Source organism: Streptomyces cyaneochromogenes (genome assembly GCF_003963535.1).
Classification (GTDB): Bacteria; Actinomycetota; Actinomycetes; order Streptomycetales; family Streptomycetaceae; genus Streptomyces; species Streptomyces shaanxiensis.
Map to the genome: position 1 here is coordinate 9816433 of NZ_CP034539.1, position 226707 is coordinate 10043139.

Genomic DNA, 226707 nt, shown 5'->3' on the forward strand with positions numbered 1-226707 from the left:
TCGAAGCCGAGACCGTGCTCGTCGCCCGGGAACGCGGTGTTGAAGTCGGTGAACATCAGCTCCACCGACTCCGGATCCAGGATGCGGGCCCTTCCGTAGACACCGCCGTTGAGCAGCGTCCGCCCGAGGACCGCGAGGTCCCAGGCGTTCGAGAACACACCCGCGTGGCCCGCGACCCCACCGAGGCTGAAGGCGTTCTCGTCGTGCACCTCGCCCCACACCAGCCCCCGGTCCAGGCCGGACCAGGGCTTACGGGCGTCCTCGGTGGCCGCGATCCTCGGCTTCCAGACCGCGGGCGGGTTGTAGCGGGTGCGGCGCATGCCGAGCGGGGCGGTGATCTCGTCGCGCAGGAGGGCGTCGAGCGTACGGCCGGTGATCTTCTCCAGGACCAGCTGGAGGGAGATCAGGTTCAGGTCCGAGTAGAGGTATGTCGTCCCCGGCGGGTTGAGCGGCGCCTCGTTCCAGATGAGCTGGAGTTTCTCGTCGTACGTCGGCGCGTTGTACAGCGGGATCCAGGCGCGGAACCCTGAAGTGTGGGTGAGGAGCTGACGAACAGTCATGTCCTGCTTGCCCGCCCGGCCGAAGTCCGGGAGGTAGGAGGCGACGGTCGCCTCCAGCCCGAGCGCACCCCGCTCGATCTGCTGCACGGCGAGGATCGACGTGAACAGCTTGGACACCGAGGCCAGATCGAAGACGGTGTCCTCGGCCATCGCGATCTGCCGGCCGGCGGGGAACTCGACGCCGGTGTCGGTCTTCTCGTCGTACGACTGATAGCGCACCGCCATGCCGATGGGCTGGTGCAGGGCCACCGTACTGCCCCGCCCGGCGAGCAGGACGGCGCCCGCGTACCAGGGGTGCTTGGGGGAGGGGCCGAGGTATGCCTTGGCATCGGTGACCAGGCGGTCGAGGTGGTCGGGGAGGAGGCCGGCACGCTCGGCGGAGCCGTGCCGCAGGGTGCCGCCGTGGCCGGAGGAGGCGGCCGCCGCCGGACCGGCGGGGAACGGGGCGATGGCCAGGGCTCCGCCCAAGGCCACTAGTCCCTGGCCGAGTTGACGCCGGGTCAGTCTTTCTCTGCCGTCGGCCATCGAGGTTCCTCCCACCACGCCGGCTGAAAGTATCTTTCCGGGATCACCTTGCGTGATGAAACTTTCATGTCAGTAGGGCTCGGTGTCAACGCCCCGTTCCACTCAAGAGATCTGACGGTGTATCAGAAAAGGTCTTCCGTCGTTCGGAGGACTGCGGCATCCTGCGCCCATGCAGACGGAGCTGAGCAAGAAACTGGGAGTCGAGCACGCCGTCTTCGGCTTCACGCCGTTCCCCGCCGTCGCCGCGGCCATCAGCCGGGCCGGCGGCTTCGGAGTGCTCGGCGCGGTCCGCTACACCGCCCCCGACGACCTCAAACGCGACCTCGACTGGATCGAGGCCCATGTCGACGGCAGGCCCTATGGCCTGGACGTGGTCATGCCCGCGAAGAAGGTGGAGGCTCCGAAGGACCGAACACTGACCGAGGCCGATGTCGAGGCGATGATCCCGGAGGGGCACCGGCAGTTCGTCAAGGACACCCTCGCCAAATACGGCGTGCCCGAACTCGCCGAGGGCGAGGCTTCCGGCTGGCGCATCACCGGGTGGATGGAGCACGTGGCCCGCACCCAGCTCGACGTCGCCTTCGACTACCCGATCAAGCTGCTCGCCAACGCCCTGGGCTCACCGCCCGCCGATGTGGTGGAACGCGCCCATGACCAGAACGTCCTGGTCGCCGCACTCGCGGGCAGTGCCCGGCACGCCGTCAAGCACAAGGAGCGCGGCATCGACATCGTGGTCGCCCAGGGCTACGAGGCGGGCGGCCACACCGGGGACATCGCCTCCATGGTGCTCACCCCGGAGGTCGTGGAGGCCGTCGACCCCCTGCCCGTACTGGCCGCAGGCGGCATCGGCAGCGGCCAACAGGTGGCGGCGGCACTCAGTCTGGGCGCCCAGGGTGTGTGGCTGGGCTCCATATGGCTGACCACCACAGAAGCCGATCTGCACTCACCCGCCCTGACCCGCAAGCTGCTCGCCGCCGGTTCCGGCGACACGGTGCGCTCCCGCGCCCTGACCGGGAAACCCGCACGCCAGCTGCGCACCGAGTGGACCGACGCCTGGGACGACACGAGCGGGCCGGGCACCCTGCCCATGCCCCTGCAGGGCCTGCTGGTCGCCGAGGCCGTCTCGCGCATCCAGAAGTACGAGGTCGAGCCGCTGCTCGGCACCCCCGTCGGCCAGATCGTCGGCCGGATGAACAGCGAACGCAGCGTCCGGGCCGTCTTCGACGACCTCACCCGCGGCTTCGAGCGAGCCGTCGATCGCATCAACCGCATAGCCGGAAGGAGCGGCGAGTGACGAGCACGAGCACCCCCCCGGCGGGCTTCTGGGCCCAGGCGGCGGCCGATCCGCACCGCACGGTCCTCGTCGCCCCCGACGGCGAGGAGTGGACCGCCGGCCGTCTGCACGCCGCCACCAACCGCCTCGTCCACGGCCTGCGCGCGGCCGGCATGCGGCGCGGCGACGCCTTCGCGGTCGTCCTGCCCAACAGCGCCGAGTTCATCATCGCGTACCTGGCCGCCAGCCAGGCGGGCTTCTACCTCGTGCCCGTCAACCACCACTTCGTCGGCCCGGAGATCGCCTGGATCGTCGCCGACTCCGGAGCCAAGGTGCTCCTCACGCACGAACGCTTCGCCGCCCCCGTGCGAGGCGCCGCGGACGAGGCCGGACTGCCCGTCACCCACCGGTACGCGATCGGCACGGTCGAGGGCTTCCGGCCGTACGCCGAACTGGTCGACGGGCAACCGGAGTCGGCGCCCGCCGACCGCACCCTCGGCTGGGTCATGAACTACACCTCGGGCACCACGGGCCGCCCGCGCGGCATCCGGCGCCCGCTGCCCGGCAAGCTCCCCGAGGAGGCGTACCTGGGCGGCTTCCTCGGCATCTTCGGCATCCGCCCGTTCGACGACAACGTGCACCTCGTCTGCTCGCCGCTCTACCACACCGCCGTTCTCCAGTTCGCCGGCGCGTCGCTGCACATCGGCCACCGCCTGGTCCTGATGGACAAGTGGACGCCCGAGGAGATGCTCCGCCTGATCGACCGGGAGAAGTGCACCCACACGCACATGGTCCCGACCCAGTTCCACCGCCTGCTCGCCCTGCCCGAGGAGGTGCGCGCCCGCTACGACGTCTCCTCCATGCGGCACGCCATCCACGGCGCCGCCCCCTGTCCCGACCACGTGAAGCGGGCGATGCTCGACTGGTGGGGCCCGTGCGTGGAGGAGTACTACGCGGCCAGTGAGGGCGGCGGCGCCTTCGCCACCGCCGAGGACTGGCTGAAGAAGCCCGGCACGGTCGGCAAGGCCTGGCCCATCAGCGAACTCGCGATCTTCGACGACGACGGCAACCGGCTCCCGCCCGGCGAACTCGGCACCGTCTACCTGAAGATGAACACTGGTGGCTTCGCCTACCACAAGGACGAGTCCAAGACGCGCAAGAACCGCATCGGCGACTTCTTCACCGTCGGCGACCTCGGATATCTCGACGAGGACGGCTACCTCTTCCTCCGTGACCGCAAGATCGACATGATCATCTCCGGCGGGGTCAACATCTACCCCGCCGAGATCGAGTCCGCACTCCTCGCCCACCCCGCCGTCGCCGACGCGGCCGCCTTCGGCATCCCGCACGACGACTGGGGCGAGGAGGTCAAGGCAGTGGTCGAACCGGCCCCCGGCCACGACCCCGGCCCTGCCCTGGCCGCCGCGATCCTCGACCACTGCGCCGACCGGCTCGCCGGCTACAAACGGCCCAAGAGCGTCGACTTCATCACCGAGATGCCACGCGATCCCAACGGCAAGCTGTACAAGCGGAGGTTGCGGGACCCGTACTGGGAGGGGCGCACGCGACCGGTGTGACCGAGCCCGGCGCGGGCGTGCGGCTCGGCCGACGGCTTCAAGGGCGAACAGGGGGAAAGGTCTCCCACGCCTTGGCGAGGCCCGCGGCATCGGTGCCGACCTTGCGGTAGACACCGGACAGCAACTGCCGCACGCCCTGCTCGGTGAGACGCAGTTCCTTGGCGATCACCGGCAGAGGGAGTCCCTGGAGGGCCAGTTCGGCGGTACGCCGCTCCTGTGCTGACAGCGTGTCCGCCTGCGCGTAGCGCAGCGGCAGCGGCCGCATCCCCGCCGCCGAGAGCTCCTGCCTGGCCCGGGCGGCGAGCCCCTCGGCCCCGCAGTGGACGGCGCCTTCCAGGCCTTGGTAGAGCCGGTCTGCGGCTTCCTGGAGGCGCCCGCTGCGGGACAGGGCGGCGCCGTGGCCGATCAGTGCGCGGGCGAGTTCGTAGGCGGCGGGGGACTGCTCAAGGTGCTCCACTGCCTCCGCGTGCAGCTTGAGCGCACCTGGTCCGCCGGTTACCTCAGCCTCGACGTGGAGTGCCTGGCCGATCGTGGAGGCGGCACCGAAGTCCCTGGCGCGCTTGACGGCGTCGCGGGCGAGGGACAGTGCGCGCCCGGGGGCCGTGGGGGCGAGGGCGGACGCCAGGTGCAGCTGCCAGGGACACCAGGAGGGGTTGCGCCAGCCCCGTGCGTCCAGCCATTCCCCGACGGCGGACAACAGGTCCGCCGCCTCGGCGAGCCGCCCCTCGGCCAGCAGCAGCTCGGCGTACACCGTGCGGGGGTCGGGGTAGATGACGGCGTTCGGGACGACCTCGCCGTAGTGGTAGGTGTCGGCGAGGCGCCGCGCCTGCGCTGTGCGGCCGCGGGCGAGCAGGGTCTGGATGAGGATGCCGATGGCGAACCACTGGGCGGGTACCGCGCCCGCCACCCGGTTCGCGGTGCGCAGCCCGGCCCGTACGAATTCCTCCGCCTCAGGCAGGCAGCCCCTGCGGTAGCGGATGTAGCCGAAGAGAGTCTGCCCCTGCGCCAGGTGGGAGCCGCGCCAGCCCATGCGCTCGCACTCGGCCATGCCTGTGGTGAACAGTTCCTCGGCCCGCCGCGGCTGGTCGCAGTACATGAACACCAGGGCTACCGAGACCGGAACCTCGAAGCCCCGGTTCTCGTCCGTCCAGCTCAGACCACCTCGCAGGGACTCCTCCGCACAGGCGAGGGCCGTCTGCCGGGGTTCGCCGCGCACAAGGGCGTCCCAGGCGCGCAGACCCAGGATGTACCGCTCCTCCAGACCGCGGCCCACCAGACGTTCGGCCAGGCGCGTCAGCCTGCGCGAGCGGGCGATGGAGTCGGGCTCATCGGCGCGGAAGGCGCTCCAGACGAAATGGTCGGCCTGCATGCGCAGTCGGAGGCGTGGATGTGTGGCGAGCCGCGCCTCGTCGGCGGACACGGTCGCCGCCTCGGCCAGCCGGTCGGTGTGGGCCAGTGCCTGGGTCAGCCGGTAGACGATGGAGGCCCGCAGTCGGGGGTCCAACCCGGTCTCCGCGAGCGCCTCTTGCAGAAGGCTGACCGTGGCCGTGGGGTCGAGCAGAAAGGTCGAGCACGCGAGGTCGTGGAGGAGTGCGGCCCGGTCCTCCGGAAGGGGTGGCTCCTGCAGCGCTCGGGCCAGGACACGCCGGGCGGCCTCCGGAGCCCCGGCACGCAGATACTCACGGGCGGCCTCGCGAAGGCAGTCGACCACCTCGCGCCTGCCTTCGCAGGGAACCTCCAGCAGATGCCGGGCGGCGGCGGTCGGTCCCAGCCCCGCCGCCCGCACTGCTTCCGCGGCCCTGTCGTGCAGGCCGACCCGCAGGCCCGAGGGGATGGACCGGTAGATCGTCGTGGCGATCAGCGGGTGCACGAACTCCAGGCTGCCCCCAGGACCCTGGGCACAGGACAGGATCCGGGCGGCGCGCAGTTTGCCGATCGCTTCGACGGCGTCCTCGCTGCCGATCACCGCTAGCGTGGCGGCGAGTTCCGGGGACACCGGCGGGCCCAGTACGGCGGCGGCATGGGCGAACCGGAGGGTGGTCGTGCCGAGCCCGCGAAGGCTCTCGATCAGTCCAGGGCCCTTGACCGCCGCGGCCAGGTCCCGCATCGTGGCCAACTCCTCCTGTGCCCCTTTGAGATTCTGCTCGGCGAGCCTGATGGCGAGTTCGACGGCCTCGAACGGGCTTCCGCCGGTCACCGACCAGCATTCGTCGCAGAACTCGTCCGCGGCTCCCTCTCCCAGTTCGTCCCGGACGATCTGGGCCACACCGGCGGCGCTGAGCCGCGCCAGCGGGTGGGGGCGGTTCCCGTGGCGTTCGACGACCGTACGGAAGGCGGCCGCCTCCGCCGGCAGCTCGTCGGGCCGGTACGCGACGAGGACCAGGAGCGGGAGATCAGCTGCCCGCGGGATGAACGAGGCGAGCCAGCCGAGGGACTCGAGATCGGCCCAGTGCAGATCGTCCAGGAGCAGGACGAGGGGTGCTTTCATCGTCGCCAGGCGCGTCATGACCCAGTCGAGGCCGTCTCGCACCCCCGTGGGATCCGGCGCGTGGACGGTGTCCGTCGCCGCCTCCAGGCCGAGCGCCACGGCGACGATGTCGTACCAACTTCCCAGGAAGGTACGGCGTTCCGCCTCGTCCATCGTGGCCAGGGCGGGCTGGACGAGCTGGCGCACCAGACGGAAAGCCAGCTCCTGTTCGTTCTGGCCGCCGCAGGCCGAGAGCACCGTGAAGCCTTGGGCCGCGGCGCGGGCGCGGGCCTTCGTGAGGAGCGCCGTCTTGCCCAGCCCGGCCGGACCGGTGAAGGCGAGCAGTCCACTGGGCCGCGAACGCTGCACCCCGTCGGCGGCCTCGCGCAGGTCCGACAACGCGGAGTCGAGCGCATGGAGTTCCCGTTGGCGCTCCAGCAACGGGCGGGGCTCGGTGTTCGGTTGCCACGACCCGTGCGCCATAGGCCCTACCGCTTCCTGTCGTTGATCCTCGGAGGACTGCGCAGACAGTACGCACTGGTGGGTGCTCGGTGGTGGGAATGGGGCAGGAGAATGACAGAGATGGATGAATCTCGCGCCGAAGTGGTTCTATTGTCCGCTCTTCGGGTAGGGAATGTCGAATAATCCCTCTCGGTGGCGCAGGCGTGGGGCCCAGGGAATCGTGGTCGGCAGGGAGCCGTGCGCCCGCCGCGCGGTCTCGGCGGGCGCAGGACGTCTCACAGGAGGGCAGGCGTCAGGGCCGCGTCCACATACCGTGGCACGGTGCGGGACCAGTAGTAACACCCGCGGATCCAGCCGGCCATGCCGTCCACGTAGCCGATCCCGGCGGGGCTCAACTCCGGTTCGATCTCCTCGTAGAGCCGCTCGAACTCCCTGATCGTGCTGTTGATCTGCTGGATGGCCAGCATGACGGCCACCGGAAGCGAGCATCGGTGGGCCCGCTGGTGGGCCAGGGCCAGATTGATCACTCCGCCGGCTCGCTGCTCCTTCACGGAGGAGAACAGGTCGGGTATCCACACGGCCGCATCGGCGGAGAGCCGGCTCAGGCGTTGCACGACCGGGTGATGGAGTTCCTCGGAAGACAGTTCGCGCGGTTGTGCCGCTTCGGCCAACGGGAAGAAGGGTTCGACGCCCGCGGTCAGCGACCGTATCGAGGTGCTCAGTTTCATGCGTGGAGGGAGAGGCTTGGCCTGGGCCACCGCCTCGTAGAGCAGGCCGTGTACGTACTCGCGGCTCTTCCAGGCCCAGCGTGCGGCCTGTGCGGGGGTGCACCTCAGCCGGACCTGTCGGTGCAGATCGGCCAGCGCCGCGCCCAGACGGGTGCTGGGCGAAGCATCGTCGCGCAGGATTCCGATGCTCTCGCACAGCATCGGCAGCAGCCGGTCCGGCGACTGTCGGCCGATCTCCTCGGCCCGGTCGTCGAAGATGAATTGATAGGCGATTTGATTGGCCACGATCTGAAGGACGTCCAACTCCGCCGTCGGGCTGTTGTAGGACGCGAGTTCTGCCGGCCTCGTGAAGGCGATCATTGCCGCCACCCCCACTTCGTCGGTCAGCCCGCACGAGCGTAACCACACGTCGACTCCGGCGGCCGCTGCGGACGCATGGCTATTGCTCAGGAACGGGAAGGGCATATGGAGATGGGCGTCGATCAGTTCCGTCAGATTGGAGGCCGCAATTCCGCCTTGCGTGGCGAGCGTGACTTCCTCATGCGCCGTCGACACCGTTGCCACCTGCCGTTCGGGAGTCATGTACGCGAGGTGCTGCGGCTGCCCAGGTTTCGGGGGAGTCCACCCGATGAGGTGTGCCGAGGGGGCGTGGGCCTCGCGGTTCGCAGACCATCACCAGTGACCGCGGCCCCAACGTCGCCGCGGGACGCAGTCGTTCGACGTGCCCGGGCAGATGGCGCAGACGCCAGTTCCGGGCTACGAACGCGAGGGCCATGGTGGCCTCCCTCATGGCGAAAGCGTCACCTATGCACTTACGGCTGCCCGCGGCGAACGGAATCATCGCCCCGTGCGGGACGCCGACGGCCTTCCCCGGCAGCCAGCGGTCGGGGAGGAAGCGATCGGGGTCGGGGAACGAGGCGGGGTCGTGCTGGAGGAGGTACGGGCTGTACAGGACGGTGGCTCCCGGAGGCAGACGATGGCCGGCCAGATCCGTTTCCCTGGTCGTGACACGGGTGAAGAGCCAGCCGGGCGGGCGGTGGCGAAGTGTCTCGGTGAGGACGAGTCGGGTGCGGACGAGGCGCGGCAGTTCGTCGGGACCTGCCAACTGGCCTTGCGCGAGTACGGCGTCGACTTCGGAGTGCAGCAGGACCTCCTCCTGCGGGTGTCGTGCCAGCAGGTCGAGGGCGGAGGTCAGGCACAGGGCGGTGCTCTCGGCCCCGGCGAACAGGAGGGTGATGAGCTGGTCGTGGACTTCCTGTCCGGTGATCGCTCCGGCGTCGTCGGCCATGGCCGTCAGCAGAATCCCCAGCACGTCGGTCCGGTCGCCGCACGAAGTGGCTCGTCGGCGCTCGGCGATGGCCGTGTCGACGATCGCGTGCACGCGGTCGACGGCACGCCGGTAGCGACGGTTCGCGGGCGTGGGAACACGGAACAGGGCGTCGACCGGAACCACCGTCCGCACGAAGAGGCCGCGGACGATGGTGGCGAGGCAGCTGCGTATCTCCGCCCCGGTCGTGGCGTCGAGCGAGTCGGAGAAGAGGACGCGGCTGATCACCCGCGTCGTCAGCGCCAGCATGGTCGCGCTGACGTCGACCTGCCGGCCGGCGTGCCACTCACGGCACACCGACTCCACCTCCTCGGCCATCAGGGCCGTGTGGTCGGCGACGCGGGCCGCGCGGAAGGCGGGTTGGAGCAGCCTGCGCTGCCGCCGGTGCGCCTGATGGGGGCACGTGCCGACCCCGTCGCCCAGCAGCGGTCGCAGCCTGTCGTAGAGCGGGCCCCCCTTGTCGAAGGTGCGCGAGTCCATGAGTACCTGGTGGACCAACTCCGGATGGCACACCATCCAGGCGCGCTGGGGACCCAGCCGTATCTCGACCAGGTCCCCATGGGCGGGTAAAGAATTCAGAAACGTCAACGGGTGACGGTACAAGGCGATACCGTGGCCGATGAATGGGAATATGCCTGGCGCAGTACCCACCCTCCAGGCGTGTTCTTGTTCAGGCACTACTCGGTTCATCGAAAACCCCCTGCCTCATTCGGCGCTCGAAATCCATGGGCGCTACATTGACTTGGCCCTTGGGTAATGTCCTGCCCAGTGCGCACCTGTGTTGAATGTTGCGAATCCTTTCTTCGGAGGGGCGCACAGGGGCACAAAGAAGCACAAGGGTGCATTCGAGGCGTTCAAAAAGGGTGGTCCCGCGTGTCACCGCGGGACCACCCGGCGTCAAACTCAGTCGCTCACCCGGACCACGCGCAGCGCGGGCGAAGCCAGAATGTCCTTCTCGCAGAACCGCGACGTCACCCACTTCTCACCGGAGAACACCCGGGTCTGATCGCTGAAGTGGGGCGAGTTCGGATTCGAGGACTGCGAGTACGTCAAGAGCGTGCGGGCCACCGGACAGCGGCTGCCGTCCCAGCCCACCGCCTGGATGTGGCTCGAGCCGGTCATCACCTCCGTATAGCCGCCGCCCGCCGGATTCCACACCGGCTCGATCTTGTTCCACACACCCAGCCCCTCGGTGCCGCCCGGAATCGGAATGCGCCGCCCGTCCCGCACGGCGAACTGGTGCTCACCGAGGCGGGAGTCGAGTGCGATGCCCGCGGCCCGGAGCTCGGCGACCGCGTCCGCGAGGGCCGTGGCGAAGCCGGGGGCGTCGGTGTCGAGGGTGTTCGGGGTGTGCACCGGGTCCGCCGCCGAGAAGGGCACCTTCCAGCGCTGGGCGGCCGGCACCTTCGCCGTCAGCTTGCGCCAGAACCGGTCGAAGAGCAGGGCGCCCCGGCTGCCGGTGTCCGCCGTACGATCCCAGGCGGCGAGCACCGAACAGGCCTCGGAGACGTCAACGGCCTTGCCGTCACTGCCTGTTGCCGCCCCTCCGGGAAGCGCGGCACACGCCTTCGCCACGTCGGCCGCGGCCAGGTCGCCCGCGGGCACCCGGTTCGCGAACTGCTGCCGCTCCAGGTCCCGGACGGTCAGACCGCCCCGTTCCGCCATCGCCGCCACGTCCTCGACCGCGCCACGCGTGCGCAGGGAGCGCTGCGTGCCGACGGTGCCGAAGACCCGCTCGTAACCGGTGAGCGGCCGGTCGGCGTTGGCCAGCCACGCGCTGTCGTTGGAGTTCTCCGCGTACGGCGCGTCCTTCAGCGTCGGCATGCGTGCGGGCCCGAAGATCCCGGACTGGACGGCGTCGGCGTCGCTGCCGAGCGAGCAGTCGCCGCGGGAGCCGTCCAGGACCGCCAGGCCCGCGGCCGGGTAGGTGGCCCTGCCCAGATCCGTGGAACACCGGGCCGCGAGGTCGTCGGTGATCCGGGGCAGCACCTGCGACTGGGTGTAGAGGGAGTGCCCCGAGGAGTCCGCGGCGATCGTGTTCACCCACGGGATCCCCTGATGCCGCTCCAGGGACGCGAGGACGTCCGCCGTGCCGCGCGCCTTGCTGAAGCCGAGCGAGGTGTCGGCGAACCGCATGTTGGCGGCATTGGGGTCGCCCAGCGCGTACGCCGTCGTCGTGGTCCAGGGCAGCGGGAGCTCACCGTCGGCGGAGGCGACGACCGGGCCGAACCGCGTCCACCACTGGGTGCGGGTCACCGGTGCGCCGTCCTTGACCGCGACGGTCACGGTCCGCTTCGTCATCCGGTGCCGCTTGCCGTCCACCACGTACACGGTGGGGTCGGCGGGATCCAGCGTCAGACGATGCAGATTGAACGGGACGCCGGTCGACACCGTGTGGCTCCACGCCACATGGGAGTTGTACCCGATGGAGATCGTCGGCGAGCCGAGGAGTGCCCCGCCGGCGACGTTCAGCTCGCCGGGGATCGTCTGCTGTGCCTGCCAGAAGCGGCGTCCGCCGTGCCACGGGTAGTGCGGATTGCCCAGCAGCAGGCCGCGGCCGCTGGCGGTGGTGTCCCCACGGAAGGCCACAGCGTTCGACCCCATGTCCGCGTCGGCGGTCCGCTCCCGCACGGCCCGGATCAGGGCCGCGGCGTCCGGACTGGTCGCGATGGCCTTGGCGCGAGCCGCGGATCCGGTGGGTGGCTGGGCGGACGTGATGTCGTCCACGGCGCCGCCCTGGCCGCCGAGCACGGAGACGGCGTAGAAGCGGGCGGCCACGTCGAGTGCGGTGACCGGCCGCACCCAGGCGGCCTTCCTGCACGCGGGGTCGGTGATCCGGTTCTGCTTCAGCCAGGTGTTGTACCCGGCCGCGAAGCCCCGCATGAGGTCCTTGACCTGACGGCTCGGGCCGCGCGGTGCCGGCTGCGCGAGGAGCTTCTCCACTGTGCGCGTCTGACGTACGCCGCGGAAGTACAGGTCGCTGGAGAGGTTCGTGGTGGCGGAGGAGAGCGAGAAGTCGGTCGCCGCGTCCGGACCGAAGAAGCGAGAACGCTCGCCGCGTACGGTCACGAAACCGTCGGCGAGGGTGCACACCTGGTCGGCTGCCTGAGCCCAACCGGTGCCGAAGCCGAGGGACCTGTAGTCCTTGGCGACGATGTGCGCAATGCCGTACTCGGTGTAGCGGACGACGGCGGACAGACCGCCGTGCGAGAGCTGTTCCTGACGGTCGGGCCTGTCCGGACGGTCCTGCTGATCGGCCGCGGCCGCGGGTAGTCCGGCCGTGGCGGTGAGCAGGGCGACGGCCGTGACGACGAGCCGTCTGAAGCGGGTGCGCATCGTGCCTCCCAACGTCATTGAGGGAAGGAGCCGTTGAGCGTACCAACGGGTATGTGTCCCCGGCGCGGTGTTCTGTTCCCGCTCTGCGTCCTGCTTGACCTGTCCGTGCGGCGCACCGAGGATCATGTGTCATGACGCCTGGACACGGCAGCACGGTTGACGGGGTGCTGCGACGCAGCGCCCGGCGCACCCCCGCGCGCGTGGCGGTCGACTACCGCGACCGCTCCTGGACGTACGAGGAACTCGACGAGGCCGTGTCGCGCGCGGCGAGCGTCCTGCTCGACGAGGGCCTCGCCCCCGGCGACCGGGTCGGCGCCTACGGGCACAACTCGGACGCCTATCTGATCGCCTTCCTCGCCTGCGCCCGCGCCGGCCTCGTCCACGTCCCGGTGAACCAGAACCTCACAGGCGACGACCTCGCGTACATCGTCGGCCAGTCCGGCAGTTCCCTGGTCCTCGCCGACCCGGACCTGGCGGACCGGCTTCCGGCAGGCGTCCGTACGCTGCCCCTGCGCGACGCCGACGACTCACTGCTCGCGCGCCAGGCGACGGCGCCTGCCCACGACGGCCCGGAGCCGCGCAGCGAGGACCTGGTCCAGCTGCTCTACACCTCGGGTACGACCGCCCTGCCCAAGGGCGCGATGATGACCCACCGCGCCCTGGTGCACGAGTACCTGAGCGCGATCACCGCCCTGGACCTGAGTGCCGGCGACCGTCCCGTCCACTCACTGCCGCTGTATCACTCGGCACAGATGCATGTGTTCCTGCTGCCGTACCTCGCGGTCGGCGCCACGAACACGATCGTCGACGCGCCCGACGGCGACCGGCTCTTCGACCTGATCGAAACGGGGGGCGTCGACAGCCTGTTCGCCCCGCCCACGGTGTGGATCGCCCTCGCGGGCCGCCCCGACTTCGCGACCCGCGACCTCGACGGACTGCGCAAGGCGTACTACGGCGCCTCGATCATGCCGGTGCCGGTCCTGGAGCGGCTGCGGGAGCGGTGGCCGAAGCTGGCCTTCTACAACTGCTTCGGCCAGAGCGAGATCGGCCCGCTGGCCACCGTGCTGGCCCCGGACGAGCACAAGGGCCGGCTGGACTCCTGCGGTCGTACCGTCCTCTTCGTCGACGCCAGGGTGGTCGACGAGGACGGCGAGGACGTGCCCGACGGTACCCCCGGAGAGATCGTCTACCGCTCCCCGCAGTTGTGCGAGGGCTACTGGGACAAGCCCGAGGAGACCGCCGAGGCCTTCCGGGACGGCTGGTTCCGCTCCGGTGACCTCGCGGTACGGGACGCGCACGGCTACTTCACCATCGTCGACCGGGTCAAGGACGTCATCAACTCCGGCGGCGTACTGATCGCCTCACGCGAGGTCGAGGACGCCCTGTACACGCATGAAGGCGTCGCCGAGGTCGCCGTGATCGGGCTGTCCGACGAGCGGTGGATCGAGGCCGTCACGGCGGTCGTCGTCCCGCGCGGCGAGGTGACCGAGGCCGAGCTGATCGACCACGCGCGCGAGAAGCTCGCCCACTTCAAGGCGCCCAAGCGGGTGGTGTTCGTGGACGAGCTGCCGCGCAACGCCAGCGGCAAGATCCTCAAGCGGGAGCTGCGGGAGCGTCTCGCCGGTGACTAGCGCGGACGCAGGTCCTGGATCCGGCGGATCTTGCCCACGGACCGTTCGAGCGACTCCGGTTCGACGATCTCCACGGCGACCGACACCCCGATGCCGTCCTTCACGGCCGCCGCGATGGCCCGCGCCGCTTCCTCCCGGGTCTCGGGCGACGCGTCGGGGCGAGCCTCGGCCCGCACGGTGAGGGCGTCGAGCCGGCCCTCCCGGGTGAGCCGCAGCTGGAAATGCGGGGCCACGCCCGGCGTGCGCAGCACGATCTCCTCGACCTGGGTGGGGAAGAGGTTCACACCGCGCAGGATCACCATGTCGTCACTGCGGCCGGTCACCTTCTCCATCCGGCGGAACACCCGCGCCGTGCCCGGCAGCAGCCGCGTCAGATCCCGCGTCCGGTACCGGACGATCGGCATCGCCTCCTTGGTGAGCGAGGTGAAGACCAGCTCGCCCTCCTCACCGTCCGGCAGCACCTCGCCGCTGATCGGGTCGACGATCTCGGGGTAGAAGTGGTCCTCCCACACATGGAGCCCGTCCTTGGTCTCCACACACTCCTGCGCGACCCCCGGCCCGATCACCTCGGACAGCCCGTATATGTCGACGGCGTCGATCGCGAACCGCTCCTCGATCTCCTGGCGCATCTGCTCGGTCCAGGGCTCGGCACCGAAGACGCCGACGCGCAGGGAGGTCCCACGCGGATCGACGCCCTGCCGCTCGAACTCGTCGAGGATGGTGAGCATGTAGGACGGCGTCACCATGATGATCTCCGGCTTGAGGTCCTGGATCAGCTGGACCTGACGGGCCGTCATCCCGCCGGACGCGGGGATGACCGTACAGCCCATTCGTTCGGCCCCGTAGTGTGCGCCGAGCCCACCGGTGAACAGCCCATAGCCGTACGCCACATGGACCTTGTCGCCGGGGCGCCCGCCCGCCGCCCGGATGGACCGGGCCACCATGTCGGACCACAGGGAGAGGTCGGCCTCGGTGTAGCCGACGACCGTGGGGCGGCCGGTGGTGCCGCTGGAGGCGTGGATGCGGCGGATACGGTCCTGGGGTACGGCGAACATTCCGTACGGGTAGTTCTCGCGCAGGTCGGCCTTGGTGGTGAACGGGAAACGGGCCAGGTCGGCGAGTGAGTGGCAGTCCTCGGGCCGCAGCCCGGCCTTGTCGAAGGACTCCCGGTAGAACGGCACGTTGTCGTACGCGTGCCGCAGCGACTTCCGCAGTCGCTCCAGTTGCAGCACACGCAGCGCCTCCGGGTCGAGGAGTTCCCCCGAGTCCAGCAGCTCCGTCGCATCCGCCATGGGGACTTCTCCCTCGCCAACCGCACCAATCCGGACGACCGATCATTCGGTCCGGGTGTTCGGGATCAGTAATTCAGGCGGTGATTGATCAGGCAAGAGGGCGGCCCGCACTTTCTGTCGGCGACGCCGCCGCGCAGCGGGCTCGGGAGGCCCTGCCCCGGCGGACAACTCCGTTGCGGTGAACGCGCCTCGGTGACCAGGATCGGCGTCATGCCGTTCTTCACCGCCTCCGACGGGACCGAGATCGCCTACCACCTGCAAGGGGAGGGCGAACCACTCGTCGTGCTGCCCGGCGGACCGATGCGGGCCTCCGCCTACCTCGGCGACCTGGGCGGCCTCGTGACACACCGGCAGCTGGTGCTGCTCGACCTGCGGGGCACCGGGCACTCGGCCGTGCCTACGGATCCGGCGACGTACCGCTGCGACCACTTGGTGGACGACGTGGAGGTGTTGCGGGCCCACATGGGGCTGGCCCATATGGATGTCCTCGCCCACTCGGCGGGCGGGAGCCTCGCGATGCTCTACGCCGCCCGCCATCCGCAGCGCGTGTCACGGCTGGCCCTGGTGACCGCGACGCCCTGGGCGCTGGGGATGCCCGCCACGGCCGAGGACCGGCTGGCAGCCGCCCGGTTGCGGGAGGGCGAGCCGTGGTTCGCGGAGGCGTTCCCGGCGTTCGAAGCGTGGCTGGCCGGCTCCGGGGACTTCGACCCCTTGTTCGCGCCCTTCTTCTACGGGCGCTGGGACGACGCCGCCCAGCAACACGACATGCGCGCCGACGACGAGTCCAACGACGAGGCCGCCGACATCTACGGCTCCGACGGCGCCTACGACCCGCCCGCGACGCGTCTGGCGCTCTCCCGCCTATCCGCCCCGGTCCTCGTTCTGGCAGGCGGACTCGACGGCGGCCCCCGCCCCGAACTCGCCCGCCGCACCGCAGACGTCTTCCCGAACGCCGAGTTCGCCGTGCAGCCCGGCGCCGGGCACTATCCGTGGCTCGACGACGGCGAATGGTTCGTTCAGCGTGTCGTCGCCTTCCTGGACGGGAGTGGCCAGGGAGCGGGCTGAGTTCGGGCGCAAGATCACGGGTCATTAAAATTTCGTCAAAGAGTGCTGGAAGAGACACCTGAACGAGGGGGACAGCTGTGGGCGCTCCACGCCTGAGCAGCACGCCATTGCCCGGCATCGGGGTCCGCTACGACCTCACCACCCGCGAACAGCGTCGCCTGTCGGTGGTCGCCCACCGGGACGGATCGCGGACGTTCAGCGCGTATCGCCAGGACGATCCGGACGCGTGCGCGTTGTCGGTCCGACTCACCGCGGGCGAGGCGGCCACGCTGATCGACGCGCTGATGCCCGCGCACCACAGTCCCAACCTGCTGTCCACCACCGAACTGGGCCTGGTCGCCGAGCGGATCGAGCTGTCGCCCACGTCGCACTGGAACGGGCGGCTGCTGGGCGAGACCCGGATGCGTACCGAGACCGGTGTGTCGATCGTGGCCGTGCTGCGGCGCGCCGAGGCGATCCCCTCGCCGGCGCCGGACTTCCGGCTGGCCGGCGGCGACACCCTGATCGTGATCGGCACCCGCGAAGGCGTGGAGACGGCCGCCGCGATACTCGGGCGGGAGTGAGCCGCGATGCACTCCTCCGCGGTCTTCCTCATCGAGTTCGGCGCGATCATCCTCGGCCTCGGCCTGCTGGGCCGCTTCGCCGCGCGCTTCCAGTTCTCGCCGATACCCCTGTACCTCCTGGCCGGGCTCGCCTTCGGCGAGGGCGGCCTCCTTCCCCTGGGCACCAGCGAGGACTTCGTCGCCATCGGCGCCGAGATCGGCGTGATCCTGCTGTTGCTGATGCTCGGCCTCGAGTACACGGCCAGCGACCTCGTCTCCAACCTCAAGACCCAGTACCCGGCCGGGCTCGTCGACGCCGCCCTCAACGCCCTGCCCGGCGCGGCGATGGCCCTGCTGCTCGGCTGGGGCCCGGTCGCCGCCGTCGTCCTGGCCGGCGTCACCTGGATCTCGTCCTCCGGCGTCATCGCCAAGGTCCTCGGCGACCTCGGGCGGCTCGGCAACCGCGAGACGCCGGTCGTGCTGAGCATCCTGGTCCTCGAAGACCTCTCCATGGCCGTCTATCTGCCGATCGTCACCGCGCTGCTCGCCGGCGCGGGGCTCGCGGCGGGGAGCGTCACCCTGGCCATCGCGCTGGGCGTGGCCGGACTCGTGCTCCTGCTCGCGGTGCGGTACGGCCGCCACATCTCCCGCTTCGTGTCCAGCGACGACCCCGAGAAACTGCTGCTCGTCGTGCTGGGCCTCACTCTGGTCGTGGCCGGGCTCGCCCAGCAGCTCCAGGTGTCCGCCGCCGTCGGCGCGTTCCTCGTCGGCATCGCCCTGTCCGGCGAGGTGGCCGAGGGGGCGCACAACCTGCTGGCACCGCTGCGGGATCTGTTCGCCGCGGTGTTCTTCGTCTTCTTCGGGCTGCACACCGATCCCGCGAGCATCCCGCCGGTGCTGCTGCCGGCGCTGGCCCTGGCCGTCGTCACCGCGCTGACGAAGATCGCCACCGGCTACTGGGCCGCCAAGCGGGCCGGGATCTCCGTCAAGGGCCGCTGGCGCGCGGGCGGGACGCTGGTCGCCCGCGGTGAGTTCTCCATCGTCATCGCCGGGCTCGCCGTCACCGCCGGCATCGAGCCGTCACTGGGGCCGCTGGCCACCGCGTACGTGCTGATCCTGGTGATCCTGGGCCCGCTCACGGCCCGTTACACGGAGCCCGTGGCGACGCGTCTGACGGAGCGCCTGGGCGGGCGCACGTCCGGAGGCCCGGCGGACACCCGGGGCGCGGCCGAGGGCGATGCCGGGGCCGAGCCGTCGGCGGACGCACCGCACGACGCGGTGGAGGGCCAGGACGTGGTCGGCCGGCCCTGAGCGAGCCACTTGCCCTCACGGCCCTCGGCCTGATCCGGGCCAACGCGGGCCAACGCGGCACTGCTCGGCGCGGAGACGTACCGAAGCCTGGCAGGGGAGCGGCAGCAGTGGCTGGGCCGCGCCGAACACGTCTGCCTCGCCGACTTTTCCTGCCGCTGGTCCGTGAGAACGCCACCGTCCTACGGCTGCTGCGCCCGGCCCGAGTCCTGCCACCGCCCGTTTCCCGCCCCACTTGCGCATCGTCATGGTGACGGCCGCCCGCAGCCTGCCCGGCACGGTGAGCTTCCTGCCGGTGGGCGGCCCGCTGCTGCATGTGTGCGCCCTGGTGGGCTGGGTGTTGGCGTTGCACCGGAAGAAGCGGGGCAGTGCGCCTCGACGCCCGGCCTAGCTCCCGGAGCCGAGCCGACGCCGGTACACGACGTACCCCAAGGTCAGTCCCAGCGCGCCGACGGCCAGGCCGGCCCCCGCAGCCACCTCGAAGTCCGACGGTCCCGAACTACCGCCCAGGCCGCCTCTGACTCCCCGCGTCGGGAGCGGCGACACCGTGGGGGGCGGGGTCGCGATGGGCGCGACGGGCGAGACACGGCGAGGGAGGTCCTCGCAGGCGATGTCGTCGTCCCGTCCCCTTCCGTGGTCATCGTCCAGGCGGTTGGGGTCGTTTCTGTCGCGGTTGAACTCCGCCTGCGCGTCTTCCTGGAAGCTGAAGTCGCTGCAGTCCAGGTCGCCCCGCGCGTGGGCGACCTGGACCGCCGGGCCGGCGGTGACGACAACGGTGATCGCGGTCGCGCACAGCGCGCGTATGCGTATGCGTCCCTTCACGGGCGTTCCCCTTCGGTCCTGAGGCCTCTTCGACCGTCACTGCGACCGTAGGGACGCCACCCGTGCGCCGTCGCGTACTGCTACGCCATACGGTGCCCCCGCACCGCGGCGACGCCGCGACCGCACCGTCGGCCGCTCAGCCCGCCCGAGGCCCGTACGCCGTCATGAACCGATCCCGGAAGCGGTCCATGCCCCAGGTCGGGGCGTTCTCGGCGGGCTTGAGGCCGTCCGTCCAGTTCCAGTCGGCGATGCGGTCCAGGACCTTCTGGTCGCGGGCGACGATCGTGACGGGGACGTCCTTGCTCGTGCTGCCGGCCGTGACGGTCGGGACGGGCTGGTGGTCGCCGAGGAAGACGAGGACCGTGTCGTCGGTGCCGTAGCGCTCCACCCACTCGGTGAGGCTGCGGACCGAGTACTCGATGGCACGGCGGTACTCGGTGCGGACGCGCTCGGGGTCCTTCCAGACCTCCTTGGGATCCGTGCCCTCCTTCTTGATCTGGTGGAAGACCGAGCCGTCGCCGAGGTCGTCCCAGTCGACCATGCGGGCGATGGGGGACCAGGGGTTGTGGCTGGAGGCCAGGATGATCTCCGCCATGATCGGCTCGCGGTTCTTCTTGCCGTGCTCCAGCCGCTGGAAGGCCTCCAGGCTGAACTGGTCGGGCACGGGGGTCCAGCTGAAGTACGGGCCGTGGTAGCCCAGGTGCTCGGAGTCGTAGATGTGGTCGAGGGCGAAGTACTTGCCCTCCGGCCAGGCCCGCCGCACCCCGGGCACGACGCCGACCGTGCGCCAGGCGCCGGTCTTGCGGAAGTAGCTGTTCAGGGTCGCGCGGTCGCTGGTCGTCAGACTCCGGTACCGCTGCTGGTTCTTGATCCAGAGACCGGAGAGGAACGTGGAGTGCGCCAGCCAGCTGCCCGCTCCCGTCACCGGCGACCTCAGCCAGGCGCTGCGCGACTGGAACCCGGACGCCTTGAGCGAGCTCGTTCCCTCCTTGAGCACCGCGTCGATCTGCGGTGCCATCGCCGGGTCGTCGATCGCGACACGGCCGTAGCTCTCGATGAACGTGAACAGCACGTCCTTGCCGCGCAGCCCCGTCAGCAGCTGGTCCGGCGGCGTCTTCGCGAAGGCGTCCACCGCCGCCTGCTTCTGGAAGACCTGTCCGTCCTTGAGGCCCGCGCGCACCTGTTCGACACGGTTGTTGACGAACTCGGCGTTGCCCTTGGTGGCCAGCGGGACGCCGGCGACTTGGACGCCCAGTGTCATGCAGGTCATCCAGGCGGTCCCGAGGATCAGCGTCGTGCGGGCGGCGGTGGGCCGGTGACGGACCATGAGGTTCGTCACCCGCACCATCGCCAGCGTCATGAGGACGAGCACGGCGAGGATCAGGACGATCACGCCGACCACCGCGAGCACCTGACCGGTCCGCCCGAAGGTCTCCCGGACGAACTCCGCCGCGTCGTCGAGCAGTATCCAGTCCAGGACGAGGTCGAAGGGGCGGGCCAGCACCTGGTAGAAGCCCATGTCGACGAACTTCAGGACGGTGAGCAGACCGAGGAGCGCACCCGACACCACCGCCATCAGCCGTCGTGACCGGGGCGGCAGCGCCAGCAGCAGGCCCGCGAGCAGGATCCCCTCGGCCGGGAGACGGAAGAACGCCTCGGGGCCGAGCCGGTCGAGGCGGTTGGGCACGAGGAGCGCGAAGAGCAGGAGCACACCGGCCAGGACGGTCGTCCCCGCGGTGACGCCGTGGGCCGTACGGGGGTAGCGGCGCCGCCAGCCGAACCAGCCGGGGGAGGGCAAGGGGGAGCCGGGCGTCGCCGCGGGGCGGGGTTGCTCGGATTCGCCGGCCGTCTCAGCCGGCCCGGCAGCCTCAACCGACTCGGCCGTCTTCGCCGGGTCGACGGCCTCGGCGGTCTCGCCCGCTTCAACCGAATCCGCTTCAGCCGACTCCGCTTCAACCGAATCCGCTTCAACCGGCCCCGCCTCAGCCGTCCTCGCTTCTTGCGTCCCCGCTTCTTCCGTCTCTCGCGTTGCTTCCTCTGTTGCCTCCTGCGACACCCGGAGGTCCTCCCGTGCGGTCTTGCGATGGCATGGCAAACAGCGCCCGATGACCGAGCCTGCCACCACGTGTACGTCCGCACGTCACCTTAGGTTCAATCGGACCTGTCCGGAATTCACCCGTCCGCAGCCGCGGCCACCTCGCGCGCCCACCGGTAGTCCGCCTTCCCGCTCGGCGAGCGCCGGATCGAGTCCGTGAGGACCAGTTGGCGAGGGATCTTGTATCCCGCGAGGTGGGAGCGGCAGTGGGTCTGGATGTCCTCCAGCGACGGCTGTACCGCACCCGTCCGCAACTGCACCACGGCCGCCACGTGGTGTCCCCACTTCGCGTCCGGCACCCCGGCCACCAACGCGTCGTACACGTCGGGATGCGACTTGAGCGCCTGCTCGACCTCCTCCGGGTACACCTTCTCGCCGCCGGTGTTGATGCACTGCGAGCCGCGGCCCAGCACGGTGACGACGCCCTCCGCGTCGACCGTGGCCATGTCGCCCAGCAGCACCCACCGCTCGCCGTCCTTCTCGAAGAAGGTCTCGGCCGTTTTCCCCGGGTCGTTGTAGTAGCCGAGCGGCACATGACCGCACTGCGCGACCCTGCCCACCTCACCCACCGCGACCGGCTCGTGGGTGGCCGGATCGACCACCTGCGTACGGGAGTTGACGCGGATGCGGAAGCCGCGCTCGGGGCCCGAGTCCTCGGTCGCCGTCCCGTTGAAGCCGGACTCCGAGGAGCCGAAGTTGTTCAGCAGCATCACGTTCGGGACCAGCGCCTGGAACTGTCGGCGCACCGTGTCGGACATGATCGCGCCGGATGACGACACGCTGAACATCGACGAGCAGTCCGTGCCCTTCATCGGTCCGCTGAGCGCGTCGACCAGCGGGCGCAGCATCGCGTCGCCGACCAGCGACACGCTGGTGACCTTCTCCTTCTCGATCGTCCGCAGTGCCTCTTCCGGCGCGAACTTGCGGTGGATCACGACGCGTTGGCCGAAGTTGAAGCCGATGAAGGCCGTCAATGTGGACGTCCCGTGCATCAGCGGAGCGGTGGGGAAGAAGGTGATCCCGTCGCCGCCCGCCGCGACGCGCTCGGCGAGCTCCTCCGGCTTCTTCACCGGCTCGCCGGTCGGCGCGCCCCCGCCCAGCCCGGAGAAGAAGAGGTCCTCCTGGCGCCACATCACGCCCTTGGGCATCCCGGTGGTGCCGCCCGTGTAGATGATGAACTGGTCGTCGCCGGACCGCGCCGGGAACCCGCGCTCGGGCGCCCCGGCGCGCTCGGCGTCCGCGAAGGCCACGGCGGGCACGACCGGCGCCCCCGCCGAACCCTGGGCCGCATCGCCCACCCGCACCAGATGTCGCAGCCGGTCCACCTGCGGCAGGGCCGCCGCCACCCGCGCCGTGAACTCGGCGTCGAAGACCAGGGCCACCAGGTCGGCGTCCCGGTACAGGTACACCAGCTCCTCTTCCACATAGCGGTAGTTCACATTGACCGGAACGATCCGCGCCTTCAGGCAGCCCAGCACCGTCTGCAGGTACTCGACGCCGTTGTAGAGGTGGAGCCCGAGGTGTTCGCCGGGGCGTATCCCGCTGTCGATCAGATGGTGGCCGATCCGGTTGGCGGCCGCGTCCAGCTCCGCGTACGTCAGTCGGCGCTGCGCACCCGTGCCCGGGTGGTCGATGTACACGAGCGCCTCACGGTCGGGAACCGCGTCGACGACCGACTCGAACAGGTCGGCAAGGTTGTACTCCACCGCTCCTCCTGACCTCGCTCACCACCGGCTGCCGGTCATCAGAGCAAAGGGCGGCACAAGTGTGAAGGGTCCGCGCACAAGAAATCTGACTGCCTGTCAGAAAACCCTTGAAGTGCCTCCCCGCCTACTGCAACCTGTTCTCGTTCTTTCAGAGGGGAGATGGGCGATGGGTGGGACCGAACACCTCACCGTGCGGCGCGAGGGCGCGACACTGGTGCTCACGCTCAACAGGCCCGAAGCGAGGAACGCGCTCTCGCTGTCCATGCTCGTCGGTCTGTACGACGGCTGGATCGAGGCCGACGAGGACGACGCGATCCGCTCGATCGTCCTCACCGGAGCGGGCGACGCCTTCTGCGCGGGGATGGACCTCAAGGCGCTGGCCGGGAAGGGAATGGAGGGCGAGCAGTACCGGGACCGGCTGAAGGCCGACCCCGACCTGCACTGGAAGGCGATGCTGCGCCACCACCGCCCCCGCAAACCGGTGATCGCCGCCGTCGAGGGGTACTGCGTCGCCGGCGGCACGGAGATACTCCAGGGCACCGACATCCGGGTCGCGGGGGAGTCGGCAACCTTCGGGCTCTTCGAGGTGAAACGCGGGCTGTTCCCGATCGGCGGCTCCACGGTCCGCCTGCAGCGTCAGATCCCGCGCACCCACGCCCTGGAGATGCTGCTCACCGGACGCCCGTACAGCGCTCAGGAGGCCGCCGACATCGGCCTGATCGGGCATGTGGTGCCCGACGGGGCGGCCCTGGCCAAGGCCCTGGAGATCGCCGAGCGGATCAACGCCTGCGGGCCGCTGGCCGTCGAGGCCGTCAAGGCGTCGGTCTACGACACCGCCGAGATGACCGAGACCGACGGCCTCGCCGCCGAGCTCAAGCGGGGCTGGCCGATCTTCGACACCGCGGACGCCAAGGAAGGCGCCCGCGCCTTCGCGGAGAAGCGGCCGCCCGTCTACAAGCGCGCCTAACGAGGGAGCCACCGTGCCGGAAGTCCTGAAAGCCCCGCTGGTCGTCGAGTTCCCCTTCACCCGTTCCCTCGGCCCCGTCCAGAGCGCCTTCCTCACCGGCCTGCGCGAACGCCTCGTGCTCGGGGTCCGCACCAGCGACGGCCGAACGCTCGTCCCGCCCGTCGAGTACGACCCCGTCACCGCCGAGGAGATCCGCGACCTGGTCGAGGTCGCCCCGACGGGCACGGTCACCACATGGGCCTGGAACCACGCCCCCCGCCGCGACCAGCCCCTCGACACCCCCTTCGCCTGGGCCCTGGTCCGCCTCGACGGCGCCGACACCGCCCTCCTGCACGCCCTCGACGCCCCCGGCCCCGACGCCGTGCACACCGGCATGCGCGTCCGCGTCCGCTGGGCCGGGGAACGCACCGGTGCCATCACGGACATCGCCTGCTTCGAGCCGTACGACGACGGCCCGGACGCCCCGGACGGCCGCGGCCGGGCCGAACCAGCGACGCACACCGGCGAGTTCGACGACCCGGTCACCGGCATCGTCGCCACCGCCCGCCTCGACTACACCTACTCACCCGGCCGCGCCCAGACCGCCTACATCAACGCCCTGGCCGAACACCGCAACGTCGGCGAACGCTGCCCGTCCTGCCGCAAGGTGTACGTCCCGCCGAGGGGTGCGTGCCCCACATGTGGCCTCGCCACATCAGAACAGGTCGAGGTGGGTCCCGGCGGCACAGTCACCACGTTCTGCATCGTCAACATCAAGGCGAAGAACCTCGACATCGAAGTGCCGTACGTCTACGCCCACATCGCCCTCGACGGCGCCGGCCTCGCCCTGCACGGCCGTATCGGCGGCATCCCCTACGACCAGGTGCGCATGGGCCTGCGGGTCGAACCGGTGTGGACCGAAGGCGCCCGCTACCCCGACCACTACCGGCCCACGGGCGAGCCCGACGCGGACTACGACACCTACCGGGAGCTGCTGTGAACCGCGAGATCGCCGTCGTCGCCTTCGCGCAGACCGACCACCGGCGCACCAGCGAGGAGCTCTCCGAGGTGGAGATGCTCATGCCCGTCCTGCACGACGTGCTCGGGCAGACCGGCCTGAAGACCGCCGACATCGGCTTCACCTGCTCCGGATCCAGCGACTACCTCGCCGGCCGGGCCTTCTCCTTCACCCTCGCCCTGGACGGCGTCGGCGCCTGGCCGCCGATCTCCGAGTCGCACGTCGAGATGGACGGCGCATGGGCGCTCTACGAGGCGTGGACCAAGCTGCTCACGGGCGACGCCGACACGGCGCTCGTCTACTCCTACGGCAAGTCCTCACCCGGCCCCCTGCGTGACGTCCTGACCCGCCAGCTCGACCCGTACTACGTCGCCCCCCTCTGGCCCGACTCCGTTGCCCTGGCCGCTCTCCAGGCGCAGGCCCTGATCGACGCCGGCGACACGGACGAGCCCGCGCTCGCCGCCGTCGCCGCCCGCAGCCGCGCCGACGCCACCGCCAACTCCCATGCCCAGCTGCGGGGTCCGGTGCCGCACGGCGAGTACGTCGTACGACCGCTGCGTACCGGCGACTGCCCGCCCATCGGCGACGGGGCCGCCGCCGTGATCCTCGCGGCGGGGGAGCGGGCCAGGAACCTGTGCGCCAGGCCCGCCTGGATCCGCGGCGTCGACCACCGCATCGAGGCGCACAGCCTCGGCGTGCGTGACCTCACCGACTCGCCCTCCACCCGGCTGGCCGCCGAGAAGGCGGGAGCCTTCGAACGGCCCGTGGACACCGCCGAGTTGCACGCGCCCTTCACCTCACAGGAAGTCGTCCTGCGCAAGGCGCTCAAGCTCGACGACGGAGTGCGCGTCAACCCTTCCGGCGGGGCCCTCGCCGCCAACCCCGTCATGGCCGCCGGGCTCATCCGCATCGGAGAGGCCGCCGCCCGTGTCCACCGGGGCGAGTCCGACCGGGCGCTCGCGCACGCCACGTCCGGTCCCTGTCTGCAACAGAACCTGGTCGCCGTACTCGAAGGGGATCCGCGATGAGCAAGGAGCCCGTGGCCGTCGTAGGCATCGGCCAGACCAAGCACGTCGCGGCGCGCCGGGACGTGTCGATCGCCGGGCTCGTGAGGGAGGCGGCCCGACGGGCCCTCGACGACGCCGAGTTGACGTGGGCCGACATCGACGCCGTGGTGATCGGCAAGGCCCCCGACTTCTTCGAGGGCGTGATGATGCCGGAGCTGTATCTCGCCGACGCGCTCGGCGCGGTGGGCAAACCCATGCTCCGGGTGCACACGGCCGGCTCGGTCGGCGGATCCACCGCCCTCGTCGCCGCCAACCTGGTCGCCGCCAGCGTCCACGGCACCGTGCTGACGCTGGCCTTCGAGAAGCAGTCCGAGTCGAACGCCATGTGGGGCCTGTCCCTGCCCATCCCCTTCCAGCAGCCCCTGCTCGCCGGAGCGGGCGGGTTCTTCGCCCCGCACGTGCGCGCGTACATGCGACGCAGCGGCGCGCCCGACACGGTCGGCTCACTGGTGGCGTACAAGGACCGGCGCAACGCGCTGAAGAACCCCTACGCCCACCTGCACGAGCACGACATCACCCTGGAGAAGGTCCAGGCCTCGCCCATGCTGTGGGACCCGATCCGCTACTCGGAGACCTGCCCGTCCTCCGACGGGGCCTGCGCGATGGTCCTCACCGACCGCGCCGGGGCCGCCCGCGCGCCCCGCCCGCCCGCCTGGATGCTCGGCGGCGCGATGCGCAGCGAGCCCACCCTCTTCGCCGGCAAGGACGCCGTGTCGCCGCAGGCGGGCAAGGACTGCGCGGCCGACGTGTACCGGCAGGCGGGCATCGCCGACCCGCGCCGGGACATCGACGCCGTGGAGATGTACGTGCCGTTCTCCTGGTACGAACCCATGTGGCTGGAGAACCTCGGCTTCGCCGCCGAGGGCGAGGGCTGGAAGCTCACCGAGGCCGGGGTGACCGAGCTCGACGGCGATCTGCCGGTCAACATGTCGGGCGGGGTCCTGTCCACCAACCCCATCGGGGCCTCCGGCATGATCCGCTTCGCGGAAGCCGCCCTTCAAGTGCGCGGACAGGCAGGGGAGCACCAGGTGGAGCGGGCCCGGAAGGTACTCGGGCACGCCTACGGCGGCGGGTCCCAGTTCTTCTCGATGTGGCTCGTGGGCTCCGCGCCCCCGGACGCCTGAGAGGACTCCCCGGAAGGCGGTGGCGAGGCCTCCGCAAAGGTCCCTCTCACGTGGCCTGTCGGCACTCGGAACCGATCGCTAGGCTGACCCGCGGACGACGCGAATCGGGAGGAGCACGGACGTGGCCGAGAGCACCACCATCCAGCAGCAGCCGCTCACGGGCTGGGACAAGCCGGAGCTGGACCTCAGCAACGCCGACTGGCACTCGAGCAGCCGTGGCGTGGGGGATGTCCAGATCGCCTTTGTCGAGGGGTTCATCGCGATGCGCAACAGCGGCCGTCCGGAGAGCCCTTCCCTGATCTTCACCCCCGCCGAGTGGGGTGCCTTCGTGTCGGGGGCGAGGGAGGGCGAGTTCGACCTGACGTGACGCCCGGGCGCGGGTGAGCCGGCGCGCGGCCTCCCGCACGCCGGCCGTCTGCGCGCCGCCCGGGCGAAGAGCCCGTGGTGCGGGTCAGTCCGTGCCGAACCAGGCCTCGGCCAGGGACGGCAGCGTGCCGTCGGCCGGTGCCCCCAACTCCCGTAGATACCAAGGGAGATTGCTGTACACGTGCAGCAACGTGTATGCGAGCAGCTCGGCCGGGTCGAAGGCGGTGCCGTACGACTTGGTGAGGCGGGCCAGCAGGCGCGGGTCGCCGCGGGTGACGAACAGGCCCACGCCGATGAAGTCGTACGCCCGGTCGCCGATCATGGCCGGCTCGAAGTCGAAGAGGCCGGTCAGCCGCCAGCCGTCGGGATCGACCAGGAAGTGCTGCCGCATGACCTCGGTGTGCAGCAGGGACGGGGGCGGCGTGCGGGGCAGCGGGACCGACGCGAGGAAGTCGGGGATCTGCTCCAGCCAGGCGTCCGGCAGTTCGTGCCCGCGCTGGCGCTCCACCGCCCCGGCGCTCTGCCGGTCCACGAACGCACCCCAGTCCCCGGGCCCGAGGACGTCCGCGAGCGGCGCGGGATCCACGCCGTGGAGCACCGCGAGGGCCTCGCCGATCTCGGCGACGATCCGCTCACGGTCGGCGCGCGGTACCCGGTCCCAGGCGCCGGCCAGGTTCTCGCCGCGCAGCCGGGACATCAGCACGTACCGCCAGCCGTTCTCGTACGGGCCGGCGTCGTGCACGCGCGGCGTCGGTACGGGCAGGAGCCCCTGGATGTGGGAGAGGACCCGGCCCTCGGCGATGCCGTCCTCGGCGGCTGCTCCGGGGAACAGCTTGAGGACGTGCTCGTCGCCCACGGCGTAGACCGGCTGGGACCCGTCCGGGAAGCGGGTCAGCGGGGCGCCGCCCAGGCCGAGGCGGGCGCACAGGTCCTCCGCCCCGGGCCGGATGATCGTTTCGTCCGGGACGACGGCGTCCCATTCCTCGTCCGTTTCCACCGGTGGAAGCATGATCGGGACCGTAGGGCGGCCCGCTTTCGCGGGGCAACGGATTTTCCCGGCGCCCGGGAGCCCGGCGGCCGCGGCGGAGCCCGTGGAAGCCCGCGCTCACGCGCGGGGAGCAGCGCTCGAACCCCTGCCCGCACGTCACGGAGCAGGTCCGGCCACGTACCATGGCGACATGTCGTTCCTCCGCCGCCGCAGCGCCACGCCCGCCGGGCCCGACTTCGACGTACTGGCCATGGATCCGGGCGACTGGCCGGGCAATCTGGGCGCCGGGCTGCTGCCCGCCCCCGACGGCAGTTGCCAGGGCGTCTTCCTGCGTTACGACCTCTTCGGTGGCCGCGGCCCCGCGATGATCATCGGCAACCTCCCGGAGGGCTCGCCGGCCCGCGAGGTCGCCGAGGGCGAGATCCCGTTCGAGGTCGCACAGCTGCTGCTGGCCCTGGAGAACGACGAGGAGATCACCGTCGTCGGCAGCGAGGACGTGCCGGTGATGCAGGGCGACAACCTCCTGATCGTGCGGCGTCTGAAGCTCTCCGAGAGCCGGATCTCCTGTGTGCAGTTCGACCGCAGCGACAACGTCCTGGTCACCATCGCCGCCTGGGACCGCCCCATCACCGACGACTTGTACGCCCTCCTGAAGCCGCTGCCCGCGGAGCTGTTCCAGCAGGGCTGAATCGTCCCGCCCGAGGCCCCGTTGTTCGAGGCGCCGCACGTGTTGTCATGACCCTTGCCGCAGAGTCATCGGATCTCTGGCGTCAGGGGTCATGTCGTATGAGCCGCATGGGATCACTCGAAGAACGACCTTAAAGGCAGCGGCCGGAGGTGCCGGAGGGCTCGCTCTGGGGGGCCGGAGCCGTGGAGGCTGCCCCCGCTGATTCATCCGATGTGTCGAGGGGGTAGTCGGTGCTCTGGTACGCCACCCCGGCCGCCGACCGGGAGCGAGAGGCCCTCCCCGTCGGCAACGGCGCGCTCGCCGCCATGGTGTTCGGCACGCTCGCCTCGGAACGGCTGCAGTTCAACGAGAAGACCCTCTGGACCGGCTGGCGGTGCCACCCTCGACATCGAATGGGCGGACGGACAGGCCACCCGTATCGCCCTGAAGGCCTCCCGGATCCGTCAACTCACCGACCGTCAGCCTGCCGACGGCACCACCCGCACATCCGCGGCCCGCACGAACCCGACCCGGTGACCGTACTGGATCTCGTAGTACAGGTCCTTGCCGACGACGACCCGGTGCGAGGCGACGTCGAACGTCACGGCGTAGTAGTACTCGCCCGGCACCTTGTCACCCACCACGTACCTCTGCCCCGCGGGCAGGGTGTACGGCAGCGGCGACACGGTCTGGGCGGGCACACCCGACGGATACGCGGAGGTCTCGGGGTAGGCGCGCCCGTACACCGGGATGCTCGCGGCGCCGTCCTTGGGCGTCACCACCAGGCCGGTCGCGTTCACCGCGGTCGGGTTCTTCGCGGGGTTCTTGAACCACGCCTTCTGGCCGAGGTACCAGATCGCCGTCCAGTCGCCGCTCCGGCCGGCCACCGCGTACTGCTGGCCGGTCGAGACCCGCGAGGACAGGTCGTTCACCCCGGTGGTCGGGGTCGAGCCCAGACCGATGTCCTTGATCAGGGGGTACGACTCGCCGGGCCCGGAGTACAGCCGCACCGCGCTCGAACCGTGGGCCGCGCAGGGCCGGCCCGCGGACGCGCAACCCGTGTACTCGGGCCGGTTGGTGGCGTAGTCGGGGCGGATCGTCACCATGCCGCCGTTCGAGCCCGCGGTGGGCACGAACGGGCGGCCGAGCAGCTCGAAGTAGTGCCGCCAGTCCCAGTACGGGCCCGGGTCGGTGTGCATGCCGCCGACCGTCGACGCGGTCGGGCCCGGCACGTTGTCATGGCCGAGGACGTGCTGCCGGTCCAGCGGGATGCCGTACTTGTGGGCCAGATACGTCACCAGGCGGGCCGAGGACCGGTACATCGCCTCCGTGTACCAGGAGTCCGGCTGCGCCAGGAAGCCCTCGTGCTCCAGGCCGATCGACTTGGAGTTGACGTACCAGTTGCCCGCGTGCCAGGCCACGTCCTTCGCCTTCACATGCTGGGCGATGTGGCCGTCGGTGGAGCGCAGGGAGTACTGCCACGACACATAGGCCGGGTCCTGGACCATCTGGAGGACTCCCTCCCAGGCGCCCTCCGTGTCGTGGATGATGATGTAGTCGATGCCCTGGGAGGCCGGACGGTCGCCGAGGTCGTGGTTGCCGTAGTCGCCCTCCCCGAACTCCACGTACGGTGCCGGGATCCACTCGCAGGACACCGTCGTCGGGCACTCCGTCCCCGCCGCGTTCGCCGTCCGCAGCCCCGCCCGCCTCAGCTGCGCGGTGTCGGGGGCCAGGCCCGGCCGGCCGGCCAGGGCCACCCGGTCACCCGAGTCCGTGTCGCGCTCTTGGCCGGTGCGCATGACGTCGAACACGTCGTTCGCGTACGCCGTCGCCGTGGCCCTGTCGTCGGCGCCGGAGAAGCGGGCCACCGCGCCGTACCAGTCCGCCGGATCGGAGCTCAGCGGCTCGCCCAGCTCCTGCTGCGCGGCCGCGAGCAGGGCGGCGCCACCGGCCACATTGGCGGCCGCGTCCGTACGCAGTGCGCGCGGGCTCAGCCCGGTCAGCTCGGCCGCCCTCGGCAAGGTCCTCAGGCGGGCCGGGATCTCCGAGGCCTGCGGCAGCTTCGCGTCGGGGAGCAGGGGCGGGCGGGCGCTGTCGCCGCGCGCGTCCTCCGAGCCCTCGCTGTGGTGCGGCGTGGCTCGGGCCAGGGCGGTGCGGGCGTCGGTGAGGTGCATCGGGCCGTAGCCGCCGGTCACGCTGGGCGCCCCGCCGTGCGTGTCCCAGCGGGACTGCAGGTAGGAGACACCGAGCAGGACGCTCTGCGGCACGTGGTACTCGGCGGCGGCGGAGGCGAAGGCCGACTGCAGGCGGTCCGACGGGCGCGGGGCATCCGGCGGGGCCGCCCCCAGCAGCGGGAACAACAGCGCCACCGCGGCGGACGCGACGGCGGTGGCCCGGGTGCGGCTGTGCCCGGCTGCTCGAGTGGGGGCGGTGACGGATCCGCGCATTGCAGCCTCCTGGGACGGTCGGGTGCGATGAGCCGTGCGGGGCCGGGCGTGCGTCTGTGGTACCGGCTGTCCGACGATCCGTCAATCATGCCGCCGGGCAGGCGAAATACCCTGGAGATCGAGGGTCCCGGGAGTTTCGTGGCGGCGGCGTCCAGGCCTGCGGGGCGTCAGTGGCGTACACCAATGGGCCGTCCGAGTGGCGTGCGCCAGGAGGCTGTGCGGGAGCGGACATACGAAGGCCCGCGGTGCGCCGTCGTTCCTTGCGCACCGCGGACCAGCGTCCCCGTCAGCGAGTGCCGACCGCCGCGCGAACGGCCCGTCGGGCCAGTTGGCAGTCGTCGTGCAGCCGCCTCAGCAGCAGCCGCTGTTCCTCGCCGGACGGCGCAGCACCCGGGTGGGCCACTCCCGGTGCCGCCGGGGTCGTGTCGTGCATCGAACGCTGCACGGCCGTCTCGTAGGTACGGATCTCCCGGGTCAGCACGAGCATCAGGTTCACCAGGAACGCGTCCCGTGAAGCCGGGCCCGCCGACTGGGCGATCTGACTGATCTGCCGACGGGCCACCGGCGCGTCCCCGAGCACCGACCACAGCGTCGCCAGGTCGTAGCCCGGCAGGTACCACCCCGCGTGCTCCCAGTCCACCAGCACTGGACCGGCCGGTGAGAGAAGGATGTTCGAGAGCAGTGCGTCGCCGTGACAGAACTGGCCCATGCCCTGCCGGCCCGCGGTCGCCGCGATGCCGTGCAGCAGCTTCTGCAGATCGCCCATGTCCCGGTCGGTGAGCATGCCCAGCTCGTGGTACCGGGAGATCCGCGTCGCGTAGTCCAGCGGTGCGTCGAAGGTGCCCGCCGGCGGACGCCACGCGTTGAGCCGGCAGATCGCTCCGAGGGCCGCCCTGATGTCCGCACGCGGCGGCGCCTCCAAGGGGTGCCGCTGCAGTGCCGCCACCCGGCCCGGCATCCGCTCGATGACGAGTGTGCAGTTGTCCGGATCCGCTGCGATCAGCCTCGGCACACGCACCGGTGGGCGGTGCCGGACGAACGAGCGGTATGCCGCTATCTCGTGCTGGATCCGCTCGGCCCACGCCGGCGAGTGATCGAGTAAACACTTGGCGACGGCCGTGCTGCGCCCGGTCGTGCCGACCAGGAGCACGGACCGCCCGCTGCGGCGCAGCACCTGCACCGGAGCGAACTCCGGGCAGATCCGGTGCACCGACGCGATCGCGGTACGCAGCTGGGCGCCCTGGGGGCCGGACAAGTCGAGTCTCCCGCTGAGCGGTTGGGTGCCGAGCCCCGCGGCGCGCCGCGGCCGGCCCGCGCCGAGCACGGGTGCGGCCGCCGGACGCGCGGGGTCGAGGTAAGGACCGCTGCCCGCCGGGCGGGCACGCAGCGACCGGGGCGGGGCGGACACGGAGGACGATGCTGCGTACATGGGAGAAACAGATCCCTTCGTGTGCCTGCGACGACAAAGCGCTGCCCGATCCGGTCGCCCGGGTGCACCCTGGGGAATGCACCGGTTGTGAGGGCGAACCGGGTCGGGGTGGCGCGTTCCTACCTGACACCCGATGCCCAGTGGCACACCATCTGGCGCACCCTGGCGAACCCTGGCGAATAGTCCCGAGGCAACTCTCACCGGGCTACTGTCAACTCAGCCGAGAACCTGGGGGCTTGACGTGAGCGGAGAACCCAACACCCGCCTTTCGGACCTGTTCGGCCTGGCCGGCTGGTCCAAGGGCGAGCTCGCGAGGCTGGTCAACCGGCAGGCGGCGGCCATGGGCCACCCCCAGCTGGCGACCGACACCTCGCGGGTGCGGCGGTGGATCGACATGGGAGAGATCCCGCGCGATCCGGTGCCGCGGGTGCTGGCAGCTCTGTTCACCGAGCGTCTCGGCCGTGTCGTGACCATCGAGGACCTCGGTCTGGTCCGGCACGGGCGTGCGGGGAAACGGCAGGACGGCGGGAGTGTGGAGCATCCCGACGGTGTGCCGTGGGCGCCCGAACGGACCGCTGCGGTCCTCACCGAATTCACGGGAATGGACCTCATGCTCAACCGACGCGGCTTGGTGGGCGCGGGTGCCGCGCTCGCCGCGGGATCCGCACTCAGCAGCGCCATGCACGACTGGCTGCAATCAGACCCGGCCCTCAAGGCCGACGCCCCCCAGTTCGACGACCCCCTGCACGCCGACCCCGCCGGGTTCGACCGTTACGAGGCCGCCCCCATCGGATCGCAGGAGATCGAGGAACTGGAGCGCTCGGTCGAGGTGTTCCGGGCCTGGGACGCGGCCCGCGGCGGCGGGCTGCAGCGCAAGGCAGTCGTAGGCCAACTCAACGAGGTGGGCGGCATGCTCGCCTACCGTCACCCCGAACATCTGCAGCGGCGCCTGTGGGGCGTCGCCGCCAACCTCGCCGTCCTCGCGGGCTGGATGTCGCACGACGTCGGCCTGGAGCCCACGGCCCAGAAGTACTTCGTCATCGCCGCCCACGCGGCCCGAGAGGGCGGCGACCGGCCCCGCGCCGGGGAGGCGCTCTCCCGAGCGGCTCGCCAGATGGTGCACCTCGGCCGGCCCGACGACGCACTCGACCTCATGAAACTCGCCCAGTCCGGCTCCGGCGAACAGGTGCTGCCGCGCACCAGGGCCATGTTCCACACCATCGAGGCCTGGGCACAGGCGTCGATGGGCAAGGGCCAGGCCATGCGCCGCACCCTCGGACAGGCGGAGGACCTCTTCGTCTCCGACCGGGGCGACGTACCGCCGCCGAGCTGGATGCAGACCTTCAAGGACGAGGATCTGTACGGCATGCAGGCCCTGGCCTACCGCACGCTGGCCGAGTTCGACCCCACCGCGGCCGCACACGCCCAGCACTACGCGGAGAAGGCACTCGCCCTGCGGATCGACGGCCGGGAACGGTCGAAGATCTTCGACCACCTGTCCATGGCGTCCGCCTGCTTCATCGCGGACGACCCCGAACAGGCGGACCGGTACGCACGCCTGGCCCTGATGTCGATGGGCTCGAACTCCTCCGGCCGCACCTGGGACCGGCTCCGTCAGATGTACCGGCTCACCGCCGAGTACTCCAGCTATCCGAGGATCAATGAACTGCGGGAGGAGATCCGTCTGGCGCTGCCCAAGGCCAGGAAGCCGAGCGGCGCCAACAGCGCACAGGCATAGGGGGACTGTGCAGCCGATCGACCACCGGAAGATCTAGGAAGTTTCAGGACGTCACCCTGGCCACGAGCACGCAGGCGTCGTCCTCGCGCTCACTGTCACCGAACGCCTCCACGACCAGCCGTACGCAGTCCTGCGCATCGCGTGCCCCGCCCAGGCGGGGGGCCAGGTCGAGGAGACGGCTCACGGAGTCTGCTCCGCTGTGCCTGGGCACCAGCCCGTCCGTGTGCAGCAGGAGCACGTCGCCCACCTCGAGGGTCTCTTCGGCCTGTGCGTAGACGGCACCCGAGGTGGCCCCGAGCAGGACGCCGTCCGGTGGGTTCAGCCTGCGCCCCGTCCCGTCGCGGAACAGCAGCGGGGCGGGGTGTCCGGCCTGCGCCCAGGTCAGGGTGCGGCTCTGGGGCCGGTACCGGCAGCAGACGGCGCTGCCGAGGGCCGGCTGGACGGTGGCGTCCAGCAACTGGTTGAGCCAGGACATCAGTTGCCCCGGCTGGGTGCCCGCCATCGCCATGCCGCGTACGGCGCCCAGCAGGGTCGCCATGCCCGATGTCACGGCGACGCCGTGCCCGGTGAGGTCGCCGACGCTCAACAGTGTGTCACCGTCGGCCAGTTCGAGGGCGTCGTACCAGTCGCCGCCGATCAGCGCGCTCGCCGAGGACGGCAGATAGCGAGCCGCGAGGTCCAGTGTCGCGGGCCCCCCGTGCGGGAGCCGCAGGGAGCCGCGCCACGGCGGCAGCACGGCCTCCTGCAGCTCGACCGCGAGCCGGTGCTCGGTCTGCGCGTGGTGCCGGTGGCGCTGGAGCGAGTCACGGGTCTCGCTCACCTCGCTCTGGCTCCTGCGCAGTGCGCTGACATCCCGCAGCACGGCCCACATCGAGGCGGCGCTGCCGTCAGAGTCGAGCACGGGCTCGCCCATCATGTGCACGGTCCGGATCTCGCCGTCCGGCCGTACGATGCGGAACTCCCCGTCGATGGGCTTGGCGTCGACCAGGCAGTGGGTGACCATCGCCGTCAGTTTCGGCCGGTCCTCGTCGAGCACCAGGGACGGCAGCTCGTCGAGGGTGAGCGGCGCGGTGGCGGGGTCGCGCCCCAGGATCTGGTAGAGCTCGCCGGACCAACTCGCCTCGTCCGTCAGCAGGTTCCACTCCGCGCTGCCGACCCGGCTCAGCAGCGAGCCGCGCCGTGCGGCGGGCGGCTCGGGCCGGTCGGCGGGCGGGGCCGCGGGAACGGGGGAAGCGGGTGCCGGGCCGTCCCTCAGCTGTGCCAGGTGCTCGTCGAGGTCGCTGAGCTGGTGCAGGGCGAGGTCGCACAGCGCCCGCTGCCACCGCTCCTGCGGGTCCGAACCGTCGCTGCGTGTGTCCCGCCGTACGGCGTCGACGTCGCCCCGCAGCCGCCGCGTCTGCGATATCAGCGCGTCGACCGAGCCGCGCCCTGGCGGCTGGGCGGCGGGGCGGTCCGCAGAGAGATGGGACGGCATGACGCACTCCGATGCGGGGACGGTACGACCAAGGCTGACGGAAGGACCGTTACGACTGTTGCACAGCCCGCGACGCGCTGTAAGGGATTTGGCAACACCCGATACGGTGGTGCGTCTGGCATATGCCAGAGTCTTCACGGAGGGCTTGCGCCGTGCGAATGCCGTACGTCACCGGCAGGTCAAGTCGTAGACAGCGTACGTGATTTGACGGTCGTCCGAGACGGTCGTACGGCGTTCATTCGAGTGTTCGACGGCCCTGTGTTCCAGGAGTGGCGCGGAGGTCGGCTGACGCCTGGAGGTTGCACCCCTTGAGAGTGATGCAGCTCACATAAATGAGATGTGCTTCGGCGTAATGCGAAGGGCACCTGCGGGGTCCTAAGAACACAGCGGCAAAACCGTCCGACCTCCGACCCGCAGGGGAGACCGCCCATGGACATCGCCCTCGAGCAGCCCGCCCGCGCCCGCCTGATCACCGGCGAGGAGCGTGAACTCCCCGTTCCCGCCAAGCTGCGGTACGCCTCCACGGATCCGCTGGCGGTCTGCCTCGACTTCCCGGGCGAGGTCTCCCTCGATGGGCAGGGCGCCACCTGGATCTTCGCGCGCAGCCTGCTGGAGGCGGGGCTTCGCGGGCCGGCCGGGGACGGGGACGTGCACATCTGGCCGTGCGGGCCCGAGCGCACGGTCGTGGAGCTGCACTCGCCGTACGGCATGGCGCTGCTCCAGTTCGACACCTCCGCGCTGAACCGCTTCCTGCTGCGCACCTACGCGGCGGTGCCGGCCGGGGAGGAGGACCTCGGGGCGGTCGTGGAGCGTGGACTGACCGCGCTGTTCGACGGCGTGTGAGGGCGGTTACGGACGAGCCTGCCCCCATGAGGAGGTGAACCGTCGAGGAGGCGGACGTGCCGCCGTTGCGCCTCCTCGACGACCCGGCGTCAGTACCGCAACACCCCGGCGATCCCATGGGCGTCGCCCAGCGTGCCGTCCGGTACGAAGCGGACGTCGGCCCCGGTCTCCAGGCACTGCTCGACGATCTCGTCCACGATGTCCTCGCGGGCGTCGAGCTCGCCGGTCGCGGCCGGGATCAGATGGTCGCCGCCCTCGCCGCGCACCGTCACCCGGTAGTTCTCCTCGACGGCCAGCAGCCGTACCCGGCCCTCACGGGCGCTGCGCCAGACCTCGTCGACACCGGCCGCGAACGCCTTGCGGCCCATGGCCGATTCGAGCTCGCGCGCCACCGAGTCGGTGTTCCTGCGGGCCTCGGCGGTGATCACCGGCCGGATGGCCTGCCACACCGCCTCGTGCGTGCCGTGCGCGAGCCCGCCGTGCGGGACGTGCACCGCCTCCTTGGCGACGCCGCCGATCTCGTCCAGCAGGGACAGCGCGGCCTGCTCGCCGGTGACGTACAGCGGCCGCGGGTTGTCCCGCAGGACCGTGGTCATCGCGGAGTCGGCGTCCTTGAGGAAGTGGCGGGTGCCCTCGTCGCGGAACGTGCTCGGATTGTCGCCGATCCGCTCCCGGCGCTCGGCGTCGAAGTTCTCGACGCGCTTGGTCAGCGGGAAGCCGCCGACGCGGGCCTCGGTGACGCGGTCCGGGCCGCCGGTCCACAGCGTGACGCGGTCGGCGGAGACCGACAGCACCCAGAACGGCCGTTCGGCGGCCTCGGCGGAGACGAGGTTGCGGGTCAGGAAGGTGTCCGAGAGCACCACGCGCTCGGGCACCGTGCGGGCGAGGGACCACACCTGGTGCTCACCCGGGGCGGCGAAGATCACCAAACCGTCCTCGGCGTGCGTCAGATCGACCTCGGCGAGTGCCTGGTCGAGCTGACGCCCGACATCCGTGCGTCGCTCGCGGGTGACCGAGGGATCGGCCTCCAGCTGCTTCTTGGCCTCGGCCACGACATTGCGCAGCCGGACCTGGTCCTGCGCCCGGTAGGGCTCTCGGCGATGCGTGGGCGTCAGCACGGACACGGCCGGATAGGGGCGCGGGCGCCGCAGCTCGATCAGGGTCGTGGGACTGAGTGCGTGCTCCATAACAAGCACGATAGGACCGATTCGCCGATCGGGCATTAGGGGCAATCCGGTGCGAGGAAACGTCCCTGTTCCCGGGGCCGCCCTCAGGATTCCCGGTCGTCCTCGGGCCCGCAGGAGCTGCCGTCGGCGGGCAGTGTCCCGTACAGCAGGAAGGTGTCGACCTTGCGGTGCACGCACTTGGAGGAGGCGTATCCGGTGTGACCGCTGCCCTTGTTGTCCAGGACCACGGCGGAGGAGCCGAGCCGCTTCGCCGTCTCCACGGTCCAGCGGTACGGCGTCGCCGGGTCGCCGCGCGTGCCCACGAGGAGCATCTTCGGCGTGTCCACGTCCTTCACGTCGTCGCGGATGAAGTCCGTGCCCTTGGGGCGGCCGTAGCACAGCAGCACCCCGGTGAGCCGGTAGGGGCCGAAGACCGGCGACGCCTGCTCGTACTCGGCGCGCAGCCGGTCGAGACTCCCGACGATCTGCTCGCCGCTCGGGCGGTCCGGATCGTCCGCGCAGTTGATCGCCGTCAGGGCCGCGGAGAGGTTGTCGAGGGGGACGTCCTCGGCGTCGACGAGACCGCCGTCGGGACCGTCGGTCTCCTCGCGCCGCCAGGGCGCGATCCCGCCCGTCGCGAACGTCTCGATGGCGTGGGTGTCGCCGTCCTCGATCAGCGAGGCCAGAGCCCGCTCCAGGGAGGGCCACAACTCCTCGCTGTAGAGGGCCTGTCCGATGGCGCCGACCAGGTCCTGCCCGGTGAACGGTTCGCCGAACGCCGACGGCACCGGGTTCTCGTCCAGCGAGTCGACGAGGCGCACGACCATCTTCCTGGCCTCGCGCGCGTCCTGCCCGAACGGACAGGCGATGTCCTTCACGCACCAGTTGATGAACTCCTCCAGAGCCTTCTGCTGGCCCTGGGCGCCCGCCACGCCCTGCTCGGTCAGCGGTTCGGTGAGCGTGTCCACGCCGTCGAGCACCAACCGGCCGACCTTCTCGGGAAACTGGGCGGCGTACACCGCGCCGAGCCGCGTTCCGTACGAGAAGCCCAGGTAGTTGAGCTTCTCGTCACCGAAGGCCTGGCGCATCACGTCCATGTCGCGCGAGGCGTTGACCGTGCCGATGTGGGGGAGCACGGGTCCGGAGTGCCGGGCGCACGCGTCGGCCGCCTTCTCCAACTGCCGCAGGACGTGCTGCGGATCGCCGCCGAGCTCCGTGCCGTCGTCCTGCACCTCGATGTCCTCCTGGCCGTCCCCGCAGCTGACCGGCGAGGACCTGCCGACACCGCGCGGATCGAACGTCACGATGTCGTAGTTGTCCGTCAGCTCCATGAACTCCTTGCCGCCGGCCGCGAACTGGGGGACGCCCGCGCCGCCCGGCCCGCCGAAGTTGACCAGCACCGAGCCGCGCTTCTCGCCCGTGGCCCGGTAGCGGGCGAGCGCCAGATCGAGGGTCCCCGCCTTGGGGTGGGCGTAGTCGAGGGGGACGGTGATCTTGCCGCACTGCATGTCCTTCGGCAGTCCCTCGCCCGGGCACTTCGCCCACGCCACCTTCTGCTCGTAGAAGCGGGTGAGGTCGGGCTCGGGGCCGTCCGTGGCCGCCGGCAGGCCCGTGCCGAGCAGGACCAGTCCGGCCGCGCCGGTGACCGCGCAGCGCCGCAGCTTGGGCCGCGTTGACAGCTTGGCCAGCATCGATGCCTCCAGGGACGCCCGTCGCGGACCGGGAAACGGCGTCCTCGCTCACGATAAGCGGGCCCCGGAAGGCACGCCTCCGGACGTGCGGGACCGCCGGAGCGGGCGTACCCTGCGCCCCTTGCGTGCCCATCGGGTGTTTTTGCCACTAGTTCGACAACCGTGCCGCTCGATGGGGTGAAAGGCAGATAAGCCATAACTCGAATGGTTCGCCCGCGTTTTATCCGATGCGGGCGAGGGCCCGCGACCATGTCTGGAAGGCAGGGAACCTATGAGACGGGTTACCCGAAACGGTGTGATCGCCGTCGCCGCCGCCTCGGGCGCGATGGCCATGGCAATGCCGGCGTATGCCGATTCCGCGGCGCACGGTGCCGCGGCCGACTCGCCGGGGCTGCTCTCCGGCAACACCGTCCAGCTCCCGGTGCACGTCCCGGTGAACGTGTGCGGGAACACCGTGAACGTGGTGGGACTGCTCAATCCCGCCGCGGGCAACAGCTGCGCGAACAAGGGCGCCGCCGGCAAGCCGGGCGGGGCGTCGCACGACGGAGCCTCGGCCGTAGGAAGCGGAAAGGATTCGCCGGGCATCGCTTCCGGCAACGTCGTGGAGCTCCCCGTCCACCTCCCGGTGAACGTCAGCGGCAACAGCGTGAACGTGGTCGGCGTCGGCAACGCGGTGACCGGCAACGAGTCGGTGAACGGCCCCGGTGACACCCCGCCCCCCGCCACGAGGCCGGCGCCCAAGCCGTCCGAGCCGAGGACGCACCCGCCACGGCAGAGGGCGGTGCCACCCGCGTTCGTCCCGCAGGGGTCCAGGGGCTCCCTCGCCCACACGGGAGCGGACCAGCCCCTCGCCGCCGCGGTGGGCGGCACGGTGCTCGTACTGGGCGGGGCCATCCTGTACCGCCGCTTCCGCCCACAGGCGGTGCGCTGACCTCGCTCTTCGCGAGTGCGGTACGCAAGGCCCCACCGGGCGGGCGAGCGGTGGGGCCTTCGTCGTGCGGACATCCGTCCGGTCCGGTTGGGCGGACATGTGTCCGGTTTCCGGGTGCGGACATCCGTCCGGGTCCACCCCCGTGCGCGGCAACGGCTTGATCATGCCGTGACGCCTCGGCGGGCCATCGGAAAGGATGCTGCGTGCACGGTCGATCACCGTGCGCACGCGACCCCGACGGAATGGAGCGCACCCATGGCCTCTGCGGCCCCCCAAGACCTCGTCGTGACCCGGGCCGATCTCGACGACTGGCCGGTCGTCCGCGACTGGGCCGTCGCCGAGGGGTGGAACCCGGGAGTCGCGGACGGTGCGGCCTTCTTCGCACAGGACCCGGAGGGCTTCTTCATCGGCCGGATCGACGCCGAGCCCGTCTCGGCGATCTCCGTCGTCAACTACGGCGCCGACTACGCCTTCCTGGGCTGGTACCTGGTCCGTCCCGACCTGCGCGGCCGCGGCTACGGCCTCACTACGTGGAAGACCGCGTTGGCGCACGCCGAGAACCGCACGGTGGGCCTCGACGGCGTCGTCGCCGAGCAGGACAACTACCGCCGCTCGGGCTTCGAACTCGCCCACCGCACCTTCCGGTTCACCGGCACGGCACCCGCCGTCGAGGCTCCGGTGGACGTCCGCGCCGTACGGCCCGCCGACCTTGCGGAGATCGCCGCGTACGACGGACTCTGCACGCCGGCCGACCGGCCCCGCTTCCTGGAGCACTGGCTCACCGGGCCGGGACACCACGCCGTAGTCCGCCGCGACGGCGACCGCGTCACCGGCTACGGAGTGATCCGCCCAGGTCAGGACTGCCCGCGTATCGGCCCGCTCTTCGCCGACACCGCCGAGGGCGCGCAGGCCCTCTTCGCCGCCCTGACCGCGGGGGCGGCCGGCCGCGAGGTCGCCATCGACGTGCCCGAGACGAACGAGGCAGCGGTGGCCCTCGTCGAAGAGGCCGGCTTCACACCGTCCTTCGAAACGGCCCGGATGTACACGGGCCCGGTGCGGCCGTACGCTCAGGAGCGGGTCTTCGGCGTCACCACGCTGGAACTCGGCTAGCGGGCCCCGGCGGGACCTTCCCGGAACGCCGGCGTCCGGGCCGTACGGTGCTCGAAACCGTGCGTCAGCCCGTTCGCCGGTGGAACCGGAAGTGCAGCGCCCGGATGTCCTGCGCCAACTCGGGCACCGGCCCCTCCACCGCCACGCCCGGCGCGACCTCCTGGACCGGCAGCGTCCGCACCGGCGCAGCGGGCACCCCCAACTCGGTCAGCCATCCGGCCAGTTGCTCCGAAGAGGCGACGTACACGATGCGTCCCAGGCCGACCCACGCGTGCGCGGCCGCGCACATCGGGCAGTGCTCGCCGGAGGTGTAGACGGTCGCGGCCGCCCGCTCCTCGGGCGACATGTGGGCGGCGGACCAGCGGGCCAGCTCGAACTCGGGGTGGCGGGTGCGGTCGCCCGAGGCCACCCGGTTGTGGTCCTCGGCGAGCACCGCGCCGTCCGCTCCCACCAGGACCGAACCGAACGGCTCGTCACCGGACTCCAGCGCCTCGGCCGCGAGCTCGACGCACCTGCGCAGGTACGGCAGTTCGGTGTCCTTCACGACCATGGCGTACGGCCCTCCTCGCGGCGCGATTCCTCCCGGAGCTCCCTATGATCGCCGACGCACGGCCGGAAAGGCGTGCCGACGGCCCAGCACCACCGTGACCAGCGCCCCCACGACCAGCGGCAGCGACGTCCACGGCAGGGCACCGGCACCGAGGTGTTCCAGGGCCACACCTCCGGTGAGCGAGCCCGCCGCGATCCCGGCGTTGTAGACCGTGGTCTGCAGGGACGTGGCCACATCGGCATGCGCGGGACCCGAGGCGTCGACCAGCGCGGTCTGGATCAGCGTCGGCGCCCCGCCGAAGGCGACGCCCCACAGGGCCACGCAGGAGAGCAGAACGGCCGGAGTCCCGGCGAAGCCGCCGAGGACGGGCATGACCGCCGAGCAGAGGGCGAGCGCGCCCAGCAGGGCCGGCCGAAGGCACCGGTCGACCAGGACGCCGGTCAGCCAGATCCCGGCGACCGTGGCCGCCCCGAAGACCAGCAGGACCAGGCCCGTACGCCCGAACCCGGCATGCGCCGCGAACGGGGCGACGTAGGTGTACATCACCTGGTGGCCCAGCAGCAGGAGCAGCGTGACCGACAGGACGACCGGGATCCCCGGGAGTCCGGCCACCCGGCGCAGCGGCAGCCGCGCACCCGGCGGCTCGCCCGGGAATCCGGGCACCCGCCACCGCACCCAGGCCACCAGCAGCACCGCGAGCCCGGCCAGGGCGCCGAACGCCGCGCGCCAGCCGACCACCTGGGCGAGCGCGGCCCCGGCGGGCACGCCCAGCGACAGTGCCAGCGTGATCCCGGCGAGCACGATCGCGATCGCCCGCCCGCGCCGCTCGGCCGGCACCATGCGGGCCGCGTACCCGACGAGCATCGCCCACAGCGTGCCGCCCGTCAGCCCGGCCACGAGCCGGGCCGTGAAGGTGAGGCCGTACGACGAGGACAGCGCGACCACCGCGTTGCTCGCCGCGAAGCCCAGCAGCGTCCCGACGAGCACCGGGCGCCTCGGCAGCCCCCGCAGCAGGACCGTGAGCGGGATCGCGCCCGCGAAGGAGGCCACCGCGTATCCCGTGACCAGGAAGCCGACCTGTGCCTCGGACACTCCGAGCGCCGGGGCCATTCGGGGCAGCAGTCCCGCCGGGAGCAGCTCGGTCACAACGGCGGTGAAGGCCGCGGCGGACAGGGCGAGCAGCCCGGACCAGGGCAGCGACGTGGGCAGGGCTCGGCCCTTGGCCATGGTTGTGGTGGACATGCGACCATGTTCGAACCCTCACATCAGTGTGAAGGCAAGGGTGACCTTCGAGTCCCGAAGAGGCGGACATGAAGATCGGTGAACTCTCCCGCCGCACCGGCGTGCCCACCAGACTGCTGCGCTACTACGAGGAACAGGGCCTGCTCCACCCGGACCGTACGGACAACGGCTACCGGGACTACGCCGAGTCCTCGGTCCAGGACGTCCAGCAGATCCGCGGGCTCCTCGACTCGGGGCTGACCACGGAGATGATCCGCACGATCCTGCCCTATCTCTCCGGCCCCGACGAGATCCTGCTGCCCGCCGAGCACCTCACTCCGCGGACCGCCGCCCTCCTGCAGGGGCACATCGACCGCATCCAGGCCCGCATCGACTGTCTGGCCCGCAACCGCGACCGGTTGAGTGCCTATCTGGCGGCCGTACGGCCGGAGCCCGACGCAGAGATGGTTGACCGGTAAAACTGTTGCCCAGGGCACCGCCCGATGCTGGAGTGACCCCATGGATCATGCCTCGATACTCGCCCTGTACGACCGGGACATGCGCGAGGGCGCACAGCCGGACAGCCCCGACGCCCGGATCGAGCGGATCGGCGGTGTGGTCCGCCAGGTGTCCTCGGCACGCGGCTGGAACGGCGTCGTGTGGTCCGACCTGGACGCGGCGAGCGCCGACGCGGCCATCGCCGAGCAGATCGCCCAATTCACCGGGCTCGGCCGCGAGTTCGAGTGGAAGCTGTACGGGCACGACCTCCCCGTGGACCTCGGACAGCGGCTCAGGGACGCCGGGTTCACGGCCCAGCCCGAGGAGACACTGATGATCGGCGAGGTCGCCGCGCTGACCCTGGACGCCGAGCCGCCGGAGGGCATCCGCGTGCTGCCGGTGACCGACGCGAAGGGGGTCGACCTCGTCGCCGAGGTGCACGAGAAGGCGTTCGGCACCGACAGCTCCCGGATGCGCCACCAACTGCTCGCCCGCCTCGCGGCCGATCCTGACTCGGTGGTCGCCGTGGTCGCGCTGGCCGGGGACACACCGGTGAGCGCGGCCCGTATGGAGCTGGTCCCGGGCACCCGGTTCGCCGGACTGTGGGGCGGCGGCACCGTCGAGGCCTGGCGTGGCCGTGGCGTCTACCGTGCCCTGGTGGCCCATCGTGCCCGCGCCGCCGTGGACCGCGGTTACCGCTACCTCCAGGTCGACGCCATGAGCGCCAGCCGCCCCGTCCTGGAGCGCCTCGGGTTCACACCGCTGACCACCACGACGCCGTACGTGTACGTGCCGTAGCGGGAGCGGACGGAAGTTCGGGCAACGGCGTCCGGGCCGACCTGCTGGACCGCGACGCCCTTCTCCGCGCGGTCGACGGCCGGCACTTCGACACCGTGATCCACGCGGCGACCGCGCTGCGCAGGCCGCCGACGCGCTGCGCATCGCCGCAACCGCCCCCCTGATCGAGGCCGCGCGGGCGACCGGGGCCCGACGGCTGGTGTCCGAGTCCATGGTCCTCGGATACGGCTACGGCGACCACGGCGACCGGATGATCGTCGAGGACGACGTCTTCGGCCCGCCCGGACGCTCCCGGGAGCTGGAACGCCACATCGCGGCGATGCGCGTGAAGGAGCAACTCACCTTCGGTGCCGAGGGGTTGGAGGGTGTCGCGCTGCGCTTCGGCCTGTACTACGGCCCCGGCGGCACCGACGCCCTCCTGCCCCGGTGAGGCGTACAACATCGCCGACCGCACTCCGATGGGCTTCGGGGCCCATGTCCGGTGCGTGGCCGAGGAGTTCGGGCTGCCGCAGCCGATGACGGTGCCGCTGTGGCTGACGAGGCGCGACGGACTCGCCGCGATGCGGGCGCCCGTGGGGCACTCATGACGCCGGGGCGTTCATGGACAGAGGGCCCGGCGTTCATGGCGTCGGGGCGCGCATGACGTCATGCGCGCCCCGTGTCCGTCCCGCTCTCCTCGTACGAGGTCAGCGTCGAGCCTTCGCACGGTCGAGCGCGGCCACGCCCAGTGCGGCGAGGCCGATCTGGAACAGCCACTCGATCCAGTCGACGCCGTCGGTGTCGGCCACGTCGAAGCCGGCCGCGAGGGCCGAACCGAGCAGCGCGGCCACGATGCCGACGAGGATCGTCCACAGAACCCCGATGCGCTGACGGCCCGGAACCACGAGGCGCCCCAGCACACCAATGATGATGCCGATAACAATGGCACTGATGATGCCCGAGATCTCCATTTCGCCCTCTTCCTCCTGTCCCCGCACTGACTCGGGTTCCCCCTGGAGGCAGGGACAGTCCGTTCCGCGTCAACCAGTGGCCGGAACCGGGCCGCCCGAGACCCCCACACCGTTCACGGCCCACCCGGTGGCGGCCACCAGCTCGGTGGCGATGTCGATCACCGAGCGGCCGTCGGTCGCCACATGCAGCACGTCCGCGGGCGCACGCTCATCCAGGAGCCGGGCCTTGCGGGCGCTGTTGCGCATCTCGTGCTCCAGCTCCGAGCCCAGCTCGCGCCCGGTGAGCCGTTGTCCGGCCGTCTCGTCGGTGGCGGTGAGCAGAACGCGGACGAGCCGTACGCCGTCCCCCATGGCCCGGCGGAACATGGGCGCGCTCTCGTCGAGCACGCTGATGGTGTTCGTGTAGACGAGCCGCCGGTATCCGAGCTCGGCGTAGTTCCCCCACACGGCAGCCAGGTTCCGCTCGGTGATCCCGGCCCGGTGCGTGTCGCCGGCCGGTGCCGGATGGACGTATCCCATGAAGTCGCCGTCGATCACGGCGTGCGCGACCCGCGCCGCCCGCAGCCGAGCCGAGACCTCCCAGCCGACGGTGGTCTTGCCGACCCCGGCGCGTCCTCCGATGAGGAGTGCTTCCGTGTGATCCATGACGGCAGCGTGCCCGGACGCGGGCATCCTTGGCGAGTGGTTTTGGCTCGTGCTCGGCGCGGTCGGTGGAGGTGCTGATGGAGGAGTGGGTGCTCGGAGGCGGGGCCGTCAACGAGGTCGTCCGGGTGGGGGCGACCGTGCGGCGTCCGCCGTCCGAACGGTCGGAGTACGTACGGGAGTTGCTCGGGCTCTTCGCGGAGAAGGGGTGGGCAGGGGCGCCGCGCCGCCTCGGGGTGGACGAGCGGGGGCGGGAGGTGTTCGGGTACGTCGAGGGGCGGGCGGCCGTCACCGCCCGGGAGCGGGCCGCGGCCTGCGCGGACGCCGGACTGGTGCGGGTCGCTCAACTCGTCCGGGAGTTCCATGACCTGACGCACGGCACGCCGTCGGCCGCCGACCGGGACGTCGTGTGCCACAACGACCTCGCCCCCAAGAACACGGTCTACACGGTGGACGGCGCCCAATGGCGGCCGACCGCCTTCATCGACTGGGACCTCGCCGCGCCGGGAGACCGCGTGCACGACCTCGCCCATGTGTGCTGGCAGTACCTGGACCTGGGACCCGGAGTCAGCGATGTCCCCGAGGCGGCCCGCCGGATCGCGCTGGTCTGCGACGCGTACGGGCCGTTCGGGTCGGGTGGCGGTAGCGCCGGGATCGTCGACGTCATCCTGTGGTGGCAGGACCGCTGCCGGCGGGGGATCGAGGCCGGCGCGGCGCGCGGGGAGCCCGCCATGGTCGGGCTCCGGGAGCGCGGGGTGGTGGGCGAGGTGCGGAGCGCGTACGCGTGGGTGGCCGATCACCGGCGTGAGCTGGAGGCCCTCCTGGGCTGACGCGTGCCGGCGTCAGGCCGCAGGTCCGCTGGACCCGGACCGCGGGGCCGTCGACTCCGGTGACGCGGTCTCATCGACCCAAGAACTCACCTGGCCGTCCTGCTTCAGCGCGACATGCAGCCCGTTGTTCTCGCCGTACGCGCTACGGCCGTTGGCGACGAGGGTGTCGATCTGTACGCCGTCCACGAGGACGTCGGCCTCGTAGTGGTTGAGGGCGAGCCGGTAGACCTTCGCCGTCGTCACGCCGTCCGCCAGGGTCGGGGTGGCGACCAGGACGCGCTGGACGGCCGGCTCGGGCTTCGGTTCGGCCCGCTCGACCCAGGACGTGACCTGGCCGTTCGGCTGGAGGGTGACGTGCAGCCCGTTGTGCTGGGCGTGCGTGGGCATGCCCTGGGTGTAGAGGGTCCCGTACCGCGTGCCCTTGGCCCAGATCTCCGCCTCGTAGCGGCTCTCTCCGGTGCGGTACACCTTCGCCCGGCTGACCTGGTCCGCGAGTTTCACCGTCTTCACGTGGACGCGCTGGGCCTTGGAGTGGTGGCTCGCGGATGTGACGGGTGCGGTGGCGGGTGCCTCGACGGCGAAGGCGCCGGCGGCCGAGACGGCCAGCACGGCGGTGACACCGGTGGCGACGAGGGCGGTGCGCAGGGTGCGGGGAGCACGCATCAGTGGGTCGTTCCTTCGGTGGGGTGTGTTTCGACGCGTTCGACGCTACGGACCGTCCATCAAGGAACCCCATACGTCATGTAACAGCTATTCGTCGCATGTGCCTCGAAACAGACAAACTGCGCCGATTGGCTCGGGGAGCTGTGCGCGCGCATCGACATGGCGCGTCAGTCGGTGACCCAGCATCTGGCCGTCCTGGAGGCCGCCAACCTGGTCAGCACGGTGCGGCGGGGGCGGGAGAAGCTGCACTACCTCAATCCGGTCCCGCTGCACGAGATCCAGGAGCGGTGGATCGACAAGTTCGAGCACCCGCGCCTGCGCGTACTGGGAGCCGTGAAACGACGAGCCGAGGAAGCCATGACCGACAGGCCCGCATTCGTGTATGTCACCTACATCGAGAGCACGCCCGAGAAGGTCTGGGACGCGCTCACCGACGCCGACCTGACCGCAGCCTTCTGGGGCCACAGCAACGTCTCGGACTGGCGGCGCGGCTCGCGCTGGGAACACGTCCGTACGGACGGCTCGGGCATCGCCGATGTGGTCGGCACGGTCGTGGAGAGCGAGCGCCCGAGCCGCCTGGTCACCACCTGGGTGGCGCCGGACGAGGAGGGGCAGGAGGACAAGTACTGCAGGGTCACCTTCGACATCCAGCAGCACGCCGAGATCGTCCGGCTCACCGTGACCCATGAGGACCTGCCGGACGAGAGCGCGCGCGCCGACGTGTCGTCCGGCTGGCCGGCGGTGCTGTCCAACCTCAAGTCGCTTCTGGAGACAGGCCACGTCCTGCCGCAGGAACCGTGGCTGATGCCGACCCGCTGAGCGGGGCTGTCGGGGAAGGGGGGCGCGAGAAGGCCGGTCCGCGGGTGCGGACCGGCCGGCGTGGCTTCCTCTGCGGTGTGCTCCTACGGCCTCGGGGTGCTCTTCGCGGCCGTACCGGCGCACAGCAGGCCCAGGCACACGGCCAGTGCGCCGATGATGATGTTGTTGAGGACGACGCCCGCGTCCGGGCTGTCGCCGACGATCCAGGGCGCGATGATCATCCAGACGCCCATCGCGCAGAAGGCCCAGCTGAGGCCGTACATGCGCTCCGGAGCCCGGGTGAACCCGAGGGCCAGCAGGCCGATCGCTATCCCCATGATCAGGTTGTGGGTCACGAGCGGGGGCTGGCTGGTCGTGTAGTGGAGTATCCAGGGGGACACCGCGCAGTACAGACCGAGCAGGAAGACCGGTCCGTCCACGAGCGCCACGTCGCGACCGCCGAGCATGCGGGCGTAACGGTCCCGCATTTCGGATACATCAGGGTGGGCGGTTATGTCACCTCTGGTGGGCTGCACGTTGGCCATGACTCGTCTCCTTTGACTCGCAGGCCTGACCGCGTCTGGTGCGGTATGCGGTAAGCGCCGCCTAGGCAACATTCTGCGCTTATTTTTTCTTTATGTGTAGAGCTCGTCGGGTTCATGACGATGGTGCCGATCGACGGCGGTGGCGATCGACTGGGGTGTCGATCGACTGGGGTGTCGATCCGGGGGCGGACCGTTCGTGTAGGAGGTGAGAGACCATGACGACGTGGACGCCCGAGGAGGCCGTCATGAAGTACTACCTGCTCAGCGTGATGCAACCCGTGGGTGACGAGCTGCCGCCGCCGGAGGTGCTCGCCGAGATCGGCAGGAACCTCGACGCCTTCCACCGGGAGCTGAAGGAGGCCGGCTCCTGGGTGTTCGCCGGGGGACTGCACCAGCCGGACTCGTCGACCGTGCTGCGGCCGCGCGACGGCGACGTCCTGATCACCGACGGACCGTACGCCGAGGGCAAGGAGATGCTCGGCGGGATCTGTCTGATCAAGGCGCCGGACCTGGACGCGGCCCTCGACTGGGGGCGCAGGGCGGCGCTGGCGACGACGCTGCCGATCGAGGTGCGGCCGTTCATGGGCGAAGCCGAGGACTGATGCCGGCCACGGACGTCGAGGACGTCTTCCGTGCGGAGTACGGCCGTGCGGTCGCCGTTCTCGTCCGCTTCCTCGGGGACATCGACCTCGCCGAGGAAGCGGTCCAGGACGCCTTCACCACGGCTCTGCGGCGCTGGCCGGAGACCGGCGTGCCGCCGAGCCCGGCCGGTTGGATCATCACGACCGCCCGCAACCGTGCGATCGACCGGCTGCGCCGCGAGGCCACGCGCGACGAGCGGCATGCCCAGGCCGCCCTGCTGCACGCACCCGACGCGCCGCCCGAGGAGGGCCCCGTGCGCGACGACCGGCTCCGGCTCGTCTTCACCTGTTGCCACCCCGCCCTGGCCGTCCAGGCCCAGGTCGCCCTCACCCTGCGGCTCCTCGGCGGGCTCACCACCGCCCAGATCGCCCGCGCCTTCCTGGTGCCGGAGCCGACCATGGCCCAGCGTCTGGTACGGGCCAAGGCGAAGATCCGCGATGCCCGGATCCCGTACCGCGTGCCCCGGGACGCCGACCTTCCGGAGCGGCTGGAGGGCGTCCTGGCCGTCGTCTACCTGATCTTCAACCAGGGGTACGAGGGTGAGGCGGGCCTGTGCGCGGAGGCCGTGCGCCTCGGACGCCTGCTGGCCGAGCTGATGCCGGACGAGGCCGAGGTGACCGGGCTGCTCGCCCTGATGCTCCTGGCCGAGTCGCGCCGGGCCGCCCGGCAGGACGAACACGGCGAACTCGTGCCGTTGCCCGAGCAGGACCGTGACCGGTGGGACCGGGAGCTGATCACCGAGGGGCAGGAGCTCGTCCGGCGCTGTCTGCGCCGCAACCGCCCCGGGCCGTACCAGATCCAGGCCGCCCTCCAGGCCGTGCACAGTGACGCGCCGACCGCCGAGGCCACGGACTGGGGGCAGATCCTGCGGCTGTACGACCAGCTCATGGCCGTCGCCCCCAGCCCCGTCGTGGCCCTGAACCGGGCGGTCGCCGTGGCCGAGGTCGAGGGCCCGGGGCAGGCGCTCGACCTCGTGGACGCGCTGGACCTCGACGGCTACCACGTCCTGAACGCCGTCCGGGCCGACCTCCTGCGCCGGCTCGGACGGGACGCGGAGGCGGTGCGGGCGTACGAGGCGGCCGCCGCGCTCACCCGGAACCCGGCGGAGCGCGCCTTCCTCGAGCGGCGTATGCGGGCCCTCACACGCTGAGTGCCTCCCGGACCGCCACCTCCGCCTCCGCACCGCCCTCGCCGGACGACGTGACCCGCCCGGCCTCCAGGACGTAGTACCGCTGTGCCGCCCGCATCGCGAACCCGACGTGCTGCTCGACCAGCAGCACCGACAGTCCGCCCCGGGCGGCCAGCGCGAGGATCGTCTCCTCGATCTCGGCGACCACCGACGGCTGGATGCCCTCGGTCGGCTCGTCGAGGAGCAGCAGCCTAGGCTCCGTCACCAGGGCGCGGGCGATGGCGAGTTGCTGCCGCTGACCGCCAGAGAGCAGGCCCGCGCGGCGGCCGGAGAGTGCGCGCAGCGCCGGGAACAGGTCCAGTGCCTCGGCTGTCGCCTCCTTGCCCCGCCTGCGGCCGTCGGCGACGAGCTGGAGGTTCTCGGCGGTCGTCAGGTGCGGGAACGACTGCTGGCCTTGCGGGACGTACGCCATCCCGCGCGCGACCCGTTCGTGCGGCTTGCGGCGGGTGATGTCCTCGCCGTCCAGCCGGACGGTCCCGCCGGTCGGCGTGAGCAGCCCTACGGCGGCCCGCAGGAGGGTGCTCTTGCCGGCGCCGTTGTGCCCGAGGACCGCGGCGACGCCGTCCTTGGGCACTTCGACCGAGACCCCGTGCAGGACGCTGCTGCGGTGGTAGCCCACGCGTACGTCGTCGATCTGGAGCATCACGCCTCCTGTACGGCCACGTCGGCGGTGGCCTCGGCGGCCGCGTGCCCGAGGTACACCTCCTGCACCTTCGGGTCCGCCTGCACCTCGGCCACCGTGCCCTCGCTGAGCACCTTGCCCGCGTGCAGCACGCTGACGCTGCGGGCGAAGGAGCGCATGAAGTCCATGTCGTGCTCGATGACGACCACGGTGCGCTCCTCGCTGATGCGTTGCAGCAGCTCTCCGGTCGCCTGGCGCTCGTCGTGGCTCATGCCGGCCACCGGTTCGTCGAGCAGCAGCAGCCGTACGTCCTGCACGAGCAGCATGCCGATCTCCAGCCACTGCTTCTGCCCGTGGGCGAGCGTTCCGGCGGGGGAGTCGGCGAGCTCGGTGAGCCCGACCGTCTCCAGTGCCCTGGCGACCGGCTCGGGGACACCCTTGCGGCGCCGCAGCATGGTCCACACGCCGCGGCCCGCGCCGGCCGCGATGTCCAGGTTCTGAAGGACCGTCAACTCCTCGAAGACGGTGGCGGTCTGGAAGGTCCGGCCGATTCCCGACCGGGCGATCCTGTGCACACTCCTGCCCAGCAGCTCCTCGCCGCCGAAGCGCGCCGAGCCCTCCGCCTTCACCAGGCCGGTGACAGCGTCGACGAGGGTCGTCTTGCCCGCGCCGTTGGGACCGATGAGGAACCGCAGGTCCCCCGGGCGGACGTCGAGGTCCACTCCGTCGACGGCGGTGAACCCGTCGAAGGTCACCCGCAGCCGGCGTATCTCAAGGCCGCTCATGCTGCTTCTCCTACCGGGATGACGGCCGGCTTCTTCTCCGCTGCCGCCCTGCGTCGCCGTACGATCCCTGCCAGCGAGGCGAGACCGCCGGGCAGGAAGGCGAGTGCGACGATGAACAGCAGGCCCTGGAAGTACGTCCAGGCCGCCGGGAACTCCTCCGACAGGGCCGTCTTCGCCCAGGCCACCGCGATCGCGCCGAGCACCGCGCCGACCAGGCTGGCCCGGCCGCCGACCGCCGCGCCGATCACGAACTCGATCGACGGCACGATGCCGATCAGCGCGGGCGAGATGATGCCGACGGCCGGCACGAACAGCGCGCCGGCGAGGCCCGCCATGCCGGCCGCGACCACGTAGGCGACGAGCTTGACGTTCGCCGGGTCGTAGCCGAGGAAGCGCACCCGCTCCTCCGAGTCCCGTACGGCGACGAGGAGTTCGCCGTAGCGGCTCTGGATGAGCTGGCGGGCGAGGGCCATGAGCAGCAGCAGGACGGCGGCGATGACGAAGTACACCATCCGCTGGTTGACCGGGTCGTCGAGGGCGTAGCCGAAGAAGCCCTGGATGTCGGTGAGTCCGTTGGTGCCGCCGGTCGTGGCCTGCTGGCCGATCAGCCAGATGGCGAAGGCGGCGGCGAGCGCCTGGCTGAGGATCGCGAAGTACGCGCCCTTGACCCGGCGCCGGAAGATGAACGACCCGAGCAGCGCCGCGACCGCCATCGGCAGCAGCACGGTCGCGGCGAGCGCGAAGAGCGGGTTCGCGAACGGCTTCCACCACCAGGGCAGTTCGGTCGCGGTGCCGTACAGCTGCATGAAGTCGGGCAGGTTGCCGGGCCCCGCGTCGGCGATCTTCAGGTGCATCGCCATGGCGTAGCCGCCGAGCCCGAAGAACACGCCCTGGCCGAGCGTCAGCAGCCCGCCGCGCCCCCAGGCCAGACAGATGCCGACCGCGACGATCGCGACGCACAGGTACTTGGCGAGCAGCCCGAGCCGGAAGTCGGACAGCGCCAGCGGGGCGATGGCGAACAACACGACGGCCGCCCCCGCGAAACCGGCCGCGGCGCGGGCCGAGGGGCCCTTGAGCAGGTTCATACGAGACTCCTCGTCCGCAGCGTGTACAGCCCCTGGGGCCGCCACTGGAGGAACGCGACGATGCCGACGAGCACCAGCACCTTGGCGACGCTGACGGTGGTGGAGTACTCCAGCACCGACTGCAGCACACCCAGCACGAAGGCGACGATGACCGTGCCCTTGAGCTGCCCGATGCCGCCGACGACGATCACCAGGAAGGCGTCGATGATCACGTTGGTGCCCATCGTCGGCCCGATCGGACCGACCAGGGTCAGCGCCACCCCGGCCACGCCCGCGAGCCCGGAACCGATGAAGAAGGCCGTACGGTCGACGGTCGAGGTGGAGATGCCGGACACCTCCGCGAGGTCGCGGTTCTGCACCACGGCCCGGATCCGGCGGCCCAGCGGCGTCAGTCGCAGCGTGAGCGAGAGCGCGACGACCGCCGCGACCGCCAACCCGAGAATGAACAGACGGCTGTTGGCGACGGTGAGCGGGTCGTCCCCGCCGATCAGGGTGATGTTGCCGGTGAGGACGTCGGGCGCGCGGGTCTGCACGTTCGGCGCTCCGAAAATGTCCCGGGCGAGTTGCTGGAGCATCAGGGAGACGCCCCAGGTGACGAGAAGCGTGTCGAGTGGCCGCAGATACAGACGTCGTATCAGCAGCCATTCCAGAAGTGCGCCGAGGGCGCCCGAGACGAGAAATGCGACGGGAAGAGCGACCAGCAGCGAAATTCCGGCGCCGGCAATGGACTTCTGCAGGACATACGTCGTGTAGGCGCCGGCCATGATGAACTCGCCGTGGGCCATGTTGATGACGTTCATCTGGCCGAAGGTGAGCGAGAGACCGAGCGCGATGAGCAGCAGAACGGCACCGATGCTGATGCCGGTGAAGGTCTGACCGAGGATCACGGTCATACGGCGGCTCCGGGGAGGCGGGGGAGCGGGGCCCGGCGGGCATGTGCCGGGCCCCCACAGGCGATCGGTCGGGTCAGGACAGGCCGGAGGCCCAGGAGTAGCCCTTGAGGTAGGGGTCCGGCTTGATCGGCTTGCCGGAGTCCCACACCTGCTCGATCAGACCGTCGGAGCCGACCTTGCCGATCCGGGCCGTCTTGTAGATGTGCTGCGAGGCACCGTCGATCGTGACCTTGCCCTCGGGTGCGTCGAAGGTGATGCCGTCCGAGGCGGCCTTCACCTTCTCCGGGTCGAAGGACTTCGCCTTCTCGACCATGGTCTTCCACAGGTAGACCGAGACGTACGCGGCCTCCATCGGGTCACTGGTCGGCTTGTCCTGGCCGTACTCGGCCTTGTACGCCTTCACGAACTTCTCGTTCGCCGCGCCTTCAGTGGTCTGGTAGTAGTTCCAGGCCGTCAGCTGGCCCTCCAGGTACTGCGTGCCGATCGACTTGACCTCTTCCTCGGCGATGGACACCGAGACGACCGGCATGCTCTTCGCGGTCAGGCCCGCCGACTTGTACTCCTTGAAGAAGGCCACGTTCGAGTCGCCGTTGAGGGTGTTGAACACCGCGTCCGCCTTGGACGCCTTCACCTTGTTGGCGATCGTGCTGAACTCCGTCGACCCCAGCGGCGCGTAGTCCTCGCCGAGGATGGTCATGCCGTTGGCCTTGGCGTACGCCCTGATCTCCTTGTTCGCGGTGCGCGGGAAGACGTAGTCGCTGCCGACCAGGTAGAGCTTCTTCAGGCCCTGGCTCTTGAGGTAGTCGAGGCCCGGGATGATCTGCTGGTTGGTGGTCGCGCCCGTGTAGAAGATGTACGGCGACTCCTCCAGTCCCTCGTACTGCACGGGGTAGAAGAGCAGCGACTTGTTCTTCTCGAAGACCGGCTTGACGGCCTTGCGGCTGGCGGAGGTCCAGCAGCCGAAGGTGGCCGCGACGCCGTCCTCCTTGATGAGCTTGGTCGCCTTCTCGGCGAAGGTCGGCCAGTCGGAGGCGCCGTCCTCGCTGATCGGCTCGATCTTCTTGCCGAGGACGCCACCGGAGGCGTTGATCTCGTCGATCGCGAGCTTCAGCGAGTTGCGTACGGTGACCTCGCTGATCGCCATCGTGCCGGACAGCGAGTTGAGCAGGCCGACCTTGACCGTGTCGCCGCTGACGTCGATCTTCGCGGCCTTGTCGGACGAGTCGGCCGCGTCGGTCTTCGCGCCGCACGCAGAGAGCGCGACGACGGCCGCGAGCGCCGCGGTGCCGGCCAGGAAACGGCGCCGGTGGATGTAGGGAAGGCTGGACAAGTGGACCTCCTTGAAGGGCGGTCCAAAGCCTCAAGTCGTCCTGTTTCCAAGGCGTTTCGGGATACTTACCCGGCTGTATCTTCCGGCTCTCCGCCGGGAAGGAAACCGGAAACAAGAAAGCCCCGAGTTGAATTCCGCATCGGAAATTCACACGGGGCCCGAGGCATTCTAGTTACTTCCTGCAGGAAGTATCTGGGGCCGTTGGGGGCATGTCAAGACTCCAGTGTCAGGGGCGAGTGGCGACATCGAGGTCGAGCTGGGTGAGCACGTCGAAGTCCACGCCGTCCGCCTGGGCCAGGTAGATGCGCTGCCTGACATGCCGGTCCCGGAGTCGCAGCAGCCCGCGCGGTCCTTCGTACGACACCGACTCGGCCGTCGCGCCGATGGCCGCCACGTCCAGTGTCCTGGCCCGGGCGACGAGCGCGGCCAGCAACAGCACGCCCTCGTAACACGATTCGCCGAGACTTCCGGGCGACGGTGCCTCGATGCCGTACCGCCCGGCATACCGGCCGTGGAAGTCGAGGGTGTCCTGGGTGGCGAGCGAGGCGAAGAACCCGGCGGCACTGTAGAGGTCGGCGGTCGCCGTGGGGCCGCTGGCCATCAGCATGTTCTCGTCCATCAGCGTGCTCAGGCGCAGACAGCGCTGGTCGAGGCCGGCCGCGGCGAACGCCCGGTTGAAGCGGACGGCGTCGTTGCCCACCAGCAGCATCAGGACGGCGTCAGCCTCCGACCGCTCGATCCGTCGCAGCACCCCGTCGAAGTCATGGGTGCCGAGCGGCAGGTACGCCTGCGCGCAGACGCCGCCCCCGGACTCGCGCGCGTACGCGCACGCGGCCCGCGCGGTGCGGCGCGGCCACACATAGTCGTTGCCGACGACGAACCACCGGCGCACCTTGCGCTCGCCCGCCAGCAGCCGCATCGCCGGTCGCAGTTGGGCGTCCGGTGTCTCGCTGGTCAGGTAGACGCCGGTGGTGTGCTCCCCGCCCTCGTACAGCGCGGTGTACACATACGGCACCCGGTGCGCGATGCGCGGGGCTAGGGTCCGGCGTACCGAGGAGATGTGCCAGCCGGTGACGCCCTGCACGACGCCGAGGTCGACCAGCGCCTCGACCCGGTCGGCGATCTCGCGGGGCTCCGCGCCGCCGTCCACCGGCAGCAGCCGCAGCTCCTTGCCGAGCACGCCGCCCGCGTGGTTGACCTCCTCCGCGGCGAGCTGTGCGCACAGCTCGCAGGTCGGCCCGAAGATGCCCGCGGCGCCCTGCATCGGGAAGACGAGGGCGACGCTGAGCACGGAGTCGTCGACGGTGAACCAGTCGAGCGGATGGGGGTCGAGCTGGAACATGCGGTCATGATTCCGGGTCCCTGCGGTGAACTCCAGTCCGTCTCGGGGGCTGGGCGGTGGGGAATCGGTACAGGTCGACGATCCGTTGGTGACACGTGGACGATCCTTTGGCGAAGCGGCACTTGTACGATGGCGGCACCCCGGGACCGAGGAGCAGGATGCCTACCCCACCTCCGCGTAAGCCCCAGGACCTGATGCAGCTGTTGACGCGCGCCGAACGCCTCGCCGCGCGCCGGCTGCAGAGCGTCCTCGACGAGGACGGCTGCTCGCTCGACGCCTGGCGGGTGCTCTCCCTGCTCTCCGACGGCGCGGGCCACAACATGTCAGCGGTCGCCGAAGCGGCCTTCCTGCCCCCGGCGACCCTGACCAAGCTGGTCGACCACCTCGTCGACCAGAACCTCGTGTACCGCCGGGTCGACCCCCTCGACCGCCGTCGCATACTCGCCCACCTCACCCCGCGCGGCGAGACCTACTGGCGGCGGATCAGCCGCGAGGTGCGGGCGGGCCTGCCCGTGCTCGGCGAGAGCGACGACGACCTGCTGCGTGGTCTGCTGGAGCGACTGGTGGGCACGCTGGAGCAGACGGCGGCCGAGACCGCCGGCTGACCATGGCCGTACTGCCGACCTGGTGGCGAAACCAAGCCGATCTTCAAAGTAATCGCAGGTCAGCGGTCTGGTGAAGGGCAATCAGGTGGCGCAATCATTCAGCAACACCACCGGCCGGAAACCGTCGGTATGGTCGCCGCATGCCACCTGAACGAACCCGCGAGCACACCGCGCCGCTCGCCGCCGCCCGCCGCCGGCGGCTGCGTGCGGACCGGGCGCGCCAGCTCGCGGACCTGCTGCGGCACCTGGTTCTGACCGGGGGATTTCCCGGGGGCGCGCTGCCTCACGAGGACGTCCTCGCCGCCGACTACCAGGTGTCACGGAACACCGTGCGGCACGCCCTGGACCTGCTGCGCGCCGAGCAGCTCGTCGAGCGGATGCCCGGCGTCGGCACCGTCGTCGTCGCGGAGAAGTACTCGCACGGCCTCGACCGGCTGATGGGACTCGCGGAAACCCTGCGGGAACACGGCCGGGTCACCAACGAGGTACGCGCCATGGGGCCCGTCGCCGCGCCCGCACCCGTGGCCGAGCGCCTGCGCCTGCCCACCGGCACCGACGTGCTCTACATCGAGCGCCTGCGCAAGCTGAACGGGCTGCCGCTCTCCCTCGATCTCACCTACCTTCCCCTGGACATCGGCAGCGAGCTGATCGGCGCCGACCTGGAGAACACCGACGTCTTCCGGCTGCTGGAGCAGATCACCGGGCAGCCGCTCGGCCACGCGGAGATCACCCTGGAGGCCGTCAACGCCGACGCGCACTCCGCCACCGTGCTCCAGGCGCCGCGCGGCACCGCCGTGCTGATGCTGGAGCGCCTCACCCACCTGTGCGACGGCAGGCCCGTGGACCTGGAGTTCATCCGGTTCCGCGGGGACCGGATCACCATGAGCGGGCTGCTGCGCCGCTCGGTCTGAATCACCGCACTCTCACCCCTCGCAGTACCTCACTGGAGACAGCCATGCCCTTGGTGCCCCAGCGGGCCGACGTGCCCGTGACCGTCGACGAGTCGAAGTGCATCGACGGCTGCACGCTCTGTGTCGACATGTGTCCGCTGGACTCCCTGGCGATCAACCCCGACAGCGGCAAGGCGTACATGCACGTCGACGAGTGCTGGTACTGCGGCCCCTGTGCCGCCCGCTGCCCCACCGGTGCCGTCACGGTCAACATGCCCTATCTGCTGCGGTGAAAGGCCTGCTTCCGATGAAACGCACGACTCCTGCCGCCCTGCTCGCGACCGCCCTTGTCAGTACCCTCGCCACCGGCTGCGGCGGCGACGCCTCGGCCGGCGACGACACCCACGTCACCGTCACCGTCGGCTACCAGTCCAAGACCATCAACACCGTCACCGCCGGCACCCTGCTGCGCTCCCTCGGCTACTTCGAGCGTGAGCTCGCCGCCCAGGGCAAACGGGACGGCATTTCCTACAAGGTCGAGTGGCAGGACTACGCCACGGGCGCGCCCATCACCGCGCAGATGACCGCGGGGAAGATCGACATCGGGTCGATGGGCGACTTCCCGCTGCTCATCAACGCCGCCCGCGGCAAGCAGCTCAAGCGTCCGACGCACCTCGTGTCGGTCACCGGCTACAACCTGAAGGGCGCCCTCAACACCGTGGTGACGGCGCCGGACTCGAAGCTCGGCTCGCTCAAGGACCTGCGGGGCAAGAAGGTGTCCACCAGCGTCGGCTCGGCGGCGGACGGCACCCTCGTACGGGCGCTCCAGCGGGCCGGGATCGACGCCGAGAAGGACATCAGCAAGCTCAACCAGCAGCCGGCGGTGGGGGCCTCCGCGCTCCAGGCGGGCAGTGCCGACGCGCTGTCGCAGTTCGTGGCCTGGCCCGGGCTGCTGGTCTTCCAGGGCAAGGCGAAGGCGCTGTACGACGGTGCGGAGCTCGATCTGCCCACCTTCCACGGAGTCACCGTCCGCGAGGACTTCGCCGAGCAGCGGCCGAAGGTGCTCGACGCCTTCCTCACCGCGCAGATCGAGGCGACGAAGTACCTGAACGACCACCCGGTGCAGGCCGCCGAGAAGGTCGCCGAGGCCACCGGCCTGCCCCCGGAGGTGGTCTACCTCTACAACGGCAGCGGCGGCATCGCCACCTTCGACCCGGCCGTCAAGCCGCAGCTCGTCTCCGCGCTGAAGAAGGACGTGTCGGTGCTGAAGTCGGCGAAGCTCGTGGGCGACGTGGACGTCGACTCGTTCGTCGACGACGGCCCGATCAAGCGCGTGTACGGCAAGGAGTACGCCGAGCGGCTCGCCGCGACTGCGGACGCCTCGCGCGGCGAGGTCTGGCTCAAGGGCGAGGACAGCACCCGCCCGTTCGACTCGCCCGCCGCCCTGCTGAAGTTCGTCGCCGGGCACAAGGGCGAGGTGCGCGCCGCCTACGTACCGGACGCCACCAACGGCACCCGCTGGTACGCCGACAGGGCAGTCTGGGTCCAGGACGGCAAGGAGCTGAAGCCCTTCGTCACCGCCTCCGCCGCCGGCGCGTACACCCAGGCGCACCCCGCCGCCCGCACCGTCTCCTACGCCACCGCTCTGGAGCAGGCGTCATGACCGCGGTGACGGCCCCGCCGACGAAGGCATCGGCGGGGCCGGCCCCCGCTCGGCGCACGGCTCGTCTGCGCCCCGTCGTCCGTGTGCTGTCGCTGCTCGCGGCGCTCGGGCTGTGGCAGCTGCTCACCACGCTCGACGTCCAACTGTGGCTGCGCTTCGACCAGTTCCCGTCCGTCACCGACGTGGCCGGGGAGTTCGGCGAGCGGCTCGGTGACGGCGCCTACTGGCAGGACGTGACCGACAGCCTGCGCCGGATCACCACCGGCTTCCTGCTCGCGGCGGTGCTCGGCGTCGCCTCGGGCGTGGCCGTCGGCCGCTCCCGCTGGGCCGCGGACCTCGTCGGGCCGGTGCTGGAGGTGCTGCGGCCCGTCCCGGCCATCGCGTTGGTACCCGTGGCGATCCTGCTCTTCCCCAGCAACGAGCAGGGCATCGTCTTCATCACCTTCACCGCCGCGTTCTTCCCGGTGCTGGTCGCCACCCGGCACGCGGTGCGCGCGCTCGCCCCGGTGTGGGAGGAGGCGGTGCTCACCATGGGCGGCGGACGGTGGCGGGTGCTGGCCTCCGTGGTGCTGCCCGGGGCGCTGCCGGGGATCTTCGGCGGTCTGTCGGTCGGGATCGGCGTCTCGTGGATCTGTGTGATCTCCGCGGAGATGATCTCCGGCGAATACGGGGTCGGCTACCGCACCTGGCAGGACTACACCGTCATCGACTACCCGGGTGTGTTCACCGGCATCGTCACCATCGGCCTGCTCGGCTGGCTGACCTCCACCGTGGTGGAGCTCCTGGGACGCCGGCTGACGCACTGGCTGCCGCGGCGCGAGGGGAAGGCCACATCATGAGCACGGACACCGACACGACCGTCACCGCACAGCGCACCGAGCAGTCCGCCCCCGGGGCACGGCTCACCGTCACCGGCGCCGAGTTCGGCCGACCGGGTGCCGTGGTGCTGCGCGGGCTGGACCTCGAAGCCGCCTCCGGCGAGATCCTCACCGTCGTCGGCCCGTCCGGGTGCGGCAAGTCCACCCTGCTGCGGACCCTGGCCGGGCTGCTGCCCGCGCTCGCCGGACAGGTCGCCCAGGACGGGCGGCCCGTCACCGGGCCCGGCGCGGACCGGGCGCTGATCTTCCAGGAGGACGCGCTGCTGCCGTGGCGTACCGCCCGGGCCAACGTCGAACTCCCGCTGGCGATCAGGGGACTGGGCCGACCCGAGCGCCGGGCCAGGGCGGAGCAGTGGCTGGAGCGGGTCGGGCTGGCGGGACTGGAGCGGCAGTTGCCGCACCGGCTCTCCGGCGGGCAGCGGCAGCGTGTGCAGCTCGCCCGCGCCCTCGCCGGTCAGCCGCGGGCCGTCCTGATGGACGAGCCGTTCGGCGCCCTGGACGCCCAGACCCGGGCCGGTATGCAGCAGTTGCTGGTGGAGGCGCTGGCGGGGAGCGGCGCCACCGTCGTCTTCGTCACCCACGACGTGGACGAGGCGCTGTTCCTCGGCGACCGTGTCGCACTGCTCGGCGCGGGCGGCCTCGCAGGGGTCCGGACGGTGCCGAGCCCGCGCGACCGCGGCGCGCGAGACGACCCCGCGACCGTGGCACTGCGTCACGACATCCTGGAGTCCCTCAGCCCTCGCACGTCCTGAGCGTTCCCGGAGCTGCGCACATTCCGTGCGCTTCGGCTCCCGCACGCCTTGAGCGTCCCGGCCCTGCGCGCTTCCGCGTGTTGTCGGCCCCCAGCACGTCCTGAACGCCCCCGGTCCTCCGAGCGTCCCGCGGTTCTCCGAGCGTCGCGAGCGTCCCCGGCCCTGCGCACGCTCCGCGTGTGCTCGGCCCCGGACGTCCCGAGCATCGTAGGCCCTCGCCCGTCCAGGGCCCCGCACGCACGGTGCGTCCGTCGGCCCCGCACGTCCCGAAAGGCACCCCATGACCACCCCGACCCTGACGGAGATTCCCGACCTCGACTCGGCCGAGGAGCTGAGCTGCGACGTCCTGGTCATCGGCGGCGGCACCGCCGGCACGATGGCCGCGCTGACCGCGGCCGGGCACGGGGCCTCCGTGCTGCTGCTGGAGAAGGCCCACGTGCGGCACTCCGGGGCGCTGGCCATGGGCATGGACGGCGTCAACAACGCCGTCATCCCCGGCCGCGCCGAACCCGACGACTACGTCGCCGAGATCACCCGCGCCAACGACGGCATCGTCGACCAGTCGACGGTCCGTCAGACGGCCACCCGGGGCTTCGAGATGGTGCGGCGCCTGGAGTCGTACGGGGTGAAGTTCGAGAAGGACGAGCACGGCGAGTACGCGGTCCGGCAGGTGCACCGCTCGGGTTCGTACGTGCTGCCGATGCCCGAGGGCAAGGACGTCAAGAAGGTCCTCTACCGGCAGCTGCGCAGGCGGGAGAACCGCGAGCGGATCCGCATCGAGAACCGGCTGATGCCGGTGCGGGTCCTGACCGCCGGTGGCAGGGCGGTCGGCGCGGCCGCCTTCAACACCCGCACCGGTGCTTTCGTGGCCGTGCGGGCGGGCGCCGTGATCCTCGCGACCGGTGCCTGCGGCCGGCTCGGGCTGCCCGCGAGCGGCTATCTGTACGGCACGTACGAGAACCCGACCAACGCGGGCGACGGCTATGCGATGGCGTACCACGCGGGCGCCGAGCTCACGGGCATCGAGTGCTTCCAGATCAACCCGCTCATCAAGGACTACAACGGCCCGGCCTGCGCCTATGTCGCCAACCCGTTCGGCGGCTACCAGGTCAACCGGCACGGGCAGCGGTTCGTCGACTCCGACTACTGGTCCGGGCAGATGATGGCGGAGTTCGCAGCCGAGGTCGCCTCCGACCGCGGGCCGGTCTACCTCAAGCTCAGCCATCTGCCGGAGGAGTCCATCTCGGCGCTGGAGTCGATCCTGCACTCCACCGAGCGCCCCACCCGCGGCACCTTCCACTCCGGACGCGGTCACGACTACCGCACCCACGACGTGGAGATGCACATCTCCGAGATCGGCCTGTGCGGCGGCCACTCCGCTTCGGGAGTGCGGGTCGACGAGCACGCCCGTACCACCGTGCCCGGCCTGTACGCGGCCGGCGACCTGGCCTGCGTGCCCCACAACTACATGATCGGGGCGTTCGTCTTCGGCGATCTGGCGGGTGAGGACGCCGCCCGGTACACGGCGTACCAGGGCGAGTTGCCGCAGGACCAGCTCGCCGAGGCCCACGAGCTGATCTATCGGCCGCTGCGCAACCCCGACGGCCCGGCCCAGCCCCAGGTCGAGTACAAGCTGCGCCGGTTCGTCAACGACTACGTCGCCCCGCCCAAGAGCGGCGCCCGGCTCTCCCTGGCGCTGGAGCACTTCGAGCGGATGCGGGACGAGATCGCCGAGATGGGGGCGCGGACGCCGCACGAGCTGATGCGCTGCGCCGAGGTCTCCTTCATCCGCGACTGCGCGGAGATGGCGGCCCGGTCCTCCCTCGCCCGCACCGAGTCCCGCTGGGGCCTGTACCACGAGCGCCTCGACCACCCCCAGCGGGACGACACGGCCTGGCTGCACCACCTCGACCTGCGCAAGAGCCCGACCGGAGCGATGGAGTTCACCGCGCGTCCCGTCGAGCCCTACCTCGTCCCCGTCGACGAGTTCACCCCCACCGGCGGCCCCGCCCGCCACCTGGGCGAGGTACAGCCGCTGGAGACGGCCACGGCGGGGCACCGCGAGGCACCGCCCGCAGCGCTCACCCCGGAGACGGGCGGCGCGGCCGACCCCACAGGACCGACGCACGGAACCTCGGAATCCACCCGGGAACGGCTCCTCGAAGTCGTCGCGCTCACGGAGGAGGAACCCGATCTCCCGGCCCTGGCGCCCTACTTGAAGGACGCGGACGCCGCCGTACGTCTCGCCGCCGTCAAGGCGCTGACCGAGACGGTCCCACCGGGTGCGGGCCCCGCACTGGCCGTCGCCCTGACCGACGGCAACGGCCGGGTGAGTGCCGCGGCCGCCGCCTCGCTGCGCGAGCTGGCCGAAGTCCTCACGGCGGAGCCCGAGTTGCGCGCCCCGCTGGTGGCCGCGCTGGCGGCGCCGGATCCGACGGCCCGTGCCGCGGCACTGGACGTGCTGCGCGCCCTGCGCCTCGGGGACGCCGAACTGTTCGCCGGGCTCCTTGCCGACGCGGACATCGAGGTGCGGTTGGCCGCCGTACGCGCCCTGGTCTCGGTGGACGCCGTCGAGGCCCTGTCCGAGGCGGCCGGTGACACTGCGCGCGAGGTCCGGGTCGCCGTGGCGCGCGGGTTCGCCGCCGTGGCCCCGCACATCGACCTGGACGCCGGAACCCCGCCCGCCCTGCACCGCCTGACCGGCGACCCCGACGTGCTGGTACGCGCGGCGGCGCTGGAAGCCCTGGGCGTCCTCGGCGTCCCCGAAGGACTCCTGTCCACCGTGACGGCGGCGCTCACCGACCCGGCCTGGCAGGTCCGCGCGGGAGCCGCGACCGCGCTGGGCGGGGCGGCACCGGACCAGGGAGTATCCGCTCTCGGCGAGGTGCTGCGCGACACGAACGCCGATGTGCGCAAGGCCGCGGTACTCGCTCTGCTGCGCCACACCGCACGCGACGACGCCCGTACGGCACTCGCCACCGCGGTCGACGATCCCGACGCCGACGTCCGCGCGTACGCGACCCGGGCGGGCCGGTGATCCGGCGGCTTCTCAACTCCGGGACTCGTCAGTGGGGTTGACGGACCCGCACACTCAATTGGTACAGACCAAACTCTTGACTGGTACAGACCAAAGCGGTTGAGTGTGTCTCCACACCCCCCACCACGGCCGCCCCCACGCCGTGGCCGACCTTGTCGGCGCGTGCGCACAAGGCTCCGCTTCGCCCTGCCCTTGTCCGGGTGCGGCCGTGCTCCGCAAAGGAGTTGGTCCTCTGTGTCGAGGCGCCGTACAGCAGCAGTCCTGTCCTCGCTCGCCCTGGCCGGCGCCGCGCTGGTGATCCAGCCGGCCCCGAGCGCGTCCGCCGCCGGCTTCGTCGTCAGCGAGGCGCAGTTCAACCAGATGTTCCCGAACCGGAACTCCTTCTACACATACAGCGGCCTCACCTCCGCCCTCAGCGCCTACCCCGGCTTCGCCAACACCGGCAGCGACACGGTCAAGAAACAGGAAGCAGCCGCCTTCCTCGCCAACGTCAACCACGAGACCGGCGGACTCGTCCACATCGTCGAACAGAACCAGGCCAACTACCCCCACTACTGCGACTGGAACCAGCCCTACGGCTGCCCCGCCGGCCAGGCCGCCTACTACGGACGCGGACCCATCCAGCTCAGCTGGAACTTCAACTACAAGGCCGCCGGCGACGCCCTCGGCATCGACCTGCTCAACAACCCCTGGCGCGTACAGAACGAAGCACCCGTCGCCTGGAAAACCGGCCTGTGGTACTGGAACACCCAGACCGGCCCCGGCACCATGACCCCCCACAACGCCATGGTCAACCAGGCCGGCTTCGGCCAGACCATCCGCTCCATCAACGGCTCCCTCGAATGCGACGGCAAAAACCCCGCCCAGGTACAGAGCCGCGTGGACGCCTACAACCGGTTCACCTCGATCCTCGGAGTCTCCCCGGGCGGCAACCTCTACTGCTGATGCCCTCCCGGTGCCCTCGGCGTGTGCGACACTCCGCCGATGACCTCCGAAACGATCACCGCGGACGCCGCGGGCACCTGGAAACTCGGCGGCCTGCCCGTGAGCCGCGTCGGCTTCGGCGCGATGCGGCTGACGGGCAGCGCCGCCTTCCACCACGGGACACCGAGCGACCGGAAGCGCTCGATCGCCGTACTGCGCAAGGCGGTCGAGCTCGGTGTCAACCACATCGACACGGCCGCCTTCTACTTCTCGGCCCTGCGCTCGGCCAACGAGCTCATCAACACCGCGCTGGCGCCGTACCCCGACAACCTGGTCATCGCCACGAAGGTCGGCCCCTTCCGCGACTACCACGGCGACTGGGGCACCTCGGCCCGCCCCGACCAACTGCGCGGCCACGTCGAGGAGAACCTGCGCCAGCTCGGCCGCGACCACCTGGACCTCGTCTACCTGCGCCGCATGCGCCAGGACTCCGTCGCCGAGCACTTCGGCGCGCTGGCCGAACTGCGCGAGGCGGGCCTGATCCGGCACCTGGGCATCTCCGCCGTGCAGCCGAGGCACCTCGCCGAGGCCCAGGCCATCGCGCCCGTGGTGTCCGTGCAGAACCGGTACGCGCTCGACCGTCCCGACCCCGAGGCCGACGAACTCCTGCGCCTGTGCGGCGAGCAGGGCATCGCCTTCGTGCCGTTCTACGCGGTGGCCGGAGACGCGGAGGAGCGGGGCGCGACCACCGCCCACGACGACGCGGTGCTCGCCGTGGCACGGGCGCACGGCGCGAGCCCCGCCCAGGTGCGCATCGCCTGGACCCTGTGCCAGGGCCCGCACGTCCTCGCCATTCCCGGCACCGGCAACCCCGACCACCTGACCGAGAACGTGGCCGCGGGCGCCCTCCGCCTCACGGACGACGAACTGGCCCGGCTCAACTCGGCGCGCTCTCAAGCCGGTTGAGCCGGACCGCCGGTGTCCCTCAGCCGGCGTACCCGGTCACCGGATAGTGGTCGGACAGGTTCGTGTACGTGTAGTCGGTGCCCCAGCTCGTCACCGTCCAGGGCGCGCTCTGCTCCTTGACGACATCGTTCTTCCACACCGTGGGCCGGGCGTGACCCGCGCGGTGCAGGACGTAGTCCAGGTCCTCGCGCGGGTCGTCGGGGTAGCGGTCGCGGGCTATGGAGTTCTCCAGCGTGTCGAAGGAGTACGGGTGCCCGGTGCGCGCTTCGGTCCCCACCAGTCCGCCGTCGGCGAGCATCGAGGCGTACTCGGGCGTGCGCGAGTCGACGTTCAGGTCACCGGCGACCAGCACCTGCTCACCCGCCGGAATGTTCCTGGCGTCCAGGAAGGCGTCGATCGCCTTGAACTGCCGGCTGCGCATCGCGGCCGCCTCACCGGTGGCACAGCCCGGGTCGGTCGACTGGGCGTGCGTGCCGACGACGTGCACCTTGGTCCCGTTCACGTTCAGCACCACGTACGCGAAGCCCTTGTTGGACCACCAGTCTGCACCGCACGCGTCCTTGTAGACCCACTGCTCCTTGCGCACGATCGGCCACTTGCTGAGGACCGTGACCCCGCCGTCCTCGGGCGTGGTCGCCGAGTACGCGCCGCCGGTCGCGTCCCAGCCGCTCTTGGTCCGCCCGACCACCGGGGTCTGGTAGGGGTACTCGCCCGCGACCGAGGCCTTCAGCGCGTCCGACGACGCGTTGTCGAACGCCTCCTGGACCACCACGACGTCGTTCCCGCGGAAGAAGGACGCCTTGGCGATCTCGGCCGCCCGGTGGTCCTGGCCCCAGTTCGGGTAGAGCGACTTGCTGAACAGGAACACGTTGTACGACAGGACCCGCAGCGCCGGCGCCTGCTCGGCGGCCGTGGCGGTCGGAGCGGCGCCGGCGAGCCCGGTCGTGGCGAGCGCGAGAGCGAGTACGGCGGCGCCTGTTGTGCGGCGCGGGGCGTGGAGCGTCACTGGATCTCCCTGAGGGTGAGGAGGGCTGAGTGGCGCCGCACATCAAACCACCGGCGATTACTCCCAGGTAACTCCCGTGCGTGGAAAGAATGTCGGCCAGCGGTACGCCCGGATCAGACCACCCACACCCCGTCCCGCATGAGATGCCGGCCGGGCATCTCGTGCTCCCCGTTCCGCGCCTGTATCGCGCGTGGCCGCACCTGGAACCAGACGTACGGCTTGCCGTCCGTCCGGGGATCCCAGCCCGTCTTCGCGAGGAACACCTCGGCGGCGGCCGACGGGGCCTCCTCGGCCGCGTACATCTGAACGTCGCCGTCGATGAGGACGACGTCCAGGGTGTCCCCGAGCGCCAGCCGGGCCCGTCCGCCGTCCCGCAGGTTGCGGCCGGTGGGTGTGGTCGGCCGCGTCGCGAGCCACAGGGCTTCGCCGTCCCAGGAGAACCAGAGCGGGACCAGGCAGGGCAGACCGTCGGCGTCGGCCGTGGCCACCCAGATGTCCATCTCCGTCGCCAGCCGGGACAGGAGGTCGCGCTTGCGCCGCTCGGGGCTGCGGGGCGGTTCGGTGATCTTCATGGCCGGGACGGTACCGGGGGAGTCGAGCGGGGTGGATCGGGCCCGGGGCCCGCCTCTGTTCGGGCCTGAGGCCTAGGCCCACCGGGGTAAGGGGTGCTCGTTCCCCGGGTGACTGGCGCCCGCGACGTTTTACGTATAACCTCTCCCGTCAATCGCACCTCCCGGAAGGCCTCGATGAGACACATCGCCCTGGTCACCCTCGTCGTCGACGACTACGACGAGGCGATCCGCTTCTACACCGAAGCCCTCGGCTTCCGGCTCGTCGAGGACACGCCCCGCCCGGACGGCTCCCGCTGGGTCGTCGTGGCGGCAGACGACCAGGGCAGTGCCCTGCTGCTGGCCCGGGCCAAGGGTGACGAGCAGCGCGCCCGGGTGGGTGACCAGACCGGTGGGCGTGTCGGGTTCTTCCTGCACACCGACGACTTCGCCCGCGACCACGCCCGCATGCTCGCTGCCGGCGTGACCTTCCTGGAGGAGCCCCGGCATGAGCCGTACGGCTCGGTCGCCGTCTTCCAGGACCTGTACGGCAACCGCTGGGACCTGCTCCAGCCCGCCGGCTGACCGGCCTTGCGAACCGCCCCGCCGCCTCCCGCCGCTTCCGAACCGCCCCCATCGAGGAAAGACCGCACACCATGACCGCTACGCGCGTAGACGCCGATGTGATCCGCCGCCTCCCCAAGGCCGTCCTGCACGACCACCTCGACGGCGGCCTGCGCCCCGCCACCGTGGTGGAGCTCGCGGAGGCGGTCGGCCACACCCTGCCCACCACCGACCCCGACGAGCTGGCCGCCTGGTACTTCGAGGCCGCGAACTCCGGCGACCTGGTCCGCTACATAGCCACCTTCGAGCACACCCTCGCCGTGATGCAGACCCGCGAGGGCCTGCTGCGCACCGCCGAGGAGTACGTCCTCGACCTGGCCGCGGACGGTGTCGTGTACGGCGAGGTGCGGTACGCCCCCGAGCTGAACACCAACGGCGGGCTGACCCTCGCCGAGGTCGTCGAGACCGTCCAGGAGGGCCTCGCCGCCGGTATGGCGAAGGTCGCGGCCGCCGGTACCCCGGTGCGCGTGGGCACCCTGCTGTGCGGGATGCGGATGTTCGACCGGGTGCGCGAGGCCGCCGACCTCGCTGTGGCGTTCCGGGACGCCGGTGTCGTCGGCTTCGACATCGCCGGCGCCGAGGACGGCTTCCCGCCCGCCGACCACCTCGACGCCTTCGAGCACCTGCGCCGCGAGAGCGTCCCGTTCACCATCCACGCCGGTGAGGCGCACGGCCTGCCCAGCATCCACCAGGCCCTGCAGGTCTGCGGCGCCCAGCGCATCGGCCACGGTGTGCGCATCACCGACGACATCGTGGACGGCAAGCTCGGGCGCCTCGCCGGCTGGGTGCGCGACCGCCGTGTCGCCCTGGAGATGTGCCCGACGTCCAACCTCCAGACCGGCGCCGCCACCTCGATCGCCGAGCACCCGATCACCGCGCTGAAGGACCTCGGCTTCCGCGTCACCCTCAACACCGACAACCGGCTGGTGTCGGGTACGACGATGACCCGCGAGATGTCCCTGCTGGTCGAGGAGGCCGGCTGGACGGTCGAGGACCTGCGCACGGTCACGGTGAACGCCGTGAAGAGCGCGTTCATCCCGTTCGACGAGCGCAGGGCCCTCATCGAGGAGGTCGTGCTCCCGGGCTACGCGCTCTGAGGCGGCCCCGCGGGTCTATGAGCCGGCGAGCAGCCCGCGTACGTAGGCGGCCTGTCCGACGTGCTGCAGATCGTCGGACAGGACGCTGACCAGCCGTACGCCCAGGCTGACCGGCGGATCCCAGCGCTCGTCCACGATGCGCTCCAGATCCTTGGCGGCCACCTCGCGCAGGGCCCCGAGGGTCTGGGTGTGCACGGCGTCGTAGTAGCCGGTCAGCAGGTCACCGGAGTCGACCCGCACCTTGGCGACCTTCGCCGCGGTGTGCCCGTAGCCGGTGTCGTGGCGCGGCAGGTCCAGCCCGAAGGTCTTGTGGAAGTCCAGCGTCAGCCACACCTGGTCGAGGCCGAAGGCGTCGGCGATGTGGTCGTCCTGGACCCGGGTGAGATGCCAGATGAGCCAGGCGATGGAGTTGGTGTCGGCGGAGGGCCGGGCGTGCAGGGCGTCGAGGTCGAGGCCCTCGACGGCGGCGTGGACTTCTTCCTGGATGCGGTTGTAACCGTCGATGAGGATGTCCTTGGCATGCATGGCTCCACCATCGCGCACCCGTCCGTCAGCCGCCTTCCGTTTCCAGCAGCGCCATCAGCGCCCGGGCGGCCGGGCTGGTGGCCTGGGCGGGCGGCAGCAGGGCGACCGTCTCGTAGACCGTGTCGCCGGTGCCCTTCACCGGCAGGGCGGTCAGCGACGGCCGCTTGTGCCGGAAGTGGCGCGGCACGACGGCGATACCGAGGTTCTCGTCCACCAGGTCCAGGAGGCTGTGCACGTCGTTGACCTCCAGGGAGACGGTGCGCCGTACGCCCGCGGCCGCGAACACGGCGTCGGTGGCGCGGCGCGGCCCCCAGTCCGGATGGAAGTCGACGAACACCTCCCCGCCCAGCTCCTCCGGAGTGACCGCGGCCCCGGCGGTCGCGAGCCGGTGGCTCGGATGGCACAGGACGGTCATCGGCTCGCTGGTCAGCGGTACGACGCGCAGCTGGTCGGTGTCCTCCTGCGCGGTCCGCACGGCGAAGGCCAGATCGAGGCGCCCGGCCGCGACCTCCTCCGCGAGCGCGCCCGAACCGGCCTGACGCAGACAGATCTCCACGTCCGGATGCTCCCGCCGGAAGGCCGCGAGCAGCCCCGCCACATGCACCCCGGCGATGCACTGCTCGGACCCGAGCGCCAGCATCCCGCGCAGCACGCCCTGCACCGCGGCCACCGCCTCATGGGCGGCCCGCACCTGCGCCAGGATCCGCTCCGCCTCGCACAGCAGGGCACGGCCGGCCGGGGTGAGCGTCACCCGGCGGGTGGTGCGCACGAACAGCGGGGTCTGCAACTCCCGTTCCAGCGCCCGGATCGACGCCGACAGGCCCGACTGGGACACCAGCAGGCGCTCGGCCGCCCGGGTGAAGTGCTGGTCCTCGGCGACCGCCACGAAGTGCTGGAGATGGCGCAGTTCCATGATTGAGCAGATTAGTCGCTCAATCCCATCTGATTTACCTGTTGGACCACTGCCCGCAGGTCACGACAGAGTGGAGGACGACTGGAGGACGGTTCTGCGGAGCCGTCCCTCGTGTGCCAACCCCTCTGGAGTCGCGTTGTACACCGCACACCCCGACCGCTACGCGGACATGCCCTACCGCCGCACCGGACGCAGCGGCCTCAAGCTCCCGGCGCTGTCCCTCGGACTGTGGCACAACTTCGGCCCGGCGGACCGCTCGGTCGAGCACCAGCGGGCCATTCTGCGCCGCGCCTTCGACCTCGGCGTCACCCACTTCGACCTGGCCAACAACTACGGTCCGCCGCCCGGCGCGGCCGAGTCGGCGTTCGGCGAGGCGTTGAAGACGGACTTCGCGCCGTACCGCGACGAGCTGATCATCTCCACCAAGGCCGGCTATCTGATGTGGCCCGGTCCGTACGGCGAGTGGGGCTCGCGCAAGTACCTGCTGTCCTCGCTGGACCAGAGTCTGAAGCGGATGGGCCTGGACTACGTCGACATCTTCTACTCGCACCGCCCCGACCCGGACACTCCGCTGGAGGAGACGATGGGCGCCCTGCACTCGGCGGTGCAGCAGGGCAAGGCGCTGTACGTCGGCGTCTCCAACTACTCGGCCGAGCAGACCCGCGAGGCGGCCCGTATCCTCGCCGACCTGGGCACGCCGCTGCTCATCCACCAGCCGGCCTACTCGATGCTGAACCGCCGCCCCGAGGAGGAGTGCCTCCTCGACGCGCTGGACGAACTGCAGGTCGGTTCGATCGTGTTCTCCCCGCTGGCACAGGGCCGGCTGACCTCCCGCTACCTCGACGGCATTCCGAAGGACTCGCGGGCCGCGAGCGGCAGCCCGTTCCTGAGCGCCGACGCGATCACCGAGGAACTGCTGGGCAAGCTGCGTGCCCTCGACGAGATCGCCAAGTCCCGCGGCCAGACCCTGGCCCAGCTGGCCCTGGCCTGGGTGCTGCGCGGCGGCCGGGTGACCTCCGCGCTCGTCGGCGCGAGCAGCGCGCAGCAGATCGAGGACAGCGTCGCCGCGACCGGCAACCTGGACTTCGACACGCAGGAGCTGGACCGGATCGAGGCGGTGCTCAAGGGCTGAGCCGCTCCGTGAGGTGAACGGTGACGGAGTCGCCCTCCTGCTTCCCGATGGCCTTGCGCACGTCGGCCTTGACGGGGAGCTTGTGGGTGCCGTCTCCGAGGGCCATGAACGAACTCTGGAACGGATGTCCGTCCACGGTCCCGCGGATTCTGACCAGTCCGCGGGTACCGAAGAAGTCGACGGACTCGGGCCAGACGAGGTAGGTCCAGCCGCCCTTGCTCGGGCTCTTGCGCAGGACCGCGGTGAATTCCGCGTCCAGTAGGTGTCCGCTGGTGGTCATGGCATGCTCCGTTCCCGGCGGTCCGACTGCCTTCACTGGTCAGGACCGCCGCGCGTCCCGGAACTCATCGCTCAGGCGGCGACTGGTCGCTCATGCCCCGGCGGGCACCCGGTCCAGGAATCCCAGGACGGACGGCGACGATGTCCTCGTGTCCGCGGACGTCGGCCATGGGGTCGGTGCAGCCGCCGAACGGGGTCCACGCGGTGGTGACCGCCAAGGCGAGCGTCTCGGGCTCGCGGGCGTTCCAGGCCTCGAAGTAACGGGCGACGGCGATCTCGTAGCGGTCGGTGGTCGCGGGCATGGTCGATCAGCCTCCAACGAGGTCCTCACCGCTGGTCGGAAGCCGGGTGGAGGTCGGGGCGCACCCGTTACCGCCACGATGCCCGCACGCGTCGGGAAGCTCGATTACCCCCGGGGTGATGAACCCGGCTGGCATGTACTCGTCGTATTTCGGCCAACACCGACTGTGAATATGCCAGGAGACTGGCCGGAAAGTCGTGGTGACAGTGTTTCAGTAGTGAACATACTCACTACTGGGGTGCCTCACATGGGGCGACGGTACCCTCACACACCGCTCACGAGCCGCACGGAAAGCGAGGCCGCCGACAGGCGAACACGCAATACGGGGGAGGCTACGTGCACGACGAGTTCCTGTGCCATGTCACCGCATACGGAGTCTGCGGAGGCCGGCGCATCGGTGTACCCCTGGGCACGTACCGGGCACCCACCCTGGCCCTGGCCCTGTGGTGGTTGCGCGACCGGGCGTCCTGGATCGCCGAGCGATTAGACCCGCGACCCGAGGCCGAGCACTTCCCGCCGAGCGCGCTCGTCCCGGTCGCCGACACCGTGCTCGACGTTCCGGCCGTGTTGCGCACCTGGTGCGGTGACGTCGCTCAACAGGAGCTGATCGCCGACGAGTTGGCGGCCGGACGGCTGGTGCGGATCGCCGTGAACGACGACACCACCGAGTACGAACTCCTCGCCGAGTCGGTGGATGCCCTGCGGATGCAGCGGACCATCCCGGCGCTGGTCGTGCCCGTCGCCTGAGAGCCGCTCCGACGTGATCCCCGCAGGCGACAGAAGCGGCGCACAACAGCACAGATCGATAGAATCCAGGCATGGTGGAGCGACCGGTCGCACCGACGGCGCCTGTACTGGTCCTGGACACCGGCGAGGGGCCCGGCCGACGACGGCCGCACCACCGTCGTCGTCACCCGGAAGCCGGCGCGCGTCCATGACTTCCCCCGCCTTCCGGCCCACCCATGTCGTCCCCCGCAACGGCATGCCCGCCTGGGAGTCCCCGGACCCCGCCCGGCCCACCGTGCCCCTCGACGCCTTCCTGCCGGTCCAGCTCGTCGAACGGCGCGGCGACTGGGGGCACATCCTGTGCGCCAACGGCTGGTCGGCCTGGGTCGACGGCCGCTTCCTGGTCGCCGTGCCCCAGGACCCGCCCACCGGCGACGCCGGCCGGCTCACCGGCGCCACCGATCCGCGCCCGCTGCTGGGCCGTGCCGAGCGGGCACTGGCCGACTACCGGTCGGCGGTCGAGGAACTGGTGGCCGGCGCACTGGACGGCGAGACCTTCCGCGCCCGCACGTCGGGGCTGCGGATCGGCGTGGTCGTCGACGGGGAGTCCATGTGGCTGTACGACCCCGGGGACGCGCGGTGGGCGTACGCGGACGGCGCAGCGCTGAGCACCTACGCCGCGGACGACGGACCCCGCGCCCCCGAGGACCCCGGCCGCGGCCCGACCCAGGTCGTGAGTCCCGATGGCCCGTGACACGAGCCTCTTCTCGGGCCGGCCCTCCGAGCTGATCGGCCGGCAGGTCGCGGGATACCGCATCGAGCAGGAGATCGGCCGGGGCGGCATGGCCGTGGTCTACCGAGCCAGGGACCTGCGCCTGGACCGCACCGTCGCGCTCAAGCTCCTCGCCCCCGAACTCGCCCGCAACGACACCTTCCGGCGCCGCTTCACCCACGAGTCCCGGACGGCCGCCGCCATCGACCACCCGCACATCGTGCCGGTCTACGAGGCGGACGAGACCGACGGCGTCCTGTACATCGCCATGCGCTACGTCTCCGGCAGCGACCTGCGCCATCTTCTCGACGTCCAGGGCCCGCTGCCGCCCCCGACGGCCCTGCGGATCGCCGCCCAGGTCGCCTCCGCCCTCGACGCGGCGCATGAGCACGGGCTGGTCCACCGGGACGTGAAACCGGGCAACATCCTCGTCGCCCGCGGCACCGACAGCGACCACCCCGAGCACGTCTACCTCACCGACTTCGGCTTGACGAAGAAGTCACTGTCGCTGACCGGTTTCACGACCGTCGGCCAGTTCGTCGGCACGCTCGACTACGTGGCCCCCGAGCAGATCTCGGGCAAGCCGGTCGACGCACGCTGCGACGTCTACGGGTTCGCCTGCGTGGTCTACGAGTGCCTGGCGGGCCACCCGCCGTTCCAGCGGGACGAGGACATGGCCCTGCTGTGGGCCCACCAGTACGACGAGCCGCCGCCCCTGACCGAGGAACGCCCCGACCTCGCCCCGCCCGTCGACTCCGTGTTCGCCATGGCGCTGGCCAAGAGCCCCGACGACCGCCACGACTCCTGCCTCGCCTTCGTCGCCGGACTGCGCGCCGCCGTGGCCGGTGAGGCGGCGGCCCTGCGCACCCCGACCCAGGCGGGCCCGAGAGCCGCAGGAGTCCCGAACGAGTCCGCCGAGGGCGTGCCGAAACCGCCGCCGCGCTGGGCCGAGCCGGTCTTCCGGAGGTGACCGCCGGACCGGTCATCCCCGCGCGCGCGTCGCGACCTCGCCCCGGCCGCGCACCCACCGGGCCAGCAGTCCGCCGAGGAACCCGGCGACCAGCCCCCACAGCAGCGCCAGGCCGACCGCCGTCCACACCTCGGGCCGCAGGAACAGCTCGCCGCCCAGATCCCCGCCCAGGTCGCCGATGCCCAGGACCGACAGGCCGTAGTGCGCCGAGACGCGACCGACGAGGCAGATCATCAGCACCGTGAGCGCGAGCGCGACCGCGAGGTGCACCGCGTGCTGCCAGGCGCGCATCCGGGCCGGCGACCGCCTCGCCGTCACGAACGCGACGGCAAGCAGCAGGAGCGCGTCGACGGCGACCAGCCACCACACCCTGCCGTCGTGCTCGGCGAGCGTGCCCAGATTCAGCTCGGCGACCTCCTGGCCGCGCAGCACCTCGTCGAGCACATGCGGCATGGGCAGCCCGAAGGGCCCCTCCACCCGGCCGTTCCAGGTCGCGCCGAGCCCGAGCGTCAGGGCGAGCCACACCAGGTTCGGCATGCCGAGCAGGATCACCGCGAAGGTGTCGGCCGCATGCCCTCGGGTCGCCGCGACGACCAGACCGATGGCGATCCCCAGGCCGACCCACGCCAGCAGCAGCACCACCATGGCGCACGCGGCCGGCCGCACCGACTCCTGGAAGCGCAGCAGCCGGCCCTGCAGTGGAGCGCCACGCGTGACCAGCAGGGCCAGGACCAGCACGCCCGCCAGCCACAGCAGGCCGAAGAACATCGTCGCGGGGACGTCCGTGGTGAAGCCGACCTCGGGGGAGATGCCGAACAGGTCGCCGAGGTCACCGAGGACGTCGTCCCCGAGGTCGCCGAGCGAGAGGGAGAATGTGTGGCGGGCGGTGAGGGACAGCGCCAGGAGGGCGGCCGGCCACACCACGGCGATGCGCGCGGCCCACCCGGCGAGTTCCCGGGTGCCGGTGACCGCCCGGTGTCGCAGCGGCCGCAGGAAACCGGCGGCCAGGACCAGGGCGCCGGTGAGCGTGACCGACAGCGGGATCACGGTCAGCCCGGCGTCGGACTCGGCCAGCCCTCCCGCGTTGCCCGAGAGCTCGACCGTGCCGCCTACCGCCGTGACCACGGTCGCCGCGACGACCCGCGGGAAGGCGCCGTCCGGAAGGTCGGCGGCCCCGGCGGCCCACAGTCCCAGCGCGGCGACCGCCCCCATCGCCACCAGCCCTGCCAGCACCACGGCGACGGCCCGCACCCAGCCCCGAAGGGCCACGGCCGCACGAGAGGGGGTCGGCGCACTCACCCTGCCCACGCTAAGCAGCACCCCCGGGGCACGCCTGTCGGGAGTCCCGTCCCGCGTCGGCTTGCGTGCGGCGCGGGAGGCGCGCACAGAATGGAAACAGTACAAACTGCCGCTGAAGCGGCAAAGCGGAAAAAGACGCGAAGCAGCACTGGCTGCCGCAGGAGTCCAGCGTCGGGAAGAAGGACTCGTGAGTGTCGAACCTCCGTCGTCCGGCCGCCCCACAGGGCCGCCCTCGGGTCCCCTGTCGGGTCCCTCCCAGCCGCCCGCCGGCCCGCCCTCGCAGCCCCCCTCCGACACCGGCGGGGGAGCACCCGGCCCCGAGCCCCACCACCCCTGGTGGAGGTCCGTCCCCCGTATCGCCTCGCTCACCGCGGTCGTGGTGGCCGCTGTGCTCGTCGCCGTCGTCCTGTCACGCGGCGGCGGTGGCGGCAGCGGCACCGCCCAGAGCGGCGAGGTCTTCCTCCAGGCCGCGAGCAGCACGGGCCCCGACCCGTTCACCGAGTCCACCGCGAAGGACAGCACCGCCCCGCCTGTCAGCCCGTCCCCGGCCACCGAGTCGGCGCCGTCGAATGCGGTACGAGGCGTGGACGGCGGTGCGCCCGGCCTGTACAGCGGCAGCCGCAACGTCGGCGCCTGCGACGTGGAGAAGCAGATCACCTACCTCCAGCAGGCCCCGGCCGAGAACAGGGCGTTCGCGTCGGTCGCCCGCATCGGCACGTCCGACGTCGCCTCCTACCTGCGCTCGCTCACCCCGGTTCAGCTGCGCATGGACACCCGCGTCACCAACCACGGCTACCGCGACGGTGCCGTCACCAGCTACCAGGCCGTCCTCCAGGCCGGCACGGCGGTCTTCGTCGACGACCGCGGTGTGCCCCGGCTGCGCTGTGCCTGCGGCAACCCGCTGACCACGCCGGTCGCCCAGCACGGCACGCCCAAGCGGACGGGTGACTCCTGGCCGTCGTACCGCCCCACCAACGTCGTGGTGGTCTCGGCCTCGACGATCGTCGTCAAGACCTTCGTGATCTACGACCCCGACCGCAAGGAGTGGCTCGCCCGTCCGCGCGGCGACGACGGCCGCAAGGACAAGAAGACCGAACCGCCGGCGAAGCCCTCCCCCTCGGTGAGCGTGTCGACGCCGACGTCGCCCACCTCCCCGTCCACCTCGATCTCCCCCTCCTCGCCGTCGCCGAGCGACGAAAGGCGGAAGGAGGAGCCGACGACGACGGCCCCCACGACGACGGAGCCGACGACCACGGAACCGACGACCACCGAGTCCACGACGAAGTCGGAGTCGCCCGAGACGTCGCCCACCGAGTCACCGTCCACCACGGGTACGACGACCTCGCAGTCGGCGTCACAATCGGAGTCGCAGTCGGCTCCCACCACGGGTGCGTCCCAGTCGCCGTCGTTGTGACGTACGGCGCCACCTGCGCGGTGACTGCGCGGCTCCGCTCTGGGTACGAGGACTGGTGCAGTAGTGTCCGGCCAGTTCCGGCTTCCGAGAGAGATACGCATGATCGAGCACGTGGACGGGGCAGTGATTCCGACTGGTTTCGACGTGCCCGTGGAACCGCTTCGGCGGGCGGCGCACTACAGCGGTGAACCCGGATGCATCGCCGAGGCGCGGTCCTTCGCCGCGCTGTTCCTCGGTCGGCTCAGGACCGAGTGGTGCGCCACGATCGCCGAGCCCGCCGAGGACAAGGTGCTCCTGGTGGTCAGCGAGTTGGTCACCAACGCCGACCGGCACAGCAACGGCCCGTACATCCTGGACCTGGAGGGCACGGACGACGCGATCACGGTCTGCGTGTACGACAGCAGCTCCGCGCTGCCGCGCCGCTTCCCCAAGGACCCGGAACGGATCGGCCGGCACGGCCTGGAGATAGTGCACGCGCTGGCGGCGGAGATGGCCGTCGAACGGGTGCCGGTCGGCAAGCGGGTACGTGCGGTGCTGCGGCTGAGCGACGAGTGACTCGCGCGCCCGGCAGGCGGCAGGCGGTCGTTGCGATTTCCCCCAGGGCGGAATGCTGATCCCTTCCCCCGGCGGCCGACGCTTCTAGGCTGGGCGGGTGAGCGAACAAGCGCCGAACGAAGCCCGCGTCATTCCCCTGCGCCCGCCGGCCGCACACCGGCCCGCCGCCCGCCCGGGAACGACCCGCCCCGCGTCCGAACGCCCTGCCACCGCGGCCCCCGCGAGCGCGCCCGCCGCCCGGCCCTCCGCGGCGCCGCCCGCCCCCGCGCCCAAAGAGCCCTTGTGGCGCGACCTGGTCGGTGACGTCCTGCGCCGAGAGCGGCTCGCCCAGGAGCGCACCCTCAAGGACGTGGCCGACGCGGCCCGGATCTCCATGCCGTACCTCTCGGAGGTGGAGCGCGGCCGCAAGGAGGCCTCCTCGGAGGTCCTCGCGGCCGCCGCCCACGCCTTGGGACTCGGCCTCGGCGACCTGCTGTCGCTGGCGCAGGGCGAGTTGGTCCGGCTCACCAGTCGCCGCGTGCCGGGCGCCAGCCGCGCCAGGACGGGTTCGTCGTACGACGGGATGTGCCTGGCGGCGTGAGGCCGCGCCGGCGTCTCAGACCCGCACGAGGCGCCGGCTCACCACCTCGTCGGCCAGGCCGTACGCCACGGCCTCCTCGGCGGTGAACACCTTGTCGCGGTCCATGTCCGCGCGCAGGGTCGCGATGTCGTGGTGCGTGTGCCGGGCCAGGACCTCCTCGACCTGGGAGCGGATCCGGATCATCTCCTTGGCCTGGAGGGCGAGATCGGACACCATGCCCCGGCTGCCGCCGGTGGCGGGCTGGCCGAGCAGCACGCGCGCGTGCTCCAGGACGAACCGCCGCCCCGGATCCCCACCGGCCAGCAGCACGGCGGCCGTTGACGCCGCCTGACCCACGCAGAACGTGGAGATCGGCGCCTGCACGTACGTCATGGTGTCGTAGATCGCCATGAGCGAAGTGTTCGAGCCGCCGGGGGAGTTGATGTAGATCGCGATCTCGTTCTCCGGCGCCGCCGACTCCAGGTGCAGGAGCTGGGCGATGACGACGTTGGCCACGCCGTCGTCGATCTCCGTGCCGAGGAAGATGATCCGCTCCGACAGCAGCCGGCTGAAGACGTCGGAGGAGCGCTCGCCGTGCGCGGTCCGTTCGACGACGTACGGAATCGTGTAGTTCCCCATGTCACAGCCCCATCCGTCGCTTGGAGGCGGCCGGGCGGACGTCCGTGAGGGACTCCACGACCCGGTCCACCATGCCGTACTCCTTGGCCTCCTCGGCCGTGAACCAGCGGTCGCGGTCGCCGTCCCGGGAGATGGTCTCCGGGGACTGGCCGGTGTGTTCGGCGGTGATCCGCTCGATGGTCCGCTTGGTGAACTCCAGGTTCTCCGCCTGGATCTCGATGTCCGCGGTGGTGCCGCCGATCCCGGCCGACGGCTGGTGCATCATGATCCGCGCGTTCGGCAGCGCGTACCGCTTGCCTTCGCTGCCGACGCTGAGCAGGAACTGGCCCATGCTGGCGGCGAAGCCCATCGCCAGCGTCGAGACGTCGTTCGGGATCAGCCGCATCGTGTCGTAGATCGCCAGCCCCGCGTGCACAGAGCCGCCCGGGCTGTTGATGTACAGGCTGATGTCGGTGCGCGGATCCTCGGCGGACAGCAACAGCAGCTGGGCGCAGACCCGGTTGGCGGAGGATTCGGTGACCTCGGTGCCGAGCAACACGATGCGCTGGGCGAGCAGTTGGGCGGCGAGGTGGTCGTCGAAGCGGGTCGGCGGTGCGTCGCCCTCCTCGGCCCGGGGAGCGAGCGTGGTGAGTGGAGTCATCGGTTCTCCTCGTGGTGGCGGGATGCCGTCGACTCCACTGTTGACCTCGGACGGGCCCGGAACGCGGAATTTCTGCCCGCGGCAGATTCGCTGCCGGCAGAGCGGATCGCTCAGCTCTTCTCGCGCAGCTGCCGGAAGAAGGCGCGGACGTCGTCCACGAGCAGATCGGGCTCCTCCATCGCCGCGAAGTGCCCGCCCCGGTCCAGCTCCGTCCAGCGGACGATGTTCTCCGTGCGCTCCGCCTTGTGCCGCAGCGGGATCTGCGGGTCCCCGGGGAAGCACGCCACCGCGGTCGGGGCGGTCGAGGGCTCGCGCGGGGCGGCGACCCCCTCGCCCTTGGCGTGGGCGCGCTCGTAGTAGATCCGGGCGGACGAACCCGCCGTGCCCGTCAGCCAGTACAGCATCACGTTCGTGAGCATCAGGTCCCGGTCGACGGCCTCCTCGGGCACCCGCTCGGAGTCCGTCCACTCCTGGAACTTCTCGACGATCCAGGCGAGTTGGCCGACCGGCGAGTCCGTGAGCGCGTACGACAGGGTCTGCGGCCGGGTGGACTGCAGGTGGAAGTAGCCGGTCCCGTCCCGGAACCACTTGGCCCACCGCCGCCATGAGGTGAGCGTGCGCTCACGCTCCTCGGGGCTCAGCGCCCGAAGTTCCTCCGCGGAAGGCTCGGTGGCCGCCTGCGCGCCGGGCAGCAGATTGAGGTGGATGCCGATCACCCGGTCGGGGTGCGCGCGGCCCAGCTCGCGGGAGATGGCCGCACCCCAGTCGCCGCCCTGGGCGCCGAACCGCTCGTAGCCCAGGCGCGTCATCAGCTCGACCCACGCGTCGGCGATCCGCAGTGCCTCCCAGCCGGTATCCCGGGTGGGCCCGGAGAACCCGAAGCCGGGAATGCTCGGCAGGACCACGTGGAAGGCGTCGGCGGGGTCGCCGCCGTGGGCGGCCGGGTCCGTCAACGGGCCGACGACGTCCAGGAATTCGACGATCGAGCCCGGCCAGCCGTGTGTGATGACCAACGGGGTGGCGTCGGGCTCGGGGGAGCGGATGTGCGCGAAGTGCACGTGCGCGCCGTCGATCTCGGTCGTGAACTGCGGCCACTCGTTCAGCCGCGCCTCCGCCGCCCGCCAGTCGTACGTGTGCCGCCAGTGGCTCACCAGCTCGCGCAGGTACTCAGAGGGCACGCCGTACGCCCATTCCACTCCGGGCAGCTCATCGGGCCACCGGGCCCGGTCGAGGCGGTCGTGCAGGTCGTCGAGGTCGCTCTGCGGGATGTCGATGCGGAACGGGTGCACGCTGTTGCCGTTGCCGGCGGGCGAAGACGTCATGGCCGCGATGCTAGTTCCGGACGGTGTAACGGCCACCTGGATTAGTGGCCGTGCGACCGATGAGTTCCGGGCGGAGGATCGGTCGACACAGATGACAGCGGATCCACGCCCCAGGAGGTACCCATGGCAACCGACGGTTTCACCACGTGTCTCTGGTACGACGGCCAGGCCGAGGAGGCCGCCCACTTCTACGTCTCGATCTTCAAGAACTCCAGCATCGGCGAGATCGCCCGCTACCCCGAGGGAGCGCTCCAGCCCGCCGGCAGCGTGATGACCGTCGAGTTCACGGCCAACGGCCACAAGTTCCTCGGCCTCAACGGCGGCCCCGAGTTCAAGTTCACCGAGGCGACCTCCTTCATGATCTTCTGCGAGAACCAGGAGGAGATCGACTACTACTGGACCAAGCTCACCGAGAACGGCGGCGAGCCCGGCCCGTGCGGGTGGCTGAAGGACAGGTTCGGCGTGTCCTGGCAGGTCGTCCCGGACCGGCTCCAGGCCATGATCACCGACCCGGACCCGGCGAAGGCGGCCCGCGTGACCGCCGCTTTCATGGCGATGAGCAAGTTCGACATCGCCGCCCTGGACAAGGCCTACGCGGGAGAGTGAGCCCCCTCTAGGGGTTCTCGCGGATCACCCGGGTGATCTCCAGGGCGATCCGCAGGATCCCGGGGGAGCGGACCGGGCAGGGCTTGGGCGTCGAGGTCGTGGGCGCCAGACAGAAGTGCAGATAGTCGTCGTCGCGGTGCAGGGCGGTCCGGTCGCGGCCCGGCTGGGTGCAGTACTCGGCGTGCTCGCGTTCGTACGCCGTGCACGGCAGGTACTGGACCCAGGAGTAGCGGGCGCCGGCCGCACTCAGCGTCTTGCCCGCGTCCGCGACCAGGTCGCCCGAGGCGGCGGCCTGCTTCTCGTAGAGGGCGTTGACGCGCCGGACCCGGTCGGGAGTGATCGGGTCCGGGCCCTGCAGCACCCAGACGATCCGCGCCTCTCCGGCCGCCGCGATCTGATCGACGAGCCGCTTTATGTCGGCCTCGTACCGCTCGAAGTACTTCTGCGGGGAGGCGCCATGGGTGATGCCGTCCATGCAGGGTGTGTAACCCCACGCGTTGCCCCAGAACTGCAGCACCACGAAGTCGGGACGCAGCTTGCGCACCAGGGCGGCGGCCTTGTCCGCGACCGGCACGAGGGACCGTTTGCCGGTGCCCTCCAGGTAGTCGCACGGGGTGGTCCCCGAATAGGGGGCGCTCGTGTACGTCGCCCGCAGGTCCCGGCGCAGCTCCCGCCCCACCACCTCCTGGGCCTCCATCGCGAGCGAGTCGCCCAGATACAGCACGTTCGGTGCCTTCGCGGCGGCGCTCGGAGCCGTACCGGCAGTGCTCGGCGAGGCAGGCGCCCGCTGCTGCGTGGTGGCCGACGCCTGCGGCACGTCCGCAGGCACGGCGTCCTTCGGCCCGGACGACGGATCCCCGCACGCGCCGAGCAGCACGGCGGCCAGCAGCACTCCCACGACCCACGGCTTCCGCATACGGCAACTCCCGCCCCGGACACCGAAAACGGTTCCCCAGGCAAGCACAGCCGGCCCTCGGGGGGAAGCCCCGGGTCGGCCACGGAACTCCGTGGCCGACCCGGGCCCCACCTTCGCTCAGACGCGGTCCGCGGCGATCAGCAGGTACTGGAAACTGCCGTTGCGGTACGCGCTCAGGAACGTGTCCTCGATGCCCGTCACCAGGTGATCGGCCTCGCGGCGCAGCTCCCAGTAGGGGATGGTCGCCGAGGTCAGATCCTGCACGTGGACCGGCACGAGCCGGTTGCGGGCCATCGCGCGGAAGTACGCCGAGCGCGGGTGGATGTCGCAGATGTAGTGGGCGTTGATGAGGGACACCTCGCGCGAGGCGCGCCCGTAGGTGTCGTTGTAGCAGCCGGTGATGGTCACGTAGCGGCCGCCGCGGCGCAGCAGCCGGGCGTGCTCGGCGAACAGCAGGTCGAGCTCGACGTACATGGTCGACTCGTTGTTCCACGAGGCCGCGAACGCCCCGGACGGCAGTCCGGTGTCGAGCATGTTCCGGCAGTGGTAGCGCACCTGGTCGCCGATGCCCCGCTTGCGGGCCTGCTCGTTGGCGAACTCGGCCTGCTTGGCGGAGAGGGTGACCCCGTCGGCCTCGCAGCCGTGGCGCAGATGGGCCACGACACTGCCGCCCCCGCGTCCGCAGCCGGCGTCGAAGACCCGGTCGTCGGGCGTCAGCGGGCCGAGCCGGTCGGCGAGCAGCTCTGCCTGGGCGTGCTCCAGCCGGTGCAGTTCGGCGGTGATGCGCTCCCGGCGCCGGACGGGGTCGGGTTCGTCGAGCACGGAGCGGTCGGCGTCGCCGATGCCGTAGTGATGGTGGTACAGGTCGTCGATCTTTCCGAGTTCGAGGTTGACCGGGTTCTCCTCGGCGTTCCAGTAGTCCGCGACGCGGGTCTGGTACGTGGACTGGGACGGCACCGGGACGGCGGTGGAGGTGCCGGCTTCGGGGGCGATGGTCAACGGTTACTCCTCGTGCTGGTCACTGTGACGCTCTGTCATTCGATGGCGCATTACCAGTAGTTGGGCAGGTGGTAGCGGTGGGTGTTGGTCGAATGCCACTCGTGGTTGCCGGCCACCCAGTCGGACAGGCTCCGGGCGTAGCGCTCCACGAGGGGTGAGGTGGCGGACAGCAGGGCCGACTCCTCCTCGAAGGACTCCATGATCCGGTTGTGGATCTCGACGGCCTTCAGATAGGCGGCCTTCAGGCCGCACCGCTCGTTCGCGGCGATGACCTGCGGCAGATTGAGGTGCGTCGGGTCGCTGGCCAGCTCCTTGGTGAACGAGTACAGGTCGTTGACGATCGTGGTGGCGTTGCAGGCGAGCGCGGTGATCCGCTGGATCTCGGGCCGGGCGTAGACGGCCTCGGGCAGTTCGTAGCCGTCCACGGCGTCCACGATCGACAGACAGGGCCGGAAGTTGTTGAACTGCCGCATCACCAGGTACTCCCAGACCCGCGGTACGTACCGGGTCTCCGCCCACGCGGCCTCGGCCAGATAACCCAGGTGCAGCCGGGCGATGTCGTGCACGAAGCGGTCGGTCTGGCTGGGCGTGGCGAACGCGGCGTAGTCCTGCAGCGCGAAGTGGTACGAGCGCAGCGGACCGTCGGCCCGCACGCCCTCGCGCCACTCCTCCTCCAGCTCGGGAATCCCGTGGTACGGATCGATCGCCGACTGGGCCATGATCAGCCGGCCCCCGAGTCCCCGGCGCGCACCGCCCCGGCCCTCGTCCTCCTCGCAGTAGCAGGAGTCGACGACGTTCTCGGCGAGCAGCAGCTCGCCGGCCGCGGTCAGCCGTTCCAGATCGGCCGCCTCCGGGTGCTGAAGCACCACCGCCCGCCCGAACTGGAACCCCGAGAAGTCCCCCGACCACGCCGCGGGGAACAGATCGAGGCGTCGCGCCCAGGCCTCCAGCCTGTGGTCGACCTCCGCGGCCTTCTCCGGGTCGGCGGGTGCGACCTGCCGGTACCGCAGCCCCGGGATCGCCCCGCCGCGCCGGGCGCGCAGGCTGCTCGCCAGGTTCGGCGGGCCCGGCAGCGAGGTGGGGGACGACGTGCTCATGACGTGCTCCAAGCGGTCACTCGGCCGTCCGGCCGACCTGGGCGTTCTCGAGGATCCCGACCGCGTCGGGGACGAGGATCGCCAGCGAGTAGTAGGCGGTGACGAGATAGCGGATGATCGAGTTGGCGTCGATGCCCATGAACCGCACGTTCAGACCGGGCTGGTGCTCCTCCGGGATCCCGGTCTGGTAGAGCCCGATGGCGCCCTGGTCGCCCTCGCCGGTGCGCAGCGCGATGATGCTGCTGGTGTGCTGCGGGCTGATCGGGATCTTGTTGCACGGGAAGATCGGCACACCGCGCCAGGCGGGGATCTCGTGCCCCTCGACGCTCGCCGTGCCCGGCACCAGCCCGCGCCGGTTGCACTGCCGGAAGAACGCCGCGATCGCCTTCGGATGGGCGATGAACAGCTTCGTCTTACGGCGCATCGACAGCAGCTCGTCCATGTCGTCCGGGGTCGGCGGCCCGGTGAAGGTGCTGATGCGCTGCCCGTAGTCGACGTTGTGCAGCAGCCCGAACTCCCGGTTGTTGACCAGCTCCCACTCCTGACGTTCGCGGATCTCCTCGATCGTCAGCCTCAGTTGCTGCTCGGTCTGGTTCATCGGGTTGTTGTAGAGATCGGCGACCCTGGTGTGCACGCGCAGCACGGTCTGGGTGAGTGACAGCTCGTACTCGCGCGGCGCGAGGTCGTAGTCGACGTAGCCGCCGTCGATGGTCGGCTCGCCGACGTGGCCGGCCTGCACCGGTACGTCGGCCTCGCCCTTGCGGTTCATGGGCAGGTTCTGCCGCGCGGCGTAGGCCTCCAGGTGCGCCGCGAGGGACGGCACCCGGTCGGTGAACTCCTGGACGACGCTCCAGGGCAGCGTGAGCAGCACGCCGGCCGTCTCCGCCCGCACCGAGCTCAGCCACAGCGGGTCGGGCTGGCCGATGGCCTCGTCGCCGATCTGATCGCCGTCGGTGACGACTCCGACGATCTCCTCCTCGCCGTACTTGCCTGCCGTGAAGCGGGTGAACCGGCCGTGCACGACCAGGTAGGTCTCCGTGACGGGCTGCCCGGCCTCGATGAGCACCTGGCCGGCGCGCACCTCCCGGACCCGGAACCGGGTGGAGATCTCCCGCAGGACGTCGGTGTCGGTGTAGCCGCGCAGGACCGGCAGTTCGGTGAGGGTCTCGGGGATGACCTTGATGTCGTAGGCGCCGTTCTGGTCGAACTGCACCCGGCCGCGGCCCACGCGCAGTTGCAGACGCCGGTTGACCCGGTAGGTGCCGCCCTTGACGTCCACCCAGGGCAGCATCCGCAGCAGCCAGCGCGAGCTGATGGCCTGCATCTGGGGTTCGGACTTGGTGGTGGTGGCGAGCTGCCGGGCCGCCTGGGTGCTGAGACTGGTGAGTGAGCTGTCGGAATTCGGTGCGGGATCGGGTTCGTCGATGGCGGGACCGGTGGCGCTGTCCGGTGTGGACAATTTCCCTCCCGGGAGGTGAGCTGGGCTGGCCGAGCGCGTGCACCAGCCAAACAGCCGTGGCGGCTTCGTGATCAGGGCGTGAAAGGGGCGGTTTCAGGCGTCGGAGGTGCAAACCTTCCGTATGAGGCAGAAGACGCACCGTGGGTGATCCCGCTCCCCTCCCGTGCCTCCGCACGCCCGCGAGGCCACGCTCAGGACAGGTCGTCGACCAGCACCGCCGCGCCGTCGAACCGGCCCGCCTTCAGATCCCGCAGCGCCTCGTCGGCCCGCGACAGGGGATAGGGGTGCGTGGTGGCGTGGACGGCGTGCTCGGCGGCGAGCGCGAGGAACTCACGGCCGTCCTCGCGCGTGTTGGAGGTGACGCTGCGCAACTGCTTCTCGTAGAAGAGGTCGGTCTGGTAGCGCAGCGCCGGGACGTCGCTGAGGTGGATGCCCGCGATCGCCAGCGTTCCGCCCCGGTCGAGGGCCCGCAGCGCCACCGGGACCAGTTCGCCGACCGGCGCGAACAGGATCGCGCTGTCCAGCGGCTCCGGCGGCATCTCGGTGGCGTCACGGGCCGAGGCGGCCCCCAGCTCCAGCGCGAGCTTGCGCGCTGCCGCGCCCCGCGTCAGCACGTGCACGACGGCGCCCTCCGCCATCGCGACCTGCGCGCACAGATGGGCGCTGCCCCCGAAGCCGTACAGCCCGAGCCGCCCGCCCGCCGGGAGCGCCGCCCGCCGCAGCGCGCGATGGCCGATGATCCCGGCGCACAGCAGCGGCGCGAGCGTCACGTCGTCGAGGTCGCCCGGCAACCGGTACGCGAACGCGGCCGGTACGGTCGTGTACGGCGCGTATCCGCCGTCGGCGTCCCAGCCCGTGTACCGCGAGGCAGGACACAGGTTCTCGGCGCCGCGCGCGCAGTAGGCGCAGGTGCCGTCGGTGCGCCGCAGCCAGGCCACCCCCACCCGCTCCCCGACGTCGAAGCCGCGCACCGCGCGCCCGAACCCGGCCACCACGCCGACGACCTCGTGCCCGGGCGTGACCCCCGGCCGGTGCACCGGCAGATCCCCCTCGGTGACGTGCAGATCCGTTCGGCACACCCCGCAGGCCCGCACCCGCACCAGCAGCTCGTCGTCGTCCGGTACCGGCACCGGCTTCTCGACCAGCCGCAGGGACCCCGACTCGACGGGCCCCGGCTCGATCACCGACCACGCGGGCATCGTCCCGTCCGCCATACCGAGCCCCGTCCGTCGACCGCTCGCCGTCTGCCCCCAGTCTGGGACGGAACCGGGCATTCGGCGCGCGGCCGGACTGCCGGATGGCTAGCGTGAGAATCGGGACAACCCACCGATCCGGGAGAGGGCCGCAGTCATGGCCGTGAAACCTGAAGGAACCCCTGTCTGGGCCGACGCGATGTTCACCGACATCGAGGGAGCGAAGAACTTCTACGGCGACGTCCTCGGCTGGACGTTCGGCGAGCAGTCGTCGGAGTACGGCAACTACACCCAGGCCTACGCGGACGGCAAGGCGGCCGCCGCGGTCGTCCCGCCCATGCCGGGCCAGGAGGGCATGTCGCAGTGGTGCCTCTACTTCGCCTCGCCCGACGTCGCCGCCACCGCGGCGAGGATCCGTGAGAACGGCGGCGAGATCCTGATGGAGCCCATGGCGGTCGGCGACTTCGGCAGCATGTGCCTGGCCCGCGACCCCGGTGGCGTCGTCTTCGGTGTGTGGCAGGCCGGCACCCACGAGGGCTTCGAGGCGGAGATGACCGAGCCCGGGGCCTTCTGCTGGGCGGAGATCTTCACCCGCGAGCCGGAGAAGTCCGACGCCTTCTTCCCCGCTGTCTTCGGCTACGGTCAGCAGCAGATGGAGGATGGCGAGATGGACTTCCGCCTCTACACGCTCGGCGGGGACACCATGGCCCTGGGCCGGATGAAGATGACGGACGACTTCCCCGACGACATCCCTCCGTGGATCAACGTCTACTTCAACGTCCCCGACTGCGACGACGCCGTCGCCAAGGCCACCAAGCTCGGCGGCGTGCTGCGCTTCGGCCCGATGGGCAGCCCGTTCGGCCGGTTCGCCGCGCTGAGCGACCCGCAGGGCGCGAACTTCTCGGTGATCGACACCGGCACCACCGAGGGCGAGATGCCCAAGCTCAGCGACGTCTCCTGACCGACTCCGCGACCGGGTACCCGACCCGCCCATGGCATGATCGGGCACATGCGTGAACGAGTTGTGGCCGCGTGCGACGGGGCTTCGAAGGGAAACCCCGGTCCGGCGGGCTGGGCCTGGGTCGTCGCCGACGAGAAGGAGACGCCGGCCCGCTGGGAGGCGGGGCCACTCGGCAGGGCCACGAACAACGTCGCGGAACTCACCGCGCTGGAACGCCTGCTCACGGCGACCGACCCCGGCGTACCGCTGGAGATCCGCATGGACTCGCAGTACGCCATGAAGGCCGTCACTACCTGGCTGCCGAACTGGAAGCGCAACGGCTGGAAGACGGCCGCCGGCAAGCCGGTCGCCAACCAGGACCTGGTCGTGCGCATCGACGAACTGCTCGCCGGCCGCACGGTCGAGTTCCGCTACGTCCCCGCCCACCAGGTCGACGGCGACCCGCTGAACGACTTCGCCGACCGCGCCGCCAGCCAGGCGGCCAGTGTCCAGGAGCCCGCGGGCAGCGGCCTCGGCTCACCGGAGCCGCCGCCCTCCCCGGACACCCCGCCGGCCAAGTCCCCGCGCCGCAAGGCCGCGGCCCCCCGGAAGAACGGCAGTTCCTCGCGCACCATCAAGGCCAAGTTCCCCGGCCGCTGCGTCTGCGGACGCGGCTACGCGGCGGGTGAGCCCATCGCCAAGAACGCCCAGGGCTGGGGCCACCCGGAGTGCCGTACCGCCGAAGCCTGACCGATCGGCCTGCGGGGTCTCAGGCCGCGTCGAAGGTGTAGTGCGCGGTGTGGTCCAGCAGATCGGCCGGGCGCACATCGTTCCACGGCTTCATCGTGTCGTTGAGATCGACCACGTTCGGTGTCCCGGCCGTCGGCACATAGCCGGAGCCGGGGTGCCGCCGCTGCCAGTCCGCCCACAGCTTGTCGATGTAGGCGTGGTGCAGCCAGAACACCGGGTCGTTGGGCGACATACCGGTGGCCATCTGCCCGCCGACCCAGACATGGACCCGGTTGTGCAGATTGACGCCGCGCCACCCTTCGAGGTGGTTGCGGAAGCCGTCCGAGGCGCTGTTCCAGGGCGCCATGTCGTACGTCGGCATCGCGAGCACGGACTCCACCTCGGCCCGGGTCGGCAGCTCCCGTACGGCCGTGCCCAGCGACCTGCGCAGGAACGTACGGCCGTCGACGCGCACGTTGATCGTCCAGTTGCCGCTCGACGCGGCGAACGGCCCGTCCATCACCCGCCCGTCGAGGCTGCGCCCGGTGCCACCGAGGAAGTCCGGCGCCCACAGCGAGGAGCGTATGGAGCGGTCGGTGCTCCAGTCCCAGTACGGCAGCGCGACCGAGGCGTCCACCTTCTGCAGCGCCTGCTCGAATTCGAGCAGGAATCTGCGGTGCCAGGGCAGGAAGGACGGTGATCGGTGGCCGGTGCGCTCCCCGTTGTCGGTGTCGCCGATGATGAAGGCGTTGTGCGTCGTGACGAACTCGTCGTAACGGCCGCTGCGCTTCAACTCCAGCACGGCGGCGACGAACCGCCGCTTCTCGTCGGCGGTGAGCAGGGCCTGGTTCTTGCGGACGGTCATGTGCGCGGATGCTCCAAAGTGCGGGTACGTCAGGTCAGTTGGCGGGGAAGGGCAGGAGCGCCGCGCCCTGCAGCTCGTCGACTGCGGCGCGGGCGGCGGCGCGCGGGGTGGCCACCGGGTCGTAGTGACTGACGACGCTGATCCAGCTGCCGTCGGCATTGCGCATCACATGCAGCTCCACGCCGTCGACGAACACGGCGTAGCCGGCGCCGTGATGCTGGTGGCCGCCGCCCGAGACCGGCCGGCCCTGTATCCGGCGGCCGTGGTAGACCTCGTCGAAGGACGCCGGGGAGTGGTGGTCGGCGTGCCCGGCTGCGGGCGCGCTGGGGGTGGTGGCCGTGCTGGGGGCGGTGGACGCGCTCGTGGCGGCGATCGTCTGGACACCTGCCGCGGTGGCGAGGGCGGCCGCGGCGGTGAGCGCGCGGCGACGGTTGAGTTCCGGCATACGGACCTCCTGGTTGCGTTCGATGGACGACTCCGCATGCCTATCGGGCGGGACGAGAGAGGGAGAAATCGGTCGGTAGTGGTTGGCTACGATCCGGACAAGTGCACACATGTCATGCAAGGTTGAACAAGGATGATCTTGCTGTGCGAGGTGTCCGCGCATCACCGGAACGGGGAATTCCTTCTCCTGGTGATCGCGTTCCCGGCGGTCCTTCGCGGACGGCGGCGGTGTCAGTGGTCTGTTTCACCCGCCGAAACTGGCGCGATCCGGAGCGCGGCGTTGTCAGGAGTCCGCCCTGCTACGCTGCCGAGCCGAAATGGCCGTTTTGGGTAACTTCTAGGGGTGTGCGTGAAGGTCGTCTGTGTCGGCGGCGGGCCCGCCGGGCTGTATCTCTCGATCCTGCTGAAGCTGCGGGACCCGTCCCATGACATCGCCGTCCACGAACGCGACCCGGAGGGCGCCACCTACGGCTGGGGCGTCACCTACTGGCGAGAACTGCTCGACAAGCTGCACGAGCACGACCCCGAGTCGGCCCGCGCCATCGACGAGAGCTCGGTCCGCTGGAACGAGGGCGTCGCCCACGTACGGGACCTGACGACCCGTCGGCCCGGCGACGAGGGGCGCGGCATCGGCCGCCACCGACTGCTGGAGATCCTCGCCACCCGCGCCCGCTCGCTCGGCGTCCGCCTGGAGTTCGAGCACCGGATCCCACCGGACAACCTGCCCGACGCCGACCTGGTCGTGGCCTGCGACGGCGTCCACAGCGCCCTGCGCGGCCGCCACGCCGACCACTTCGGCACCGAGATCGGAATCGGCCGCAACCCCTACCTCTGGCTCGGCACCAGCAAGGTCTTCGACGCCTTCACCTTCGCCTTCGCCGAGACAGAACACGGCTGGATCTGGTGCTACGGGTACGGCTACGGTCCCGGGGCCGGCACCTGCGTCGTCGAATGCGCCCCCGAGACCTGGGTCGGCCTCGGCCTCGACACCGCCGACGAGGCCGACGGACCGGCCCTGTTGGAGAAGCTCTTCGCCGGCATCCTCGACGGCCACCCCCTCGTGGGCCGCTCCGGCGCCGAGGGCGGCGCGCGGTGGCAGACCTTCCGCACCCTCACCAACCGCACCTGGCACCGCGACAACCTGGTCCTGCTGGGCGACGCCGCCCACACCACCCACTACTCCATCGGCGCCGGTACCACCCTCGCGCTGCAGGACGCCATCGCCCTCGCCGGCGCACTGCACGAGCACCCCGCCCTCCCGCAGGCCCTCACCCGCTACGAACAGGAGCGCCGACAGGCCCTGTTGCCTCTCCAGAGCGCGGCCCGCCACAGCGCCCAGTGGTACGAGAGCCTGCCCCGCTACATCGACCTGCCCCCGCAGCAGATGTTCGCCCTGCTCGGCCAGCGCCACTCACCTCTGCTGCCCCACATGCCGCCCCGGCTGTACTACCGGATCGACCGGGCGGCCGGGCGACTGGAGGTGCTGCGCCGCCTCAAGAGCCGGCTGGGGCCGAAGGTCGCGCGCACCCTGCAGGCCAGGGCGTCCCGGAAGTAGCCCGGTCTCACCCGAACAACCGGTCGAGGAAGGCGTTGCCGAACACACCGTGGGGATCGAGCCGGTCCAGGACCTCCGAAGCCTCGCGCCAGGCCTCCTCCCCGAAGCTGCCGGGCACGACCGAGCCCAGCACCTCGTCGTCGCTCCAGGCGGCCTCGTCCGTGTAGGCCCAGCCCTTCGACCACTCGACCCGGGTCATGGCGTACCCGCCGTCGAACGTGCCGAGCAGGAACTGCTCGATCTCGCGCAGGAACGCCTCCGCGTACGGCGTCCCGGGCAGCGTCAGGATGTTCAGCCACACGGCGGTGTCCCACTCGGGATGATCGCCGCGCGGCCGGAGCGCCGACAGCAGCGGCGTCCGCGCGCCGTCCGCGCCGACGTCCGCCGGATCGTCGAGGCCGGTCACCCGGATCTCCACCGAGCCGTTGACCGGGAACCGCCCCCGCGCGGCGTACTGCGCGAGCCGCTCCCGGTAGAAGGACGTGAACTCGGCGACCACACGCTGCACTTGGGCCCGGCCCGTCAGCACCAGGCACCCGTTCGTGGCGATCCTCAGCGTCGTCGGCCGCAGATACAGCAGCGTGTTCTTGGACGGCCCCCACAGGTCCGCCGACAGCGTCGCCACCAGCCCGAGGGCGGCCGCGTCGTACTGCGCGTTGCCCAGCACGGGCGCCAGATACCAGGCCCCGTCCGACACCATGCGCCCGACCAGTTCCGCCACGGGGCGCGGCACGTTGTCGGAGAACGGGTAGTTGTACGGCTGCCTCACGTGCCGCGAGGTCAGCGGCCGGGTGGGGGAGACGCTCCACACCTTCAGCCACGGGAACTCGGTGAAGGCGAACCAGATCGCCTCGACCCGCCCGGCCCGGTCCAGGAAGCTCTCGAAGGTACGTCCCTCGGTGCCGGGCGTGGCGAAGAGTTCGCCGGCCGGGATGTCCGTACGGCTCACGCACCGCAGGTCGGTGTTCGCGCCCACGCGCAGCACGACCTCGGTGACCAGGGAGCGGCCGAGATGGGTCAGCAGCGCGGCGCAGTCCGCCTCGTCACGGTCGTAGGTGCGCAGCACGTACGCGCCACTGGCCTCGTCCCAGACGACCGCCGTCAGCGACAGCACGAGATTGCTGAGCGAGCCGTACGTGTGCCCGGGCAGCCGCTGTTCGCCGCGTGCCGGTACGGCGGTGCCGTGCGCGTCGATGGCCAGGGCGCCGCCCAGGGTGAGGTTGCCGGGCGCGGGCGCTGCGGTGACGCCGAGTCCGCGCTCCTCCAGGTAGGTGAGCAGGGCCTCCAGGGTGACACCGGCGCCGGCGCGTACCGAGTCCGGCGACTCCAGGGACAGGCCGGTGAGGTGAGGGGCGGTGTCGACGAGCAGGACCTGCGTGTCCGACGGTGTGCCCTGGGTGATCGTCAGCGGTGACCAGCCGTGCGAGGCGCCCCGGGCGCGGACCCTCCAGCCGTGCCCCCGGGCCCAGTTGACGGCGGCGACCACCTGGTCCGGGGTGTCCGGTGCGCAGGCCCACAGCCCGTCGGCGGTGATCTCGCCGACCCAGTTGCGGTACGCGGAGCGGTACAGCGTCACCTCCGCCGGGAAGTCCGGTAACTCCTGTGCCGCGACGGCCGGATCCGCCGGGAGGAGAATCGGTACGGCGGCCAGGGCGGCGGTGCGCAGGAAGCGCCTGCGGCTGAACTCGTCGATCATGAGCTCACGCTAGGGACCGGCTCCGCAGTCACCGTGCGCCGGTACGATCTATTCACCCGTGTGAGTGAATGATTCACAGGGAACGCGGCGGAGGGGCCCGTTCCGCGCATGACCATGACGAATGACACACTGACACCATGGACGAGCGTGTAATGGGCAGGTTGGGACGGCGGGCCTCCGTCGTCGGTCTCGGGACATGGCAGCTGGGCGCCGACTGGGGAGACGTCGACGAGAAGGACGCCCTCGCGGTGCTGGACGCGGCCGTCGAGTCGGGGGTGACCTTCTTCGACACGGCCGACGTGTACGGCGACGGACGCAGCGAGCAGACCATCGCCACGTTCCTGCGCGGCAGGCCCGAGCTGGACATCTTCGTGGCCACCAAGATGGGCCGCCGCGTCGACCAGATCCCCGAGAACTACGTTCTCGACAACTTCCGCGCCTGGAACGACCGTTCCCGGCGCGACCTCGGCGTGGACCGCCTCGACCTGGTCCAGCTGCACTGCCCGCCGACGCCGGTCTACTCGACGGACGAGGTGTTCGACGCCCTGGACACCCTGGTCGAGGAGGAGCGCATCGCGGCGTACGGCGTCAGCGTGGAGACCTGCGAGGAGGCGCTGACCGCGATCGCCCGGCCGGGCGTGGCCAGCGTGCAGATCATCCTGAACGCGTTCCGTATGAAGCCCCTGCGCGAGGTGCTGCCCGCCGCCCGGGAGGCCGGCGTCGGCATCATCGCCCGGGTCCCGCTGGCCTCCGGCCTGCTGTCGGGCAAGTACACCAAGGACACCGTCTTCCCCGCGAACGACCACCGCACCTACAACCGCCACGGCGAGTCCTTCGACCAGGGCGAGACCTTCTCCGGCGTCGACTACGAGTCCGGTGTGGAGGCGGCCGTCGAGTTCGCCGCCCTGGCTCCCGAGGGCTTCACCCCGGCTCAGCTGGCCCTGCGCTGGATCATCCAGCAGCCGGGCGTGACCACCGTGATCCCGGGCGCCCGCTCACCCGAGCAGGCCCGCGCCAACGCGGCCGCCGCCGCGCTGCCGGACCTGTCCGACGAGACGCTCGCCGCGATCCAGGACCTCTACGACCGACGGATCAAGGACCAGGTCGAAAACCGCTGGTAGACGCGGTACGGCTCCGGGAGCGGCCTTCATGCCGCTCCCGGAGCCCCTCCGTTTGAGCGCTCGGTGTCGGGGTTACCCGTACCCGCATGACCGAGCAGGAGAGACGGACAGGACGTGACGAGACCGAGGAGGAGCGCGCCGACCGCATGTGGGGCGAGATCCTCCAAGAGGTCCGTGTGGCCCAGATGGGCGTGCAGATCCTGTTCGGTTTCCTGCTCACTGTCGTGTTCACGACGAAGTACGACACCCTCAACGACACGGACCAGACCATCTACATCGTGACGGTCGTCCTGGGCGCCTGCGCCACCGGCGCCCTGATCGGCCCCGTCTCCCTGCACCGGCTGGTGTCCGGGCGGCGCATCAAACCGCAGGCGGTGACGTTGGCCTCCCGGCTGACCTTCGTCGGCCTGATCCTGCTCCTCGCCACGACGGCGTGCTCGCTCCTGCTGATTCTGAGGGTCGCCACCCACGACGACTATGTGCCCTGGCTGGTCTCGGGCGTGGTCGTCTGGTACATAGTGTGCTGGTTCGCGCTGCCGATGTGGGCACGCCACCGCCACACGGAGTGAGCGGTGGCGCCCGCAAGGGCGAGTGCGGCTACTCGGCCCGAGCCGAGCCCGACTGCGTCCCGCGCAGTGCCGCGATGGCGGTCGCGATGGCCTGCTGGAGTTCCTCCAACTGCTGGACCATGTCGTCCTCCACGAACTCCTGCACATCGTCGAAGGTCAGCTCCTCGAAGACCTTCGTCGCCTTCTGCAGGCTGTTGTAGAACTTCGTCCGCCGCTCCTGCACCCGCAGCTCGGGGTCGGCCTCCACGGCCTCGACGACGAGCGACTTCATGGTGTCGTAGGCCTCGGAGGCCCACTCACCGGTGTCCTCGTCCTCCTCCAGCTCGTCGATGAGCGACAGGTGCCGCTCTGCCTCCTGGCGCAGGTCGACGGGCGCGTCGACCATCTGCCCGGCCGGCGTCTTGATCTGGCCGGACTCGGCGATCTGGCGGACGTAGCCGATCCGGTCGGCCGACCGGCTCTCCGTGGCGACGGCTTTCTTCAGGTCGTCGGTGCGTACGACGTCCCGCGCCAACTCGGCCTGGAGGTCCGGGTCTTCTCGGACCCGGTCCAGGAGCGCCTGGCGGGCGGCGCGGGCGGTCGAGGGGTCGGCGAGGATCGCGGCGCGCAGCGCGGTGGGGTTCTCGGCGACCTCCAGGGCCTTCGTCGGGCGGATGCCCTCGGCCTCGGCGGCCTCGGCGATGGCCGTGCCGCGCTCGGAGGTGGCGCTGTTGCGGGAGACGTAGTAGCCGATCCACACGTCGGCGTCCGGCAGCTCCACCTCCTGGCCCGGCGCGAGGGCCTCGAAGTGGGGGACGAGGCCGTTGTCGGCGGCCCGGTCCCAGGCCTTGTAGTAGCGCATGACCCGCTCGGGGGAGCACCCGGCGAGTTCGGCGAACTCCTTCGCGGACACCTTCGGCGTCTCGTCCGCACCCTGGCCGCCGGGCCGCACGCTGCGGGCCACCATCAGACCGAAGGTCCACCCTCCGGTCCGCGCGTAGACCCCGAACTCGCGCGCGTCCCGCGCGACGAGGTCGGACAAGGGGGCCTGGGGCGCGGGGGACGTCTCGGGCGGGACGAACGCAAGGGTCACGGATGACTCTCCTGAGCAGTGCTGGTCGGACCGCACATGTGAACAGGGGTGGTCGCACCGCACATGTGCAGAGAGGCAGCCTATATGCACGCCCGGCGGCGCCCGTTGCCTCGATCGTCGCCAAGCCCTGGGGGAGGATGCCCGCATGACTGTTCGCCCGCTGCCCTCGAGTACCCCCGCCGCCCAGGGCGTCGACGCCTCCGGTGTCCTCGCCTTCCTCGGCGCCCTCGACGCCGCCCCGGACATCGAGCCGCACAGCCTGATGATCCTGCGCCACGGCCGGCTCGTCGCGTCGGGCTGGTGGGCGCCGTACACCGCCGAACGCCCCCATCTCCTCTACTCGATCAGCAAGAGCTTCACCGCGGCCGCCGCCGGGATCGCCGCCGCCGAGGGGCTGATCCGGCTCGACGACCCGGTGATCTCGTACTTCCCCGAGTTCGAGGCCGACATCACCGACCCGCGCAGCCGCGCGATGCTCGTGCGGCATGTGGCGTCCATGGCCAGTGGCCACGAGAGCGACACCCTCTTCGCGGCGCGCGAGCTCGACCGGGAGAACCTCGTGCGCGGGTTCCTGCTGATACCGCCGGCCCGTGACCCGGGGACCGTTTTCGCGTACAACCAGCCGGCCACCTTCACGCTCTCCGCCCTCGTGCAGAAGGCGAGCGGCCAGTCGCTGACCGAGTATCTCCGGCCCCGCCTGCTGGATCCGCTGGGCATCGGCGACGTCGGGTGGCTGCGCGACCGCAGCGGCCGGGAACTCGGCTTCAGCGGACTGCACGCCACCACCGACGCCGTCGCCCGGCTCGGCGAGCTGTATCTGCGGGGCGGGGTGTGGGAGGGCGAACGGCTGCTGCCCGAGTGGTGGGTGGCCGAGGCCACCCGTGCGCAGATCGAGACCGCGGGTGGCATGCCCGGGGAGGACTGGCAACGGGGCTATGGCTTCAAGTTCTGGATGTCCCGGCACGGTTATCGCGGTGACGGCGCGTTCGGTCAGTTCTGCCTGGTGCTGCCCGAGCAGGACGCCGTGATCGCGACGACCGGGGACACCTGGAACATGCAGGCCGTGCTGGACCTGGTCTGGGAGCACCTGCTGCCCGCGTTCCGGCCCGCACCCCTGACCGGCGGCGAGGCGGCGGACGCTGCCCTGGCCGCCCGGCTGGCGGGCCTCGCACTGTCACCCGCGGCCGGCAAGCCCGCACCGCCCGAGCGTGCCCAGGCCTGGTCCGCAGCAGCCTTCACCCCGGACGGCGGGGTCTGCGCGCAGCTGCCCAAGCTCACCGCGATCGACCTCGCGCCGGGCGCGGACGGCTGGACGCTGACGCTCACCGAGGACGGCCACCCGCTGCGCGTGCGGCTCGGGGAGGACGGGTGGACCGTCGCCGAGGAGCCGGTGCCCACCGCGGTGAGCGGCGGCTGGACCGACCCGGACACCCTGGTCGTGGACGTCGCCTTCCTGGAGACCCCGCACCACCTGGACGTGAGGTGCTCGCTCAAGGACCGGACGTTCAAGGCCAGTTGGCGTACGGAACCGCTGCACGGACTGCCCCTGCGGGCGATGCGGGCACCTCGCGCCTCGGCCTGACCCGCCGGACGGGCCTTGGTTCTCAGTCCTCGGGCACCCGGAAGGTGTCCAGGGCGACGTCCAGGGCCTCCCGGTTGCCGGCGTCGTCCCAGTCGGCCGCCGAGGTCGTCCAGCGCAGTGAATAGCCGCGGTGTTCGCCGATGAGGAAGCCGCGGCCGAAGGTACGGACACGGGTGCCGTCGTCGTCGGCGAGCCACTGGATGTCGGCGGCCTCGTAGCCCCGGTATGTGGTCCCGTCGATGTCACCGACGCGCTCGTAGCCGACCCCGGCACCCTTCAGCCCCGGCTCGACGTCGTCGCGCCAGACGGCGACGGGGTCCGGGCCCACGCGCTCGCTGTAGGTCACCGCGAGCGTGCGGGGATCTCCTTCCGCGCCGAACACCACCCGGTACGCCAGGTCGGAGGCGCGCGTCGTGCGCAGGGGCTTCCAGCCCTGGGGGAGGGCGACCGAGAAGCCCTCCGGCGACTTGTACGTCCGGAAGCCTTCGGGCAGAGCGTTGCCCGAGGGGGACGCGGTGGGCGGCGGGTTCTTCGTCGCCTCCTTCGTGGGGGACGGGGTGGGCTCTGCGGTGGGGGCCGGGCTCGTGGGGACCTGACTCGTGGGGGCCGGGCTCGTGGGCTGCTTCGCGGAGGTCGACGGGGTCGGTGCCGCGCCGGCCGCCGAGGAACCTCCGTCGTCCTCCCGGCCGTTGGTCACCACCAGGACCGCGGCCGCGACGGTGACCACGGCGAGAGCGGTGCCGACGACCATGGCGCGTCTGCCCCATCCCGGGCCCGCGGTGTACAGGCCACTCGGCCGGCGACGCGGCGTTGCCTGCAGGGGTGCCTCGGGGTCCTCGTTGAGGACGCGCACGAACGCGTCGCGGATCACCGGTCTGCTCAGCCGTTCCCGCGAGTCCTTGCGCAGCAGCCCCTGCACGGCCTGGGTGAGCGGACCGGCACGCACCGGGGCGCGCAGCGGAAGCCGGTCCACCCCCTTCAGCGTGGCCTCGGGCCGGTCCCGTTCCCGGTACGGCGGGCGCCCCTCGACCATCGTGTAGAGGATCGCGCCGAGCGCCCACAGGTCGGACGCCGGCCCGATGCGCTCGTCGCGGGCCTGTTCCGGCGACGCGTACGACGGCGCCGCCACCCGGGGCGCCAGGGTCGCGCCGGCCAGGCCGAAGCCGGTGACGACGACGGAGCCGTCGTCGTGCACGAAGACCTGGCCCGGGCTCAGTTCGCCGTGCGTGATGCCCGCGACGTGCGCGGCCTCCAGCACGTCGAGCAGCTCCAGGCCGATGCGGGCGGCCCGTACGTAGTTGAACGTGCCCTGATGGGTGAGCAGTTCACCCAGAGGCATGGCCTCGATCCACTCGGTGACGATCCACAGGCTCCCGGACTCCTCGACGGCCTCCAGGACGGTGGCGACCCGGCCCGGACGCAGCAGCCCCATCCGTTCGGACGTCCGCAGGATCCGGGAGGTCGCCCGGCGCCTGTCGTCCGGGCAGGGGTCGTCGGGCAGCCCGATCTGGGTCAGCAGGCAGGGACGTTGGGTCTCGATGTCCTCGCCGTAGTAACTGACGCGATTCGTCTCGCGATGGACGACATCGACGAGCCGGTACCTTCCCGCGATCAACTCGGCTGTGGAGACGCGCGCCTTTACCATGGCCATCCCTCGTTGAACCCCTGGCTCTCATTTCTCACAGGAAGTACGAGAGACGCGACGGGAAGCGTTCAACGAAATCCTCAACTAAAGGCCTCCTCTTTTCATTTGTTTCTTACGCGTGAGTAAGCAGTGGAAAACACACGGGAATTGAGCCGGAGCGGTCAGCTAAGGCCGAAATCCGCCGCCCAGCGCAGCACGTCCGAGGTCGTCGCGTTGCCCCCGCACACGACCAGCCCGAGCCGAGCGCCCTCCCCGACCCGTTCCAGCACGCGCCGGGCCGCGGGCAGCAGACAGCCGGTGGCCGGCTCGGTCCACAGCTTGGCGTGTTCGGCGAGGTCGAGCACACCCCGCACCGCCTCCCGGTCCGGGACCACGAGCACCTCGTCGACCAGAGCGGACACATGGTCGTACGTCAGCTGCGACACGCTCGGCGCGCTCAGGGTGGTCACGATCGACGACAGCTCCACCGGCACCGGCCCGCCCGTCGCCAGTGCCGCGGACATGGCCTCGGCGCCCTCGGTCTCCACACCCCAGATCCGCACGCCCGGCCGACGGGCCCGCAGCGCCACCGCGACGCCCGCGATGAGCCCACCGCCGCCGACACTGACGAGTACGTCCGTGAGCTCACCGGCATCGTCGGCGAGCTCCAGCCCGACGGTGCCCTGCCCGGCGATCACCAACGGGTCGTCGAAGGGGTGGACGAGCGTCAGCCCTTCGTCCCGCAGCCGTGTGACCAGTGAGAACGCGCCGTCCATGTCGTCGGTCAGGCGAACGCAGGCTCCGGCTTCCCGGGCGATCCCGACGGCTCGGGCGGGCGCCGAACGCGGCATCACCACGGTGGCCTTCACATCGAGGACGGCGGCCGTCATCGCCAGGGCGATCCCGTGGTTGCCGCCGCTGACCGCCACGACCCCGGCGGCGCGCTGGGCGTCGCTCAGCGAGAGCAGCTTCGCCGTCGCCCCACGGGCCTTGAACGAGCCGGTGCGCTGGAGCAGTTCGAGCTTCGCCGTGACCGGAACGCCGAGCAGGTCCGTGAGGCCCGGGCTGGGTACGGTCGGGGTGGGTACGACGTGTCCGGTGATGAGGTCGGCCGCGGCTTCGACGTCGGAGATCCCGATCAAGGCAGGCACCTTTCCGGCGCGGGGCAGGTCCTCCGCGCCGCTTCGCACCATGACGCCGGAGGCGACCGCGGTCAACCCGGCCACGCGGCGGGCCATGGCGACCCGTCGCTCACCTCCGTACGGCGGTGGACCGAGCCCTCACAGATCGCGCCGCACGAGGAAGTCGATCAGCGACCTCAGCTCGCCGGCGGCCCTGGCCTCCAGCGGCACATCGGCGAGAGCCGCCTCCGCGGCGGCCACTTGGCGCCGCGCCTCGGCGAGCGCGGCCGAGCGGCCGCCCAGCTCCTCGATCAGCGCGGCCGCGGCGGCGGGGTCGGCGGCCGACTCCAGCAGTGGTGCCAGAGGGCCGGCGGCGGGGGAGTCGAGCGCGGCCAGGACGGGGAACGTCTTCTTCCGCTCCCGCAGATCGCCGTGCACGGGCTTGCCGGTGACGGTGGGGTCGCCCCAGATGCCCAGCAGATCGTCGACCACCTGGAAGGCGACGCCCAGATGCCGTCCCGCACGGTCGAGGGCGGCGACGGAAGCGGGCGGCGCACCGCCGAGCAGAGCGCCCAGCGCGGCCGCGCAGCCCAGCAGCGAGCCCGTCTTGTGCTCGGCCATCGCCCGGTACTCGTCCGGCCGTACCCGTTCCGGCCCCGTCCACGGGCGCGTGGCGAACAGCAGGTCGTCGGCCTGCCCGCGCACCAGGTCCTGCAACGCCTCGGACAGCAGCCGTACCGCCTGCGGGCCGGCCGGGGCCATGGCGAGCGTCTCCACGGCGAGCGCGAACAGCGCGTCCCCCGCGAGGACGGCGGGCCCGGTGCCGTACGCCTGCCACACGGTGGGGCGGCCACGCCGGGTCGTGTCGCCGTCCATGATGTCGTCGTGCAGCAGGGAGAAGGCGTGCACCAGCTCCACCGCGACGGCCCCGGGTACCCCGGCATGCCCGCGAGCGCCGGCCGACTCGGCCCCGAGCACGGCCAGTGCCTGCCGTACGCCCTTCCCGCCGGAGGCGGCGGCCGGCGCGCCGCCCACCTCGCACCAGCCGAAGGAGTACGCGGCCATCTCGCCGACCCAGGGGTGCATCCGCCCCACGGCGTCGCGCAGAGCCGGCCGTACCAAGGCGCGGCAGCGGTCCAGGACCTGGCGGGCGTCCGCAGGTGTGTGCGTCGACGGAGCGGGCTGGTGGGTGTCCGCCGGTGCGGGCGTCGGCAGGGTGACCTGACGGGCGTCGAACGGCGTCCGGACCGCCGAAGGCAACGCCGTCACCGTGCGGCCTCCGCCCCGGCGCCCGCCACGGCCATCCGCGCACCGTACGGCTTCTGCGCCGCGTCTTCGCCGATGCCGAACTCCTCCTGCGCCCGAGCCACCATCGCCCGCGCGTGCCGCAACCCGATCCGCTCCAACACCCCTGCCAGCTCGGCCAGTTCGGCGGCGGTCTCGGCACGATCGCGGCCCAGCCGGGCCCGTGACTTGACCAGCCCGAGCCGGGACAGTGCCTCCCCGCGGGGCTCGCTCATGGCGCGGAACTCCGCGAGCGCCTGCTCGTACAGGGCGCGGGCCTCGGCGTAACGCCCGGCGCGGTAGAAGACGTTGCCGCGCATCTTGTGGTTGTAGGCCAGCGCGCTGGAGAGCTTCATGGCGCGGCATGTGGTCTCCGCCTCGGACAGCAGGGCCAGCGCCCGCTCCGTGTCGCCGTCCCGGACGGAGACGATGTCGGCCAGCCCGCGCAGCGCCCAGGCGTGACCGCGCCGGTCCTCGGCGCGTGCGGCGATCTCGGCCGCTTCCTCGAACAGCGCGTACGCGGTGTCGTACGACCCGGTGTTGCGGTGGATCTGGGCGATGCCCTCCAGCGCCCACACCGTGTGCCGCGCCTCGCCGCGCCGCCGGGCCTCGGCCAGCAGCTGTTCGTGCAGCCGGTGCACGGCGTCGTAGTCGCCCTGGATCCGGCCGGTCTCCGCGAGCCCGGCCAGCGAGTAGCCGCGTACGACGATGTCGCCGCCGAGCTCGCCGAGGTCCGCCGCGAGCTGCAGCAGTCGCCGGGCCAGCGGGAACGCGCCGCGCTGCCGGGCCAGGGTGCCGCCGCTCCACAGCGCCCAGGCCATCGCCCCGGTGTCGCCGGCCTCCCGCGCGGCGCGGTAGCTGGCCTTCCACGCCCGGTCGGCGTCCCCGACCTGCCCCAGTCGGCGGTGCGCCTCGGCGACCGCGAGCCCCGAACGCGCCGCCTCGCCGTGCTGCCCGGCCCGCTCGGCAGCCTCCAACTGCTCGGTGCCGGCGGCCAGTACGTCGCTCAGCGAGGAGTTGACGGACAGGGTGGTCAGGGCGCCCTGGTACTCCGGGGCGAATGCCTTGCCGTACATGTATGCCTCTCGATCCGGTATACACGCCATCTATACGCTGCGTGTATACATGGGCGGTATAGTGCGTCGAAAACCAGCCCTGGCCCAGAGGGCCAGGGCATCATCCGCGGACGATCACCTGCTGTTGTTCATCTCTTGTCGATCAAGACGTCGGCGAGGCGGACGGGGTTGCTCGTGAGGCGCAGATCACCTCGCGGAGGGCGTCAGTGCTGCTGAGCCTTCTGCGGCGTCGCCTCGCTCGGCCGTATGACGACATGGCCGTGACCCTGCAGCATCAGCTGCACGGCCTCACCGGAGCCGCCGCGCAGCATCGAGCCGAGGGACTGGGAGCGGTGCAGCGAGGTCTGCAGCCCGGCGGTCCAGCCGACCACGGCGTCCGTGTCGACGTACACCGGGTACTCGGGCGAGACCGGGATCACCAGGGGGTTGCCCTCGCAGACCAGCCCCAGCCGGCCCTGGCCCGTGAAGACGCTGTTGAACAGGCCGCCACCGGCGATGCCCGACCCCTTCACGGTCGCGATCCGGTACGACAGCGACGCGTCGAAACACAGCACGTTGCGGCCGTTGACCGTGAACTCGTCACCGGGGTCGACGTCGACGATGAAACAGTTCTGCGCCTCGTGCGCGAACCAGGCCTCGCCGTGCCCGCGCACCGCCATCAGCGGCAGCCCCTCACCGGTCACCGCGCGCTTGAGCATGCCGCCCACGCCCTGGCTCTTGCGCTCGAACTGGAGGTTGCCGCGGTAGGCGATCATCGCGCCCTGGCGGGCGTGCATCTCACCGTTCACCGCGTACTTGACGCACTTGGGGTTCTCGATCGTCATGCCCGGCGCCGCGGCCGGCTGGACCATGTGCTCGCTGGAAAAGAGGTCACCCTTCATGGGGGCATCCTGTCCCGGACGGTCCCGCTCCGGCCAGATCGCGGTGTGCCGCGGTCGCGGCCCTCGCGGGCTCACGCGCCGAAGAGTTGGGTCCAGTACGTGCCCGCCGGGCCGCCGCCGGCGAAGCCGATCCCTATGTGTGTGAAGTCCCGCTTGAGGATGTTGGCGCGGTGGCCCGGGCTGTTCATCCAGCCCTCCACGACCTCGGCGGCGGAGCGCTGACCGCACGCGATGTTCTCGCCGATCATGCGCATGCGGGATCCCGCGGCGGCCGCCCGGTCCCAGGGCTGGGTGCCCTCGGGCGAGGTGTGGGAGTAGAAGGCCCGCGCGGCCATGTCGGTGCTGTAGGCCTGCGCGGCGGCGCCGAGCGCGGGATCGCCGGCCAGGGGACGCAACCCCGCCCGGGCCCGCTCCCGGTTGGTGAGGTCGACGACCTCCGCCGCGGTGCGCGACAGGTCGCCCGGCGTGAGGGGCCTGGCCCACAGGGCCGTCCAGTACGTGTCGCCCGAGCGGCCGCCCCTGACGTACGCGAGCGCGGCGTGGGTGAACGCCGGGTCGTGCAGGGTGCGGCGGGGCTGCTCGGTGCGCAGGCAGTACGCGACGAACTCGGCGGGCGTGCGGGGGCCGGAGACCAGATGTTCGCCGACGGTGAGATACGCGTACCCGGTCGCGGTGACGCGCTGGTACACCGAGACGCCGTCGCGGCCCTCGACACCGAGCCGTCCTGCCGCGGCCATGGCGGCGGCGTGGGCCTGAGCGGCGCCGGCGAGGCGGCCGTCCAGGGCGACGGGCGGTGAACCGGCATCGGCACGGGCGGAGTTGACCAGGCCGAGGAAGCCGTCGGAACCAGGGGAGGCGAGGGGTGCGGTGGCGACGGCGGACAGGGTGTGCATCGTGGGCCGTGCGCCGGGAACAGGCGGAGCACCCGCTGCGCGCGGAGGACCGGCTGCGGGCGGCGCGGGTGTCGACGGGACCGGCGTCGGCGTGGCGTCCTCGACGACGTCCACCCCGAAATCGCGCGCGATCCCCGCGAGCCCGTCCGCGTACCCCTGCCCCAGGGCCCGCAGCTTCCAGCCGTCGCCGCGCCGGTAGATCTCCGCGAGCAGCAGCACGGTCTCCTGCCGCGGGCGCGGCGGGGCGAACCGGGCGATCGCGCGGCCGCCCGGGCCCGTGACGTGCAGCGTGGGGGCGGGCAGGCGGCCCAGGGGAGTGCCGGGGTCGGCGGGGCTGACGACCACGGTGACCCGGGAGGCGCCGTGCCGCAGCCGCGGTGGGTCGACGGTCAGGGTGTCGCCGTGCAGCCGGGCGCCCGGCGCGGACGGCTGGTTGTAGAACACGAAGTCGGCGTCGCCCCGGACCTTGCCGCTGTCGTCGGTGACGAGCGCGGACACGTCGAAGGGGCCGGGGACCCGGACGGCCACGCTGCCGCCCGGGAGGGGCAGGTTGCCCCCGGGGACCAACTCGCTCATCGTGCCGTCCTGGTGGGTGGTGCGGGATCCGGCTTCGAGATCCGGTGGGGATGTCCGGAAAACGTTCACCGGATCCTGCGGGTTCCCACCTGCCGTGCGGGCTCAGTTCGCGCGGCGCTTCTTCGCCGGCTTGCCGCAGAACGCGGACTCCAGGGTGCCCAGCATGGAGTTGTGGACCGTGCCGTTGTTGGAGGTGTTGGCGAGCGCGGCGAGGCTGCGCCTGCCGTCCTTGGACGCGAACGCGTAGGTGTAGTAACCCTGGACGGCGCCCGTGTGGCCGTACACGGAGATTCCGCACGACAGATGGCGGCGCCGCAACCCGAGCCCGTACTGCTGGTTGGTCCCCGACGGCACCCAGCGCTGCATCTGGTCCAGCTGCGCCCGGGAGGTGAGCCGACCGCCGAGCAGCGCGGACAGGAAGGTGTTGAGGTCGCGCGTGCTGGAGATGACCGCACCCGCGCTCTGCGCCCAGGACACGGTCTGCTCGGTGGAGTCGACGAGCGCCGCCCCGGCCGCATCCGGCGTGAGATAGCCGCGGGCGTGGCGGCCGGGGATCTTGGTGCCGGGGTGCAGGTAGAAGGTGTCGCGCAGCTCCAGCGGGTCGATGATCCGGTTCTTGTACTCGGTGCGCACGGCGTGCCCGGTCAGCTTCTCGATGAGCATTCCGGCGACGACGAAGTTGGTGTTGGAGTAGGAGTACGCGCCGCCGGGCCGCGTGGTCCGTGGCTTGCTCAGCGACCGTTCCACCAGTTGCCGGTAGGTGAAGACCTTCGTGCGGACCGCCTCGAAGCCGGGGACCGTCCGCGCGAACATCTCGTTGGTGTAGTCGTGCAGCCCGCTGCGGTGGCTGAGCACATGCCGGACCGTGATGCGGTCGTCGGGCAGCAGACCGGGCAGATAGCGGTTGACCGGGGCGTCGAGCCGCAGCTTCTTCTCGTCGGCCAGTTGCAGCAGCACGACGGCCGAGAAGATCTTGGTGACGCTGCCGATGCGGAACCGGTCGGTGTTGCTGATGGTCCGTCCGGTCCCGCGGTCGGCGATGCCCGTGGCCGCCCAGTGGACCGCGCCGTGGTCGTCGAGCCGTGCCATCGCGCCGGGCGCGCCCTGTCGCCGCACCGTGCGCAGAGCGGTCCACAAGCCCGTGACATCGGGTTTCGGCAGAGCCCGCGCAGAGGCGTCGCCCCTGGTGGCGCCCGGCTCCAGGGGTGCGGTGTGCGCGGCGTGTGCGGGAACCGCCACGAGGGACACCAAGGCCGCCGCCACCGCCGTACCCCTGACCACCGTTGCTGAGACCATCCGGCTTTCTCCCGTTCCTGTCGATGCGCTGCCGATACGAGAACGATCACCTTCGCGCGGGGCAACTTTCTCGCATCCCGTCACATCGCCACGGACGACGCACAGTTGGACAGTCCCGGATCACCGGGTGGGAGTCCTTCGACGTTCCCTCGGCGAATCCTGCTTCTTTTATTGACGACGGAAAATAAGGGCTCTAGGTTCCGGGGCATGTCCTCGATCCGCCCCGCCGAGACGTTCCCGGCGAACACTCCGGCCGCCTCGCAGATCTTCACCACGGTCCTGTCCCACGGGCCGCTCACCCGCCTGGAGGTGGCCCGGCGGGCGGGACTCTCCCCGGCGGCCGTCACCAAGGCGGTACGGCCCCTCATCGAGGCCGGCTACCTGGTGGAGGACGCGGACGACCAGGCCCGCCCCGCGCTCGGCCGTCCCGCCAACCCGGTACGGGTCGACGGGGGACGGGCGCTGTTCATCGGCGTCAAGGTCACCGGCGACGAGATCATCGGGGTGCTCACCGACCTGTGCTGCCGCGTCCGGGTCGCCCGCCACACCCCGCTCCCGGACCGCGAACCCAAGAGCGTGCTGGCCTCGGTCACCGAGCTGGTGGGTGAACTGCTGGCAGAGGCGGGTGACTTGAGGATCCCCGTCCTCGGACTCGGCATCGCCGTCTCCGGCGACGTGGACCGCGGCGCGGGCGTCGTGCGGTACTCGCCGTTCCTTCAGTGGCGGGACGTGCCGCTGGCCGAACTCGCCGGTGCGACCACCGGGTTGCCGGTCACCGTGGACAACGACGTGCGGGCCCTGACCGTCGCCGAGCAGTGGTTCGGTGCGGGTGTGGGCCTGTCCGACTTCGCCGTGGTGACGGTCGGCGCGGGCATCGGCTGCGGCCTCGTCGTGCACGGGCGTGTGGTCTCCGGTGCGCACGGTGTGGCCGGCGAGATCGGGCACGTCACCGTCGATCCGTCCGGCCCGCCCTGCCACTGCGGGAACCGCGGCTGCGTGGAGGCCATCGCGGGGGACGCCGCGATCGTCCGGCGGATCCGGGAGACCACGGGTGCCGAGGTCCGCGACACCGCCGAGGCCGTGGAGCTGGCCCGCCGAGGCGTCCCCGGGGTGCGCGAGGCCTACGCCCGGGCCGGCGAGGCCATCGGTCGCGGCATCGCCACCGTGGCCAACCTGCTCGGCCCCGAGCGGGTGATCATCTCCGGCGAGGGCCTCGCCGCCCACGACCTGTTCGCCGAACAGATCCGCGACGCGTTCGCCGCGGCAGCGTTCGGCTCCGCCGACCGGTGCGACGTACAGACCCGCCCGCTGCCCTTCGAGGAGTGGGCGCGCGGGGCCGCGGCCACCGCGATCCAGTCCTTCATCAGAGCCGACGACCAGCGGTAGAGCCGCTGAACGACCCCCAGGAGGTACGACCCATGCGGTCATCCTCGTACTCCGTCCTGCCCGCACGCGCCCTGAGAACCGTGGTGGTCCTGGCCCTCACCGCCGGTGTCACCGCCGCCGTCCCCGCCGCACAGGCGGAGACCAGCACACCCCCGGACGCCCCGGCCACCGCCGCCGCCGTGGCCGCCAAGCCCTACCTGGGCTGGACGAGCTGGACCATGCAGTCGTCGAAGTACCCGGGCCTCAACCCCAAGGGTGACTACAGCTACCTGTCCGAGGCGAACGTCATCAAGCAGACCGACGCCATGGCCGCCAAGCTGAAGAAGTACGGCTACGAGTACGTCAACATAGACGCCGGGTGGTGGATGGACTGGTCCTGGAAGTCGCAGTTCGACGAGTACGGCCGTCAGAAGGCCGACCCGGTGCGCTTCCCCAGCGGCATGAAGGCCGTCGCCGACCGCATCCACTCCAAGGGCCTCAAGGCCGGTATCTACCTCCCGGTCGGCCTGGAGAAGGGGGCGTACAACGACGGCAAGAACCCGATCTGGAACACCGACGGCTGCACCACGGGCGACATCGTCCACGACGACCTGCGCACCACCAACGGCTGGGACAGCGCGTACAAGATCGACTTCTCGAACCCCTGCGCGCAGAAGTACATCGACTCCCAGGCGCGGATGTTCGCCGACTGGGGCTACGACTTCCTCAAGCTCGACGGCGTCGGCCCCGGCTCGTTCAAGGACGGCGACAACTACAACAACGTCGCCGACGTCGCCGCCTGGCAGAAGGCCATCAAGACCGCCGGCCGTCCGATCCACCTGGAGCTGTCCTGGTCCCTCGCCTACGGGCACGTCGCGGACTGGAAGAAGTACTCCAACGGCTGGCGCATCGACACCGATGTCGAGTGCTACTGCAACACCCTGGTCACCTGGGAGAACTCGGTCGACGACCGCTGGGACGACGCCCCGGCCTGGACGGACCACGCCGGCCCCGGCGGCTGGAACGACCTCGACTCCCTCAACGTCGGCAACGGCGAGATGGACGGCCTCACCAAGGCCGAGCGGCAGAGCTACACCACCCTGTGGGCCATCGCCAAGTCCCCGCTGTTCACCGGCGACGACCTCACCAAACTCGACTCCTACGGCCTGAAGCTGCTCACCGACCGCGAGGTCATCGCGATCAACCAGAGCAGCGCCCCGCCCGCCGAACCCGTCACCGCATCCGACCCGCAGCAGGTGTGGTCCGCCAAGAACCCCGACGGCACCTACACCGTGGCCCTGTTCAACCTCTCCGACGCCCCCGCCTCGGTGACCGCCAACTGGCCGACCCTCGGCTTCAAGGGCAGGGCCTCGGTGCGGGACGTGTGGAACAAGGAGAACCTCGGCAGCCACACCGACAAGATCACCCAGGCGCTTCCGGCGCACGGCTCCCGTCTGTTCACCGTCACCCCGCGGGGCACGAACCTCTCCTGGACCGCCTACGAGGCCGAGGCGGGCACCAACACCCTCGGCGGCAACGCCTCCGTGGCCGACTGCTCCGCCTGCTCCGACGGCCGCAAGGTCGGCAACCTCTACGCCGGCGGCAAGGTCACCGTCAACGACGTCGTGGTGGCCAAGGCCGGCACCTACCAGATCAAGGTCGCCTACATCAGCGGTGACTCCCGTTCGGTCCTGGTCTCGGCCAACGGAGGGGGCGCCACCTCCCACAAGTTCGCGTCCACCGGCGACTGGGGGACGGTGAACAGCGTCCATGTGCCGGTGAAGCTGAAGGCCGGGGCCAACGCGATCACGTTCGACAGCGGGACCGGCTATGCGCCGGACATCGACCGGATCGACGTACAGAAGACCCCCTGATCCCTCCGCAGTCCTCCTGATCCGCTCGCCACGCCAACGGGGGTCCCCCCCGCGCCGGCCCCCGCCCCAGACGCATCCGGAGCCGCACATGGACACCAGCCCGAACGAGCCGAGCCGAAGAACCCTCCTCTCCCTCGCCACCACCGCGGGGCTCACCGCCACCCTCGGCACGCTGCCCGCCTTCACCGCCTTTGCCGCACCCGCCCGCCCCGCAGAGGTCCCGCTGCCCGCCGACGCCTCCCGCCACCGGCTGTGGTGGCAGGCCCCCGGCGACGAGGGCTCCCTGATCGAACAGGGCCTGCCCCTCGGCAACGGCCGCATCGGCGCCCTCGCGAGCAACGACCCCGGCCGCGAACTGCTGCTGATCACCGACGCCACCATGTGGACCGGCGGCCTCAACGACACGCTCGACAAGGACGGCCAGTTCCCCTACGGCCGCTCGGACTTCGGCTCGTTCACGCTGCTGGCCAGGCTCACCGTCGACATCCCCGACCACGACCTCGGCGCCGTCTCCGGCTACCGCCGCACCCTCGACCTCGCCCAGGGCCTCGTCACCAGCTCCTACGTCCGCTCCGGCGTCACCTACCGGCGCGAGATGTACGCCAGCCACCCCGACGACGTCATCGTCCTGCACTTCACGCAGAGCGGCGGCGGCCGCTACACCGGCACCATCCAGCTGACCGGCACCCACGGCGAGAACCCGACAGCCGCCGAGTCCTTCGAGGCGACCCTCCCCAACGGCCTGCGCTACGGCGCCGCCGTCACGGCCCGCGGCAGTGGCGGCAAGGTCGGCGTGCACGGCACCCGGATCGACTTCTCCGGCTGCAAGGACCTCACGGTGGTGGTCGGCGCCGGTACCAACTACGCGCCCGACGCCGAAGCCGGCTTCCGCGACGCCTCCCTCGACCCCGAGCGGCTGGCCCGTACGAAGGTCCGCGCCGCCGCCACGGAATCGGCCGGCGCCCTGCGTCGCACCCACGTCGCCGACTACCGCGCCCTGTACGGACGGTTCGACCTCTCCCTCGGCGCCTCCACGGACGCCCAGCGCGAACTGGACACCTGGGAGCGCCTGCACGCCCGCACCCGCGATCCCGAACCCGACCCCGAACTGGAAGCCGCCTACCTCCAGTTCGGCCGCTACCTCATGATCTCCGGCTCACGCGGCAGCCTGCCCCTCAACCTCCAGGGGCTGTGGCTGGACGGCAACGACCCGGACTGGATGGGCGACTACCACACCGACATCAACATCCAGATGAACTACTGGATGGCCGACCGGACGGGCCTCGGGCCCTGCTTCGACGCCCTCACCGACTACTGTCTCGCCCAGCTCCCGTCCTGGACCGACATCACCCGCCGCCTCTTCAACGACCCGCGCAACCGCTACCGCAACTCCAGCGGTGAGAACGCCGGCTGGACCGTCGCCATCTCCACCAACCCCTACGGCGGTGGCGGCTGGTGGTGGCACCCGGCGGGCAACGCCTGGCTGTGCACCACCCTGTGGGAGCACTACGAGTACACCGGGTCGCGCGAACACCTGAAGAAGATCTACCCGCTGCTCAAAGGCGCGTGCGAGTTCTGGGCGGCGCGGCTGCTCGCCACCACCCTCCCCGGCACCTCGCGGGAGGTCCTCGTCGCGGACAGCGACTGGTCGCCGGAGCACGGCCCGCTCGACGCCAAGGGCATCACCTATGCTCAGGAACTGGTGTGGGCGCTGTTCGGGAACTACTGCACCGCGGCTGCCGAGCTGCGGAGGGACACCGGCTACGCGGACACGATCGCCGCACTGCGCAGGAGGCTGTACCTGCCGCGGGTCAGCCCGACCACCGGCTGGCTGGAGGAGTGGATGTCCCCCGACAACCTGGGTGAGACCACGCACCGCCACCTGTCCCCGCTCGTCGGCCTGTTCCCCGGCGACCGCATCCGCCCCGACGGCTCCACCCCGTCCGACATCGTCGCCGGCGCCACCGCCGTGCTCACCGCGCGCGGCATGGAGAGCTTCGGCTGGGCCAACGCCTGGCGCAGCCTGTGCTGGGCACGCCTGAAGGACGCGGACAACGCCTACCAACTGTTCGTCAACAACCTCCGCCCCTCGACGGACGGCAGCAACGGCACGGCATTCAACCTCTTCGACATCTACGAGGTGGAACGCGGCCGGGGCATCTTCCAGATCGACGCCAACTTCGGCACACCGGCCGCGATGGTGGAGATGCTGCTGTACTCCCGGCCGGGACACATCGAACTCCTCCCCGCGCTCCCCGAGGCCTGGGCCGCCTCGGGGTCCATCAGGGGCGTGGCCGCGCGCGGCGGCTTCGAGGTCGACCTGAGCTGGCGCGACGGCAGACCGACCGAGGCCCGCGTCCACAGCGTCGGCGGCCGCACCACGACGGTCGCGTACGGTGACGTGTCCCGCACGCTCACCCTGAAGCCCGGTGCCGCCGTCACCCTGAAGGACTTCGCCCGGTGAGGCCCCGACTCCCGTCGGCCGCCGTCCTGTTGACGCTCGTCGCCTGCCAGTCCGCGCCCGCCGAAGCCACCGCCGACGCGAGCGGCGTCGTCACCTGGGCGGCGAGCGCCGACCGCATGGGCGACGGCATCGCCGGCCGCGGCTACCGCCTCGTCGTACACACCAGCACGGGTGGAAGCGACCTGCGGATCCGGCTCTCCAACGCCTTCGGGGACCGGCCGATGACCTTCGACAGCGTCTACGCCGGCGTCCAGAAGCAGGGCGCCGAACTGCGGCCGGGAAGCAACCGGCGCCTGGCCTTCGGCGGTGCGCGCACGGTCACCGTGCCGGCGGGCGGCACCGTGTGGAGCGACCCGCTGCCCGGCAGGCTGCCCGCCGAGACCGACCTCGTCGTCAGCCTGCACAGCCCGGACGCCGGTGGCCCGGCGAGCGGCCACTGGATGGCCATGCAGACGTCGTACGCCACCCAGGGCGACCACACCGCCGAGGAGAGCGGCGCCGCCTGGACCATCCCGACCAGTTCCTGGTTCTACCTCGACGCCGTCTCCGTACGCGCCCCCGCCGGCACCGAAGCCGTCGTCGCCCTCGGCGACTCCATCACCGACGGCTGGGCGTCCACCTCCGACCTGAACCGCCGCTGGCCCGACTACCTGGCCCGCCGCCTGCGCAAGGCCGACACGGCGGTGAAGGGCGTGGCCAACGAGGGCATCGCCGGGAACAAGGTCCTCGCGGACGGCCCCGGCCAGAGCGCGCTGAACCGGCTGGAGCGCGACGCCCTGTCCCTGCCGGGCGTGCGGACCGTGTTCCTCTTCCAGGGCGTGAACGACATCAAGGCCCACACGGGCGTCACCGCCGAGGACCTGATCGAGGGCTACCGCGAGCTCGCCGACCGGGCGCACGCGGCCGGTAAATGCGTGGCGGTCGCGACCGTCGGCCCCTTCAAGGGCTGGCACGAATGGGACCCGGCCGCCGAGGCCGTACGCCAGGAGGTCAACGCCTTCCTCCGCACCAGCGGCGAGTTCGACGCCGTCACCGACTTCGACCGCATCCTGCGCAGCCCCTACGACCAGGAGAGGATGCTTCCGGCCCTCGACGGCGGCGACCACATACACCCCAACGACAAGGGCATGCAGGCTATGGCCGACGCCGTAGACCTGAGTACCCTGGACTGCGACGCCACCGGCTGATCTGGCGGGCCGTGTCACCCGCCCACCGTCTCCTCACGCGTGATCAGGCCCTCCCGATAGGCCACCGCCACCGCCTCCGTGCGGCTCGCGGCGCTCAGCTTGGCGAGGATGTTGGAGACGTGGACGCTCGCCGTCTTGCCGGTGATGTACAGCTCCTCGCCGATCTGCCGGTTGCTGCGGCCGAGGGCGAGGAGGCGCAGGACGTCCTGCTCGCGGGCCGTGAGCGGGGAGGAGCGGTCGGGTGAGGCCTCCGCGAGGCGCCCGCGGCGAACGAGGGTGTCCAGTCGCTCCAGCAGGGGAGTGGCGCGGAGCCGGGCCGCCGTCTCCCGGGCGGCCCGGGCCTCGGTGGCCGCCGCCTCGCGGTCGCCCGCGGCCAACAGGGCCTCGGCGTGGCGCAGTCGGCACCGCGCCCGTTCGTAGTCGTCGCCGTAGTCGAACGCGGCCACCGCCTTCGCCCACGCGGCCGCGTCCGGCCCGGCCACCGCCCGCGCCCACTCCGCCTCCGCACGGGCCAGCCACGCCATGCCCTCCGGGCCCTGCGGCATGCCGACCCGGCCGCGTGCGGCCGTCGTCCGGGCCAGTTCGACCAGCTCGGTCGCCGTGTCCGCCCAGCCGCGTACCCCCGCCTCGTCACCGTTCTGGCGCAGCTCGGCGGCCCGGTCGGCGACGGCGCAGAGCGCGAGGGCGGCGAGCCGGACCGTGACGTCGGGCAGGATCCCCGTGTCGTCGGTGAGGGCCGACACGGTCGAACGCATCAGCCGCACCGCCTCCTCCGCGTCACCGCGCAGCGCGGCGGCGTCGGTGAGCGTGATGGCCGCGACGAGCGTGCTCATCCAGTCGAAGGGCCCCTCCAGCAGGGCGCGAGCCTGCTCGGTGGCCGCGGAGTCACCGCGCGCGAGGGCGACGTAGAGTGCCGGGCCGAACGTGTAGGCGCCGGACGCGGGCAGCGTTTCGGCGTCGGCCGCCGCGGTGCGCACGCACTCGTCCCAGCGGCCCAGCGTGTACAGCACGAGCAGCTGCAGAAACCGCATCTCCAGCGGATACGGCGAGGACAGCAAGCCCGCACGCCGGGCCCGGTCCAGCCCCTCCGCCAGCCAGGGCAAGGACTCCTCCAGATCACCGGACTCGTGGCAGCCGGCGGCGAGATGGAACAGGGCGCGCATCTCCACCGGCGCGTTGCCCGACTGCCGCGCCAACTCCCGTGCCTCACGGAGCCGTTCACGTCCCTGCGGCGTGCGCCGGCCACCGCCCTCGAGCGTGGCCAGCGAGATGAGCAGGTCGGCCCGGGCATCCGTCACCTGGAGCTTCTCCGCGGTGCGCAGGGCCTCGCGGGCGACCCGCAGCGCGGTCTCGTCTTCCCCGACCGTGCGCGCCGCCATGACATGCGTGGCCGCCGCCCACACCCAGGTCCGCGACGGGGGCTCCGCCGGGATCAGGGCGAGCGCCTCACTGCTGTAGGCGAACGCCGCGTTCAGGCTGTCGACGCCGAGCAGATTGCCGGCGAGGGTGTAGCGGACCCGGGCCGCGAGCTCGGTGTCCGCGTCGTGGCCCACACCCGCCAGTGCGGCGCGGGTGAGGGCGACCGCGCGGTGTGCCTCCCCGGCGTGCGCGGCCGCCGCCGACGCGCGCAGGGTGAGCGTCACCCGGTCGTAGCGCTCACCCGAGGGCCGCGCCGACGGGTCCACCGACGACCACAGATCCAGCGCGGCCTCCAGATGCCGCAGCTCCTCGGCGGGCGCGCCCACCCCCTGCGCGTGGTCGGCGGCCTCCAGCGAGGCGACCAGTGCCTCGGCCAGGTCATGGCTCGCGCGGTGGTGATGGGCGCGCTCCGCCGCCGTCTCGGCCGTGCGTCCGCGTCCGGCGAGCAGGCGGGCGAACGTGCCGTGCAGCCGGGCCCGTTCACCCGGCAGCAGATCGGCGTAGACCGCCTCACGTGCCAGCGCGTGCCGGAAGGCATACGTGTCGCGGTCGCCCGGCACGAGCAGCTGCCGCCCGAGGGCCTCACGCAGCGCCGACTCCAGCTCCTCCTCCGGAATACCCACGGCACCGAGCAGCAGGTCGTGCTCGACACGACGTCCCGCGACGGCTGCCGTGCGCAGCACCTGCTGCGCGGTGTCCGTCAGCTGCTCGAACCGGATCAGGAGAGCGTCGGCCAGCCCGCCGGGCATCCCGCCGGGCTCCGCGTCCGTGGCCGCGACCAGTTCCTCCGCGTAGAAGGCGTTCCCCTCGGCCCGCTCGACGATCCGTCGCACCGTGGCGTCCGGCAGCGGCCGCTCCTGCACGGCCCGCACCAGCCGGGCCACCTCGGCGTCGGCCATCGGCCGCAGCTCCAGCCGCTCCACGGCGGGCAGCCGCACCAGCTCGGCGAGCAACGGGCGCAGCGGATGACGCCGATGCAGATCATCCGCGCGGTACGACGCGAGCACGGCCAGCCGGTGCGAGGGCGCCCCGCTCGCGGCCCGCTGCAGGATCCCCCGGCTCAGCAGGAACCGCAGCAGGTCCCGCGACGACTGGTCGGCCCAGTGCAGGTCCTCCAGCACGAGCAGCACCGGCGCGACATCCGCCAGATCACCCAGCAGCCCCGCGATGCCCTCGAACAGCCGTAGCCGGTCCCCTACCGCGTCCGTCCCGCCGCCCAGCAGCCGGTCGACCACCGGGTGCGCGGCCAGGACGTCGGCGAACCGCTCGTCACCGGCGACCGCCCCCAGCACCTCGGTGAACGGCAGATACGGCAGCCCGACATCACCGAGATCGACACAGTGTCCGGTCAGCACGATCATGCCGCGATCGACGGCCCGCCCCGCGACCTCGTCCAGCACCCGGGTCTTGCCGACCCCGGCATCGCCGGCGATGAGCACGGCCCGGGCCTCACCGCCCCGGGCACGCTCCAACACCCCGGAGAGCCGGTCCAGTTCGACGTCCCGCCCGATCAACGGCGTGCTGAATGAGGTCTGCGACACGGATACATCCTGTCACTCACGACCGACAACACCCGGGTCGACCTGATTTCGAGGGAGCGCCGCGATACGCGCGATCAGGCGCGCAGCGTCTTCGCCCAGTCGTCCGGGACCCGCCCCGCGGGCCCCGGCGCCGGCTGATCGGCCGGATGGCTCACCGGCGGAGCCAGCTCGGGTCCCGACTCGTACATCTCGTTCGTGGCGTAGTCCCAGAACCACTCCTCACCCGGCTCGAAACTCTGCACGAACGGATGGCCGGTGTCCCGGAAGTGCGCGGTCGCGTGTTTCGCGGGCGAACTGTCGCAACAGCCCACATGACCGCACGTCGCACATCGCCGCAGATGGAACCACCACCCGCCGACCGCATCGCATTCGGCGCACCCGCTCCCGCTCGGCGGAACGCTCGGATCGATTCCGTTGTCGCTGGTCATTCGGACTCCTCCTCGACCGCTGTCAGCGGAAGCAGCACCTGGAACCGTGTGTCACCCGGCACCGACTCCACCTGGATGTTGCCGTGATGCTTGTTGACCACGATCCGCCAGGAGATGTCGAGGCCGAGCCCGGTGCCCTCACCCACGGGTTTCGTCGTGAAGAAGGGATCGAAGATCCGCCCCCGGTTCTCCGGCGGGATACCCACGCCCGTGTCGCGGAACTCCACCAGCAGCCGGTCGTGGTCCGAGGCCGTCCGCACGGTCAAGGTCCCCTCGCCGCCCGCGCTGTTGATCGCGGCGACCGCGTTGTCGATGAGGTTCGTCCACACCTGGTTGAGCTCCGCCGGGTACGCGGGGATCTTCGGCAGCGTACGGTCGTACTCCTTGACGACCTTGATCTGCCGGCCGATCTTGCCCGAGAGCATCAGCAGGGTGCTGTCGAGGAGTTCGTGCACGTCGGCGTTCTGGAAGGGCGCGCGGTCGAGCTGGGAGTACTGCTTGGCGGCGTCGACGAGATGCGAGATGCGCGTGGTGGAGTCCGCGATCTCGTCCATGAGCAGCTCGGTCTCGACGGTGTAGTTGAGCCAGCCGACCGCACTCGGCAGCATGTCCTCGTCCACCGTCGACGCGACCTGGTCCAGCCAGTCGACGTCCAGGCCCGCCTGGACGAAGGTGGGGGCGATGCGCCAGCCCTCCGGGATGTCGTGGTCGTCGAGCCAGTCGGTGAGCGTGTCCTCCCGGTCCGAGGCCTCCAGCGGGCTCAACGCGGGCGCCTTGGCGACACGTTCGGCGGTGCGCTCCTGGATGTCCACGAGGTTCGCCAGGGTCTCGGGGGAGTAGGAGCCGCCGGCGATGACGGCGAGCTTGTGCCGCATCTTCGCCACCCGCTCCCGCAGCGTCGCGGTGGCTCGTACGGCCGCCGCCGCGGGGTTGTTGAGCTCATGCGTGAGACCGGCGGACAACGACCCCAGCGCCAGCAGCCGTTCGCGCTGCCCGATGGCCCGCTGGGTGTTCTTCGAACCGAAGAAGAGGCCCTCCAGCAGGTGGACCGCCATCGGGAACCACTCCTGCATGATGCCGGCGAACGAGTCGGCGGGCAGCACGAAGAACCGCGTCGGCTCGGTGACCCGCATGGAACCGTTGTAGACCTGCCGCACCCGGTCCCCGAGATAGCCCTGCATGGCCCCCGCGTACACCCCGCGCTGGGAGGTACGGCTCACCTCGACGTCGTCGCCGCCCACCCGGCGCGACAGGACGACCGTGCCCTCGACCATCACGTAGAAACAGGTGGCCGGCTCGCCCTCGGTGTAGACGGGACCGGGCTCGAACCGCTCCATCCGCCCCTCGCTGCACAACCGTCCGAGCTGCTCCGGCGTCAGCTTCTCGAACAGGAACAGCGAGCCGATCTCCTCGGGGTTGCACGGCAGCGGGTGTCCGCTCATGACTGCTCCAGATAACGGTGGACGAGCATGACGGCCATGGCTCCCTCGCCGACCGCGGACGCGACCCGCTTCGCGGACTCGGCGCGCGCGTCGCCGGCCACGAACACGCCGGGAACGTTGGTCTCCAGGTGGTACGGCGGCCGGTCCAGCTCCCAGCCCGCCGGCAGCCGCCCGTCGGACGTCAGGTCGGGCCCGGCCAGGATGAACCCGCGTTCGTCCCGCAGCACCGTCTCGCCCAGCCAGTCGGTGAGCGGGGCCGCGCCGATGAACACGAACATCCACTGGGCGTCGACGAGTTCGCTGCGCCCGCTCTCCACCTCCCGCAGCGTCAGCTGCTCCAGGTGGCCGGAGCCGTGCGCGGACTCCACGACCGTGCCGGTGCGCACCGAGATGTTCGGCGCCTCCTCGATCTGCTGGATCAGATAGTGCGACATGGACGCCGACAGCGACCCGCCGCGTACCAGCAGCGTCACCGACTTGGCGCCCCGCGACAGATACATCGCCGCCTGCCCCGCGGAGTTGGCGCCGCCGACGATGTACACGTCCTGGCCCTGGCATGCGGGCGCCTCCGTCAGCGCCGACCCGTAGTACACCCCGCAGCCGGTCAGGTCGTCGCAGCCCGGTGCCTGCAACTGCCGGTACGACACCCCGGTCGCCAGGATCACGCTGTGCGCGGCGACCGCCGAGCCGTCCGAGAACCGTACGATCCGAGCGGCGCCGCTGACCTCCAGACCCGTCACCTCGCGCGCGGTGAGGATCTCGGCGCCGAACTTCGTCGCCTGCCGCCGGGCACGGTCGGTGAGCTGCGCGCCGGACACGCCGTCCGGGAAGCCGAGGTAGTTCTCGATCCGGGAGCTCTGCCCGGCCTGCCCGCCGGTCGCCGACCGCTCCACCAGCACGGTCCGCAGCCCCTCCGACGCCCCGTACACGGCCGCGCCGAGCCCGGCGGGTCCGCCGCCGATGACGACGAGGTCGTAGAACTCGGACGTCGGCGTCGTGGCCAGCCCCACCTGAGCGGCCAGCTCGGGTGCCTCCGGTGCCACGAGCGGCGTCCCCTCGGGCGTGATCACCAGCGGCAGCCGCTGCCCGTCCTGCCCGGCGGCGGCCAGCAGTCGCTGCCCCTCGGGCTCGTCCGCCGAGTACCAGCGATACGGCACCTGGTTGCGGGCGAGGAACTCCCGCACCTCCGACGATCGCGCCGACCAGCGGTGTCCGACCACCTTGGTGCTCGGCACCGGCCGGTAGTCGCTGCGCCGCCAGGCCTCCAGCAGATCGTCCAGGACCGGGTAGAGCTTCTCCTCGGGCGGGTCCCACGGCTTGAGCAGGTAGTGGTCGAGGTCGACGACGTTGATCGCGTCGATCGCCGCGTTCGTGTCCGCGTAGGCGGTCAGCAGCACACGGCGGGCGCCCGGGTACACGTCCAGGGCCTGTTCCAGGAACTCGATGCCGTTCATCTGAGGCATGCGGTAGTCGGCCAGGATCACGGCGACGAGATCACCGCGCAGCTTCAGCTCGCGCAGCGCCTGCAACGCGGACTCGCCGGACTCCGCGCGCACGATGCGGTGCGACTCGCCGTAGCGCCGCCGCAGATCACGGGCGACCGCCCGGGACACTCCCGGGTCGTCGTCCACGGTCAGAATTACACCTACGGTTGATTGGGAAGGGGACATACCAGGACCCTACGGGACAGGGAGGGGCCAGGCCATGGCACTGGCGATAGCGACCCAGACGGCGCGGGAGTACGCGCGGTCATCAAAGGGCCGGGGGCACCGCAGCCGCAGCACGCAGGACCAACACACCCAGAACCTCAGCGCCGAGGCCGAGCACGGCCCGTGGACGTGGGGCAAGCCGTACACCGACACCGGCAGCGCCTGGCACAAGGCGCTCAAGCCGAACGACGACTTCCTCCGCATGGTGGCCGACATGCGATCCGGCGCGTTCGGCCCGGCCGGGACCGTCCTGGTCCTGTGGGAGATCAGCCGCCTGACCCGCAAGACGCTGTCCGGCGTGGAGGTCGTCGACCTGTGCGAGGAGCGCGGCTACCTGATCCACGTCACCAGTCTCGACCGGACTTTCAACCCCTCCAACTACAGCGACCGCGACACCCTGATCACCGGCATCAAGGACGCCGAGAAGGAAGCCCGGCTGCTGTCTGCCCGTACGCTGCGAGGCGTGAACAGCGCGATCGACGCCGTGAACGACGACGGCGAGCCCGCCGCCCGTCCGCACGGCAGGATCCCCTTCGGCTTCCGCCGGACGTACGAGCTGATCGACGGCCGTCCGCGCCCGGTGTCCCAGGAGGCCGACCCCATCGAGGGGCCATTCATCGTGGAGCTGTTCGAGCGGGTGGCCGGGTGGAACGGCCGCAGGCGTGAGTCCATCCGGTCCGTGGAGCAGGACTGGCTGAAGCGCGACATCGTCAGCCGCGAAGGGGTGCCCTTCAGCCGCCAGAACCTGGCGCAGATGCTGAAGCGGAAGGCGTACGTCGGCATCCGCGTGCACACCGAGACCGATCCCCGGACCGGCGAGAAGATCGTGACCGAGCGCCCCGGCAACTGGGAGCCGCTGGTCGAGCCCGAGCTGTTCGACGCCGTGCAGCGCATCCTCGCCGACCCTTCCCGCAAGTCCACCACGAGCAACATCGTCAAGCACGTGCTGACCGGCGTCCTGCGCTGCGACGTGTGCGGCGGAAAGGTCAGCCTGCGCCCCGGCGGCAAGGCTTACGACGGCCGCCTCGTGTACCGGTGCTACCTGCACGATCACTTCACCATCGACAAGGAGCAGACCGACGGCCACGTGCTCAACGAGCTGATGACCTACCTGTTCCTCGCCCCCGCCTCGGAGGTCCCCGAACCGCTCGCCGACGACGGCGACTCCGAGCTGTCCTCCGCGCGCTCCGAACTGGCGAGGCTCCGTGGCGAGTTGGACGAGCTTGAGGCCACTCCGGCGCCCAAGACGGCCCGCGCCCGGCGGCGGCACACCGCCGACATGGAAGAGCTGGAGACGGACATCGCCGCCCTGGAGGCGAAGCTGTCCGCGCTCGCCGCGCCCGACCCGCTGAGCGAGGTGTTCGAGACCGGCCCCGGCGCGGCTGACCGGTGGGTGGCCGCCGACATCGCCGTGCAGCGCACCGTGGCCGCCATCGTGCTCGGCCCGCGCGGGGCGCTCGGCCAGCCGCGTATCCGACGCGTGGCCGACAGCACCTCCCCGGCCGTACGCGACCGCGTCCGCTGGCACAAGGCGGAGGTGACGGCAGCATGAGCGACGACATCCGCGAGCCGCTGTACGGCGCTCAGGCGGCCGAAGTCGGCCAGGCCCTACGCCGGTTGCTGGCCACGGGCACAAGGCCGGAGACGGCTCCTCAGCGTCCCGTGCTGACGCCGTTCCGGGTCGCCCTGCTGCGCCGCCGCGCCTGACCCACCCACGCACAGCACGGAGCCCGGCCGGGCATCATCACCGGCCGGGCTCCGTGCTGTTGGGGGCTACAGCATCCGTGCAGCCCAGATCCTCGTCATGATCCGCAGCAGGTCCGGGTCGATCAGCTCCACGTCGTCGGCGTGCTCACGGTGCGCCCACACGTCCCACCCCGGCCCCGAGTTGCCCAGCTCGTGAGCCACGATCACCCCGTCCGCCGGGTCGGTGATCTCCTCGTCGCACGCCCGGCACACGCGCACGCCCGCCGTCACTGCGCATCACCCCGGCGCCAGTGGCACTCGCACCCGCACCGCCGCGTGAGCAGGACCGTCCCGTTCGAGTACGGCAGCGGCACGTCCCGGGTCTGGTTGCACATGCGGTGCACGTCCCGGTAGTCCGGCCGCTGGCCCAGCGTGCACTCGGCCGACAGCGGCGGCCGGTCCGTCGCGGGGGCGCTCACCGCTCGGCCGCCTGGTGCGTGCGCATCTCCACGTTCAGGTCAGTGACCTTGCTCAGGTCGCCGTCGCGCCGCGCCTGTTCCCGCTCCCGGGCCAGCGCTCCGCACACGTCGCACCCGTCCACCGGCACCGGTTCCGCTTCCGGCAGACCCACGTGCACCGGCTCCGCCATCGTCGTCTTGTTCATGATCCCCTCGCTCCCTCGCAGGTCACCTCACCTTCGTGTTGGCGCACCACCCGTCACAATTGGGCCGCCCTATAGCCCGGCCCTATATCGTTGAATTCATGGGGGATTCCGCACCTGACCTCTGGTCCCACCCGCAGCTCATCGCCGCCGTCACCGCCGAGGACTGGGGCACGGTGCTGCGTACGTACCGGCGGCTGACCGGCCTGAGCCAGACCAAGCTGGGCGAGCGCGTCGGCCTGGTCCAGCCCGACGTCTCCGCCATCGAGCGCGGCCACCGCCGGGTCACCTCGGTCGAGGTCCGGCAGCGCATCGTCACCGGCCTGGACATCCCGACCGATCTTGTGCGCGTCCGCGCTGAGGCTCCGGCCGCTCCGGTGGCGGGGCTGGTGCTCCCCGGCCCCGGGCCGGATGACGACCTGCTCACCCGGGTGACTTCCGTGGTCGAGTCCGAACACCGCGTAGACGCACCCACGTTGGACTGGCTCGACCGGCTGCTCGCCGAACACCGCCGCGCCGAGGACGAGATCGGCTCGCGGCCCCTGGTGGACCTCATGCGCCAGCAACTCCGCACGGTCGTCAACCTGTACGCCTCCGCCCGTGGGCCCCTGGCTGACCGTGTCGTCCGCCTCGCCGCCGAGCACGCGCAGTTCCTGGCCTGGATGGCGCAGGACCAGGGCCAGACAGCCGCCGCGCTCGCCTGGTACGACCGCTCGCACGAATGGGCGCTGGAGGCCGGAGACGCCAACATGGCCGCGACGACGCTGAGCATGAAGGCGCACATGGCGTGGTCGGGCGGCCGGGGTGACAGGGCCGTCCGGCTGGCTGAGGCGGCACGCTGGTCGGCCCCCGGGGCGTCCCTCGGAGTGCAGGGCATGGCCGCGCAGATGGCCGCCCGGGGTCACGCCCTCAACCGCGACGCCGACGACGCCACCCGCCTCCTGGACGAGGCGCAGGATCTCATCAGCCGGGCCGCCGAGCACCCCGAGGACGAGCCCGTCTGGATGTACTTCTACGGCGAGACCTGGTTCACCCTCCAGCGGGGCATGGCCGCGCTGCACCTGCGGGACTGGCGCGCGGCCGTGGATCACCTCACGGTCGGGCTGGCCGCCCTGCCGGACGACTACCGCCGGGACAAGACCTGGTACCGCACGTGCCTGGCGCACGCCTACGCCGGAGCCGGGGAGGCTCCCCAGGCTCTCGCCGTGGCGCTGGAGGCCGTGCCCGATGCCGCAGCCATCGGCCGCCCGCACTCCTGGAACGAGCTGCACACCACAGCCGCCGTGCTGCTGCGCCGGAGTGCCCCCGAGGGTCAACAACTCATCGCCGCTCTTCGCGAGTTGGACTGACCCGGACCCTTTGCCGGCTCACCATGCGTCCCGTGAGTCACACCAGATCATTTAACGAATTCGCCCAGGTCAGACGGGGTAAAGTACGCCCCTGAACTCTCTGGAATTCCGCCGAATCCTGCCGTACGTTGGGAGTCGCAAGACGACCACGAGACCACGGACCAGACACACAGGTCCGTGGTCTCTTCTGTGTGCTGGGCCGGGTCCTGTCCCGACAGGAGCCCCATGGACACACCCGCCACCCTGGACGAGGTGCGCGCCTGGCCCGCGCTCGTCTCCCTCACGCAGGCCGCCCGCGCCCTCAACATCAGCCGGACCACCGCCTTCACCCTGGCCGCGCGGGGGCAGTTCCCCGTGCCCATCGAACGTGCCCTCGGGCAGCAGCGCGTCCGCACGGCTGACCTCATCCGCTACCTGGAGGGCGAGAGCGGGGGCACGGCATGACCGTCTACCTCTGCCTCGCCGCTGCCGCCGGGGGCTGGCTCTACCTCCGGTACCTGCTGCGGGAGCGGAAGGCCACCCGTTCCGCACGCCGCCAGCGCCGGGCACACGAGAAGGCCGCGTCTCCCACCCTGTCCGCGCGCCTGCTCCAGGCGTGGCGCTGGACGGCGCCCCGGGCCTTCCCGTGGGCGTTCCGCTGGCGTCCGGCCCGGCGTCCGCGTAGGGGTGTCCCGCTGGCCCGGCCGGGGGTGCTCGCGCCCTGGGTGCGGGTGAAGCTCAGTCAGCACCTGCTCGTCACCGGCGTCACCGGCTCCGGCAAGTCGTGCGTGTTCATCGCGCTGGCGACGTCGGCGCGCGCGGCCGGGATGGACGTCGAGTTCTGGGACGCCAAGGACGGCCTGGAGGGTCAGCCCTACGAGGCCGCAGGCATCCCCGTCGTGGAGCTGGACGACCAGCCCGCCCGGCTGGGCTGGCTGCTGGGGGAGGAGCTGCCCCGCCGGGCGGCCGTGCTCAAGGCGCGCGGTGCCCGCATGTGGGACCCCGACGTGGATGGGCCCGAACTGGTCCTGATCCTGGATGAGTTGGGCGTCTCCATGACCGTGTTGCCGACCGGCCCAGTGGCCACGCTGATCAAGAAGTGCCGCGCGTACGGCCTCTGGATCTGGGGCGGCGAACAGATCGGCAAGGCGAGCACGGTCGACACCGACATCCGGTCTCAGTTCCAGGGCCGTATCGCGCTCCAGGTCGGCCGGGCGTCCGATGCCCGCATCGTGCTCGGGGACGAGTCCGTGGCCGACGGCTGGGCCCCGCACGAGCTGCCCTCCCGCTGGCTGCTGGTCAAGGACGCGGACCACAAGAAGCCGCGCCCGGCCCGCTGCGCCACGGTGTCCGATGCGCTGCTCCAGCGCTACCCGATGCGCCCGCGCGTCTCGCTCGTCAAGGCGCCTGAGCCCGTTGCCGTTGCCCCCGTTGCACACGCCTTTGACCTGGGCGGACGCCCGCAACACGCAACAGGCAACACCCGCACGGACGAGTTCGCGGAGGAGATCGAACGCGCGCTGCTCGGGGGTCCGGCGGGCGTGCGGGAGATCGCCCGTGCCACCGGCCGCAACCCCGGCTCCGTGCACCGCAAGATCCAGCAAATGACCGCCCGGGGCCTGGTGCGCAGCACCCCGGACGGCCTGGCCCTCCCCCACGTGACGGAAGAGGAGTAACCCCATGCTCGCACCCATGCCGGTGAAGGAGCGGAAGGCCCGGCGACCCATCGCCGAAGTCTTCCCGGACTTCGCCCTGTTCGTCCTCGGGGTCGCCGGACTCGTGCTGTCCGGCTGGTCCCTGAGCACCCTCCTGCACGACCAGGCCGGGGCCCCCTGGCCGGTGGCCCTGTTCGCCGTGGCCGTGTTCGACGTCGTGGCCATGGCCGCGTGCTTCCTGGTCTACCAGCGCCGGGCGGACCCCTGGGCCGCCGCCGGGGCCCGGCTGACCATGACGGGCGCGCTGGTGGCGAGTGCCGTGGTCAACGGCGCGCACGGCTACGCCCTCGGGGGGTGGACGACGGCCGCCGTGCTGGCCGCCGCCCCGCTGGCCTTCGAGGTCGTGTTCGAGCTGCGGCACCGCACCCTGACCGGGCTCATCTGGGTCCTGTTCCGCAAGGAGGCCATGACCCGGCTCAAGCTCGACGCCTGGGAGCGGATCGCAGTCCCGCTGGAGAACGGCGACCGGTTCACCGTCTCCGGCCGTCCGGCCGAGGCCGCCGCGACCGTGGAGCGCATCCGGAACGGCTCAGCTCAGCCCAGGCCGTCTCAGGCTCAGCTCACGACTCAAGAGCCTGGCTCGGCTCAGCTCACTGAGCCTGCGGCTCAGGTCGATGAGCTGGCCCGGCGGCTCAACGGCGGGGAACGGCTCACCAAGTCGTCCGCCGCGAAGGTTCTCGGCGTCAGTGAGGCCACCGCCGGGCGCCGTCTGCGTGAGGCCAAGGACCGGGTCGGAGGTGGCTACCTGTGATCGAGTTCGGTGCACTGATCGCCCTGGCGATCCTGCTCGCAGCCTCCAAGTCCGACCGCGTGAAGGTCTCGATCGCCATCGTGGCGACGGTGGTCCTCATGGGTGGCTTCGGAGAGTTCGGGTCCGTCGTGACCAACATCCTCAGCAACCTGAGCTGACCGAGACGAAGAGCCCCGCCGGGCCGTACCCGGCGGGGCTCTGTCGTGCCTTATTTAGGTTATTCGCCGGCAGTGGTCGCCCCAGCTCAGGCGGGCCAGATGCGCCCGTCGGCGTCCACGCGGGCCTGGCGGCACTCCCGCAGGCTCCGCAGCGCCCCGCCGAACAGGCTCCGGTCGTACGCCGACAGCATCTCCATCAGCTCGTCGGCGGTGCGGCCGGGGTTGGCCTGGACGTGGCGCAGCGCCTTACGGCGCAGGAACGGGCTCACCCCGTCGACCCCGCCGCCCATCAGGAGAGGCCCGCCTGGACCAGGTGATCGGCGATTTGTTCGCGGACGTCCTGGGGCAGCTCCCGGATGAACTCGCCCAGCGTCGTCACGGACGGGGGCCAGAACCATCCCCGGATCAGCTCCATGGCCGCGACGGCGTGCTGTGCGCGGCGGTCGGCCTCCACTAGCTGAGCCCGCGTCGCGTCCATGACGCTCGGCGGCCCGGCCACGAGGCTGACCCCCGTCCGCTGCTCGACGACGCGCACGATCGCCGCTGCTGCCTCGTCGCTCGCGCGGCGGATGTCAGCCAGGGCCTCCCGTCCCTGGGCGACGATCTCGGCTCGTTGTTCGTCCATGGTCAACTCCTCCTGTGTCCTCGCCAGTTGGAGCGGCCCGGTACCGGTGCTCGCCGTTGTCGCTGATGCGGACGACCTTGCCCCGGCGCACCAGCGCCTCCAGCCGGTGACGGGCCTGTCCCGTGCTGCACCCGGTCAGTGCGCCGACCGTGGCCGCCGTGACGGCGGCCACGCCGTTGGCCTCCAGGAAGCCGAGGATGCGTTCGTGCGGCCTCAGCGGGGGCGGTGCGGTCCAGTGCCGCCCGCTCACCGCCGGGCCGCCCGTCGGTCCGACGTCCCGAACAGGGCGGTGTGCCCGGCGCAGTAGGTGTCCCGCGAGCACCCGCACGGCAGGTCGCCCGAGGCCGTGAAACCGGCCCGCCGCCGGGCCTGGACGCCCGCCTGACGGGCGACGGAGGGGTCCAGCGCGGAGTACGCCCGAGCCGCCGCCGTACGCCGGGAGACGGCCGCCCTGACGGCTGCCTCGGCCGCGCTGAACTCCTGGCGTGCGCGGTCGCGTTCGGCTGCCTGACGGCTGGCCGTCTCGGTCTGGCGCAGGGCGGCCATCGCCCGCCGGGTGGCTTCGGCCTCCGTGGTCCAGCGGGCACGGTCGGCGGGGCATGGCTCACCCAGCAGGGCGCGGTACGCCGGGGTGTCCTCGGGGCCGTGGGTCTCATGCACGCGGGCCGACGTCGCCGCCCAGCAGGTCGCGCAGACGCCGTCCCGGCGGAGCTGATTGCGGCTGGCCGCTGCTTCGAGGACGTCACGACCGAAGAGAGCGAACGCGTCGGCGGGCAGCAGGCGCAGGGCGTTACGGCCGCGTGGGGGCCGGGCGTAGTCGACCGGGAGGTACCCCGAGGCGTTGCCCGTGGGGCCGTTCAGCAGGTTGTCCAGTCCCTGGGCGAAGCCCTCTGCGTCCGGGTGACGGCGCGCGGCCTCCGCGCGGCGCTGGGCGGCCATGCGCTGCACCGAGGCCAGCGAGACCCGGGCCGGGTTGGAGCCGGACTCCCGCACCAGCCGCCCGGCGCGCATCGCCTCGTACGCGGCGACGTCAGAAATGCTGAGCCGCCGGGCTGCCTCGGCGACGGATAGGGATTCCATAAATGCGCCCCTTTAGCTGCGCGGATGGGTTTGTTAAGAAGACGGTACAGTGGGAATGGGCCTCCCCCAAATACGGATGATCTGCGTCGGTCCGGCAGGGGGAGGCTCCTTTATCTAAATCGGAATTAAATCGATGAAGATAAATAGGAACCTACAAACTTCGGTGCCTGGTAATGGCGAGGGTTTCGATCCCGGATTTAGCCGGGCAGAATAGGGGTGAGGCCGCTCCGGCGGCCGACGGGACCAGCCGGGCCAGACCCGTGGAGGCCGCCAAGCCTCGTCCTGGAGCTGGGAGCGCCATACGAGCGCGGAAGTCTGAAGGCACAGGCGGCCCGCGAAGACACTCGATCTTCGTGGAGGGCTCCATGCCCCGGCAGTACACGATGTCCGACAAGGCGCGTGCAGCTCGCAGTAAAGGCGGAAAGGCCGCGCAGACACTCGACGCGTACATCACGCGAATCGTCGACCGCGCCCCGGAACTCACCGACGCCCAGATAGCGCGCCTGCGCACGCTGCTGCGTCCCGTTTCCGGGGGGTCAGCGGAATGATCCAGACACACGAAAGCCGGGGTTCCCAGGCCCCGGCAATCGCAGAAGAGGACGCCACCAACGTCACTGGTAAGCATACCCAGGGCGGCACCGGAATTACCTCGACCGGCGAAGGTAATTCTCCGCTCTCCTCGGAGCACCGCGCCTTCCTGAACGGGCAGGCGATCACGGACGAGGTTCTGGCGGAGTTCGGCGTCCGGACGGTCACCCGGGACGAGGCGCTGGCGGCGGGCCTCCCGCCGTACTTCGTGCGCAGCGGCGGCATCCTGTTCACGTGGACCCGGCAGGACGGCACGACCGTGTCCCAGTTCCTGCCCGACGAGCCCGTGATCCAGGACGACGGCAAGCCCGCCAAGTACGTCTTCCCGCAAGGCTCGGGCAGCGTGCTGACGGTCTTCCGCCGGGCGGCCGATGGTGAGCCCTACCTGTTCGTGGAAGGCACCAAGCAGTCCCTCGCCGTGACGTCTTGGGCCCCCGAGGGCTGGGGGGTTGTCGGCACACCCGGCTGCACCACCTGGTACGGCGAAGAGCTGGACTGGGCTGAGGATCACGAAGTCGTCGCCATGTTCGACAAGGACGTGAACGGCAACCCCCGGGTCTGGGACGCCGCCAGTGAACTGCGGGATGCGCTGGACCTGGTGGACGCGGGCAAGGTGCGGTTCGCGCGGCTGGCCGGGGCAGGCGCCAAAGACGGCATGGATGACGTGCTGGGCCGGAAGGCACCCGACAGGCGCGCGGCCCTGATCGTCAAGCTGCGGGACAAGGCGACGGGGAACCTGGGACGCCGCCCGGCTCAGCGGCTGGACCCCGAGGAGTCCGCCCCGCCAGACACTGGCGGCCGGGTGGGTGTGGCCGTCAACCGCGACCGCCGCGAGGTGATCGGCAAGATCCTCACCGCGATCAAGGACGAGTGGGACGGCCGGGAGCTGTTCAACTTCGGCGGGGCGATCACGCGGCTGGCCGGGTCGGCTCTGGAGCCCCTGGAGAAGGGGGCGTTCCTCAAGCTCCTGACGGACGCCGTAGCGGCCTACAACTACACGCCGGGCACAGCCACCCGGCCCGCCAAGTACGAACCCGCCTGGCCCGACACACAGACCGTGTCGGCCGTGCTGAGCTGCGCACGGGACTTCCTGCCGCTGGAGCGGGTGATGCGTGCGCCGTACGTCCGGCGGGACGGCACAGTGTGCGCCGAACCCGGGTACGACGCCGCCTCGTGTACCTGGCTGGAGCTGGACGAGGGGGTCAAGGTCGACGTACCCGACGACCCCTCGCCGGAGCAGATCGCGGCGGCCCTGGAGCTGCTGCGGGACGAGCTGCTGGGGGACATGCCGTTCCCGTCGGACGCCGACCGGGCCAACGCGCTGGCCGCGCTGCTGACGCCGTTCATCCGGGACCGTATCGACCTCGCGCCGCTGGCCGTGGTCGACGGCAACGGGATGGGGGTGGGCAAGAACCTCTTCGCGGACGTGTTGTCGATCATCGTGTTCGGGGGTCCGGCCGAGCCCCGGCCGCTGTCTGGTGACAACGAGGAGGTGCGCAAGACCCTGACGGCGGCGCTGCGGCACGGGGAATCTCTGGTGGTGTTCGACGAGGCGCACACCCTCCAGGGCACCGCGCTGGCGCAGGTGCTGACGGCTGAGACCTGGAAGGACCGCGTGCTGGGGGTGTCGGAGGACATCCGGCTGCCCAACAACGTCACCTGGGTCGCGCTGGGCAACAACGTGCGGGTCAACGGGGACATCACCCGCCGCGTGTACTGGATCAAGCTCGCTCCCACGTACGCCAACCCCCAGGACCGCCCGGCCGACAGCTTCCGGCACCCGCACCTGAAGGACTGGGCACGGGAGCACCGTTCAGAGCTGCTGACGGCGGTGCTGACGCTCATCCGGGCGTGGTACGTGGCCGGGTGCCCGTTCCGGCCCGGCGCGGAGTCGTTCGGCTCCTTCGGCAAGTGGGAACGGACCGTCGGCGGCATCCTCCAGACGGCCGGTCAGACGGGCTTCCTGGAGGGGCTGAGGGCCAAGCGCGAGGAATCCGACTTCGCCGGGTCGGCTTGGCTGGAGCACCTGGCATGGCTGCACGAGAGGTTCGGCGGGGGCGGGTTCACGACCGGGGATGTCGACCGGGAACGGAGCCGCGACCCGAGGAACTTCGCATCACCCCCGGGCCTGGAGGACATCACCCCCGACTGGACCCGCCGACTGGGCTACGTGTACCGGGGTGTCCTGGACCGTAACCGGGCGGGATACACGCTGGTCAAGGTGGGTCTAGGGCACAACAAGGTGGTCAAGTACGGGATCAAGAAAGAAGGCTCGGGGGGTGATGGGGGTGATGGGGGTGATGTCTCCCCCTCCTTCAGCGGAAACGGCTTCAAGCCCTCTGTTCCGGCCCCTGCCCGTAACGCGTTTCCGGGAGGGGGAGTAGTCGGATCACCCCCATCACCCCCATCACCCCCGGCCGGGTGCCTCGGGCGCCCCCACTGCCAGCCGGACCCCTTTGCGGACGGACTTGTCATCGTGCACGTCCCCGACTGCCCCGAGCGTCCCTGACCCGCCCCACCGGGGAGCCGGACGGGCTCCCCGGCCCCCACCCCGAACGGAGAAACGATCATGTCTCATCGTCCGCCCGCGTTCCGGGACGACCGGCCCGGCCCGCTCTTCGGGACCATGGCGCTCCGAGGGCAGCCCCTCTGCTACGAGTGCGAGGGCGGCCCTCGCTGCCTCCACCCCGAGGGGCGGTTCGAGGACGCCGTCACGGTCCAGCCCGAGCGCCCGGACCAGCCCGGGTATCTCAGCATCGCTCTCGTGTGCTGCAACTGTGGTGCCCGGCACACCGTGTTCGCCGGAGGGGACGCTTACCGCACTTCTCCGGGGCGGCCACCTGTGTACTCCAACGCCCTGGACTTCCGCCTGCTGGTCAACTCCGAGGTGCCTCCGGAGGCTCGACCATGAGGCCCTGCCGCAAGAACCGCTACGCCACCGAGGACCACGCTCGCGCGGCGTTCGACTGCCACCCCCGGCGGAAGAATGAGCCGTACGTGATCGTCCATCACACCAAGTGCGGCGGCTGGCACATCGTGCCCCGGAGCGAGGAGCGCCGGTTCACCGGCTTCCGCTTCAACACCCCGGCGTCCCCGGCGCCGACCGCCCCGTCCCGCTGGCGCAGCCGGTGGTACAACGCGGGCGCCTACGCCGCCGGGGACGCCGTCGAGCACGACGGCCGGGCGTGGCTCGTCGTCGTGAACTACACCATGGACCCACCCGGCGCCTCTGACTCCTGGCGTGAGGTGACCACGTGCATGGGTGAGCCGCTGTGCGCCCCGGCCCTGTGTGGGCCACCCTGCCACCATCCGGCGTGCCCGGTGAGGTCTTTGCCGGCTCACCACCTGCCACATGCGTAACACCCGGAAGGAGACGACCATGAGCGCACCGCCGGACGAGGCCGCCCGGACGAACAGCCCTGGAGCTGGCCCGGACGCCGGACAAATCGACGACAAGATCATCGGCCTGGCGGCTGCGGGCTTGCCCGTCCGCCGGATCGCCGCCGAGGTCGGCATGCCCAAGTCCACCGTGCAGGACCGGCTGACGCACCTGCTGCGCACCCGCACTCAGCGCGCGTCGGACGAGTTCGTCGCCATGCGTGAGGTCCGCCTGGAAGATCTGTTCCGCCGGGCGTACGCGGTCGTGGCCACGGCGGAGAAGGGCTCCGACGCCTGGGGCCGGGCGTGGGACCGCTGCCTGCGGGCGGAGGAGTCCCTGCGCAAGCTCAAGGGCGCGGACGCCCCCGAGGCCATGACCATCGCTCTGGAGCGCCGGGTCGACGAAGAAGCCACCGACGTTGTTGAGGTGCTGCTCAAGGTGATCCCCGATGCGCTGGGGGCCGCCGATCTGGACGGCGCCTTCCGGGCCAAGCTCACCCAGTACGCCCTGGAGCTGGCCGGGTGGCACCTGCGCTCGACCGGCGGCGAAGACCCCGGCCCGGCGCCGGAGGCACCCCGGCCGCAGCTCGCCCTGCCGCCGGGCCCGTCGGCCGCGCAGCCGCCGGAGGCTCCGTCCCCTCCGCGCTATCGCGAGCCGGACGGCGCGGATGCCGTGCTGGCTCAACTGGCGAACTTCGAGGACGAGTTCGGCCCCCTGGAGGACGACGATGAAGACTGACCGCCGTAAGCAGATCAAGAAGCGGCTCCGCGAGATCGCCCGCAACCCGTCGGCCCCCGGCGCGGCCGAGGAGGCGCAGCGGCTGACGGCGGAGTACAAGCGGCTCCAGTCGGCTGAGCGCACCTCAGCGGCCGAGCCCGCCCCCGCCGACCCTGACGCGGAGGCCGTCGCCACGTGGCCGCCGGAGCTGCGCGCCCGGCTCCAGCGCTCGTCCTTCAACCGGGTCGTCGACCGGGGCTCTTCGGTGCACGACCCCGGCGGCTGGGGCACCCTGAACGACCTGCGAAACGGCCGCTAACCTCGCCGTCTGTGAATCGCTGGCACTCGCTCCGCCTCGCCAGCGATTCCCTGGTGTGCCCCGCTCCCCGGATCAGGCCGACTTTACGACCGTAAACGCGTCTGACCAGCGGCGACGTGCCATGGAATCGAAGGCCGTAGGTGACACCTTGTCGACGGTCAGGATGACGGTCCGCGCCGTGTCGGCGGCCTGTGCCATACGTCTCCCACCCCGAGGGTTCGCGTTCTCGGCACGGCGAAGGCGTCAGGATGGCGCAGTCGCCGCGCCGGCTCGGCCCCATCGTATGTTCGATGCGCCCGCTTCGCTCGGGTATGACGCTCAACCGCGACGCGGGGCGAGCACGCAGAACTCGTTGCCCTCCGGATCGGCGAGGGTGACCCAGCTCTCCTCGCCGGTCTGGCCGACGTCCGCGTGGCGCGCGCCGAGCGCGAGGAGGCGGCTGACCTCCGCGTCCTGGTCCTCGGGGCGGAAGTCGAGGTGGAGGCGGTTCTTGACGGACTTGCCCTCCGGGACCGGCGCGAAGATCAGCCCGGGCAGGCGGTCCTTCTCGGGCCGGATCTCGTACTCCTCGGCCGAGTCGTTCAGCACGACCCAGCCGAGCGCCTCGGCCCACCAGCGCCCCAGCGCCACGGGATCGGCCGCGTCCACGTTCACCTGTTCCCACTCCAGTGCCATGGGCACAGCGTAGTGAAAACTGGGTACCACGGACGGTGACCACGACACGAGGAGGCAGCCGGAATGACGCGCCCGATCACGGCAGGGGTGGACGGATCGGAGGAGAGCCTGGCCGGGCTGGCCTGGGCCGCCCGCGAGGCGGTCCGCCGCGGGCTCGCCCTGCGGGTGGTGCACGCCTGGCGGTTCCAACCGCACGAGGCGATCGACGCGGGATACGCCAAGGACGCCGACACCCAGGCCCAGTGGGTACGGGAGGGGCTGACCGAGGCCGCCCGTTCCGTCACCGAACGGCATCCGGGCCTGGAGGTCACCACCGACGTCCTCGACGGCGGGCCGGCCGAGACGCTGGTCGCCGCGGCGGCGGACGCCGGCATGCTCGTGCTGGGGTCACGCGGCCACGGCGCGGTCGTCGGGTTCCTGCTGGGCTCCGTCGGACAGCAGGTGATCGCGGGGGCGACCCGGCCCGTCGTCCTCGTACGGGCCGGGGACCAGCCCTCCGCCGAGGCCGCCGGACGCGAGGTCGTCGTCGGTCAGCACGGGACCGCGGACGACAGCGCCGGCGCGCTGCGCTTCGCCTTCGAGACGGCCGCCGCGCGCGGCGCGACCGTGCGCGCCGTGCGGGCCTGGACCCTGCCGCCGCTGTTCGCCTACAGCCCGGGCTCGCTGAAGCTGCTCGACGAGGCCGGCGGCCTGGAGCCGTACGAGAAGAAGGCCCTGGGCGAGGCACTGCAGCCGTGGCGGGAACGCTTCCCGGACGTCCAGGTCGTCGAGCACGTCGAGATGGGCAGCGCCGGGCAGGTGCTGCTGTCCGTGGCCGGACGGGCCCAGCTGATGGTCGTCGGGCGCCGCGCCCGTCGTACGGCCGTGGGCGCCCGGATCGGCTCGGTGGCGCACGGCGTCCTGCACCACGCGGACTGCCCGGTGGCCGTGGTGCCGCACGCCTGAGTCAGTCGGACGTCGTCGGCTGCAGCGTCTCCCGGGCCTTGGGCAGGATGTTGGTGATGTAGTCCTCGACCACCGCGTCCAGGCCGATGTCGTGCTGCACCCGCTCGGACAGGTACCAGCGGTGTTCGAGCAGCTCGTGGTAGATCTCGGCCGGGTCCATCGAACCGCGCAGCTCCAGCGGTACGGCCCGCACCGTGGGGCGGAAGACGTCGCGCACCCAGCGGTGCGCGAGCACCTCGGGGCGGGCGCCGAGGGGGTCGCCCGGGGCGTAGTCGTCCTGGGTGGCCATCCAGCTCTCCAGGTCGTTCAGCAGCCGCCGGGCCTGGTTCTCCTCGGTGTCCAGGCCCGTGAGGCGCAGCAGTTGACGCTGGTGGTGGCCGGCGTCGACGACCTTCGGCACGAAGGTGACCGTGTCACCGTTGGCGGCGTGCTCGATCTGCATCTCGGCGACGTCGAAACCGAGGTCGTTCAGGCGGCGTATCCGGCGCTCTATGTAGTGGTACTTGCCCGCCGGGTAGACGGAGGTGCGGGTCAGCTCCTGCCACAGGCTCCGGTAGCGGGCGCAGATCTCGGTGCCGAACTCGATCGGGTCCACGGAGGGGTGCAGCGCCCCGGACGCCTCCAGGTCCAGCAGCTCCCCGCTGATGTTGACCCGGGCGAGGTCGAGGTCGTAGTCGCGCTGGCCTTCGCTGAGCTGGGGGTGCAGGTCGCCCGTCTCGGCGTCCACGAGATACGCCGCGTAGGCGCCGGCGTCGCGCCGGAACAGCGTGTTGGACAGTGAGCAGTCGCCCCAGGCGAACCCGGCGAGGTGGAGGCGGACCAGGAGTACGGCCAGCGCGTCCATGAGGCGGTGCATGGTCGCCGGGCGCATCGTCGTCTCGAACATCGAGCGGTACGGCTGCGAGCCGCCCAGGTGCCGGGTGACCAGGACCGACTCCAGCGGGCCGTTGCCCGCGTCAGTACGCCCGGTGACCACGGCCAGCGGGTCCACCGCCGGGATGCCGAGCCGGTCCAGGTCGCGCAGCAGCTCGTACTCGCGCAGCGCCGGGCGCTCGGCGAGCTCCTTGACGGCGATCACCTCGTCGCCGGCCCGGGCGTAGCGCACGACGTGCCGGGATATGCCGCGCGGCAGCGGGACGAGGACGTCCTGCGGCCATTCCTCCAGGGGCACGTCCCAGGGCAGCTCCAGCAGGAGCGCGGGATGCTCCGGGTTCGTCGCGCTGATCTGCAGTGCCATGGGCCGTTCGTCCTCGCCTCGCCGGTGATCGTCACCTCACCCTAGAGCGCGCGTTCCCGGGCCTGAAGAGCGGCGTCGCGCACCGAGCCCCGGTGCACCGGCCCGTGCCCGGGCAGCAGTACGTCGCCCTTGAGCCCTTCGAACACGTCCAGCGAGACCACCGCACGGGAGCGCTCGTGGTGGAACATGTCGGGCAGCAGCTGCGGTCCCTTGAGCCGCGAGGTGGGGTGCCCGCTGACCAGGGCGTCGCCCGCGATCACCACGCCGGCGTCCGGCAGATGGAAGGCGCAGTGCCCGTCGGTGTGGCCGGGCGTGTGCACCGGTACGGGACGGCCGGGCAGGTCCAGCGGACCGGCCGACGGGAACGCCTCGGGGGCGTCGACCGGCACGTGCGCGGTGCCGCCCGAGCGGATCGCGTGGATCGCCCAGGGCAGCACACCGGGCCGCCAGCCGTTCTTCAGGACCGTCCCCACGTTCACCTGGTGCAGGAACTCCCGGCGGGCGTGCGGCACTTCGGCCTCGTGGAGGTATATGGGGGTGCCGTACGTGTCGCGCAGGTACTCCGCGTTGCCCAGGTGGTCCGTGTGCGCGTGTGTGATCAGTACGGCCGTCACCGCCTCCGGCGAACTCCCCACTTCCGCGAGCGAGGCGAGGAGCTTGGCCCGGTCCCCGGGGTAGCCGGTGTCGATCAGCGTGACCGTATCGCCCTCGGTCAGGATCACCCAGTTCGTGTTGCTGCCGTGGACCAGGTAGGTGCCGTCGGCGACTTGCTGTAGGTCTGCCCGCATGATCGTCCCCGGTGGTGAGGTCCGTGCCCGACGGACACAGGAAAGCAGATCAGGATGAAAGCGCGTCCGGCGGGGCCGGACGCATCCCGAACAGGAACCGCGTCAGCCGCGTTCTGCGCACCACGAACTCGTACAGCGCGAGGATCACCGCCAGCGAACCGGTCACGATCACCGCGTACTCGACCACGATCGGCGCCGACCAGCCCACCACGCCGTACGCGAGCGCGACGACGACCGGCTGGTGCAGCACGTACAACGGCAGGGCGGCGAGCCCGAGATACATCATCGCGCGCGAGGGCGGCGCGGCCTCGCGCGGCCGGTCAAGCAGCCCGAGGACGGCCATCACCCAGCACCAGCCCGCCGCCCCGAACACCGCCCGGGTCACCAGCGCGAACGGGCCCCACTCGGTGAACGGGTCGTCCAGGGCCAGGAACCCGGGCGCGCTCCCCGCGAACAGCACCAGCCCGGCCACTCCCACCGGCACGGCGAGCCGGCGCAGTGCGGCACGGACGCGTGCGTCGTCGGCCAGGGCGTAGCCGAAGAGGAAGAACACCAGGTAGGCCCAGCGGTTCCAGCCCGCGAAGCCCTCCTCCATGCCCAGGAACGCGTTGATCGCGGCGAGCGGCACGGCGGGCAGCAGGAGCAGCGCCGGACGCCGCTCCACCGCCTGCCACAGGGGCTGAGACCAGGCGGCCAGCGGCGCCGCGACCGGGGCCAGGAGCAGGCTGAAGGCGAGGAGCAGCACGACGAACCACAGATGCCCGGTCTCGAAGTGCTCCCCGTCGAGGACGAAGGGGAAGTCGGCCGCCTCCAGGCGGACGGTGAGGAAGCGGGGCCAAAAACGCCAGTACGACTCCTCGTAGCCGGCGTCGGCGGCCCGCAGCCGCAGCCACTGGGGGAGCGGGCACAGGACGACCGTGGCGAAGACCAGCGGAACGCCCAGGCGCAGCAGGCGTTCACGGGTGAAGCGGGCCGGCCCGCGGCGTCGGATCGAGTGACGGGAGCCGAGCCCGGCGATGAGGAACAGCATGGGCATCGCCCACACGACCCCGAACCCGGCCAGCACGGTGACGGCGTCGGTCGTCTGCGCGTTCTTGACGTAGAAGTCGTCGTCCGGCGCGAAGACGAGGCCGGAGTGGAAGAAGACCAGGCCGAGGACGACGAAGACCCGCAGCGCGTCCAACTCGCCGCGCCGGGGAGCGGTTGCCGGTGCCTGCGTCGGAGCGCTCACCCGCCTCAGTGTGGGGGCGCGGCGGGGCTTCGCCCAGAGGAAGGGCTGCCTCCGGCACCGTCCGCCGGAGGCAGCCCCGCGCGCACCCGAAGCTGCCGCCTCTGCAGCCTCACTGCACGCCGTGCGGGCGGAACTGGACGCTGATGCGCGGTCCCGTGGCGCGCGTGGTCTTCGGTATGGAGTGTTCCCAGGTCCGCTGGCAGGAGCCGCCCATCACGATGAGGTCGCCGTGCCCCAGCGCACGGCGCACCGTCTCGCCGCCGCCCCGCACCGGACGCAGCAGCAGATCCCGGGGCGCGCCCACGGAGAGGATGGCGACCATCGTGTCCTCGCGCGCACCCCGCCCGATCCGGTCCCCGTGCCAGGCCACGCTGTCCCGGCCGTCGCGGTAGTAGCAGAGACCGGCCGTGGTGAACGGTTCGCCCAGTTCCTCGGCGTAGTGCGCGGACAGCGAGTCCCGGGCTTTTGCGAGCGCCGGGTGCGGGAGTGCGTCGTCCGCGCCGTAGAAGGCGAGCAGGCGCGGTACGTCGACCACGTGGTCGTACATCGTGCGCCGTTCGGCACGCCAGGGCACCTCGGCGGCGAGCTGTTCGAACAGCGCGTCGGCCCCGCTGAGCCAGCCGGGCAGCACGTCGATCCAGGCGCCATGGGCGAGCCGCGTGCGGCGGATCCCGGTCAGGGAGCCGAGCCGCAGCTCGTCGGTCTGGTCGAACAGGGAGCCCTGGAGATGCGTGGCCATGCTTTCAGCGTACCCCTGAAATCGAAAATCTGTTCTCATCGGATGCCCGGCGGATGCCGACGGATGCCGACGGGCACCCGATCGGATGCCCTCCGGCTCTTTGGATGCATTCGTGTATCGGATACATTCACGTATCGAACGGAGGTCCCGGGATGGCGGTGGAGGACACGACCAGGCGCGTCACCAAGCGCCGCGTCCGCACGCGGGCCAACCTCCTCGACGCCGCCTTCGCGGTGTTCGCCGCCAAGGGCTTCGGCCGGGTCTCCATCGAGGAGGTCTGCGAGGCCGCCGGCTACAGCAGGGGCGCCTTCTACTCCAACTTCGACAGCCTGGACGAGCTGTTCTTCGCGCTCTACCGGCAGCGCGCGGACCTGATCGCGGAGCAGGTGTCCGGGGCGCTCGCCGTCGACGGGCCGGACCTGGACGTGCCCGCCGCCGTGGACCGGGTGACCGAGGTCCTGCTCCTGGACCGTGACTGGCTGCTGGTGAAGACGGACTTCCTGGTGCACGCCGCGCGCGACCCGGCCGTCGCCCAGAGCCTGCTGGAGCACCGCGCCCGACTGCGCGGGGCGATCGCCGACCGGCTCGCCCGCGCGCGGGGGCACACCGAACTGCCCGCCGCGCTCGGCGACATCGACGGCGCAGCCCATGCCGTGGTCGCCGCGTACGACGGTGTCACCACCCAACTGCTGCTGGACAGGGACATCGAGCACGCCCGGGTCTGGCTCGGACAACTGCTCACCGCGCTGCTCACCGACGGCAGCGACACCACCGCATGAGCGCACATGAGGACATGAGGAAGGGACGGTCGCCATGGATGCCGACGTCATCGTCGTCGGAGCGGGACTCGCGGGCCTGGTCGCCGCGAGCGAACTGACCAGCCGGGGCCGCAGGGTCGCGCTGGTGGACCAGGAGAACGCCGCCAACCTCGGCGGACAGGCGTTCTGGTCCTTCGGCGGGCTGTTCCTCGTCGACTCCCCGGAGCAGCGGCGCCTGGGCATCAAGGACTCCCTCGACCTGGCCTGGAACGACTGGCAGGGCAGCGCCGGGTTCGACCGGGTGGAGGACGAGGACTCCTGGGCGGTGCGCTGGGCGCGCGCCTACGTCGAGTTCGCGGCCGGCGACAAGCGGGCCTGGCTGGACGGGCACGGCATCAAGTTCCTGCCCACGGTGGGCTGGGCCGAGCGCGGCGACCTACGCGCCCACGGCCACGGCAACTCCGTGCCCCGGTTCCACATCGCCTGGGGCACCGGCACGGGCGTCGTGGAGCCGTTCGTGGGTTACGCCAAGCAAGCCGCGCGCGACGGGCTGCTCACCTTCTACCACCGGCACCAGGTCGACGAGCTGGTCATCGAGGACGGCACCGTGCGCGGGGTGCGCGGCACCGTCCTGGCCGACGACCACTCACCCCGCGGCGTCGCCTCCAACCGTGACCGCGTCGGCGACTTCGAACTGACCGCGCAGGCCGTCGTCGTCACCACCGGCGGCATCGGCGCCAACCACGACATCGTCCGCCGCTACTGGCCCGAGCGGCTCGGCACCCCGCCCACCGAGATGGTCACCGGCGTCCCCGCCTACGTCGACGGCCGGATGCTCGACATCAGCGCGCGGGCGGGCGTACGCCTGGTCAACCGCGACCGCATGTGGCACTACACCGAGGGCCTGCAGAACTGGGACCCGATCTGGCCCGGCCACGGCATCCGCATCCTGCCCGGCCCGTCCTCCCTGTGGTTCGACGCCCTCGGCCGCCGGCTGCCCGACCCGTGCCTGCCTGGCTACGACACCCTGGGCACCCTCAGGCATCTGCGCACCGACGCGGACATCGCCGGGTACGACCACTCCTGGTTCATCCTCAGCCAGAAGATCATCGAGAAGGAGTTCGCGCTGTCGGGCTCCGAGCAGAACCCCGACATCACCGCCAAGGACCGCGCCGGGTTCCTGAAGGAGCGGGTGCTCGGCAAGGGCGCCCCGGGGCCGGTGGCGGCCTTCCTGCGCAACGGCGCCGACTTCGTGACCGCGCCGAATCTGGAGCAACTGGTCGAGAAGATGAACCAGTTGACCGAGAAGCCGCTCCTCGACGTGGAGGGCATCCGGCGCCAGATCGAGGCCCGCGACCTGCAGATCGCCAACCCGTACAGCAAGGACGCCCAGGTCCAGGGCATCCGCAACGCCCGCCGCTACATCGGCGACCGCCTCGGCCGCGTCGCCACCCCGCACCGCATCCTCGACCCGGCGGCCGGCCCCCTGATCGGCGTCAAGCTGCACATCCTGACCCGCAAGACCCTCGGCGGCATCCAGACCGACCTCGACTCCCGCGCCCTCGGATCCGACGGCACCCCCATCGACGGCCTGTACGCGGCCGGTGAGGTCGCCGGGTTCGGCGGCGGTGGCGTCCACGGCTACAACGCCCTGGAGGGCACCTTCCTCGGCGGCTGCCTCTTCTCGGGCCGGGCGGCGGGCCGGGCCGCGGCGCGGCAGACGGGCTGAGGGTGGTGTACGGCCCGTCTCCTCAGGCTTCGAGGAGACGGGCCAGCACGGCGGCGTGGCTCTGCTCGGGCGACTTCGACGCCGTCAGCAGCGTCACATCGCCCTTCCTCGCCAACTCCCGTACATGCTCGACGAGTTCGGCCGCCTCGGGTGCGGCGAGCTCCGCCTCGTACCGCTCGGCGAACTCCTCGTACGACCGCTCGTCCGCGTGGTACCAGCGCCGCAGCTCCGTGGACGGGGTGAGCCCCTTGGGCCACTCGTCCACCCGCGCGGCGTCCTTCGACAGACCGCGCGGCCACAGCCGGTCTACCAGGACGCGCACGCCGTCCTGCGGCTCGGGCGATGCGTAGACGCGGCGCACGCGAATGCTCACGGCGGTGCCTTTCTGGTGGGGGCGGGCTGCCGGGAGCGTACTGCGGGGCGCGGCGCTTCTTGACCTGATGCAGGGCGAGTTCCGCGGAGATCACCCTTACTGTGAAGCCGTCTCCCACCCCCCACCGCAGGAGCGCATGTGTCACAGCCCGTCAGACGCACCTTCGTCGTCGGAACCGTCCCGCTCGCCGTCGTGGCGCTGCTCGCCGCCGCCGCGCCCCCGTCGCCCGGCTCGCCCGGCGCCGGCGACCCCTACTTCCCGCTCGCCGGAAACGGCGGCTACCACGTCGGGCACTACGACCTGACCCTCCGTTACGACCCGGCTGGCCGCCATCTCGACGGCAAGGCCGTCCTCTACGCCCGCGCCACCCAGAAGCTCAGCCGCTTCAACCTCGACCTCAACGGGCTGAAGGTCACGGGCCTCACCGTCGGCCGTGACAAGGCCGGGTTCAGCCGCGACGGGCAGGAACTCACCGTCACCCCGCGCCGGACCCTGCGCAAGGGCCAGTGGTTCCGCGTCACCGTCGCCTACAACGGCAAGCCGGGCCCGGTCACCGACCCGGACGGCTCGCTCGACGGCTGGATCCCCACCGACGACGGCGCCTTCGTCGCGGGCGAGCCACAGGGTGCGATGACCTGGTTCCCGGCGAACAACCACCCCAAGGACAAGGCGTCGTACGACTTCACGATCACCGTTCCCAAGGGCCGTACCGCGGTCGCCAACGGCGTCTTCCTGGGGCGGACGACCGCCCACGGACAGACCACGTTCCGCTGGCGCCAGTCCGAGCCGATGGCCGCCTACCTGGCCACGGCGACGGTCGGGAAGTTCAAGATCGAGCGGTACACCACCCGCGACGGCATCCAGGTCTACAACGCCGTCGACCCGCGCGAGGCCGACGCCGCCGCGCCCGTCCTGAAGAAGCTGCCGTCCGTTTTGGAGTGGGAGAGCAAGCTCTTCGGGCCCTACCCGTTCCGTGCCGCCGGCTCGATCGTCGACCGGGCCCCGAACGTCGGCTACGCCCTGGAGACCCAGACACGGCCCGTGTACGACGCGGCCCCCGACCTGAGCACCCTCGTCCACGAGAGCGCCCACCAGTGGTTCGGCGACTCGGTCACCCTGACCTCGTGGAAGGACATCTGGCTCAACGAGGGCTTCGCGACCTACGCCGAGTGGCTCTACGCCGAACAACACGGCGGCGACAGCGCGCAGAAGACCTTCGACGCCCTGTACGCCCGGCCGGCGAGCGACGGACTGTGGGAGTTCCCGCCGGGGGACCCGGGCAGCGGTGCGAACATCTTCGGCACGCCCGTCTACGCCCGTGGGGCGATGGCCCTGCACCAACTCCGCAAGGCCGTCGGGGACCGGGCGTTCTTCCGGATCCTGCGGGCCTGGGCCACCGAGCACCGCGCCGGGCACGGTACGGCCGCCCAGCTCGTGCGCCTCTGCGAGCGGGTGTCGGGCAAGGACCTCGACGGTCTGTTCCAGACGTGGGTGTACCAGCAGGGCAAGCCGGACGCATCCTAGAACCTGACGAGTTCCAAACAAGTGTCGGCGAAGGTCGACGCATGATCACACGCAGACCGCAGGTCGCCCTGCTCGCCGCCGCCCTCCTCCTCACCGGATGCGGGGGCGGCGCGGCGGCCACGCCGGAACGCCCGGCGGCCACGTCCCCGACGAGCCCCGCGCCCCGGATCTCCCTGGAGGTGGCCCCACAGCAGGTGCCGGGGCTGGGGCCCAAGACCTGGGCCCAGGTGCCGTCGCGGACGCGGCAGGCCGTCGTCGTCACCGGGCGTGGCAAGAACTCCCCGCTGTCCACGGTCGTGCTGTACGAGCGGACGGAGGCGGGCTGGCAGGCCGGTGAGAGCCGGCCCGCGCACAACGCGCTGCGCGGCTGGACCGACCACCACCGCGCCGGCGACCTGCGCTCACCCGTCGGGGTCTTCACACTCACCGATGCCGGGGGCCTGCTCGCCGACCCCGGGACCAGGCTGCCGTACGACCACGGCGTCGGGTTCACGGCCACCGGCACCGGCTTCGAGGGCGAGCCCCTCGCCGGCTCCTTCGACTACGTGATCGCCATCAACTACAACCGTGAGCCCGGCACGTCGCCCCTCGACTGGACCCGCCCGCTCGGGGCGGGCCGGGGCGGCGGCATATGGCTGCACGTCGACCACGACGGGCCCACGCAGGGCTGCGTCAGCATCGCGCGCGAGCACATGAAGGAGCTGCTGCTGGCGCTCGACCCCGACCGGCATCCCGTCGTCGTCATGGGCGACGCCAAGTCACTTGCCCGCTGACATCCCCCGGAGCGCTTAGGATCCGCCGCGTGTGCGCACATGTGCTGGTCGCCGAGGACGACGAGATGCAGGCCGAACTCATACGCCGCTCCCTGCTGGCGGAGGGCCACACCGCCACCGTCGTCCACGACGGGTCGGCGGCCCTCGACGCGGTCCGGCGGCGACGGCCCGACCTCGTCGTGCTGGACCTCATGCTCCCGGTGATCGACGGCTTCGGGGTGTGCCGGGTGCTGCGCCGCAACCCCGAGAATCCAGACATCCCCGTGCTGATGCTGACGGCCCGATCGGCCGAGGACGACGTCCTGCTCGGCCTCGAACTCGGCGCCGACGACTACATGACCAAGCCGTACAGCCCGCGTGAGCTGATGGCCCGGATCCGCACGGTGCTGCGGCGCAGCGGACGCACCGCCGACCGGCGGGAGGACGCCGTCCTGCGCGCCGCCGGGATCGCCGTCGACCCCGTACGGCACGAGGTGCGGTGCGACGGGGCGGCGGTGGAGTGCACGCCGGCCGAGTTCGAGATCCTGCTCGCCATGGCTGCCGAACCCGAACGGGTCTTCTCCCGGCGGCAGTTGCTGGAATGCACCCGGGGCACCGACCGGGCCTCCACCGAACGGGCCGTCGACGTCCACATCATGAACCTGCGCAGGAAGATCGAGGCCGACCCGCGCAGGCCGGTGCGGCTGCTGACCGTCTTCGGCGTCGGCTACAAGCTCAGCGGCGGCCGCGGATGAGCCGGCGGATACCGCTGCGCAAGCGGCTCCTGGTCCGGCTCCTGATCGCCACGGTGCTGATCGCCGTGTGCTCGGTGGCCGCGACGGCCTGGCTGGCGGTGGAGACCACGACCCGGGCGCTGCGGGAGGAACAGGGGCAGGTCCTCGCGGAGGACATGGACGTCCTCGCCCGGCTCAGCGGGTATGCCGCGACCCATCCCGACTGGCGGGGCGTCGAGAAGACGGTCCGCGAGCTGTCCGCCCGCACCGGACGCCGTATCGCCCTCACCACCACGGACCGCACGACCATCGCCGACTCGGCCCCGGCCGGCACCTCCCTGCCGCCGCGCGCCGCCGCCACCGTCGACCCCCTGCACATCGACACCTACACGGAACGCGGAGCGCAGCGCGGCGGCGTCGACCCGCGGGTCGTGGGCCCGTACCGGGTGACCGACGAGGAGCGGGCCAAGCTGGAGAAACTCGCCCACACGCGGCAGCGGTGCTTCGCCCGCAACGGCTACGAGGTCACCGTCGTGCAGACGCCCAGCGGTCGGCCGGTCGTCACCGACCACGACGGGCCCGTCGCGGGCGGGCTCGTGCCGGACGAGTGCGCCGACGGCCTGCTCAACACCCCGACACCGACCGAGAACAAGGCCCTGGCCGACCTGTCCGAGCGCGCCCGCAAGTGCCTCGACCGGCGCGGACTGAACCCCGGTTCGCAGCCGTTCGTCACGGTCGACGTGACCGAGAAGCGGCTCGGCACCCGCTACCTCCTGGGGAAGACCAAGGGGACCGACGACCGCACAGCCGTGCGGGAGGCGGACCGCTGCGTCGACGAGTCACGCCGCGCCCAACTCGATCCCTACGTCGCCCCCGTGGCCGAGCTGTTCCTGGGCGGCGGCGACACGACCGCCGTCCGCTTCGACATGTCCCCGGCGAACAAGGCCAAGGTCGTCGGCGCCGCCGGACTCGTGCTGGCCGTCACCGTGGCGGTGACCGCCGTGGTCGCCACCCGGCTCGTCCGGCCCCTGCGGGCGCTGACGGAGGCGGCCCAGCAGCCGCCCGAGCTGCATGTACGGGTCCCGGTCACCACCAGGGACGAGACCGGCATCCTCGCCGCGGCCTTCAACGAACTCGCCGAGCGGCGCGAGCGGTTGGAGGCCCAGCGCAAGGCCATGGTCAGCGACATCGCCCATGAACTGCGCAGCCCGCTCACCAACATCCGCGGCTGGCTGGAAGTCACCCGCGACGGCGTCGTCGACCCCGCCCCCGCCCTGCTCGACTCCCTGCACGAGGAGGCCCTCGTCCTCCAGCGCGTCATCGACGACCTCCAGGACCTCGCGGCCGCCGACGCCGGCGCGTTGCGCCTGCACCGCGAGCCCGTCCGCGCCGACGAACTCCTGCACCAGGTCGCCGCCGCCCACCGCGTCGCCGCGGACTCGGCCGGCGTCACCCTGCGCACCGCGGCGGAGGGGACCCCGTGGCTGGACGCCGACCCCGTGCGCATGCGCCAGGCACTCGGCAACCTCGTCTCCAACGCCCTGCGCCACACACCGGCCGACGGGACCGTGACACTCGCCGCCCGGCGCGACGGCGACGACGTCGTCCTCTCGGTCACCGACACGGGGGCCGGAATCGCCCCCGCGGACCTGCCGTACGTATTCGACCGGTTCTGGCGCGCGGAGAAGTCCCGCAGCAGGCGGACCGGAGGCAGCGGGCTCGGCCTGCCGATCGTCCGGCACCTGGTCGCCGCGCACCAGGGGACGGTCGAGGCGGCGAGCGAGCCCGGCGCCGGGTCCGTGTTCACCTTGCGGTTGCCGGCCGCCGCCGAGCCCGACGGCACGGCTGCGTGACCCACGGGTCATCCGGCCCGTTGTCGCAGCGCCCTTCGCTCGGCCTCGCTCTTGCCACCCCAGATCCCGATGAACTGGTCCATGTCGAGCGCCCAGCGCAGACACTGCTCCCGGACCGAGCAGCGCCGGCAGACGGCCTTCGCCTGCTGCGTCTGCAACACGGTCGGCCCGGAGGTGCCGATCGGATAGAAGAGGTCGGGGTCCTCATGGCGGCAGGCGGCGTGGTCTCGCCAGTCGTCCATCAATGTCACCTGCGATCGTCGAACGTGCCCTCGGTGGATGCATTACTCGTTTTCGAGTCGCCTGTCGATGCGCAAGTGAAACCCCGTCGGAACCCGGCGGATTCGGTCACTGTTCGCGCATGCCCCACGGAGAGCCGTACTCGGTCAGCAGATCCAGGAACGGCCGGGCCGGGAAGGCCTCGGGGCCCAGCACGCCCGCGCCGGACCAGGCGCCGCCGGCCAGGAGTTCGAGGGCGACGACCGGGTTGACGGCGGTCTGCCACACCACGGCCTGGCTGCCGTACTCCGCCATGGACCACTGGTTGTCGACCACGTGGTACAGGTACACCTCGCGCGGCTTGCCGTCCTTGACGCCCCGTACCCAGGTGCCCGCGCAGGTCTTGCCGTGCATGCGCTCACCCAGCGTCGCCGGGTCCGGCAGACACGCGGCGACCACGTCCCGCGGCGAGACCCGCACCGGCCCGTCGGCGCCCGGCACGGTCACCGGCTCGGTGCTGTCCAGGCCCAGCAGGTGCAGCGTCTTCAGCGTGCTGACGAACTCCTCGCCCAGGCCGTACTTGAAGGTCACCCGGCGCGCGTCGACCCAGCGCGGCATCAGGAGCACCTCCTCGTGCTCCACGTTCACGCACTCGACCGGCCCGATTCCCTCGGGGAAGTCGAACACCTCCGGCTCGCTGAAGGGTTCCGTGGTGAACCAGCCGCGCCCGGCCTCGTAGACCACCGGCGGGTTGAGGCACTCCTCGATCGTGGTCCAGATGCTGAAGGACGGCGCGAAGTCGTAGCCGTCGACAGTGAGGTTCGCGCCGTCGCGGACGCCGATCTCCTCGATCTCGTCGAAGAGCTCGTCGGCCGCGTACCGGGCGAACACGTCCGACATCCCCGGCTCCACACCCATGCCGACGACGGCCAGCGCGCCCGCCTTCTCCCAGTCGGCCGCCTGCTCGAACTGGGCGTCGCCCAGCTTGACCCCGCACTCCTCGTACGGCCGCTCCGGATGCGGCCGCGACAGCGACATCGCCATGTCGACATAGGTGGCCCCGGCCGTGCGCGCGGCCTGGAACAGCGGCATCACGAAGCGCGGGTCGGTGGCGTTGAGGAGCACGTCGCACCCGTGCCGCTCCAGCAGCGCGGCCACCGCCGCCTCGTCGCTCGCATCGACGCGCTCGGCACGGAACCGGGCGTCGCCGCCGAGCGCCGCCACGGCCGCCTCGGCGCGCGCGAGGTCGTGGTCGGCGACCACCATCGCCTCGAAGAACGGACGCCGGGCCGCGATCCGGGTGACGGCGGTACCCACACCGCCGGCGCCCACGAGCAGTACACGCATGACATGACTCCCTCGACTGAAGGTCACTGAGGTCACTGAAGGTCAGTGACGGTCTACGACGTGGTGGGGCCCCGCCGGAGATACAACGCCGCCCGGTCACGTAAGGTCAATGGCGTTGGCATAAGACGCGGAGTGCGGCATACGGACGGAGTGCATCGTGCCGAAACCGGTCGTTCCCGAGGAGAAGCGGCGCCGACGCCGTCCCACGAAGAGCGGCACCGTGCTGTCCGAGCGGCTCATCGTCGAGACGGCGCTGCGCATGCTCCGCGAACACGGCAGCGCCGGTCTCACCGCGCGCCGCCTCGGCCTGGCCCTCGACGCCGACCCGAGCACGCTGTACCGCTACTTCCGCGGCATGGACGACCTGACGCTCGCCATCGGCGACGCCCTCATCGGCCGGGCGCTGGACGGCTGGCAGCCGACGGGGGAGTGGCGGGAGGACCTGCGCACCGTCGGGCTGCGCATCCACGCCGCCTACGTGGCCCATCCACAGGCCGCCGTGCTGACCACGAACCGGGTCACCGGGCGCGCCAACGAACTCGCCGCCGACGAGGCCGTGTTGGACATCCTGCGCCGGGCCGGCCTGTCGCTGCCGGACACCGTGCGCATCTACCACGCCTTCATCGACCAGACCCTGGCCTTCGCCGCGCTGGACGCGGCGTCCCTCACCCTGCCGAGCGACTCGCTGCGCGCCGACGAGGACATGTGGCGCTCGACCTACGCGCGGCTGCCGCGCACCACGCATCCCCGGATCGCCGAGGCGGCGCCCCTGCTGGCGACGCGGATGGTGACCAGTGCCTATCCGACGGCGCTGGAGATGCTGCTGGACAGCGTGAACGCGCAGTTGGAGGTGGTGCGGTAGGGCCCTGCCGGAGGTGCCGTGGCGCACCGCCCGGCTCGTCGCCGACGTCCGGCTGTCCGCGATCCGAGATAACTGATCCCACATGCTCGACGTCTGGTGCCATAGTGATCCCTGGTTCCCGATAGGTGTAACGAGCAACCAGGAAGCCCGTGGACACGAGCGAGAGCAGCACCGAAGAGCAGCAGGCGTCGACCGCCAAGGCGCCCGCATCCCCCCGACGCGGCTGGCGCCGCTGGGCCATGGACACCCGGCCGCTGCGCCGCCCCGCCTACCGCCGCCTGTGGTCCTCGACCATCGTCACGGCCGTCGGCAGTCAGCTCACCGCGGTCGCGGTGCCCAAGCAGATCTACGACATGACCGGCTCCTCGGCGTGGGTCGGCGCCGCGAGCCTCGCCGGACTCCTGCCGCTCGTGGTGTTCGCGCTGTGGGGCGGTGCCGTCGCCGACAGCATGGACCGGCGCAAGCTGCTGCTGATCACCAACAGCGGCATCGCCGTCACGTCGGTGCTGTTCTGGCTCCAGGCCGTCACCGGCCTCGACTCGGTGGCCGCGCTGATGGTGCTGCTCGCCGTGCAGCAGGCGTTCTGGGGGCTCAACGCCCCGGCCCGCAACGCCTCCATCGCCCGCCTCGTCCCGGCCGACGAACTGCCCGCCGCGAGCGCCCTCGGCTCGACCGTCATGCAGACCGGGCAGGTGGTCGGGCCCCTGCTGGCCGGCGTGCTCATACCGGTCATCGGCCTGGCCGAGCTGTACCTCATCGACGCGCTCGCCCTGTGCGTCACCGTCTGGGCAGTCGTACGGCTGCCCGCCCTGCCGCCACTGGCGGGCGCGCAGGGCACGACGAAGCGGCGCGCGGGCGTGCGAGAGATAGCGGAGGGCTTCCGCTACATCGCCCTGCACAAGGTGCTGTTGCTGTCCTTCCTGGCCGACGTCATCGCGATGGTCTTCGGCATGCCCCGTGCCCTGTTCCCTCAACTGTCGAGCCAGACCTACGCGTCGTACGGCGAAGGGCTGGCCCTCGGTCTGCTGTTCGCGGCGATCCCGATCGGCGCGGTGGCCGGCGGGCTGTTCTCCGGCACGTTCTCCCGGGCCCGCCGGCACGGCTGGATGGTGATCGGCGCGGTCGTCGTCTGGGGTGCCGCCATCACCGGGTTCGGGCTGAGCGGCAGCCTGTGGCTCGCGGTGGTGTTCCTGGCCCTGGCCGGGGTCGCCGACATGGTCTCCATGGTGTTCCGCGGGGCGATCCTGCTCTCCGCCGCCAGCGACGAGATGCGCGGCCGGATGCAGGGCGTGTTCACGGTCGTCGTCGCCGGCGGACCGCGCCTCGCCGACGTCCTGCACGGCACGGCGGGCTCGGCCTTCGGTGCGCGCACCGCGACGGTGGGCGGCGGCCTGCTGGTCGTCGTCCTCATGCTGGGCCTGGCCGCCGCGGTGCCTGCCCTGCGCCGCTACCGCGTCTGACACGCACACGGCATCCGACGCCGCAGAGCACACGGCACGCGACGCGGCTGAGCGCACGGCATGTGACGCGGCAGAGCACGCCGCCCCCGAGGTTCAGAGCACGCTGCGCCGGTGCTGTCCGTACTGCTCCATCAGCTTGCCGCGGGTCATCTCCAGCCGGTGCGCGAGGATTTCGGCGACGTGCCGCACGAGCGACATACCGAGTGCCGGCTCCTCCTCGCACAGCCGCAGCACCGCCGCCGCCTCGAACTCGTAGGCCCGCACGGGGCTGAAGGCCTCCGCGCCGAAGTCCCACTGGTACGGCGGGAACAGCCAGGACCAGCCGAGCAGATCGCCGGCGCCGAGGCTGGCGACGGTGACCCGCTGCAGGGACGTCACGCGCTGGTCGAGGGAGACGGCGCCCGAGCGGATGACCCAGAAGCGGTCGGCCGTGCCGCCCGCCTCGAAGATCCGGGCGTCCTCCGGAAAGGAGACCTCCCGTGCGAGGGACATGAGGCGCTCGCGCTGAGGCGGTGGAAGTGCGGTCAGCAGTTTGATCGCTTTGGTCATGACACAGGGCTCCTCGCCGATGAGTGAGGTTCCGGTGCTTCCCTGCGTCCATTTCAGCCGCTGCGGGCCCGCTGAGCACCTCGGCGGAGGACGGTTTCGGCCGGGAATCTCGCGCGGCGGGTCGTCGAGGGCATGAAAAAGCCCTGGCTGGACGGGGGAGGCCAGCCAGGGCCGTAGGTGGTGGTGCACGGGGGACGGATGCGGTCTACCCCGTGACCACTTATGGATGAACCGTAAACCATCTCGGGGGATTCTGCGTACTTGAGACCGGGTCACGTGACCGGTTTCACTCGATTTTGTGTTTCGGACCCGCTCGGATCCCGTCAGGTCCGCTCGGGGTGCCTGCCCGGGGTGAGGACCTCGTCCAGCACCGTGATCACGGTCTCGTAGGCCAGTGTCCGTACGGCGGCGTCGCGGGCGGCCTCCGGATCCGTCGACCGGAGGGTCTCGCTTCGTGCCCGCCACGTCCGCTCCTCCTGCCGGGCGCAGGTCCTGGCGCGCTGCATCCGCCGCAGCAGTTCGTCTGAGTCCACGACATCGGTCATGCCTTACGCGTACCCCGTATCGGCCCGATGACCGGTCATCCCTCCGGTGCCTTCACGGGCACGCCGAGGGGACGGGCCAGACCGGACACACCCTCGTCGAGGCGTTGCAGATGCCGCAGGACGCGGTCGGTGACCCGGCCGTAGCGCGCCGCACCGGGGACGTCCGGGCCCAGGAGGGAGGCGATGCTCGGGCCGGTCTCGATCCCGTCCGGGGCGTGGTCGCCGCTGACGTGCGCGGAGATCACCTCGATGTTGTGCGCGATACGGCCCGCGGCCCTGCGCAGCCGGGGATCCGCCGCGATGGAGGGGTGGGTCGGCAGCAGCTCGGCCGTCGCGGCCAGGGCGCGTGCGTGGTACGCGCACGTCTCCAGCAGCGCGACGACATAGCGGGCGGTCTCACGCCGTGCCCGCAGGGGTGTCACCGGATGCGTGAGGGGCTGCGTGGCGGCCCGCAGGTCGGCCAGCGCCTGGTCCAGGTCGCGCGACTGGTCGAGCAGCTCGACGGGCGGTCCGCCGCTCAGCTGGTCGACGGCGCTGCGGGTGACGTCGCCGAGCCGTTCCAGCACGGTGGCGAGGAGTTCGTTGGTGCGGCGGTCCGTCTGCACCGGCAGGACGAAAGCGGCCGCGATCACCCCGCAGGCCGCGCCGAGCGCCGTCTCCTCGATGCGCAGCACGAGCACCGAGAGGCTGTAGGTGTGCAGCAGGGTGTAGAGCAGCCCCAGCGCCGCGGTGACGAAGAAGGACACCAGCGTGTAGGACAGCGGTGCCGAGTAGAACATCGCGAAGACGAAGAGCAGCACCAGCGCGAACGCCGTCCAGGTGTGGTGCCCGACGGCACCCGCCAGCACGATGCCGGCCAGCACGCCGAGGACGGTGCCCAGCAGGCGACGGTAGCCCTTGACCAGGATCTCGCCGGTGGACGCGGTGTTCAGGAACACGATCCAGCAGGTCAGCACCGCCCAGTACCAGCGGTCCCGCGACAACAGCTCGCCGCCCACGATGGCCAGCGCCGACCCCACGGCGACCTGCACGGCGGCCCGCGTGGTGGGCCGCCGCAGGCCTTGGGGCTGCTCCGGCGGCTCCTCCTCGTCGGCGTCGAGCACGGCGTCCTCCGCGTCCAGCTCCTCGCGCGAACGGGCCGTGGCCGGGGTGTCGTCCGCCTCGTCCCGGGCCCCGCCGAGGGCGATCCGCAGTCCCAGGACCGCGCGGGCGGCCTCGCCGACGCGCCGGAAGACGTCCTGCACGGCGGGGGAGGCGGCGGGCAGGTTCTCCTCGTCGCGATAGCCGAGGAGCCGGTTGCGGAGGTGGGACACCGACGTACCGGAGGCCTGGTCGACGGGGCGCAGGACGAGCAGGCGCAGCGCCTCCAGGTCACGTCGGAGCGTCGCGGTCGCCGCGTCCCGTACGGGCTGCCGTCCGCCCGAGGGGACGGGCGCGTCCGGCAGGTGCAGGGTCAGCGTGTCCACCCGCTCGGCGCCGCGTGCGCGCAGCAGCGACAGCCCCAGGCGCTCGGCGGTGATCTCGGCGTCCGCGACGCGCCGCTGGATCAGCCGGGCGCCGCTCTCGTCGGCGGTTCCCTCCTCCAGCCGGCCCTGGATCAGCAGCGCCGTCTCGTGCAGACGCGCGGTGCCCTCGCGCACGCGCTCCAGAGCCCGGTCCGCGTCTTGCGGGCCGGCGTCGAGCAGGTCGAGCTGCGCCGCAAGCAGCTGGGCCAGCCGGGCGCGGAAGGCCTCGCGCAGCCGCTGGAGCACTCCCGTCGGTGTCTCGGGGACCAGCACGAAACGCACCAGCGCGCTGCATCCGAAGGCCACTGCGACCGCTCCGTACAGTTCGGGCAGGTCGTCGACGGTGGCGCCGACGAAGAGGGACATGAAGTAGATCTGGAAGCCGATCAGGCCCAGCGCGGTGCCTCGGTCGCCGAACCTGCGGCCGTACACGGCACAGAAGATGAGCGCGACGAAGGCCAGGTCGCCGACCAGGACGTTGCCGTGCAGAGCCGCGGCCAGTGTCATGGACGCCAGCGCCACCGGGAGGCCCAGTGCGAGGGTGACGGCCTGCGGCCCGCGCTGCTTCTCCCGGATGGCGAAGGTGGCGACCATCGCGGCCAGGGCCCCCGCCACCAGGTGCGGTACGTCGGTGCCCAGCAGGGCGAGCACGGCGATCGCGAGGGCGATCGCGCCGGCCGTCCGCAGCCCCGCGGCCAGTCGCAGCAGCCCCGGATCCGAGGCCGCGACACGGTCCCGCAGGCGCGCCCGGGCCGGCCGAACTGCTGCCTTCACGTCGCCGTACTCTCGCCCGCGCTCTCCCGACTCCGGCCTCCCTCCCGTCTCCCGCTCACTCCCGTTCACGCCGCGTGCCGCGAGCCGCGATTCGGCGAGGCGGTCACCTCGTTCAGCCGGACGCCCCTTGCGCGCCGCCCTTCTCGCCGACCTGCGCCCGCACCTGCTCCGGCGTCAGATAGGCATGGACGAACTCGAAGTCCTTCAGCTTGGCCGGGCTGCGGGACAGGAACCCGGTGCGCACGAAGTCGTCCCCGGCGACGGCGTTGAGCAGCCAGTTCGTCATGACGCGGGTCTTGGCCACGTTGGTGCGCAGCGCCGACCAGTGGTAGCCGCGGGCGACGGCCATCGCGGGCAGGCCCTTGAGCTCGATGCCGATGGGCTTGGAGACGGCGTCGCGGCCGCCGAGGTCGACGACCAGGCCGAGGTCCTTGTGCTTGTACGGCCGCAGCGGCTGGTCGCGCAGAGCGGCGATGACGTTGTCGGCCACCACCTTGCCCTGGCGCATGGCGTGCTGGGCGGTCGGCGGGCAGACGGCGCCCTCCTCGTCCTTGGCGACATCGGGCACGGCCGCGGCGTCGCCGAGCGCGAACACACCGTCGTGCCCGGGCAGGTTCATCTCCGCGGTGACCGCGAGCCGTCCCCGGACCGTCTCCGCGCCCAGCGTGCCGATCAGCGGGCTGGCGACGACACCGGCGGTCCAGATCAGCGTGCGGGTGGGGATCACCCGGCCGTCGGTGAAGGTGACCTCCTCGGGGCCTGCCTTCGCGATGGACACGCCCAGGGAGATCTCGATGCCGCGCTTGCGCAGGATCTTCTGCGCGTCGTCGCCGAGCTTCTCGCCCAGCTCGGGCATGAGCCTCGGCGCGATGTCGATCAGATGCCACCTGATGAGGCTCGGATCGAGCCGCGGATAGCGCTTGACCGCGTTGTGCGTCAGCATCTGCAGGCACGCGGCGGTCTCGGTGCCCGCGTAGCCGCCGCCGACCACCACGAACTGCAGCCGTGCGGCGCGCTCGTCGGGGTCCTGGCTGGCGTCGGCGAGGTCGAGCTGGGAGATGACGTGGTCGCGCAGGTAGGCGGCCTCCGCGAGCGTCTTCATGCCGTAGGCGTGGTCCGTCAGCCCGGGGATGTCGAAGGTGCGGGTGATGCTGCCGGGGGCCAGCACGATGTAGTCGTACGGTTCGTTGACGATCTTGTCGGTGATGGTGCGTACGACGCAGACCTTGGCCGCGAGGTCCACGCCGATGGCGCCGCCCGGGATGATCCGGGTGCGGTACTTGCGGCTGCGGCGCAGTGAGACGGCGATCGACTGGGGCGTCAGGACGCCGGAGGCGACCTGGGGCAGAAGTGGCAGATAGAGCTGGTAGGAGGACGGCGTCACCAAGGTGATCTCGGCCTCGTCGGGGGAGAGTTTGCGTTCCAGCCGGCGTACGCAGCCGACTCCGGCGAAGCCGGCACCAACCACCAGGATCCTGGGTCGTGTCACGGTGATCATCCCTTCTGCGGCTCCAGGCGGTTTGCCTCGACGACGTTCGTCTGCCCGTGGATCGCGGCTTCGCACGCCTCGATCCCACCGCGCCACCGGTCGTTCCGCCAGCCGGGAGCAGCAGGCAGATGAATACGTCGTCAGCCACCTTGCCCCAACCCGCACGGGGGCACACCGGTTCGGCGGTGAAAGACGTGTACGCGTGATCTCTTGACGGTTTGTTGGTCTGGACCTAACGTCCGACGCGCGTGTCCAAATCAGGGACTGTAGTTCATGTGTATGAACAGGAGGCAGTATGCTCGCACGCCTGCGCGCCCTCACCGTCACCTCGTCGCTGTGCGCCACCTCCTTGCTCGCCGCCCCGCACGCCTTCGCCGAAGTCGAGCCCGGCGGCTGGCAGTCGGTGTCCCCCGGCTTCTCCGTGCAGGAGCGGGGCTGCGGCCAGGTCGACGGCATGACGTTCCGGCTCACCTGCTCCACCGCGAGCGGTGACCAACGGGCTGAACGCCGCTATGCCACCTACACCGGCGGAACGCGCCAGTTCGAGGGCTACTTCCGCATCACCAGCCTCAGCGGCACCCGGATCAGCCTCAAGCAGACCTTCCACGAGTCCGGATCCGGCCCGTACTTCATGCTCGCCGTCGAGCGCGGCGGCAGGCTGTACGCGGTGCACGGCGGCACCACGCTCTCCCACGCCGGGACCGTCGGAGCCACCGTCCGCGTCAACACCGTCCACCAGGTCGGCGCCGAGCACCGCACCTACATCAACGGCTCGCTCAAGCACAGCTACGCGAGCCCCGGCGGCAGCTTCTACGACAAGTTCGGCGCCTATCGCACGAGCAGCGGCAGCGGGCCGGCCACCGTGGAGTGGAGCGGCATCCGCTTCTGGCGCAAGTAGCGGCCGCCGTATGCGAGGAACGGCGCGCATCGCAGCGTCGGCAGCGCTGGTCCTGGCGCTGTCTGCCTGCTCGGCCTCCCCGGCCGACACGGAACAGCCCTTGCGGGGTGTCCTCGCGACGCCCACCGACATCGACCTCGACTGGACGGACGGCCGGCCAGGAGTCGCCGGCCACGTGCTGGAGTTCGCGACCGAGGAAACGGGCCCCTACACCGTCCTGGACCATCTGCCCCGGCACGTGACGCACTACCGCCACCCCGACCTCATGCCGCACACCACGTTCCACTACCGCCTGCGGTCCTACCGGGGCCCCGTGTCCCGCCCGGTCCGCGCCGAACTGCCGGACGGCATCCGCTTCACCTGGACCGACACCTCCCCGGACGAGGACGGATTCCTCCTGGAGATGCGCCAGGAGAACAGCACCGGGTACGACCCCGTCGCCGTCGTCGGTCCGGATGTCACCGCAACGACACTGGTCACCCTGCCCGGCGAGAAGCGCGCCTCCTTCCGGATCCGCGCCTTCGTCCTGGCGGAGCGATCGAACGTCGTACGGCTCACCACGGGCGAGTAACCGCGCTCACCGGAAGACGTTGTCCGCGTCGTCCCAGAGCGCGAGCTCGTCCGACAGCTGCTCCCGGGGCGCGCGCGAGCGGGCCTGGTACATCGCGTCGATCTGCAGGGCGTAGTGCCGCACGATCGCGTCCCGGCGCAGTTTCATCGACGGCGTCAGCAATCCGCTGGCCACGTCGAACGGCTCCGGCAGCACCCGGAACACACGAATGGACTCCGGGCGCGACACCGCGCTGTTGGCGGCGGCCACGGCCCGGGCGATCTCCTCCCGCAGCGTGTTCTCCTCGCGCGCCTCCCGGATCCGCGCGTCGCTGCGCACCGCGAGGTTCTCGCGCCAGTACGCCAGGAAGTCCGGGTCCAGCGTGATCAGGGCCCCGACACAAGGCCGGTTGTCGCCCACGACCACCGCCTGATGCACCAGCGGATGCATTCTGAGCCGCTGCTCCAGGAGCGCCGGGGAGACGCTCTTGCCGCTGCTCGTGACGATGACGTCCTTCTTGCGCCCGGTGATCGTGAGATAGCCGTCGGAGTCCAGCCGCCCGAGGTCCCCGGTGGCCAGCCAGCCGCCGCGCAGCGCCGCCCGCGTCGAGGCCTCGTCGTGGATGTAGCCCTGGAACACCGAAGGCCCCCGCACCAGGATCTCCCCGTCGTCGGCCACCCGGATGTCCATGCCGGGCAGCGCCTGCCCGACCGTCCCCGACATCTCACGGCCCACCGGCTGGGCCGTGACACCGCCGCTGGTCTCCGTGAGCCCGTACCCGTCGTTCACGTAGATGCCGACGCCCTCGTAGAAGAGGGAGAGTTCACGGTTCAGGGACGAGCCGCCGGACGTCCCGAGCATCACCCTGCCGCCCAGCGCGGCGCGGAACTTGCGGTACACCGTCCGCTCGTACAGGGCGTGTTGCAGCCGCAGATCGAAGCCGGGCCCCGGCCCTCCGCCCAACCGCTGCCGTTCCAGGGCCGCCGCGAAGTCCCGCGCGGTGTCGGCGGCCCGCTCGAACAGCGCGCCCCGGCCCGCCTGCTGGGCCGTGCGCAGGGCGTTCTTGTAGATCTTCTCGAAGATCGACGGCACGGCGCAGAAATAGGTGGGCCTGAAGGTACGCAGGGCGGCCGACAGCGACTCCTCGCGCAGGTCGGGTTCGTGGCCCATCATCATGCCGCCGCGGATGCACAGGGTCTGCAGCAGCAGCCCGTACACATGGGAGAACGGCAGGAAGGCGAGAACGGACGCCTGCCCTCCCGGCGGCACCACCTTGTGGCCCCAGCCCGCGAGCAGCGTGTCGCAGGGGCTGGCCAGATTCCGGTGACTCAGCGCGCAGCCCAGGGGCCGGCCCGTCGTGCCGGAGGTGTAGGCGACGACCGCGGTGGAGTCCGGCAGCACGATACGGCGCAGCGACTCGACCGTGGTGAGCGGAATGAACTCCCCTCGCTCCACGAGCTGTTGCAGCCCTCCCGCGTCCAACTGCCAGACATGGCGCAACTGCGGGAGCGATCCGCACACGGAGCCCACCGTCATGATCGCCTGCTCGTCCTCGACCACGACGGCCACGCACTCGGCGTCCCGCAGGATCCACTCGACCTGGTCGCGCGACGCCGTCGGATAGATCGGGACGACCTCGGCGCCCACCACCCACAGCGCGTAGCTGAACACCGTCCACTCGTACCGGGTGCGCGCCATGATGGCGACGCGGTGGCCCGGCGAGATACCGGACGCGATCAGCCCCTTGGCCAGATCGGCCACCTCGTCGCGCATCTCGACGGCCGTCACCTCCTCCCAGGTGGTGGAGGAGGGCTCGGGGCGGCGCGCCAGCAACGGCAGCGTGGGATTGTGGGCCGCCGTCTCGAAGACGCTGTCGGCGAGCCCGCCGGTCAGGGATGTGACGGTGGGGGGAGCGAGGCCGAGATCGCGCATGCGCTGCTCCTGTTGCGTACCGGGTGTGACGTCACCGATGAGTTCCGTTATCGGCGGTGCCCGAATCTAGCCCAGCCGAGAGCGGACGGTGCCCGGAACTGACAATTGACCCCGTTCGGTGATCTCGGCCTCAGGGACGGGGCGACAGCCACACCGTGGCCAGCGGCGGCAGCGTCAGCCGGATGTGCCCGTCCTCCGGCTTCAGCGGGTCGGGGTTGGTGACATCGCTGCCGCCGTAGCGCGCGGCATCGGTGTTGAGGGTCTCCTGCCAGGCGACGACGTGGTCCGGCGCCCAGAGGCGGTAGTCGTGGCGCACCACGGGGGAGAAGTTGCTGACGGCGAGCAGCGCGGTGCCGTCGGCCCCGAACCGCAGAAAGGCGAAGACGTTGTCGTCGGCCGCGTCCCCCAGCACCCACTGGAACCCGCCCGGGTCGGTGTCCCGCTCCCAAAGAGCCGGAGTGGCCCGGTAGAACGCGTTGAGGTCACGGACCAGATCCTGCACGCCCCGATGGTCACCCGCCGACGCGTACCCCGGATCGAGCAGCCACCACTCGGGGCCGTGCGCCTCGGACCACTCGGCGCCCTGCGCGAACTCCTGCCCCATGAAGAGGAGTTGCTTGCCGGGGTGGGCCCACATGAAGCCCAGGTACGCGCGGTGGTTGGCACGGCGCTGCCACCAGTCGCCCGGCATCTTGGAGACCAGCGCCTGCTTGCCGTGCACGACCTCGTCGTGGGAGATGGGCAGGACGTAGTTCTCGCTGTAGGCGTACACCATCGAGAACGTCATCTCGTTGTGGTGGTACTTGCGGTGCACCGGCTCCTTGGCCATGTACTCCAGCGAGTCGTGCATCCAGCCCATGTTCCACTTCAGCCCGAACCCCAGCCCGCCGCTGTCGGTCGGCCGGGTCACCCCGCCCCAGGCGGTCGACTCCTCGGCGATCGTCACCACCCCCGGGTTGCGCCGGTACACGGTCGCGTTCATCTCCTGCAGGAACGCCATCGCGTCCAGGTCCTCCCGCCCGCCGTACGCGTTCGGCGCCCACTGCCCGGAGTCCCGCGAGTAGTCGAGATAGAGCATCGAGGCGACGGCGTCCACCCGCAGCCCGTCGATGTGGAACTCCTCGCACCAGTACGTGGCGTTCGCGACCAGGAAGTTGCGGACCTCGGTACGCCCGTAGTCGAACTCGAACGTTCCCCAGTCCGGGTGCTCGGCCCGCCGTGCGTCCCCGGGTTCGTACAGCGGGTCCCCGTCGAAGCGGCTCAGCGCCCAGTCGTCCTTGGGGAAATGGGCGGGCACCCAGTCCACGATCACTCCGACGCCGGCCTGGTGCAGGGCGTCGACCAGGTACTTGAAGTCGTCGGGGCTGCCGAGGCGGGCCGTGGGCGCGTAGAAGCCGGTGACCTGGTAGCCCCAGGAACCGGCGAAGGGGTGCTGTGCGACCGGCATGAACTCGACGTGGGTGAACCCGAGGTCGGTGACGTACGCGGGCAGTTGCTCGGCGAGTTCGCGGTACGTCAGGCCCGGACGCCAGGACGGGAGGTGCACCTCGTAGACGGAGAACGGAGCCCGGTGCACCGGGACGTCACCGCGGTGTGCCATCCACCGCTCGTCGCCCCACTCGTAGTGCGAGGCGTGCACGATCGACGCCGTGTCCGGCGGGACCTCCGCACGGCGCGCCATCGGATCGGCCTTGAGGAACCGGTCGCCGTACCGGGAGGTGATCTCGAACTTGTACCGGGCGCCCTCGCCGATGCCCGGCAGGAACAGCTCCCACACGCCGGACGCCCCGAGGGACCGCATCGGGAACGCCGTACCGTCCCAGCAGGTGAAGTCCCCGGCGACCCGCACGCCCTGGGCGTTCGGCGCCCACACCGTGAAACGGGTGCCCCTCACGCCCTGGTGGGTCATCGGCTCGGCGCCCAGCGCCTTCCACAGCTCCTCGTGCCGGCCTTCGCGGACGAGGTGCAGGTCGAGCTCGCCGAGGGCGGGCAGGAAGCGGTACGGGTCGTGGACCTCGCGTTCGTCGGACCCGTCCTGCGCGTACGACACGAGCAGCGTGTACGCGGGGATCTCGTCCAGCGGCAGTACGCCGGAGAAGAGGCCGCCGCCCTCCGAGACCAGCTCGGTGCGCTCGCCGTCGACCACCACGCTCACCGCACGCGCGAACGGGCGCAGCGCCCGCAAGGCGATCCCGCCCGGCATCGGATGGGCGCCGAGCAGCGCGTGCGGATCGTGGTGGGCGCCCGACAGCAGGCGATCGCGGTCGGCCGGGTCGAGTGCGGGCGCGGTGGCACCGCGGCCCGGTCCGGCCGGCTCGGGGCGCGAGGTCTCGTGCAGGGCCATGGGGTCAGGCTCCTCTCACGGCGAGGCGTTCGATCGCCGCCATCGGTACGGGCAACCAGTCGGGTCGGTGCCGGGCCTCGTACAGCACCTCGTACACGGCGCGGTCGGTCTCGTAAGCACGCAGCAGGCCGTGCTTCTTGCGCGGGTCCCATCCGGCGCGGTCGGCATAGCCCGCGCAGTAGGCCTCCCGGCAGCGGCGCGCCCACTCCGGACGCCACGGACGGCGCTGCCGGGCGGCGTAGTCGAAGGAGCGCAGCATCCCGGCGATGTCCCGCACGGGGGAGTGGACGGCACGCCGCTCGGCGAGCGGACGGGACGGCTCGCCCTCGAAGTCGATGACGAACCACTCACGTCCGGCCCGCAGCACCTGACCCAGGTGCAGGTCACCGTGGATGCGCTGGGCCGGCGGCCCGGGATCGCAGGCGGCGAGGGCGCCGAAGGCGGTGCGCAGGCCGGGGACATAGGGCTGCAGCGCGGGGACGAAGTGCGCGGCGTTCTCCAGTCGCTCGGTCATCGCCGCCGCCGTACGGCCGTTCTCGCCGAGGCCCCGCGAGGGGAAGGCCGACGCCAGCGCCAGATGCACCTCCGCCGTCGCCCGCCCCAGCTGACGGGCCTCCGCCGTGAAGTCGCCGCCCGAGGCCAGCGCGTCCAGCGCCAGGGTCCAGCCGTCGGAGGCGTCCCGCAGGAACGGCTGGAGCACCCCGAGGGTCGCCTCGCGCGGATGCGTCGTGCGGAACCAGGCCACGGGGGCCGGCACCCGGCGGCAGCCCTGCTCGGCCAGCGCGCCCGGCACCTCCAGGTCGGGGTTGACGCCCGGCTGGATGCGCCGGAAGAGCTTCAGGATGAACGCGTCGCCGTACACCAGCGAGGAGTTGGACTGCTCGGCGTCCAGCACCCGTGGCACCAGCCCGGCGGGCACGGTCACCGACGGGTCCGCCTCGAACCGCAGCGGGCCCGACGGACCGGGGTGCCGCAGCCGCTCCAGGAGCAGCTGGGCCGACCGGGGGTCCTGCAACGCGTCGAACACCGTCAGACCGGCCAGCGGCCCCTCCTCGGCCCGCCCGATGAGCGCCCGGCCGAGCCGCGGCGACAGGTGCTGCCGTACGCCGATCAGCAGCTGGTAGCAGTCACCGGCCGGGGGCGTGCCGCCCGGGGCGGGCACCGCCGAGTGACCGGCGTGCACCAGCAGATGCAGACAGCCCGGGAACAGCTCCGTCATCGACAGCAGCGACAGATCGGTGACGGGCCGGTCCTTGCCCGCGAACCAGCGCTGCCGTGGCAGCCACTCGCGCAGCAACCCGGCGAGCGAGGCCATCGGGTCGGCCTCGACCGTACGGGTCGGTCGGGGAGATGCGGTCTTCTGCATGGTGACGCGTCCTTTCCTCGGCAGGCTCAGAGCTCAGGCTGAAAGCCGTCGGCCGATGCGGGATGCGACTCGGGAGAGCCGGAACCAGTAGAAGCCGTGGCCCCCGAGGGTCAGCAGATACGGCAGTTCGCCGATCGCCGGGAAGCGGACCCCGCCGAACAGCTCCACCGGGTGGCGTCCGCTGAACTCGCGCAGGTCGAGTTCGGTGGGCTGCGCGAAGCGCGCGAAGTTGTTCACGCACAGCACGAGGTCGTCCTCGTACTCGCGGAGGAAGGCGAGGACCGCCGGGTTGGAGGACTGCAGTTCCGTGTAGGTGCCGAGTCCGAAAGCTGGGTTCTGCTTGCGGATCTCGATCATCCGGCGGGTCCAGTGCAGCAGGGAGGACGGGGAGGCCATCGACGCCTCGACGTTGGTCACCTGGTAGCCGTAGACCGGGTCCATGATCGTGGGGAGGTAGAGCTTGCCCGGGTCACAGGTGGAGAAGCCGGCGTTGCGGTCCGGGGTCCACTGCATGGGGGTGCGGACGGCGTCGCGGTCGCCGAGCCAGATGTTGTCGCCCATGCCGATCTCGTCGCCGTAGTAGAGGATCGGGCTGCCCGGCAGGGCGAGCAGCAGCGCGGTGAACAGCTCGATCGAGTGTCGGTCGTTGTCGAGGAGCGGGGCCAGCCTGCGCCGGATGCCGATGTTGGCGCGCATGCGGGGGTCCTTGGCGTATTCCGCCCACATGTAGTCGCGTTCCTCGTCGGTGACCATTTCGAGGGTCAGCTCGTCGTGGTTGCGCAGGAAGATGCCCCATTGGCAGCCGGAGGGGATGGCCGGGGTCTTGGCGAGGATTTCCGAGACCGGGTAGCGGGATTCCCGCCGTACGGCCATGAAGATCCGCGGCATCACCGGGAAGTGGAAGGCCATGTGGCACTCGTCGCCGCCGCTGCGGAAGTCGCCGAAATAGTCGACGACGTCCTCCGGCCACTGGTTGGCCTCGGCCAGCAGCACCGTGTCCGGATACATCGCGTCGATCTCACGGCGCACGCGCCTGAGGAACTCGTGCGTGGCGGGCAGGTTCTCGCAGTTGGTGCCCTCCTCCGCATACAGGTAAGGAACGGCATCGAGCCGGAAGCCGTCGATTCCCAGGTCCAGCCAGAACCGCAGGGCGGCGAGGATCTCCTCCTGAACTGCCGGGTTCTCGTAGTTCAGGTCGGGCTGGTGGGAGAAGAAGCGGTGGAAGAAGTACTGCTTGCGGACCGGGTCGAAGGTCCAGTTGGAGGCCTCGGTGTCGACGAAGATGATGCGCGCGTCGCCGTATGCCTTGTCGTCGTCGGCCCACACGTAGTAGTCGCCGTAGGGGCCGTCGGGGTCTTTCCTCGACTCCTGGAACCACGGGTGCTGGTCGCTGGTGTGGTTCATGACGAAGTCGATGATGACCCGCATTCCGCGCTGGTGGGCGGAGTCCACGAATTCCACGAAGTCGGCGAGGTCGCCGAATTCTGGGAGTACGGAGGTGTAGTCGGAGACGTCGTAGCCGCCGTCCCTCAGCGGTGACTTGAAGAAGGGTGGCAGCCACAGGCAGTCGACGCCGAGCCATTGCAGGTAGTCGAGTTTGGCCGTCAGGCCTTTGAGGTCGCCGACGCCGTCGCCGTTGCTGTCCTGGAAGGAGCGGACCAGGACCTCGTAGAAGACGGCGCGCTTGAACCAGTCCGGGTCACGGTCCTTGGCAGGCGTGTCCTCGAAGGTGTCCAGCACGGGCTCGTTGACGGTCATGACGCTCAAGACCCTCCGGTCTGCGGTGGCGATGCCTGGACGTGGAGCACGTGCGCGGGTGCCCTTCCGGGCTCCAGGCGTACGTAGTTGGTCCGGCCCCAGCGGTAGGTCTCACCCGTCAGTTCGTCGTGCACGGACAGGGAGGCATCCCAGTCCAGGCCGAGGTGCGGCATGTCCAACGAGACCGTGGCCTCCTGGGTGTGGTGGGGGTCGAGGTTGGCGACCACCAGAACCGTGTCCGGGCCCTGCCGTTTGGAGTAGGCGATCAGCGCGTCGTTGTCGGTGTGGTGGAAGCGGAGGTTCCTGAGCCGGTGCAGTGCGGGGTGGCTTCTGCGGATGGCGTTGAGCTGCGTGATCAGGGGACTGATGGTGCGGCCTTCGCGTTCGGCGGTTTCCCAGTCGCGGGGGCGCAGCTGGTATTTCTCCGAGTGGAGGTACTCCTCGCTGCCGTTGCGCAGGGGGGTGTTCTCGCACAGTTCGTAGCCGCTGTAGATGCCCCAGGTGGGGGAGAGGGTGGCGGCGAGGACGGCGCGGACCTCGAAGGCGGGGCGGCCGCCGTTCTGGAGGTAGGCGTGCAGGATGTCGGGGGTGTTGACGAAGAAGTTCGGCCGCATGTAGGCCGCCGCCTCACCCGACAGCTCCGTCAGGTACTCGGTGAGTTCCTGTTTGGTGTTGCGCCAGGTGAAGTAGGTGTAGGACTGCTGGAAGCCGATCTGGGCCAGGGTGTGCATCATCGCCGGGCGGGTGAAGGCCTCGGCGAGGAAGATGACGTCGGGGTCGGTGCGGTTGATGTCGGCGATCACCCGCTGCCAGAAGACGACCGGTTTGGTGTGCGGATTGTCCACGCGGAAGATCCGCACCCCGTGGTCCATCCAGTGCCGCAGGACGCGCAGCGTCTCTGCGGTCAGGCCGTCCATGTCGGCGTCGAAGGCGATGGGGTAGATGTCCTGGTACTTCTTCGGCGGGTTCTCGGCGTAGGCGATGGTGCCGTCGGGGCGGTGGTGGAACCACTCGGGGTGTTTGTGGACCCAGGGGTGGTCGGGCGAGCACTGCAGGGCGAAGTCGAGGGCGATCTCCAGGCCGAGTTCCCGCGCGGCGGCCACGAAGGCGTCGAAGTCCTCGAGGGTGCCGAGGTCGGGGTGGACGGCGTCGTGGCCGCCTTCGGGGGAGCCGATCGCCCAGGGCACACCGACGTCGTCGGGACCCGCGGACAGGGTGTTGTCGGGGCCCTTGCGGAAGGTGGTGCCGATGGGGTGGATGGGCGGGAGGTAGACGACGTCGAAGCCCATCGCGGCGATCGCGGGCAGCCGGCGGGCGGCGGTGGTGAAGGTGCCGTGGGGCTGCTCTGGGGTGCCTTCGGAGCGGGGGAAGAACTCGTACCAGGAGCCGTACAGGGCCCGTTCGCGTTCGACCAGCAGGGGCAGCGGGTCCGAGGCGGTGACCAGGTCCCGCAGCGGATACCGCCCCAACACCGCGTCCACGTTCGCCGCGAACGCCGCCTCCAGCCGCGACACGGGGGGCAGCGAGTCGTCCCGCAACGCCTCCGCGGCGGCCAGCACGGTTGCCCTCCCCGCGTCGTCGGGCACCGAGGCCGCCGCACGCTCGTAGAGTTCGCCGCCCTCCTCCAGGACCAGTCCGACGTCGATCCCGGCCGGAACCTTGATACGGGCGGTGTGGCGCCAGGTGGCCACCGGATCGCCCCAGGCCTCCACGTGAAACGTCCAGTTGCCCACTGCGGGAGGCGTGACCTTGGCTCCCCAGCGATCGCTGCCCGGAGCCAGCTCGTGCATCGGCGTCCACGGGCCGGGACGGCCGTCCGGGTCGGTCAGCACGACATTGGCGGCCACCGCGTCATGGCCCTCCCGGAACACGGTGGCGGTGACCTCGAAGGTCTCTCCCACGACCGCCTTCGCCGGATGCCTGCCGCACTCCACGGCCGGCTGTACGTCCCGTACCGGGATGCGGCCGATCGTCCCGGTCCCGCGACCGGTCCTCGTCTTGGTCCTGCCCATGGTTCACCTCCACCGTGCTCGAGGCCGGGCCCAAGGCCCGGCCGGGTTTTCCGAACTGTGCCGGACGGCGGCTATCTCCCCGCGAGGAAACGCCACCGCCGTGATCTCGCCGGACCCCTCCGCGTCACGGCACGCAGGTGGGGCCTTTCGTCCTGCTCCCGGAGGTAGGCCGCCGGGGTGATGCGCAGATACCGCTCGGCCGCGTCCGCGGCCTCGCGCGCGCAGCGCTTCCCCATCAGCACGCACAGGGTGTAGCCGGCGTCCTCGAACGTGGCGCGCACCGCGTGGTCGGCCGGGGCCGCGAGCATGGCACGCTCCCAGGCCCGGTATCGCCGCAGTTGCCGGGCGACTTCGGCTTTTGCCGGTAGCAGCATGGCGCCGTACACCTTCCGGGCTGCTCGATGACGCGTCTCCCGCCGTCGGGCGGAACCCGCGCGCGTACACGCACGGGTTCCGTTACGGGCATCGAGGTCTTCACACATGGTGCATGGTCGATGACTCAGCGTCCTGTTGGAGCTTCAACTACCTCGGATGCCCGCTCGTGTTGCACGAATGGCGTACCGCCCTCACCCTGAAGTGACTCAGAAGCGATCGGCGCTCACGCTCCGTGCTCGGGGCTCGTCCCGCAGGGGCGAGGAGAGCGGGAGCATTCGCGGTGAGGAGGTAACGACGGTGAAGACCGCAGTGCCCTGCTACTACCACCTCGACGTGGAAGTCAGCCCCGAACGGGTGGATCAGGTCAGCCGAATTCTGGCCGCTCACCTCCGGTACTGGGACCTGGAGACGCTTGTCGAGCCCGTCCGCCACGGCACGGAGATGCTCTTGAGGGTCATCGACGAACACGCGACGGACAAGAACACCTCGATCGAGATGTGGTGGAACGGCCAGCACCTCATCACCGCCATCGGTGACAACGACCGTGCCCTGCGCCCGGACCACGAGCTGCGTGCCTGCCTGCAGCACCTCGCCGCGATGAGCGACGGCTGGGGGTGCTGCGCCACCGAGACCGGGAGCAAGGTCATCTGGTTCTCGCAGCGCGCCCGGGCCGGCGAACGTGCCCCGCTCGTCCCGGCGGCGCCCGCACCCAGCCTGCGGGAGGCGCGCGGTGTGCCCCGCGAGGTGCCCGTCACCGCGCTGGCCGAGGCACCGGGCATCCGCGACGATGCCCTCGAGGAGGCCCGGTGACGGCGAGACGACGCCGCAAAGACGTGAGCAAAGGGGTGCCCGCCTGGAGCGGGCACCCCTATCCGCTGGGAGCCGCCTTCGACGGACAGGGCACCAACTTCGCCCTCTTCAGCGAGGTCGCCGACCGTGTCGACCTCGTCCTCGTCGACGACAAGGAGCGGTACACGCCGATTCCGCTCACCGAGGTCGACGGCTTCGTCTGGCACGGCTATCTGCCCGGCGTCGGCCCCGGACAGCGCTACGGCTACCGGGTCCACGGCCCCTGGGCCCCGGACCTGGGTCACCGGTGCAATCCGGCGAAGCTGCTGCTCGACCCGTACAGCAGGGCGGTGGACGGCCGCGTGGACAACCACGCCTCCCTCTTCGAGCGCACCCCGGACGCCCCGTCCCCGGCCGACAGCGCCGGGCACACCATGCTCGGCGTGGTGACCGAGCCGTACTTCGACTGGGGCGACGACCGACCGCCCCGGCGGCCGTACGCCGACACCGTCATCTACGAGGCGCATGTCCGCGGCCTCACCCGCACCCACCCCGACGTCCCGCCGGACCTGCGCGGCACCTACGCCGGTCTCGCGCACCCCGCGGTCGTCGAGCACCTGACGTCCCTCGGGGTGACCGCCGTCGAGCTGATGCCGGTCCACCAGTACGTCCAGGACGGCGTACTGCTCGACCGGGGCCTGGCCAACTACTGGGGCTACAACACGATCGGCTTCTTCGCGCCGCACAACGCCTACGCCGCCCACGGCACCCGCGGCCAACAGGTCAACGAGTTCAAGTCCATGGTGAAGGCGCTGCACGCGGCCGGCCTCGAAGTGATCCTCGACGTCGTCTACAACCACACCGCCGAGGGCAACGAACGCGGCCCCACCCTCTCCTTCCGCGGCATCGACAACGCCTCGTACTACCGCCTCGTGGACGGCGACTGGGGGCACTACTACGACACCACCGGCACCGGCAACAGCCTGCTGATGCGCCACCCGTACGTTCTGCAACTCATCATGGACTCGCTGCGCTACTGGGTCACCGAGATGCACGTCGACGGCTTCCGCTTCGACCTCGCGGCCACGCTGGCCCGCCAGTTCCACGAGGTGGACCGGCTCTCGGCGTTCTTCGACCTGATCCAGCAGGACCCGGTGATCAGCAGGGTCAAGCTGATCGCCGAGCCGTGGGACGTCGGGGAGGGCGGCTACCAGGTGGGCAACTTCCCGCCGCTGTGGTCGGAGTGGAACGGCAAGTACCGCGACGCCGTACGGGACTTCTGGCGCGGCGAGCCCGATTCGCTCGGCGAGTTCGCCTCCCGGCTGACCGGCTCCTCCGACCTGTACGCGCACAGCCGGCGCCGCCCGCGCGCCAGCGTCAACTTCGTCACCGCGCACGACGGGTTCACGCTGCGCGACCTCGTCTCGTACAACGACAAGCACAACGAGGCCAACGGCGAGGGCAACCGGGACGGCGAGAACCACAACCGCTCCTGGAACTGCGGCGCGGAGGGCGAGACCCGAGACCCGGCCGTGCTCGGGCTGCGCGCCCGCCAGCAGCGCAACTTCATCGCCACGCTCCTGCTGTCCCAGGGCATCCCCATGCTCTGCCACGGCGACGAACTCGGCCGCACCCAGCGCGGCAACAACAACGCCTACTGCCAGGACAACGAGGTCTCCTGGATCGACTGGCGCCACACAGACGACCAGCGCGATCTCACCGACTTCACCCGCTACGTCATCGCCCTGCGCGCAACCCACCCGGTCCTGCGCCGCCGCCGCTTCTTCCAGGGCGAAACGCCGACCCACCCCGAACAGCCACTGCCCGACCTGGTGTGGCTGCAGCCCGACGGCCGCGAGATGACCGACACCGACTGGAACCGCCCCGACGCCCACTCCCTGGCCGTCTTCCTCAACGGCGACGCCATCGCCGAACCCGACTGGTGCGGCCGCCCCGTGGTGGACGACTCCTTCCTGCTGCTGCTCAACAGCTACTGGGAGCCGGTCGAGTTCCAGCTCCCGGACATCACCTACGGCGAACGCTGGACCACCCTGATCGACACGGCCGAACCCCAGGGTCCTCCGGACGAGTCGGAGCACAAGGCGGGCACGGCCCTGCTGATCGAACGCCGCAGCCTGGTGCTCTTGTCGCGACCCTCGCGTACGACGTCCTGAAAGCGCGCGAGGACCGTGGCCCCGTCCGGCCGGTGTTCACGTCGCGGGTCGGTCGCCGGTGGTCGGTGGCTGTTCCACGTGGGAGGCCAGGACCGCGGCCTGGACACGGCGCTGGACGCCGAGTTTGGCCAGGAGGCGGGAGATGTGGTTCTTGACGGTCTTCTCCGAGAGGTAGAGCTTCTTGCCGATCTCGCGGTTGGTGAGGCCGTCGCCGATGAGGGCGAGGATCTCCCGCTCGCGGGGGGACAGGCTCGCCAGTTCCGGGGCGACGGCCGGCGTCTCGGCGGGCTCGGCCCGGAGGGTGCGCATCAGACGGGCCGTGGTCGTGGGGTCCAGCATGGACTGGCCCGAGGCGATGGTGCGGATCGCGGAGACCAGGTCGGAGCCTTTGATCTGTTTGAGGACGTAGCCCGCGGCGCCGGCCATGATGGCGTCGAGCAGGGCGTCCTCGTCGTCGAACGAGGTCAGCATCAGGCAGGCCAGCTCGGGCATCCGGTCGCGCAGTTCGCGGCAGACGGTGATGCCGTCGCCGTCGGGGAGGCGTACGTCGAGCACGGCGACGTGGGGGCGCAGTGCCGGGCCGCGGACGAGGGCGTGCTCGACGGTGTCCGCGTCTCCGACCACGGAGATGTCCGGTTCGGCGTCGAGGAGGTCGGTCAGGCCCCGTCGTACGACCTCGTGGTCGTCCAGCAGGAACACGCGGATCGGGTTCTGCTCGCTGAAGCGGTGTGGCTCGGTCATGACGACCCCTCGTTCCCCGGTGGCTCACGGTCTGCCGACCACGAACTTCTCATGATGCCGATCATTGCCCGCCGGGTCCGGATGTACTAGGGCCGACTGGCCCACTCGGCCGTGAGGCGCTCCCTCACCGGCCCCATGGTCCAGGGCCGGATGCCCTGCCACCACAGATCGGACGATCGCGTCTGGCATCCCAAGCGGTCGCTTCGGCGGAACCGCCGGACCGGAGCCGGACTCCCGCGCCCGTCATGTCCGGCGAGCCGCCACCGTCGGCATCACGGTGGCCTTCCAGCGCGAAGGAAACGTCCACGACGCCTTCCACGGCGCGCACCAGACGCGCGGCCACGGGAATGAGGGACGTGTCCCGGACACGACCGGTCAGCTTCACCGCTCCGTCGTGCACCTGGACCCGGATCGCCGAGCCGGGCGACGGGAAGAGGCGGGTCACGACCTCGCACCGCACCTCCTCGGCGATCTCGTCGTCGCCGCGCAGGAAGACCTTGAGCAGGTCGGACCTGCTGACGATGCCCTCCAGCATGCCCAGCTCATTGACCACCGCAAGCCGCTTGACCCTGGCGTGCGCCATGGTGCGGGCGGCCTGGGCCAGTGTCGCGTCCGGGCGGGTGGTGAGCGCCGGGGAGGTCATCAGCTCCTCCGCGGTGATCGCGCCGGCCTTCGCCAGGTCGGACAGGCGGCGCAGCTGGGTGTACCGGTCGGGGTCGCTGTCGCGGAACTCCTCCCTGGGCAGCAGGTCGGCCTCGGAGACGAGGCCGACGACGCGGCCCTCGCCTTCGAGGACGGGCAGGGCGCTGACCTTCCAGTCCTGCATCAGCTGCACGATCTCCTTGAAGGCGGCCCTGCGGCCGACGGCGGCGACTGTGTGGGTCATGACGTCGCTGACGATGTGAGGGGTGCCGTGCATGGTGGCTCCTTGCTCGCTGCGGGTCGCGTGGTGGTCACACGTGGCTGCCGGCGCCGTAGGGGGCGTACAGGTCCAGCAGCCGGGCCCGGGCGGCGCGCAGGCGGTGGGCGAGCACGTCACCGACCCTCCCCCACTGCCTTAAGGGCGTGGGAGGTGCCCCCAGGGCGACGGCGTGGCCCATGGCCGGATCGTCCTGGCACATCGCTCGGACGGCCGTGGCGTCGAACTCGTACGCCCGCACCGGGGTCGTCGCCTCGGCGCCCAGGTGCCAGACGTGCGGTGTGAAGAGCCAGGACCAGCCGATGAGTTCGTTGTGCTGGAGGGTCTCGATGACGGCCGCGCGGCGGCCGGGCACTCGCATGTCGAGTTCGACGGTGCCCGTGCGGATGATCCAGAAGCGGTCGGCCCGGCTGCCCTCCTCGAAGAGGCGCGTCCCTTGCGGGAAGGACACCTCGCGGGCGACGCGCATCAGCCGCTGCCGGTGCTCGGCGGGCAGGGCGCGCAGCATGCTGGGCGTGGGCGTGGTGATCATGGCGTGCCTCCCGACGGGCTGCAGGGACTTCCACGGCCAGCGTGTCCCCGGGGGCGGGCGGGCCATGGGCCGTCCGGCCCGTCGAGGCGGGCCACCCGACTCCGGCCGGGGAGACCTACGGCACCCTCCCGCGAACCCGACGAGGCCGTTCCGGCGGTCACGTTCGTGGTGAGCGCTGTGCTTGATGAGCCTGCCGTTGTCCACCGGCGCGCCCACCGCCATGAGAGGTGGACCGTTCCCGGCCGGGCATGCACCCCACCGGCCCCTGAGGACAGGGCCGTTCAGCCCTACGGCCACGGACCTTCGGCCTGGGGCGGCTGCCCTCCGCCGCCGCCAGAGTGATGAGCGGCGGGCACCGACCGGACCGTCCCCATCTCCCCGAAGGGATCACCGACGAACCGTTCGTGGCTGCGCTGACCGGGGGGGGAGGAGGGGGAGGTGCGGTGGGCCCCGCGGTGGGCCCACCGCACCGAGTAGGACCGGACAGGGCCCGTCGGACAGGGCCGGTCGGCCCTCGGGAGGGACCTGCGGCCTCTGCCGGGTGCGTCGTCGCAACACGAAGCTGCAATCGGCACCACTGATTCAGGAGGGAATCATGACCCGCACCGTCACTCTCAGTGTCACCGTCGGCCTCGACGGCTCACGTGAGAGCCGCGCGGCGGCCGAGTGGGCGGCCCGGGAAGCACAGTTGCTCGGGTTGCCGCTGAAGCTGGTCCATGTCTGGGAGCCGGTACCGGCACCCATGGCGCAGGCCCCACTCCTCGGCGCCGAGACCCAGCAGCACTGGAGCGAACGCGTGCCCCGCGAGGCGGCCGAGGGCATCCGGGTACGCCACCCGGGCCTCGACGTCATCACCGAACAGCTCTCCGGCCGGCCCGCCGACATGCTGGCCGACGCGGCGCAGGACGCCGAACTGCTGGTCCTCGGCTCCCGCGGACTGAGCGGGTTCGGCGGCTTCATGCTCGGCTCGGTCGGACTCGCGGTCGTGGCACACACCGAGCGGCCGGTCGTCCTGGTCCGCGCCGACCAGCAGGCCGCCGACGAGCACGAGACGGACCCCGCCGGCATCCCGTCCGCCGCGACACCGTTCCGGCCTGTCGTCCTCGGTCTCGACATCGAGAGCCCGGACGAGGAGCTGATCGAGTTCGCGTACACCGCGGCCGCCCGCCGCGGTACCTCCCTGCGGGTGGTGCACGGCTGGAACGTGCCCCCGTACTACGCCTACGGCTTGTCCGCCGACCTCGAACTGCACGGAGCCCTGGAACGGGCCGAGGCCAACGCCCTGACCGAGCTCCTGCGTCCGTGGCGCAAGAAGTTCCCGGACGTCGAGGTCACCGCAGAGACCCACTACGGGACCCCCGCCGGCCACCTTGTCGACGCCTCCCGCGAGGCCTCCCTGGTCGTCGTGGGCAAGCGCATCCGCCGCAGCCCGATCGGCACGCACATCGGTCCCGTCACCCACGCCGTCCTGCATCACTCGATCGCCCCGGTCGCTGTCGTTCCGCACCACTGACGCAACCCGAGGAGCAGAAACCATGAAGGCAGCGGTCGTACGAGCCTTCGGCGAGCCCCTGGTCATCGAGGACCGCCCCGACCCCGAGCCCGGCCCCGGCCAGGTCCGCATCCGGGTCGAGGCCTCCGGGCTGTGCCACACCGACATCCACGCCGCCCACGGCGACTGGCCCGTCAAGCCCAGCCCGCCGTTCGTGCCCGGGCACGAGGGCGTGGGCCTCGTCGAGAAGCTCGGCGAGGGTGTCGCCCACCTGAGCATCGGCTGGGGGTCCCCCCTCTGGGGGAGGGTCGCCGTGCCGTGGCTCGGCAAGGCCTGCGGCCGCTGCGAGCACTGCCTCTCCGGCTGGGAGACGCTGTGCGAGCGGCAGATCAACACCGGCTACGGCTGCGACGGCGGCCACGCCGAGAAGATGCTCGCCTGGGCCGACTTCGCCCAGCCGGTGCCGAAGGGCGTCACCGCCGTCGACGCCGCCCCGCTGACCTGCGCCGGTGTGACCACGTACAAGGCGCTCAAGGTCGCCGGCGTCAGCCCCTCTCAGCTCGTCGCGATCTCCGGGATCGGCGGACTCGGTCATCTGGCCGTGCAGTACGCGAAGATCGCCGGGGCCACGGTGGCGGCCATCGACGTCACCGACGAGAAGCTCGAACTCGCCGCCGAACTGGGGGCCGACCTCGTCATCGACGCCCGCAAGCACGACGTGGGCGAGGTGCTGAAGCGGTACGGAGGCGCCCACGCGGCGATCGCGCTCGCGGTGAACGAGGACGCGTTCGCAGCCGTCAACTCGGGGCTGCGGCGTGGCGGCAAACTCGTCATGGTCGCCCTGCCCGCGCACGGCGCCCTTCGGATCCCGGTCTTCGACACCGTCCTGAACGGCACCTCGGTGATCGGCTCGATCGTCGGCACCCGGCAGGATCTCGCCGAGGTCTTCCAGCTGCACGCGGCCGGCCGCACCGAGGTCATCTGCGAGACCCGCCCGCTGAGCTCCGTCAACGAGTCCATCGACGAGGTGCTGCGCGGCCAGGTCAAGGCCCGGATCGTCTTCGACCTCGGCACGGGACGGTGAGGGCGGTGGACCTGCCGATCGTCGTCGGCGTCGACGGCTCCGAGCCCAGCCTGCGGGCCGTCGACTGGGCGGCCGACGAGGCCGTACTGCGCGGGACGCCGCTGCGGCTGGTGTACGCCTCGCTGTGGGAGAGGTACGAGGGCGCCGCACTCGCCCAGGACCTGGGCGAGCAGTCCGAGCAGGTGCGGGCACAGGACATCGTGGAGACCGCCGCCCGGCGCGCCCACCGGCGTCGGACCGACCTGAGGATCTCCACCGAGGCTCTGCCCGAGGAGCCCGAGTACGCCCTGGTGCGGGCGAGCCGCAGTGCCTTCCTGCTGGTCACGGGCTCCCGGGGGCGCAGCGGTATCACGGAGGCGCTGCTGGGGTCGGTGAGTCTGACCGTCGCCGGGCACGCGCACTGCCCGATGGTCGTCGTACGGGGCAATCACGACAACAAGGTCCGGCCGGGGGCGCACGGCCGCGTGGTCGTCGGCGTCGCTGAGAGCTCCACGACCCCGGCAGCGGTGCGTTTCGCCTCCGACGAGGCGCGGCGACGGGGCGCGGTCCTGGACGCCGTACGTGCCTGGCGGTGCCCCGCACACGAGACCACGGACCACCCCCTGCTCGCCGGGGAACCCGCGCGGATGCATGAGCAGCAGGCGGTGGAGGTACTGGAGAAGGCGCTGCACGACGTCCCAGCCGACATCGAAACCCGCCGACGTGTGCTCGAGGGCGACACCCGGCACGTCCTCACGGACGCCTCGCACGGTGCCGACCTCCTGGTCATCGGCGCCGAGCGTCACCACCGGCACTTCGGGCTCCAGTTGGGCCGGGTGGCCCATGGGGTGCTGCACCACTCGGCCTGCCCGGTCGCCATCGTGCCCGAGCGGGAGTGAGCATTCGGCACGGACGCCGGGCTCGGCGAGGCCACCGCCCCGGTGGCCGACCCCTCCCGGCTTCGGGCTTCGCCGCCCCGCGATCCGAATCGACGACTTTCGGAGTCTTCCCATGTCGAAGGTGGAACACCAGAACGCCACCGCACTGACCGACGAGACCGACGAGACCGACGACGAACTGCGCGCGCTCGACGCGCACTGGAGGGCCGCCAACTACCTGGCCGCGGGACAGATCTACCTGATGGCGAACCCGCTGCTGACCGAGCCCCTCAAGCCCGAACACATCAAGCCGCGGCTCCTGGGCCACTGGGGCACTTCACCCGGCCTGAACCTCGTGTACACCCACCTGAACCGCGTAATCAAGGAGCGTGGGCTCGACGCGCTGTGCGTATGGGGCCCCGGGCACGGCGGCCCGTCCGTGCTCGCCGGCTCCTGGCTGGACGGCAGCTACAGCCAGACCTACCCGGACGTGTCGCGCGACGCGCAGGGCATGGAGCGGCTGTTCCGGCAGTTCTCCTTCCCCGGCGGTGTGCCCAGCCATGTCGCGCCGGAGGTCCCGGGATCCATCCACGAAGGCGGCGAGCTCGGATACTCGCTCGCCCACGCCTACGGCGCCGCCTTCGACAACCCGAACCTGCTCGTCGCCTGCGTCGTCGGCGACGGCGAGGCGGAGACCGGGCCGCTGGCCGCTTCCTGGCACTCCAACAAGTTCCTCGACCCCGTCCACGACGGCGCCGTCCTGCCGATCCTGCACCTCAACGGCTACAAGATCGCCAACCCGACCGTGCTGTCCCGCCTGCCCGAGGCCGAACTCGACGCGCTGCTCAGGGGCTACGGCCACGAGCCGATCCACGTCACCGGCGCCGAGCCCCTCGCCGTCCACCGCGCGATGGCGCATGCCTTCGACGAGGCACTGGACCGTATCGACCTGATGCAGCGGTCGGCCCGCGAGGGCGGCGTCAGCGAGCGCGTGCACTGGCCGGTGATCGTGCTGCGCACACCGAAGGGCTGGACCGGTCCCGCCGAGGTCGACGGCCTGCCGGTGGAGGGAACCTGGCGCGCACACCAGGTCCCGCTCGCCGGCGTGCGGGAAAACCCGGAGCACTTGCGGCAGTTGGAGGCATGGCTGCGCTCGTACCGGCCCGAGGAACTGTTCCACCCGGACGGCCGCCCCGCCCCCGACGTCCTCGCCTGTGTACCCGAAGGCACCCGTCGCCTGGGCGCCACCCCGCACGCCAACGGCGGGCTCCTCGTTCGCGACCTGCCCATCCGGCCGCTGGACTCCTACGCCGTACCGGTCGACAAGCCGGGCACGACCCTGCACGAGCCCACCCGCATCCTGGGCGACCTCCTCGAACAGGTCATGAAGGACACCTCGGCCCGCCGCGACTTCCGCGTCGTCGGCCCCGACGAGACCGCCTCCAACCGGCTCCACGCCCTCTTCAACGCCAGCGGCAAGGCCTGGCAGGCCGGAACACTGCCGGTCGACGAGCACCTCGACCGGCACGGCCGCGTCCTGGAGATCCTCTCCGAACACACCTGCCAGGGCTGGCTGGAGGGCTACCTCCTCACCGGCCGACACGGGCTGTTCTCCTGCTACGAGGCGTTCGTGCACATCGTCGACTCGATGGTCAACCAGCACATCAAGTGGCTGAAGACGGCCAGGCAACTGCCGTGGCGCAGGCCGGTCGCCTCCCTCAACTACCTGCTGACCTCGCACGTCTGGCGGCAGGACCACAACGGCTTCTCCCACCAGGACCCCGGCTTCGTCGACCACGTCCTGAACAAGAGCCCGGAGGTCGTACGGGTCTATCTGCCGCCGGACGCCAACACCCTCCTCTCCGTCGCGGACCACGCGCTGCGCAGCCGCGACTACGTCAACGTGATCGTGGCCGGCAAGCAGCCCTGCTTCGACTGGCTGTCGATGGACGCCGCACGCGCCCACTGCGCGCGGGGCGCCGGCATCTGGGACTGGGCCGGCACGGAGAACGGCGGCGAGCCGGACGTGGTGCTCGCCTGCGCCGGCGACGTGCCCACCCAGGAGGTCCTGGCCGCGGCCCAACTGCTCCGCCGGCACCTCCCACAGCTCGCCGTCCGCGTGGTGAACGTCGTCGACATGACCCGGCTGCTGCCGCGCGAGGAACACCCCCACGGGATGGGCGACTTCGAGTACGACGGCCTGTTCACCCAGGACAAGCCCGTGATCTTCGCCTACCACGGCTACCCGTGGCTGATCCACCGGCTCGCCTACCGCCGCGCCGGCCACCCGAACCTGCACGTGCGCGGCTACAAGGAGTCCGGCACCACGACAACGCCGTTCGACATGGTCGTCCGCAACGACCTGGACCGCTACCGCCTGGTCATGGACGTCATCGACCGCGTCCCCGGCCTGGCCGTCCGGGCCGCCGCCGTACGCCGGCAGATGGCCGACGCCCGCACCCGCCACCACGCCTGGATCCGCGAGCACGGCACCGACCTGCCGGAGGTCGCCGACTGGAGCTGGAACTCCTGAACGCCACTGCTCCCGGAAAGAGCTGCTCCTGACACCCACCCTGGAGGGGACCGGTGCCGCCGATCACCGGTCCCCTCCGCTTGCCCGCACCACCAGCGCCCAAGGTGGGGCCGACCGGCCCCCGGTGCACCCCGGACAGCCCATGGGCTTCCTCGCCGATCCGCCGGACGCTCGAAGTGCGAAGGGGCTTGGAGGACCCACGATGACCACGACGAACGACCACGCGTTCGACCGACCCGCGGTCCACGCCCTGCTCGCGGACGGCACCATCGTGTGCATCCGCCCCGTCGTGCCGGGCGATCACGAGGGGGTCGGCATCGCCCTCCTCGACGGCCTGTCCCGGCTGGGCATCGGCGTCTCCTCCTTCGTCTCCCTCGGCGACAAGTACGACGTCAGCGGCAACGACATGCTCCAGTGGTGGGAGAGCGACGGCCGCACCGGCCTCGCCCTGCTGCACCTGGAGTCCTTCGGCAACCCGCGCGCCTTCTCCCGTACGGCCCGCCGGGTCACCCGCCGCATGCCGGTGCTCACCGTCGACGCCGGGCGCACCGACGCGGGCCGTCGCGCCGCCGCCTCGCACAGCGCGGCCGCCGCGACCCGCACCATGACTCGCCAGGCCCTGTTCACCCAGGCCGGCATCACCGCGACCCGCTCGATCGGCGAACTCCTCGAAACGGCCGCCCTGTTGCACTCCCAGCCGCTCCCGGAGGGGCCCCGGGTCGCGATCCTCACCAACGCGGGCGGCGCGGGCGTCCTGGCGGCGGACGCCCTGCGCGGAGGCCGGGCTCGCCCTGCCGGCGTTCAACCTCTCCACGGTCGACGACCTGCTCGCCGTACTGCCCGAGGGGGCCGCGATCGGCAACCCCGTCGACGCCACCGCCGCAGTGACGGAGGAACAGCTCGGCGTGTGTGTCGACGGGCTCATGGGCTGCGCGGCCGTCGACGCCGTACTGGTGGTCCTCGTCCCCACGGCTCTTGCCGAGGCGACCGGTGACGACCTGCTCCGGGCACTCATACGGGCACCCGGACGCAGGTCCCGGCCCGTAGCCGTCGTACGCCTGGAACAGCCCCGGCCGGTCGAGCTGCTGCCCGCCGCCGACGGCGACACGATCCCCTCGTACGCCGAACCGCACGCGGCGGCACGAGCACTCGCCCACGCCGCCCACCGCGCATCCTGGCTGGCCCGCCCCACCGGTACCCTCCCGGACCTCCCGGACATCGACATCCGCCGCGCGCAGGCGATCGCCGAGGAGTTCCTCCTCGCGCATCCGGAGGGCGGCCGGCTCGACCCACGCACCTGCGCCAACCTCCTGTCCTGCTACGACATCCCCCAGATCCCGTGGGCCTGGGCCGAGACGGAGGACGAAGCCGTCCTCGCCGCCGACCGGCTGCGCGGCTTCGACGGACGCGTGGTCATGAAGGCCCACTGGCCGGGACTGGTGCACAAGAGCGAGCAGCGCGCCGTCCACCTCGACCTACGGGGAGACTCCCAGGTGCGCGCGGCCTTCCGGGACCTGAAGACACGATTCGCCGGCCTGATGACCGGAGTGGTCCTGCAACCTCTCGCCCCGCGTGGCACCGAACTGTTCGCGGGCGTCGTCCAGGACGAGGTCTTCGGGCCGCTCGTGCTGTTCGGCCTCGGCGGTACCGCCACCGAGGTGCTCGCCGACCACGCGGCACGGCTCGCCCCGCTGACCGACCACGACGTGCACGACCTGATCACCTCCCCGCGCTGCGCCCCGCTCCTGTTCGGCGCGCACGGCAACGTCCCCGTCGACCTCGAGGGTCTGGAACACCTGCTGCTGCGGCTGTCCCACATGGCCGCCGACCTGCCGCAGCTCGCCGAAGCCGACTTCAACCCGGTGCTCGCGACACCCGGCCAGGTCACCGTGCTCGACGCGCGGATCCGCCTGCTGCCGCGCCGCCCCCACGACCCCTATCTGCGCCGACTGCGCTGAGGAGGACCCGCCATGAAGCACGACAAGATCGGCTCGGTGATGACCAGTGACGTCGTGCGGGCCGAGTACGGCACCCCGTTCAAGGAGGTGGCGCGGCTGCTGGCCGACCACCGGATCAGCGGGCTCCCGGTGGTCGACGAAGACGACAAGGTCATCGGGGTCATCTCCGAGACGGACCTGATGATGCGCCAGGCGGCGCCCCCCGGGCCGTACGGGTCGGGGTCCCGCTTCCGGCTGGACGGCCTGACACGTGGCGCCCGGCGACAGGCCGCGAAGGCCAAGGCCCGCACCGCCGGTCGGCTGATGACAGAGCCACCCGTCACCGTGCATGCCGACGACACCATCGTCGAGGCCGCCCGGACCATGGCCCGGCGGCGTGTGGAGCGGCTGCCCGTCCTCGACGAGGAGGACCGGCTGGTCGGCATCGTCACCCGGCGCGACCTGCTCCAGGTGTTCCTGCGGCCCGATCAGGAGATCCGCGACGAGGTCGTCCGGGAGGTGCTGGGGCGCACCCTGTGGTCGGCACCCCCCCAGCATCGACGTCTCCGTCACCGAGGGGGTCGTCACCCTCACCGGCCACCGCGAGCGCAAGAGCGAGACGGAGATCGCCGTCTCGATGACCCGCCAGATCGACGGCGTGGTAGCCGTCGTCGACAAGCTCACCTGGCGCGTCGACGACGCGCGGCTGCGGCCCGACGAACGGGCACTGCAGGGCGTGGCCTACGACTGGCCGCGCCGACCGTGAGAGGAGGCGAACCACCATGACCGGCAAGGTACTGGTGGCCTATGGAACGACCAACGGATCGACCGCGCGGATCGCCGAGGCCATCGCCGACGTCCTGCGCAAGGACGGGCTCACGGCGGACGCGCTGCCCGCCCGGACCGTGACGGGTGTGTCCTCGTACGACGCCGTCGTGGTCGGCGGCGGACTGTACGCCGGACGCTGGCACAAGGACGCCCGCCGCTTCGTCCGGCAGCACGGCCGGGCTCTGGCCGAACGCCCGCTCTGGCTCTTCAGCAGCGGCCCCCTCGACCCCTCGGCCTCCGAGCGGGACATCCCGCCCGTGCCCGGGGTGAAGAAGGTCATGGCGCGGCTGGACGCCCGGGAGCACGTCACCTTCGGCGGCTGCCTGGAGGAAGGGGCGAAGGGGTGGGTGGCCGGCATGATCCTGCGCTCCAAGAAGGGCGGGGACTTCCGGGACTTCACCGCGATCGAGATGTGGGCGGGGCGAGTGGCCACTGACGTGAGGGGTGGTGAGTAGCGGCTGTCGCGGGACGCCCCTGGTGCCCGGCAGGCGGGCATCAGGGGCGTTTGTGCCGTCTACAGCTGCGGGTGCACCTCGAACACCCCGCCCAGACCAACGGCGCGGAGCAGCCACACGAAGCGACTGCTACCGGTGACCAGCCGGAGTCGGCCGTCGCGCGCCTTGATCCGGTTTCGTGTCCGGCACAGGACACCGAGACCGGAGCAGTCGATGAAGGAGACCTCACGCAGGTCGAGTACCAGATCAGGGGATCGGCCGGAGGTCAGGGCATCGAGGCGCGCGGCGAGCGGTATCGCTGTCACGAGGTCGATCTCGCCGCGCAGTGCCACGACGGTCGTTCCATCGACGGCGCGCAGCGCCGGGGAGCGGCTCTCCGGTCGCGGAGGCGTCGAAGCGCGGGAACATCAGCCGGGCGAGCCCGTGGCCGTCGACCCGCGCCAGTGCCTCGTCCGCGGAAACGAGCCCCTCGTCGGTCAGCTCGGCGGCGATGGCGAACGCGGCCTCGGCCGTGCGCTTGCCCACCCGGGTCTGCAGCATCCACAGCGTGCCGCGCTCGATGGTGAACTCGATGTCGCACAGGTCCCGGTAGTGCAGCTCCAGGGCCCGCGTGTGGGCGCGCAGCTGGTCGTACGACCGGGGGTCGAGTCGCTCCAGCTCGGTCAGCGCAACGGTGTTGCGGATGCCGGCGACGACGTCCTCGCCCTGCGCGTCGGGCAGGTAGTCGCCGTAGAGCCCGCCGCGGCCGGTGGCCGGGTCGCGGGTGAAGGCGACGCCGCTGCCGGAGTCGGGTCCGAGGTTGCCGAAGACCATGCGCTGTACGGTCACCGCGGTGCCCAGGTTGTCGGGGATGTGCTCGCGCCGCCGGTACCGGCGGGCACGTTCGCCGTTCCAGGAACGGAAGACCGCGAGGATCGCCCGGCGCAGTTGTTCGGCGGGCGACTGCGGGAAGTCCTCTCCCGTCCCGTCGTGGATCAGCTGCTTGTACGCCTCCACCAGCTCGGCGAGGTCGTGTGCGTCGAGGTGCAGGTCGTCGGGGGCGTGGCGCAGCTCCTTGAGGGCCGCCATGGCGCGCTCGAACAGGGCCGCGTCGACCCCCATGACCGTACTGCCGAACATCTGGACGAGCCTGCGGTAGGAGTCCCAGGCGAACCGCTCACTGCCCGAGACCTTGGCCAGCCCCCGGACGGAGTCGTCGTTCAGGCCGATGTCGAGCACCGTCTCCATCATCCCGGGCATGGAGAACCGTGCCCCGGACCGGACGGAGAGCAGCAGCGGGTCGTCGCGTTGCCCCAGCCGTCGGCCGGCGGCGGCCTCGACGGTCGACAGGTGTTGGGAGACCTCCGCCACCATGCCGTCCGGTTCCGTGCCGGTGGCGAGGAAGGCCCGGCACGCGTCCGTGGTGACGGTGAAACCCGGTGGGACCGGCAGCCCCAGCCGGGTCATCTCGGCGAGGTTGGCGCCCTTGCCGCCCAGCAGGTCAGCCATGCCGCGGCGGCCCTCGTGGAAGTCGTACACGTAGCGGACCATGACGCTGTGCTCCTCGGCTCGTCGGGCACGGTCCGGCTCTCGGGCCGCCGTCCCTCTCCAGCGTCGGACGGCGGCGGCCGGGCCGGCATGTGCCGGCCGTCCCCACGGCCAGGCCGAACGGCCCAAGCGTCCGGCCTGGAGCAGGCCGCCGCCGCGGGATCGTGTCGGTGTCCGATCCCGTACCGTCACGTGCCGCAGGCCGGTAGCGTGGTCATGACCGGAGCGGCCGGGGCCAGGCCGCCCACGGGATCTGAGGAGACGCAGGTGGGAAGCGCCGAGGAGCCCCGGGAAGCCCGCGTACGGCTGCCGCAGTTGAGGCTGGACGAACTGCTGGAGGAACTCCAGGCCCGGCTGGACGCGGCCCGCGGTACCCGCGACCGGGTGCACAGCCTGCTGGAGGCGGTGCTGTCCGTCGGCCGGGAGCTGGAGCTGGAGCAGGCCCTGCACAGCATCGTCGAAGCCGCCGCCCTGCTGGTCGACGCCGAGTACGCGGCCCTTGGCGTGATCGGTCCGGACGGCACGCGTCTGTCGGCCTTCCACACGGTCGGGGTCACCGAGCAGCAGATCGCCGGGATCGGTCACTTTCCGGAGGGCCACGGCATCCTCGGCGAGCTGATCCACCATCCCGAGCCGCTGCGCCTGGCCAAGATCTCCGAGCATCCGTCGTCCTACGGTTTTCCGTCCAACCACCCGCCGATGAACACCTTCCTCGGTGTCCCGATCCGGGTACGCGACCAGGTCTTCGGCAACCTGTATCTCACCGAGAAGCGGGGCGGGGCGCAGTTCGACGAGGAGGACGAATCCGTCCTGTCGACCCTGGCCGTGGCGGCCGGCGTCGCCATCGACAACGCCCGCCTCTACGAGGAGTCCAGGCTGCGGGAACGCTGGCTTCAGGCCAACGCGGAGATCACGCACAGCCTCATGTCCGGCAGCGAGCGCGGCCAGGTCCTGGGACTGATCGCCGACCGCGCCCGGGAGATCACGGGAGCGGCACTGGCCGTGGTCGCCGTACCGATGGAGGACACCGACTGGCTCAGCATGGAGCTCGCCATCGGGCCAGAGGCGGAGACGCTGCGCGGACTGGTGCTGCCCGTCGACGGAAGTCTGATCGGTGAGGCCTTCTCGACCGCCGCTCCCGTCACCACCCCGGACGTCTCCCAGGACAAGCGCGTCTCGGCAGGCCCTCCGCGCTTCAACGGCCTCGGTCCCGCGGTCGCCGTTCCCGTCGGCACGGGCGAGGGCGGCGTACGAGGCGTCGTTCTGCTGATCCGCGAGGCGGGGCAGACCGTGTTCACCGGGAAGGAGATCGAACCGCTGCTGGCCTTCGCGGCGCAGGCCGCCGTCGCCATTGAGCTCGCGGAGCGACGCGCGGACGCCGAGGAGGTCGCGGTGCTCAAGGACCGCGACCGGATCGCCCGCGACCTGCACGACCTCGCGATCCAGCGGCTGTTCGCCACCGGCATGACCCTGCAGAGCGCGGGCCGCTTCATCGAGCACCCCGAGGCCTCCGAGCGCGTGGTGCGTGCGGTGGACGACCTGGACGAGACCATCAAGATCATCAGGTCGACGATCTTCGGCCTGCGTTCGCGCGCAGGCACCGGCGGGACTGGGCTCAGGGCGCGTGTGGTGCGGATCGCGGGTGAGGCGGCGCCGGTGCTGGGTTTCGCGCCCAGTCTGCGCATGGAGGGCCTGGTGGAGACCCTCGTGCCGCGCGAGGTCGCCGATCACGTGGTGGCCGTCCTCTCCGAGGCCCTCACCAACGTCGCCCGCCACGCCCACGCCGACCGCGCCGACGTCGCCCTCACGGCGGACTCCCGGCAGGTCCGCCTCACCGTCACCGACAACGGCGTCGGCATCCCGGCCGACGGTCGCCGCAGCGGGTTGCGCAACATGGCGGAGCGGGCGCGGCAGTTGGGCGGGGAGCTGGAGCTGAGCGGTCCGGCCGACGGCGGCACCACCTTGGTGTGGTGGGCGCCGGTTCCGGCCGAGTAGAGGTGTGCGCGGCCCCCGGAATTCGGAACCACCCGGACCACAGGCATGGGTCGAACGTCCTCATCAGGTGCCCATCCGCCTCTCGTGACCGCCCGCCGACGGGTGCGACGGTGAGATCAGAGCCCCGGCTGTCCGATACGGCAGCCTGACAGAAGGCGGTGAGGGCGATGACACTCCCCCTGGTCGTGGGCGTCGACGGTTCGGACGCGAGCCTGCTGGCCGTCGACTGGGCGGTGGACGAGGCGGCCCGTGGCGATCTGCCACTGCGGCTGGTGTACGCCTCCCTGTGGGAGCGTTACGAGGGTGACGTCCCGTCGACCGGACGCAAACGCCCCTCCGAGCGCGTGTTGGCCGAGCACATCGTCGCCTCGGCCGCCGAGCGAGCCGCACGACGTGACCCGGACGTGAAAGTGACCACCGACATCGTCCCGGACGACGCTGTCGACGCCCTCCTGCGCGAGGGCAACAACGCCTTCGCCCTGGTGACGGGGGAGCGGGGCCGCGGTGAGCTCAAGGGACTACTGCTCGGGTCGGTGGGCCTGGCCGTGGCGGCCCGGGCGCACTGCCCGGTGATCGTGGTCCGGGGCGACAAGGCGGGCCTGGCCGGCACCCACGGGCGGGTCCTGTTCGGCGTGGGAGATCCGGCCGCATGCGGCAAGGCGATGTACTTCGCCTTCCGTGAGGCCGAGGCACGCGGGTGCACCCTGGACGCCGTACGCGCCTGGCGTTGCCCCTCCTATGAAGGCGCCGACCACCCCGCCCTCGCGGCGAATCCCGTGCACGAGCACGAGGAGCAGGCGGCGGCCCAGCTCGCCGAGATGCTGCGCGACGCCATGGCCGAGCACCCGGACGTGCGGGTACACCGAGCCGCTGTCGAGGGGGCGGCCCGCAGGATCCTCGTCGACCGCTCGGCCGCCGCGGACCTCGTCATCATCGGGGCACGCCGCAGGCACGGCCACTTCGGCCTGCAACTCGGCCGCGTCAACCACACCCTGCTGCACCACGCGCACTGCCCGGTCGCAGTAGTCCCGCAGCTGGCGTGAACGCTGTCAGTGGCCCACTCACGCCGCCCGCGCCGGTTGCTTCAGCGTTCGTGACGCGAAGTCACCGTGAACTGCGCCCCGTCCGGATCCCGCAGCACAGCCTCGTCGCTGCCCTTGGACAGCACGCTCCCGCCGTGCAGTTCCGCGGCCCGCATGCAACCGTCCACGTCGGCCACCGCGAAGTGCACCTGCCAGTGCGGCCGAATCGTGGGATCCGGCGCGGCCTCCAAGGCGCCCGACTCGATGCGTGCCACGACGTCACCACCACTGCGCAGCACGACCTCCCCACCCTCGTAACGGACCTCACAGTGGCCGGGCCGGTCCTTGGCCCAGTCGAGGACCTCGCCGTAGAACATCGCGGCGTCGAAGGCGTCACGTGTGTGCAACCGGATGAACGTGGGCGCGGCACGGCGCCAGGTCTCCCAGTGGGAGATGAGCTCCCCCTCCCAGATGCCGAACGTCGCCCCGTCCCGGTCGGCCAGCAGGGCGGCCCGCCCGGGCGGCAGGGACAGCGGTCCGACGGCCGTGGTGCCGCCGCGCTCCTGCACCCGTGCCACCGCCTCGTCCGCGCTGGGCACGGCGAAGTACGGCGTCCAGGCCACGGCCATCTGCCACATCGAGGCGACCGCGGCGATCCCCGCCACCGGCACGCTCTGCGCCAGCGCGACCCGGAATCGGTCGCCGAGCTTGGCCGGCCGCCAGCGCCAGCCGAGCACGGCCGAGTAGAAGTCCTGGGTGGCCTCCAGGTCGCGGCTGGTCAGACTCACCCAGCAGGGTGCGCCGAACACGGAGTGGGTGGACACGACCTCGGCCGTGCCGCGGGAGTTTCTCGCATCGTTCATGGCAGTCGCGTCCTGGTCTCGTCCGACCGGCGGCCACCGGTTCTCTCCCAGTGTCCGGCCGGAACCGTTCCGAGGCCTGTCGAGTACCCCCGGCAGAGCGCCGAAACGGCCGAGGGCCGGCCCTCCGCCTCACTGGCAGGCGACCGACAAAACGGCGAGGATGGGGACGTGGCACCGATACCGAACGAGCCTGCCGACAAGAGCGAGACCGACCGGATCCTCGAACTGGAGGAGGAGGTCGGCCAGCTCAAGGAGGCGGTCGTCTCGCATGCCGTCGTCGACCAGGCCATCGGCATGGTCGTCGCGCTCGGGCGAGTGGCGCCGGACCAGGGGTGGGCGGTGCTGAAGGACGTCTCCCAGCACACGAACATCAAGCTTCGCCGGGTCGCGGAACTGATTCTCAGCTGGGGCCGGGACGGGAGGATGCCGCCCGAGATCGGCGTCGAGCTCGAAGAGGCCCTCGAACGCTACGGCCCGACGCAGATCCCGGGATCGCCACAGGACTGACCGCTCGCCCCACGGCCCCACGGCCACGTGACCCTCGGGGACTCGACCGAGGGTCACCGTGCCTCGGCGAGCAACTCCTCGCGCAGGTGGGCGAAGCAGCCGCTCAGCAGCCTCGACACATGCATCTGCGAGATGCCGAGCTGCTGCGCGATCCGACTCTGGGTCATCCCGCCGAAGAACCGCAGGTAGAGGATGGTCCGCTCACGCTCCGGCAGCCGCTGCAGACACGGCCTGACGGCCACGCGGTCGACGACCACGTCGTACGCAGGATCCGGACCGCCGATCGCGTCCCCCAGCGCGTAACCGTCCGTGCCCGGCATCTCCGCCTCCAGCGACAGCGCGGAGAAGCACTCCAGGGCCTCCATCCCGGTGCGCACCTCGCCCTCGGTCAGATGCGCGTGCTCGGCGATCTCGGCGATGGTGGGCGCGCGGCCCGGGGTCTGCTGGGCCAGCTCCTTGGCGGAGCTCCGTACCCGGTTGCGCAGGTCCTGGACCCGGCGTGGCACGTGCAGCGTCCACATGTGGTCGCGGAAGTGCCGCTTGATCTCGCCGGTGATGGTGGGCACCGCGTACGCCTCGAAGGCGTGACCGCGGGCCGGGTCGTAGTGGTCGACCGCCTTCACCAGGCCCAGGGCGGCCACCTGGTACAGGTCCTCGAGGGACTCGCCGCGGCCCTTGAAGCGGACGGCGATCCGTTCGGCCATGGGCAGCCAGGCCCGGACCAGTTCGTCTTTGAGTGACTTGCGCTCCGGCCCGTCGGGGAGTCCGACGAGCCGATCGAATGCTTCGGCGGTGTCGGGGGCGTCGTCGTGCGGATGCTGCTTCGTTCTGGTGGTGGCACCCATGAGTGCGCACCTCCCTCAGCAGGTGCTGACTGGACGGACACCATGGGAGGCGCGGACTCGGACCTCATGGACACACCCAGGGGCCTGGCGCCGGCTTCCATGGACGTGCCTCCGGTCCGAAGCACAATAGGGAGAATTCCCTCTTTAAGGGCACACGAAACACATTTCGTGAATGCAACTACGTGTTGTCGCCGAATGACGGTGTGTTGATCGGGAACCAGGATGCCGTCGGGGTCCAGCGGCTGATCCGGCGCATTCCGCGGCGGGAGATGCCCGACCCGCGGCCGCGCGGTGCCGAGGGGAGTTGCTGCGGCTGGTCGTGGAGCGGCCCGGCATCATCGCCCAGTCCGCGATGTTCATCGCCGTCTTCCACGGCATCCAGATCATCTGGAAGCGCGACGCCGGAATCCTCAACAAAGGCCGACCCGCTCGGCTACCAGGTCGACGCCCTGCGCGGCCTCCTCACCGCTGGGTCGACCCGGCCCGGTGATCCCGGCTTGCCGATCTTGTCGCGGAACGTGATGTGCGGCACGTGGGTGAACGCGGCCGCCGGACCAGAAAGCGAATTCTGCCTGCCCACGGCTTGATCGGTGATCAAGGGGGCGAATGGGCTGGCCACAGCGCATTCTGCTCATTTGACAGTGCCCTGAGCGCAAAGATAGGAAGCAGCTCTCTGGGTCGAGAGGTGGATTGTGTACGAGCCGAACGTGGTCGGGGACTGGCACGAGTACGACGAGCATGCCGGTCTGCGTGTCCGCGTCCACCGCCTGGAAGCCGCCGAGCCGCCGCGCGGACGGGACGACGCAGCCGAAGGTCTCACGTACTTCAGGGTCCGTGTCACCGTCGAGAACCGCGGCGAGAGGCACCTCGGCATCCACCTGGAGGACGGCCAGATCGACGTGCGGATCGGCGGCGACGGCGAGGCCGCGTTCATCGACTGGCGCAACTCGCAGTTCATCGAGGGCTTCGACGTCTATCCGCTGCGCCGGGCCACCGCTGTGCTGTATGCCGCGGGCCCGGAGGCGAGCCTGAGCCAGGTCGACGTGCAGATCCAGCTGCGCGTCGAGGAGGAGTGGGCCGACCGTCGGCTGTGGACCGGCGGTCTCGGCCTGCAGGAGGGTGCCCTCGGCGCCCACGCCGCCACCTTGCGGGACGGTCTCGCGCTCCAGGTGAGCAACTTCCTGCGGGACCAGGCCGAAGAGGGCACCGCCTGACGTGCGAGGGACCTGAGAACCTGTGAACGCAGGCTCTCAGGACCGTACGCGTCTCAGTGCGGGATGCCGTCGATGATCTCGCGGGCCCCCTGACGCAGCAGCGCGACCGCCACCGACGTACCGAGCGTGGCCGGATCCAGCCGGCCCGCCCACTCGTGGGCGTTCAGCCGCGTCTTGCCGTCCGGGGTGAACACACAGGCCCGCAGGGACAGCTCGCCGCCGCGGTCCACGCGCGCGTACCCGGCGATCGGGCTGTTGCAGTGCCCCTGCAGGACGTGCAGGAACATGCGCTCGGCCGTGGCCTCCCGGTAGGTGTCGGGGTCGCCGAGGCCGCTGACCGCGTCGATGAGGTCGGTGTCGCCCTCCCGGCACTGCAGCGCGAGGATGCCCGCGCCGATGGGCGGCATCATCACCTCGGGTGAGAGGACCTCGCTGATCACGTCCGTCCGGTCGATGCGCTCCAGGCCGGCCACCGCCAGCAGCAGCGCGTCCGCCTCACCTGCGGCCAGCTTCTCCAGCCGCCGGTTGGCGTTGCCGCGGAACGGCACGCACTGAAGGTGCGGGTGCGTGGCGGCCAGTTGGGCGACGCGGCGCACCGAGGAAGTACCGATCCGGGTCCCGGCCGGCAGTTCGTCCAGCGTGCGGCCGTCCGGGTGGATGAGGGCGTCGCGGATGTCGTCCCGCTTGAGGAACGCGGCGAACGTCGTGCCGGCGGGCAGCGGCCGGTCGGCGGGGATGTCCTTGACGCAGTGCACGGCGAGATCGGCCTCGCCCGCCAGCAGCGCCGCGTCCACTTCCTTGGTGAACGCTCCCTTGCCCTCGACCTGGGACAGGTCGCCCATCCACTTGTCACCGGTCGTCTTCACCGGCACGACCTCGGTGCGCACACCGGGATGCAGGGCCGCCAACTCGGCGCGAACGCGCTCCACTTGGGCGAGCGCCATCGGCGAGTCGCGGGAGACGATACGGATCAGTTCAGGGACGGACATGCGGACACGATAGTCCGTCACGACCCCGCGTCCGCACGGTACCGCCCCATTCCCGCCCCACCCTTGCCCCGCGCGCCGTCCTTCCCGGCCGCCCGCACCGGAAGGCCCAGCACCGCGAGTGCGCTCACCGTCAGCAGACCTCCGACAAGGAACGTGCCGCGTACCCCGAGAACGGACAGCAGCGCGCCGCCGAGCAGCGCACCGGCGGCGATGCCCACGTTGTAGGCGGCCGAGTTGGCCGCGAGGGCCGTCTCGGTGCGGCCCGGCGCCACCTGGAGCACCCGGCTCTGCGTCGCCATGAAGGCGGGCGCGACCGAGGCGCCCAGCAGCATGAGCAGCACGACGCTCACCGCCGGGACGTGCCCCGTCGCCCAGAGGCCCAGCAGCGCCGCCGCCTGGGCGGCCACCGGCACGGTCAGCGTGGCCCGCGGATACCGGTCGAGGAGCGGCCCGGCCACCATCACGCCGGCCAGCGCCGCCCCGCCGAATGCGAGCAGCACGGCACTCACCGCGTCCTCCCCGAAGCCGCTCACCTCATCGAGGAAGGCGACGACGTACGTGAACCCGGCGAAGGCACCCGTCACCGACAGGGCCGTGACGGTCAGGACGACGGCGAACCCGCGCCGGTCGGGGGCGGCGCCGTACGCGGCGTGACCGTCCTGCGGGCGGGACGACGGCAGCAGCACGCCGATGACCACGAGCGAGACCAGGGCCAGCACGCCGAGCAGCGCGAACGGCGTACGCCAGCCGGTGTGGCCGCCGAGCCAGGTCCCGGCCGGAACCCCGGCCACCGTGGCCAGGGAACCGCCGACCGACAGCAGCCCGATGATCCGCCCCCGGCGCTCCGGCGGGAACAGGCCGACCGCGACCGGCCCCATCACCGCCCAGAACACCGCCTGCGCCAGTGCCGTCGCCACCCGCGCGGCCAGCAGCACCCCGTACGACACCCCGCCGAGCGCCGACACCCAACTCGCCACCGCCAGCAGCCCCAACAGCCCCGCGAGCAGATACCGGCGCGGCACGGCGCGGGTGGCATGGGCGAGGGGCAGCGACACGACGGCCACCGTCAGGCCGTACCCGGTGACCAGGGCGCCCACGGCCGCGAGCGACACCCGCAGGTCCTCCGCCATGAGCCCGAGCAGCCCGACCGGCAGGTTCTCGGTGGTGTTGAAGGTGAACGCCGCCAGCATCAGCGCCGCGACGACGGCGGCACGCCGCCAGGGTGCAGGACCTACGCTGCCCATCCAACCGCCTTTCCGACAGGGGGAGTCGGGGCAAGCGTGCGGGGGCGGGGCGAGCGCTTCTACTCTTTCGGCCGAGGACGAATCTCTCTGCCTCGCACCGGACGAATCGCCGCTCACGACGGGGGACGCCATGCCGCTCGCTCTGCACCTCGGCACCGCCGACCTCACGCGCTGCCGGTTCGCGATCTCGCCGCTGTGCCAGACCCACGAAGCCCTGCGCATGCTCCGCCGACCGTCCCGGCACGGCTACCACCGGGGCTGGCTGCGTCGCGTGCGCCGTACGGTGGCCGGTCTCGACCTGTCCCCGCTGTGGCTGTTCGTCCCACCCCCGGGCGGCTACACCCCGGACTTCCTCGGCGCGCCCCCGCAGGAGCCGTACCCCTCCTTCGACGACGAGCTGGCGCGCATGCGCGCCACCGACCCGGCCCTGGCCCACGCGGAGATGGCCCGCTCACTGGCCTGCCGCCCCGGGCTCGCCGAGTCAGCGCAGGGACGTGCCGCCCTCGACGATCCCGCCGCCACCGTGCGGCGCCTGGCCGACCTCACGGAACGGGCCTGGCACGCTCTGCTCGCCCGGGACTGGCCGCGCCACCGTGCCGTGCTCGAGGCGGACATCGCGCACCGCTCCCGCGCGGTGGCGGACGGCGGCCTCGACGCGCTGCTCACCGGTCTGCATCCGGCCGTGGAGTGGGCCGACGACATCCTCACCCTGCGCGGGTACGGCGATGTGCCGGACGCCCAACGACCCGATGGCAGAGGCGTGTTGCTCATGCCGAGCGTGTTCGTGTGGCCGGACGTGGTGAGTGGCTTCGCGCGGCCCTGGCAGCCGACGGTCATCTACCCCGCGCGAGGCATGGGCCGCGTCCACACCGCCCTCGTGCCGCGCCCGCCGCAGGCGCTCGCCCGGCTGCTCGGCCAACAGCGCGCGGCCGTCCTCGTCGGCCTCACCACTCCGTCCTCGACGACGGAACTGGCCGGCCGCCACGGCCTGGCGCCCTCGACCGTGTCGGCCCATCTCTCGGTCCTGCGGGAGGCGGGCCTGTTGGTGTCCAGGCGTCAGGGGCACTGCGTGCTGTACGGGCGAACGGCCCTGGGCGACGCCCTGGCCGACGGGGACGTCACACCAGAGGCTCGCTGAGCTCGACGGCCCGCAGCGCGGCCGCGAGGGCGGGTCCGTCACCGACGTCGAGGGCCGTGTCGGCGAGCTTGATGACGTGTTCGTCCCCGTGGGCGAGGGCCTTCTCCAGGACTTCCTCGGCCGTCGGACGCGCCGATGGCACATGGGCGACCGGTTCCACGGGCCCGTACATCGCCGTCACGGCCGCGGACGCCGTCCAGGCCGCGTGCAGACTCGGGGCCCACAGCTCGCGGGGGAGCGCGTCGAGGGTGCGCAGGACGGCGTTGGGTGCCGTGGCCGCGTGGACGAGCATGGTGGGCTCGCCGTGGCCGTGGGTGGCATAGCGGTGGGTCGCGGCCCGGACGAGCTCGGCGAGGCGCTCCTTCGCGGTGTCCGGGTCGGTGATGTCGCCGGCCCAGACGGGCAGTCGGCGCACGGCGGCCAGACGGGTGCGGAATCCCACGTGCCCCGGCTCGATCGCCGGTACGGCGTCCAGGGACTCGGTGGCCGTCGGCGCGCCCGGCAGGGCGGCGACGCCGTTGATGGGCTGGTGGCGGGCGGCCCAGTAGCCCAGCGCGTGGGCGAGTTCGGTGAGCCGGGGCGCGTTCTCGCCCGCCTGGAGGGCGCGTACGGCGTGGCCCACCCGGATGACCGTGTGCGTGGCGCCGCCGTACATCCCGGGCAGCAGGCGCGGCCACCACTCGGCGAGCACGCTCTTCCAGGGGCGCTCGGCGAGGGTGCGGGAGTAGTGGTCGGTCCAGTCGGCGATGCGGCGCGGATCGCCCAGCGCCGAGGCCCAGTTGTCGTCGGTGACGGGGGCGACGCGGTCGGGGAACTCCTCCAACCGGTCGCGGTAGAGGTCCAGCCAGTGGTGGACGGCCCCCGCGTGACCGTGTGCGGCGAGGGCCTCGACGACCATGGGGGCGTGGTTGGTCAGCCAGCCGTCCCTTTCCGGGCCGGATGCGTGGACGCGTTCCAGGGCTTCTTCGAGCTGTCCGCTCGTGTCGATGGTGGCCATGAACGGGACGGTATGCCGCACGCTGGTGTGCCGGGATCGGGCGCGGGACGGAAGCCCCGGATGACGGGGTCCTAGGTCCAGCGCCCGATGCCGGGTCAGGCGTTGGGGTCGAACGCGATCCCCGAGGGCTTCGCCGACGCCAGGTGATTCGCGAAGTTGGCGTCCTTCAGGCCGAAGTTGGCGCTGCCGAAGTTGTACGCGACCAGCTTGTCGCGCACGCCCGACGGGTAGCCGTTCCAGCCGACCAGCGGCGGGTACTGCCAGGTGCCCTTGTGGTTCTCCGGCGGCTCGTCGCCCGAGCCCGCGAGGCGGAAGCAGTGCGTGCTGACGCCGTCCTTGTGGTACACGATCTTCGCGTGGGTGCCGTCGAAGCGCACCGACGACGCGGGGCTGATGGTGAACGAGCCGTGGTTGGACGTCGAGACGTACCGCACCGCGTTGTTCTGCACCCACACCACCACGTGCTCCCAGTCGTGCCGGTGCCCGCCGATGCTGCTGCCCGCTATCGCCTGGTCCTTCTCGAAGTACAGGCCGTACATGTAGGCGCACCAGCCGTTGTTGCACTTGTAGCGCGAGTAGCCGTTGGTGTTGTCGAGGTCCGAGGCGTCACGGCAGTCGCCGCTGAGCGAACCGGTCGGTTTCAGGCCGCCGTTGACGGTTCCGTCGGGCCCGATGGCGGGCGTGGAGTAGCAGCCGTCCGTGTCGTAGTCGTAGGCGGGCTGGTACGTCTGCTCGGCCGCCTCGGCGTTGGCGGGGAGCGCCGCGGGCGGGGCGGCGAGGGCGGTGCCGGGGAAGGCGATGACGAGAGCGGCGGCACCGGCCAGACCGGTGATCCAGCGCTTTCGGTGCATACGGGACGTCTGTGACGACACTGCGTCCTCCTCCTGATTCGGGCGCAGCCAACGGCTGTGGGGGGAAAGGCAGTTCAGGATCCTGGCTTTTCACTTCCGTGCCAAGAGCCACGGAGGTACCAGCGGTAACGATCAGCGCAACACTGGGCGCGAAGCTGTGAATCAGGCGCTGTCGTCCGGGACATCGGCCGCCGACTCCTCCGGCGTGAGGTCGGGCCTCAGCCGCAGCCAGGACGGCTGGCGCAGCAGCCCCGAGCGGGTGCGCACGCTGTAGCGGACCTCGCCGACCAGCCGGGGCCGCACCCAGTGCGCGCCCGACACCCGCGGGGCGGGGTCGAAGGGGCAGACGTCCGTCTCGGACGCCCGCAGCAGTTCGGCCAGTTGCGTCCGCTCGGCCTCGCTCCAGCCGGTGCCCACATTGCCGACGTACCGCAACCGCCCCGCCGCGCGCTGGCCGACCAGCACCGAACCCGGGAGGCCGGTGAGCCGCCCCTTGCCTGGCAGCCAGCCTCCGACGACGACGTCCTCGGTGCGCATGTTGCGGATCTTGATCCAGGAGCGGGAGCGCACCCCGGGCTCGTACACCGAATCCAGCCGCTTGCACACCAGCCCCTCCAGGCCGTGCTCGCGCGTCGCCTGCAGGGCCTCGGCGCCGTGTCCGACCAGCGCGGCCGGCGTCGACCAGTACGGCCCGGCGAGGTCCAGCGCCTCCAGCCGGCCACGGCGCCGCGTGTAGGGCAGCGGGACGAGGGAGCGGCCCGCCAGGTGCATCACGTCGAACAGCACCAGGTGGACGGGCGTGCGGGCCGCCATCCGCGCGGCCCGCTCCGGTGCGTGCGCCAGACCCATCCGGGACTGCAGCAACTGGAAGTCGGCGCGCCCCTGTTCGTCCAGCGCGAGGATCTCACCGTCCAGGACGGCGGGCGTGGCGCCCAGCGCGCCGCCGAGCGGCCGCAGTTCGGGGTAGGCCGCCGTGATGTCCTCGCCGGAGCGGGCGCGCAGCAGCAGGCCGCCGTGCCCGTCCAGATAGACGACCGCGCGCTGGCCGTCCTGCTTGGTCTCGTACGCCCAGCGCGCGTCCTGCACCGCGGACGGCAGGGTGCCGGGCGTGGCGAGCATCGGAGGGATCAGCGGCAGGCTCACGGGTCAGTTGTCGACGGCTGCGCCCACCACCACGCTCCCCGGCCGCCGTTTTCCCCTGAACGGCCGCCGACGCGCCGTCCCCCGGAGGACCGCTGTGACCTCAGTGGTCCGGGTTCGGCGGCAGGGCCCGCACCAGACCCGACTGGTAGGCCATCACGACGAGTTGGGCGCGGTCGCGGGCGCCCAGCTTCGTCATGGCGCGGTGGACGTGGGTGCGCACCGTCAGCGGGCTGACGAAGAGCTTCTCGGCGATCTCCTCGTTGGAGTGGCCTTCGGCCACCCAGGCCATGACCTCCCGTTCGCGGGCGGTGAGGGCGGCGAGGTCCTCGGGCGCGGCCGACTGCGAGCTCTCGGCCGGCGAGGCCAGGAACCGGGTGATCAGCGTGCGGGTCGCGGTGGGGGAGAGCAGGGACTCGCCGGCCGCCACGGTCCGGATGCCGTCGAGCAGCACGTCCGCGGTGACGTCCTTGCCGAGGAAGCCACTCGCCCCGGCCCGCAGCGCCTGCGCCACGTACTCGTCGATCTCGAACGTGGTGAGGATCAGCACCCGCACCGCCACGAGGTCGGGGTCGGCACAGATCGCGGACGTGGCGGCCAGCCCGTCGGTGCCGGGCATGCGGATGTCCATCAGGACCAGGTCGGGACGGTGGGCCCGGGCGAGGTCGACGGCCTCGGCGCCGTCGGTGGCCTCCCCGACCACCTCCATGTCCGGGCAGGAGTCGATCAGGATCCGGAAGGTGGCCCGCAGCAGGGCCTGGTCGTCGGCGAGCAGTACACGGATCGTCATGAGCGGGGTTCTTCCGGTTCCGGAGCGGTCGGGTACAGCTTCCAGGGAACTGCGCGGCACGTCGTCGTCCGTATGCCGACATTCGCCGGTACTCGGAACGCAGTACGCGCCACGGTCAAGGTCATCCCCGAGGGGGAGCGGCGCCCGTCCTCACCACACGCACGGCAGCTCCACCTCGACCACCGTCGGCCCGCCGACCGGGCTGGACAGCCGCACCGTACCGTCGAGCGCCGCGACCCGCCGCCGCATCCCCAGCAGCCCCGAACCGGCCGACTCCTCCGCCCCGCCCTGGCCCTCGTCGGCCACCTCGACCCGGATGCCGCGCCGCATCCGGGCGATCCGTACCGTGGCCTGCGCAGAGCCGCTGTGCTTGGCCACGTTGGTGAGCGCCTCGGCCACCACGAAGTAGGCCGCCGCCTCCACCGCCGCGGGCGCCCTCGGCCCGTCGTCCTCCAGCCCCGCCACGTCCACGGTGACGTGCGGCCCGCCGCCGGCCGCCAGTGCGCGCACGGCGCCGACCAGACCGCGGTCGGTCAGGATCGGCGGATGGATGCCGCGCACCACCTGCCGCAGTTCCGCCAGCGCCTGCTCGGCCTGGCCTTGGGCGTCGTCCAGCAGCCTGCGGGCGGCGTCGGGGTCACGGTCGTAGGCGCGTTTGGCCAGCCCGATCCGCATCGACAGGGCCACCAGGCGGGCCTGTGCGCCGTCGTGGAGGTCGCGCTCGATACGGCGCAGTTCGGCGCCGTGGGCCGCGATCGCGTCGGCCCGTGTCGCGCTCAACTGCTCGACCCGCGCCGCCAGCAGTGCCTTCGGGGACGGCCGCAGCAGCGCGGTCGACCAGCCCGCCTCCAGGTCCGCGAGGCGCACGATCCACGGCAGGACGACGGCCCGGCGGCGCAGCAGCCCGCACCCCACGCCGTCGACGACGAGCCCGAGCGGCCACAGCGGCAGGGCGAGGAAGACCAGCGCGCCGTACACGTAGTAGGCGGCCATCCAGCGCAGATCGGTGAGCGTGCCGGGATCCCGCACGGCCGTCCGCAGGCGCTCGGTCAGGGGTCCCTCGATCACCCGGTACGCCTCGGGGATCTCGCGCCCCGTCCAGGCGGCGGTCAGGCGCCGCTTGGCCCCGGCGATCCGCCGGACGAGCAGCACCGTCTCGGGCAGCAGCCAGCAGCCGATCACCGCGACGGTCCCGATGGCGGTGATCAGCAGCACCGTGATGAAGAGATACAGGCCGAAGGCCATCGCGGCGGCGACCGTCAGATGGACCGTCGCACGCCCGGCCTGTCGCACCGTCGTCCGCATGCCCAGCACGCCAGGCGGCCCCGGCTCCGCGCGAGGGGGTGCGGGCACCTGGGGTGCAGGTGTAGCCCGCTCCACCATGTTCACGCTCTTTCAATCAGGTGACTTAGATTGTAGGGGTGAGTATCCGCGACAGCTCGAGGGACTGGCCGTCGCGGGGAATCGGTGAAGTCCCGGTGTGGTGGTGATCATGGCAGGCAGGACCCTGCGGGAGGAGCAGGTCAACGCGACCCGGGAGCTGCTCCTGACCGCGGCCGAGCGGCTCTTCGCCGAACACGGCGTGTACGCGGTGTCCAACCGCCAGGTCAGCGAGGCCGCGGGACAGGGCAACAACACGGCTGTCGGCTACCACTTCGGCACCAAGGCCGACCTGGTCCGCGCCATCGCCCGCAAGCACGCCGCGCGCATCGAGGAGATCCGCGCCCGCCTGGTCGCCGACCTGACCGACCCCGACGACGTACGCGGCTGGGTGGACTGCCTGGTCCGCCCGGCGCTCGAACACCTCGCCGCGCTCGGCAGCCCCACCTGGTACGCGCGGTTCTGCGCGCAGGTCGTCTCGGATCCCGCCCTGCACCGGATCATGGTCGAGGAGGCCCTCACCGCCCCGTCGCTCCAGAAGATCATCGAAGGCCTGAACCGGTGCCTGCCCGACCTCCCGGCCGAGGTCCGCGCCGAACGCGGCGAGATGGTCCGCCACCTGATCGTCCACGTGGCCGCAGAACGCGAACGCGCGCTCGCCGAGCACACGCCCACCCCACGGGCCAGCTGGGACGACGCCGCCACGGGCCTGGCCGACGCGGTCGTCGGCATGTGGCTGGCACCCGTCACCCCGGGCCGCTGACGCCCCCGCACAAGGAGTACGAAGGAGTACGACCGTGCAGACGACTCTCGGCCAAGGCCGCCGCGGCGGCGCCGGACAGGGCGGGTTATGAGCCCCCGGCAGACGGCCCTGCCCGTGAACGGTGCCCTTCGTCGCGCGGCGGACGGCGCCACCGGGGGCAACCCCGCTCCCAACCCCGCCGCTCCCAACCCCGCCGCTCCCAACCCCGCCGCTCCCAACCCCGCCGCTCCCAACCCCGCCGCGCCCAACCGCGCCGCCCTCGCCCGCGGCGCAGGCCAGCACGTCCTGATCGTCGCCGGTGAACCCGACCTCGCCGAACTGCTCTCGACCACCCTGGAGTTGGCGGGCTACCGGATCAGCCTCAGCGCCACCGGCGCCGAGGCGCTGGCAAGGGTCACCGAGCACCACTTCGACCTGGTGGTCTTCGACACCACCCTGCCGGACATGGCGAACTTCGGCCGGGAGCGCCGCCCCGCCCTCCCGCACCGCCCGCCCGTCCTGCTCCTCACCGAGTACGACTCGCTGCACCGGCTCGTGCCCGAACTCGGTATGGGGGAGCGGGACTACGTCACCAAGCCGTTCCGGGTGGCCGAAGTCCTCACCAGGATCCAGGTCCTGCTCCGCGGCACCCGCCCGGGCCCGCCCAGGGGCAATCCACTCCAGTACGGCGACCTCGTCCTCGACGACACCGTGTGCCGGGCGACGCGCGGGACGCGCGCCCTCGACCTCACGCCCGCGGAGTACCGGCTGCTGCGCCACCTCCTGGGCAACGCGCACCGGGTGCTGTCCAAGGAGCAGATCGGCCGCTACGTCTGGGGCGACCACCGCGGCGACAACGCGATCGAGCAGCTCATCTCCCGCCTGCGCCGCAAGGTCGACCGGGAGGGGCCTGCGCTGATCCACACACGCCGGGGTTTCGGGTACTGGCTGGGGCGGGCCGACGTCGATTCGTGACCCGCGGCGATGCAAACGAGGGCGCCACCGAATCCGCTCGGGGGCGCCCTTCGTCGTGCTGTGAACGCCGGTCGGCCGGTCGCCCAATCAGCGTGCGGTGAAGGCGAGTTAAGTACCGAACTGTGATCTGGGCCACGTCAAGTCTCCTGTCAGGAAACTGACCGGAAGGCGTCAGACCCCTCTGTTTGCATGTGCTCATCGAGGCCGATCCCCCACCCCCCACGACCGAGGAGCACCATGGCCGACACCGTGAACGGCACCGCGCCCGAAGCGCAGGACGCCGTCCCCGAGTTCCCGATGCCCCGGCAGTCCCGCTGCCCCTTCGACCCGCCGTCCGCGCTCAAGGACCTGCAGGAGCAGGGGCCGCTCACCAAGGTGCGGCTGTGGGACGGCAGCGAGCCCTGGCTCGTGACCCGGTACGCCGAGCAGCGGGCCATCCTGGGCGACCCGCGCGTCAGCGCCGACACCGACCGGCCCGGCTACCCGACCAAGGCCAGCCCCGAGGCGGGTGAGGGCAAGCTCAGCTTCATCATGATGGACGACCCCGAACACGCGCGGCTGCGCCGGATGGTGACGGCGCCGTTCGCCGTCAAGAAGGTCGAGGCGCTGCGGCCCGCCGTACAGCGCATCGTGGACGGCCTGATCGACGACATACTGGCCGCGCCCGGCCCGGTGGACCTGGTGGACGTGTTCGCGCTGCCGATCCCCTCGCTGGTCATCTGCGAGCTGCTGGGAGTGCCGTACGAGGAGCACGACTTCTTCCAGGAGCACACCAAGACCATGGTCCGCACGACCGCCACGCCCGAGGAGCGGGGCGCGGCGAGCCGTGAGGTCGCCGGCTATCTGGCCGGACTCCTGGGCAGGCGGATCGCCGAGCCGAAGGACGACCTGCTGTCGAGCATCGCCGGGCGCATCGCCGCCGGTGAACTCACCCACCAGCAGGCGACCGAGATGGCCCTGCTCCTGCTGATCGCGGGCCACGAGACCACCGCGAACATGATCGCGCTCGGCACGCTCGCCCTCCTTGAGCACCCCGACCAGCTCGCCCTGCTGCGCGAGAGCGACGACCCGAAACTCGTCGCCTCCGCGGTCGAGGAACTCCTGCGCTATCTGCACATCACCCACCTCGGCCGGCGCCGGGCGGTCACCGAGGACATCGAGATCGGCGACCAGGTGATCAAGGCAGGCGAGGGCGTGATCATGGTCAACGAGATCGGCAACCGCGACCCCGAGGTCTTCCCCGACCCCGACCGCCTGGACATCACCCGCGACGCCCGCCGCCACGTCGCCTTCGGCTTCGGCGTCCACCAATGCCTCGGCCAGCCGCTGGCCCGGATGGAGCTCCAGGTCGTCTACGGCACCCTCTACAAGCGCATCCCGACGCTGAAGCTCGCGTGCGCGCTCGAAGACGTCCGGTTCAAGACCGACGCGTTCATCTACGGCGTGCACGAACTGCCCGTGACCTGGTGACGGCTCCCCACCATCCGCAGAACCGACCGACAACCACGTATGACGAAGGGAATCCGACCATGAAGGTGGAGCTGGAAGCCGAAAAGTGCGTCGCGTCCGGGCAGTGCGTGCTGGCCGCCATGGACGTGTTCGACCAGGACGACGACGGCATCGCGATCCTGCTCGACGAGCAGCCCGCCGCCGAGCACCTCGACGGCGTCCGCGAGGCCGTCGCGATCTGCCCGGCCGCCGCGATCCGGCTGGTCGACCAGTGAGGCACATCGTCGTCGTGGGCGCCTCGGCCGCGGGGCTCGCCGCGGCCGAGACGCTCCGCCGCCAGGGGCACGACGGCACGCTCACCCTCGTCGGCGACGAACCGCTCGCCCCGTACGACCGCCCGCCCCTGTCCAAGCAGGTGCTGGCCGCCGAGTGGGAGCCCGACCGGCTGGCCCTGCGCACGGCCGGCGACCTGGCCGGGCTCGACCTCGATCTGCGCCTCGGAGTGGCCGCCACGGGGATGCGGCTTGCCGACGGCGCGGTGGAGCTGGCCGACGGCTCGACATTGCCGTACGACGGGCTGATCGTGGCCACCGGGGTGCGGCCGCGCCGGGTGTCCGGGGAGGGCGGGCATGTGCTGCGCACCCTGGACGACGCGGTGCGGCTGCGGGAGCGGCTGACACCGGGCCGGCGGCTGGTGGTGGTCGGCGCCGGGTTCCTCGGGGCCGAGGCCGCCGCCGTCGCCTGGCGGCTCGGCTGCGAGGTCACCCTCCTCGAACCCGCCCCGGTACCGCTGGCGCACGCCGTCGGCACGGAGGTCGGCCAGGTGCTGACCCGCGCCCACCTGGAGCGGGGCGTGAACCTGCGCTGCGGGGCCACCGTGGCCGAGGTGACCGGGGACGGCGTACGGCTCGCCGACGGCGAACTGGTCGAGGCCGACGAGGTGTTGGTCGCGGTCGGCTCACGGCCCAACACCGACTGGCTGGAGGGCAGCGGGCTCACCGTCGGCGACGGCGTGGTGTGCGACGAGTACTGCCGGGCCGCGCGCGACGTGTACGCCGCCGGTGACGTCGCCCGCTGGTACAACCCGCTGTTCGGGCAGTCGATGCGCATCGAGCACCGCACCAACGCCGCCGAGCAGGGGATGGCCGCGGCCCGCAACCTGCTGAACCCGGACGCCCGCAAGCCGTTCGCGCCGGTGCCGTACTTCTGGTCCGACCAGTACGACATGAAGATCCAGGCGTACGGGTATCTGCGCGGACACGGCGAAGTCGCCGTGGTGGAGGGCGACCTGAACGAGCGCCGGTTCGTCGCCGCGTACCGCACCGGCGACCGGCTGGCCGGCGCCCTGGCGGTCGGTATGCCGCCCAAGGTGATCCGGCAGTGGCGCCAGGCCATCGCTTCCGGCGCGAACTGGCGGGAGGCGGTGGGAGCCGGAGAGGTGCAAATTAGTTGAGTTACGCAAGTAGATGGTAAAGTTGCTCCCATGTCCACATCAGCGCTCCCCGAACTCCCCGGCACGCCCGCGTCCCCGGAAGTGGTCGAGATAGAGCGCGCGCTCACCCGGATCACCTACCTGAGCACGCGGGCCCGGCAGCACGACCGGCTGATGGCCCTGGCCGGCGTGCCGCTGGACCGGGCCGCCGTGGCGCTGCTGCGCCAGGTCGCCGACTCCGAACCGCTGCGCCCCGGGGAGCTGGCCAACCGGCTCGGTGTGGAGGCCTCGCACGTCACGCGCACGGTGCAGCAGCTGCAGAAGTCCGGGTACGTCTCCCGCGTCCCGGACCCGCAGGACCGCCGCGCCCAGCGCATCGAGCTCACCGAGGCCGGCCGGCAGGCCATCGCCCGGGTCCGTGACGCGGGCGCCCGCGGCATGCAGCTCGCTCTGGCCGACTGGACGCCGCAGGAGCTGCGTCAGCTGGCCGGGCTCTTCCACCGCATGGTCGACGACTTCCTCGCCCACGCCATCGACGAGGACAGCGAGCCGCAGCAGACGGCACCGGCCGGGACCGCCTGACGCATCCCCTCGCGTGGCTCACGCCGAGGTCGCGCGAGGACGATCGCCCGACGTGCCGGGAGTCGGGGCCGCCCGTCCGGGCGCCGTCGGCTCCCGCAGCCCGCACAGCAGCAGCCGGCCCAGCGCCGGCAGGGCGATCAGCGGAAGAAGGGCAGTCCGCAGCGAGGTGGCGTCGGCAAGCGCACCGATGAACGGCGTGGCCAGCCCGCCCACGCTCACGGTCAGGCCGAGCGTCACACCGCTCGCCGTCCCCACCCGCCGGGGCAGATAGTCCTGGCCGAGCGTGATGTGCAGCGAGAACGGCACGTACAGACCGGCCGACGTCAGCGCGACGAACAGATACACGGGCGGGCCGGGCACGAGGACCACTCCCGCCACCGCGAGCACCGTCAGCACATACGCATGGCGTACGACCGCCAGCCGCCCGTACCGGTCGGCGAGCCGCCCTCCGGCCACGGTGCCCACCGCACCGCCGACGTACAGCACGCACAGTGCGGCGGTACCGGCCGCATCTGCGCCCCCGGTCCGCTGGCGGACGTACAGCGAGACGAACGCGCTCAGCCCGACGAACACGACCGACCGGCACACGACGGCGCCGGACAGTCGCAGGAACGACCTCCAGTCGTCGCACCCGGCGACCTCGCTCCGGCCGGCGGTCCCTCCCCGGCTTCCGGCCGAGCGCACCGCCGCCGCGCACAGCGCCGCCCCCGCGACGGCCGGGACGATCAGCAGGGGAGAGGCGCCCAGGCCTCCGGTGGCCACCGCCGACGCCACCAGCAGCGGCGCGAGGGCGAAGCCGACGTTGCCGCCGAGCGAGAACCAGCCCATCGCCGTATGGCTGCCGTGCGCGGCGTCGCGAGCCGCGCGGGCGGCCTCCGGGTGATACGCGGCGACGCCGACCCCCGACACGGCCACCACCGCCAGCGTGAGCGCGTAGGACTCCATGACCCCGCTCAACGCGACCCCGGCACCGCCCGTCAGCGCGCTGAGCGGCAACAGCCACGGCATCGCCCAGCGGTCGGTGAGCGCCCCGAACAGCGGCTGCACCACCGACGACAGCAGGGACGCGGCGAGGACGACGCCCGAGGCGGCGGCGTAGCCGTAGGCGCGCTCGGCGACGAAGTACGGGACGAGGGCCGCCACGGCGCCCTGGTACACGTCGACACAGGCGTGGCTCAGGGACAGCAGGGTGATGGCTCGGTTGCGTTTCGTGGACACCCTGCGATCGTCGCGGGACCCGGCCGCGGCCCGCTTTCGATAATCTGCCGAACTGTGTCGAACATCCGCCACGGGAACATCGGCGACAGGAACAGTGGCGACAGGATCAGTGGCGACAGGAACATCCGCCACACGCCGACCGCACCGACCCGCGCCCAGATCCTCGCCTCCGGCCAGCGCATCGACGCGCACCGGCACGACGACCACCAGATCGTCTACGCGGGCTCCGGCGTCCTCGCCGTCACCACCGACGCCGGCACCTGGTTCGCACCCGGCAACCGCGCCATCTGGGTCCCGGCGGGCACCGCGCACGCGCATCGCGCCCACGGCCACCTCGACCTGCGCCTGGTCGGCCTGCCGGCCACCGACAACCCTCCCTCCGACTCCGTCCGGGGGTACCCCCATCTCGCTTCGCTCGGCCTGGACGCCCCCACCGTCCTCGCCGTCGGCCCGCTGCTGCGCGAGCTGATCCTCGCCTACACCCGCGACCCCGACGACGACAGCCCCGAGCGCCGCCGTCTGCTCGCCGTCCTGTGCGACCAACTGCGCGCCTCGCCCCAGCAACCCTTGCGCCTGCCCACCCCCACCGATCCACGCCTGGCCGCGGTCTGCGCGCTCGTCCACGCCGACCCCGCCGACTCCCGCACCCTCGCCGCCCTCGGCGCCGCGACCGGCGCGGGCGAGCGCACGCTCAGCCGGCTCTTCCGCCACGAGTTCGGCATGACCTTCCCGCAGTGGCGCACCCAGTCCCGCCTCTACCACGCGCTGCGCCTGCTCGCCGAGGACACGCCCGTCACGACCGTCGCCCACCGCTGCGGCTGGTCCTCCGCCAGCGCCTTCATCGACGTCTTCCGCCGCTCCTTCGGCTACACGCCCGGCACCCACAACCGCCGCGCGGAGCAGGGCGGGTGACCGGCCGGGGCGGGTGGCGAGCCATGATCTACCCTCCGGTAGCATCCGGCGGCAGGCCATCCAAGGAGGATCCGTGCCCCGGTCCGAACGCTCGCCCCTGCTGCTCGCCGGCCTGCTGGCCACCGCGGGAGTAGCCCACTTCGCCGCCCCACGCCGGTTCGACGAGACCGTGCCCAGCGCCCTGCCGGGCACGGCCCGGACCTGGACGTACGCCAGTGGTGCCGCCGAACTCGCGCTGGCGGCCGGTCTCGCGCTGCCGCGCACCCGCAAGGCCGCCGCGCTGGCCACCGCCGCCTTCTTCGTCGGCGTGTTCCCCGCGAACGTGAAGATGGCCGCCGACTGGCGGCACCGCCCCGCCCCGCAGAAGGCCGCCGCCTTCGGCCGCCTGCCGCTGCAGATCCCGCTCGTGCTGTGGGCCCGCAACGTCGCGAAGAACGCGGAGGGCCGGGCATGAGCGCACAGCTGAAGGTCGGCGACAAGGTCGAGGACTTCGCGCTGCCGGACGAGACCGGCACCTCCCGCAGCCTCACCGAGCTGCTCGCCGAGGGACCGGTGGTCCTCTTCTTCTACCCCGCCGCCCTCACCCCGGGCTGCACCGCGGAGGCCTGCCACTTCCGTGATCTCGCCGCCGAGTTCGCCGCCGTCGGGGCACGGCCCGTGGGCATCAGCGGGGACGCGGTCGAACGCCAGCAGGAGTTCGCCGACCGGCACACGCTCGGCATGACCCTGCTGTCCGATGCCGACGGGGCGGTCCGGGAGGTGTTCGGCGTCGCGCGCGGGTTCTCCCTGGCGCCCACCAAACGGGTCACCTTCGTCATAGGGCAGGACCGGACGGTCCTGGAGGTCGTCCGCAGCGAACTGCGCATGAACACCCACGCCGACCGGGCCCTCGCCGCGCTGCGCAAGTGAGCGGACGCTCGCGCCGGGCGGCGGCGCCCGCGGGTGTCGTGGCCTCGCGGGTGCGGCGGCCCGGGCGTCGCGGTTGATGCGGTGCGGCGTAGGACTCATGCTGGACGACATGGAGCGCGTCTCCGCTGCGGCGATCGTCGATGCCCAGGGTGTGGTCAAGGGGTGGAGCGAAGGTGCCCGGCGGCTCACGGGCCGCACGGCCGAGGAGGTCGTGGGACGGCCCGCGCGGGACCTGCTCGCCGAGGAACCACCTCCCCAGACCATGGCCGCGCTGACCGGCACCGTCGTCCTGCGCCACCGCGACGGCTCGGAGGTCCCCCTCACCCTGCGGGCGCACGCCGTACTGGGCGAGGACAGCGCACCCGACGGATACATGATCACCGGCGAACCGCCCGACGCGCCGGAGCCGACCCTGGCCGAGCGGGCGTTCCAGCAGGCGTCCATGTCCATGTCGATCTTCGACACCCAGCAGCGCTACCTGCGGCTCAACGACGCCGCCTGCCAGGGCATGGGCATACCGGAGGACCTCCTGATCGGCCGGCCCTTCCCGGCGACCGTGGAGGACGCCGAGCACAGCCGTGGCTTTCACTGGCATCTGCGCCAGGTCGCCGAGACGGGCAGGCCGGTCCGCTACGAGAGCTTCACCGGTGCCCCGGTGCTGAACCGGGAGCACGCCTGGAGCATCGAGATGTGGCCGGTACGGGGCACCTCCGGCGATGTCGTGGGAACGGCACTGGCGGCGTTCGACAGCTCCGACCAGTACTGGGCGCGGCAGCGGCTGGCCCTGCTGAACGAGGCGGCCGCCGCCATCGGCACCACCCTGGACGTGGTGCGCACCGCCGAGGAGCTGGTCGGCGTCGTGGTTCCCCGGTTCGCCGACTTCGCCAGCGTGGACCTGTTCGACTGGGTGCTGGGCGCTGAGGAGCCGCCGGCGCTGTCCGGTACGGACATCGCCCTGCGCCGCGTCGCCCACGGCTCCGCCACCGAGGGCACCCCGGAAGCGGCCGTGCACCTCGGCGAGGTGGACTACTACCCGCCGTTCTCGCCGCCGGCCCGGGCGATCCTGGAGAGCCGGGTGGTCCAGAGCCAGGCGGGCGAGCCGGCGTTCATGCGGTGGGTCCAGGAACGCGACGCCCGGGCCCCGGCCGGCCGGCGCCACCGCGTGGGCGCCCACTCGATGATGGCGGTGCCGCTGCGCGCCCGGGGCACCACGCTCGGTGTCGCCGTGGTCGTGCGCATCAGGCAGTCGGACGACTACGTCGCCGACGACGCCGTGTTCGCCGAGGAACTCGCCAGCCGGGCCGCCGTCTGCGTCGACAACGCCCGCCGCTTCGCCCGGGAGCGCACCACCGCGCTGTCCCTGCAGCACAACCTGCTGCCCCGGGGGCTGTCCGGACAGGCGGCCGTCGAGGTGGCCCACCGCTACCGGCCGTGCGGTTCGCAGGCCGGCATCGGCGGCGACTGGTTCGACGTGATCCCGCTGTCCGGCAGCCGGGTGGCCCTCGTCGTCGGCGACGTCGTCGGACACGGCATCCCGTCGTCGGCCACCATGGGCCGCCTGTGCACGGCCGTCCGCACCCTCGCCGACGTGGACCTGCCGCCCGACGAACTCCTCACCCACCTCGACGACCTGGTCACCCACCTCGCCGGGGACGACACCGACGAGGTCGCCGAACTGGGCGCCACCTGCCTGTACTCCGTCTACGACCCCGTCACCCGCCGCCTCACCCTGGCCGCCGCCGGCCATCCGCCGCCGGCCCTCGTCCTGCCCGACGGCACCACACAGGTCGTCGAGATGAACGCGGGACCCCCGCTCGGCGTCGGCGGACTGCCCTTCGAGGCCATGGACGTGGAGTTGCCGGAGGGCTCCCTGGTCGCCCTGTACACGGACGGCCTGATCGAGGACCGCGACCGCGACATCGACCACGCCACCGCCGAACTGTGCCGCGCGCTGACCGCGCCCACCGAGAGCCTCGACGCCCTGTGCGACAGCGTGCTGAAGGCCGTGCTGCCGGAGGACCCCAGCGACGACGTGGCCCTGCTGCTGGCCCGCACCCGGGCCCTGGGCGCCGACCGCATCGCCACCTGGGACGTCACACCGGACCCCGAACACGTGGCTGCCACCCGGCAGGCGGCGACCGAGCAGCTGACGGCATGGGGACTGGACGAGGCGGCCTTCGTCACCGAACTCGTCGTCAGCGAACTCGTCACCAACGCCATCCGGTACGGCGCACCGCCCATCCAGCTCCGGCTGATCCGCGATCGCACCCTCATCTGCGAGGTCTCCGACGGCAGTTCCACCTCCCCCCACCTGCGCCGCGCCCACGCCTACGACGAGGGCGGCCGCGGACTGCTGCTCGTCGCCCAGCTCACCCAGCGCTGGGGCAGTCGGCAGACCGACAGCGGCAAGACGATCTGGGCCGAGCAGCCGCTGCCGTAGCCGTGGTCACTCGAACGGACAGCCCGGGTTCGGAGCGTCCTGGGAGAACGGCGCGCCGTGCGGCAGCACGTACAGCACGTCGAGGACGACCGGTGTGTCGCCCTCGTTGCGGCCTATGTGGATGTTGCCGGGCCCGGCCGGCTCCTGGATGAAACTGCCCTTGGGGTAGATGCCGTCCGAGGCACAGGTGGAGTTGTAGTGGCTCAGCGTGCCCTGCTGGGTGAAGGCGTACAGCGGCCCGTCGTGGTAGTGCCAGCCGGTGGCCTGACCCGGCGGGATGGTGACCTCCCGGAGGATGTAGTCGGTGTCGCCGACGGTCTTCTGACTGATGATCCGGCCGGTGACGCCCGGCCCGGGCGGAGTCGCCTGGGCGGGCCCGGCGACCAGGACGGTGGCGGCGGCCACGGCGCCGGTGACGGCGATACGGAGCGCGGAGCGCATGACGGATTGCCTCCAGTGGCGAGAGTGCTGTCGCCGTGAACATAGAGGCAGGGAAGGGTAGTTGAGGGCGGAACCACAACATCCGCCGAAATCAGGGGAGGCAGGACCCTCGGCCGCCGCGGTTCACCTCGCGTCGGTTCACTCCGCGTCGCCGTCCGTGGCGACCTGCGCGAGCGTACGACCGGTCCGCACCGACCGGGCCCGGCGCGGGTCGGGGGTGCCGTGCCCGCCCGCTCGCGCCTTGCCGGCCTTCACCAGCAGCCACGCCTCACGCTCACCGTCCAGGCCGTCGCGGAACCGGGTGAGCGCGTACTCCCCGTGCAGCTTCGACCCCCTCAGCCGGAACGTGGCGTGACCTCGCTGGAGGGACTCACCGAAGTCGACGGGCCGCCCCTTGCGGTCATGGCTCAGCGGCTCGTACGTGCCGTTGTCCCAGACGATCACCGTGCCGCCTCCGTACTCGCCCTGTGCGATCACGCCCTCGAACTCCTCGTACTCCAGCGGATGATCCTCGGTGGGCATCGCGAGCCGCTTGTCCTGGGGATCGTCGGAAGGGCCCTTCGGCACCGACCACGACTTCAGTACGTCGTCCACCTGCAACCGGAAGTCGAAGTGCAGGGTGCTGGCGTCATGAATCTGCACCACGAACCGCGGCTCCTCACCGGAGGCCGCGGCACGTCCCTGCGGCTCCCGCGTCCGCCCGAAGTCACGCTTGCCGCGGTACTCCCGCAGCCGGTCCTTCTCACCCACGTGCGCCTCCTTCCCGAGCGCCCCGAGTACCCGCGACGGCGTCCCTGACGCCGCCTGGAGCCGGAGGGCGAACGCCCTCAGAACTCCTCGTGCACCTCGGGGTCCCCGCCGAGCCGCCGATGGGCCCGGTCGGAGACGGCGCCCATCTGCGTGGCGTCCAGGGTGAAGCCGAAGACGTCGAGGTTCTCGCGCTGCCGCTCCCGGTTCGCGGACTTCGGGATGGGCAGGGCACCCAGCTGGGTGTGCCAGCGCAGGACGACCTGGCCGGCGGTCACGCCGAGGGCGTCGGCGATGCCCTTGACGACCGGATCGTCCAGGAGGCTCGTGCCACGGCCCAGCGGGCTCCAGCTCTCGGTGAGGACGCCCTTGCCGGCGTGGAAGGCGCGTAGCTCGTCCTGCGGGAACAACGGGTGCAGCTCGATCTGGTTCACCGAGGGCAGGACACCGGTCTCCTTCTCCAGCCGCTCGATGTGCCCGGCGGTGAAGTTGGAGACGCCGATCGACCGGACCAGGCCGTCCTGCCGCAGTTTGATCATGGCCTTCCAGGAGTCGACGTACTTGTCGACGCGGGGGAGCGGCCAGTGGATGAGGTAGAGGTCCACATAGTCCAGGCCGAGGCGGGCGCGGGACTCCTCGAAGGAGGCGAGGGTCTCCTCGTAGCCGTGGTGGCGGCCCGGGAGCTTCGTCGTCACGACGATCTCCTCGCGGGGCACGCCGCTGGTCGCGACGCCCCGGCCGACGCCGGTCTCGTTGCGGTAGTTCGTCGCCGTGTCCACGAGCCGGTACCCCAGCTCCAGGGCGTCGCGCACGGCCTGTTCGGCCTGCGTGTCGTCCATCGGCCAGGTGCCGAGGCCGAGGGCGGGGATCGTCGTACCGTCGTTGAGCGAGCGGGTCGGGATGCTGATCACTGCCGGACCTTCCCTTGACTGTGTCGTCCTTCCAGGGTCACGGATAGGGTGAGCCTTGATCAACCGGAACGGCGGGGGGACGAGGCGGCGGACGTCATGGGCGGCACCGGGGAGAAGCAGGCGACAGGATCGGGGCGTCCCACGTCACGGGACGTCGCCCGGCTCGCCGGCGTGTCGCACACCGCGGTCTCCTTCGTCTTCAACGGCCGCGCCGAGGGCAACCTCTCGCCCGCCACCCAGGAACGCATCCGGCAGGCCGCCGCCGAGCTCGGCTACCGCCCCGACCCCGTCGCCCGCGGCCTACGCCGCCGCCGTACGGCAGTGATCGGCCTGGTCACCGACGAGATCGCTTCCTCGCCCTTCGCCGGCCGGCTGCTGCGCGGCGCCATGGAGACCGCCTGGGCCAGCGAGCACCTCGTGCTGACCATCGACTCCGGTGGCGACCCGGCCAAGGAGGACGCGGCCGTCGCCGAGCTCCTCGACCGGCGCGTGGACGGCATCATCTACGCGGCCATGTCGCTGCGCCGCGTCCGTGTCCCCGAGGGCCTGCACCGCACCCACTCCGTCCTCGCCAACTGCCTGCCCGAGGACGACTCCCTGCCCGCCGTCATCCCCGCCGAACGCGCGGGCGGCCGTACGGCGGCCCGGCTGCTCCTTGACGAGGGGCACCGCAGGGTCGCCATGGTCGGCGGGCAGGACGACCTCGCCTCCGTCGACCGCCTGCGCGGCTTCCGGGACGCGCTGCGCGCCGAGGGGATCACCGTGCCCAAGGAGTGGGTCGTGCGGAGCGGGGGCGAGATCAGCGGGGGCCATGAGGGCGCGATGCGCGTCCTCGACGGCGTCCCCGCCGACCGGCGGCCCACCGGGATCTTCTGCTACAACGACCGTGTCGCGGCGGGCGTCCTGCACGCCGCGACCCGGCTCGGCATCGCCGTCCCCGGCGATCTGTCGGTGGTCGGCTACGACGACCAGGAGCACATGGCCGAGTTCCTCACCCCGCCCCTCACCAGCGTCGCGCTGCCCCACCGGGCGATGGGCGAGGCCACCGCACGGCTCCTCCTGGACTCCATCGACACGGGCCGGACGCCGCCCGCGACGGTACGGCGCCTCGCCTGCCCGGTGATCAGTCGTGCGTCGGTGGGACCGGCTCCCAGCCGGTGACGGTGGCCGCGGCACCCGTGACGACGAGTTCGGGCACGTCGTCCGGCCGCCGGTAGACCCGCTCGGTGACCGTCGCCCGGTCGCCGACGAACAGCTCCCACAGCGAGCCGTCGACGAGGATCCGCACTTCATGGGCCGGCGCCCGCACCACGATCGGCGCCGACCCCTCGGGCCCTGAGCGCGGCCAGCCACTGCGGTCGAGCGTCACGGTCCCCGCGTCCGGGTCCAGCACGACCGTCAGCTCCGCACCCGAGACCGACCGCAGCAGACTCACGGTGGTCCGGCCCGACGCGGTGACGCTCAGGTCGTACGACTCCGGGAGCGGGGCACGCCGCCCCGGTGCGGCGACGAACGGCTCGGCCGCACGCAGCAGTTCGAGCTCCGGAGCGGGTACGACGCGCAGGGCCCCGTCGGCATGGACGTCCACCACTCGCGGCGCGGTCAGGACTCCGGCCCAACCGGCGCGGTCGACCTCGCTCTGCTCCCGTGCCTCCCAGGACCACCCCCACATCAGCGCCCGCTCCGGCTCCTGGAGCACGGCGGGCGCGTAGAAGTCCCGCCCGTGGTCCAGCCGCCCGCCGCTGCGGGCCTCGAAACGCAACTCGTCGTCGCCGTACGGCCGCAGACGACCCGTCAGATAACCGGTGCCACAGGGGTCTCCGTCCCACAGCGACACCACCAGCACCCACTCCCCGCCCGCCGTCCCGAAGAGCTGCGGGCACTCCCAGCCGACGGCCTTGTCCCCGAACACGTCCGCCGCGACCGGATCGTTGCCGTCGAGCAGCACCCCGGCGAACCGCCAGTCGGCCAGGTCGTCGCAGTCGTACACCAGCACCGACGGCGTCCCGTCGGCATGCCCGGCGCCGACCAGCGCCCACCGCCTGCCACCGCTGCTGAACACGAACGGGTCGCGGAACATCACCACGTCCAGGTCCGCCGGCGGGCTGGTCACCACCGGCTTCGGCACCGGCCTCCAGTCGGTGAGCGTCTCGTCCTCCGGCATCAGCGCCCGTGCCAGGCAGATCGCGCCCAGGCCGGTGTGGTGCCGGTCGACGCCTGTGTAGACGGCCGTCGGCACGCCGTCGTCGTCGACCACGCAGCCCGACCAGCAGCCCGCCTCGTCGGGCCCGCCGGGCGTCGGGGCGAGCGCGATCGGATGGTGCTCCCAGTGGACGAGGTCATGGCTGGAGACGTGACCCCAGTGGACGTTCGCGTGCACCGGGGCGTCGGGGTTGTGCTGGTAGAAGAGGTGGTGGCGGTCCCGCCAACGGAAGGGACCGTTCGGGTCGTTGATCCAGTTGGCGGGGGGACGGACCCGGAAGCGCGGGGCGTTCGGGTCCGTCGAGTGAGCGGTGAGGCTCAACGGTTGACTCCTGCGGACGTGATGCCCTCACGCAGAGGGCGCTGACCGACGACGAACACGACGACGGCGGGGATCATGGACAGGACGACACCGGCGAGCACCACCGAGATGGAGCCGGTGCCCAGGTTCCCCTGGAGGGAGACCAGGCCCAGGGGGAGGGTGTAGTTCTGGCCGGAGGTCTCCAGGATCAGCGGCCGGAAGAACTCGTTCCAGTGGTAGTTGAAGGCCAGTACACCGACGATCGCGAGACCGGGCGCGGCCAGTGGCGCGTACACGGACCGGAAGATCCGCCAGGGCCCGCAGCCGTCCAGCATCGCCGCCTCGCCCAGGTCCTTGGGCATGCCCAGGAAGTACTGGCGCATCAGGAAGGTCCCGAAGGCGGTCGGGAAGGCCGGGATGATCAGCCCGAGCAGGGTGTCGGTCAGGCCCATCGACTTCAGCACCAGGAACACCGGCACGATCGTGACCTGCAACGGCACCATCATGGTGGCCAGCACCAGCCCGAACAGCGGCTTCTTGAACCGGAACTCGAGGCGTGCGAAGGCGTATCCCGCAAGCCCGGCCGTGATCATCTGGCCCACCGCGATCAGTGCGGTCACCAGCGTCGAGTTCAGTGCGAGCAGCCATACGTCGATCTGGTCGAAGACCCCGCGGTACGACTCCACGGTGGGGTCCGTCGGGATGATCTTCGGGGGCAGGTCGAAGGACTCGGCCGGCACGCGCAGGGAAGTGGAGACGGTCCAGATGACCGGCCCCAGGGTCAGCAGCGCGCACACCGCGAGTGTGGCGATCCGCGCCCACGGCGCGAGCGAGTGGCGGGCACGGCTGAGGTTCATCGTCGCTTGGCTCATGGGACTCACCCGGCTCACTGGTAGTGGACGAAACGCCGGCTGAGCCGGAACTGGAGGGCGGTGACGGCCATGATCAGCACGAAGAGCAGCACACCCACGGCGGAGGCCTCGCCGAAGCGGAGCTGCTCGAAGGCGCTCTCGTAGATGACCATCACCACGGTGCGGGTGGAGTCGCCGGGCCCGCCGTTGGTGAGGACGTACGGCTGCTCGAAGACCTGGAGCGCGTTGATGATGCCGACCACCGACGCGACCAGCAGCGTGGGCGACAGCAGCGGCAGGGTGATGGTCAGGTGCTTGCGCAGGCCCGTCGCGCCGTCGAGGGAGGCGGCCTCGTGGATCTCCTTCGGGATGTTGTTGAGCCCGCCGACGAACAGCAGGAACGAGAAGCCGAACTGCTGCCAGACGTAGACCAGGATCACCGTGGCCATCGCCGCGTTCTCGGACGTCAGCCACGGCACCGGAGCGAACCCGACCAGCCCCAGCAGCCAGTTGACGACCCCGAAGTCCTGGTTGAACAGGTACTTCATCACCACCGAGATCGACGCGGCGGACAGCACCAGCGGGAAGAAGAACGCCGAGCGGAACACCGAGCGCAGCCACACCGGCATCCGCCCGTTGACCGCCAGCGCCAGCACCAGGGCGATCAGGAGCTGCAGCGCGACCGCGAACACCATGAACACCAGCGTGTTGCGGAAGGAGACCAGCACGGTCGAATCGCCGAACACCTCACGGTAGTTGGCGGCCCCGGCGAAGCTCGGGGAGTCGATGACGTTCCAGTGGAAGAGGCTCAGCACCACCGAGCCGACGATCGGGACGACCGTGAAGACGACGATGCCGACGATCGTCGGTGCCAGGAAGAGCGTGGCCAGCAGCCGGGTACCACGGTCACGGGCGGAGGGCCGGGGCGCGGCGACGGGTGCGCTGCGTGCCGCGGTCGGCTGTTTCGGCCGTACGTCGGGTATGCGGGTGTTCGTCATACGTCACGCTCCATGGCCTTCTCCAGATCGCTCTGCATCCGCCGCAGCGCGGGGGCGACCGCACGCCGCGAGGCCAGGGCGGTGCCGGTGTGCTTCAGCAGCACCTGCTCGACCTCGGCGACCTGCGGCGGCGCGGGGATCGGCCCGGTGTCGGGGAACTTGTCGAGGGTGTCGTAGAAGACCTGCCAGCGGTCCGGGCCGGTCTCCCGGTAGCGGTCGGCGGTGAGCATCGAGCGGCGGGCCGGGGTGGTCTGGTTCGTGTTGAACAGCCGCATCAGGGTGTCCCTGCGGGCGGCGTACTTGATGAACTCCCAGGCCTCCTCCTGCCGCTTCGACGTGCGCAGCAGCGCGTAGCCGGCCGCCCCGAACTGCATGCGCTGGGTGCGCCAGCGAGGGAAGTACTGGGTGTCGAACCCGCCCGCCTTCATCCCCGCCAGGTGCAGACCGCCCGCCCAGAAGCCGCCCGCCGGCGTGACCCCGACGCGGCCGGTGGAGAACACGCCGATGAGGTTCTGGCCGTTGCCCCCCTCGGGCCGGTTGCACAGGTCCTCTTCGATGAGGGAGGCGAGATAGTCGTACGCCTCCTCCACGCGCGCGTGGTCGGCCTGTGGGGTCGTCCACCGGAACCCGCCCCCGCGGCCGGCCCGTTCGGCGGCCGGATAGAAGGAGTCCCACAGCCAGGCGCCCCCCGGCGCCTTGGACTCGGTGAGCAGATTGGTGTCGTTGGCGAACAGCCACGGCACCACGCCGCCCCAGAGCCGGTTGGTCCAGAAGTACGGCGTGAACTGCGAACCACTGGCCCTCTTCATGTCCCGCAGGAGCGCGGTGAAGTCGTCGCGGGTCCAGTCGGCCGCCGGGAAGTCCGCGCCCGCCCGCTTCAGCACCTGGTTGTTGAGGTAGATGTCGGCCGCGTTGAACTCGACCGGCAGCTGGTAGAGGCTCCCCTCGTACATCATCGACTCCACCAGCGAGGGGTGGACGTCGGCGAAGTACTCGCGCAGCTCCTCGGCGTCCCGCTTCACCCAGCGGTCCAACGGGACGCCGAGGCGCTGCGCGAACAGCTGGACGCCTTCGGTCGCGACGTAGACGAGGTCGGGCGCGGTTCCTGCAGCGATCTGGGTGAGGATCTTCGCGAAGAAGTCCGACCAGTCCACGGCCTGCACCGCGTTGATCCGCAGCTTGATGTCGGGGTGGACCCGTTTGAAGCCCTCGGTGAGTGTGCGGATGGCCTCCGGCCCGTAGGCGGGGCCGAGTGTGGCGACGACGAGGGAGCCGTCGTCGCGCCCGGGGATGTCGGCTCCGGTGAGCCGGTCCCAGCTCGCGGCGGTGCCGGCCAGCGCGGCGGCTCCCGCGCCGTAGGCGCCGTACCGCAGCAGGGTGCGGCGGGTGAGATGCGAGTCGGTCATTCAGGTGGGCCTAACTCGTGTTAGCCAGAACTGATGCCCCAGATGATGTGAAGCCTGTTACGGGCCTGTCAAGAGTCGCGAACGACTTGACCTTTAACGAGTTAGGCCGCACAGTCCTGACCCACACGAGCCGTACTCCTGGCGACGAGGCCAGAGAAGGAGCCGCACCATGAAGCGTGATGCATCCGGCATGCCCGGAATATCCAGGAGATCGCTGTTCATCGCCTCGACCGTTGGCGCGGCCGGCGCGTTACTCCCCGCCGTGTCCAAGCCGGCGGCCGCGCAGGCGACGGCCGAGGCCGCGTGCGCCGGCAGTTACCGCGCCGAGTACCACTTCACCGTCCCCGACCAGTGGATGAACGATCCGCAGCGGCCGGTGTGGATCGACGGCGAGTACCACTATTACTACCTGTACAACCCCGACTACTCCACGGGCGGCACGGCGGCGGGCACCGCCTGGCGACTGGCCACCAGCACCGACCTGGTCTCCTTCACCGACCGTGGGATCGCCGTGCCGAAGGACACCACGCCCAACGGTGACGTCTGGTCCGGCTCGGCCGTGATCGACACCGGCAACACCGCCGGCTTCGGCGCGGGCGCGGTGATCGTCCTCGCGACCATGGCGCCCGACGACGTCGCGCAGGCCCAGTTCTTGTACTACTCGACCGACGGCGGCCGTACGTTCACCCCTCACGGCACCGCCCCGGTCCTGCCCAACCCCGGCGTCCGGGACTTCCGCGATCCCAAGGTGATCCGCGACGAGGAGCGCGGGCGGTGGGTGATGGCGCTCGCCGAGAACGACAAGGTGGGCTTCTACCACTCCGCCGACCTCAAGTCGTGGACGTACGTCGGTGGTTTCATCAAGGGCGGCATCGGCGTGCTGGAGTGCCCGGACCTGTTCCGCATCCGTGCGGCGGACGGCACCTGGAAGTGGGTGCTGGGCGTGAGCGCCAACGGCAAGGGATCCGGGCTGCCGAGCACCTATGCCTACTGGACCGGCTCCTTCGACGGCACCGCCTTCACCCCGGACGCCTCCGACCCACAGTGGCTCGACCACGGCTGGGACTGGTACGCGGCCGTGACCTTCGAGAAGCGGGACGCGACCGGCACGCTCGATCCGGCGGCGCGGTACGCGATCGGGTGGATGAACCACTGGGACTACGCCAACACGACGCCCACCTTCGAGTGCGACGGCTTCAACGGCACCGACTCGATCGTCCGCGAGGTCACGCTCAAGCGGGCGGCGGACGGCACGTACTACCTGGCCTCCCAGCCGGTCGCGGGGCTCGACAACCATGTCTCCCGCACAGTGAGCCTCGGAGACCTGGAGGTCAGCGGGAGCCGCCTGCTCGGCTACACGGGCACGGCGTACGAGCTGACCACCGAGATCACCTGGGAGCAACTGGCGGGCGCTGGAATGCAGTTGCGCCGGTCCTTGGACGGCGGACGGCACATCGACGCCGGGATCCACGACAGCTACGCCTACGTCAACCGCGCCTACACCACCGGCCCCGACTCGTCCGGACGGTGGCAGGAGAGCCGGAGCCCCTTCGACCCGTCCTCGCGCACGGTGCGACTGCGCATCCTGGTCGACCGTACGTCCATCGAGATGTTCGTGGACGACGGCCGGTACGTGCACTCCACCGAGGCCTTCCCGGACCCGGCCGACACCGGGCTCGCGCTGTACACCATCGGCGGCACGGCGGTGTTCCGGAACACGGTGATCCGGGAGTTCGCCGTGGGGTGAGCAGGGCTGAGTAGGGCTGAGTAGGGTCGAGGACATGCAGGACGTGCGCGTGGTGCTCATCGGGGGAACGTCCCACACCGGCAAGTCGACCGTGGCCCGGGCCGTCGCCGAACGGCTCGGGTTCGCCTGCCGCTCGACGGACAGGCTCGCCCGGCACCCCGGGCGGCCCTGGCGGACGCCGGAGTGGGAACCTCCGCCGCATGTCGCCGAGCACTACGCCACCCTGGACGTCGACGAACTGATCCGGTCGGTGTCGGACCACTACGCACGCCTGTGGCCCCGCATCGAGGAACTCGTCGTCGACGGGGCGAGCGGAGAGGGCCCCGGCCTGGTCCTGGAGGGCTCCGCGCTGTGGCCGGCCCGGGTGGCCGGGCTGATGACCGTGCCCGGCACCCGGGCCGTATGGCTCACGGCCGATGAGACGGCGCTGCGGGAGCGCATGCGGGCGTCGGCGCGCTACGGGGAAATGACGGACCAGGAGCGCCACTTGGTCGACAAGTTCCTCGCCCGTGCCGAGCGCTTCCAGACGCTGATGGCACAGGACCTGGACGCGCGCGGCCTGGCGCGTGTCGACACGGGCGGCCTCCCGGCGGGCAGGGTGGCGGACTCGGTGCTGGCGGCCGTCGGCGTGCCCGGGCGCTGAGGCCCTGTCGCCACGCCCGCCGAACACTGTCACGATCTTCCTGGAACCGGCTCGGACCGGAGCCGGTGCGGACGATCGACGGAGTGCGCATGACGACGGACAGGGCCACCGCGCAGGGGACGGAGCAGGTGGCGGGGATCGAGGTGAAGCCGGTCGCCGGGCACATCGGGGCGGAGATCGCGGGCGTCGACCTGGCCGGCGAGCTGGACGACGCCGTGGTCGCGGCGATCAGGGCGGCGGTGCTGCGCTGGAAGGTCGTGTTCTTCCGCGGACAGCGGCTGGACCACGCCGGGCATGTGGCGTTCGCGCGCCGGTTCGGCGAACCGGTCGTCCTGCGCAAGCGGGGGAGCGCCTCCCCGTCGGACTTCCCCGAGATCGAGACGACCGCCGACCGGCTGGAGCTGGGCGGGAAGTTCGGCATGGAGCACGACGAGTGGCTGCGACGGCGCCGCCACACCCTGCTGCGTGGCTGGCACTGCGACCACGGCGCCCGTATCGACCCGCCCGCCGCGACGATCCTGCGCGCGCAGACCGTACCTCCGTACGGCGGCGACACCACCTGGTCAAACCTCGCGGCCGCGTACGCCGGACTCTCCGGCCCGGTGCGGGAGTTCGTGGACGGCCTGCGGGCCGAGCACCGACTCGGGGTCGGCTACCAGCCCCGCCCCGGCGACGACGCCTACGTCCGTCATCTGCTGGAGCGTCAGGTCGCCTCGCTGCATCCCCTGGTGCGCGTCCATCCGGAGACGGGGGAGCGGGTGCTCTACGTCAACGGCTACTACGTCGAGCAGATCGCCGACCTCTCGCGGACGGAGAGCCGGGCGATCCTCGACATGCTGCTGGAGCAGGTGGTCCGCCCGGAGTACACGGTCCGGTTCCGCTGGGAGCCCGGCAGCGTGGCCTTCTGGGACAACCGGGCCACCATCCACCTCGCGCCCAGCGACAACGCCCACCTCGACTTCCCGCGGACCATGCACCGCGTGATGCTCGTCGGTGACGTGCCGGTCGGGGTGGACGGCAAACCGTCGGAGCCGATCATCGGGACCGAACCGGGGCTTTGGTAGCCCCGACACCGGGTGGCAGTGGCGGGACACCGGCGCGGTCGTGCTCGTGCTGGTGTACGCGCTGCCCCGGTGGGGATCGGGACGCGAGATCGTGCTGGGCGTCGCGGTGAGGTGCCGGACGCCAAGGGCGGGCAGGAGTTGAGTCAACGGTCGACCAGCCGTGGACGCGGGGCCTCACCCGTGGATTCCGCGTCGGGGTCGTCGGTGCCGACCGGGCCGCGGGGAAGCATCCGGTCCAGCCACCCCGGCAGCCACCAGTTGGTCCGGCCGAGGAGTGTCATGGTCGCCGGTACCAGCACCATGCGTACGACCGTGGCGTCGATGAAGATCGCGGTGGCCAGGCCGAGCCCGAACATTTTGGTGGAGGGGTCCTCGGCGACGGCGAAGGACAGGAAGACCGCCACCATGATGAGGGCGGCCGAGGTGATGATCCGGGCGGTGCCCGAGACGCCCTCGACGATCGCCGTGCCGTTGTCGCCGGTGCGCAGGTACTCCTCGCGTACGCGGGAGAGGAGGAACACCTCGTAGTCCATCGACAGGCCGAACAGGATGGCGAAGAGGAACATCGGGATGAACGACACGATCGGAACCGTCGCTTCCAGCCCGATGAGTGCTCCTCCCCAGCCCCACTGGAAGACCGCGACCATGATGCCGTAGGCCGCGCCGATGCTCAGCAGGTTCAGCAGTACCGCCTTGAGCGGTACGAGTATCGAGCGGAAGACCGGCATCAACAGCAGGAACGACATCGCCAGCACGGTGGCGACGAACACCGGCAGGCGCTCGCTGGTGCGTTGGCCCACATCGGACAGGCTCGCGGCGGCGCCGCCGACGTGTGCCCTGGCCGGGCCGTGCCCGATCGCCGTGGGCAGCACGTCGGTGCGCAGCCGGGCGATGGTGTCGGCCGTGGCCTTGTCCTGAGGGCTGGTCGTCGGGAACACCACGAGGGTCGCGATGCCGGTGGCCCGATCGATGTGCGTCGGTGCGACGGATGCGATGCCCGGATCCGCCGCGACCGCCCCGACGAGTCGGTCCAGCACGCCCGGATCACCGGCGGGGTCCGCGGCGATGACGAGGGGACCGTTGGTGCCCGGGCCGAACCCCTCGGCGACGAGGTCGTAGGCGCGGCGCTCGGTACGGCTCTGAGGCAGTGAGCCGTCGTCGGGCAGGCCGACGCGCAGGCCGAGCAGGGGCAGCGTCGCCGTCAGCAGCAGCCCCGCCGCGCCGACCGCGTACGGCACCGGGTGCCGGCTGACGTGCCCGATCCAGCGCCGCCACCCGGCGGCGGGGGCGGCGCCCGCCGCCGGGTCCCGCCGCCGTGCGAGTCGGCCCGGCTTCCTGGTCTGCAGAGCCCGGCGGATCCGGCCGGTCCGGGCCAGGCGTGGGCCGGCGGCGCCGAGGAAGGCCGGCAGCAGCGTCACCGACGCGACCACCATGATCAGGACGACGATCGACACGGCGAACCCGCCCACCGTCATGAACGGCACGTTCGCGACCGCCAGGCCGAGGATCGATACGACGACGGTGCCGCCGGCGAAGACCACCGGCCGCCCAGCCGTGGCCACCGCTCGTCCGGCCGCCTCGTGCGGAAAGAGCCCGCGCGCGAGGTACTCCCGGTGTCTGGCGAGCACGAACAGCGCGTAGTCGATGCCCACTCCGAGCCCGACCATGCTGCCCAGCACCGGTGCGAAGGTGGGGACGTCCGTGACCCCCGCCAGTACCGTCATCGTGGCGACCCCGACGGTCAGTCCGAAGACCGCCATGCCGATCGGCAGCGCGGCGGCGACGAGCGAACCGAACGCCAGGAACAGGATCGCGGCCGCGGCGAGGAGACCGATCAACTCGCTCGCGCCGCCGTCGGGGTCGGAGAAGGCGTAGAAGAGGCTCCCGCCCATCTCGATGCGCAGGGGCAGTTCGGCACGCAGCCGGTCGCCGAGATCGACGAGGGCGTCGAGGTCTTCGGCCGACAGCCGGCTCTGGTCGGGGTACTGCACCCGGACGACCGCGATCCGCCCGTCGGCCGAGACGAGGCCGCCGCGCCCGGCGGTGTCCCCGCCCGCGTCGAGTGCCCCCGCCGGGTCGCTCGTGCCGAGCACGTGCGGCAGCCGCTTCACCTCGGTCTGCAGCCCTGCGAGAGCGGTGCGCGCGCTGTCGTGGTCGAAGAACGTCGCAGCGTCGTCGAGGGGGGTGACGACCACTTGGGCGGTCATCCCCTCCTGGCCGGTGCCGGCCCGCTCGATCAGTTCCGCGGCCCGCTGGGAGTCCAGTCCCGGCGCGGTCATCGAATCCGCATTCCGCCCACCGAAGGCGACGGCGGCGAGGACGGCGAGCGTGGCGGCGACCAGCCATGCCGCGATCACCCGCCAGGGATGGCGGGCGGCGCTTGCGCCCAGGCGCAACAGGGCTTTCGAGAGCATCGGGTCCTCCAACCACCTTGTCGGCCGTCCTTGTACGGCCGCCGATGCCGAGGTTCGTCGCCACGGCGCTCCGCGGCATCGGCCCGCGGGCCGCGGATCCGTCGGCCCCGGGGCGGAGTGACGAACCGTCCTTTCGGCCGATGCGCGGCACGGCGCGGTCCCTACGCTGAGAACCGTGCTGCGAGACGACCTGCGAACCCTGTGGACCGAACCCCGGCCGCCCGACGCGCCCGCCCGGGTGTGGCGGGACTGGGTGCTGCTCGCCGCGGGCCTGGGCGGAGTGGTGCTGGAGGCCACCCTGCGCGAGAACGTCGTGTGGCGGCCGGTGGCGGTGGTGTTCACCGTATGGCTGTGCCTGCTGCCCCTGTGGCGCCGGACCCGCCCGCTGGCGATGGTGACGCTGGCGTTCGGCTCGGTGATCCTGCTTCAGGTGGCCTCGCTGGTCGCCGCACCGCGCGAGCCCGTCGGCCTGTACACCGGCGCGGTCGTGCTCGTGCTGGTGTACGCGCTGCCCCGGTGGGGATCGGGACGCGAGATCGTGCTGGGCGTCACGGTGGTCCTCGCGGCCGCCGCGCTGTGCTCCGTCACGGACGAGACGCCGGTCGTCGAGAACCTCGTGGGCTTCGTCTTCCTGCTGCTGCCCGGCGTGTTCGGGGCTGCCGTGCGGTTCTGGGTGACCGCTCGCGAGCGGCAGTTGGAGCAGGTGCGCTCCCGCGAGCGCGAGCAGCTCGCCCGGGAACTGCACGACACGGTGGCCCACCACGTGTCGGCCATGGTGATCATCGCCCAGGCGGGCCGGGTGCTCGCGGGCGCCGACCCGTCCGCCGCCGTCGAGGCGCTGGAGGGGGTCGAGGAGGAAGGGGCGCGCACGCTGGAGGAAATGCGAGCCATGGTCGCCGCGCTGCGCGACCGCGGGGCCGGCGCCGAGCTGGCGCCGCCTGCCGGCGTCGCGGATCTGGAGCGCCTGGTGCGCACGCCGGGTGGTCGCCTCAAGGTCGACCTGGGGCTCGACGGCGAGCTGGACTCGCTGCCGCCGGCCTTGGACGCGGCCGTCTACCGCATCGTGCAGGAGTCGGTGACCAACGCGATGCGCCATGCGGTCACCGCGACCGAGGTCCTGGTACGGGTCACCGCGGAACGGCACAAGGTACGGGTGAGTGTGCGCGACAACGGCCAACGCACCGGCCGAGGTCGCGACGGATACGGACTTGCCGGACTGCGCGAGCGCGCTGCCCTGCTCGGCGGCGAACTACAAGCCGGCCCTGGCGCCGACCAGGGCTGGCATGTCGAAGCCGAGCTGCCGAGAGGGAGGACCGAGAGCGGTGCCCATCCGCGTCCTCGTCGCTGACGACCAGACGATCATCCGCACCGGGTTGCGGATCATGCTGAACGCCCAGCCCGGCATCGAGGTGGTCGGCGAGGCCGCCGACGGACTGGAAGCGGTGCGTCTGGCCCGCGAACTGCGCCCCGACGTCTGCCTGTTCGACATCCGCATGCCCGAGATCGACGGGCTCGAGGCCACCCGGTTGGTCGCCGGCCCGGGCGTCGCCGACCCGCTGGCCGTGGTCGTCATCACCACGTTCGACCTCGACGAGTACGTCTACGGCGCGCTGCGTGCCGGCGCCCGCGGATTCCTCCTCAAGGACACGGGACCAGACCTTCTGGCCCAGGCCGTACGGTCGGCGTCCGACGGTGAGGCGCTCATCGCGCCCAGCGTCACCGTCCGTCTGCTCCAGGCATTCGCGGACCTGCCCGCCGGCCGGCCCGCGGCCCAGCCGGTCTCCCCCGTCACCGCCCGCGAGGAGCAGGTGCTCCTCGCCGTCGCTCGCGGGCTGACCAACACCGAGATCGCCGATGCGCTGCACATCAGCCTCAGCACGGTGAAGACGCATCTGGCCAGCCTGATGGCCAAACTCGGCGCCCGCAACCGGGTCGAGATCGCGATGTGGGCCTACGAAACGCGCCGTATCCTCCCCGGAACCTGAGCCGGGTGCCGGGCCGGGACATCGGTGCCTCGGTCGGCTCAGGTCGCCACCAGGTGCCTCACCCGCCCCAGGGCGGGCGCCCGGACGCCTGGGGGTTGGTCAGCGCGCGAGCAGGGCCCGCAGCGCCTTCGCGATGTCGTCCGGCGCCTCCTCCGCCATGAAGTGGCCGCAGGTGACCGTGGTGTGCCGCAGGTCCGGCGCCCAGGCGCCCCACAGCGCGGCGGCGTCGAAGCCGAGGGCCGCGCCCCAGTCCTGCTGGAGCACGCTGACCGGCATCCGCAGCGTGCTGCCTGCCGCCCGGTCGGCCCGGTCGTGCTCGATGTCCACGCCCGCGGAGGCCCGGTAGTCGGCGACGATCGAGGGCACCGCCGCCCGGCAGGCCGCCAGGTAGGCGGCACGGACCTCCGGCGGAACGGCCTCCCGGTCTCTCGTCCAGATGTCGAGGAAGTGGCCGAAGAAGGCGTCCGGCGCGGCACTGATCATGCGCTCCGGCAGACCCGGCGGCTGAGCCATCAGATAGAGGTGGAAGCCCACGGCGGCGGAGACGCCGTGCATCACCTCCCACATGTCGAGGGTCGGCAGGACGTCGAGGCACGCCAGATGGGTGACCGTGCCGGGATGGTCGAGCGCGGCGCGGAAGGCGACCAGGGCGCCACGGTCGTGCCCGGCCAACGCGAAGCGCTCGTGGCCGAGTTCACGGGCGAGGGCCACGATGTCCGCGGCCATGGTGCGCTTGGCGTAGACGGTGCCGTCGGACTCCGCCGGCTTGTCGCTCGCGCCGTAGCCGCGCAGGTCCGGGCAGATCAGGGTGTGGTCGGCCGCGAGATCGGCCGCCACGTGGCGCCACATCAGGTGGGTCTGCGGGAAGCCGTGCAGCAGCACGACGGGTGTGCCGGAGCCGCCGACGGCCGTGTGCAGGCGGACTCCGTCGGCGACGGGGACGCGGTGATGATCGAAGCCGGTGATGACAGGGGGCACGGCTGCGCTCCCTGCGGTCATGGCTGCGCCGCGTACGGGCATGGCTGAGCTGTCCATGGTCATGGCTGCGCTCCTTACCGATGCGAAACGATGGATGGGTGGAGGATGCCTCTTGGAGGATCTTGTTCCTCGATCCTCCTGGGAGCGGATGAGCAGTGGATGAGCAGCGCCTGGAAGGCCCGCGACAGCGTCGGACGGTGGACGACGCGCTCCCCGGCTTCGGCGTGCTCGGGCCGGTCACGGCCTGGGACGCGGAGGGGAACGCCATCGCCCTGAAGGGGCCGCGGCACCGCTCGGTGCTGGCCCGGCTCATCGTCGCCCGGGGACGTGTCGTGCCCGTCTCCCGCCTGGTGGACGATCTCTGGTCGGATCCGCCCGGCGACGCGGTGGGTGCCGTACGCACGTTCGTCGCCGCGTTGCGCCGCGCCCTCGAACCGGGCCGCCCGCCCCGCAGCCCGGCCCGGCTGCTCGTCACCGACGGCCCGGGATACGCCCTGCGCACCTCGACGGACGCGGTCGACGCCTGGCGCTTCGAGGCGGCGGTCGCCGCCGCCGGGACGCTGCCGCCCAAGGAGGCGGCCGTACGGCTGGAGGAGGCGCTCGGCTGGTGGCGCGGACCCGCCTACGCTCAGTTCGCCGACCAGCCGTGGGCGCGGGGCGACAACCGCCGTCTGACCGAGTTGCGCCTGCACGCCGTGGAGCTGCGTGCCGAGGCGCTGCTGTCGCTCGGCCTGGCCGACCGCGCGGCCGCGGACCTCAGGGCGCACGCGGCCGAGCATCCCTGGCGTGAGAACGCCTGGCGCCTGCTGGCCCTGGCGCTGTACCGAACCGGTCGGCAGGCCGACGCGCTGGACGTGCTGCGCCGGGCCCGTGCGCTCCTGGCCGAGCACCTGGGCGTCGATCCGGGCCCGGGACTGCGCTCCCTGGAGGCGGACATCCTCCACCAGGCCGACCACCTCGACCAGCCGCCGGAAAACCCCGCCGGCCGGGTCTGGGAGCAGGTCGCCGCCGCCTACGACCGTGC

Annotated in this window: 208 protein-coding genes and 8 pseudogenes (2 of these 216 cut by a window edge); 111 read left to right on the forward strand and 105 right to left on the reverse strand. The window is 71.4% G+C overall.

Features of this window, described 5'->3' with window-relative positions:
• On the reverse strand, positions 1–1085 hold the 5' portion of the coding sequence (locus EJ357_RS44035; RefSeq protein WP_126397914.1) for a serine hydrolase domain-containing protein. Its footprint begins 685 nt before the window's first position; 1085 of the gene's 1770 nt are visible here — the first part of the coding sequence; its start codon is at positions 1083–1085; its stop codon lies off the left edge, out of view.
• Positions 1086–1254: 169 nt separating this feature from the next.
• Between EJ357_RS44035 and EJ357_RS44040 the strand changes: the two genes are divergently transcribed.
• Both EJ357_RS44040 and EJ357_RS44045 read left to right on the forward strand, forming a co-directional pair.
• Positions 1255–2379, forward strand: coding sequence for an NAD(P)H-dependent flavin oxidoreductase (locus EJ357_RS44040; protein WP_126397916.1), 1125 nt, complete (start codon positions 1255–1257; stop codon positions 2377–2379).
• Entirely contained in the window at positions 2376–3935 is a 1560-nt protein-coding gene (locus EJ357_RS44045) for an acyl-CoA synthetase (RefSeq protein ID WP_126397918.1), read from the forward strand. The genes EJ357_RS44040 and EJ357_RS44045 overlap by 4 nt, the downstream gene beginning before the upstream one ends.
• 37 nt (positions 3936–3972) lie before the next feature.
• Here EJ357_RS44045 and EJ357_RS44050 read toward each other — a convergent pair whose 3' ends face one another.
• The 4 genes from EJ357_RS44050 to EJ357_RS44065 all read right to left on the reverse strand — a co-directional run bounded on the left by EJ357_RS44050 (position 3973) and on the right by EJ357_RS44065 (position 12255).
• The gene (locus tag EJ357_RS44050) at positions 3973–6885 is read right to left on the reverse strand and encodes an ATP-binding protein (RefSeq protein ID WP_126397920.1); all 2913 of its coding nucleotides are present in this window, start codon (positions 6883–6885) and stop codon (positions 3973–3975) included.
• Between the two features lie 254 nt (positions 6886–7139).
• Positions 7140–8174 (reverse strand): (-)-alpha-amorphene synthase, encoded by a 1035-nt coding sequence (locus EJ357_RS44055; RefSeq protein WP_228472798.1) that lies wholly within the window; start codon positions 8172–8174, stop codon positions 7140–7142.
• Positions 8131–9609: a cytochrome P450 gene (locus EJ357_RS44060; RefSeq protein WP_126397922.1), complete on the reverse strand. Its 1479-nt coding sequence runs from the start codon at positions 9607–9609 to the stop codon at positions 8131–8133. The genes EJ357_RS44055 and EJ357_RS44060 overlap by 44 nt, the downstream gene beginning before the upstream one ends.
• A gap of 213 nt (positions 9610–9822) precedes the next feature.
• Complete coding sequence (locus EJ357_RS44065) at positions 9823–12255, reverse strand: penicillin acylase family protein (RefSeq protein ID WP_126397924.1); 2433 nt, start codon at positions 12253–12255, stop codon at positions 9823–9825.
• Positions 12256–12386: 131 nt separating this feature from the next.
• Here EJ357_RS44065 and EJ357_RS44070 point away from each other — a divergent pair, with 131 nt between their 5' ends.
• Positions 12387–13886, forward strand: a complete 1500-nt coding sequence (locus EJ357_RS44070) for an acyl-CoA synthetase (RefSeq protein ID WP_126397926.1) — start codon at positions 12387–12389, stop codon at positions 13884–13886.
• On the opposite strand, the gene paaK is transcribed toward EJ357_RS44070, so the two are convergent.
• Positions 13883–15178, reverse strand: coding sequence for a phenylacetate--CoA ligase PaaK (gene paaK, locus EJ357_RS44075; RefSeq protein WP_126397928.1), 1296 nt, complete (start codon positions 15176–15178; stop codon positions 13883–13885). The two genes, EJ357_RS44070 and paaK, sit on opposite strands and share 4 nt — an antisense overlap.
• A gap of 210 nt (positions 15179–15388) precedes the next feature.
• Here paaK and EJ357_RS44080 point away from each other — a divergent pair, with 210 nt between their 5' ends.
• The 4 genes and pseudogenes from EJ357_RS44080 to EJ357_RS49880 form a co-directional block, all read left to right on the forward strand.
• A complete protein-coding gene (locus EJ357_RS44080) occupies positions 15389–16243 on the forward strand; it encodes an alpha/beta fold hydrolase (RefSeq protein WP_126397931.1) in 855 nt (284 codons plus the stop codon).
• A 77-nt stretch (positions 16244–16320) separates the two neighbouring features.
• A complete protein-coding gene (locus EJ357_RS44085; RefSeq protein ID WP_175647750.1) occupies positions 16321–16806 on the forward strand; it encodes a cation:proton antiporter regulatory subunit in 486 nt (161 codons plus the stop codon).
• 6 nt (positions 16807–16812) lie between these two features.
• Positions 16813–18096: a cation:proton antiporter gene (locus EJ357_RS44090; protein ID WP_126397933.1), complete on the forward strand. Its 1284-nt coding sequence runs from the start codon at positions 16813–16815 to the stop codon at positions 18094–18096.
• 60 nt (positions 18097–18156) lie between these two features.
• Positions 18157–18433: pseudogene (locus EJ357_RS49880) on the forward strand (ion transporter); the annotation flags it as partial.
• 47 nt (positions 18434–18480) lie between these two features.
• Here the strand turns inward: EJ357_RS49880 and EJ357_RS44100 are convergent.
• From EJ357_RS44100 to EJ357_RS44110, 3 genes are all read right to left on the reverse strand, one after another.
• Entirely contained in the window at positions 18481–18915 is a 435-nt protein-coding gene (locus EJ357_RS44100) for a hypothetical protein (protein ID WP_228472799.1), read from the reverse strand.
• A 136-nt stretch (positions 18916–19051) separates the two neighbouring features.
• Positions 19052–20713 (reverse strand): alkaline phosphatase family protein, encoded by a 1662-nt coding sequence (locus EJ357_RS44105; protein ID WP_228472800.1) that lies wholly within the window; start codon positions 20711–20713, stop codon positions 19052–19054.
• A gap of 374 nt (positions 20714–21087) precedes the next feature.
• A complete protein-coding gene (locus tag EJ357_RS44110; RefSeq protein ID WP_126397937.1) occupies positions 21088–22716 on the reverse strand; it encodes an acyl-CoA synthetase in 1629 nt (542 codons plus the stop codon).
• Positions 22717–22882: 166 nt separating this feature from the next.
• Between EJ357_RS44110 and EJ357_RS44115 the strand changes: the two genes are divergently transcribed.
• The 5 genes from EJ357_RS44115 to EJ357_RS44135 all read left to right on the forward strand — a co-directional run bounded on the left by EJ357_RS44115 (position 22883) and on the right by EJ357_RS44135 (position 27238).
• The gene (locus tag EJ357_RS44115; RefSeq protein ID WP_126397939.1) at positions 22883–23683 is read left to right on the forward strand and encodes a crotonase/enoyl-CoA hydratase family protein; all 801 of its coding nucleotides are present in this window, start codon (positions 22883–22885) and stop codon (positions 23681–23683) included.
• 13 nt (positions 23684–23696) lie between these two features.
• Positions 23697–24662, forward strand: coding sequence for a Zn-ribbon domain-containing OB-fold protein (locus EJ357_RS44120; RefSeq protein WP_126397941.1), 966 nt, complete (start codon positions 23697–23699; stop codon positions 24660–24662).
• Positions 24659–25708 (forward strand): thiolase domain-containing protein, encoded by a 1050-nt coding sequence (locus EJ357_RS44125; protein ID WP_126397943.1) that lies wholly within the window; start codon positions 24659–24661, stop codon positions 25706–25708. Before EJ357_RS44120 ends, EJ357_RS44125 begins: the two co-directional genes overlap by 4 nt.
• Positions 25705–26871 (forward strand): thiolase domain-containing protein, encoded by a 1167-nt coding sequence (locus EJ357_RS44130; protein ID WP_126397945.1) that lies wholly within the window; start codon positions 25705–25707, stop codon positions 26869–26871. The genes EJ357_RS44125 and EJ357_RS44130 overlap by 4 nt, the downstream gene beginning before the upstream one ends.
• A 121-nt stretch (positions 26872–26992) precedes the next feature.
• Positions 26993–27238: a DUF397 domain-containing protein gene (locus tag EJ357_RS44135; protein ID WP_126397947.1), complete on the forward strand. Its 246-nt coding sequence runs from the start codon at positions 26993–26995 to the stop codon at positions 27236–27238.
• An 84-nt stretch (positions 27239–27322) separates the two neighbouring features.
• Here EJ357_RS44135 and EJ357_RS44140 read toward each other — a convergent pair whose 3' ends face one another.
• On the reverse strand, positions 27323–28246 hold the full coding sequence (locus EJ357_RS44140) for a phosphotransferase family protein (protein ID WP_175647752.1): 924 nt from the start codon (positions 28244–28246) through the stop codon (positions 27323–27325).
• A 169-nt stretch (positions 28247–28415) separates the two neighbouring features.
• On the opposite strand from EJ357_RS44140, the gene EJ357_RS44145 reads away from it, so the two are divergent.
• Both EJ357_RS44145 and EJ357_RS44150 read left to right on the forward strand, forming a co-directional pair.
• Positions 28416–28913 (forward strand): hypothetical protein, encoded by a 498-nt coding sequence (locus EJ357_RS44145; protein ID WP_126397949.1) that lies wholly within the window; start codon positions 28416–28418, stop codon positions 28911–28913.
• 230 nt (positions 28914–29143) lie between these two features.
• Positions 29144–29290: pseudogene (locus EJ357_RS44150) on the forward strand (glycoside hydrolase N-terminal domain-containing protein); the annotation flags it as partial.
• A gap of 81 nt (positions 29291–29371) precedes the next feature.
• Here EJ357_RS44150 and EJ357_RS44155 read toward each other — a convergent pair.
• Both EJ357_RS44155 and EJ357_RS44160 read right to left on the reverse strand, forming a co-directional pair.
• Positions 29372–31339, reverse strand: coding sequence for an N-acetylmuramoyl-L-alanine amidase (locus EJ357_RS44155; protein WP_126397951.1), 1968 nt, complete (start codon positions 31337–31339; stop codon positions 29372–29374).
• 286 nt (positions 31340–31625) lie between these two features.
• On the reverse strand, positions 31626–32768 hold the full coding sequence (locus EJ357_RS44160) for an aminoglycoside phosphotransferase family protein (RefSeq protein WP_126397953.1): 1143 nt from the start codon (positions 32766–32768) through the stop codon (positions 31626–31628).
• 241 nt (positions 32769–33009) lie between these two features.
• On the opposite strand from EJ357_RS44160, the gene EJ357_RS44165 reads away from it, so the two are divergent.
• Positions 33010–34506, forward strand: coding sequence for a DNA-binding protein NsdB (locus tag EJ357_RS44165; RefSeq protein WP_126397955.1), 1497 nt, complete (start codon positions 33010–33012; stop codon positions 34504–34506).
• Between the two features lie 43 nt (positions 34507–34549).
• Here the strand turns inward: EJ357_RS44165 and EJ357_RS44170 are convergent, their stop codons facing one another.
• Positions 34550–35980, reverse strand: coding sequence for a PP2C family protein-serine/threonine phosphatase (locus EJ357_RS44170; RefSeq protein ID WP_126397957.1), 1431 nt, complete (start codon positions 35978–35980; stop codon positions 34550–34552).
• Positions 35981–36409: 429 nt separating this feature from the next.
• On the opposite strand from EJ357_RS44170, the gene EJ357_RS44175 reads away from it, so the two are divergent.
• Entirely contained in the window at positions 36410–36823 is a 414-nt protein-coding gene (locus tag EJ357_RS44175) for an SsgA family sporulation/cell division regulator (RefSeq protein WP_126397959.1), read from the forward strand.
• Positions 36824–36912: 89 nt separating this feature from the next.
• Here the strand turns inward: EJ357_RS44175 and EJ357_RS44180 are convergent, their stop codons facing one another.
• Entirely contained in the window at positions 36913–38010 is a 1098-nt protein-coding gene (locus EJ357_RS44180) for a baeRF3 domain-containing protein (protein ID WP_126397961.1), read from the reverse strand.
• A gap of 83 nt (positions 38011–38093) precedes the next feature.
• A complete protein-coding gene (locus tag EJ357_RS44185) occupies positions 38094–39680 on the reverse strand; it encodes an alpha/beta hydrolase (protein WP_126397963.1) in 1587 nt (528 codons plus the stop codon).
• Positions 39681–39951: 271 nt separating this feature from the next.
• On the opposite strand from EJ357_RS44185, the gene EJ357_RS50650 reads away from it, so the two are divergent.
• Complete coding sequence (locus EJ357_RS50650; protein WP_126397965.1) at positions 39952–40611, forward strand: chaplin; 660 nt, start codon at positions 39952–39954, stop codon at positions 40609–40611.
• Positions 40612–40866: 255 nt separating this feature from the next.
• Positions 40867–41721, forward strand: coding sequence for a GNAT family N-acetyltransferase (locus EJ357_RS44195; protein WP_126397968.1), 855 nt, complete (start codon positions 40867–40869; stop codon positions 41719–41721).
• A gap of 64 nt (positions 41722–41785) precedes the next feature.
• On the opposite strand, the gene EJ357_RS44200 is transcribed toward EJ357_RS44195, so the two are convergent.
• Together EJ357_RS44200 and EJ357_RS44205 are read right to left on the reverse strand one after the other, a co-directional pair.
• Entirely contained in the window at positions 41786–42271 is a 486-nt protein-coding gene (locus EJ357_RS44200) for a nucleoside deaminase (RefSeq protein ID WP_126397970.1), read from the reverse strand.
• Positions 42272–42313: 42 nt separating this feature from the next.
• A complete protein-coding gene (locus EJ357_RS44205) occupies positions 42314–43513 on the reverse strand; it encodes an MFS transporter (protein WP_126397972.1) in 1200 nt (399 codons plus the stop codon).
• Positions 43514–43581: 68 nt separating this feature from the next.
• Here EJ357_RS44205 and EJ357_RS44210 point away from each other — a divergent pair, with 68 nt between their 5' ends.
• The 4 genes from EJ357_RS44210 (at position 43582) to EJ357_RS50380 (ending at position 45375) form a co-directional block, all read left to right on the forward strand.
• The gene (locus EJ357_RS44210; protein ID WP_126397974.1) at positions 43582–43971 is read left to right on the forward strand and encodes a MerR family transcriptional regulator; all 390 of its coding nucleotides are present in this window, start codon (positions 43582–43584) and stop codon (positions 43969–43971) included.
• Positions 43972–44011: 40 nt separating this feature from the next.
• A complete protein-coding gene (locus EJ357_RS44215; RefSeq protein WP_126397976.1) occupies positions 44012–44788 on the forward strand; it encodes a GNAT family N-acetyltransferase in 777 nt (258 codons plus the stop codon).
• 199 nt (positions 44789–44987) lie between these two features.
• Positions 44988–45218, forward strand: coding sequence for a hypothetical protein (locus EJ357_RS49885; RefSeq protein ID WP_228472801.1), 231 nt, complete (start codon positions 44988–44990; stop codon positions 45216–45218).
• 28 nt (positions 45219–45246) lie between these two features.
• Positions 45247–45375 (forward strand): hypothetical protein, encoded by a 129-nt coding sequence (locus EJ357_RS50380; RefSeq protein ID WP_267132833.1) that lies wholly within the window; start codon positions 45247–45249, stop codon positions 45373–45375.
• 99 nt (positions 45376–45474) lie between these two features.
• Here the strand turns inward: EJ357_RS50380 and EJ357_RS44225 are convergent, their stop codons facing one another.
• Together EJ357_RS44225 and EJ357_RS44230 are read right to left on the reverse strand one after the other, a co-directional pair.
• Positions 45475–45738, reverse strand: coding sequence for a GlsB/YeaQ/YmgE family stress response membrane protein (locus EJ357_RS44225; protein ID WP_126397978.1), 264 nt, complete (start codon positions 45736–45738; stop codon positions 45475–45477).
• 69 nt (positions 45739–45807) lie between these two features.
• Positions 45808–46383, reverse strand: coding sequence for an ATP-binding protein (locus EJ357_RS44230; protein ID WP_126397980.1), 576 nt, complete (start codon positions 46381–46383; stop codon positions 45808–45810).
• A gap of 77 nt (positions 46384–46460) precedes the next feature.
• Between EJ357_RS44230 and EJ357_RS44235 the strand changes: the two genes are divergently transcribed.
• Positions 46461–47210 (forward strand): phosphotransferase family protein, encoded by a 750-nt coding sequence (locus EJ357_RS44235; protein ID WP_126397982.1) that lies wholly within the window; start codon positions 46461–46463, stop codon positions 47208–47210.
• Between the two features lie 12 nt (positions 47211–47222).
• Here the strand turns inward: EJ357_RS44235 and EJ357_RS44240 are convergent, their stop codons facing one another.
• Positions 47223–47873, reverse strand: coding sequence for a hypothetical protein (locus EJ357_RS44240; protein ID WP_126397984.1), 651 nt, complete (start codon positions 47871–47873; stop codon positions 47223–47225).
• Between the two features lie 132 nt (positions 47874–48005).
• On the opposite strand from EJ357_RS44240, the pseudogene EJ357_RS44245 reads away from it, so the two are divergent.
• Positions 48006–48692: pseudogene (locus EJ357_RS44245) on the forward strand (ArsR/SmtB family transcription factor); the annotation flags it as partial.
• Between the two features lie 83 nt (positions 48693–48775).
• On the opposite strand, the gene EJ357_RS44250 reads toward EJ357_RS44245, so the two are convergent.
• Positions 48776–49216, reverse strand: a complete 441-nt coding sequence (locus tag EJ357_RS44250) for an SPW repeat protein (RefSeq protein WP_126397988.1) — start codon at positions 49214–49216, stop codon at positions 48776–48778.
• A 245-nt stretch (positions 49217–49461) separates the two neighbouring features.
• Between EJ357_RS44250 and EJ357_RS44255 the strand changes: the two genes are divergently transcribed.
• Both EJ357_RS44255 and EJ357_RS44260 read left to right on the forward strand, forming a co-directional pair.
• Positions 49462–49818 carry a YciI family protein gene (locus EJ357_RS44255; RefSeq protein WP_126400867.1) on the forward strand — a complete coding sequence of 119 codons (357 nt, stop codon included), beginning with the start codon at positions 49462–49464 and terminating at the stop codon, positions 49816–49818.
• Positions 49818–51008, forward strand: coding sequence for an RNA polymerase sigma factor (locus EJ357_RS44260; protein ID WP_126397990.1), 1191 nt, complete (start codon positions 49818–49820; stop codon positions 51006–51008). The genes EJ357_RS44255 and EJ357_RS44260 overlap by 1 nt, the downstream gene beginning before the upstream one ends.
• Here EJ357_RS44260 and urtE read toward each other — a convergent pair.
• The 6 genes from urtE to EJ357_RS44290 form a co-directional block, all read right to left on the reverse strand.
• A complete protein-coding gene (gene urtE / locus EJ357_RS44265; RefSeq protein ID WP_126397992.1) occupies positions 50998–51690 on the reverse strand; it encodes an urea ABC transporter ATP-binding subunit UrtE in 693 nt (230 codons plus the stop codon). The genes EJ357_RS44260 and urtE overlap by 11 nt on opposite strands.
• On the reverse strand, positions 51690–52454 hold the full coding sequence (gene urtD, locus EJ357_RS44270) for an urea ABC transporter ATP-binding protein UrtD (protein ID WP_126397994.1): 765 nt from the start codon (positions 52452–52454) through the stop codon (positions 51690–51692). Before urtD ends, urtE begins: the two co-directional genes overlap by 1 nt.
• On the reverse strand, positions 52451–53539 hold the full coding sequence (gene urtC, locus EJ357_RS44275) for an urea ABC transporter permease subunit UrtC (RefSeq protein WP_126397996.1): 1089 nt from the start codon (positions 53537–53539) through the stop codon (positions 52451–52453). The genes urtD and urtC overlap by 4 nt, the downstream gene beginning before the upstream one ends.
• Positions 53536–54432: an urea ABC transporter permease subunit UrtB gene (gene urtB / locus EJ357_RS44280; protein ID WP_126397998.1), complete on the reverse strand. Its 897-nt coding sequence runs from the start codon at positions 54430–54432 to the stop codon at positions 53536–53538. The genes urtC and urtB overlap by 4 nt, the downstream gene beginning before the upstream one ends.
• A gap of 73 nt (positions 54433–54505) precedes the next feature.
• The gene (urtA, locus tag EJ357_RS44285) at positions 54506–55762 is read right to left on the reverse strand and encodes an urea ABC transporter substrate-binding protein (RefSeq protein WP_126398000.1); all 1257 of its coding nucleotides are present in this window, start codon (positions 55760–55762) and stop codon (positions 54506–54508) included.
• A gap of 226 nt (positions 55763–55988) precedes the next feature.
• On the reverse strand, positions 55989–57104 hold the full coding sequence (locus EJ357_RS44290) for a substrate-binding domain-containing protein (RefSeq protein ID WP_126398001.1): 1116 nt from the start codon (positions 57102–57104) through the stop codon (positions 55989–55991).
• Positions 57105–57262: 158 nt separating this feature from the next.
• Here EJ357_RS44290 and EJ357_RS44295 point away from each other — a divergent pair, with 158 nt between their 5' ends.
• From EJ357_RS44295 to EJ357_RS44335, 9 genes are all read left to right on the forward strand, one after another.
• Positions 57263–57709, forward strand: a complete 447-nt coding sequence (locus EJ357_RS44295) for a MarR family winged helix-turn-helix transcriptional regulator (RefSeq protein WP_126398003.1) — start codon at positions 57263–57265, stop codon at positions 57707–57709.
• Positions 57710–57849: 140 nt separating this feature from the next.
• Entirely contained in the window at positions 57850–58620 is a 771-nt protein-coding gene (locus EJ357_RS44300; RefSeq protein WP_126398005.1) for a GntR family transcriptional regulator, read from the forward strand.
• Positions 58621–58664: 44 nt separating this feature from the next.
• The gene (locus tag EJ357_RS44305) at positions 58665–58892 is read left to right on the forward strand and encodes a 4Fe-4S dicluster domain-containing protein (RefSeq protein WP_031480193.1); all 228 of its coding nucleotides are present in this window, start codon (positions 58665–58667) and stop codon (positions 58890–58892) included.
• 14 nt (positions 58893–58906) lie between these two features.
• Positions 58907–60262 (forward strand): ABC transporter substrate-binding protein, encoded by a 1356-nt coding sequence (locus EJ357_RS44310; protein ID WP_126398007.1) that lies wholly within the window; start codon positions 58907–58909, stop codon positions 60260–60262.
• The gene (locus tag EJ357_RS44315) at positions 60259–61101 is read left to right on the forward strand and encodes an ABC transporter permease (RefSeq protein WP_126398009.1); all 843 of its coding nucleotides are present in this window, start codon (positions 60259–60261) and stop codon (positions 61099–61101) included. The genes EJ357_RS44310 and EJ357_RS44315 overlap by 4 nt, the downstream gene beginning before the upstream one ends.
• The gene (locus EJ357_RS44320) at positions 61098–61892 is read left to right on the forward strand and encodes an ABC transporter ATP-binding protein (RefSeq protein WP_126398011.1); all 795 of its coding nucleotides are present in this window, start codon (positions 61098–61100) and stop codon (positions 61890–61892) included. Before EJ357_RS44315 ends, EJ357_RS44320 begins: the two co-directional genes overlap by 4 nt.
• 280 nt (positions 61893–62172) lie before the next feature.
• Positions 62173–64929, forward strand: coding sequence for a fumarate reductase/succinate dehydrogenase flavoprotein subunit (locus EJ357_RS44325; protein ID WP_126398013.1), 2757 nt, complete (start codon positions 62173–62175; stop codon positions 64927–64929).
• A 234-nt stretch (positions 64930–65163) separates the two neighbouring features.
• On the forward strand, positions 65164–65874 hold the full coding sequence (locus EJ357_RS44330) for a chitinase (RefSeq protein WP_126398015.1): 711 nt from the start codon (positions 65164–65166) through the stop codon (positions 65872–65874).
• 39 nt (positions 65875–65913) lie between these two features.
• Positions 65914–66819: an aldo/keto reductase gene (locus EJ357_RS44335; protein ID WP_175647753.1), complete on the forward strand. Its 906-nt coding sequence runs from the start codon at positions 65914–65916 to the stop codon at positions 66817–66819.
• 19 nt (positions 66820–66838) lie between these two features.
• Here the strand turns inward: EJ357_RS44335 and sph are convergent, their stop codons facing one another.
• Together sph and EJ357_RS44345 are read right to left on the reverse strand one after the other, a co-directional pair.
• The gene (gene sph, locus EJ357_RS44340) at positions 66839–67825 is read right to left on the reverse strand and encodes a sphingomyelin phosphodiesterase (RefSeq protein ID WP_126398019.1); all 987 of its coding nucleotides are present in this window, start codon (positions 67823–67825) and stop codon (positions 66839–66841) included.
• Positions 67826–67938: 113 nt separating this feature from the next.
• Entirely contained in the window at positions 67939–68397 is a 459-nt protein-coding gene (locus EJ357_RS44345; protein ID WP_126398021.1) for a pyridoxamine 5'-phosphate oxidase family protein, read from the reverse strand.
• A 174-nt stretch (positions 68398–68571) separates the two neighbouring features.
• Between EJ357_RS44345 and EJ357_RS44355 the strand changes: the two genes are divergently transcribed.
• Positions 68572–68958 (forward strand): VOC family protein, encoded by a 387-nt coding sequence (locus tag EJ357_RS44355; protein WP_126398025.1) that lies wholly within the window; start codon positions 68572–68574, stop codon positions 68956–68958.
• A 71-nt stretch (positions 68959–69029) separates the two neighbouring features.
• The gene (locus tag EJ357_RS44360) at positions 69030–70094 is read left to right on the forward strand and encodes an adenosine deaminase (RefSeq protein ID WP_126398027.1); all 1065 of its coding nucleotides are present in this window, start codon (positions 69030–69032) and stop codon (positions 70092–70094) included.
• 15 nt (positions 70095–70109) lie between these two features.
• On the opposite strand, the gene EJ357_RS44365 is transcribed toward EJ357_RS44360, so the two are convergent.
• Together EJ357_RS44365 and EJ357_RS44370 are read right to left on the reverse strand one after the other, a co-directional pair.
• Positions 70110–70619 carry a mycothiol transferase gene (locus tag EJ357_RS44365; protein ID WP_126398029.1) on the reverse strand — a complete coding sequence of 170 codons (510 nt, stop codon included), beginning with the start codon at positions 70617–70619 and terminating at the stop codon, positions 70110–70112.
• Positions 70620–70644: 25 nt separating this feature from the next.
• Positions 70645–71532, reverse strand: coding sequence for a LysR substrate-binding domain-containing protein (locus EJ357_RS44370; RefSeq protein WP_126398031.1), 888 nt, complete (start codon positions 71530–71532; stop codon positions 70645–70647).
• Between the two features lie 136 nt (positions 71533–71668).
• On the opposite strand from EJ357_RS44370, the gene mgrA reads away from it, so the two are divergent.
• Positions 71669–72664, forward strand: a complete 996-nt coding sequence (mgrA, locus tag EJ357_RS44375) for an L-glyceraldehyde 3-phosphate reductase (RefSeq protein WP_126398033.1) — start codon at positions 71669–71671, stop codon at positions 72662–72664.
• On the opposite strand, the gene EJ357_RS44380 is transcribed toward mgrA, so the two are convergent.
• Positions 72654–72944, reverse strand: a complete 291-nt coding sequence (locus EJ357_RS44380; RefSeq protein ID WP_126398035.1) for a DUF1905 domain-containing protein — start codon at positions 72942–72944, stop codon at positions 72654–72656. The genes mgrA and EJ357_RS44380 overlap by 11 nt on opposite strands.
• A 130-nt stretch (positions 72945–73074) precedes the next feature.
• Positions 73075–73245, reverse strand: a pseudogene (locus tag EJ357_RS44385) (nuclear transport factor 2 family protein); the annotation flags it as partial.
• A gap of 335 nt (positions 73246–73580) precedes the next feature.
• Between EJ357_RS44385 and EJ357_RS44390 the strand changes: the two are divergent.
• The 3 genes from EJ357_RS44390 (at position 73581) to EJ357_RS44400 (ending at position 75712) form a co-directional block, all read left to right on the forward strand.
• The gene (locus EJ357_RS44390; RefSeq protein WP_126398037.1) at positions 73581–73991 is read left to right on the forward strand and encodes a hypothetical protein; all 411 of its coding nucleotides are present in this window, start codon (positions 73581–73583) and stop codon (positions 73989–73991) included.
• Between the two features lie 187 nt (positions 73992–74178).
• Positions 74179–74724, forward strand: a complete 546-nt coding sequence (locus EJ357_RS44395; protein ID WP_126398039.1) for an SH3 domain-containing protein — start codon at positions 74179–74181, stop codon at positions 74722–74724.
• Positions 74714–75712: a serine/threonine-protein kinase gene (locus tag EJ357_RS44400; protein ID WP_126398041.1), complete on the forward strand. Its 999-nt coding sequence runs from the start codon at positions 74714–74716 to the stop codon at positions 75710–75712. The genes EJ357_RS44395 and EJ357_RS44400 overlap by 11 nt, the downstream gene beginning before the upstream one ends.
• A 12-nt stretch (positions 75713–75724) precedes the next feature.
• Here the strand turns inward: EJ357_RS44400 and EJ357_RS44405 are convergent, their stop codons facing one another.
• Positions 75725–77011 carry a streptophobe family protein gene (locus EJ357_RS44405; protein ID WP_126398043.1) on the reverse strand — a complete coding sequence of 429 codons (1287 nt, stop codon included), beginning with the start codon at positions 77009–77011 and terminating at the stop codon, positions 75725–75727.
• Positions 77012–77198: 187 nt separating this feature from the next.
• Here EJ357_RS44405 and EJ357_RS44410 point away from each other — a divergent pair, with 187 nt between their 5' ends.
• From EJ357_RS44410 to EJ357_RS50385, 3 genes are all read left to right on the forward strand, one after another.
• On the forward strand, positions 77199–78425 hold the full coding sequence (locus tag EJ357_RS44410; protein WP_126398045.1) for a DUF6777 domain-containing protein: 1227 nt from the start codon (positions 77199–77201) through the stop codon (positions 78423–78425).
• Positions 78426–78524: 99 nt separating this feature from the next.
• Positions 78525–78980, forward strand: a complete 456-nt coding sequence (locus EJ357_RS44415; protein ID WP_126398047.1) for an ATP-binding protein — start codon at positions 78525–78527, stop codon at positions 78978–78980.
• 97 nt (positions 78981–79077) lie between these two features.
• Positions 79078–79560 carry a helix-turn-helix domain-containing protein gene (locus tag EJ357_RS50385; protein ID WP_126398049.1) on the forward strand — a complete coding sequence of 161 codons (483 nt, stop codon included), beginning with the start codon at positions 79078–79080 and terminating at the stop codon, positions 79558–79560.
• A gap of 15 nt (positions 79561–79575) precedes the next feature.
• Here EJ357_RS50385 and EJ357_RS44425 read toward each other — a convergent pair whose 3' ends face one another.
• The 3 genes from EJ357_RS44425 to EJ357_RS44435 all read right to left on the reverse strand — a co-directional run bounded on the left by EJ357_RS44425 (position 79576) and on the right by EJ357_RS44435 (position 82140).
• The gene (locus EJ357_RS44425) at positions 79576–80178 is read right to left on the reverse strand and encodes a ClpP family protease (RefSeq protein WP_126398051.1); all 603 of its coding nucleotides are present in this window, start codon (positions 80176–80178) and stop codon (positions 79576–79578) included.
• Between the two features lies 1 nt (position 80179).
• A complete protein-coding gene (locus tag EJ357_RS44430; RefSeq protein ID WP_126398053.1) occupies positions 80180–80818 on the reverse strand; it encodes an ATP-dependent Clp protease proteolytic subunit in 639 nt (212 codons plus the stop codon).
• Between the two features lie 110 nt (positions 80819–80928).
• The gene (locus EJ357_RS44435; RefSeq protein ID WP_126398055.1) at positions 80929–82140 is read right to left on the reverse strand and encodes an epoxide hydrolase family protein; all 1212 of its coding nucleotides are present in this window, start codon (positions 82138–82140) and stop codon (positions 80929–80931) included.
• 123 nt (positions 82141–82263) lie between these two features.
• On the opposite strand from EJ357_RS44435, the gene EJ357_RS44440 reads away from it, so the two are divergent.
• Positions 82264–82746 carry a VOC family protein gene (locus EJ357_RS44440; protein ID WP_126398057.1) on the forward strand — a complete coding sequence of 161 codons (483 nt, stop codon included), beginning with the start codon at positions 82264–82266 and terminating at the stop codon, positions 82744–82746.
• 7 nt (positions 82747–82753) lie between these two features.
• Here EJ357_RS44440 and EJ357_RS44445 read toward each other — a convergent pair whose 3' ends face one another.
• From EJ357_RS44445 to EJ357_RS44465, 5 genes are all read right to left on the reverse strand, one after another.
• Positions 82754–83662 carry an SGNH/GDSL hydrolase family protein gene (locus EJ357_RS44445; protein ID WP_126398059.1) on the reverse strand — a complete coding sequence of 303 codons (909 nt, stop codon included), beginning with the start codon at positions 83660–83662 and terminating at the stop codon, positions 82754–82756.
• A 117-nt stretch (positions 83663–83779) separates the two neighbouring features.
• A complete protein-coding gene (locus EJ357_RS44450) occupies positions 83780–84661 on the reverse strand; it encodes a geranyl diphosphate 2-C-methyltransferase (protein ID WP_126398061.1) in 882 nt (293 codons plus the stop codon).
• A gap of 50 nt (positions 84662–84711) precedes the next feature.
• Entirely contained in the window at positions 84712–85758 is a 1047-nt protein-coding gene (locus tag EJ357_RS44455; RefSeq protein WP_126398064.1) for a family 2 encapsulin nanocompartment cargo protein terpene cyclase, read from the reverse strand.
• Positions 85759–85774: 16 nt separating this feature from the next.
• Positions 85775–87217: a family 2B encapsulin nanocompartment shell protein gene (locus EJ357_RS44460; protein ID WP_126398066.1), complete on the reverse strand. Its 1443-nt coding sequence runs from the start codon at positions 87215–87217 to the stop codon at positions 85775–85777.
• 191 nt (positions 87218–87408) lie between these two features.
• Positions 87409–88416: a zinc-binding alcohol dehydrogenase family protein gene (locus EJ357_RS44465; protein ID WP_188142323.1), complete on the reverse strand. Its 1008-nt coding sequence runs from the start codon at positions 88414–88416 to the stop codon at positions 87409–87411.
• A gap of 151 nt (positions 88417–88567) precedes the next feature.
• On the opposite strand from EJ357_RS44465, the gene EJ357_RS44470 reads away from it, so the two are divergent.
• Positions 88568–89371: a VOC family protein gene (locus tag EJ357_RS44470; RefSeq protein ID WP_126398070.1), complete on the forward strand. Its 804-nt coding sequence runs from the start codon at positions 88568–88570 to the stop codon at positions 89369–89371.
• A gap of 36 nt (positions 89372–89407) precedes the next feature.
• On the forward strand, positions 89408–90100 hold the full coding sequence (locus EJ357_RS44475) for a ribonuclease H family protein (protein WP_126398072.1): 693 nt from the start codon (positions 89408–89410) through the stop codon (positions 90098–90100).
• Between the two features lie 19 nt (positions 90101–90119).
• On the opposite strand, the gene melC2 is transcribed toward EJ357_RS44475, so the two are convergent.
• Entirely contained in the window at positions 90120–90944 is an 825-nt protein-coding gene (melC2, locus tag EJ357_RS44480; RefSeq protein ID WP_126398074.1) for a tyrosinase MelC2, read from the reverse strand.
• A 34-nt stretch (positions 90945–90978) separates the two neighbouring features.
• Complete coding sequence (gene melC1 / locus EJ357_RS44485; RefSeq protein ID WP_126398076.1) at positions 90979–91389, reverse strand: apotyrosinase chaperone MelC1; 411 nt, start codon at positions 91387–91389, stop codon at positions 90979–90981.
• A 342-nt stretch (positions 91390–91731) separates the two neighbouring features.
• Here melC1 and EJ357_RS44490 point away from each other — a divergent pair, with 342 nt between their 5' ends.
• On the forward strand, positions 91732–92943 hold the full coding sequence (locus EJ357_RS44490; protein WP_126398078.1) for an FAD-dependent monooxygenase: 1212 nt from the start codon (positions 91732–91734) through the stop codon (positions 92941–92943).
• Between the two features lie 7 nt (positions 92944–92950).
• Here the strand turns inward: EJ357_RS44490 and EJ357_RS44495 are convergent, their stop codons facing one another.
• A complete protein-coding gene (locus EJ357_RS44495; RefSeq protein WP_126398080.1) occupies positions 92951–94639 on the reverse strand; it encodes a cholesterol oxidase substrate-binding domain-containing protein in 1689 nt (562 codons plus the stop codon).
• Positions 94640–94776: 137 nt separating this feature from the next.
• Here EJ357_RS44495 and EJ357_RS44500 point away from each other — a divergent pair, with 137 nt between their 5' ends.
• Both EJ357_RS44500 and EJ357_RS44505 read left to right on the forward strand, forming a co-directional pair.
• The gene (locus tag EJ357_RS44500; protein WP_126398082.1) at positions 94777–95760 is read left to right on the forward strand and encodes an aldo/keto reductase; all 984 of its coding nucleotides are present in this window, start codon (positions 94777–94779) and stop codon (positions 95758–95760) included.
• 86 nt (positions 95761–95846) lie between these two features.
• Complete coding sequence (locus tag EJ357_RS44505; RefSeq protein WP_126398084.1) at positions 95847–96329, forward strand: DUF6328 family protein; 483 nt, start codon at positions 95847–95849, stop codon at positions 96327–96329.
• 28 nt (positions 96330–96357) lie between these two features.
• Here the strand turns inward: EJ357_RS44505 and EJ357_RS44510 are convergent, their stop codons facing one another.
• Positions 96358–97401, reverse strand: a complete 1044-nt coding sequence (locus tag EJ357_RS44510) for a hypothetical protein (RefSeq protein ID WP_126398086.1) — start codon at positions 97399–97401, stop codon at positions 96358–96360.
• A 145-nt stretch (positions 97402–97546) separates the two neighbouring features.
• Between EJ357_RS44510 and EJ357_RS44515 the strand changes: the two genes are divergently transcribed.
• Positions 97547–98983, forward strand: coding sequence for a serine hydrolase domain-containing protein (locus tag EJ357_RS44515; RefSeq protein ID WP_126398088.1), 1437 nt, complete (start codon positions 97547–97549; stop codon positions 98981–98983).
• A gap of 22 nt (positions 98984–99005) precedes the next feature.
• Here the strand turns inward: EJ357_RS44515 and EJ357_RS44520 are convergent, their stop codons facing one another.
• From EJ357_RS44520 to EJ357_RS44550, 7 genes are all read right to left on the reverse strand, one after another.
• Entirely contained in the window at positions 99006–100634 is a 1629-nt protein-coding gene (locus EJ357_RS44520) for a serine/threonine protein kinase (protein WP_126398090.1), read from the reverse strand.
• A 155-nt stretch (positions 100635–100789) separates the two neighbouring features.
• Complete coding sequence (locus tag EJ357_RS44525) at positions 100790–101749, reverse strand: threonine/serine dehydratase (RefSeq protein WP_126400869.1); 960 nt, start codon at positions 101747–101749, stop codon at positions 100790–100792.
• Positions 101750–101887: 138 nt separating this feature from the next.
• Entirely contained in the window at positions 101888–102997 is a 1110-nt protein-coding gene (locus EJ357_RS44530; protein WP_407698451.1) for a polyprenyl synthetase family protein, read from the reverse strand.
• Positions 102994–104088 (reverse strand): tetratricopeptide repeat protein, encoded by a 1095-nt coding sequence (locus EJ357_RS44535; protein ID WP_126398092.1) that lies wholly within the window; start codon positions 104086–104088, stop codon positions 102994–102996. The genes EJ357_RS44530 and EJ357_RS44535 overlap by 4 nt, the downstream gene beginning before the upstream one ends.
• Positions 104089–104291: 203 nt before the next feature.
• On the reverse strand, positions 104292–104969 hold the full coding sequence (locus tag EJ357_RS44540) for an AIM24 family protein (RefSeq protein ID WP_126398094.1): 678 nt from the start codon (positions 104967–104969) through the stop codon (positions 104292–104294).
• 71 nt (positions 104970–105040) lie between these two features.
• Entirely contained in the window at positions 105041–106438 is a 1398-nt protein-coding gene (locus EJ357_RS44545) for a CAP domain-containing protein (RefSeq protein WP_126398096.1), read from the reverse strand.
• A gap of 102 nt (positions 106439–106540) precedes the next feature.
• Entirely contained in the window at positions 106541–107734 is a 1194-nt protein-coding gene (locus EJ357_RS44550) for a serine hydrolase domain-containing protein (protein ID WP_126398098.1), read from the reverse strand.
• Positions 107735–107941: 207 nt separating this feature from the next.
• Between EJ357_RS44550 and EJ357_RS44555 the strand changes: the two genes are divergently transcribed.
• From EJ357_RS44555 to EJ357_RS44570, 4 genes are all read left to right on the forward strand, one after another.
• Positions 107942–109120, forward strand: coding sequence for an ROK family transcriptional regulator (locus tag EJ357_RS44555; RefSeq protein WP_126398100.1), 1179 nt, complete (start codon positions 107942–107944; stop codon positions 109118–109120).
• Between the two features lie 32 nt (positions 109121–109152).
• The gene (locus EJ357_RS44560; RefSeq protein ID WP_126398102.1) at positions 109153–110973 is read left to right on the forward strand and encodes an alpha-galactosidase D; all 1821 of its coding nucleotides are present in this window, start codon (positions 109153–109155) and stop codon (positions 110971–110973) included.
• An 88-nt stretch (positions 110974–111061) separates the two neighbouring features.
• Positions 111062–113437 (forward strand): glycosyl hydrolase family 95 catalytic domain-containing protein, encoded by a 2376-nt coding sequence (locus tag EJ357_RS44565; RefSeq protein ID WP_126398104.1) that lies wholly within the window; start codon positions 111062–111064, stop codon positions 113435–113437.
• Entirely contained in the window at positions 113434–114624 is a 1191-nt protein-coding gene (locus EJ357_RS44570) for an SGNH/GDSL hydrolase family protein (RefSeq protein WP_126398106.1), read from the forward strand. Before EJ357_RS44565 ends, EJ357_RS44570 begins: the two co-directional genes overlap by 4 nt.
• A 14-nt stretch (positions 114625–114638) precedes the next feature.
• Here EJ357_RS44570 and EJ357_RS44575 read toward each other — a convergent pair whose 3' ends face one another.
• From EJ357_RS44575 to EJ357_RS44590, 4 genes are all read right to left on the reverse strand, one after another.
• Complete coding sequence (locus EJ357_RS44575) at positions 114639–117584, reverse strand: helix-turn-helix transcriptional regulator (protein ID WP_126398108.1); 2946 nt, start codon at positions 117582–117584, stop codon at positions 114639–114641.
• A 74-nt stretch (positions 117585–117658) separates the two neighbouring features.
• A complete protein-coding gene (locus EJ357_RS44580; protein WP_126398110.1) occupies positions 117659–118012 on the reverse strand; it encodes a UBP-type zinc finger domain-containing protein in 354 nt (117 codons plus the stop codon).
• Positions 118009–119454: an ATP-binding protein gene (locus EJ357_RS44585; protein ID WP_126398112.1), complete on the reverse strand. Its 1446-nt coding sequence runs from the start codon at positions 119452–119454 to the stop codon at positions 118009–118011. The genes EJ357_RS44580 and EJ357_RS44585 overlap by 4 nt, the downstream gene beginning before the upstream one ends.
• Positions 119451–121124 carry an FAD-dependent oxidoreductase gene (locus tag EJ357_RS44590; protein ID WP_126398114.1) on the reverse strand — a complete coding sequence of 558 codons (1674 nt, stop codon included), beginning with the start codon at positions 121122–121124 and terminating at the stop codon, positions 119451–119453. Before EJ357_RS44590 ends, EJ357_RS44585 begins: the two co-directional genes overlap by 4 nt.
• Positions 121125–121158: 34 nt before the next feature.
• Here EJ357_RS44590 and EJ357_RS44595 point away from each other — a divergent pair, with 34 nt between their 5' ends.
• Positions 121159–122715, forward strand: coding sequence for a recombinase family protein (locus EJ357_RS44595; RefSeq protein ID WP_126398116.1), 1557 nt, complete (start codon positions 121159–121161; stop codon positions 122713–122715).
• Positions 122712–122870 (forward strand): hypothetical protein, encoded by a 159-nt coding sequence (locus EJ357_RS48730; RefSeq protein WP_175647754.1) that lies wholly within the window; start codon positions 122712–122714, stop codon positions 122868–122870. Before EJ357_RS44595 ends, EJ357_RS48730 begins: the two co-directional genes overlap by 4 nt.
• 66 nt (positions 122871–122936) lie before the next feature.
• Here the strand turns inward: EJ357_RS48730 and EJ357_RS44600 are convergent, their stop codons facing one another.
• The 3 genes from EJ357_RS44600 to EJ357_RS44610 are packed head-to-tail and all read right to left on the reverse strand — an operon-like array spanning position 122937 to position 123513.
• Positions 122937–123140 carry a hypothetical protein gene (locus EJ357_RS44600; protein ID WP_126398118.1) on the reverse strand — a complete coding sequence of 68 codons (204 nt, stop codon included), beginning with the start codon at positions 123138–123140 and terminating at the stop codon, positions 122937–122939.
• Positions 123137–123328, reverse strand: a complete 192-nt coding sequence (locus tag EJ357_RS44605; protein WP_126398120.1) for a hypothetical protein — start codon at positions 123326–123328, stop codon at positions 123137–123139. Before EJ357_RS44605 ends, EJ357_RS44600 begins: the two co-directional genes overlap by 4 nt.
• On the reverse strand, positions 123325–123513 hold the full coding sequence (locus tag EJ357_RS44610; protein ID WP_126398122.1) for a hypothetical protein: 189 nt from the start codon (positions 123511–123513) through the stop codon (positions 123325–123327). Before EJ357_RS44610 ends, EJ357_RS44605 begins: the two co-directional genes overlap by 4 nt.
• Positions 123514–123611: 98 nt before the next feature.
• Here EJ357_RS44610 and EJ357_RS44615 point away from each other — a divergent pair, with 98 nt between their 5' ends.
• From EJ357_RS44615 to EJ357_RS48735, 5 genes are all read left to right on the forward strand, one after another.
• Positions 123612–124859, forward strand: coding sequence for a helix-turn-helix domain-containing protein (locus tag EJ357_RS44615; protein ID WP_126398124.1), 1248 nt, complete (start codon positions 123612–123614; stop codon positions 124857–124859).
• Positions 124860–125084: 225 nt separating this feature from the next.
• On the forward strand, positions 125085–125303 hold the full coding sequence (locus EJ357_RS44620) for a helix-turn-helix transcriptional regulator (RefSeq protein ID WP_126398126.1): 219 nt from the start codon (positions 125085–125087) through the stop codon (positions 125301–125303).
• Complete coding sequence (locus tag EJ357_RS44625) at positions 125300–126514, forward strand: helix-turn-helix domain-containing protein (protein ID WP_126398128.1); 1215 nt, start codon at positions 125300–125302, stop codon at positions 126512–126514. Before EJ357_RS44620 ends, EJ357_RS44625 begins: the two co-directional genes overlap by 4 nt.
• 4 nt (positions 126515–126518) lie before the next feature.
• The gene (locus EJ357_RS44630) at positions 126519–127304 is read left to right on the forward strand and encodes a hypothetical protein (RefSeq protein ID WP_126398130.1); all 786 of its coding nucleotides are present in this window, start codon (positions 126519–126521) and stop codon (positions 127302–127304) included.
• Positions 127301–127462: a hypothetical protein gene (locus tag EJ357_RS48735; protein WP_175647755.1), complete on the forward strand. Its 162-nt coding sequence runs from the start codon at positions 127301–127303 to the stop codon at positions 127460–127462. Before EJ357_RS44630 ends, EJ357_RS48735 begins: the two co-directional genes overlap by 4 nt.
• Before the next feature lie 86 nt (positions 127463–127548).
• On the opposite strand, the gene EJ357_RS44635 is transcribed toward EJ357_RS48735, so the two are convergent.
• The 3 genes from EJ357_RS44635 to EJ357_RS44645 form a co-directional block, all read right to left on the reverse strand.
• Positions 127549–127752 carry a hypothetical protein gene (locus EJ357_RS44635; protein ID WP_126398131.1) on the reverse strand — a complete coding sequence of 68 codons (204 nt, stop codon included), beginning with the start codon at positions 127750–127752 and terminating at the stop codon, positions 127549–127551.
• On the reverse strand, positions 127752–128087 hold the full coding sequence (locus EJ357_RS44640) for a hypothetical protein (RefSeq protein WP_126398133.1): 336 nt from the start codon (positions 128085–128087) through the stop codon (positions 127752–127754). The genes EJ357_RS44635 and EJ357_RS44640 overlap by 1 nt, the downstream gene beginning before the upstream one ends.
• Positions 128088–128333: 246 nt before the next feature.
• Positions 128334–129167: a hypothetical protein gene (locus tag EJ357_RS44645; RefSeq protein ID WP_126398135.1), complete on the reverse strand. Its 834-nt coding sequence runs from the start codon at positions 129165–129167 to the stop codon at positions 128334–128336.
• 365 nt (positions 129168–129532) lie between these two features.
• On the opposite strand from EJ357_RS44645, the gene EJ357_RS44650 reads away from it, so the two are divergent.
• The 6 genes from EJ357_RS44650 to EJ357_RS44675 are packed head-to-tail and all read left to right on the forward strand — an operon-like array spanning position 129533 to position 134170.
• Positions 129533–129715 (forward strand): hypothetical protein, encoded by a 183-nt coding sequence (locus EJ357_RS44650; RefSeq protein WP_126398137.1) that lies wholly within the window; start codon positions 129533–129535, stop codon positions 129713–129715.
• Positions 129712–132264: a hypothetical protein gene (locus EJ357_RS44655; RefSeq protein ID WP_126398139.1), complete on the forward strand. Its 2553-nt coding sequence runs from the start codon at positions 129712–129714 to the stop codon at positions 132262–132264. Before EJ357_RS44650 ends, EJ357_RS44655 begins: the two co-directional genes overlap by 4 nt.
• A 60-nt stretch (positions 132265–132324) precedes the next feature.
• Positions 132325–132666 (forward strand): hypothetical protein, encoded by a 342-nt coding sequence (locus tag EJ357_RS44660; protein WP_126398141.1) that lies wholly within the window; start codon positions 132325–132327, stop codon positions 132664–132666.
• Positions 132663–133115, forward strand: a complete 453-nt coding sequence (locus tag EJ357_RS44665; protein WP_126398143.1) for a hypothetical protein — start codon at positions 132663–132665, stop codon at positions 133113–133115. The genes EJ357_RS44660 and EJ357_RS44665 overlap by 4 nt, the downstream gene beginning before the upstream one ends.
• A 19-nt stretch (positions 133116–133134) precedes the next feature.
• On the forward strand, positions 133135–133872 hold the full coding sequence (locus EJ357_RS44670) for a hypothetical protein (RefSeq protein WP_126398145.1): 738 nt from the start codon (positions 133135–133137) through the stop codon (positions 133870–133872).
• Complete coding sequence (locus EJ357_RS44675) at positions 133862–134170, forward strand: hypothetical protein (RefSeq protein WP_126398147.1); 309 nt, start codon at positions 133862–133864, stop codon at positions 134168–134170. The genes EJ357_RS44670 and EJ357_RS44675 overlap by 11 nt, the downstream gene beginning before the upstream one ends.
• 318 nt (positions 134171–134488) lie before the next feature.
• On the opposite strand, the gene EJ357_RS44680 is transcribed toward EJ357_RS44675, so the two are convergent.
• The gene (locus EJ357_RS44680) at positions 134489–134845 is read right to left on the reverse strand and encodes a VOC family protein (RefSeq protein ID WP_126398149.1); all 357 of its coding nucleotides are present in this window, start codon (positions 134843–134845) and stop codon (positions 134489–134491) included.
• A gap of 63 nt (positions 134846–134908) precedes the next feature.
• On the opposite strand from EJ357_RS44680, the gene EJ357_RS44685 reads away from it, so the two are divergent.
• Positions 134909–135790, forward strand: a complete 882-nt coding sequence (locus EJ357_RS44685; protein ID WP_126398151.1) for a universal stress protein — start codon at positions 134909–134911, stop codon at positions 135788–135790.
• Position 135791: 1 nt separating this feature from the next.
• On the opposite strand, the gene EJ357_RS44690 is transcribed toward EJ357_RS44685, so the two are convergent.
• The 4 genes from EJ357_RS44690 to EJ357_RS44705 all read right to left on the reverse strand — a co-directional run bounded on the left by EJ357_RS44690 (position 135792) and on the right by EJ357_RS44705 (position 139785).
• On the reverse strand, positions 135792–137027 hold the full coding sequence (locus tag EJ357_RS44690; protein ID WP_126398153.1) for a DUF4032 domain-containing protein: 1236 nt from the start codon (positions 137025–137027) through the stop codon (positions 135792–135794).
• 41 nt (positions 137028–137068) lie between these two features.
• A complete protein-coding gene (locus tag EJ357_RS44695) occupies positions 137069–137815 on the reverse strand; it encodes an MBL fold metallo-hydrolase (protein WP_126398155.1) in 747 nt (248 codons plus the stop codon).
• Between the two features lie 49 nt (positions 137816–137864).
• Positions 137865–139046: an acyltransferase family protein gene (locus tag EJ357_RS44700; RefSeq protein ID WP_126398157.1), complete on the reverse strand. Its 1182-nt coding sequence runs from the start codon at positions 139044–139046 to the stop codon at positions 137865–137867.
• A 109-nt stretch (positions 139047–139155) separates the two neighbouring features.
• Positions 139156–139785, reverse strand: coding sequence for an alpha-ketoglutarate-dependent dioxygenase AlkB (locus tag EJ357_RS44705; protein WP_126398159.1), 630 nt, complete (start codon positions 139783–139785; stop codon positions 139156–139158).
• Positions 139786–139937: 152 nt separating this feature from the next.
• Here EJ357_RS44705 and EJ357_RS44710 point away from each other — a divergent pair, with 152 nt between their 5' ends.
• On the forward strand, positions 139938–140564 hold the full coding sequence (locus EJ357_RS44710; protein WP_126398161.1) for a TetR/AcrR family transcriptional regulator: 627 nt from the start codon (positions 139938–139940) through the stop codon (positions 140562–140564).
• A 34-nt stretch (positions 140565–140598) separates the two neighbouring features.
• Positions 140599–142272: an FAD-binding dehydrogenase gene (locus EJ357_RS44715; RefSeq protein WP_126398163.1), complete on the forward strand. Its 1674-nt coding sequence runs from the start codon at positions 140599–140601 to the stop codon at positions 142270–142272.
• A 22-nt stretch (positions 142273–142294) separates the two neighbouring features.
• Here EJ357_RS44715 and EJ357_RS44720 read toward each other — a convergent pair whose 3' ends face one another.
• On the reverse strand, positions 142295–142645 hold the full coding sequence (locus EJ357_RS44720; protein WP_126398166.1) for a DUF488 domain-containing protein: 351 nt from the start codon (positions 142643–142645) through the stop codon (positions 142295–142297).
• Between the two features lie 138 nt (positions 142646–142783).
• Between EJ357_RS44720 and EJ357_RS44725 the strand changes: the two genes are divergently transcribed.
• Genes EJ357_RS44725 through EJ357_RS44740 form a run of 4 tightly spaced genes read left to right on the forward strand, consistent with a single transcriptional unit; the run spans position 142784 to position 147508 of the window.
• The gene (locus EJ357_RS44725) at positions 142784–144169 is read left to right on the forward strand and encodes a M1 family metallopeptidase (protein ID WP_126398168.1); all 1386 of its coding nucleotides are present in this window, start codon (positions 142784–142786) and stop codon (positions 144167–144169) included.
• Positions 144170–144210: 41 nt separating this feature from the next.
• Positions 144211–144942 carry a hypothetical protein gene (locus EJ357_RS44730; RefSeq protein ID WP_126398170.1) on the forward strand — a complete coding sequence of 244 codons (732 nt, stop codon included), beginning with the start codon at positions 144211–144213 and terminating at the stop codon, positions 144940–144942.
• Positions 144943–144971: 29 nt separating this feature from the next.
• Entirely contained in the window at positions 144972–145676 is a 705-nt protein-coding gene (locus EJ357_RS44735; protein ID WP_126398172.1) for a response regulator transcription factor, read from the forward strand.
• Positions 145673–147508, forward strand: coding sequence for a sensor histidine kinase (locus EJ357_RS44740; RefSeq protein WP_126398173.1), 1836 nt, complete (start codon positions 145673–145675; stop codon positions 147506–147508). The genes EJ357_RS44735 and EJ357_RS44740 overlap by 4 nt, the downstream gene beginning before the upstream one ends.
• Before the next feature lie 8 nt (positions 147509–147516).
• Here EJ357_RS44740 and EJ357_RS44745 read toward each other — a convergent pair whose 3' ends face one another.
• Both EJ357_RS44745 and EJ357_RS44750 read right to left on the reverse strand, forming a co-directional pair.
• On the reverse strand, positions 147517–147750 hold the full coding sequence (locus tag EJ357_RS44745) for a WhiB family transcriptional regulator (protein WP_126398175.1): 234 nt from the start codon (positions 147748–147750) through the stop codon (positions 147517–147519).
• Between the two features lie 106 nt (positions 147751–147856).
• Positions 147857–149074 carry a saccharopine dehydrogenase family protein gene (locus EJ357_RS44750; RefSeq protein ID WP_126398177.1) on the reverse strand — a complete coding sequence of 406 codons (1218 nt, stop codon included), beginning with the start codon at positions 149072–149074 and terminating at the stop codon, positions 147857–147859.
• 157 nt (positions 149075–149231) lie between these two features.
• Between EJ357_RS44750 and EJ357_RS44755 the strand changes: the two genes are divergently transcribed.
• Positions 149232–149936, forward strand: coding sequence for a TetR/AcrR family transcriptional regulator (locus EJ357_RS44755; RefSeq protein WP_126398179.1), 705 nt, complete (start codon positions 149232–149234; stop codon positions 149934–149936).
• Positions 149937–150085: 149 nt separating this feature from the next.
• On the forward strand, positions 150086–151396 hold the full coding sequence (locus tag EJ357_RS44760; RefSeq protein WP_126398181.1) for an MFS transporter: 1311 nt from the start codon (positions 150086–150088) through the stop codon (positions 151394–151396).
• A 93-nt stretch (positions 151397–151489) separates the two neighbouring features.
• Here the strand turns inward: EJ357_RS44760 and EJ357_RS44765 are convergent, their stop codons facing one another.
• The 4 genes from EJ357_RS44765 to EJ357_RS44780 form a co-directional block, all read right to left on the reverse strand.
• On the reverse strand, positions 151490–151945 hold the full coding sequence (locus EJ357_RS44765; RefSeq protein WP_126398183.1) for a cyclic nucleotide-binding domain-containing protein: 456 nt from the start codon (positions 151943–151945) through the stop codon (positions 151490–151492).
• A 323-nt stretch (positions 151946–152268) separates the two neighbouring features.
• A complete protein-coding gene (locus EJ357_RS44770) occupies positions 152269–152490 on the reverse strand; it encodes a hypothetical protein (protein WP_126398185.1) in 222 nt (73 codons plus the stop codon).
• A gap of 35 nt (positions 152491–152525) precedes the next feature.
• Complete coding sequence (locus EJ357_RS44775) at positions 152526–154769, reverse strand: FUSC family protein (RefSeq protein WP_126398187.1); 2244 nt, start codon at positions 154767–154769, stop codon at positions 152526–152528.
• 112 nt (positions 154770–154881) lie between these two features.
• Positions 154882–156267 (reverse strand): NAD(P)/FAD-dependent oxidoreductase, encoded by a 1386-nt coding sequence (locus EJ357_RS44780; protein ID WP_175647756.1) that lies wholly within the window; start codon positions 156265–156267, stop codon positions 154882–154884.
• A gap of 286 nt (positions 156268–156553) precedes the next feature.
• Here EJ357_RS44780 and EJ357_RS44785 point away from each other — a divergent pair, with 286 nt between their 5' ends.
• Positions 156554–157156: a hypothetical protein gene (locus tag EJ357_RS44785; RefSeq protein ID WP_126398191.1), complete on the forward strand. Its 603-nt coding sequence runs from the start codon at positions 156554–156556 to the stop codon at positions 157154–157156.
• A 10-nt stretch (positions 157157–157166) separates the two neighbouring features.
• Positions 157167–157727, forward strand: a complete 561-nt coding sequence (locus tag EJ357_RS44790; protein ID WP_228472802.1) for a fibronectin type III domain-containing protein — start codon at positions 157167–157169, stop codon at positions 157725–157727.
• 6 nt (positions 157728–157733) lie between these two features.
• On the opposite strand, the gene EJ357_RS44795 is transcribed toward EJ357_RS44790, so the two are convergent.
• From EJ357_RS44795 to EJ357_RS44820, 6 genes are all read right to left on the reverse strand, one after another.
• Complete coding sequence (locus EJ357_RS44795; protein WP_126398193.1) at positions 157734–159638, reverse strand: AMP-dependent synthetase/ligase; 1905 nt, start codon at positions 159636–159638, stop codon at positions 157734–157736.
• Positions 159639–159768: 130 nt separating this feature from the next.
• The gene (gene glgB / locus EJ357_RS44800; RefSeq protein WP_126398195.1) at positions 159769–161982 is read right to left on the reverse strand and encodes a 1,4-alpha-glucan branching enzyme; all 2214 of its coding nucleotides are present in this window, start codon (positions 161980–161982) and stop codon (positions 159769–159771) included.
• Between the two features lie 4 nt (positions 161983–161986).
• Positions 161987–163348, reverse strand: a complete 1362-nt coding sequence (locus EJ357_RS44805) for a maltokinase N-terminal cap-like domain-containing protein (RefSeq protein ID WP_126398197.1) — start codon at positions 163346–163348, stop codon at positions 161987–161989.
• 33 nt (positions 163349–163381) lie between these two features.
• The gene (treS, locus tag EJ357_RS44810) at positions 163382–165106 is read right to left on the reverse strand and encodes a maltose alpha-D-glucosyltransferase (protein ID WP_126398199.1); all 1725 of its coding nucleotides are present in this window, start codon (positions 165104–165106) and stop codon (positions 163382–163384) included.
• A 5-nt stretch (positions 165107–165111) separates the two neighbouring features.
• The gene (locus EJ357_RS44815; protein WP_126398201.1) at positions 165112–167118 is read right to left on the reverse strand and encodes an alpha-1,4-glucan--maltose-1-phosphate maltosyltransferase; all 2007 of its coding nucleotides are present in this window, start codon (positions 167116–167118) and stop codon (positions 165112–165114) included.
• Between the two features lie 71 nt (positions 167119–167189).
• Entirely contained in the window at positions 167190–167492 is a 303-nt protein-coding gene (locus EJ357_RS44820) for a DUF5133 domain-containing protein (RefSeq protein WP_126398203.1), read from the reverse strand.
• A gap of 298 nt (positions 167493–167790) precedes the next feature.
• Between EJ357_RS44820 and EJ357_RS44825 the strand changes: the two genes are divergently transcribed.
• Entirely contained in the window at positions 167791–168303 is a 513-nt protein-coding gene (locus EJ357_RS44825) for a pep a2 (RefSeq protein ID WP_126398205.1), read from the forward strand.
• Positions 168300–170456, forward strand: coding sequence for a glycogen debranching protein GlgX (gene glgX, locus EJ357_RS44830; protein WP_175647757.1), 2157 nt, complete (start codon positions 168300–168302; stop codon positions 170454–170456). The genes EJ357_RS44825 and glgX overlap by 4 nt, the downstream gene beginning before the upstream one ends.
• A 36-nt stretch (positions 170457–170492) precedes the next feature.
• Here the strand turns inward: glgX and EJ357_RS44835 are convergent, their stop codons facing one another.
• The 3 genes from EJ357_RS44835 to EJ357_RS44845 form a co-directional block, all read right to left on the reverse strand.
• Entirely contained in the window at positions 170493–171197 is a 705-nt protein-coding gene (locus tag EJ357_RS44835) for a response regulator (protein ID WP_126398207.1), read from the reverse strand.
• Positions 171198–171321: 124 nt separating this feature from the next.
• Entirely contained in the window at positions 171322–172116 is a 795-nt protein-coding gene (locus tag EJ357_RS44840; protein ID WP_228472803.1) for a CBS domain-containing protein, read from the reverse strand.
• Between the two features lie 34 nt (positions 172117–172150).
• A complete protein-coding gene (locus tag EJ357_RS44845; protein ID WP_126398209.1) occupies positions 172151–172648 on the reverse strand; it encodes a cyclic nucleotide-binding domain-containing protein in 498 nt (165 codons plus the stop codon).
• A 595-nt stretch (positions 172649–173243) separates the two neighbouring features.
• Here EJ357_RS44845 and EJ357_RS44850 point away from each other — a divergent pair.
• From EJ357_RS44850 to EJ357_RS44880, 7 genes and pseudogenes are all read left to right on the forward strand, one after another.
• Positions 173244–174161, forward strand: coding sequence for a universal stress protein (locus EJ357_RS44850; protein WP_126398211.1), 918 nt, complete (start codon positions 173244–173246; stop codon positions 174159–174161).
• A 22-nt stretch (positions 174162–174183) separates the two neighbouring features.
• Positions 174184–175224, forward strand: a complete 1041-nt coding sequence (locus tag EJ357_RS44855) for a zinc-dependent alcohol dehydrogenase (RefSeq protein WP_126398242.1) — start codon at positions 174184–174186, stop codon at positions 175222–175224.
• Between the two features lie 5 nt (positions 175225–175229).
• Positions 175230–176102 carry a universal stress protein gene (locus tag EJ357_RS44860; protein WP_228472804.1) on the forward strand — a complete coding sequence of 291 codons (873 nt, stop codon included), beginning with the start codon at positions 175230–175232 and terminating at the stop codon, positions 176100–176102.
• A gap of 112 nt (positions 176103–176214) precedes the next feature.
• Complete coding sequence (locus EJ357_RS44865; protein ID WP_126398246.1) at positions 176215–178614, forward strand: phosphoketolase family protein; 2400 nt, start codon at positions 176215–176217, stop codon at positions 178612–178614.
• Between the two features lie 307 nt (positions 178615–178921).
• Positions 178922–180572: pseudogene (locus EJ357_RS44870) on the forward strand (acetate--CoA ligase family protein); the annotation flags it as partial.
• A gap of 12 nt (positions 180573–180584) precedes the next feature.
• Positions 180585–181317 (forward strand): annotated as a pseudogene (locus EJ357_RS44875) (CBS domain-containing protein).
• Positions 181318–181333: 16 nt separating this feature from the next.
• The gene (locus EJ357_RS44880; RefSeq protein WP_126398248.1) at positions 181334–181834 is read left to right on the forward strand and encodes a flavodoxin domain-containing protein; all 501 of its coding nucleotides are present in this window, start codon (positions 181334–181336) and stop codon (positions 181832–181834) included.
• Positions 181835–181893: 59 nt separating this feature from the next.
• On the opposite strand, the gene EJ357_RS44885 is transcribed toward EJ357_RS44880, so the two are convergent.
• Together EJ357_RS44885 and EJ357_RS44890 are read right to left on the reverse strand one after the other, a co-directional pair.
• The gene (locus EJ357_RS44885; protein WP_323377721.1) at positions 181894–182139 is read right to left on the reverse strand and encodes an STAS domain-containing protein; all 246 of its coding nucleotides are present in this window, start codon (positions 182137–182139) and stop codon (positions 181894–181896) included.
• A 49-nt stretch (positions 182140–182188) separates the two neighbouring features.
• Positions 182189–183364 (reverse strand): annotated as a pseudogene (locus tag EJ357_RS44890) (PEP/pyruvate-binding domain-containing protein); the annotation flags it as partial.
• Between the two features lie 264 nt (positions 183365–183628).
• Between EJ357_RS44890 and EJ357_RS44895 the strand changes: the two are divergent.
• A complete protein-coding gene (locus tag EJ357_RS44895; protein WP_126398251.1) occupies positions 183629–185356 on the forward strand; it encodes a sensor histidine kinase in 1728 nt (575 codons plus the stop codon).
• A 167-nt stretch (positions 185357–185523) separates the two neighbouring features.
• Positions 185524–186399 carry a universal stress protein gene (locus EJ357_RS44900; RefSeq protein WP_126398253.1) on the forward strand — a complete coding sequence of 292 codons (876 nt, stop codon included), beginning with the start codon at positions 185524–185526 and terminating at the stop codon, positions 186397–186399.
• A gap of 41 nt (positions 186400–186440) precedes the next feature.
• Here the strand turns inward: EJ357_RS44900 and EJ357_RS44905 are convergent, their stop codons facing one another.
• On the reverse strand, positions 186441–187241 hold the full coding sequence (locus EJ357_RS44905) for a VOC family protein (RefSeq protein WP_126398255.1): 801 nt from the start codon (positions 187239–187241) through the stop codon (positions 186441–186443).
• Between the two features lie 168 nt (positions 187242–187409).
• Between EJ357_RS44905 and EJ357_RS44910 the strand changes: the two genes are divergently transcribed.
• Positions 187410–187748: an ANTAR domain-containing protein gene (locus tag EJ357_RS44910; protein WP_126398258.1), complete on the forward strand. Its 339-nt coding sequence runs from the start codon at positions 187410–187412 to the stop codon at positions 187746–187748.
• A 53-nt stretch (positions 187749–187801) separates the two neighbouring features.
• Here the strand turns inward: EJ357_RS44910 and EJ357_RS44915 are convergent, their stop codons facing one another.
• A complete protein-coding gene (locus EJ357_RS44915; RefSeq protein WP_126398260.1) occupies positions 187802–188593 on the reverse strand; it encodes a SigB/SigF/SigG family RNA polymerase sigma factor in 792 nt (263 codons plus the stop codon).
• 328 nt (positions 188594–188921) lie between these two features.
• Here EJ357_RS44915 and EJ357_RS44920 point away from each other — a divergent pair.
• Positions 188922–189011: pseudogene (locus tag EJ357_RS44920) on the forward strand (ABC transporter permease); the annotation flags it as partial.
• Positions 189012–189285: 274 nt separating this feature from the next.
• On the forward strand, positions 189286–189807 hold the full coding sequence (locus EJ357_RS44925) for a hypothetical protein (RefSeq protein WP_126398262.1): 522 nt from the start codon (positions 189286–189288) through the stop codon (positions 189805–189807).
• Between the two features lie 53 nt (positions 189808–189860).
• Here the strand turns inward: EJ357_RS44925 and hemC are convergent, their stop codons facing one another.
• Both hemC and EJ357_RS44935 read right to left on the reverse strand, forming a co-directional pair.
• The gene (gene hemC / locus EJ357_RS44930; RefSeq protein WP_126398264.1) at positions 189861–190796 is read right to left on the reverse strand and encodes a hydroxymethylbilane synthase; all 936 of its coding nucleotides are present in this window, start codon (positions 190794–190796) and stop codon (positions 189861–189863) included.
• 17 nt (positions 190797–190813) lie between these two features.
• On the reverse strand, positions 190814–192040 hold the full coding sequence (locus EJ357_RS44935) for an MFS transporter (RefSeq protein ID WP_175647758.1): 1227 nt from the start codon (positions 192038–192040) through the stop codon (positions 190814–190816).
• A 130-nt stretch (positions 192041–192170) separates the two neighbouring features.
• Between EJ357_RS44935 and EJ357_RS44940 the strand changes: the two genes are divergently transcribed.
• Positions 192171–193178: a DUF5937 family protein gene (locus EJ357_RS44940; RefSeq protein WP_126398266.1), complete on the forward strand. Its 1008-nt coding sequence runs from the start codon at positions 192171–192173 to the stop codon at positions 193176–193178.
• Here EJ357_RS44940 and EJ357_RS44945 read toward each other — a convergent pair.
• The 5 genes from EJ357_RS44945 to EJ357_RS44965 form a co-directional block, all read right to left on the reverse strand.
• Positions 193159–194175 carry a questin oxidase family protein gene (locus EJ357_RS44945; RefSeq protein ID WP_126398268.1) on the reverse strand — a complete coding sequence of 339 codons (1017 nt, stop codon included), beginning with the start codon at positions 194173–194175 and terminating at the stop codon, positions 193159–193161. The genes EJ357_RS44940 and EJ357_RS44945 overlap by 20 nt on opposite strands.
• A 95-nt stretch (positions 194176–194270) precedes the next feature.
• A complete protein-coding gene (locus tag EJ357_RS44950) occupies positions 194271–195047 on the reverse strand; it encodes an NPP1 family protein (RefSeq protein WP_126398270.1) in 777 nt (258 codons plus the stop codon).
• Positions 195048–195188: 141 nt separating this feature from the next.
• The gene (gene ligD / locus EJ357_RS44955) at positions 195189–196169 is read right to left on the reverse strand and encodes a non-homologous end-joining DNA ligase (protein ID WP_126398273.1); all 981 of its coding nucleotides are present in this window, start codon (positions 196167–196169) and stop codon (positions 195189–195191) included.
• A gap of 100 nt (positions 196170–196269) precedes the next feature.
• Positions 196270–196956, reverse strand: a complete 687-nt coding sequence (locus EJ357_RS44960; protein WP_126398275.1) for a response regulator — start codon at positions 196954–196956, stop codon at positions 196270–196272.
• 150 nt (positions 196957–197106) lie between these two features.
• On the reverse strand, positions 197107–198261 hold the full coding sequence (locus EJ357_RS44965; protein ID WP_126398277.1) for a sensor histidine kinase: 1155 nt from the start codon (positions 198259–198261) through the stop codon (positions 197107–197109).
• Between the two features lie 187 nt (positions 198262–198448).
• Between EJ357_RS44965 and EJ357_RS44970 the strand changes: the two genes are divergently transcribed.
• The 6 genes from EJ357_RS44970 (at position 198449) to EJ357_RS44995 (ending at position 203516) form a co-directional block, all read left to right on the forward strand.
• A complete protein-coding gene (locus tag EJ357_RS44970; RefSeq protein WP_126398279.1) occupies positions 198449–199099 on the forward strand; it encodes a TetR/AcrR family transcriptional regulator in 651 nt (216 codons plus the stop codon).
• 87 nt (positions 199100–199186) lie between these two features.
• Positions 199187–200053, forward strand: coding sequence for a response regulator transcription factor (locus tag EJ357_RS44975; protein WP_126398281.1), 867 nt, complete (start codon positions 199187–199189; stop codon positions 200051–200053).
• 237 nt (positions 200054–200290) lie between these two features.
• Positions 200291–201523, forward strand: coding sequence for a cytochrome P450 (locus EJ357_RS44980; RefSeq protein ID WP_126398283.1), 1233 nt, complete (start codon positions 200291–200293; stop codon positions 201521–201523).
• Between the two features lie 59 nt (positions 201524–201582).
• Positions 201583–201777: a ferredoxin gene (locus EJ357_RS44985; protein ID WP_126398284.1), complete on the forward strand. Its 195-nt coding sequence runs from the start codon at positions 201583–201585 to the stop codon at positions 201775–201777.
• Entirely contained in the window at positions 201774–202955 is a 1182-nt protein-coding gene (locus EJ357_RS44990; protein ID WP_126398286.1) for an NAD(P)/FAD-dependent oxidoreductase, read from the forward strand. Before EJ357_RS44985 ends, EJ357_RS44990 begins: the two co-directional genes overlap by 4 nt.
• A gap of 30 nt (positions 202956–202985) precedes the next feature.
• A complete protein-coding gene (locus EJ357_RS44995) occupies positions 202986–203516 on the forward strand; it encodes a MarR family winged helix-turn-helix transcriptional regulator (RefSeq protein WP_126398288.1) in 531 nt (176 codons plus the stop codon).
• A gap of 18 nt (positions 203517–203534) precedes the next feature.
• Here the strand turns inward: EJ357_RS44995 and EJ357_RS45000 are convergent, their stop codons facing one another.
• The gene (locus EJ357_RS45000; RefSeq protein WP_126398291.1) at positions 203535–204734 is read right to left on the reverse strand and encodes an MFS transporter; all 1200 of its coding nucleotides are present in this window, start codon (positions 204732–204734) and stop codon (positions 203535–203537) included.
• A gap of 63 nt (positions 204735–204797) precedes the next feature.
• On the opposite strand from EJ357_RS45000, the gene EJ357_RS45005 reads away from it, so the two are divergent.
• The 4 genes from EJ357_RS45005 (at position 204798) to EJ357_RS45020 (ending at position 208995) form a co-directional block, all read left to right on the forward strand.
• The gene (locus EJ357_RS45005) at positions 204798–205646 is read left to right on the forward strand and encodes an AraC family transcriptional regulator (RefSeq protein WP_228473241.1); all 849 of its coding nucleotides are present in this window, start codon (positions 204798–204800) and stop codon (positions 205644–205646) included.
• Between the two features lie 73 nt (positions 205647–205719).
• Entirely contained in the window at positions 205720–206100 is a 381-nt protein-coding gene (locus EJ357_RS45010; protein WP_126398293.1) for a DoxX family protein, read from the forward strand.
• On the forward strand, positions 206097–206555 hold the full coding sequence (locus EJ357_RS45015) for a peroxiredoxin (RefSeq protein ID WP_126398295.1): 459 nt from the start codon (positions 206097–206099) through the stop codon (positions 206553–206555). Before EJ357_RS45010 ends, EJ357_RS45015 begins: the two co-directional genes overlap by 4 nt.
• A 109-nt stretch (positions 206556–206664) precedes the next feature.
• Positions 206665–208995 (forward strand): SpoIIE family protein phosphatase, encoded by a 2331-nt coding sequence (locus EJ357_RS45020; protein ID WP_126398297.1) that lies wholly within the window; start codon positions 206665–206667, stop codon positions 208993–208995.
• A gap of 6 nt (positions 208996–209001) precedes the next feature.
• On the opposite strand, the gene EJ357_RS45025 is transcribed toward EJ357_RS45020, so the two are convergent.
• The 3 genes from EJ357_RS45025 to EJ357_RS45035 all read right to left on the reverse strand — a co-directional run bounded on the left by EJ357_RS45025 (position 209002) and on the right by EJ357_RS45035 (position 211094).
• Positions 209002–209436: a cupin domain-containing protein gene (locus tag EJ357_RS45025; protein ID WP_126398299.1), complete on the reverse strand. Its 435-nt coding sequence runs from the start codon at positions 209434–209436 to the stop codon at positions 209002–209004.
• A gap of 138 nt (positions 209437–209574) precedes the next feature.
• Positions 209575–210186: a DNA polymerase ligase N-terminal domain-containing protein gene (locus EJ357_RS45030; protein ID WP_126398301.1), complete on the reverse strand. Its 612-nt coding sequence runs from the start codon at positions 210184–210186 to the stop codon at positions 209575–209577.
• 77 nt (positions 210187–210263) lie between these two features.
• On the reverse strand, positions 210264–211094 hold the full coding sequence (locus tag EJ357_RS45035) for an aldo/keto reductase (RefSeq protein ID WP_126398303.1): 831 nt from the start codon (positions 211092–211094) through the stop codon (positions 210264–210266).
• Positions 211095–211190: 96 nt separating this feature from the next.
• Here EJ357_RS45035 and EJ357_RS45040 point away from each other — a divergent pair, with 96 nt between their 5' ends.
• Positions 211191–212255: a LacI family DNA-binding transcriptional regulator gene (locus EJ357_RS45040; protein WP_126400883.1), complete on the forward strand. Its 1065-nt coding sequence runs from the start codon at positions 211191–211193 to the stop codon at positions 212253–212255.
• Here EJ357_RS45040 and EJ357_RS45045 read toward each other — a convergent pair.
• From EJ357_RS45045 to EJ357_RS45060, 4 genes are read right to left on the reverse strand one after another with little or no spacing between them, the layout of a single operon-like run.
• Positions 212218–213618 (reverse strand): glycoside hydrolase family 32 protein, encoded by a 1401-nt coding sequence (locus EJ357_RS45045; RefSeq protein WP_126398305.1) that lies wholly within the window; start codon positions 213616–213618, stop codon positions 212218–212220. The genes EJ357_RS45040 and EJ357_RS45045 overlap by 38 nt on opposite strands.
• Positions 213615–214469, reverse strand: coding sequence for a carbohydrate ABC transporter permease (locus EJ357_RS45050; RefSeq protein ID WP_126398307.1), 855 nt, complete (start codon positions 214467–214469; stop codon positions 213615–213617). Before EJ357_RS45050 ends, EJ357_RS45045 begins: the two co-directional genes overlap by 4 nt.
• Before the next feature lie 14 nt (positions 214470–214483).
• A complete protein-coding gene (locus tag EJ357_RS45055; RefSeq protein WP_126398309.1) occupies positions 214484–215446 on the reverse strand; it encodes a carbohydrate ABC transporter permease in 963 nt (320 codons plus the stop codon).
• Complete coding sequence (locus EJ357_RS45060) at positions 215443–216852, reverse strand: extracellular solute-binding protein (RefSeq protein WP_126398311.1); 1410 nt, start codon at positions 216850–216852, stop codon at positions 215443–215445. Before EJ357_RS45060 ends, EJ357_RS45055 begins: the two co-directional genes overlap by 4 nt.
• Positions 216853–217042: 190 nt before the next feature.
• Here EJ357_RS45060 and EJ357_RS45065 point away from each other — a divergent pair, with 190 nt between their 5' ends.
• The 3 genes from EJ357_RS45065 to EJ357_RS45075 all read left to right on the forward strand — a co-directional run bounded on the left by EJ357_RS45065 (position 217043) and on the right by EJ357_RS45075 (position 220306).
• The gene (locus EJ357_RS45065; RefSeq protein WP_126400885.1) at positions 217043–218599 is read left to right on the forward strand and encodes a glycoside hydrolase family 32 protein; all 1557 of its coding nucleotides are present in this window, start codon (positions 217043–217045) and stop codon (positions 218597–218599) included.
• 34 nt (positions 218600–218633) lie between these two features.
• The gene (locus EJ357_RS45070) at positions 218634–219242 is read left to right on the forward strand and encodes an AAA family ATPase (protein ID WP_175647759.1); all 609 of its coding nucleotides are present in this window, start codon (positions 218634–218636) and stop codon (positions 219240–219242) included.
• An 89-nt stretch (positions 219243–219331) separates the two neighbouring features.
• Positions 219332–220306, forward strand: coding sequence for a TauD/TfdA dioxygenase family protein (locus EJ357_RS45075; protein WP_126398313.1), 975 nt, complete (start codon positions 219332–219334; stop codon positions 220304–220306).
• A 143-nt stretch (positions 220307–220449) separates the two neighbouring features.
• On the opposite strand, the gene EJ357_RS45085 is transcribed toward EJ357_RS45075, so the two are convergent.
• Entirely contained in the window at positions 220450–222720 is a 2271-nt protein-coding gene (locus EJ357_RS45085; protein ID WP_126398317.1) for an MMPL family transporter, read from the reverse strand.
• Positions 222721–222895: 175 nt separating this feature from the next.
• Between EJ357_RS45085 and EJ357_RS45090 the strand changes: the two genes are divergently transcribed.
• Both EJ357_RS45090 and EJ357_RS45095 read left to right on the forward strand, forming a co-directional pair.
• Positions 222896–224068 carry a sensor histidine kinase gene (locus tag EJ357_RS45090; RefSeq protein WP_126398319.1) on the forward strand — a complete coding sequence of 391 codons (1173 nt, stop codon included), beginning with the start codon at positions 222896–222898 and terminating at the stop codon, positions 224066–224068.
• Complete coding sequence (locus EJ357_RS45095) at positions 224043–224705, forward strand: response regulator (protein WP_126398321.1); 663 nt, start codon at positions 224043–224045, stop codon at positions 224703–224705. Before EJ357_RS45090 ends, EJ357_RS45095 begins: the two co-directional genes overlap by 26 nt.
• A 99-nt stretch (positions 224706–224804) precedes the next feature.
• Here EJ357_RS45095 and EJ357_RS45100 read toward each other — a convergent pair whose 3' ends face one another.
• On the reverse strand, positions 224805–225683 hold the full coding sequence (locus tag EJ357_RS45100; RefSeq protein WP_188142324.1) for an alpha/beta fold hydrolase: 879 nt from the start codon (positions 225681–225683) through the stop codon (positions 224805–224807).
• Positions 225684–225880: 197 nt separating this feature from the next.
• Between EJ357_RS45100 and EJ357_RS45105 the strand changes: the two genes are divergently transcribed.
• Positions 225881–226707, forward strand: the start of a protein-coding gene (locus EJ357_RS45105; protein WP_126398323.1) for an AfsR/SARP family transcriptional regulator. Its footprint extends 1192 nt past the window's final position; the window shows 827 of its 2019 coding nt (coding positions 1–827); the start codon lies at positions 225881–225883; its stop codon lies beyond the right edge, outside the window.

Bases quoted from the DNA above. Each gene is read 5' to 3' on its own strand.
- EJ357_RS44040 (WP_126397916.1), top strand. From the start codon at position 1,255: ATGCAGACGGAGCTGAGCAAGAAACTGGGAGTCGAGCACGCCGTCTTC.
- EJ357_RS44050 (WP_126397920.1), bottom strand. From the start codon at position 6,885: ATGGCGCACGGGTCGTGGCAACCGAACACCGAGCCCCGCCCGTTGCTG.
- EJ357_RS44055 (WP_228472798.1), bottom strand. From the start codon at position 8,174: ATGACTCCCGAACGGCAGGTGGCAACGGTGTCGACGGCGCATGAGGAA.
- EJ357_RS44060 (WP_126397922.1), bottom strand. From the start codon at position 9,609: ATGAACCGAGTAGTGCCTGAACAAGAACACGCCTGGAGGGTGGGTACT.
- EJ357_RS44065 (WP_126397924.1), bottom strand. From the start codon at position 12,255: ATGCGCACCCGCTTCAGACGGCTCGTCGTCACGGCCGTCGCCCTGCTC.
- EJ357_RS44070 (WP_126397926.1), top strand. From the start codon at position 12,387: ATGACGCCTGGACACGGCAGCACGGTTGACGGGGTGCTGCGACGCAGC.
- paaK (WP_126397928.1), bottom strand. From the start codon at position 15,178: ATGGCGGATGCGACGGAGCTGCTGGACTCGGGGGAACTCCTCGACCCG.
- EJ357_RS44080 (WP_126397931.1), top strand. From the start codon at position 15,389: ATGCCGTTCTTCACCGCCTCCGACGGGACCGAGATCGCCTACCACCTG.
- EJ357_RS44090 (WP_126397933.1), top strand. From the start codon at position 16,813: ATGCACTCCTCCGCGGTCTTCCTCATCGAGTTCGGCGCGATCATCCTC.
- EJ357_RS44115 (WP_126397939.1), top strand. From the start codon at position 22,883: ATGGGTGGGACCGAACACCTCACCGTGCGGCGCGAGGGCGCGACACTG.
- EJ357_RS44130 (WP_126397945.1), top strand. From the start codon at position 25,705: ATGAGCAAGGAGCCCGTGGCCGTCGTAGGCATCGGCCAGACCAAGCAC.
- EJ357_RS44140 (WP_175647752.1), bottom strand. From the start codon at position 28,246: ATGCTTCCACCGGTGGAAACGGACGAGGAATGGGACGCCGTCGTCCCG.
- EJ357_RS44145 (WP_126397949.1), top strand. From the start codon at position 28,416: ATGTCGTTCCTCCGCCGCCGCAGCGCCACGCCCGCCGGGCCCGACTTC.
- EJ357_RS44155 (WP_126397951.1), bottom strand. From the start codon at position 31,339: ATGCGCGGATCCGTCACCGCCCCCACTCGAGCAGCCGGGCACAGCCGC.
- EJ357_RS44160 (WP_126397953.1), bottom strand. From the start codon at position 32,768: ATGTACGCAGCATCGTCCTCCGTGTCCGCCCCGCCCCGGTCGCTGCGT.
- EJ357_RS44170 (WP_126397957.1), bottom strand. From the start codon at position 35,980: ATGCCGTCCCATCTCTCTGCGGACCGCCCCGCCGCCCAGCCGCCAGGG.
- EJ357_RS44175 (WP_126397959.1), top strand. From the start codon at position 36,410: ATGGACATCGCCCTCGAGCAGCCCGCCCGCGCCCGCCTGATCACCGGC.
- EJ357_RS44180 (WP_126397961.1), bottom strand. From the start codon at position 38,010: ATGGAGCACGCACTCAGTCCCACGACCCTGATCGAGCTGCGGCGCCCG.
- EJ357_RS44185 (WP_126397963.1), bottom strand. From the start codon at position 39,680: ATGCTGGCCAAGCTGTCAACGCGGCCCAAGCTGCGGCGCTGCGCGGTC.
- EJ357_RS50650 (WP_126397965.1), top strand. From the start codon at position 39,952: ATGAGACGGGTTACCCGAAACGGTGTGATCGCCGTCGCCGCCGCCTCG.
- EJ357_RS44195 (WP_126397968.1), top strand. From the start codon at position 40,867: ATGGCCTCTGCGGCCCCCCAAGACCTCGTCGTGACCCGGGCCGATCTC.
- EJ357_RS44200 (WP_126397970.1), bottom strand. From the start codon at position 42,271: ATGGTCGTGAAGGACACCGAACTGCCGTACCTGCGCAGGTGCGTCGAG.
- EJ357_RS44205 (WP_126397972.1), bottom strand. From the start codon at position 43,513: ATGTCCACCACAACCATGGCCAAGGGCCGAGCCCTGCCCACGTCGCTG.
- EJ357_RS44210 (WP_126397974.1), top strand. From the start codon at position 43,582: ATGAAGATCGGTGAACTCTCCCGCCGCACCGGCGTGCCCACCAGACTG.
- EJ357_RS44215 (WP_126397976.1), top strand. From the start codon at position 44,012: ATGGATCATGCCTCGATACTCGCCCTGTACGACCGGGACATGCGCGAG.
- EJ357_RS50380 (WP_267132833.1), top strand. From the start codon at position 45,247: ATGGGCTTCGGGGCCCATGTCCGGTGCGTGGCCGAGGAGTTCGGGCTG.
- EJ357_RS44225 (WP_126397978.1), bottom strand. From the start codon at position 45,738: ATGGAGATCTCGGGCATCATCAGTGCCATTGTTATCGGCATCATCATT.
- EJ357_RS44230 (WP_126397980.1), bottom strand. From the start codon at position 46,383: ATGGATCACACGGAAGCACTCCTCATCGGAGGACGCGCCGGGGTCGGC.
- EJ357_RS44235 (WP_126397982.1), top strand. From the start codon at position 46,461: ATGGAGGAGTGGGTGCTCGGAGGCGGGGCCGTCAACGAGGTCGTCCGG.
- EJ357_RS44240 (WP_126397984.1), bottom strand. From the start codon at position 47,873: ATGCGTGCTCCCCGCACCCTGCGCACCGCCCTCGTCGCCACCGGTGTC.
- EJ357_RS44250 (WP_126397988.1), bottom strand. From the start codon at position 49,216: ATGGCCAACGTGCAGCCCACCAGAGGTGACATAACCGCCCACCCTGAT.
- EJ357_RS44255 (WP_126400867.1), top strand. From the start codon at position 49,462: ATGAAGTACTACCTGCTCAGCGTGATGCAACCCGTGGGTGACGAGCTG.
- EJ357_RS44260 (WP_126397990.1), top strand. From the start codon at position 49,818: ATGCCGGCCACGGACGTCGAGGACGTCTTCCGTGCGGAGTACGGCCGT.
- urtE (WP_126397992.1), bottom strand. From the start codon at position 51,690: ATGCTCCAGATCGACGACGTACGCGTGGGCTACCACCGCAGCAGCGTC.
- urtD (WP_126397994.1), bottom strand. From the start codon at position 52,454: ATGAGCGGCCTTGAGATACGCCGGCTGCGGGTGACCTTCGACGGGTTC.
- urtC (WP_126397996.1), bottom strand. From the start codon at position 53,539: ATGAACCTGCTCAAGGGCCCCTCGGCCCGCGCCGCGGCCGGTTTCGCG.
- urtB (WP_126397998.1), bottom strand. From the start codon at position 54,432: ATGACCGTGATCCTCGGTCAGACCTTCACCGGCATCAGCATCGGTGCC.
- EJ357_RS44290 (WP_126398001.1), bottom strand. From the start codon at position 57,104: ATGTTCCAGCTCGACCCCCATCCGCTCGACTGGTTCACCGTCGACGAC.
- EJ357_RS44295 (WP_126398003.1), top strand. From the start codon at position 57,263: ATGCCTACCCCACCTCCGCGTAAGCCCCAGGACCTGATGCAGCTGTTG.
- EJ357_RS44300 (WP_126398005.1), top strand. From the start codon at position 57,850: ATGCCACCTGAACGAACCCGCGAGCACACCGCGCCGCTCGCCGCCGCC.
- EJ357_RS44305 (WP_031480193.1), top strand. From the start codon at position 58,665: ATGCCCTTGGTGCCCCAGCGGGCCGACGTGCCCGTGACCGTCGACGAG.
- EJ357_RS44310 (WP_126398007.1), top strand. From the start codon at position 58,907: ATGAAACGCACGACTCCTGCCGCCCTGCTCGCGACCGCCCTTGTCAGT.
- EJ357_RS44315 (WP_126398009.1), top strand. From the start codon at position 60,259: ATGACCGCGGTGACGGCCCCGCCGACGAAGGCATCGGCGGGGCCGGCC.
- EJ357_RS44320 (WP_126398011.1), top strand. From the start codon at position 61,098: ATGAGCACGGACACCGACACGACCGTCACCGCACAGCGCACCGAGCAG.
- EJ357_RS44325 (WP_126398013.1), top strand. From the start codon at position 62,173: ATGACCACCCCGACCCTGACGGAGATTCCCGACCTCGACTCGGCCGAG.
- EJ357_RS44335 (WP_175647753.1), top strand. From the start codon at position 65,914: ATGACCTCCGAAACGATCACCGCGGACGCCGCGGGCACCTGGAAACTC.
- EJ357_RS44345 (WP_126398021.1), bottom strand. From the start codon at position 68,397: ATGAAGATCACCGAACCGCCCCGCAGCCCCGAGCGGCGCAAGCGCGAC.
- EJ357_RS44355 (WP_126398025.1), top strand. From the start codon at position 68,572: ATGAGACACATCGCCCTGGTCACCCTCGTCGTCGACGACTACGACGAG.
- EJ357_RS44360 (WP_126398027.1), top strand. From the start codon at position 69,030: ATGACCGCTACGCGCGTAGACGCCGATGTGATCCGCCGCCTCCCCAAG.
- EJ357_RS44365 (WP_126398029.1), bottom strand. From the start codon at position 70,619: ATGCATGCCAAGGACATCCTCATCGACGGTTACAACCGCATCCAGGAA.
- EJ357_RS44370 (WP_126398031.1), bottom strand. From the start codon at position 71,532: ATGGAACTGCGCCATCTCCAGCACTTCGTGGCGGTCGCCGAGGACCAG.
- EJ357_RS44380 (WP_126398035.1), bottom strand. From the start codon at position 72,944: ATGACCACCAGCGGACACCTACTGGACGCGGAATTCACCGCGGTCCTG.
- EJ357_RS44395 (WP_126398039.1), top strand. From the start codon at position 74,179: ATGACTTCCCCCGCCTTCCGGCCCACCCATGTCGTCCCCCGCAACGGC.
- EJ357_RS44400 (WP_126398041.1), top strand. From the start codon at position 74,714: ATGGCCCGTGACACGAGCCTCTTCTCGGGCCGGCCCTCCGAGCTGATC.
- EJ357_RS44415 (WP_126398047.1), top strand. From the start codon at position 78,525: ATGATCGAGCACGTGGACGGGGCAGTGATTCCGACTGGTTTCGACGTG.
- EJ357_RS44425 (WP_126398051.1), bottom strand. From the start codon at position 80,178: ATGGGGAACTACACGATTCCGTACGTCGTCGAACGGACCGCGCACGGC.
- EJ357_RS44430 (WP_126398053.1), bottom strand. From the start codon at position 80,818: ATGACTCCACTCACCACGCTCGCTCCCCGGGCCGAGGAGGGCGACGCA.
- EJ357_RS44435 (WP_126398055.1), bottom strand. From the start codon at position 82,140: ATGACGTCTTCGCCCGCCGGCAACGGCAACAGCGTGCACCCGTTCCGC.
- EJ357_RS44440 (WP_126398057.1), top strand. From the start codon at position 82,264: ATGGCAACCGACGGTTTCACCACGTGTCTCTGGTACGACGGCCAGGCC.
- EJ357_RS44445 (WP_126398059.1), bottom strand. From the start codon at position 83,662: ATGCGGAAGCCGTGGGTCGTGGGAGTGCTGCTGGCCGCCGTGCTGCTC.
- EJ357_RS44455 (WP_126398064.1), bottom strand. From the start codon at position 85,758: ATGAGCACGTCGTCCCCCACCTCGCTGCCGGGCCCGCCGAACCTGGCG.
- EJ357_RS44465 (WP_188142323.1), bottom strand. From the start codon at position 88,416: ATGCCCGCGTGGTCGGTGATCGAGCCGGGGCCCGTCGAGTCGGGGTCC.
- EJ357_RS44470 (WP_126398070.1), top strand. From the start codon at position 88,568: ATGGCCGTGAAACCTGAAGGAACCCCTGTCTGGGCCGACGCGATGTTC.
- EJ357_RS44475 (WP_126398072.1), top strand. From the start codon at position 89,408: ATGATCGGGCACATGCGTGAACGAGTTGTGGCCGCGTGCGACGGGGCT.
- melC2 (WP_126398074.1), bottom strand. From the start codon at position 90,944: ATGACCGTCCGCAAGAACCAGGCCCTGCTCACCGCCGACGAGAAGCGG.
- melC1 (WP_126398076.1), bottom strand. From the start codon at position 91,389: ATGCCGGAACTCAACCGTCGCCGCGCGCTCACCGCCGCGGCCGCCCTC.
- EJ357_RS44495 (WP_126398080.1), bottom strand. From the start codon at position 94,639: ATGATCGACGAGTTCAGCCGCAGGCGCTTCCTGCGCACCGCCGCCCTG.
- EJ357_RS44500 (WP_126398082.1), top strand. From the start codon at position 94,777: ATGGACGAGCGTGTAATGGGCAGGTTGGGACGGCGGGCCTCCGTCGTC.
- EJ357_RS44505 (WP_126398084.1), top strand. From the start codon at position 95,847: ATGACCGAGCAGGAGAGACGGACAGGACGTGACGAGACCGAGGAGGAG.
- EJ357_RS44515 (WP_126398088.1), top strand. From the start codon at position 97,547: ATGACTGTTCGCCCGCTGCCCTCGAGTACCCCCGCCGCCCAGGGCGTC.
- EJ357_RS44520 (WP_126398090.1), bottom strand. From the start codon at position 100,634: ATGGCCATGGTAAAGGCGCGCGTCTCCACAGCCGAGTTGATCGCGGGA.
- EJ357_RS44535 (WP_126398092.1), bottom strand. From the start codon at position 104,088: ATGTACGGCAAGGCATTCGCCCCGGAGTACCAGGGCGCCCTGACCACC.
- EJ357_RS44540 (WP_126398094.1), bottom strand. From the start codon at position 104,969: ATGAAGGGTGACCTCTTTTCCAGCGAGCACATGGTCCAGCCGGCCGCG.
- EJ357_RS44545 (WP_126398096.1), bottom strand. From the start codon at position 106,438: ATGAGCGAGTTGGTCCCCGGGGGCAACCTGCCCCTCCCGGGCGGCAGC.
- EJ357_RS44550 (WP_126398098.1), bottom strand. From the start codon at position 107,734: ATGGTCTCAGCAACGGTGGTCAGGGGTACGGCGGTGGCGGCGGCCTTG.
- EJ357_RS44555 (WP_126398100.1), top strand. From the start codon at position 107,942: ATGTCCTCGATCCGCCCCGCCGAGACGTTCCCGGCGAACACTCCGGCC.
- EJ357_RS44560 (WP_126398102.1), top strand. From the start codon at position 109,153: ATGCGGTCATCCTCGTACTCCGTCCTGCCCGCACGCGCCCTGAGAACC.
- EJ357_RS44565 (WP_126398104.1), top strand. From the start codon at position 111,062: ATGGACACCAGCCCGAACGAGCCGAGCCGAAGAACCCTCCTCTCCCTC.
- EJ357_RS44580 (WP_126398110.1), bottom strand. From the start codon at position 118,012: ATGACCAGCGACAACGGAATCGATCCGAGCGTTCCGCCGAGCGGGAGC.
- EJ357_RS44585 (WP_126398112.1), bottom strand. From the start codon at position 119,454: ATGAGCGGACACCCGCTGCCGTGCAACCCCGAGGAGATCGGCTCGCTG.
- EJ357_RS44590 (WP_126398114.1), bottom strand. From the start codon at position 121,124: ATGTCCCCTTCCCAATCAACCGTAGGTGTAATTCTGACCGTGGACGAC.
- EJ357_RS44595 (WP_126398116.1), top strand. From the start codon at position 121,159: ATGGCACTGGCGATAGCGACCCAGACGGCGCGGGAGTACGCGCGGTCA.
- EJ357_RS48730 (WP_175647754.1), top strand. From the start codon at position 122,712: ATGAGCGACGACATCCGCGAGCCGCTGTACGGCGCTCAGGCGGCCGAA.
- EJ357_RS44610 (WP_126398122.1), bottom strand. From the start codon at position 123,513: ATGAACAAGACGACGATGGCGGAGCCGGTGCACGTGGGTCTGCCGGAA.
- EJ357_RS44615 (WP_126398124.1), top strand. From the start codon at position 123,612: ATGGGGGATTCCGCACCTGACCTCTGGTCCCACCCGCAGCTCATCGCC.
- EJ357_RS44620 (WP_126398126.1), top strand. From the start codon at position 125,085: ATGGACACACCCGCCACCCTGGACGAGGTGCGCGCCTGGCCCGCGCTC.
- EJ357_RS44625 (WP_126398128.1), top strand. From the start codon at position 125,300: ATGACCGTCTACCTCTGCCTCGCCGCTGCCGCCGGGGGCTGGCTCTAC.
- EJ357_RS44630 (WP_126398130.1), top strand. From the start codon at position 126,519: ATGCTCGCACCCATGCCGGTGAAGGAGCGGAAGGCCCGGCGACCCATC.
- EJ357_RS44635 (WP_126398131.1), bottom strand. From the start codon at position 127,752: ATGGGCGGCGGGGTCGACGGGGTGAGCCCGTTCCTGCGCCGTAAGGCG.
- EJ357_RS44640 (WP_126398133.1), bottom strand. From the start codon at position 128,087: ATGGACGAACAACGAGCCGAGATCGTCGCCCAGGGACGGGAGGCCCTG.
- EJ357_RS44645 (WP_126398135.1), bottom strand. From the start codon at position 129,167: ATGGAATCCCTATCCGTCGCCGAGGCAGCCCGGCGGCTCAGCATTTCT.
- EJ357_RS44650 (WP_126398137.1), top strand. From the start codon at position 129,533: ATGCCCCGGCAGTACACGATGTCCGACAAGGCGCGTGCAGCTCGCAGT.
- EJ357_RS44655 (WP_126398139.1), top strand. From the start codon at position 129,712: ATGATCCAGACACACGAAAGCCGGGGTTCCCAGGCCCCGGCAATCGCA.
- EJ357_RS44660 (WP_126398141.1), top strand. From the start codon at position 132,325: ATGTCTCATCGTCCGCCCGCGTTCCGGGACGACCGGCCCGGCCCGCTC.
- EJ357_RS44665 (WP_126398143.1), top strand. From the start codon at position 132,663: ATGAGGCCCTGCCGCAAGAACCGCTACGCCACCGAGGACCACGCTCGC.
- EJ357_RS44670 (WP_126398145.1), top strand. From the start codon at position 133,135: ATGAGCGCACCGCCGGACGAGGCCGCCCGGACGAACAGCCCTGGAGCT.
- EJ357_RS44675 (WP_126398147.1), top strand. From the start codon at position 133,862: ATGAAGACTGACCGCCGTAAGCAGATCAAGAAGCGGCTCCGCGAGATC.
- EJ357_RS44680 (WP_126398149.1), bottom strand. From the start codon at position 134,845: ATGGCACTGGAGTGGGAACAGGTGAACGTGGACGCGGCCGATCCCGTG.
- EJ357_RS44685 (WP_126398151.1), top strand. From the start codon at position 134,909: ATGACGCGCCCGATCACGGCAGGGGTGGACGGATCGGAGGAGAGCCTG.
- EJ357_RS44690 (WP_126398153.1), bottom strand. From the start codon at position 137,027: ATGGCACTGCAGATCAGCGCGACGAACCCGGAGCATCCCGCGCTCCTG.
- EJ357_RS44695 (WP_126398155.1), bottom strand. From the start codon at position 137,815: ATGCGGGCAGACCTACAGCAAGTCGCCGACGGCACCTACCTGGTCCAC.
- EJ357_RS44705 (WP_126398159.1), bottom strand. From the start codon at position 139,785: ATGGCCACGCATCTCCAGGGCTCCCTGTTCGACCAGACCGACGAGCTG.
- EJ357_RS44710 (WP_126398161.1), top strand. From the start codon at position 139,938: ATGGCGGTGGAGGACACGACCAGGCGCGTCACCAAGCGCCGCGTCCGC.
- EJ357_RS44715 (WP_126398163.1), top strand. From the start codon at position 140,599: ATGGATGCCGACGTCATCGTCGTCGGAGCGGGACTCGCGGGCCTGGTC.
- EJ357_RS44730 (WP_126398170.1), top strand. From the start codon at position 144,211: ATGATCACACGCAGACCGCAGGTCGCCCTGCTCGCCGCCGCCCTCCTC.
- EJ357_RS44740 (WP_126398173.1), top strand. From the start codon at position 145,673: ATGAGCCGGCGGATACCGCTGCGCAAGCGGCTCCTGGTCCGGCTCCTG.
- EJ357_RS44745 (WP_126398175.1), bottom strand. From the start codon at position 147,750: ATGGACGACTGGCGAGACCACGCCGCCTGCCGCCATGAGGACCCCGAC.
- EJ357_RS44750 (WP_126398177.1), bottom strand. From the start codon at position 149,074: ATGCGTGTACTGCTCGTGGGCGCCGGCGGTGTGGGTACCGCCGTCACC.
- EJ357_RS44765 (WP_126398183.1), bottom strand. From the start codon at position 151,945: ATGACCAAAGCGATCAAACTGCTGACCGCACTTCCACCGCCTCAGCGC.
- EJ357_RS44770 (WP_126398185.1), bottom strand. From the start codon at position 152,490: ATGACCGATGTCGTGGACTCAGACGAACTGCTGCGGCGGATGCAGCGC.
- EJ357_RS44780 (WP_175647756.1), bottom strand. From the start codon at position 156,267: ATGATCACCGTGACACGACCCAGGATCCTGGTGGTTGGTGCCGGCTTC.
- EJ357_RS44785 (WP_126398191.1), top strand. From the start codon at position 156,554: ATGCTCGCACGCCTGCGCGCCCTCACCGTCACCTCGTCGCTGTGCGCC.
- EJ357_RS44790 (WP_228472802.1), top strand. From the start codon at position 157,167: ATGCGAGGAACGGCGCGCATCGCAGCGTCGGCAGCGCTGGTCCTGGCG.
- EJ357_RS44795 (WP_126398193.1), bottom strand. From the start codon at position 159,638: ATGCGCGATCTCGGCCTCGCTCCCCCCACCGTCACATCCCTGACCGGC.
- glgB (WP_126398195.1), bottom strand. From the start codon at position 161,982: ATGGCCCTGCACGAGACCTCGCGCCCCGAGCCGGCCGGACCGGGCCGC.
- EJ357_RS44805 (WP_126398197.1), bottom strand. From the start codon at position 163,348: ATGCAGAAGACCGCATCTCCCCGACCGACCCGTACGGTCGAGGCCGAC.
- treS (WP_126398199.1), bottom strand. From the start codon at position 165,106: ATGACCGTCAACGAGCCCGTGCTGGACACCTTCGAGGACACGCCTGCC.
- EJ357_RS44815 (WP_126398201.1), bottom strand. From the start codon at position 167,118: ATGGGCAGGACCAAGACGAGGACCGGTCGCGGGACCGGGACGATCGGC.
- EJ357_RS44820 (WP_126398203.1), bottom strand. From the start codon at position 167,492: ATGCTGCTACCGGCAAAAGCCGAAGTCGCCCGGCAACTGCGGCGATAC.
- EJ357_RS44835 (WP_126398207.1), bottom strand. From the start codon at position 171,197: ATGACCGAGCCACACCGCTTCAGCGAGCAGAACCCGATCCGCGTGTTC.
- EJ357_RS44840 (WP_228472803.1), bottom strand. From the start codon at position 172,116: ATGCACGGCACCCCTCACATCGTCAGCGACGTCATGACCCACACAGTC.
- EJ357_RS44845 (WP_126398209.1), bottom strand. From the start codon at position 172,648: ATGATCACCACGCCCACGCCCAGCATGCTGCGCGCCCTGCCCGCCGAG.
- EJ357_RS44850 (WP_126398211.1), top strand. From the start codon at position 173,244: ATGACCCGCACCGTCACTCTCAGTGTCACCGTCGGCCTCGACGGCTCA.
- EJ357_RS44855 (WP_126398242.1), top strand. From the start codon at position 174,184: ATGAAGGCAGCGGTCGTACGAGCCTTCGGCGAGCCCCTGGTCATCGAG.
- EJ357_RS44865 (WP_126398246.1), top strand. From the start codon at position 176,215: ATGTCGAAGGTGGAACACCAGAACGCCACCGCACTGACCGACGAGACC.
- EJ357_RS44880 (WP_126398248.1), top strand. From the start codon at position 181,334: ATGACCGGCAAGGTACTGGTGGCCTATGGAACGACCAACGGATCGACC.
- EJ357_RS44900 (WP_126398253.1), top strand. From the start codon at position 185,524: ATGACACTCCCCCTGGTCGTGGGCGTCGACGGTTCGGACGCGAGCCTG.
- EJ357_RS44905 (WP_126398255.1), bottom strand. From the start codon at position 187,241: ATGAACGATGCGAGAAACTCCCGCGGCACGGCCGAGGTCGTGTCCACC.
- EJ357_RS44915 (WP_126398260.1), bottom strand. From the start codon at position 188,593: ATGGGTGCCACCACCAGAACGAAGCAGCATCCGCACGACGACGCCCCC.
- hemC (WP_126398264.1), bottom strand. From the start codon at position 190,796: ATGTCCGTCCCTGAACTGATCCGTATCGTCTCCCGCGACTCGCCGATG.
- EJ357_RS44935 (WP_175647758.1), bottom strand. From the start codon at position 192,040: ATGGGCAGCGTAGGTCCTGCACCCTGGCGGCGTGCCGCCGTCGTCGCG.
- EJ357_RS44940 (WP_126398266.1), top strand. From the start codon at position 192,171: ATGCCGCTCGCTCTGCACCTCGGCACCGCCGACCTCACGCGCTGCCGG.
- EJ357_RS44945 (WP_126398268.1), bottom strand. From the start codon at position 194,175: ATGGCCACCATCGACACGAGCGGACAGCTCGAAGAAGCCCTGGAACGC.
- EJ357_RS44960 (WP_126398275.1), bottom strand. From the start codon at position 196,956: ATGACGATCCGTGTACTGCTCGCCGACGACCAGGCCCTGCTGCGGGCC.
- EJ357_RS44965 (WP_126398277.1), bottom strand. From the start codon at position 198,261: ATGCGGACGACGGTGCGACAGGCCGGGCGTGCGACGGTCCATCTGACG.
- EJ357_RS44970 (WP_126398279.1), top strand. From the start codon at position 198,449: ATGGCAGGCAGGACCCTGCGGGAGGAGCAGGTCAACGCGACCCGGGAG.
- EJ357_RS44975 (WP_126398281.1), top strand. From the start codon at position 199,187: ATGAGCCCCCGGCAGACGGCCCTGCCCGTGAACGGTGCCCTTCGTCGC.
- EJ357_RS44980 (WP_126398283.1), top strand. From the start codon at position 200,291: ATGGCCGACACCGTGAACGGCACCGCGCCCGAAGCGCAGGACGCCGTC.
- EJ357_RS44985 (WP_126398284.1), top strand. From the start codon at position 201,583: ATGAAGGTGGAGCTGGAAGCCGAAAAGTGCGTCGCGTCCGGGCAGTGC.
- EJ357_RS44995 (WP_126398288.1), top strand. From the start codon at position 202,986: ATGTCCACATCAGCGCTCCCCGAACTCCCCGGCACGCCCGCGTCCCCG.
- EJ357_RS45015 (WP_126398295.1), top strand. From the start codon at position 206,097: ATGAGCGCACAGCTGAAGGTCGGCGACAAGGTCGAGGACTTCGCGCTG.
- EJ357_RS45020 (WP_126398297.1), top strand. From the start codon at position 206,665: ATGGAGCGCGTCTCCGCTGCGGCGATCGTCGATGCCCAGGGTGTGGTC.
- EJ357_RS45025 (WP_126398299.1), bottom strand. From the start codon at position 209,436: ATGCGCTCCGCGCTCCGTATCGCCGTCACCGGCGCCGTGGCCGCCGCC.
- EJ357_RS45040 (WP_126400883.1), top strand. From the start codon at position 211,191: ATGGGCGGCACCGGGGAGAAGCAGGCGACAGGATCGGGGCGTCCCACG.
- EJ357_RS45050 (WP_126398307.1), bottom strand. From the start codon at position 214,469: ATGAGCCAAGCGACGATGAACCTCAGCCGTGCCCGCCACTCGCTCGCG.
- EJ357_RS45055 (WP_126398309.1), bottom strand. From the start codon at position 215,446: ATGACGAACACCCGCATACCCGACGTACGGCCGAAACAGCCGACCGCG.
- EJ357_RS45060 (WP_126398311.1), bottom strand. From the start codon at position 216,852: ATGACCGACTCGCATCTCACCCGCCGCACCCTGCTGCGGTACGGCGCC.
- EJ357_RS45065 (WP_126400885.1), top strand. From the start codon at position 217,043: ATGCCCGGAATATCCAGGAGATCGCTGTTCATCGCCTCGACCGTTGGC.
- EJ357_RS45070 (WP_175647759.1), top strand. From the start codon at position 218,634: ATGCAGGACGTGCGCGTGGTGCTCATCGGGGGAACGTCCCACACCGGC.
- EJ357_RS45075 (WP_126398313.1), top strand. From the start codon at position 219,332: ATGACGACGGACAGGGCCACCGCGCAGGGGACGGAGCAGGTGGCGGGG.
- EJ357_RS45085 (WP_126398317.1), bottom strand. From the start codon at position 222,720: ATGCTCTCGAAAGCCCTGTTGCGCCTGGGCGCAAGCGCCGCCCGCCAT.